Annotated in this window: 177 protein-coding genes, 1 tRNA gene and 2 riboswitches (1 of these 180 cut by a window edge); of the genes, 68 read left to right on the top strand and 110 right to left on the bottom strand. The window is 72.9% G+C overall.

Annotated elements, in window-relative coordinates:
* From ACF08B_RS11565 to ACF08B_RS11580, 4 genes are all read left to right on the top strand, one after another.
* On the top strand, positions 1-899 hold the 3' portion of the coding sequence (locus ACF08B_RS11565) for an ATP-binding protein (RefSeq protein ID WP_392317134.1). It extends 715 nt beyond the left edge of the window; the window shows 899 of its 1,614 coding nt (coding positions 716-1,614); its start codon lies beyond the left edge, outside the window; the stop codon is at positions 897-899.
* The gene (locus tag ACF08B_RS11570) at positions 896-1,498 is read left to right on the top strand and encodes a hypothetical protein (RefSeq protein ID WP_093475227.1); all 603 of its coding nucleotides are present in this window, start codon (positions 896-898) and stop codon (positions 1,496-1,498) included. Before ACF08B_RS11565 ends, ACF08B_RS11570 begins: the two co-directional genes overlap by 4 nt.
* 55 nt (positions 1,499-1,553) lie before the next feature.
* A complete protein-coding gene (locus tag ACF08B_RS11575; protein ID WP_392317135.1) occupies positions 1,554-2,114 on the top strand; it encodes a VanZ family protein in 561 nt (186 codons plus the stop codon).
* A 110-nt stretch (positions 2,115-2,224) separates the two neighbouring features.
* Positions 2,225-2,425, top strand: a complete 201-nt coding sequence (locus tag ACF08B_RS11580; RefSeq protein ID WP_392317136.1) for a PspC domain-containing protein — start codon at positions 2,225-2,227, stop codon at positions 2,423-2,425.
* A 72-nt stretch (positions 2,426-2,497) separates the two neighbouring features.
* Here ACF08B_RS11580 and ACF08B_RS11585 read toward each other — a convergent pair whose 3' ends face one another.
* A complete protein-coding gene (locus ACF08B_RS11585) occupies positions 2,498-2,881 on the bottom strand; it encodes an ATP-binding protein (RefSeq protein WP_392317137.1) in 384 nt (127 codons plus the stop codon).
* Positions 2,882-3,032: 151 nt separating this feature from the next.
* Entirely contained in the window at positions 3,033-4,220 is a 1,188-nt protein-coding gene (locus ACF08B_RS11590) for an adenosine deaminase (protein ID WP_392317138.1), read from the bottom strand.
* Between the two features lie 146 nt (positions 4,221-4,366).
* Between ACF08B_RS11590 and ACF08B_RS11595 the strand changes: the two genes are divergently transcribed.
* On the top strand, positions 4,367-5,137 hold the full coding sequence (locus ACF08B_RS11595; protein WP_392317139.1) for an alpha/beta hydrolase: 771 nt from the start codon (positions 4,367-4,369) through the stop codon (positions 5,135-5,137).
* 3 nt (positions 5,138-5,140) lie between these two features.
* On the opposite strand, the gene ACF08B_RS11600 is transcribed toward ACF08B_RS11595, so the two are convergent.
* Positions 5,141-6,100, bottom strand: a complete 960-nt coding sequence (locus ACF08B_RS11600) for a LysR family transcriptional regulator (protein WP_392317140.1) — start codon at positions 6,098-6,100, stop codon at positions 5,141-5,143.
* Positions 6,101-6,163: 63 nt separating this feature from the next.
* Here ACF08B_RS11600 and ACF08B_RS11605 point away from each other — a divergent pair, with 63 nt between their 5' ends.
* A complete protein-coding gene (locus ACF08B_RS11605; RefSeq protein ID WP_392317141.1) occupies positions 6,164-7,453 on the top strand; it encodes an MFS transporter in 1,290 nt (429 codons plus the stop codon).
* A 171-nt stretch (positions 7,454-7,624) separates the two neighbouring features.
* Entirely contained in the window at positions 7,625-8,638 is a 1,014-nt protein-coding gene (locus ACF08B_RS11610) for a sigma-70 family RNA polymerase sigma factor (protein ID WP_392317142.1), read from the top strand.
* On the opposite strand, the gene ACF08B_RS11615 is transcribed toward ACF08B_RS11610, so the two are convergent.
* Entirely contained in the window at positions 8,522-8,908 is a 387-nt protein-coding gene (locus ACF08B_RS11615; protein WP_392317143.1) for an STAS domain-containing protein, read from the bottom strand. The genes ACF08B_RS11610 and ACF08B_RS11615 overlap by 117 nt on opposite strands.
* A gap of 73 nt (positions 8,909-8,981) precedes the next feature.
* Between ACF08B_RS11615 and ACF08B_RS11620 the strand changes: the two genes are divergently transcribed.
* A complete protein-coding gene (locus ACF08B_RS11620; protein WP_392317144.1) occupies positions 8,982-9,902 on the top strand; it encodes an AEC family transporter in 921 nt (306 codons plus the stop codon).
* Positions 9,903-10,021: 119 nt separating this feature from the next.
* Here ACF08B_RS11620 and ACF08B_RS11625 read toward each other — a convergent pair whose 3' ends face one another.
* The 7 genes from ACF08B_RS11625 to ACF08B_RS11655 form a co-directional block, all read right to left on the bottom strand.
* Positions 10,022-11,305 carry a thymidine phosphorylase gene (locus tag ACF08B_RS11625; RefSeq protein WP_392317145.1) on the bottom strand — a complete coding sequence of 428 codons (1,284 nt, stop codon included), beginning with the start codon at positions 11,303-11,305 and terminating at the stop codon, positions 10,022-10,024.
* Between the two features lie 72 nt (positions 11,306-11,377).
* Entirely contained in the window at positions 11,378-11,785 is a 408-nt protein-coding gene (locus tag ACF08B_RS11630; protein ID WP_392317146.1) for a cytidine deaminase, read from the bottom strand.
* Positions 11,782-13,068 carry an ABC transporter permease gene (locus ACF08B_RS11635; protein WP_392317147.1) on the bottom strand — a complete coding sequence of 429 codons (1,287 nt, stop codon included), beginning with the start codon at positions 13,066-13,068 and terminating at the stop codon, positions 11,782-11,784. Before ACF08B_RS11635 ends, ACF08B_RS11630 begins: the two co-directional genes overlap by 4 nt.
* Entirely contained in the window at positions 13,068-14,195 is a 1,128-nt protein-coding gene (locus tag ACF08B_RS11640; RefSeq protein ID WP_123436885.1) for an ABC transporter permease, read from the bottom strand. The genes ACF08B_RS11635 and ACF08B_RS11640 overlap by 1 nt, the downstream gene beginning before the upstream one ends.
* Positions 14,192-15,718: an ABC transporter ATP-binding protein gene (locus ACF08B_RS11645; RefSeq protein ID WP_392317295.1), complete on the bottom strand. Its 1,527-nt coding sequence runs from the start codon at positions 15,716-15,718 to the stop codon at positions 14,192-14,194. Before ACF08B_RS11645 ends, ACF08B_RS11640 begins: the two co-directional genes overlap by 4 nt.
* A gap of 202 nt (positions 15,719-15,920) precedes the next feature.
* Positions 15,921-16,976, bottom strand: coding sequence for a BMP family protein (locus ACF08B_RS11650; protein WP_392317148.1), 1,056 nt, complete (start codon positions 16,974-16,976; stop codon positions 15,921-15,923).
* A gap of 1,230 nt (positions 16,977-18,206) precedes the next feature.
* The gene (locus tag ACF08B_RS11655) at positions 18,207-19,442 is read right to left on the bottom strand and encodes an amidohydrolase (RefSeq protein ID WP_392317149.1); all 1,236 of its coding nucleotides are present in this window, start codon (positions 19,440-19,442) and stop codon (positions 18,207-18,209) included.
* Positions 19,443-19,676: 234 nt separating this feature from the next.
* Here ACF08B_RS11655 and ACF08B_RS11660 point away from each other — a divergent pair, with 234 nt between their 5' ends.
* Positions 19,677-20,330: a class I SAM-dependent DNA methyltransferase gene (locus ACF08B_RS11660; protein WP_392317150.1), complete on the top strand. Its 654-nt coding sequence runs from the start codon at positions 19,677-19,679 to the stop codon at positions 20,328-20,330.
* Positions 20,331-20,481: 151 nt separating this feature from the next.
* Here the strand turns inward: ACF08B_RS11660 and ACF08B_RS11665 are convergent, their stop codons facing one another.
* Genes ACF08B_RS11665 through ACF08B_RS11680 form a run of 4 tightly spaced genes read right to left on the bottom strand, consistent with a single transcriptional unit; the run spans position 20,482 to position 25,303 of the window.
* Positions 20,482-21,633, bottom strand: coding sequence for a hypothetical protein (locus tag ACF08B_RS11665; RefSeq protein ID WP_392317151.1), 1,152 nt, complete (start codon positions 21,631-21,633; stop codon positions 20,482-20,484).
* Positions 21,634-21,683: 50 nt separating this feature from the next.
* A complete protein-coding gene (locus tag ACF08B_RS11670) occupies positions 21,684-22,622 on the bottom strand; it encodes an N-acetylneuraminate synthase family protein (RefSeq protein WP_392317152.1) in 939 nt (312 codons plus the stop codon).
* Between the two features lie 12 nt (positions 22,623-22,634).
* Positions 22,635-23,933: a cytidylyltransferase domain-containing protein gene (locus ACF08B_RS11675; RefSeq protein WP_392317153.1), complete on the bottom strand. Its 1,299-nt coding sequence runs from the start codon at positions 23,931-23,933 to the stop codon at positions 22,635-22,637.
* A 59-nt stretch (positions 23,934-23,992) separates the two neighbouring features.
* Positions 23,993-25,303: a DUF6716 putative glycosyltransferase gene (locus tag ACF08B_RS11680; RefSeq protein WP_392317154.1), complete on the bottom strand. Its 1,311-nt coding sequence runs from the start codon at positions 25,301-25,303 to the stop codon at positions 23,993-23,995.
* A gap of 198 nt (positions 25,304-25,501) precedes the next feature.
* Here ACF08B_RS11680 and ACF08B_RS11685 point away from each other — a divergent pair, with 198 nt between their 5' ends.
* Positions 25,502-26,479 carry a glycosyltransferase family 2 protein gene (locus ACF08B_RS11685; protein ID WP_392317155.1) on the top strand — a complete coding sequence of 326 codons (978 nt, stop codon included), beginning with the start codon at positions 25,502-25,504 and terminating at the stop codon, positions 26,477-26,479.
* On the top strand, positions 26,476-27,810 hold the full coding sequence (locus tag ACF08B_RS11690) for an alpha-2,8-polysialyltransferase family protein (protein ID WP_392317156.1): 1,335 nt from the start codon (positions 26,476-26,478) through the stop codon (positions 27,808-27,810). Before ACF08B_RS11685 ends, ACF08B_RS11690 begins: the two co-directional genes overlap by 4 nt.
* A 64-nt stretch (positions 27,811-27,874) precedes the next feature.
* Here the strand turns inward: ACF08B_RS11690 and ACF08B_RS11695 are convergent, their stop codons facing one another.
* Positions 27,875-30,190: a glycosyltransferase gene (locus tag ACF08B_RS11695; RefSeq protein WP_392317157.1), complete on the bottom strand. Its 2,316-nt coding sequence runs from the start codon at positions 30,188-30,190 to the stop codon at positions 27,875-27,877.
* Positions 30,187-31,653, bottom strand: a complete 1,467-nt coding sequence (locus tag ACF08B_RS11700; protein WP_392317158.1) for a hypothetical protein — start codon at positions 31,651-31,653, stop codon at positions 30,187-30,189. Before ACF08B_RS11700 ends, ACF08B_RS11695 begins: the two co-directional genes overlap by 4 nt.
* 263 nt (positions 31,654-31,916) lie before the next feature.
* On the opposite strand from ACF08B_RS11700, the gene ACF08B_RS11705 reads away from it, so the two are divergent.
* Positions 31,917-33,125 (top strand): acyltransferase family protein, encoded by a 1,209-nt coding sequence (locus tag ACF08B_RS11705; RefSeq protein WP_392317159.1) that lies wholly within the window; start codon positions 31,917-31,919, stop codon positions 33,123-33,125.
* Positions 33,126-33,271: 146 nt separating this feature from the next.
* A complete protein-coding gene (locus tag ACF08B_RS11710) occupies positions 33,272-34,204 on the top strand; it encodes a class I SAM-dependent methyltransferase (protein ID WP_392317160.1) in 933 nt (310 codons plus the stop codon).
* An 8-nt stretch (positions 34,205-34,212) separates the two neighbouring features.
* On the opposite strand, the gene ACF08B_RS11715 is transcribed toward ACF08B_RS11710, so the two are convergent.
* Positions 34,213-34,863, bottom strand: coding sequence for a TetR/AcrR family transcriptional regulator C-terminal domain-containing protein (locus ACF08B_RS11715; RefSeq protein ID WP_392317161.1), 651 nt, complete (start codon positions 34,861-34,863; stop codon positions 34,213-34,215).
* 71 nt (positions 34,864-34,934) lie between these two features.
* On the opposite strand from ACF08B_RS11715, the gene ACF08B_RS11720 reads away from it, so the two are divergent.
* Positions 34,935-36,326 carry an FAD-dependent monooxygenase gene (locus ACF08B_RS11720; RefSeq protein WP_392317162.1) on the top strand — a complete coding sequence of 464 codons (1,392 nt, stop codon included), beginning with the start codon at positions 34,935-34,937 and terminating at the stop codon, positions 36,324-36,326.
* A gap of 4 nt (positions 36,327-36,330) precedes the next feature.
* Here ACF08B_RS11720 and leuE read toward each other — a convergent pair whose 3' ends face one another.
* Positions 36,331-36,981 (bottom strand): leucine efflux protein LeuE, encoded by a 651-nt coding sequence (gene leuE / locus ACF08B_RS11725; protein WP_392317163.1) that lies wholly within the window; start codon positions 36,979-36,981, stop codon positions 36,331-36,333.
* A gap of 47 nt (positions 36,982-37,028) precedes the next feature.
* The gene (locus tag ACF08B_RS11730) at positions 37,029-38,609 is read right to left on the bottom strand and encodes a methylmalonyl-CoA mutase (RefSeq protein WP_093697316.1); all 1,581 of its coding nucleotides are present in this window, start codon (positions 38,607-38,609) and stop codon (positions 37,029-37,031) included.
* Between the two features lie 81 nt (positions 38,610-38,690).
* Between ACF08B_RS11730 and ACF08B_RS11735 the strand changes: the two genes are divergently transcribed.
* Positions 38,691-39,509: a L,D-transpeptidase family protein gene (locus ACF08B_RS11735; RefSeq protein WP_392317164.1), complete on the top strand. Its 819-nt coding sequence runs from the start codon at positions 38,691-38,693 to the stop codon at positions 39,507-39,509.
* A gap of 213 nt (positions 39,510-39,722) precedes the next feature.
* On the opposite strand, the gene ACF08B_RS11740 is transcribed toward ACF08B_RS11735, so the two are convergent.
* The 4 genes from ACF08B_RS11740 to ACF08B_RS11755 all read right to left on the bottom strand — a co-directional run bounded on the left by ACF08B_RS11740 (position 39,723) and on the right by ACF08B_RS11755 (position 43,519).
* Positions 39,723-40,850, bottom strand: coding sequence for a hypothetical protein (locus ACF08B_RS11740; RefSeq protein ID WP_392317165.1), 1,128 nt, complete (start codon positions 40,848-40,850; stop codon positions 39,723-39,725).
* Positions 40,850-41,512, bottom strand: coding sequence for an RNA polymerase sigma factor (locus tag ACF08B_RS11745; RefSeq protein WP_093697313.1), 663 nt, complete (start codon positions 41,510-41,512; stop codon positions 40,850-40,852). The genes ACF08B_RS11740 and ACF08B_RS11745 overlap by 1 nt, the downstream gene beginning before the upstream one ends.
* A gap of 279 nt (positions 41,513-41,791) precedes the next feature.
* Positions 41,792-42,745: a hypothetical protein gene (locus ACF08B_RS11750; RefSeq protein WP_392317166.1), complete on the bottom strand. Its 954-nt coding sequence runs from the start codon at positions 42,743-42,745 to the stop codon at positions 41,792-41,794.
* A 141-nt stretch (positions 42,746-42,886) separates the two neighbouring features.
* Positions 42,887-43,519 carry an RNA polymerase sigma factor gene (locus ACF08B_RS11755; RefSeq protein WP_392317167.1) on the bottom strand — a complete coding sequence of 211 codons (633 nt, stop codon included), beginning with the start codon at positions 43,517-43,519 and terminating at the stop codon, positions 42,887-42,889.
* Between the two features lie 215 nt (positions 43,520-43,734).
* On the opposite strand from ACF08B_RS11755, the gene ACF08B_RS11760 reads away from it, so the two are divergent.
* Positions 43,735-44,160 carry a hypothetical protein gene (locus ACF08B_RS11760; protein WP_392317168.1) on the top strand — a complete coding sequence of 142 codons (426 nt, stop codon included), beginning with the start codon at positions 43,735-43,737 and terminating at the stop codon, positions 44,158-44,160.
* Positions 44,161-44,245: 85 nt separating this feature from the next.
* On the opposite strand, the gene ACF08B_RS11765 is transcribed toward ACF08B_RS11760, so the two are convergent.
* Positions 44,246-45,382, bottom strand: a complete 1,137-nt coding sequence (locus tag ACF08B_RS11765) for a hypothetical protein (protein WP_392317169.1) — start codon at positions 45,380-45,382, stop codon at positions 44,246-44,248.
* A gap of 290 nt (positions 45,383-45,672) precedes the next feature.
* Here ACF08B_RS11765 and ACF08B_RS11770 point away from each other — a divergent pair, with 290 nt between their 5' ends.
* The gene (locus ACF08B_RS11770) at positions 45,673-48,387 is read left to right on the top strand and encodes an FG-GAP-like repeat-containing protein (RefSeq protein WP_392317170.1); all 2,715 of its coding nucleotides are present in this window, start codon (positions 45,673-45,675) and stop codon (positions 48,385-48,387) included.
* Positions 48,388-48,443: 56 nt separating this feature from the next.
* Here ACF08B_RS11770 and ACF08B_RS11775 read toward each other — a convergent pair whose 3' ends face one another.
* From ACF08B_RS11775 to ACF08B_RS11785, 3 genes are all read right to left on the bottom strand, one after another.
* Positions 48,444-48,830: a hypothetical protein gene (locus tag ACF08B_RS11775; RefSeq protein WP_392317171.1), complete on the bottom strand. Its 387-nt coding sequence runs from the start codon at positions 48,828-48,830 to the stop codon at positions 48,444-48,446.
* A gap of 192 nt (positions 48,831-49,022) precedes the next feature.
* The gene (locus ACF08B_RS11780; RefSeq protein WP_392317172.1) at positions 49,023-49,604 is read right to left on the bottom strand and encodes a hypothetical protein; all 582 of its coding nucleotides are present in this window, start codon (positions 49,602-49,604) and stop codon (positions 49,023-49,025) included.
* Positions 49,605-49,720: 116 nt separating this feature from the next.
* Positions 49,721-51,343 (bottom strand): glycoside hydrolase family 20 protein, encoded by a 1,623-nt coding sequence (locus ACF08B_RS11785; protein WP_392317173.1) that lies wholly within the window; start codon positions 51,341-51,343, stop codon positions 49,721-49,723.
* Positions 51,344-51,498: 155 nt separating this feature from the next.
* On the opposite strand from ACF08B_RS11785, the gene ACF08B_RS11790 reads away from it, so the two are divergent.
* The 10 genes from ACF08B_RS11790 (at position 51,499) to ACF08B_RS11835 (ending at position 58,762) form a co-directional block, all read left to right on the top strand.
* Positions 51,499-52,047: a 2-oxo-4-hydroxy-4-carboxy-5-ureidoimidazoline decarboxylase gene (locus ACF08B_RS11790; protein WP_093475285.1), complete on the top strand. Its 549-nt coding sequence runs from the start codon at positions 51,499-51,501 to the stop codon at positions 52,045-52,047.
* A gap of 191 nt (positions 52,048-52,238) precedes the next feature.
* On the top strand, positions 52,239-52,619 hold the full coding sequence (gene sdhC / locus ACF08B_RS11795; RefSeq protein WP_037856824.1) for a succinate dehydrogenase, cytochrome b556 subunit: 381 nt from the start codon (positions 52,239-52,241) through the stop codon (positions 52,617-52,619).
* 5 nt (positions 52,620-52,624) lie between these two features.
* Entirely contained in the window at positions 52,625-53,107 is a 483-nt protein-coding gene (locus ACF08B_RS11800; RefSeq protein ID WP_073888838.1) for a succinate dehydrogenase hydrophobic membrane anchor subunit, read from the top strand.
* Positions 53,108-53,126: 19 nt separating this feature from the next.
* Complete coding sequence (gene sdhA, locus ACF08B_RS11805) at positions 53,127-54,881, top strand: succinate dehydrogenase flavoprotein subunit (RefSeq protein WP_392317174.1); 1,755 nt, start codon at positions 53,127-53,129, stop codon at positions 54,879-54,881.
* Complete coding sequence (locus tag ACF08B_RS11810; protein WP_073888834.1) at positions 54,881-55,660, top strand: succinate dehydrogenase iron-sulfur subunit; 780 nt, start codon at positions 54,881-54,883, stop codon at positions 55,658-55,660. Before sdhA ends, ACF08B_RS11810 begins: the two co-directional genes overlap by 1 nt.
* Positions 55,661-55,816: 156 nt before the next feature.
* Positions 55,817-56,455: a Uma2 family endonuclease gene (locus tag ACF08B_RS11815; RefSeq protein WP_392317175.1), complete on the top strand. Its 639-nt coding sequence runs from the start codon at positions 55,817-55,819 to the stop codon at positions 56,453-56,455.
* Positions 56,456-56,552: 97 nt separating this feature from the next.
* Complete coding sequence (locus tag ACF08B_RS11820) at positions 56,553-56,963, top strand: VOC family protein (protein WP_392317176.1); 411 nt, start codon at positions 56,553-56,555, stop codon at positions 56,961-56,963.
* Between the two features lie 118 nt (positions 56,964-57,081).
* On the top strand, positions 57,082-57,489 hold the full coding sequence (locus ACF08B_RS11825; RefSeq protein WP_392317177.1) for a hypothetical protein: 408 nt from the start codon (positions 57,082-57,084) through the stop codon (positions 57,487-57,489).
* A gap of 5 nt (positions 57,490-57,494) precedes the next feature.
* Positions 57,495-58,016: a thiol-disulfide oxidoreductase DCC family protein gene (locus ACF08B_RS11830; RefSeq protein WP_392317178.1), complete on the top strand. Its 522-nt coding sequence runs from the start codon at positions 57,495-57,497 to the stop codon at positions 58,014-58,016.
* Between the two features lie 11 nt (positions 58,017-58,027).
* Positions 58,028-58,762 carry a TetR/AcrR family transcriptional regulator gene (locus tag ACF08B_RS11835; protein ID WP_392317179.1) on the top strand — a complete coding sequence of 245 codons (735 nt, stop codon included), beginning with the start codon at positions 58,028-58,030 and terminating at the stop codon, positions 58,760-58,762.
* 24 nt (positions 58,763-58,786) lie between these two features.
* On the opposite strand, the gene ACF08B_RS11840 is transcribed toward ACF08B_RS11835, so the two are convergent.
* The 3 genes from ACF08B_RS11840 to ACF08B_RS11850 form a co-directional block, all read right to left on the bottom strand.
* Complete coding sequence (locus ACF08B_RS11840; RefSeq protein WP_392317180.1) at positions 58,787-60,331, bottom strand: ABC transporter substrate-binding protein; 1,545 nt, start codon at positions 60,329-60,331, stop codon at positions 58,787-58,789.
* 215 nt (positions 60,332-60,546) lie between these two features.
* A complete protein-coding gene (locus ACF08B_RS11845; protein ID WP_392317181.1) occupies positions 60,547-61,827 on the bottom strand; it encodes a metallophosphoesterase in 1,281 nt (426 codons plus the stop codon).
* 16 nt (positions 61,828-61,843) lie between these two features.
* Positions 61,844-62,083: an SCO4848 family membrane protein gene (locus tag ACF08B_RS11850; RefSeq protein WP_073888820.1), complete on the bottom strand. Its 240-nt coding sequence runs from the start codon at positions 62,081-62,083 to the stop codon at positions 61,844-61,846.
* Between the two features lie 91 nt (positions 62,084-62,174).
* Between ACF08B_RS11850 and ACF08B_RS11855 the strand changes: the two genes are divergently transcribed.
* Positions 62,175-63,410, top strand: a complete 1,236-nt coding sequence (locus tag ACF08B_RS11855) for a D-alanyl-D-alanine carboxypeptidase family protein (RefSeq protein ID WP_392317182.1) — start codon at positions 62,175-62,177, stop codon at positions 63,408-63,410.
* Here the strand turns inward: ACF08B_RS11855 and ACF08B_RS11860 are convergent.
* Positions 63,358-64,266 carry a YihY/virulence factor BrkB family protein gene (locus ACF08B_RS11860; protein ID WP_392317183.1) on the bottom strand — a complete coding sequence of 303 codons (909 nt, stop codon included), beginning with the start codon at positions 64,264-64,266 and terminating at the stop codon, positions 63,358-63,360. The two genes, ACF08B_RS11855 and ACF08B_RS11860, sit on opposite strands and share 53 nt — an antisense overlap.
* A gap of 142 nt (positions 64,267-64,408) precedes the next feature.
* Between ACF08B_RS11860 and ACF08B_RS11865 the strand changes: the two genes are divergently transcribed.
* Positions 64,409-65,779, top strand: a complete 1,371-nt coding sequence (locus ACF08B_RS11865) for an FAD-binding protein (protein WP_392317184.1) — start codon at positions 64,409-64,411, stop codon at positions 65,777-65,779.
* Position 65,780: 1 nt separating this feature from the next.
* Positions 65,781-66,536 carry a decaprenylphospho-beta-D-erythro-pentofuranosid-2-ulose 2-reductase gene (locus ACF08B_RS11870; protein WP_392317185.1) on the top strand — a complete coding sequence of 252 codons (756 nt, stop codon included), beginning with the start codon at positions 65,781-65,783 and terminating at the stop codon, positions 66,534-66,536.
* 47 nt (positions 66,537-66,583) lie between these two features.
* Here ACF08B_RS11870 and ACF08B_RS11875 read toward each other — a convergent pair whose 3' ends face one another.
* From ACF08B_RS11875 to ACF08B_RS11890, 4 genes are all read right to left on the bottom strand, one after another.
* Positions 66,584-67,168 (bottom strand): 2'-5' RNA ligase family protein, encoded by a 585-nt coding sequence (locus tag ACF08B_RS11875; RefSeq protein ID WP_392170209.1) that lies wholly within the window; start codon positions 67,166-67,168, stop codon positions 66,584-66,586.
* Between the two features lie 148 nt (positions 67,169-67,316).
* A complete protein-coding gene (gene trpS, locus ACF08B_RS11880; protein ID WP_392317186.1) occupies positions 67,317-68,330 on the bottom strand; it encodes a tryptophan--tRNA ligase in 1,014 nt (337 codons plus the stop codon).
* A 167-nt stretch (positions 68,331-68,497) separates the two neighbouring features.
* Complete coding sequence (locus tag ACF08B_RS11885) at positions 68,498-69,946, bottom strand: glycine hydroxymethyltransferase (RefSeq protein ID WP_392317187.1); 1,449 nt, start codon at positions 69,944-69,946, stop codon at positions 68,498-68,500.
* A gap of 31 nt (positions 69,947-69,977) precedes the next feature.
* Positions 69,978-70,067: riboswitch (ZMP/ZTP riboswitch) on the bottom strand.
* A gap of 98 nt (positions 70,068-70,165) precedes the next feature.
* Positions 70,166-70,627, bottom strand: coding sequence for a nuclear transport factor 2 family protein (locus ACF08B_RS11890; protein WP_392317188.1), 462 nt, complete (start codon positions 70,625-70,627; stop codon positions 70,166-70,168).
* A gap of 87 nt (positions 70,628-70,714) precedes the next feature.
* On the opposite strand from ACF08B_RS11890, the gene ACF08B_RS11895 reads away from it, so the two are divergent.
* Entirely contained in the window at positions 70,715-71,290 is a 576-nt protein-coding gene (locus tag ACF08B_RS11895) for a TetR/AcrR family transcriptional regulator (RefSeq protein ID WP_093475306.1), read from the top strand.
* Between the two features lie 43 nt (positions 71,291-71,333).
* Here the strand turns inward: ACF08B_RS11895 and ACF08B_RS11900 are convergent, their stop codons facing one another.
* Positions 71,334-72,518, bottom strand: a complete 1,185-nt coding sequence (locus ACF08B_RS11900; RefSeq protein WP_392317189.1) for a glutathionylspermidine synthase family protein — start codon at positions 72,516-72,518, stop codon at positions 71,334-71,336.
* Between the two features lie 14 nt (positions 72,519-72,532).
* Entirely contained in the window at positions 72,533-72,886 is a 354-nt protein-coding gene (locus tag ACF08B_RS11905; RefSeq protein ID WP_392317190.1) for a hypothetical protein, read from the bottom strand.
* 132 nt (positions 72,887-73,018) lie between these two features.
* Here ACF08B_RS11905 and ACF08B_RS11910 point away from each other — a divergent pair, with 132 nt between their 5' ends.
* Entirely contained in the window at positions 73,019-73,867 is an 849-nt protein-coding gene (locus ACF08B_RS11910; protein ID WP_392317296.1) for a DMT family transporter, read from the top strand.
* A 17-nt stretch (positions 73,868-73,884) separates the two neighbouring features.
* On the opposite strand, the gene ACF08B_RS11915 is transcribed toward ACF08B_RS11910, so the two are convergent.
* Complete coding sequence (locus ACF08B_RS11915; RefSeq protein ID WP_392317191.1) at positions 73,885-75,303, bottom strand: PLP-dependent aminotransferase family protein; 1,419 nt, start codon at positions 75,301-75,303, stop codon at positions 73,885-73,887.
* A 47-nt stretch (positions 75,304-75,350) separates the two neighbouring features.
* Here ACF08B_RS11915 and ACF08B_RS11920 point away from each other — a divergent pair, with 47 nt between their 5' ends.
* Positions 75,351-75,851: a carboxymuconolactone decarboxylase family protein gene (locus ACF08B_RS11920; protein WP_392317192.1), complete on the top strand. Its 501-nt coding sequence runs from the start codon at positions 75,351-75,353 to the stop codon at positions 75,849-75,851.
* Complete coding sequence (locus ACF08B_RS11925) at positions 75,848-76,609, top strand: isocitrate lyase/phosphoenolpyruvate mutase family protein (RefSeq protein WP_392317193.1); 762 nt, start codon at positions 75,848-75,850, stop codon at positions 76,607-76,609. Before ACF08B_RS11920 ends, ACF08B_RS11925 begins: the two co-directional genes overlap by 4 nt.
* A 6-nt stretch (positions 76,610-76,615) precedes the next feature.
* On the opposite strand, the gene ACF08B_RS11930 is transcribed toward ACF08B_RS11925, so the two are convergent.
* The 5 genes from ACF08B_RS11930 to ACF08B_RS11950 are packed head-to-tail and all read right to left on the bottom strand — an operon-like array spanning position 76,616 to position 83,879.
* Positions 76,616-77,575: an ABC transporter substrate-binding protein gene (locus ACF08B_RS11930; protein ID WP_392317194.1), complete on the bottom strand. Its 960-nt coding sequence runs from the start codon at positions 77,573-77,575 to the stop codon at positions 76,616-76,618.
* 1 nt (position 77,576) lies between these two features.
* On the bottom strand, positions 77,577-79,514 hold the full coding sequence (locus ACF08B_RS11935) for an ABC transporter permease (RefSeq protein WP_392317195.1): 1,938 nt from the start codon (positions 79,512-79,514) through the stop codon (positions 77,577-77,579).
* Positions 79,514-80,782, bottom strand: coding sequence for a glycine betaine/L-proline ABC transporter ATP-binding protein (locus ACF08B_RS11940; RefSeq protein ID WP_392317196.1), 1,269 nt, complete (start codon positions 80,780-80,782; stop codon positions 79,514-79,516). Before ACF08B_RS11940 ends, ACF08B_RS11935 begins: the two co-directional genes overlap by 1 nt.
* Positions 80,779-82,311 (bottom strand): GMC family oxidoreductase, encoded by a 1,533-nt coding sequence (locus ACF08B_RS11945; protein WP_392317197.1) that lies wholly within the window; start codon positions 82,309-82,311, stop codon positions 80,779-80,781. The genes ACF08B_RS11940 and ACF08B_RS11945 overlap by 4 nt, the downstream gene beginning before the upstream one ends.
* A gap of 47 nt (positions 82,312-82,358) precedes the next feature.
* The gene (locus tag ACF08B_RS11950) at positions 82,359-83,879 is read right to left on the bottom strand and encodes an aldehyde dehydrogenase family protein (protein ID WP_392317198.1); all 1,521 of its coding nucleotides are present in this window, start codon (positions 83,877-83,879) and stop codon (positions 82,359-82,361) included.
* Positions 83,880-84,259: 380 nt separating this feature from the next.
* On the opposite strand from ACF08B_RS11950, the gene ACF08B_RS11955 reads away from it, so the two are divergent.
* Positions 84,260-85,123, top strand: a complete 864-nt coding sequence (locus ACF08B_RS11955; protein WP_392317297.1) for a GNAT family N-acetyltransferase — start codon at positions 84,260-84,262, stop codon at positions 85,121-85,123.
* Here the strand turns inward: ACF08B_RS11955 and ACF08B_RS11960 are convergent.
* Positions 85,112-86,026 (bottom strand): LysR family transcriptional regulator, encoded by a 915-nt coding sequence (locus tag ACF08B_RS11960; RefSeq protein WP_392317199.1) that lies wholly within the window; start codon positions 86,024-86,026, stop codon positions 85,112-85,114. The genes ACF08B_RS11955 and ACF08B_RS11960 overlap by 12 nt on opposite strands.
* A gap of 100 nt (positions 86,027-86,126) precedes the next feature.
* Between ACF08B_RS11960 and ACF08B_RS11965 the strand changes: the two genes are divergently transcribed.
* Entirely contained in the window at positions 86,127-87,515 is a 1,389-nt protein-coding gene (locus tag ACF08B_RS11965) for an MFS transporter (protein WP_392317200.1), read from the top strand.
* A gap of 119 nt (positions 87,516-87,634) precedes the next feature.
* Here the strand turns inward: ACF08B_RS11965 and ACF08B_RS11970 are convergent, their stop codons facing one another.
* From ACF08B_RS11970 to ACF08B_RS11995, 6 genes are all read right to left on the bottom strand, one after another.
* Positions 87,635-88,624, bottom strand: coding sequence for a malate dehydrogenase (locus tag ACF08B_RS11970; protein WP_093697296.1), 990 nt, complete (start codon positions 88,622-88,624; stop codon positions 87,635-87,637).
* Positions 88,625-89,015: 391 nt separating this feature from the next.
* Entirely contained in the window at positions 89,016-90,266 is a 1,251-nt protein-coding gene (locus ACF08B_RS11975; RefSeq protein WP_392317201.1) for a DUF2690 domain-containing protein, read from the bottom strand.
* 394 nt (positions 90,267-90,660) lie between these two features.
* Positions 90,661-91,329, bottom strand: a complete 669-nt coding sequence (locus ACF08B_RS11980) for a response regulator (protein ID WP_392317202.1) — start codon at positions 91,327-91,329, stop codon at positions 90,661-90,663.
* A 34-nt stretch (positions 91,330-91,363) separates the two neighbouring features.
* Positions 91,364-92,533: a sensor histidine kinase gene (locus tag ACF08B_RS11985; RefSeq protein WP_392317203.1), complete on the bottom strand. Its 1,170-nt coding sequence runs from the start codon at positions 92,531-92,533 to the stop codon at positions 91,364-91,366.
* Between the two features lie 216 nt (positions 92,534-92,749).
* Positions 92,750-93,220, bottom strand: a complete 471-nt coding sequence (locus ACF08B_RS11990; RefSeq protein ID WP_392317204.1) for a DUF3017 domain-containing protein — start codon at positions 93,218-93,220, stop codon at positions 92,750-92,752.
* Positions 93,207-94,064: a bifunctional methylenetetrahydrofolate dehydrogenase/methenyltetrahydrofolate cyclohydrolase gene (locus tag ACF08B_RS11995; protein WP_392317205.1), complete on the bottom strand. Its 858-nt coding sequence runs from the start codon at positions 94,062-94,064 to the stop codon at positions 93,207-93,209. Before ACF08B_RS11995 ends, ACF08B_RS11990 begins: the two co-directional genes overlap by 14 nt.
* A 284-nt stretch (positions 94,065-94,348) precedes the next feature.
* On the opposite strand from ACF08B_RS11995, the gene ACF08B_RS12000 reads away from it, so the two are divergent.
* A complete protein-coding gene (locus tag ACF08B_RS12000; RefSeq protein WP_392317206.1) occupies positions 94,349-94,990 on the top strand; it encodes a hypothetical protein in 642 nt (213 codons plus the stop codon).
* A 129-nt stretch (positions 94,991-95,119) separates the two neighbouring features.
* Here ACF08B_RS12000 and ACF08B_RS12005 read toward each other — a convergent pair whose 3' ends face one another.
* The 3 genes from ACF08B_RS12005 to purN all read right to left on the bottom strand — a co-directional run bounded on the left by ACF08B_RS12005 (position 95,120) and on the right by purN (position 97,673).
* Positions 95,120-95,368 (bottom strand): hypothetical protein, encoded by a 249-nt coding sequence (locus ACF08B_RS12005; protein ID WP_392317207.1) that lies wholly within the window; start codon positions 95,366-95,368, stop codon positions 95,120-95,122.
* Positions 95,369-95,475: 107 nt separating this feature from the next.
* Entirely contained in the window at positions 95,476-97,038 is a 1,563-nt protein-coding gene (gene purH, locus ACF08B_RS12010) for a bifunctional phosphoribosylaminoimidazolecarboxamide formyltransferase/IMP cyclohydrolase (RefSeq protein WP_093475336.1), read from the bottom strand.
* Complete coding sequence (purN, locus tag ACF08B_RS12015; RefSeq protein ID WP_392317298.1) at positions 97,035-97,673, bottom strand: phosphoribosylglycinamide formyltransferase; 639 nt, start codon at positions 97,671-97,673, stop codon at positions 97,035-97,037. The genes purH and purN overlap by 4 nt, the downstream gene beginning before the upstream one ends.
* Positions 97,674-97,957: 284 nt before the next feature.
* On the opposite strand from purN, the gene ACF08B_RS12020 reads away from it, so the two are divergent.
* Entirely contained in the window at positions 97,958-98,734 is a 777-nt protein-coding gene (locus tag ACF08B_RS12020; RefSeq protein ID WP_392317208.1) for a hypothetical protein, read from the top strand.
* Between the two features lie 25 nt (positions 98,735-98,759).
* Here ACF08B_RS12020 and ACF08B_RS12025 read toward each other — a convergent pair whose 3' ends face one another.
* On the bottom strand, positions 98,760-100,895 hold the full coding sequence (locus ACF08B_RS12025; protein WP_392317209.1) for a DUF6350 family protein: 2,136 nt from the start codon (positions 100,893-100,895) through the stop codon (positions 98,760-98,762).
* 93 nt (positions 100,896-100,988) lie between these two features.
* On the opposite strand from ACF08B_RS12025, the gene ACF08B_RS12030 reads away from it, so the two are divergent.
* Positions 100,989-102,065 carry a helix-turn-helix domain-containing protein gene (locus ACF08B_RS12030; protein WP_392317210.1) on the top strand — a complete coding sequence of 359 codons (1,077 nt, stop codon included), beginning with the start codon at positions 100,989-100,991 and terminating at the stop codon, positions 102,063-102,065.
* Positions 102,066-102,163: 98 nt separating this feature from the next.
* Here ACF08B_RS12030 and sucD read toward each other — a convergent pair whose 3' ends face one another.
* From sucD to ACF08B_RS12065, 7 genes are all read right to left on the bottom strand, one after another.
* Complete coding sequence (gene sucD, locus ACF08B_RS12035) at positions 102,164-103,048, bottom strand: succinate--CoA ligase subunit alpha (protein WP_073888757.1); 885 nt, start codon at positions 103,046-103,048, stop codon at positions 102,164-102,166.
* 27 nt (positions 103,049-103,075) lie between these two features.
* The gene (gene sucC, locus ACF08B_RS12040) at positions 103,076-104,257 is read right to left on the bottom strand and encodes an ADP-forming succinate--CoA ligase subunit beta (RefSeq protein ID WP_093475342.1); all 1,182 of its coding nucleotides are present in this window, start codon (positions 104,255-104,257) and stop codon (positions 103,076-103,078) included.
* 440 nt (positions 104,258-104,697) lie between these two features.
* Positions 104,698-107,259 carry a hypothetical protein gene (locus ACF08B_RS12045; RefSeq protein WP_392317211.1) on the bottom strand — a complete coding sequence of 854 codons (2,562 nt, stop codon included), beginning with the start codon at positions 107,257-107,259 and terminating at the stop codon, positions 104,698-104,700.
* A gap of 132 nt (positions 107,260-107,391) precedes the next feature.
* Positions 107,392-108,099: a hypothetical protein gene (locus tag ACF08B_RS12050; RefSeq protein WP_392317212.1), complete on the bottom strand. Its 708-nt coding sequence runs from the start codon at positions 108,097-108,099 to the stop codon at positions 107,392-107,394.
* Positions 108,100-108,601: 502 nt separating this feature from the next.
* Positions 108,602-109,804, bottom strand: a complete 1,203-nt coding sequence (locus ACF08B_RS12055; RefSeq protein WP_392317213.1) for a VWA domain-containing protein — start codon at positions 109,802-109,804, stop codon at positions 108,602-108,604.
* Complete coding sequence (locus ACF08B_RS12060; protein ID WP_392317214.1) at positions 109,801-112,272, bottom strand: DUF5682 family protein; 2,472 nt, start codon at positions 112,270-112,272, stop codon at positions 109,801-109,803. Before ACF08B_RS12060 ends, ACF08B_RS12055 begins: the two co-directional genes overlap by 4 nt.
* Positions 112,269-113,399 (bottom strand): AAA family ATPase, encoded by a 1,131-nt coding sequence (locus ACF08B_RS12065; protein ID WP_392317215.1) that lies wholly within the window; start codon positions 113,397-113,399, stop codon positions 112,269-112,271. The genes ACF08B_RS12060 and ACF08B_RS12065 overlap by 4 nt, the downstream gene beginning before the upstream one ends.
* A gap of 132 nt (positions 113,400-113,531) precedes the next feature.
* On the opposite strand from ACF08B_RS12065, the gene ACF08B_RS12070 reads away from it, so the two are divergent.
* Both ACF08B_RS12070 and ACF08B_RS12075 read left to right on the top strand, forming a co-directional pair.
* Positions 113,532-114,881, top strand: a complete 1,350-nt coding sequence (locus ACF08B_RS12070; protein WP_392317216.1) for an SWIM zinc finger family protein — start codon at positions 113,532-113,534, stop codon at positions 114,879-114,881.
* A gap of 172 nt (positions 114,882-115,053) precedes the next feature.
* Positions 115,054-116,754, top strand: a complete 1,701-nt coding sequence (locus ACF08B_RS12075) for a DUF5691 domain-containing protein (protein ID WP_392317217.1) — start codon at positions 115,054-115,056, stop codon at positions 116,752-116,754.
* Positions 116,755-116,759: 5 nt separating this feature from the next.
* Here ACF08B_RS12075 and ACF08B_RS12080 read toward each other — a convergent pair whose 3' ends face one another.
* Positions 116,760-117,182, bottom strand: coding sequence for a cobalamin B12-binding domain-containing protein (locus ACF08B_RS12080; RefSeq protein ID WP_392317218.1), 423 nt, complete (start codon positions 117,180-117,182; stop codon positions 116,760-116,762).
* Positions 117,183-117,406: 224 nt separating this feature from the next.
* Here ACF08B_RS12080 and ACF08B_RS12085 point away from each other — a divergent pair, with 224 nt between their 5' ends.
* Together ACF08B_RS12085 and ACF08B_RS12090 are read left to right on the top strand one after the other, a co-directional pair.
* A complete protein-coding gene (locus ACF08B_RS12085) occupies positions 117,407-118,276 on the top strand; it encodes an esterase/lipase family protein (RefSeq protein ID WP_392317219.1) in 870 nt (289 codons plus the stop codon).
* 253 nt (positions 118,277-118,529) lie between these two features.
* Positions 118,530-120,110, top strand: a complete 1,581-nt coding sequence (locus ACF08B_RS12090) for a M23 family metallopeptidase (protein ID WP_392317220.1) — start codon at positions 118,530-118,532, stop codon at positions 120,108-120,110.
* A gap of 58 nt (positions 120,111-120,168) precedes the next feature.
* Here the strand turns inward: ACF08B_RS12090 and pcrA are convergent, their stop codons facing one another.
* Positions 120,169-122,649: a DNA helicase PcrA gene (gene pcrA / locus ACF08B_RS12095; RefSeq protein ID WP_392317221.1), complete on the bottom strand. Its 2,481-nt coding sequence runs from the start codon at positions 122,647-122,649 to the stop codon at positions 120,169-120,171.
* Between the two features lie 309 nt (positions 122,650-122,958).
* A riboswitch (cyclic di-AMP (ydaO/yuaA leader) is annotated at positions 122,959-123,103 on the top strand.
* Positions 123,104-123,111: 8 nt separating this feature from the next.
* On the opposite strand from pcrA, the gene ACF08B_RS12100 reads away from it, so the two are divergent.
* Together ACF08B_RS12100 and ACF08B_RS12105 are read left to right on the top strand one after the other, a co-directional pair.
* Complete coding sequence (locus ACF08B_RS12100) at positions 123,112-124,374, top strand: NlpC/P60 family protein (RefSeq protein ID WP_392317222.1); 1,263 nt, start codon at positions 123,112-123,114, stop codon at positions 124,372-124,374.
* Between the two features lie 101 nt (positions 124,375-124,475).
* Positions 124,476-125,441: a tellurite resistance/C4-dicarboxylate transporter family protein gene (locus ACF08B_RS12105; RefSeq protein WP_392317223.1), complete on the top strand. Its 966-nt coding sequence runs from the start codon at positions 124,476-124,478 to the stop codon at positions 125,439-125,441.
* A gap of 35 nt (positions 125,442-125,476) precedes the next feature.
* Here the strand turns inward: ACF08B_RS12105 and ACF08B_RS12110 are convergent, their stop codons facing one another.
* The gene (locus ACF08B_RS12110) at positions 125,477-125,830 is read right to left on the bottom strand and encodes a hypothetical protein (RefSeq protein ID WP_392317224.1); all 354 of its coding nucleotides are present in this window, start codon (positions 125,828-125,830) and stop codon (positions 125,477-125,479) included.
* A 477-nt stretch (positions 125,831-126,307) separates the two neighbouring features.
* Here ACF08B_RS12110 and ACF08B_RS12115 point away from each other — a divergent pair, with 477 nt between their 5' ends.
* Positions 126,308-127,372: an NlpC/P60 family protein gene (locus ACF08B_RS12115; protein WP_392317299.1), complete on the top strand. Its 1,065-nt coding sequence runs from the start codon at positions 126,308-126,310 to the stop codon at positions 127,370-127,372.
* 22 nt (positions 127,373-127,394) lie between these two features.
* Here ACF08B_RS12115 and ACF08B_RS12120 read toward each other — a convergent pair whose 3' ends face one another.
* Entirely contained in the window at positions 127,395-128,138 is a 744-nt protein-coding gene (locus tag ACF08B_RS12120; protein WP_392317225.1) for a LuxR C-terminal-related transcriptional regulator, read from the bottom strand.
* Entirely contained in the window at positions 128,135-129,427 is a 1,293-nt protein-coding gene (locus ACF08B_RS12125; protein WP_392317226.1) for a PspC domain-containing protein, read from the bottom strand. Before ACF08B_RS12125 ends, ACF08B_RS12120 begins: the two co-directional genes overlap by 4 nt.
* 211 nt (positions 129,428-129,638) lie before the next feature.
* Between ACF08B_RS12125 and ACF08B_RS12130 the strand changes: the two genes are divergently transcribed.
* A complete protein-coding gene (locus ACF08B_RS12130) occupies positions 129,639-131,153 on the top strand; it encodes a PspC domain-containing protein (protein ID WP_392317227.1) in 1,515 nt (504 codons plus the stop codon).
* The gene (locus ACF08B_RS12135) at positions 131,140-131,349 is read left to right on the top strand and encodes a hypothetical protein (RefSeq protein WP_392317228.1); all 210 of its coding nucleotides are present in this window, start codon (positions 131,140-131,142) and stop codon (positions 131,347-131,349) included. Before ACF08B_RS12130 ends, ACF08B_RS12135 begins: the two co-directional genes overlap by 14 nt.
* On the opposite strand, the gene ACF08B_RS12140 is transcribed toward ACF08B_RS12135, so the two are convergent.
* The 3 genes from ACF08B_RS12140 to ACF08B_RS12150 form a co-directional block, all read right to left on the bottom strand.
* Entirely contained in the window at positions 131,346-131,873 is a 528-nt protein-coding gene (locus tag ACF08B_RS12140) for a DoxX family membrane protein (protein WP_392317229.1), read from the bottom strand. The genes ACF08B_RS12135 and ACF08B_RS12140 overlap by 4 nt on opposite strands.
* A 216-nt stretch (positions 131,874-132,089) precedes the next feature.
* Positions 132,090-133,370 carry a hypothetical protein gene (locus tag ACF08B_RS12145; RefSeq protein ID WP_392317230.1) on the bottom strand — a complete coding sequence of 427 codons (1,281 nt, stop codon included), beginning with the start codon at positions 133,368-133,370 and terminating at the stop codon, positions 132,090-132,092.
* A 230-nt stretch (positions 133,371-133,600) separates the two neighbouring features.
* The gene (locus ACF08B_RS12150) at positions 133,601-134,395 is read right to left on the bottom strand and encodes a class II aldolase/adducin family protein (protein ID WP_392317231.1); all 795 of its coding nucleotides are present in this window, start codon (positions 134,393-134,395) and stop codon (positions 133,601-133,603) included.
* Positions 134,396-134,566: 171 nt separating this feature from the next.
* Between ACF08B_RS12150 and ACF08B_RS12155 the strand changes: the two genes are divergently transcribed.
* On the top strand, positions 134,567-135,031 hold the full coding sequence (locus ACF08B_RS12155) for a pyridoxamine 5'-phosphate oxidase family protein (RefSeq protein WP_392317300.1): 465 nt from the start codon (positions 134,567-134,569) through the stop codon (positions 135,029-135,031).
* A gap of 9 nt (positions 135,032-135,040) precedes the next feature.
* Here ACF08B_RS12155 and guaA read toward each other — a convergent pair whose 3' ends face one another.
* Positions 135,041-136,621, bottom strand: coding sequence for a glutamine-hydrolyzing GMP synthase (gene guaA, locus ACF08B_RS12160; protein ID WP_392317232.1), 1,581 nt, complete (start codon positions 136,619-136,621; stop codon positions 135,041-135,043).
* Between the two features lie 284 nt (positions 136,622-136,905).
* Here guaA and ACF08B_RS12165 point away from each other — a divergent pair, with 284 nt between their 5' ends.
* Complete coding sequence (locus tag ACF08B_RS12165; RefSeq protein ID WP_392317233.1) at positions 136,906-137,247, top strand: chorismate mutase; 342 nt, start codon at positions 136,906-136,908, stop codon at positions 137,245-137,247.
* A gap of 739 nt (positions 137,248-137,986) precedes the next feature.
* Here the strand turns inward: ACF08B_RS12165 and ACF08B_RS12170 are convergent.
* The 4 genes from ACF08B_RS12170 to ACF08B_RS12185 all read right to left on the bottom strand — a co-directional run bounded on the left by ACF08B_RS12170 (position 137,987) and on the right by ACF08B_RS12185 (position 143,530).
* Complete coding sequence (locus tag ACF08B_RS12170) at positions 137,987-139,792, bottom strand: GMC family oxidoreductase N-terminal domain-containing protein (RefSeq protein ID WP_392317234.1); 1,806 nt, start codon at positions 139,790-139,792, stop codon at positions 137,987-137,989.
* A gap of 74 nt (positions 139,793-139,866) precedes the next feature.
* The gene (locus ACF08B_RS12175) at positions 139,867-141,480 is read right to left on the bottom strand and encodes a succinic semialdehyde dehydrogenase (protein ID WP_392317235.1); all 1,614 of its coding nucleotides are present in this window, start codon (positions 141,478-141,480) and stop codon (positions 139,867-139,869) included.
* A gap of 136 nt (positions 141,481-141,616) precedes the next feature.
* The gene (locus tag ACF08B_RS12180) at positions 141,617-142,582 is read right to left on the bottom strand and encodes a serine/threonine-protein kinase (RefSeq protein WP_392317236.1); all 966 of its coding nucleotides are present in this window, start codon (positions 142,580-142,582) and stop codon (positions 141,617-141,619) included.
* A gap of 45 nt (positions 142,583-142,627) precedes the next feature.
* Positions 142,628-143,530 carry an MBL fold metallo-hydrolase gene (locus ACF08B_RS12185; RefSeq protein ID WP_392317237.1) on the bottom strand — a complete coding sequence of 301 codons (903 nt, stop codon included), beginning with the start codon at positions 143,528-143,530 and terminating at the stop codon, positions 142,628-142,630.
* 71 nt (positions 143,531-143,601) lie between these two features.
* Here ACF08B_RS12185 and ACF08B_RS12190 point away from each other — a divergent pair, with 71 nt between their 5' ends.
* Positions 143,602-144,513, top strand: a complete 912-nt coding sequence (locus ACF08B_RS12190) for an AraC family transcriptional regulator (RefSeq protein ID WP_392317238.1) — start codon at positions 143,602-143,604, stop codon at positions 144,511-144,513.
* 42 nt (positions 144,514-144,555) lie between these two features.
* Here ACF08B_RS12190 and ACF08B_RS12195 read toward each other — a convergent pair whose 3' ends face one another.
* The 5 genes from ACF08B_RS12195 to ACF08B_RS12215 form a co-directional block, all read right to left on the bottom strand.
* On the bottom strand, positions 144,556-146,277 hold the full coding sequence (locus ACF08B_RS12195; protein WP_392317239.1) for a serine/threonine-protein kinase: 1,722 nt from the start codon (positions 146,275-146,277) through the stop codon (positions 144,556-144,558).
* A 120-nt stretch (positions 146,278-146,397) separates the two neighbouring features.
* A complete protein-coding gene (locus ACF08B_RS12200) occupies positions 146,398-148,071 on the bottom strand; it encodes a protein kinase (protein WP_392317240.1) in 1,674 nt (557 codons plus the stop codon).
* 120 nt (positions 148,072-148,191) lie between these two features.
* Positions 148,192-149,922 carry a serine/threonine-protein kinase gene (locus tag ACF08B_RS12205; protein ID WP_392317241.1) on the bottom strand — a complete coding sequence of 577 codons (1,731 nt, stop codon included), beginning with the start codon at positions 149,920-149,922 and terminating at the stop codon, positions 148,192-148,194.
* A gap of 139 nt (positions 149,923-150,061) precedes the next feature.
* A complete protein-coding gene (locus ACF08B_RS12210; RefSeq protein ID WP_392317242.1) occupies positions 150,062-152,707 on the bottom strand; it encodes a protein kinase in 2,646 nt (881 codons plus the stop codon).
* Between the two features lie 162 nt (positions 152,708-152,869).
* Positions 152,870-154,972: a serine/threonine-protein kinase gene (locus tag ACF08B_RS12215; RefSeq protein ID WP_392317243.1), complete on the bottom strand. Its 2,103-nt coding sequence runs from the start codon at positions 154,970-154,972 to the stop codon at positions 152,870-152,872.
* Between the two features lie 170 nt (positions 154,973-155,142).
* On the opposite strand from ACF08B_RS12215, the gene ACF08B_RS12220 reads away from it, so the two are divergent.
* Positions 155,143-156,186 (top strand): serine hydrolase domain-containing protein, encoded by a 1,044-nt coding sequence (locus ACF08B_RS12220; RefSeq protein WP_392317244.1) that lies wholly within the window; start codon positions 155,143-155,145, stop codon positions 156,184-156,186.
* 62 nt (positions 156,187-156,248) lie between these two features.
* On the opposite strand, the gene ACF08B_RS12225 is transcribed toward ACF08B_RS12220, so the two are convergent.
* A complete protein-coding gene (locus ACF08B_RS12225; RefSeq protein ID WP_392317245.1) occupies positions 156,249-157,958 on the bottom strand; it encodes a glycerol-3-phosphate dehydrogenase/oxidase in 1,710 nt (569 codons plus the stop codon).
* Positions 157,959-158,237: 279 nt separating this feature from the next.
* On the opposite strand from ACF08B_RS12225, the gene ACF08B_RS12230 reads away from it, so the two are divergent.
* Both ACF08B_RS12230 and ACF08B_RS12235 read left to right on the top strand, forming a co-directional pair.
* Positions 158,238-159,446: a nucleotide sugar dehydrogenase gene (locus ACF08B_RS12230; RefSeq protein ID WP_392317246.1), complete on the top strand. Its 1,209-nt coding sequence runs from the start codon at positions 158,238-158,240 to the stop codon at positions 159,444-159,446.
* Positions 159,447-159,613: 167 nt separating this feature from the next.
* Positions 159,614-160,159 carry a hypothetical protein gene (locus ACF08B_RS12235; RefSeq protein ID WP_093697268.1) on the top strand — a complete coding sequence of 182 codons (546 nt, stop codon included), beginning with the start codon at positions 159,614-159,616 and terminating at the stop codon, positions 160,157-160,159.
* A 67-nt stretch (positions 160,160-160,226) separates the two neighbouring features.
* Here ACF08B_RS12235 and ACF08B_RS12240 read toward each other — a convergent pair whose 3' ends face one another.
* The 4 genes from ACF08B_RS12240 to ACF08B_RS12255 form a co-directional block, all read right to left on the bottom strand.
* Positions 160,227-161,351: a GuaB3 family IMP dehydrogenase-related protein gene (locus ACF08B_RS12240; RefSeq protein WP_392170153.1), complete on the bottom strand. Its 1,125-nt coding sequence runs from the start codon at positions 161,349-161,351 to the stop codon at positions 160,227-160,229.
* 115 nt (positions 161,352-161,466) lie between these two features.
* Positions 161,467-162,975 (bottom strand): IMP dehydrogenase, encoded by a 1,509-nt coding sequence (gene guaB, locus ACF08B_RS12245; RefSeq protein ID WP_392317247.1) that lies wholly within the window; start codon positions 162,973-162,975, stop codon positions 161,467-161,469.
* 162 nt (positions 162,976-163,137) lie between these two features.
* A complete protein-coding gene (locus ACF08B_RS12250; RefSeq protein WP_392317248.1) occupies positions 163,138-163,725 on the bottom strand; it encodes a sigma-70 family RNA polymerase sigma factor in 588 nt (195 codons plus the stop codon).
* A 704-nt stretch (positions 163,726-164,429) separates the two neighbouring features.
* The gene (locus tag ACF08B_RS12255; RefSeq protein WP_003948568.1) at positions 164,430-165,041 is read right to left on the bottom strand and encodes a response regulator transcription factor; all 612 of its coding nucleotides are present in this window, start codon (positions 165,039-165,041) and stop codon (positions 164,430-164,432) included.
* A gap of 381 nt (positions 165,042-165,422) precedes the next feature.
* On the opposite strand from ACF08B_RS12255, the gene ACF08B_RS12260 reads away from it, so the two are divergent.
* On the top strand, positions 165,423-165,752 hold the full coding sequence (locus tag ACF08B_RS12260; RefSeq protein ID WP_392317249.1) for a WhiB family transcriptional regulator: 330 nt from the start codon (positions 165,423-165,425) through the stop codon (positions 165,750-165,752).
* Positions 165,753-165,844: 92 nt separating this feature from the next.
* Here the strand turns inward: ACF08B_RS12260 and ACF08B_RS12265 are convergent, their stop codons facing one another.
* The gene (locus ACF08B_RS12265) at positions 165,845-166,753 is read right to left on the bottom strand and encodes a LysR family transcriptional regulator (protein ID WP_093475401.1); all 909 of its coding nucleotides are present in this window, start codon (positions 166,751-166,753) and stop codon (positions 165,845-165,847) included.
* 80 nt (positions 166,754-166,833) lie between these two features.
* Between ACF08B_RS12265 and ACF08B_RS12270 the strand changes: the two genes are divergently transcribed.
* The 3 genes from ACF08B_RS12270 (at position 166,834) to ACF08B_RS12280 (ending at position 169,109) form a co-directional block, all read left to right on the top strand.
* A complete protein-coding gene (locus ACF08B_RS12270) occupies positions 166,834-167,502 on the top strand; it encodes an MOSC domain-containing protein (RefSeq protein WP_392317250.1) in 669 nt (222 codons plus the stop codon).
* Positions 167,503-167,553: 51 nt separating this feature from the next.
* Positions 167,554-168,327 (top strand): SDR family oxidoreductase, encoded by a 774-nt coding sequence (locus ACF08B_RS12275; RefSeq protein WP_093475404.1) that lies wholly within the window; start codon positions 167,554-167,556, stop codon positions 168,325-168,327.
* 74 nt (positions 168,328-168,401) lie between these two features.
* On the top strand, positions 168,402-169,109 hold the full coding sequence (locus ACF08B_RS12280; RefSeq protein ID WP_392317251.1) for an ester cyclase: 708 nt from the start codon (positions 168,402-168,404) through the stop codon (positions 169,107-169,109).
* A gap of 66 nt (positions 169,110-169,175) precedes the next feature.
* On the opposite strand, the gene groL is transcribed toward ACF08B_RS12280, so the two are convergent.
* From groL to ACF08B_RS12300, 4 genes are all read right to left on the bottom strand, one after another.
* Complete coding sequence (gene groL / locus ACF08B_RS12285) at positions 169,176-170,804, bottom strand: chaperonin GroEL (RefSeq protein ID WP_073888669.1); 1,629 nt, start codon at positions 170,802-170,804, stop codon at positions 169,176-169,178.
* A 123-nt stretch (positions 170,805-170,927) separates the two neighbouring features.
* Positions 170,928-171,236 (bottom strand): co-chaperone GroES, encoded by a 309-nt coding sequence (gene groES / locus ACF08B_RS12290; RefSeq protein ID WP_057584642.1) that lies wholly within the window; start codon positions 171,234-171,236, stop codon positions 170,928-170,930.
* Positions 171,237-171,491: 255 nt separating this feature from the next.
* Positions 171,492-172,310, bottom strand: coding sequence for a polysaccharide deacetylase family protein (locus tag ACF08B_RS12295; RefSeq protein ID WP_392317252.1), 819 nt, complete (start codon positions 172,308-172,310; stop codon positions 171,492-171,494).
* The gene (locus tag ACF08B_RS12300; RefSeq protein WP_392317253.1) at positions 172,307-173,218 is read right to left on the bottom strand and encodes a polysaccharide deacetylase family protein; all 912 of its coding nucleotides are present in this window, start codon (positions 173,216-173,218) and stop codon (positions 172,307-172,309) included. The genes ACF08B_RS12295 and ACF08B_RS12300 overlap by 4 nt, the downstream gene beginning before the upstream one ends.
* A gap of 90 nt (positions 173,219-173,308) precedes the next feature.
* Here ACF08B_RS12300 and ACF08B_RS12305 point away from each other — a divergent pair, with 90 nt between their 5' ends.
* A complete protein-coding gene (locus tag ACF08B_RS12305) occupies positions 173,309-174,496 on the top strand; it encodes a methyltransferase domain-containing protein (RefSeq protein ID WP_392317254.1) in 1,188 nt (395 codons plus the stop codon).
* 28 nt (positions 174,497-174,524) lie between these two features.
* Here ACF08B_RS12305 and ACF08B_RS12310 read toward each other — a convergent pair whose 3' ends face one another.
* The 4 genes from ACF08B_RS12310 to ACF08B_RS12325 all read right to left on the bottom strand — a co-directional run bounded on the left by ACF08B_RS12310 (position 174,525) and on the right by ACF08B_RS12325 (position 178,618).
* Positions 174,525-175,775 carry an RNA polymerase sigma factor gene (locus ACF08B_RS12310; RefSeq protein WP_392317301.1) on the bottom strand — a complete coding sequence of 417 codons (1,251 nt, stop codon included), beginning with the start codon at positions 175,773-175,775 and terminating at the stop codon, positions 174,525-174,527.
* A 110-nt stretch (positions 175,776-175,885) separates the two neighbouring features.
* On the bottom strand, positions 175,886-176,242 hold the full coding sequence (locus ACF08B_RS12315) for a YciI family protein (protein ID WP_392317255.1): 357 nt from the start codon (positions 176,240-176,242) through the stop codon (positions 175,886-175,888).
* 140 nt (positions 176,243-176,382) lie between these two features.
* The gene (locus ACF08B_RS12320) at positions 176,383-177,390 is read right to left on the bottom strand and encodes an LCP family protein (RefSeq protein WP_392317302.1); all 1,008 of its coding nucleotides are present in this window, start codon (positions 177,388-177,390) and stop codon (positions 176,383-176,385) included.
* Positions 177,391-177,586: 196 nt separating this feature from the next.
* A complete protein-coding gene (locus tag ACF08B_RS12325; protein ID WP_392317256.1) occupies positions 177,587-178,618 on the bottom strand; it encodes a LacI family DNA-binding transcriptional regulator in 1,032 nt (343 codons plus the stop codon).
* A 149-nt stretch (positions 178,619-178,767) separates the two neighbouring features.
* Here ACF08B_RS12325 and ACF08B_RS12330 point away from each other — a divergent pair, with 149 nt between their 5' ends.
* Positions 178,768-181,074, top strand: coding sequence for a glycoside hydrolase family 3 N-terminal domain-containing protein (locus tag ACF08B_RS12330; protein WP_392317257.1), 2,307 nt, complete (start codon positions 178,768-178,770; stop codon positions 181,072-181,074).
* 174 nt (positions 181,075-181,248) lie between these two features.
* Here ACF08B_RS12330 and ACF08B_RS12335 read toward each other — a convergent pair whose 3' ends face one another.
* Genes ACF08B_RS12335 through tsaB form a run of 4 tightly spaced genes read right to left on the bottom strand, consistent with a single transcriptional unit; the run spans position 181,249 to position 183,800 of the window.
* Positions 181,249-181,536, bottom strand: a complete 288-nt coding sequence (locus ACF08B_RS12335; protein WP_392317258.1) for a hypothetical protein — start codon at positions 181,534-181,536, stop codon at positions 181,249-181,251.
* Entirely contained in the window at positions 181,533-182,624 is a 1,092-nt protein-coding gene (gene tsaD / locus ACF08B_RS12340; protein ID WP_392317259.1) for a tRNA (adenosine(37)-N6)-threonylcarbamoyltransferase complex transferase subunit TsaD, read from the bottom strand. Before tsaD ends, ACF08B_RS12335 begins: the two co-directional genes overlap by 4 nt.
* Positions 182,617-183,114, bottom strand: coding sequence for a ribosomal protein S18-alanine N-acetyltransferase (gene rimI, locus ACF08B_RS12345; RefSeq protein WP_392317303.1), 498 nt, complete (start codon positions 183,112-183,114; stop codon positions 182,617-182,619). Before rimI ends, tsaD begins: the two co-directional genes overlap by 8 nt.
* Positions 183,115-183,143: 29 nt before the next feature.
* Positions 183,144-183,800, bottom strand: a complete 657-nt coding sequence (tsaB, locus tag ACF08B_RS12350; protein ID WP_392317260.1) for a tRNA (adenosine(37)-N6)-threonylcarbamoyltransferase complex dimerization subunit type 1 TsaB — start codon at positions 183,798-183,800, stop codon at positions 183,144-183,146.
* Between the two features lie 113 nt (positions 183,801-183,913).
* Here tsaB and ACF08B_RS12355 point away from each other — a divergent pair, with 113 nt between their 5' ends.
* Positions 183,914-184,474, top strand: a complete 561-nt coding sequence (locus ACF08B_RS12355) for a hypothetical protein (RefSeq protein WP_093475421.1) — start codon at positions 183,914-183,916, stop codon at positions 184,472-184,474.
* A 29-nt stretch (positions 184,475-184,503) separates the two neighbouring features.
* Here the strand turns inward: ACF08B_RS12355 and ACF08B_RS12360 are convergent, their stop codons facing one another.
* The 6 genes from ACF08B_RS12360 to ACF08B_RS12385 all read right to left on the bottom strand — a co-directional run bounded on the left by ACF08B_RS12360 (position 184,504) and on the right by ACF08B_RS12385 (position 190,298).
* Complete coding sequence (locus ACF08B_RS12360; protein WP_392317261.1) at positions 184,504-184,677, bottom strand: hypothetical protein; 174 nt, start codon at positions 184,675-184,677, stop codon at positions 184,504-184,506.
* A 130-nt stretch (positions 184,678-184,807) separates the two neighbouring features.
* Entirely contained in the window at positions 184,808-185,320 is a 513-nt protein-coding gene (gene tsaE, locus ACF08B_RS12365) for a tRNA (adenosine(37)-N6)-threonylcarbamoyltransferase complex ATPase subunit type 1 TsaE (RefSeq protein ID WP_392317262.1), read from the bottom strand.
* 89 nt (positions 185,321-185,409) lie between these two features.
* A complete protein-coding gene (locus tag ACF08B_RS12370; RefSeq protein ID WP_392317263.1) occupies positions 185,410-186,657 on the bottom strand; it encodes an alpha/beta fold hydrolase in 1,248 nt (415 codons plus the stop codon).
* Positions 186,658-186,766: 109 nt separating this feature from the next.
* A complete protein-coding gene (alr, locus tag ACF08B_RS12375) occupies positions 186,767-187,933 on the bottom strand; it encodes an alanine racemase (protein WP_392317264.1) in 1,167 nt (388 codons plus the stop codon).
* A 518-nt stretch (positions 187,934-188,451) separates the two neighbouring features.
* On the bottom strand, positions 188,452-189,882 hold the full coding sequence (locus tag ACF08B_RS12380) for an NAD(P)H-hydrate dehydratase (protein ID WP_392317265.1): 1,431 nt from the start codon (positions 189,880-189,882) through the stop codon (positions 188,452-188,454).
* A gap of 44 nt (positions 189,883-189,926) precedes the next feature.
* A complete protein-coding gene (locus tag ACF08B_RS12385) occupies positions 189,927-190,298 on the bottom strand; it encodes a holo-ACP synthase (protein ID WP_093475428.1) in 372 nt (123 codons plus the stop codon).
* A 68-nt stretch (positions 190,299-190,366) separates the two neighbouring features.
* Here ACF08B_RS12385 and ACF08B_RS12390 point away from each other — a divergent pair, with 68 nt between their 5' ends.
* Positions 190,367-191,146: an SDR family NAD(P)-dependent oxidoreductase gene (locus ACF08B_RS12390; protein WP_392317266.1), complete on the top strand. Its 780-nt coding sequence runs from the start codon at positions 190,367-190,369 to the stop codon at positions 191,144-191,146.
* A gap of 396 nt (positions 191,147-191,542) precedes the next feature.
* Here the strand turns inward: ACF08B_RS12390 and ACF08B_RS12395 are convergent, their stop codons facing one another.
* Entirely contained in the window at positions 191,543-192,934 is a 1,392-nt protein-coding gene (locus tag ACF08B_RS12395; protein ID WP_093475430.1) for a cystathionine beta-synthase, read from the bottom strand.
* A 163-nt stretch (positions 192,935-193,097) separates the two neighbouring features.
* On the opposite strand from ACF08B_RS12395, the gene ACF08B_RS12400 reads away from it, so the two are divergent.
* From ACF08B_RS12400 to ACF08B_RS12410, 3 genes are all read left to right on the top strand, one after another.
* Positions 193,098-194,114 (top strand): SGNH/GDSL hydrolase family protein, encoded by a 1,017-nt coding sequence (locus ACF08B_RS12400; protein ID WP_392317267.1) that lies wholly within the window; start codon positions 193,098-193,100, stop codon positions 194,112-194,114.
* Between the two features lie 305 nt (positions 194,115-194,419).
* Positions 194,420-195,640, top strand: a complete 1,221-nt coding sequence (locus ACF08B_RS12405) for an acetyl-CoA C-acetyltransferase (protein WP_093475433.1) — start codon at positions 194,420-194,422, stop codon at positions 195,638-195,640.
* Between the two features lie 273 nt (positions 195,641-195,913).
* Entirely contained in the window at positions 195,914-196,705 is a 792-nt protein-coding gene (locus ACF08B_RS12410) for a hypothetical protein (protein ID WP_392317268.1), read from the top strand.
* A gap of 28 nt (positions 196,706-196,733) precedes the next feature.
* Here the strand turns inward: ACF08B_RS12410 and ACF08B_RS12415 are convergent, their stop codons facing one another.
* Positions 196,734-197,045 carry a hypothetical protein gene (locus tag ACF08B_RS12415; protein ID WP_093475436.1) on the bottom strand — a complete coding sequence of 104 codons (312 nt, stop codon included), beginning with the start codon at positions 197,043-197,045 and terminating at the stop codon, positions 196,734-196,736.
* A 99-nt stretch (positions 197,046-197,144) separates the two neighbouring features.
* On the opposite strand from ACF08B_RS12415, the gene ACF08B_RS12420 reads away from it, so the two are divergent.
* Positions 197,145-197,375 (top strand): DUF4287 domain-containing protein, encoded by a 231-nt coding sequence (locus ACF08B_RS12420; protein WP_073888630.1) that lies wholly within the window; start codon positions 197,145-197,147, stop codon positions 197,373-197,375.
* A 58-nt stretch (positions 197,376-197,433) separates the two neighbouring features.
* On the opposite strand, the gene ACF08B_RS12425 is transcribed toward ACF08B_RS12420, so the two are convergent.
* The 3 genes from ACF08B_RS12425 to ACF08B_RS12435 form a co-directional block, all read right to left on the bottom strand.
* Positions 197,434-198,294: a Bax inhibitor-1/YccA family protein gene (locus tag ACF08B_RS12425; protein ID WP_093475437.1), complete on the bottom strand. Its 861-nt coding sequence runs from the start codon at positions 198,292-198,294 to the stop codon at positions 197,434-197,436.
* Positions 198,295-198,480: 186 nt separating this feature from the next.
* Positions 198,481-199,656 carry a 4-hydroxybenzoate 3-monooxygenase gene (locus ACF08B_RS12430; protein WP_392317269.1) on the bottom strand — a complete coding sequence of 392 codons (1,176 nt, stop codon included), beginning with the start codon at positions 199,654-199,656 and terminating at the stop codon, positions 198,481-198,483.
* A gap of 157 nt (positions 199,657-199,813) precedes the next feature.
* Positions 199,814-199,897 (bottom strand) — tRNA-Leu (locus ACF08B_RS12435).
* A 413-nt stretch (positions 199,898-200,310) separates the two neighbouring features.
* Here ACF08B_RS12435 and ACF08B_RS12440 point away from each other — a divergent pair.
* Both ACF08B_RS12440 and ACF08B_RS12445 read left to right on the top strand, forming a co-directional pair.
* Entirely contained in the window at positions 200,311-201,081 is a 771-nt protein-coding gene (locus tag ACF08B_RS12440) for an ABC transporter ATP-binding protein (protein WP_392317270.1), read from the top strand.
* Positions 201,081-203,609: an ABC transporter permease gene (locus tag ACF08B_RS12445; RefSeq protein ID WP_392317271.1), complete on the top strand. Its 2,529-nt coding sequence runs from the start codon at positions 201,081-201,083 to the stop codon at positions 203,607-203,609. Before ACF08B_RS12440 ends, ACF08B_RS12445 begins: the two co-directional genes overlap by 1 nt.
* Positions 203,610-203,678: 69 nt before the next feature.
* Here ACF08B_RS12445 and ACF08B_RS12450 read toward each other — a convergent pair whose 3' ends face one another.
* Positions 203,679-204,968, bottom strand: coding sequence for a class I SAM-dependent methyltransferase (locus ACF08B_RS12450; protein WP_392317272.1), 1,290 nt, complete (start codon positions 204,966-204,968; stop codon positions 203,679-203,681).
* Positions 204,969-205,207: the final 239 nt, after the last annotated feature.

Consider the following 205,207-nt stretch of genomic DNA (forward strand, 5'->3'; position numbering starts at 1 on the left):
TGGGCGAGGGCCGGCTGGACACCCGGCTGCGGGTGTCCGGCACGGACGAACTGGCCGATCTGTCGCGGACGTTCAACAACGCGGCCGAGGCGCTGGAGAAACGGGTGGCCGAGATGGCGGCCCGGGACGACGCCTCCCGCCGGTTCGTGGCCGACATGTCGCACGAGCTGCGGACTCCGCTGACCGCCATCACCGCCGTGACGGAGGTGCTGGAGGAGGAGCTGGAGGCCGAGACCGGGAGCATGGATCCGATGATCGAGCCGGCCGTGCGGCTGGTCGTCAGCGAGACCCGGCGGCTGAACGACCTGGTCGAGAACCTGATGGAGGTCACCCGCTTCGACGCGGGCACCGCCCGGCTGGTCCTCGACGACGTGGACGTCGCCGACCAGATCACCGCGTGCATCGACGCCCGGGCCTGGCTGGACGCGGTGGAGCTGGACGCCGAGCGCGGCATCCACGCCCAGCTGGACCCGCGCCGGCTGGACGTCATCCTCGCCAACCTGATCGGCAACGCGCTCAAGCACGGCGGTTCGCCGGTGCGGGTGTCGGTGCGGGAGGCGGAGGACGAGGTGGTGATCCGGGTGCGCGACCACGGCCCCGGCATCCCGGAGGACGTCCTGCCGCACGTCTTCGACCGCTTCTACAAGGCGAGCGCGTCCCGGCCGCGCTCCGAGGGCAGCGGCCTCGGCCTGTCGATCGCCCTGGAGAACGCCCACATCCACGGCGGTGAGATCATCGCCGCCAACTCGCCCGAGGGCGGTGCGGTCTTCACCCTGCGGCTGCCCCGGGACGTCTCGGGGCTGGCCGAGGACGCCAAGGCGGAGCGGCACGACGGGGAGACCGGCCGGGCCGGGAACGGGAACGACGGACACGACGGTGCGGGGAAGGAGGGGTCATGACCGTAAGACGCCTGCTGGCGCTGCCCCTCCTGGGTCTGCTGCTCGCCGGCTGCGGCATCCGGGCCACGGAGGTGCCGACGGACTTCGGGGCCGCGCCCTCCCGGGTGCCGTGCTCGCTGGCCGGGCCCGACGTGTCCGCGCAGTCCGCGCACGGGGTGCCGGTGCAGGTCTTCCTCCTGTGCCGGGCGTCCCTGGCGACCGTCGACCGGACCGTGCGGGTCCCGGACGGCACCCCGGACGTCCGGCGCCGGGTGATCGTGGCGCAGGGCCTGCTGGACCAGCTCGCCGCGTCCCCGTCGGCCGCGGAGCGGGCGGCGGGTTACGCGACGCATGTGCCGGGCGGTCTGCACGTGTCCGGGCCCGGCCCCAAGGACCCCGAGGACACCCTGCGGCTGAGCGCCGTGCCGGGCCGCCTGTCGTCGTACGCGCTCGCGCAGATCGTGTGCACCCTGTCCGACTCGGCGGCCGCCGAGGGCGACGGCGCGGTGGTCCTGGGCGGCCCCGGTGCCGTGTCGCCGCGGCGCTACGAGTGCACCGACGACGTCCGCACCGACCCGGGCTCCACGCCGCCCCCGTCGAGCGACGTCACGGGCGGCTAGCACCGGAAGGTTCCGGTGCGGAACCGATCCTGCCCCGCCCTGCGTCTTGGGGGGCGTGCAGCGTCAAGGCTCCATCGGCGACAGCGCCGAGATCCGCATCCGTGCGACCGGGGGTGTCCTCCTCGTCGCGCATCTCGCTCTCGTCGCCTGGCTGATGCTGCGACCCCTGGACGTGCCCTGGGTGATGCCGCCCAACCTGCGTCCGCTGGCCGGCATCCGGGCCGATCTGGCGCTGGGCTGGCCGGCCGCGGCGAAACCCCTCGGCGAGGGCCTCGCACTGCTCGCCCCGCTGGGCGTGCTGCTGCCGATGGCGCACGGCAGGCTCGCCGTGTCCCCGGTCGCCTCCCTGCTCCGTACGGCGGCGGCGGGCGCCCTGGTCTCCCTCGGCATCGCCCTGTTGCAGACCGGCGTGCCGGGCCGGGTCGTGGACGTCGACTCGCTGCTGCTGAACACCCTCGGGGTGATCATGGCGCACCTCGCCGTGGTGCCCGCGGGCCGTGCCCGGCTGCGGCGGCGGGAGGCGCACGGGCAGGGCGCGGCGGAGCCCGTCACCGTGCAGGAGGAGTTGTCTCAGGGTCGGACCCCGACGATTCCCAGGGTCGGGATCGCCCCGTAGAGCGACGCTTCGTCCGCTTCGTCTCCGTACCGTGGAAGACAGCTGGGGACGCCGTTGGGGCGGCCCCGACCACCGGCCCCGAGCGGGCCGACGACCACGGAGGAGCCGACATGACCGCCCTTGCCCGCCCCACCCACGGCCGCGTGATCGGCGGCGTGTGCGCCGCGCTGGCACGGCGCTTCGGCACCTCGGCGACGACGATGCGGGTGATCTTCCTGCTGTCCTGCCTGCTGCCGGGCCCGCAGTTCCTGCTCTACATGGCCCTGTGGATCCTGTTGCCCTCGGAGGACAAGGCCCGCACCGCCTGGTGAGTGCCCGCACCCTGAAAGCCGTCGGGGCGCCCCGGTTCCGGGGCGCCCCGACGCGTCGTACCGAAGCCGGCGTCAGCCGACCGGGACGCCGTTCACCGGCAGGCCGTGCGTGGGCAGGCCCTTCAGCGGCAGACCGCCCAGCAGGCCCGCGACCGGCTTGGTCGGCCCCTCGGCGATGACGCTCTCGGCAACCGGCTGCGCGGTGCTGAGGCCCTTGCCGACGGCCGGCATCGCGGCGGCGACACCCCGCTCGGCCACCGGCTTGACCTGCTTCAGCGCGCCGCTGTCGGGCAGCGCCTGGACGACCTGCTGGGGAGGCAGGGTCCTGGTGACGGAGTCGAGGGTCTGCGCGGAGTCCGGGACGGCCGGGGCCGCACCGGCCGCGCCCGCACCGGCGGCGGCGAAGGCGGCACCGAGGGCGGCGACACCGAGGGTCTTGGCAGCAGACTGCTTCATGGTGAATGCGTTCCTTGAATGCGGAGGCGGAGATCACGAACGATCCGAGCGGTCCACGACCGTAAACACGCGGTACCGTCCGCCGCAAACACCGAAATGCGGACGGCTTGTGAAAGCGCGTCCGCATTCCCGGCCGGGTTCCGGTCGGCGACTAGCCCTCCGGATGACCGGAACCGCTGGTCGAAGCCGTCTGCTGGAACAGCCATTCGGATTTCAGTTCCGCATATCCGGGCTTGACGACGTCATTGATCATCGCGAGTCGTTCATCGAAAGGAATGAACGCTGATTTCATCGCATTGACGGAGAACCACTGGAGGTCGTCGAGCGTGTAGCCGAACGCCTCGACGAGGTGCTCGAATTCCCGGCTCATGGTGGTGTGCGACATCAGCCGGTTGTCGGTGTTCACGGTCGCGCGGAAGTGCAGCCTGCGCAGCAGCCCGATGGGGTGCTCGGCGTACGAGCGCGCCGCCCCCGTCTGCAGGTTGGAGCTGGGGCACAGCTCCAGCGGGATCCGCTTGTCCCGGACGTAGGACGCCAGCCGGCCGAGGGTCACCGCACCGTCCTCGGCGACCTCGATGTCGTCGATGATCCGCACCCCGTGCCCGAGCCGGTCGGCGCCGCACCACTGCAGGGCCTGCCAGATCGACGGCAGTCCGAAGGCCTCGCCGGCGTGGATGGTGAAGTGGTTGTTCTCCCGCTTCAGGTACTCGAAGGCGTCGAGGTGCCGGGTGGGCGGATGGCCGGCCTCGGCGCCGGCGATGTCGAAGCCGACCACGCCGGAGTCCCGGTGACGGTTGGCCAGTTCGGCGATCTCCAGGGAGCGGGCCGCGTGCCGCATGGCGGTCAGCAGGGCGCCGACCCGGATGCGGTGCCCGTTCTCGCGGGCGATCCGCTCCCCCTGCCGGAACCCCTCGTTGACGGCCTCGACCACCTGCTCCAGGGTCAGACCCTGGTCGAGGTGCTGTTCGGGCGCGTACCGCACCTCGGCGTAGACGACCCCGTCCTCGGCGAGGTCCTCGGCGCACTCCCGGGCGACCCGGACGAGCGCCTCCCGGGTCTGCATCACGCCGACGGTGTGCCGGAAGGTCTCCAGGTACCGTTCCAGCGAGCCGGAGTCGGCGGCCTCGTGGAACCAGATGCCGAGCTTGTCCGGGTCGGTCTCGGGAAGATCCGGGTAGCCCGTCTCCCGGGCGAGGTCGACGACGGTGCCCGGGCGGAGCCCGCCGTCGAGATGATCGTGCAGCAGAACCTTGGGGGCCCGGCGGATCTGGTCCGCCGTCGGTACGTGTGCCGGGATGTTCGCCGGGACGGTCCCAGCCGGTGCAGTCTGGCTCGTCATTTCCGCACTCTAACGCCTACGCGCGTAGAGAGCCCGGTATACGCGTCAGCTCGTCACCGGTTCCTCCGGCGGTGGTTTTCCGTCGATACGCAAAGGTGACCGCGAGTACGGGTTTCGTACACCGCGCCTTCTGACACTGTTCTGTCATGGGACAGCAAGCGACGCCGGTGCGAACGGCCAGGCTGGGAAAGGCAGTCGGCCCGGAGCCGACGGCGGTCAGCGGAGCGGTGCTGCTGCTCCCCGGCGGCGAGGAGGTCTCCGCCCGCAGGCCGTCCCCCGTATGGGCGACGGCCTTCGTCCGCTCCCTGAGCCGCCGCATCGCCCGCGCGGGCCGCGGGGAGGGTCTGGCCGTCCACACCGTCCAGTACCGCTACCGGGGCTGGAACGGCACCGAGGCCCATCTCGCCGCGGACGCCGAGTGGGCCGCCGGCGAGATCGTACGACGGTACGGGGACGTTCCCGTGTGCCTGGTCGGCGTGGACATGGGCGGCCGGGCGGCGCTGCGGGCCGGCGGGCACGAGGCGGTGAACTCGGTCGTCGCCCTCGCCCCCTGGCTGCCGGAGGACGACGTCGCCGCTCCCGCCGAGCCGGTGAAGCAGCTGGTCGGACGCCGGGTGCTGATCGTGCACGGGACGAACGACGAACGGACCGACCCCGAGCTGTCGTTCCGGTTCGCGGCGCGGGCGAAGAAGGTGAACCGGGAGGTGTGCCGGTTCGAAGTGCACTCCGACGGCCACGGGTTGCACGGGCACCGGGACGAAGTCCTCTGGCTGTCGGCCGACTTCACGATGGGGGCGCTGTTCGGCAACCCGCTGTCGCGGCCGGTGGAGGACGCGCTCGCCGCTCCGCCGCCGATCGGTCTGCGGATGCCGCTCGCGGCGGGGTTCGGCAAGTCGCTGCGGCGGCAGAACGCCTAGGCGCTACGGAAGCAGATTGCCCCGGCGCGAGAGCAGGAACCTCTTGAAGGCGGCCACCGGCGGGGTGTCCGGGCGGTCGGCAAGCCAGGCGACGCCGATCTCGCGGGCCGCCCTCGGGGCCGTCACCGTCAGCTCCACGACCCCGGGGCGCGGGACCGTCGGCGGGGGCAGCAGAGCGACCCCGAGCCCGGCGGCGACCAGGCCCCGCAGCGTCTCCGCCTCCTCGCCCTCGAAGGCGATGCGCGGCTTGAAGCCGGCCTCACGGCACAGGTCGTCGGTGATGCGGCGCAGGCCGTAACCCGGTTCGAGGGTGACGAAGGTTTCCTCGGCGGCCTCGGCGAGGCGGATGCGGCGGCGGCCGGCCAGCGCGTGGTCCGCCGGGACCACCAGACGGAGCTTCTGCTCGTCCAGCCGCCGGGCGACCAGGTCGGGCGCGTCCGGGACCGGCGAGGTCAGGCAGAGGTCCAGCTCGCCCGCCCGCAGCCGTTCCAGCATGGCCTCGCCGTAGTTCTGGACCAGGCTGAACCGGATGCGCGGGTGGTCGGCGCGGAAGGCGTGCAGCAGGCCCGGCACGGTCTCCGCCCCCATGGTGTGCAGGAAGCCGAAGGCGACCTTGCCGGTGGCCGGGTCGGCGTCCGCGCGGACCTCCTCCACGGCGCGCTCGATCTCCGCGAGGGCGCGTTCGACGGAGGCGAGGAAGGTGCGGCCGGCGGGCGTCAGGGAGACCGTGCGGCCGTGGCGGGCGAACAGGTCGACACCCAGCTCCTGCTCCAGGCGGGCCATGGCACGGGACAGGGTCGACTGGGGAACGTTCATCTCCTGGGCGGCCCGGGTGACGTGCTCGGTGCGGGCCACGCCGGCGAAGTACGCGAGGCGGGGCGCGAGCAGCCTCGACATCCCGTGAATGTCTTCCGTGTCACCGGACGGTGACAGCCACGCCTGTGACCTCTGCTGATGCACCATGGGAACGATTATGGCGATTCCATGCATTGGACGGATGAGTGGGGCCGTCCCTACGGTCGAGGCATGTCTCCCGCCAGTACCGGGGCGTCCACCGCCGTGGACGCCGTCACGTCCGTCACCTCCGCCGACTCCGCGACCGACACCCGCATGACGCCGGGCGGCCCCGGCTACCGCCGGATGAGTTTCGCCCTCTTCCTCGCCGGAGTCGCGACCTTCGCCCTCCTCTACTCCACCCAGGCCCTGCTGCCGCTGATCTCCGGCGAGTTCGGGGTGGCCGCGAGCGAGGCCAGCTGGACCGTGGCGGCCGCGACCGGCGGACTGGCCCTGTTCGTCCTGCCCATGAGCGCCCTGTCGGAGCGCTTCGGCCGCCGCACCGTGATGACCGCCTCGCTGGCCGTCGCGGTCACGGTCGGGATGCTGGTGCCCTTCGCGCCGTCGATCGGCGTGCTGGTGGTGCTGCGCGCGGTCCAGGGCGCGGCGCTCGCCGGCCTGCCCGCCTCGGCGACGGCCTACCTGGCCGAGGAGGTCCGGCCGAAGGCACTGGTCACGGCGATCGGCCTGTTCGTCGCGGGCAACAGCGTCGGCGGCATGAGCGGCCGGGTGATCACCGGCTGGGTCGCCCAGGAGTGGGGCTGGCGGGTCTCGGTCGGGGTGATCGGGGCGATCGCCGTGGCGTGCGCGATGGCCTTCCGGGCGCTGCTGCCGGCGCCCCGGCACTTCCGGACGGGCTCGCTGCGCCCCCGCGTCCTGCTCGGCACGGTCCGCGACCACCTCTCCGACCCGCTGCTGCGCCGCCTGTACGCGATCGGCGCGCTGTTCATGACGGTCTTCGGCGGCGTGTACACGGTGATCGGCTACCGGCTGACCGAGGCGCCCTTCGGCCTGCCGCAGGGCATCGTGGGCTCGATCTTCCTGGTCTACCTGGTGGGCACGGTGTCGGCGTCGACGGCGGGCCGGCTGGTGGGCCGCCTCGGCCGCCGGGGCGCGCTGTACCTGGCCGGCGGTACGACGGCGGCGGGCCTGCTCCTGTCGGTCGCCGACTCGCTGCCGCTGGTCCTGCTGGGTCTGGTGCTGATCACGGCGGGCTTCTTCGCCGGGCACGCGGTCGCCTCCTCGGCGGTGAGCAAGACGGCCGTGCACGGCCGCGCCCAGGCCTCGGCGCTCTACCAGTCCGCGTACTACATCGGCTCCAGCGCGGGCAGCACGGTCGGCGCCATGGCCTTCCACGCGGACGGCTGGTCCGGCACGGTCGGTGTCGGCCTCCTCGCGGTCCTCGGTGTCGTGACGATCACCGTCCTCGGCTCGCGGGCGGCCCGGGTGGCGGCCCGGCGGGAGCCGGTGGCCGCGCACTGAGCCACGCGGCCGTACGGCCGCGGGCCCCGCGCCGTCCGTTCATGTCCGTACGGCAACCGGTCCGGGCTGGGCTTTTTCGCGCTCCGGGGGCCATTGTCAGTGGGCTGCGGTAGCTTCCCAAGTGCTGGCGCGCAGAGGCGCGAACAGGACGGCCACAGGGGTGGGTGGACGATGGGCGACGGCACGGCGACCGCGGATCTGGACATCGCGCTGGAGAAGCACCGCACCGAGCTGACCGGGTACTGCTACCGGATGCTGGGCTCCTCCTTCGAGGCCGAGGACGCGGTGCAGGACACCCTGGTGCGGGCCTGGCGGAGCTACGACAAGTTCGAGGGCCGGTCCTCGCTGCGCTCGTGGCTGTACCGGATCGCGACGAACGTGTGCCTGGACATGCTGACGGCGGGCAACAAGCGGGCCCGCCCCATGGACCTGACGGAGTCCACGCCGCTCGCCCAGGCGGCGCTCTCCCCCCGCCCCGACAACACGTGGCTGGAGCCGGTGCCGGACGCCCGGGTGCTGCCGGCGGTGGGCGACCCGGCGGAGGCCGCGGTCGCCAAGGAGTCGATCCGGCTGGCCTTCATGGCGGCCCTCCAGCAGCTGCCGCCCAAGCAGCGGGCGGTCCTGATCCTGCGCGAGGTGCTGGCCTGGAAGGCGAGCGAGGTCGCCGAGCTGCTGGACACCACCGTCGCCTCGGTCAACAGCGCCCTGCAGCGGGCGCGGGCCACGCTCGCCGAGCGCGAGGCGGCGGGCGACCGGGGCGCGGTCTCCGATCCGCTGGACGAGGAGCAGCAGAAACTCCTGGAGCGGTACGTCAAGGCCTTCGAGGGCTATGACATGACGGCCCTGACGGCCCTGCTCCACGAGGACGCCGTCATGACGATGCCGCCGTTCGACCTGTGGCTGCGCGGCCCGGCCGACATCACCGGTTTCATGACCACCCTCGGTGCGTCCTGCGCCGGTTCCCGTCTGCTGCCGGTCACGGCCAACGGGCTGCCGGGCTTCGCGCACTACAAGCCCGACCCGGACAACGGCGGGTTCAGCCCGTGGGCGGTGCAGGTGCTGGAGCTGTCAGACGGCCGGATCACCGGTTTCCACTGCTTCCTCGACACCAAGCGCTGGTTCCCCCTCTTCGACCTGCCCCTCCACCTGGAAGCGGAGGCCGACGAGGTCGAGAAGAGCGGGTAGCGCGGGGTCGGGGTCCCGCAGCCGTATCCGCCCGCCGGCCCGGCGGGCGGCCAGCTCCAGCCGGGCCAGCAGGTCCACGATCCCGAGCCCGGGTGGCCCCAGCCCGCCGACGTCACAGACGACGACCCCGGTACCGCCGAGCTCCATCAATGCCCGCACGTCGTCGCACAGCCCCGGCACCGCGTCACGGGTGACGGGGCCCGGCAGCACGAGCACGGCAGGTGTCCTGGCATTCACGTCGGATAGACCGGGCGGACGGGCCGAACTCATCGGAGGGGCGCGCGGGAACGGCCGTCGAAGATCACATTGACCGGGCCGCCCGCTCCCGTCGAGGGTGGGTGCCGTGGCGGGGGTGCTGAGCGGGTTCGCGGTGATCGCGGTCGTCATCGGGGTGGGCTATGTGCTCGGGCGGCGCGGGACGCTCGGTGCCCAGGGCGCCGAGGTGCTGACGCGGCTGGCCTTCACGGTGGCCGGTCCGGCGCTGCTGTTCACGACCCTCGCCGAGGCGGACCTCTCCGTGCTCTTCTCGGGCCGCCTGCTGGTGACGGCGCTGAGCACGGCGGCGGTGTGCGGGGTCTTCGTGGCGGCCGGCACGCTGCGCGGCTGGGGGGTGGGCCGTACGACGATCGGCGCGCTGTGCTCCGGCTACGTCAACTCGGGCAACCTGGGCATCCCGATCGCCGCGTACGTGCTGGGCGACGCGTCACTGGTGGCACCGGTGCTGCTCTTCCAGGTCGTCCTGGTCACGCCGGTCGCGCTGACGATCCTGGACCTGGCCGGCACGGGCGAGCAGGGCACGGTGTGGCGCCGGCTGCTGACGCCGTTGCGGAACCCGATCGCGGTGGGCTCCCTGTCCGGGGTGGCGGTGTCGGCGGCGGGGTGGCACCTGCCCGGGCCGCTCATGAACCCCCTCACCCTGATCGGCAACATGTCCGTGCCCGCCGCCCTGCTGGTGTTCGGCATGTCCCTGCACGGCGGCGCGGCGCCCGGCCGGGGGCGGGACCGCCCGCTGCTCCTGCTGTCGGTCGCGCTGAAGTCACTGGGCCAGCCGCTGGTCGCCTGGGTGCTGGCCACGACCCTCTTCGGTCTGCACGGCGCCCCCCTGCTGGACGTGGTGGTCACCTCGGCCCTCCCGGCCGCGCAGAACCTCTTCACCTACGCGAGCCGCTACCGCGTGGCCGAGTCCCTGGCCCGCGAGTCCGTCCTGCTGTCGACGGTGGTCTCGGTACCGGTGCTGGTGGGGGTCGCCACGGCCCTGGGGTGACGCGGAGTCAGTCGACGGGGAACTCGCCGGTGTCGATCGGTGCGTCACCGATCCCAGCATGACGAACGGGACCGGTGGAGGTCCACCGGTCCCGTTCACCCGAACGGTTAATACGCAGGTCAGGCGATGCGCTCCAGCACCACCGGGTTCGCCTTGAAGTCCGTACCCGCCGCCGCGATGTCGTACGAGCCCGCCACCGACTCCAGCGCGTACGCGAAGCGCTCGGGGGTGTCCGTGTGCAGGGTCAGCAGGGGCTGGCCCTCCGTCACCGTGTCGCCGGGCTTGGCGTGCATCTCCACGCCCGCGCCCGCCTGCACCGGGTCCTCCTTGCGGGCACGGCCCGCGCCGAGGCGCCAGGCGGCCACGCCGATGTCGTAGGCGTCGAGGCGGGTCAGCACACCGGAGGACGGCGCCTTGACGACGTGCTGCTCCTTCGACGTGGGCAGCTCCGCGTCCGGGTCTCCGCCCTGGGCCGCGATCATCCGGCGCCAGACGTCCATCGCCGAGCCGTCGGCCAGCGCCTTCGCCGGGTCGGCGTCCTTGATGCCGGCCGCGTCGAGCATCTCGCGGGCCAGGGCGACCGTCAGCTCGACGACGTCCGCCGGACCGCCGCCCGCCAGGACCTCCACCGACTCGCGGACCTCCAGGGCGTTGCCCGCGGTCAGGCCGAGCGGGGTCGACATGTCCGTCAGGAGCGCGACCGTCTTCACGCCGTGGTCGGTGCCGAGGCCGACCATCGTGGAGGCCAGCTCGCGGGCGTCCTCGATGGTCTTCATGAAGGCGCCCGTGCCGACCTTCACGTCCAGGACCAGCGAGCCGGTGCCCTCGGCGATCTTCTTCGACATGATCGAGGAGGCGATCAGCGGGATCGCCTCGACGGTGCCGGTGACGTCGCGCAGGGCGTACAGCTTCTTGTCGGCCGGGGCCAGACCGTCGCCCGCCGCGCAGATCACCGCGCCGGTGGTGTCGAGGACGTGCAGCATCTCCTCGTTGGAGAGCAGGGCGCGCCAGCCGGGGATCGACTCCAGCTTGTCCAGGGTGCCGCCGGTGTGGCCGAGGCCGCGGCCGGACAGCTGCGGGACGGCCGCGCCGCAGGCCGCCACGAGCGGGGCCAGGGGCAGCGTGATCTTGTCGCCGACGCCGCCGGTGGAGTGCTTGTCGGCCGTCGGGCGGGACAGCGCCGAGAACTCCATGCGCTCGCCGGAGGCGATCATGGCCGCCGTCCAGCGGGCGATCTCGCGGCGGTTCATGCCGTTGAGCAGGATCGCCATGTTGAGCGCGGCCATCTGGTAGTCGGCGACCTCGCCGCGGGTGTACGCGTCGATGACCCAGTCGATCTGCTCGTCGGTCAGCTCCGCGCGGTCCCGCTTGGTGCGGATGACGGAGATGGCGTCCATGGCCATGGCTGCTGGCTTCCTTCCGGGAGGTGCGAAGTGCACGGCCCCCCTGAGCGGGTCAGGGGGGCCGTACGGGAGTTACTTGGTGAGATGGTCCGGGCCGAAGGCCTGGGGCAGCATCTCGGAGAGCGGCAGGACGCCCGCGGGGGTGTCCATGACCAGGTCCGGCCCGCCGAACTCGTACAGCAGCTGGCGGCACCGGCCGCACGGCACGAGCAGGGTGCCCGCGCCGTCGACGCAGGTGAAGTGCGTCAGCCGGCCGCCGCCCGTGCGCTGGAGCTGCGAGACGAGACCGCACTCGGCGCACAGGCCGAGGCCGTAGCTGGCGTTCTCGACGTTGCAGCCGGTGACCGTGCGGCCGTCGTCGACCAGGGCCGCGGCGCCCACCGGGTACCCCGAGTACGGGGCGTAGGCGTGGGTCATGGCCTCCCGCGCCTGGGCGCGCAGCGCCTCCCAGTCGAACCCGGCGTCCGGAGCGGCCGTCACTTGCCCTGGCCCTTCCGGTAGCGCATGCCGTCCGCCTTGGGCATCCGCAGACGCTGCGCGGACAGCGACAGCACGAGCAGCGTGACGACGTACGGGGTGGCGCCCACGAAGTCGCTCGGGACCTCGTCGGTGAGCAGGTACCAGGCCAGCACCAGGCCGCCCACGATGAGGCTGATCGCGCCCTGCCACACCGAGGTGCGGTACAGCTTCCAGCCGGCGAGGACCACGAGCAGGACGACCAGCAGGAGCAGCAGCGCGTGCACGGTCGTACCGCCGTTGCGCAGCTGGAGCGCGTCGGAGTAGCCGAACAGGCCCGCGCCCATGGCGAGACCGCCGGGGCGCCAGTTGCCGAAGATCATGGCGGCGAGACCGATGTAGCCGCGGCCTCCGGTCTGGCCCTCCAGGTAGGTGTGCGAGGTGACCAGCGCGAGGAAGGCGCCACCGAGGCCGGCGAGGCCGCCGGAGACGGCCACGGCCGCGTACTTGTACGTGTAGACGTTGACGCCCAGCGACTCGGCGGCGATCGGGTTCTCACCGCAGGAGCGCAGCCGCAGACCGAACGGGGTGCGCCACAGCAGCCACCAGCTGCCGACGAACAGCACCACGGCCAGGATCGTCACGACGGACAGGTTGGTGACCAGTCCGCCGAGGATGCCGGCGAGGTCGGAGACCAGGAACCAGTGGTGCTTCTCGATCGACGACAGGCCGTCCGAGAGGCCGGGGACCGTGACGTTCGGCAGCGAGTCGGCGGGCGGGGACTGCTTGGGGTTGCCGCCCGCCTCCGAGGCGTTGCCGTCGGCGAAGAACAGCTTGGCCAGGTACTGGGTGGCACCGAGCGCGAGCAGGTTGACGGCGACACCGGAGACGATGTGGTCGACGCCGAAGGTGATGGTGGCGACGGCGTGCACGAGACCGCCGAGGACACCGAAGCCGATGCCGCACAGCAGGCCGAGCCAGGGGCTGGTCTGCCAGCCGATCCAGCCGGCGCCGAAGGTACCGAGGATCATCATGCCTTCGAGGCCGATGTTGACCACACCGGCCCGCTCCGACCACAGGCCGGCGAGACCGGCGAGGCCGATCGGCACGGCGAGGCCGAGCGCGGCGGCGACCTGTCCGGAGGAGTCGAGCGAGTTGGAGCCGGTGATCATGCGGACGGCGGCCACGAGCAGCAGGGCGCCGGCGACGATCACGAGGGTCTGGCCGAAGGAGCGGCCCGGGCGCCGGGGCGCGTTGCCGGCCTTGGGCGCCGCGGGCGGCGGCGCGTCGGTCATCGTGGCAGTCATCACGCCACCTCCTGCTTCTTCGTCGCGGCGGCGGCCTGTGCGGCGAGTTCGGCGCCGACCTTCTGCTGCTGGCGCTTCAGCCCGTAGCGGCCCACGACCTCGTAGGCAATGACGACGCACAGGACGATGACGCCCTGGATGACGCCGAGGATTTCCTTGTCGTAGCCCTGGAATTCCAGGTGGTTGGTGGTGCGCTCCAGGAAGCCCCAGAGCAGGGCGCCGAGCGCGATACCGACCGGGTTGTTGCGGCCGAGCAGCGCGATCGCGATGCCGGTGAAGCCGATCCCGGTGGGGAAGCTGTTGTCGTACTGGTGGCTCTCGTTGAGCAGCGTGGGCATACCGATCAGACCGGCCACGGCACCGGAGATGATCATGCTGGTGGCGATCATCTTCTTCACCGACACACCGCTCGCGGAGGCGGCGCTCTCGGACTGGCCGACCGTGCGCAGGTCGAAGCCGAACCGGGTGCGGCCGAGCACGAACCAGTACGCGAGACCGACGAGGACGGCGACGACGACGAAGCCGTCCAGGACGCCGGCCGGGCCGGTGTCGATGTTGAAGAAGTGCGAGGCCGACGGCAGCGGCTTGGTGGAGACCAGGGTGCCGCCCTGCTGGAGCTCGCCCAGGCGTCCGGGCTGGAGCAGGTAGGCGATGACCGCGGTGGCGATCGAGTTCAGCATGATCGTCGAGATGACCTCGCTGACGCCGCGGGTCACCTTCAGGACACCGGCGATGGCCGCCCACAGGGCACCGGTGGCCATGGCGGAGACGATGATCAGCGGGATGGCGATCCAGCCCGGCACGGTCAGCGCGCCGCCGAGGACGGCGGCGATGAACGCGGCGAGCCGGTACTGGCCGTCGACACCGATGTTGAACAGGTTCATCCGGAAGCCGATGGCCACCGCGATACCCGCGAGGTAGTACGTCGTCGCCTTGTTCAGGACGTAGACCTGGCTGTCGCTGGCGAAGCCGTAGGTCATCATGTCGCTGAAGGCGTCGCCGGGGTTCTTGCCGGTCGCGAGGATCACCAGGGCGGTGACGACGAGCGCGGCGACGACCGCGAGCAGCGGCGCGGCGATGCCGAGGAGCAGCCGCTCCTTGTCGATCCGTGAGGTCAGCTTCTTCATCGCTCGTCGTCCTCTGTGTGCTCCAGGTGGCCGGTGGCCGCACCCGTCATGGCGGAGCCCAGCTCTTCGGGGGTGATGGTGGCGGGGTCGGCGTCGGCGACCAGGCGGCCGCGGTACATCACCCGCAGGGTGTCGGAGAGGCCGATCAGCTCGTCGAGGTCGGCGGAGATCAGCAGCACGGCCAGGCCCTCGCGGCGGGCCTCGCGGATGTAGTCCCAGATGGCCGCCTGGGCGCCGACGTCCACACCGCGGGTGGGGTGGGCGGCGATGAGCAGCTTGGGGTTGTGGCTCATCTCGCGGCCGACGATCAGCTTCTGCTGGTTGCCGCCGGACAGCGAGGCGGCGGTGACGTCGATGCCGGGGGTGCGGACGTCGTAGGCCTGGACGATCCGCTCGGTGTCGGCGCGGGCCGCCTTGATGTCGAGCAGTCCGCCGCGCGAGTTGGGGCGCTCGGTGACATGGCCGAGGATGCGGTTCTCCCACAGCGGTGCTTCCAGGAGCAGGCCGTGGCGGTGGCGGTCCTCGGGGATGTAGCCGATGCCGGCCTGGCGGCGGTCGCGGGTGGCGGCGTGCGAGATGTCGGTGTCGTCGAGCGTGACGACGCCGGCGTCCGGGTGGCGCATGCCCATGATCGCCTCGACCAGCTCGGACTGGCCGTTGCCCTCCACACCGGCGATGCCGAGGACCTCGCCCTTGTGGATGGTGAAGGAGATCTCGTCCAGGATGATCCGCTCGACGCCGTCGAGGTCGGTCTGCGACAGGTGCACACCGTCCAGCTTGAGCATCGGGACGTCCGTGACGGTGGATTCCTCCGTCTCCGGGGTGGGCAGCTCGCTGCCGACCATCAGCTCGGCGAGCTGCTTGGGGGTGGTGCCCCGCGGCTCGACGGTGCCGACGGTGGTGCCGCGCCGGATGACGGTGATCTCGTCGGCGACGGAGAGCACCTCGCCCAGCTTGTGCGAGATGAAGATGACGGTGAGGCCCTCGGCCTTGAGCTCGCGCAGGTTGTCGAAGAGCGCGTCGACCTCCTGCGGTACCAGGACGGCGGTGGGCTCGTCCAGGATGAGGGTCTTGGCGCCCCGGTAGAGGACCTTGAGGATCTCCACGCGCTGGCGGTCGGCGACGCCCAGCTCCTCGACGAGGACGTCGGGGCGGACGTTCAGGTGGTACGCGTCCGAGATCTCCCTGATCCTGGCGCGGGCCTTGCCCCCGATGCCGTGCAGCTTCTCCGCGCCGAGGACGACGTTCTCGAGGACGGTGAGATTGTCGGCGAGCATGAAGTGCTGGTGCACCATGCCGATGCCGCGGGCGATGGCGTCACCCGGGTTGTTGAAGGTGACCTGCTGGCCGCCGACCGTGATGGTGCCCTCGTCCGGCTGCTGCATGCCGTAGAGGATCTTCATCAGGGTGGACTTGCCGGCGCCGTTCTCACCGCACAGGGCGTGGACGGTGCCCGTGCGGACCGTGATGTCGATGTCGCGGTTGGCGACGACGCCGGGGAAACGCTTGGTGATGCCGCGCAGTTCGACGGCAGCGGGAGGGCTGGACGCGTTGATGGCGCACTCTCCTCGGGGAAAAGGGGCTGCGTAGGGGAGGGCAGGCGTCGGCGACGCTAGCGCGGCAACTCCATGCTACACGCGTAGAGTTGACACATTGTTATGGCTCGGCGGGGAGCTCCGGAAGGCGCCCCCGCGCCGAGCCTCAGGTCCGACGGGAACCGTCAGATCACGGGGTGGTCTTGACCTTGACCGAGCCGTCGACGATCTTCTTCTTCGCCGCGTCCAGCTTGGCCTTGATGTCGTCGATGAAGCCGCCGCTGGTGGCCAGCGAGACACCGTTCTTCTCGAGCGAGTAGGTGTTGGTGCCGGTCAGCGGCTTGCCGCCGTGGACGGACTTGACGAAGTCGTAGACACCGACGTCGACGTTCTTGACCATCGAGGTCAGGATGGAGTTCTTGTACTTCGACAGACCCGGGACGTTGTACTGGTCCGAGTCCACGCCGATCGCCCAGGCGCCCTTCTTGCCGGCGACGGCCTCGATCGCGCCGTTGCCGGAGGAGCCGGCCGCCGAGTAGACGACGTCCGCGCCGTTGTCGAGCATGCCCTGCGCGGCCTCCTTGCCCTTGTCGGGGCTGGCGAAGCCGGAGGTGTCCGAACCGTGCGACAGGTACTGGGTGTCGACCTTGATCTTCGGGTTCGTGTCCTTGACGCCCTGGACGTAGCCCGCCTCGAACTTCTTGATCAGCGGGACGTCGACACCGCCGATGAAGCCGACGTGCTTCGACTTGGACTTCAGCGCGGCGGCGACACCGGCCAGGTAGGAGCCCTGCTCCTCGGTGAAGGTGATGCTGTCGACGTTCTTGGCGTCCACGACCGAGTCGACGATGCCGAAGCTGGTCTTCGGGAACTTCGCGGCGACCTTGGTCATGGAGGCGGCGTACGCGTAGCCGACACCGATGACGGGGTTGTAGCCGGCCTGGGCGAGGTCGGACAGACGCTGCTCGCGGTCGGCCTCGGTGTCCGAGGTCTTCGCGGTCAGCTCCTTGATGTCACCGCCGAACTCGGTCTTGGCCTTGTCGGCACCGCGCGCGGCGGAGTCGTTGAAGGAACGGTCACCACGGCCGCCGACGTCGAAGGCGAGACCGATCTTGACGCCCTTGCCGTCGCCCGAGGAGGACGAGTTGGTGTCGTTGTCGGAGGAGGTGCTGCCACAGGCTGTGGCAGTCACGGCGAGAGCTGCGGTGGCGATACACGCAGCAGAAAGCTTGGCTACCCGGCGCACGGGAAGGCTCCTTCACCTGACCTGAGCGCCATGTAGGCGCTTGATGGGAGCACCATGACGATGCCCCGGCCGAGACGCCCCTTCGGCGTCGGCTTCGCGGCATCGTAACGCGCGTAGATGTCGCAAAAAACCCTCTCGCGAAGCCGTTATCGATTCGAGGCAAACAGCATCTGAACTCGGAATCCTGATGCTGTCCGGGCAGCGTTGCGCAGCGTGAACGAATGGCTTGCGAACGTGTTGCGCCACCGGGGAAACCGGGCCACGCCCTGTCGGCGGCACTCCAGCCGGAACCCTACCGATGGCCGAAAACACGGGGCTGGACGGGGGCGGCCACGGGGCGCCGGGGGCAGTGCCCTCGGGGAGGGTCGGCCGGCGGGGCCGCGGGAGGGGGCGGCTGCCGTAGGGGCCCGGAACGCGATGACCGTGGGGGCGGGGCGGAGCGCCTTCGGCGCGGGGCGGCCGTCGGACGGGCGCACGAGAGGCGGCGCCCGGAGGGGGTGGTCACGGGGGGAGGCCGCCGAGGCCGGCGATCACCGCCCGACGGCTGCCGGGGCCGGGGCCGGGGCCGGGGCCGGGAATCACCGCACCAACCGGTCACCGGGACCGTGTGACCGCCGTCGCCCCCGGCATGGAGACGACCGCTCAGGGGGACCGTCGGATCCGCCGCCCCGGCCGGACCGCTCCCGCCGGGGAGGCCCGAGCCGGGTGACTGGACCCCTGACCGTCGCCCGGATGGGCGCTGGACCGGCCAGGCCGCCCCGTGCGGCCTCTCGGGCCGGAGCTCGCCGGGCCGGGGCCGGACCGCGGCCGCGACGGGCCACGGGACCGCGGGACCGCGTGGCCGCCGGGCCGCGTGACCACGGTTCGGGCGGTCCGGGCGCGGGCCGGGCAGTCCCGAGTCGAGCCGGGACTCCCCGGTGGGGTGAGCTCGGGCCGATGCCCCAGCCGTCAGGCCGGGTCGGACGCCACCCCCGCGCGGGCAGATCCGGACGGCACAGCATCCTTCGGGCCGGGACGACACACCACCCGCCGGGCAAGGCCGAACCGCACCCCCGCCCGTCGGGTCGAGCCGGGACGCAGCCAGCACCCCAGCCGTCCGGTCGGACCAGGCCGGCACCCTGCCCGGCGGGCGGCGTCGGCACGGCACCCGCCGCACCCGCACCCGCACCCGCACCCGTCCGACCGGGCCAGGACAGCGCCCCCACCCGGCCCGCCGGGGCCGAGGCATCGTCAGGGGTTCGTCGTGTCCGCTTCCAGGAAGGCCGCCGCCGTGAACATCTCCACTCCGACCGTGATCGCGTGCTCGTCCGCGTCGAAGTCGCCCTGGTGCAGGTCGCGCACCGTGCGCTCGCCCGGGCGGCGCACGCCGAGGCGGGCCATCGCGCCGGGCACCTCCTCCAGGTACCAGGAGAAGTCCTCACCGCCGAGGCTCTGCTCCGTGCTCTCCACGGAGCCCATCCCGCGCCGGGCGACCATGGCCCTGCGCAGCAGGTCGGTGGACTCCCGGTCGTTGACGACGGGCGGCACGCCGCGCATGTAGTTGATCTCCGACTTGGCCCGGTGCAGGGTCGCGACCTCGTCGATCGCCGCGTGCACGATGTCCGGTGCGTCCCGCCAGGCGTTCAGGTCCAGGCAGCGGACGGTGCCGGACAGCTCGGCGTGCTGCGGGACGACGTTCGGGGCGTGGCCGGACTCGATCCGGCCCCATGTCACGGCGAGACCGGCACGGGTGTCGACGCGCCGGGCGACGATCGCGGGCACGTCGATGGCGATACGGGCGGCGGCGGTGACCAGGTCGGTGGTCAGGTGGGGCCGGGCGGTGTGCCCGCCGGGGCCGTCCAGGGCGATCTCCAGCCGGTCGCAGGCGCTGGTGATCGGCCCGTGGCGCAGGCCGACCCGGCCCGCGTCCACCCGGGGGTCGCAGTGCACGGCGAGGATCCGGCCGACGTCGTCGAGCGCCCCGTCCCCGATGGCCCCGAGCGCGCCGCCGGGCAGCACCTCCTCGGCCGGCTGGAAGACCAGCCGCACCGGACGGGACAGCAGCCCCTTGGCGTGCAGATCGGCGAGGACCAGCCCGGCACCGAGCACGACGGTGGTGTGCACGTCGTGGCCGCAGGCGTGGGCGCGGTCCGGGACCGTGGACCGGTACGGGCAGTCCGTCTTGGTGTCCGGGATGGGCAGGGCGTCGATGTCCGCCCGCAGGGCCAGCATCGGTACGACCGGCCGCTCACCCTCCGCGAGCCCGATGTCACAGACGAGTCCGGTTCCGGTGGCGAGGACACGTGGCCGCAGCCCCGCCGACTCGAGCCGCTCCTTGATCGCGGCGGTCGTACGGAACTCCTGATTGCCCAGCTCGGGGTGCATGTGCAAGTCGCGTCGGAAGGCGACGAGTTCGGCGTGCAGGGACTCGCTCAGCACACCGGGGAGCACATCCCCCGCGAGGCCGGCCTCGGACTCTAGGGACATCAATTGCTTCACCCTCTGAAGGGTAGGACGCCCGGATGGTCAACTACCCCTCGATCAACAAAAGTTCAGCCCGTTAGGGGAAGAAAATCTGACCGGCGGACGCATGACGGCGGACTCTGGTGGGTAAAACCTCTGTTTCCTCCTTCCACGGATACCACGCCTCGCGGGGGTCACGCGCGTCATGTCCAAGAACCGGACCCCCTGACGGCCCTCCCCCGGGTAGGGTCCGCGGCCGTGAGCGACTCGACCGCCGATTTCCTGCAGACCACCCGCACGTCCTACGACGCGATCGCGAAGGAGTACGCGAGCCAGTTCCCGCAGGGCCTTCCCCACCCGCTGGACCGCGGTCTGATCACCGTCTTCGCCGAGCTGGTCACGGCGAACGGCACCGCTCCGGTGGCCGACCTCGGCAGCGGCCCCGGCTTCGTCACCGCGCTGCTCCAGGAGAGGGGGGTCCCCGCCTTCGGCGTGGACGTCTCCCCCGCCATGGTGTCACTGGCCCGCGAGGCCCATCCCCAACTGCGCTTCCACGTGGGCTCGATGACCTCGCTGGACCTGCCCGACGCCACGCTCGGGGGCATCCTCGCCCTGTACTCCACGATCCACGTGCCCGACGACCGCCTGCCGACGGCCTTCGCGGAGTTCCACCGCACCCTGGTCCCGGGCGCGCCGGTCCTCCTCGCCTTCCAGAGCGGTACGGAAGCCGGCCGGCTCCGTCTGACGGAACGCTTCGGCCACGAGATCGCCCTCGACTACTACTGGCGTACGCCCGAGCAGGTCACGGCGCTGCTGACGGAGGCGGGCCTGGAGCCGGTGGCGACGGTGCGCCGTGAACCGTCCGACGAGGAGAAGCGTCCACGGGCCTTCCTGCTCGCCCGCAAGCCCTGACGCCGGCCCGCCGGGGGTTCACTCCCCCGGCGCAGCCGCCCGGCTCCGACGGGATTCCCCCGTTGGCGGTACGAGCGGTAGTGCAGGTGGCCGATCCCCCGGCCGGAGCAGACCGGTGCCGATGCCGCCCGCCCTCCGCCGGGGTCGTGCCTCAGGCCAGGGCCGCCACCGCCGTCAGGCGGTGGACGTCCTTGGCGGTGCCCGTGACGCCGGACAGGAAGCCCTGGGCGCGGGGCGAGGCGTTCTCGGTCAGCCAGCTCGGGTCGATGTCGCAGACCGCCACCCGCACGCCCGTGCCCACCAGCGCCAGCGGCAGGGTGTGGACGACCGTCGACGGGAAGCTGAGGATCGTACGGCCGATGGGGCCGCGACGGGCGATCAGCTCCAGGGGCAGGTCCGGGCGGACGATCTCCAGCCCGGTCTCGGCGGCCAGCCGGTGGAGTTTGTCGACGCTCTCGCGCCGGTGGGCGAAGTAGCGGGTCGCGCCGTGCGCCTTGGCCAGGTTGCGGACGGCGACCAGGTAGCGGTCGCCGTCGACCACCCCGGTCTCCACCAGGGAGGTGCCGACCATGTCCGACCCCTTGGTGATCCGCGGCGGCCCGAAGCGGGACCGGGTCCAGGAGAAGTCGTTGGCCGTGACGGTGACGCCCTCCGGGGTCTCCGTCACCGGCATGGAGGAGAAGACCTCGACCCGGCGGCGCGCGCTGGGGGTCAGCCGGCGGCGGGCGGAGGAGGACACCGGCGCGAAGAGCAGGTCGCGGGCGCCGGGCCGGCCGCCCTTGCGGTGCCAGCGGACCAGCCGCTCACCGCGGGCCAGTTGGGCGACGAACTCCATCGTCGCCGTGCCGTCGTCGACCACCACCAGGTCACGGGCGCGGGTGATGGTCAGCAGCAGCTGTACGTAGCGGGAGAACGGGTCCCCCATGACGATCCGGTCGGCCCGCCGCAGCGGGCCGGCCAGACCGCCGATGGTGTGGAAGGGCGCGGTCGTACCGCCCCGCGCCTCCTCCCAGCGCACCCGGTACCCCTCGTCCCGGGCCAGGTCGGCCATGCGGCGCAGCTGGCCCCGGGTCATGGGGTCCGTCGGGGACAGCACGACCACCGTGAGTTCCGGCTCGGTCGGCGGCGGCCCGCCGGCCACCGTCCGCCGTATCTGCGCGGGCAGGGACGGCAGGGCGTCCTGTTCCGCGCCGTGCAGGCCGTGCAGATGCGCCCACTCCAGTACGTTCAGCAGCTGGACCGGGCTCTCCACGAAGGCGAGCGTGCGGGGAGGGTGGCCGGCGTGACCGGCGCGGGGGCTCATCGGCGTACGACCGTCCCGTCGTAGGGCAATCCGTCAGGCGACCGGGGCGCTCAGACCGCGACCGGCTCGCCCGCGGCCGCGGCGATCTCGGCCTCGGCGACGACGCCGGCGACGCGGCGCAGCTTCTTCATGGGGCCCTGCTCGGACTCGTAGACCTTCTTGACGCCGTCACCGAGGGAGGCCTCGATGGTGCGGATGTCGCGGACGAGGCGGACGAGGCCCTGCGGCTCCACGGAGGCGGCCTGGTCGGAGCCCCACATGGCACGGTCGAGGGTGATGTGGCGCTCGACGAAGGTGGCGCCGAGGGCGACCGCGGCGAGGGTGGTCTGCAGACCGGTCTCGTGGCCGGAGTAGCCGATCGGGACGTTCGGGTACTCCTTCTCCAGCGTGTTGATCACGCGGAGGTTCAGCTCCTCGGCCTTGGCCGGGTAGGTGGAGGTGGCGTGGCACATGAGGATGTTGTCGCTGCCCAGGACCTCGACCGCGTGGCGGATCTGCTTCGGGGTGGACATGCCGGTGGAGAGGATGACCGAGCGGCCGGTGGAGCGCAGGGCGCGCAGCAGCTCGTCGTCGGTCAGGGAGGCGGAGGCCACCTTGTGGGCGGGGACGTCGAACTTCTCCAGGAAGGCGACGGCCTCGGTGTCCCACGGGGAGGCGAACCAGGCGATCCCCTTCTCCTTGCAGTACTCGTCGATCTGGCGGTACTCGTCCTCGCCGAACTCCACCCGGTGGCGGTAGTCGATGTAGGTCATCCGGCCCCAGGGGGTGTCGCGCTCGATGTCCCACTGGTCGCGCGGGGTGCAGATCTCCGGGGTGCGCTTCTGGAACTTGACGGCGTCGCAGCCGGCCTCGGCGGCCACGTCGATCAGCTTGAACGCGTTCTCCAGCTCACCGTTGTGGTTGATGCCGATCTCGCCGCAGATGTAGACGGGGCGGCCGGGGCCGACCTCGCGCGAACCGAACGTACGCAGACGGGAGTTGGTGCTCATCAGGGGATGTCCTTACTTGGGGAGGGAATCGAGAGAGGGGCCGAGGATCCAGCTGGCGATCTCTCGGATCGCGCCGTCGCCGCCGGGGACGGTGGTGACCGCGCGTGCGGCGCCGCGTACGACGTCGTGGGCGCTTCCGACCGCCACGGGCCAGCCCACGAGGGCGAAGCACGGCAGGTCGTTGACGTCGTTGCCGACGTAGAGCACGCGCTCCGGCGCGATGCCCTGCTCCTCGCACCACTGCTTGAGGGCGAGGTCCTTGCGGTCGATGCCGTGCAGCACCGGGAGCTTGAGCTTCCGGGCGCGGGCGGCGACCACCGGGTTCTGTTCCGTGGACAGGATCAGCATCTTCAGGCCGCTCCTGCGGAGGGCCGCGATGCCCAGTCCGTCGCCGCGGTGCACGGAGACGAACTCCCGTCCGTCGGAGTCGATCAGCACCCGGTCGTCGGTCTGGGTGCCGTCGAAGTCGAGGACTACGGCGTCGATGTCGTCGTAGGTGGGGAGCGAACCGGGGCGGTCCGCGTCGAAGAGGGGCGCGAGGGCCCGGGCGCGGGCCAGGTCGTGCGGGTCGTCGATCTCCAGCACCCGGGCCGGGTCGGTGCGGACCAGCTCGGTGTGGCCGAAGAAGCGGTGCCGGTGCTCGCGGAAGCCGGCCGCGTCCATCGCGTAGGCGGCGCCGGTCTCCAGCAGGTCCTGCGGGCGGTCCTGGCGGCGCGGGCGGAAGGACTTGTCGTGGTTGACGCCGTAGCCGCCGGCTGTGGCGGTGGCCTCGGCGACGCCGACGCCGCCCGCGGCGCTCCCGGTGCGGGCGGGCTCGACGGCGACGGCCTCGTCGGCCGCGTCGCGCCAGATGAACCCGTGGAAGGGGGCGACGGTCACCGCGGTGTCGGCGCCGTTCTCGACGACGGCCGCCGCGACCCCGTCGACGTCCTCGCGGGCCAGGAAGGGGCTGGTGCACTGCACGAGCAGGACGGCGTCGACGGCCGAGCCGTGCAGGGCCTCGTGGGCGTCCATGGCGTGCAGGACGGCGGCCTCGGAGGTGGCGGTGTCGCCGGCGATGGCGGCGGGCCGCAGCACGACCTCGGCGCCGGCCTGCCGCGCGGCGGCGGCGATGGCCTGGTCGTCGGTGGAGACGACGACGTCGGTCACCAGACGGGCGGCGCGGCACTCGCGCACGGCGCGGGCCACCAGCGGCACGCCGCCGACAGGGGCGAGGTTCTTGGCGGGGACGCCCTTGGAGCCGCCGCGCGCCGGGATCACCGCGAGCACGCGGCACACGGTGGCGGCGGGTCCCGCTTCGGGGTTGGACATGGGCTCTACTCCTTGCGGCGCTTCGGGCTCTTCGCACACCTGGCGCGGGATCGGCTCGCTCACAGCTCCCCCATCCGCCGGATCACGGGGGCCACCCGCTGGACGCCGTGCCGGTAGGCGCCGCGCGCGGCGCGGCGCACGATCTGGCGTACGGGGCCGGGTGCCTTGTCGGCGGCGGGCGCACCGGGCAGCGGGGCGCCGTCGGGGCCGAGGTGGTGGCGGGCGAGGATGCCGGGCAGGTAGCCGGGCGCGGTCTCGGGTGTGTAGTAGGGGGTCAGGGGCGGCAGGCCGCCGGGGCGGTCCAGCAGCCTGGCGATGCGCTCGCGGGCGGTGTCGAACGCGGTGGCGTAGCCGCCGTCGGCGGCGACACCCTGGCGGGCCACCCACTCCTCGTCCGGCACCGGGCGGTGCCCGGCGTCGAGCTGGTCCCAGGAGGCGAGGCACCCGGAGCCGGTGAAGTGGTGGTTGCCGAGCGTCTCGCGCACCCCGAGGTCGGTCAGGACGACCGTCGGGACGCGCCGGTGCAGGGCCTCCAGGGCGGCCGTGGAGCTGACCGTGACCAGCAGGTCGGTGCGGTCGAGCACCTCGCCCATGTGGCCGTACACCAGGCGGAAGTTGGCCGGCAGGTCCTTGCCCTGGACCAGCTTCTGGTACGGCAGTTCCTCGATGTGCGTGGTGTGCTCGCCGGGCTTGGACCGCAGCTTCAGCAGCACCTCGCGCTCGGGGTGCCGGCGGGCGTGCCGGATCAGCCGGTCGAGCAGGTACGTACGGTCCTTGCGGTTGTCCGGGACGGACGGCTGGGCGGCGAACACCACCGTGAAGGGGTCGTGTTCGCCGGTGTACGGCTCCCCGCCGAGGAAGGGCAGCGCGACCTCGGTGACCGAGGAGGCGTCGGCGCCCACCCCCTCGTACACGGCCCGGAACCGGTCCGCGTCGTGGCGGGAGTTGGCGAGGACCAGGTCCGCGCCGTGCCGCAGCAGCAGCCCGTCAGTGAGCTTCTCGTAGACGACACCGACGTAGCCGGTGACGACCGCGGGGCGCCGGCCGGATCCCCAGGCGTTGCGCAGCCCGTGCAGCATGGCCTGCACACCGCCGCCGACCAGGGCGAGGACGAGGACGTCGTAGGGCTCCTCGGTCATCGCACGCAGGAACTCGGCTCCGGTGACCTCGCGGAGCGAGTCCGCCCGGACGCCGACCTCCTCGAGCTGACGGGGCGTCGGAGTGGCGCGGCCCCGCAGGAGGTAGCCGTCGAGCCGGACACCGGCAGCCGAGGGAGTGAGACGCTGCGCGGTGAGCGCGCCCCACTTCCATCGGGTGTCGGAGTCCGCGAGGACGGCGACCCGCAGAGACTTCGTTGCACTTGCTGGCACGTCGAAGACGCTAGGAAGCCATTCCGAGGATCCGCCCAACCCGAATGCAACAAACGGTTAACAGCACATCGCCGAATGGCGAATCGGGCCGCGGTCGGGGCTGGAAAAAGCCTGGTTCACAGCTTCGCCACGTGTCGTTCACCCAGCATCAAGCAAGCCGTCAAGACGAATGACGGCCTTCGCCCTAACGTCCCTGACGTGGTCAAGCTCTCCGTCATCGTGCCGTTCTTCAACGTGCAGCAATACGCGCCCGACACGCTCAGAAGCCTGAAGGCGAACGCGCGTGAGGACTTCGAATTCATTCTCGTCGACGACTGTTCCCGCGACGGGACACCAGACATTCTCGCGCGCGCGGAGCGCGAGCTGCCGGGCGCGGTCCTGGTCCGGCACGAACAGAACGGAGGGCTGGCCACCGCGCGCAACACCGGGATCGACCGGGCGCGCGGCGAGTACGTGACCTTCCTGGACGGCGACGACTGGCTCGCCCCCGGCTACTACCAGCGGCTGGTCGCGGCCATCGAGGGCCTGGGGTGCGACTTCCTGCGCACCGACCACGTGCAGTGCACGGCGCGGGCCCGCAGCGTCCACCGGGTGCCCGTGGGCCGGCGGAACACGGTGCTGGACCCGCGTGCGGCGATCCTGCCCGCCGACCGGTCCACCTCCGTGGACTACGCCTACGCCTGGGCGGGGATCTACCACCGCCGGCTGGTGGACAAGGGGCTGCTGCACTTCACCGACGGGCTGCGCACGGCCGAGGACCGGCCGTGGATCTGGAAGCTGCACCGGGAGGCGGAATCCTTCGCCGCGGTGAGTCTGCTCGGTGTGTTCTACCGGCGCGGGGTCGCTTCGTCACTCACTCAGATCGGTGACGTACGGCAGCTCGATTTCATTCGCGCGTTCGATCAGGTCGTCGCGGAGACCGCCGCGGACCGGGAGGCCGACGCGTTGCTGCCGAAGGCCGTCCGCACGTATTGCGCCATCATTTCCCATCACCTGGGATCCATCGAAAGGTTCGAGCCGGCGGTGGCGAAGAAACTGAAATCCCTGAGCGCCGCGGCTCTGCGGCGCATGCCGCAGGACGTGCTGGACGAGGCGCTGGACTCCATGGACCTCCAGCGCGCGACCAAGCTGCGCCGGCTGCGCCGCCGTCCCGCCGCCACGGGGGTCGCCGCGTGACCACCCAGATCTTCCAGGCGTCGACGCTGTACGGCACGGCCACGCTGGCCGCCGCCCTCGACTCCGGCTGCTTCCGCCCGGCCGACCGGCGGATCCTGCTGGTCTGCAACAACGCGGCCACCCCCGAGACGACGCCCGGGCCGGACGCGATGCCCGGCTTCGAGCGGCTGCGCGACCGGTTCGACGACGTGGTGTCGTACAACGAGGCGATCTTCCCGTTCCACCCGGGCGGCTGGGCGCCGCGCGCCGAGGACCTGCCGCTGTGGGAACGCTATCTGCGCCACGAGTGGCGGCTCGCCGACGACGACGTCGAGCTGGCCGTGGAGTCCATCCAGGTCAACCCGTCGCTGAGCCTCGCGCAGATCTTCACCGGCGCCCCGGTCACCGTCTACGCCGACGGCCTGATGAGCTACGGCCCCACCCGCAACAAGATCGACCCGCTGGTCGGCACCCGCGTGGACCGGGTCCTCCACCTGGACCTCGTGCCGGGCCTGGAGCCGCTGCTGCTCACCGAGTTCGGCGTGCCGGGCGAGGTCGTGCCGACGGCCGCCTTCACCAAGGTGCTCGCCGCGCTCGCCCCGGCCGGCGACGACCTGCCGGCGATCGAGGAACCCGCGCTGCTGCTCGGCCAGTACCTGTCCGCGCTGGACATCCTCTCCGCCGAGCAGGAGGAGGACCTGCATGTGCGGATGCTCAGGGGCGCGGCCGGACTCGGCCACACCAAGGTGGTGTTCAAGCCGCACCCGTCCGCCCCGGCCCGCTGGGCGCGCTCCCTGGAGGAGACGGCGCAGAAGCTCGGTGTGGAGCTGACCGTGCTGGACACGCCGGTGCTCGCCGAGGTGCTGTACCAGCGGATGCGTCCCGCGCTGGTCGTCGGCTGCTTCTCCACGGCCCTGCTCACCGCCTCGGCGCTGTACGGCCTCCCGGTCGCCCGGGTCGGCACCGACCTGCTGCTGGAGCGGCTGACGCCGTTCGAGAACAGCAACCGGGTCCCGGTCACCGTCGTGGACGCCCTGCTGCCCGAACTGGGCGACGGTGCCGCCGTCACCGAGCAGCGCATGGGCATGGACGTGGAGTCGCTGGGCGCGCTGGTGCGCGCGGTGGGCTTCGCGATGCAGCCGAAGATCCTGCCGCGGCTGCGCGCGGAGACCGAGGCCTACCTGACGAAGAACCTGGACGAACGGACCGTCCGCTACTTCAAGCGCAAGCGCCTGACCTCGCTGGCGCTGCCCGGCGGGGTGCCGGCCCAGCTGTCGTTCATCCCGCGCAACGCGACGGTGCGCCGGGTGGCCCGCAAGGCGCGCAGTCTGCGCCGGGTCGTGCGCCGCTGAGTCCGTCCCTTCGCGAGGGCGGGCCCGGGACTCCGGGCCCGCCCTTTCCGTTCGTCCGGCCTGCTCAGCGGCCGAGGATCGTCCGGATCCGGGCCGCGTTGTCCTGCGTGACCTTCCACAGCCGTTCCTGCCGGTCGTGCACGTCGGCGACGGTCCGGTCGTGGTGGTCGAGGATGTCCAGCGCCCGCTCGGTGAGCACGGCGCCGAGGTTCCGCTCGTGGACGGAGACACCCCACTCGGGACGCTCGATGTCACGGAGGAAGTACGCCATCTTCGGGTGCGAGATCAGGCTGATGACGGGCGTGCCGACGCCGAAGGGGATCATTCCGGCGTGCCCGCGCATGCCGATGACCAGACGGGTCCTGGCGTACGTCTCGCGGATCGCGTCGTTGTCGAAGTCGTACATCGGGATCACGGGCAGCGAGATCCCGTGCTCGCGGCGCAGGTCGAACGCGATCCGCTCGTCGTCCAGGGAGTGGGCGACGCAACGGACCTCGGTGTGGGCCCCGATCGCCCGGACCGCCTTGGCGATCTCGCCGAGGAAGTGCGCGTAGTCGTGGCCGAACCGCAGCCCGGCGCGGTCGTAGGCGGCGTTCAGCAGGACGGTGTCCTCGCGGTGCGCCGGGTCGGTCCAGCCGGGCAGCAGCCGGCGCATGACCGTGGTCGGGCAGGGCTGGAAGACGACCTTGTCGTGCAGCTCCGGCGGCAGCAGCGAGCGGACCTTGGCGATGGAGCCGTGGTTGCGCAGCCCGAAGAAGGAGGACTTCTCCACCAGCAGGCGCAGGCTCTCGTTGAACCGCCGGGCCCGGTACGACTGTCCGTCGAAGGCGTTGAAGCCGACCGCGAACACCATGATCGGCACGTCGACGGCGTTCAGGTGCTCGTCCGGGACGTTCCACTGCCAGGCGCTGTTGCCGTTGGGCATGGTGTCCGGGATGAACAGTCCGCCGCCGCCGATCACCAGGCCCCGCCGGGCGTTGACGCGTTCCAGGGCCGCCTTGTCGAAGAGGCGGTGGGCGTGGACGGAGTGCCAGCGCCGGGAGGTGGTGTCGGCGCCGAAGGCCAGCCGGACGGTCTCGGGCAGCAGCTTGTCGCCGGCGTTGCCCTGCCGGTCCATGTAGAAGGCGACGTGCGCGAGCTGGTCCTCGGCGGCGCCCTGCTCCTGGGCGGGCACGGCGGCGGACCGCTGGGCCCACAGGCGGCTGGAGCGGTGGGTGGGGTCGACGGTGAGACCGGCCGTGGCGTACTTCAGGGCCTCGGTGTTGTCGCCGTGCACCCATGCCAGCTGGGCGAGGCGGGAGTAGGCGGTGGCGGCCCGGTTGGGGGCGGCGGTGGCCAGCAGCAGCTGGGTCCTGGCCTCCTCGTAGCGGGAGACGCTCAGCAGGGCGTGGCCGAGGATCTCGTGCGGCCAGGCCTCGTCCAGCGGGATGCGGACACCGCTCAGGATGTCGACGGCGTCCTGGTACTCGCCGGCCGCGATGTGCGCGGCGGCCAGCCTGCGCGCGGCCTCGACGTCTTTGGTGCGTCTGACGTGCGGGGTGCCGAAGTGCACCAGCAGGTCGTGGTGGAGGCCGCCCTTGGCCAGGTAGGCCGCGTGGAACTCGGCGTCGCCCAGGACGAACTCGCGCCAGCGCTCCTCTGCCTGCGCGTACCCGGCCTCGCCGCCCTGCCAGGGCTTGTGCCGGCCGGTGAAGTGCAGGATCGCGGTGTCGTCGGGGACCGGCAGGTCGCCGGAGAGCCGCCGCTTGACGAAGTTGTAGCGGGTGTCGAGGCGGACGAAGTCCCCGTCGAGGACGGCGTTGAGGATGCCCTGGTCGTGCTTGTCCAGCTCGTAGGCGCCGGTGCGCCCGGCCTGGTCGATCTTCGCGCAGAACTCGTCCGACAGGTACTCGCGCTGGATGACCAGCAGCCCGGAGTTCAGCTTGTGCTGGCCGTAGAAGAACTGCGGGACGGCCGCGAGTCCCTCGCGCAGCTCCAGCAGCTCGCTCAGGTCGCCGAGGACGACCATGTCGGTGTCCAGGGTGATGACCGTGTCGTAGTCGCGGGTCCTGAAGACGTCGAGGATGAAGTACGCCTTGCGGACCAGGTAGTTGTCCTGGTCGCCCTTGACGTAGGAGTCGTAGTGGCCGGCGTCGACGCGGCGCAGCACGATCCTCGGGTGCAGGGCGCGGATGCGGGCGATCGAGGAGGGCTTGAGGTCGTCGTGCAGGACGATGAAGTCCTCGCAGACGCCGGGGTTGGACAGGGCGAGGCTGCGCAGCAGGACGAGGAAGCCGGGCAGGTAGTTCTCGTCGACGAAGCTCGCGAAGGCGATGCGCCGCTTGCCGGTCAGGGCCTGCGCCGAGGTGTCCGGGACGGCGGGGCTGAGTGTGGTGGTCATCGCAGGGATATCCTCATGTCGGTCACGCTCTGGGCCCGCTCCATGACCCATGCCTTCTCGCTGGTGTATTCGTGCACGGAGGTGATGGCGAGCTTCATGGCCTCGGGCACGCGGTAGGCGCCGCTCTCGTAGAAGTCGAAGCCGATCAGGTCGAGCTTCGGGCTGACGTCCAGGAAGTCCAGCAGCCAGAGCATGTTGAAGCCGGTGGTCGGGATGCCGGACCAGACGTCGTTGCCGAGCCGGCCGATGTTGCGCACGGGCCAGCGCAGCGACTCGTCGCCGAGGTACTGCTGGGCGCCGGGCACCAGGCGGTTGCGCAGCGAGTGCTTCCAGTCGCCGGTCACGCCGCCGAAGACGAGCCGGGTGGTCACCGGCTTGTCCCAGTTGAAGCCGTGCTTGTGGATGGTGGCGTGGATGTCGGTACGACTGCCGGTGTACCTGGGGTCGATCTTGTACGAGTTGAAGCGCACGACCAGGTCGTAGCCGTCGATCTCGGCACCCATCCCGCTCTCGCCCACGCGCCCGGAGTTGGCGATCAGGCAGATCGACTTGCCGGCGACCAGGTGGCGGAACTCGCCGAGGCCGATCCAGCGCACCCCGCCGACGGTCGGGTCGGCGACCGGGCCGCGCATCCGCAGCCGGCGCTGCTCGGCGTAGAGCGCGACGGCCTCGGTGAGGGCGGCGGGGTCCGGCGCGTGGACGCCGGTGCGCAGGTCCAGGTACTGGCTGAGCAGTTCCTGCCGGTCGGCGACGGGGGCCTCGTCGGCGGCGAGCGCGAGCAGGGCGCCGACCAGCCGGGGCTCGGCCGCCGTCCAGTCGCCGGCGGCGTGCAGGGCGAGGCCGTCGGCCCAGACGTCGGTGGCGGGTCCGGCGGCGAACTCGGCCGCTCCGGGGCACTGCTCGCGCAGCAGGTCCAGCAGTTCGCGCTCGCGTTCGGCGGCCCGGCGCAGTCCGGCGATCCGGGCTGCGACGCCGAACCCGTCCTCCGTGGTCAGCTCCAGGTAGCGCTCGTAGGCCCGGACGGCTTCGAGTTCCTCGCCGACGGCCTCCAGGACGCGGGCGCGCAGCCGCCAGCCGGCGCGGGAGTTCCGGCGCTCGGCGAGGACGGTCTCGCTGATCCGGAGGGCGAGGTCCAGCTCGTCGGAGTAACCGCATTCCAGTGCCTTGTTGGCGACGGCCAGCAGGGCGTCAAGGAGGTCGTTGGTGATGCCGCCGGCGGGCACTGCGGCGCCCTTCACGGCCCGCTTGAGCAGGGCGGTCGCGCCCGAGGCCGGGGCCGGTGCGGCGGCGCCGGCCGCGTCGGTGCTGAAGACCACGAGCAACTTGCGCAGCTGCTCCGCCAGTTCCGTGCGGCGGCGGTCGAGACTGCCGACGACTTTGCCGCTGTGCACGGCGCACGCGCGCAGGCAGTCGTCCAGCTCCCCTGCACGCACAGGCGTCCGCCGGTTCTGGACCCTTGTCATAGCTCTCCTGATTTTTGCCAAGCAAATACAGCCTTTACGGCTGAATGCCATGCGTTTGCCAAAACGTGGGGGTGGATGGAGAAACTAGGAAGCTAAAACGACGTTCAGGTGAACTGACCGGGGCGCCCGGACGAATGGTTGGGCTGTCAACCAAGTCGTTTCTGTGATTCGCCCAGGTGCCGCAGGTACGGCTCCCCCGTGCCGGGGACCTTCACAAAAGAAACCGAGATGATCAATGATTGTCCGGGTAGGCGCCGAGCACCATGCCTGCCTCATCCCCCACCCTCGCCGCCGTTCCCGCATCCCCCGCTCCGGGGACGGCCTCCGCCCCCTTCACCCCCTCCGCCTCCGGCGGCCGCCGCAACCGTCTGCTCGCCCTGGACGGCCTGCGTCTGGTGGCCGCCCTGATGGTCTGCCTCTACCACTACGCCGGACGCGGCGGCACGGTGTCCGAGTCCTGGCACCAGACCCCGGCCCACGTCTTCCCGACCCTGTCCCGGGCGGCCACCTACGGCTGTCTCGGCGTGCAGTTCTTCTTCGTCATCAGCGGTTTCGTCATCTGCATGAGCAGTTGGGGCCGCACCCTCGGCGACTTCTTCCGCTCCCGGGTCGCCCGGCTCTACCCCGCCTACTGGGTCGCCCTGGTGCTGGTCACCGCGGCCGCCGTGGTCCTCCCGGCCGTCGTGCACCCGGTCCGCCCGGACGAGTTCCTGGTCAACCTGACGATGATGCAGCAGCCCATGGGCGCCGACCGGATCCTCGGCGTGTGCTGGACGCTCTGGGTCGAGGTGCGCTTCTACGCGCTGTTCGGCCTGCTCGTGGTGGTGCGCGGCGTCACCTACCGCCGAGTGGTGCTGTTCGCCTGCGGGTGGACCCTGGCCGCGGTGGTGTGCCGCACCTCGGGCAACGCGCTCACGGACCAGATCGTCATGCCCGACTACGCGCCCTTCTTCGTCGGCGGACTCGCCCTCTACCTGATCCACCGGTTCGGCGGCGACCTGCTGCTGTGGGGCATCGTCGCCGTGTCCTGGCTGCTCGGGCAGGCCGACGCCACGCGTGGGCTGTGGCACGCCGGTGCCCAGGGCGACTTCCACCGCGACCCGTGGGTCATCCTGGCGATCGTCACCCTGGCCTTCACCGCGGTCGCCGCGGTGGCCCTGGGCTGGACGCGGTGGGCGGGCTGGTCCTGGCTGGTCACGGCCGGCGCGCTGACCTACCCGTTCTACCTGGTCCACGAGCACCTGGGCTGGTTCGTCATCCGGGTGCTGCACCGGGGTCTGGGCCTGCCGCCGTGGCCGACGCTCCTGCTGACCGTCATGGGCATGCTTTCGCTGGCATGGCTCATCCACCGCTTTGTGGAGAATCCTTTCGGCCCGCGACTGAAAAGGGCGTTGAAGAGGGTCCGTACACCGGAAATCTCCTCGCAGTTCACCTCGGCGAAAGACGGAAAGGAATCGGCCGGTTCCGTGTGAGAGCCGGGAATTGGGCAGTCGTTCACCTCGCCTTGGGTTTCGAACCCGCCTTCGGGGCAGGCACCGTAGTGCCCTTGCCGCCCACCCCCCACAGGCTTTCCGCAGGGAACTCACCAACTGCCGTACCGAGGGAGTGCCTCCGCCGCATGGCCACCATCCAGGAAGCGACCCGACCGCCCCATCGTCTCGACGACGTCCCGGGGTGGTTCCCGGTCCTCGACCAACTGCTCTTCGACTGGCTCCTGAACCGGCAGGAGGCCGCCGGAATCCGCGGCGACCTGCTGGAGATAGGGGTCTACCTGGGCAAGAGCGCGATCTTCACCGGCCGGCACCGCCGGCCGGGCGAGAAGTACACCGTCTGCGACCTCTTCGAGGGCGAGGCCCCGGACGACGCCAACCGGGCGGAGTCCGCCAAGTCCTACAGCGCACTGACCCGCAGGCGCTTCGAGGACAACTACCGGGCCTTCCACGACGAGCTGCCCCGGGTCCTGCAGGGGCCCAGCTCGCTGGTGCCCGCCGAGGTCGAGCCGCGGTCCTGCCGGTTCGTGCACGTCGACGGCTCGCACCTGTACGAGCACGTGCGCGACGACATAGGGGCGGCGCACGATCTGCTGGGGCCCGAGGGCATCGTCGTGCTCGACGACTTCCGCTCCGAGCACACGCCCGGGGTGTCCATGGCCACGTGGGAGGCCGTGCTCAACCGCGGCCTGCGTCCCGTCTGCCTGAGCACGCAGAAGCTCTACGGCACCTGGGGCGATCCGGCGCCGGTCCAGCGGGAGCTGCTGGCCATGGTCGGCGAGCGGTCGGACTGCCGTCTGAGCGTCCAGGAGGCCGCCGGGCACCGGATCGTCCGGCTGAAGTCCAAGGGCATGCCGGCGCCGGCGTTCCCGCTCTCCCGGCACGCGGAGGAAGCCACGGAACCGGCACCCGGGGTGCCCCTGCCGGCGGCGGCGCCCGCACCGGCGCCGGCCGCCCGGCCCGCGCCCCGGTACGGCCGGCGGGTCCGCCGGGTCGCCGTCGACCTGCTGCCGCCGGTCGTCACCCGGGCCATCCGCAACGCCCGCGCGGCCAGGCGCTGACCGCCCCCTCAGCCGATCCCGTACCGCGCCCCGACACCCGCGACCACCAGGGCCAGCCCCTCCTCGAACTGCTCGTCGTAGTCGTCGAAGAGCAGCTGCCCGGCCTCGGCCGCCAGCGGGTGGGCGGCCATGCGCCGGGCCCGCTCCGCCACGTCGTACCCCTCCCGGCGCTCGCCGGGCAGGGGTACGACGCCCTGTTCCTCGGTGACGAAGCCGATGGTGAACATGCTCGCGGTCCGGGCCGCGCTCACCGCCTGCGCGAGGCTGAGCCCGGCGGCGGTCAGCACCCTCAGGTGCTCCTCCATCTCGCGCGCGTGCTCGGTGCCCGTGAAGCGTGAGCCGCTGAAGACCTTGGCGCCGTCCCGGTAGCCGAGCAGCGCGGCCCGCAGTCCGCGGTTGGCCTTGAGCAGCCGGTCCCGCCAGGTGTCGGCCGGGTCGAACACCGTGCCGGCGACCATCCGCCGGTACATCTCCGTCGCCATCTCGTCGAGCAGCGCCTGCTTGTCCTTGAAGTGCCAGTAGAGGGCGGGCGCCTTGACGTCGAGTTCCTTGGCGATGGCGCGCAGCGTCAGCCCGTCCAGGCCGACGTCGTTCAGCAGGCGCAGCGCGGTCCGGGCGACCCGTTCGCGGTCCAGGGGCGTGCGTCGTTCCGTACTCACACTTGACAGCTTAACAGCGTTAAGGGCACGCTCGTCGGCGACGGCACTTAACGTTGTTAAGGAGACAGCTGATGGATGTCCTGATCGTGGGCGCGGGGCCGACGGGTCTCACCCTCGCCATCGACCTCGTCCGGCGCGGGGTGGACGCGCTGGTGGTGGAACGGGCCGAGGGACTGTTCCCGGGCTCGCGCGGCAAGGGGATCCAGCCGCGCACCCAGGAGGTCTTCGACGACCTCGGCGTTCTCGGCGCGATCCGCGCGGCGGGCGGCCCGTACCCGGCGATGATGATCTGGAAGGACGGCGAACGGCAGGGCGAGCAGCGGATGTTCGACGCCGTGCCGGCGGACGGGGAGAACCCGTACACCGAGCCGCTGATGGTCGCGCAGTGGCGGACGCAGGAGGTCCTGTACGCGCGGCTGACGGAACTGGGCGGCCGGGTCGCCTTCGGGCACGAGGTGACCGGCCTGACCCAGGACGCGGAGGGCGTCACCGTGGAGTTCGCCGACGGCACGGCACTCGGCGCGCGGTACGTCGTCGCGGCCGACGGCGGCCGGTCCGCCGTGCGCCGGGCGCTGGGCGTCGGCATGACCGGGGAGACGGTCGACCCGGCGCCGTTCCTGGTGGCGGACGTGACGGTCCGGGGCCTGGACCGGAACCACTGGCACGTGTTCCCGACGGGCGACGGCACCGCCGTCACCCTCTGCCCGCTCGCCGGGACGGACGTCTTCCAGCTGAGCGCGCGCTGCGCGGAGGGCTCCGCGCCCGAACCGGTCCTGGACGGCGTCCGTGAACTGGTCGGCGCGGCCACGCACCTGGCCGCCGAGGACGTGACGGAGCTGCGCTGGGCCTCCGGCTTCCGGCCGCGCGCCGCCCTCGCGGACCGGTTCCGCGTCGGCCGCGTCCTCCTGGCGGGCGACGCGGCCCACGTCCACTCGCCGGCCGGCGGGCAGGGCCTGAACACCAGCGTGCAGGACGCCTACAACCTGGGCTGGAAGCTGGGCGCCGTACTGCGGGGCGTGACGACCGAGGCCCTGCTGGACACCTACGAGGAGGAGCGGCGCGCGAACGCCGCCGCCGTGCTCGACCTGTCGACGGGGGTCCACCGCGGCGAGGTGCGGCGCGGGAGGGCGACGGTCCAGCTCGGGCTCGGGTACCCGGAGTCCTCGCTGAGCGTCGACACCCGGGGCGCCGGCGGGGAGACCACCGACGTGCGCGCGGGCGACCGGGCACCCGACGGCACGGTGGACGGAGTACGGCTCTTCGACGCCTTCCGCGGACCGCACTGGACCCTGCTCGGGGCCGCCGGCGCGCTCCCCGGCGTGCGGACGCTGCCGGCCGCCCCGGACTCCTACGGCCCGGGTGTCTTCCTGGTCCGCCCGGACGGCTACGTCGGCTGGGCGGGCACCGGCACGGAGGGCCTGCGCGCGTACGCGGCGCGCACCGGAGCCCTCGTCGCGCCGTGAGGCGTCACGAACTCGCGAGCGACAGCTTCACCGCGAACCCGAGCAACAGCGCGCCGGCCGCCGAGGTCGCCGTCGCCGACAGCCGCTTGCGGCGGCGGAAGGCGGCGGCCAGGCGCGTGCCGCCGAGGATCAGCGCGCTGAGGTACAGGAAGCTGGCCACCTGGGCGAAGGCGCCGAGCACCACGAAGGACAGCGCCGGATAGGCGTAGCCGGGGTCGACGAACTGCACGAAGAAGGCGACGAAGAACAGGATCGCCTTGGGGTTGAACAGGCTGACGACGAAAGCACGGCGGAAGGGCCGCTCCACGGCGCCGGCGGCGGAGACGGCGTCCTCCACGGTCTTCTCCCGCCGGGTCCGCCACATGCTCCACGCGGTCCGCATCATGCCGATCGCGAGCCAGGTCAAGTAGCCGGCGCCGGCGTACTTCACGATCCCGAACAGCACGGCGTTGGCCTGGAGGAGCGAGGCGACCCCGGCGGCGGACAACGTCATCAGCACGGTGTCACCGCACCACACACCGGCGGCGGCCGTGTAGCCGGCCCGCACACCGCGACGGGCGGCCACGGACAGGACGTAGAGGGAGTTGGGACCGGGCAGCAGGACGATCAGCACGAGACCGGCCAGATAGGTGGGGAGATCGATGACGCCGAACATGAGAAGGAGTGTCGCACGGCGGTACGACGGCGTCTGCGGCGCCGGTCTCAGAACGCGTCGCTCGGCACGTGGCTCCCCCACACCCCGCGCAGCGCCCCGCACACCTCCCCCACGGTCGCCCGGGCCCGCAGGGCCTCCTTCATCGGATACAGCACGTTGTCCTCACCCTCGGCCGCCTTCTTCAGCGCGTCCAGGGCCGAGTCCACCGCCGCCGAGTCCCGGGCGGCCCGCAGCTCGGCAAGCCGTGCCGTCTGCCGGGCCTCGATGGCGGGGTCCACCCGCAGGGGCTCGTACGGCTCCTCCTCGTCGAGCTGGAAGCGGTTGACACCGACCACCACCCGTTCGCCCGCGTCGGTCTCCTGCGCGATGCGGTAGGCGTTGCGCTCGATCTCGCCCTTCTGGAAGCCCTGCTCGATCGCCGCGACGGCGCCGCCCAGGTCCTCGACCCTGCGCATCAGGCCGACGGCGGCCTCCTCCACGTCGTCCGTCATGCGCTCCACCGCGTAGGAGCCCGCGAACGGGTCGACGGTCGCCGGCACGTCCGTCTCGTACGCCAGCACCTGCTGCGTCCGCAGCGCCAGACGGGCGCTCTTGTCGGTCGGCAGCGCGATCGCCTCGTCGAAGGAGTTGGTGTGCAGGGACTGGGTGCCGCCGAGCACCGCGCCCAGGGCCTGCACGGCGACCCGGACCAGGTTCACCTCCGGCTGCTGGGCCGTCAGCTGCACGCCCGCCGTCTGGGTGTGGAAGCGCAGCATCAGCGACTTGGGGTTCTTCGCGCCGAACTCCTCCCGCATCACCCGCGCCCAGATCCTGCGCGCCGCGCGGAACTTCGCGACCTCCTCCAGCAGCGTCGTACGGGCCACGAAGAAGAAGGACAGCCGCGGGGCGAAGTCGTCGACGTCCATGCCCGCCGCCACCGCCGTACGGACGTACTCGATGCCGTCGGCCAGCGTGAACGCGATCTCCTGCACGGGCGAGGCACCCGCCTCGGCCATGTGGTAGCCGGAGATCGAGATCGTGTTCCACTTCGGGATCTCCGCGCTGCAGTACCGGAAGATGTCCGCGGTCAGCCGCAGGGAGGGGCCCGGCGGGAAGATGTACGTGCCCCGCGCGATGTACTCCTTGAGCACGTCGTTCTGGATCGTGCCGGTCAGCCGGGCCGCCGGGACGCCCTGTTCCTCCGCGACCAGCTGGTACAGCAGGAGCAGCAGCGCCGCCGGCGCGTTGATCGTCATCGACGTGGACACCTCGCCCAGCGGGATGCCGTCGAACAGCACCCGCATGTCCTCGATCGAGTCGATCGCCACGCCGACCTTGCCCACCTCGCCGTGGGCGAGGGGCGCGTCCGAGTCGTGGCCCATCTGGGTGGGCAGGTCGAAGGCGACCGAGAGACCGGTGGTGCCGTGGGCGATCAGCTGCCGGTAGCGGGCGTTGGACTCGGCGGCCGTGCCGAAGCCGGCGTACTGCCGCATGGTCCAGGGGCGGCCGGTGTACATGGTCGGGTAGACCCCGCGGGTGAACGGGTACGCGCCCGGCTCGCCCAGCTTCGCGGCCGGGTCCCAGCCGGCCAGACCGGCCGGCCCGTACACCGGCTCGACCGGCAGTCCCGACTCCGACTCGTGCGTCATGGATGCCTCCGCGGTACGTCGTGCTCCCCCCTCACCATGCCCCGTAGTTCGGCGGCGGTCACGCGGGGAAGCATCCCCCGCATGAGGAACACGGTCAGATCCGCCGCCGTACTCGCCTCGGCCGCCGCCCTCGCGGCCCTCTGCGGCTGCACCGTGCAGCCCGTGGGCCCGGACGGCAAACGCTCCTTGCCGGTGCACGTCGAACTGCCGTCGAGCCGGGCTCCCGATCCCACCCGTTCGGCCGCCGGCACGCCCCCCGCGTCGCCGTCGCGGGTGCTGTTCTCGCGCGGCGACAGCGGGCCGGGCGTACGGGAGCTGCAGGCGCGGCTGCGCCAGGTGGACTGGCTGTTCGACGGGCCGACGGGCACGTACGACGACCTGACCGAACGGGCCGTCAGCGGCTTCCAGGGCAAGCGCGGACTGCCCCGGACCGGCGCGGCGGACTCCGTGACCTGGCGGCGGCTGCTGGCGATGACGCGTCCGCCGGGGAAGTGGGAGCTGTACCTGATGGGCGGTCAGCCGGCCGCCGCGCCCGATCCGCGCTGCATGACGGGACGGGTGCTGTGCATCAGCAAGACCAGCCGCACGCTGCGCTGGATGGTGGACGGGCGGACCGTGTCGACGATGTCCGTGCGCTTCGGCTCCCAGTACACCCCGACCCGCGAGGGTGTCTTCCGCGTCTACTGGAAGTCACGGCACCATGTGTCGACCCTCTACCACTCGTCGATGCCCTACGCGATGTTCTTCAGCGGCGGCCAGGCGGTGCACTACTCCTACGACTTCGCGGCGCGCGGGTACGCGGGCGGCTCGCACGGCTGCGTGAACGTCCGGGACGAGACGGCGGTCGCCGCGCTCTTCGCACAGGTGCGGGGCGGCGACAAGGTCGTCGTGTACTGGTGAGGGAGGGATTCGGGGCGCGGGCGGGACCGGGGGAACGTGTCCCGCCCGCGCCAGGTGCACGAGCCGTAGGTACGGGGGGAACCCCGGCTCAGTGCGACGGCCGATGACCAGTCGGCTCACTCATTACTGCGTGGCGAGGTCCAAAAACGTCACACCTCTCGCGGAGAAATTTTCGCGGTGTCTAAAAGCGCAGGTCACAGGGGTGAGCCGAGCTCAGAGAGCGGTGTAGGTCGGGCTCGGTTCCGGGGTCGGCGAGGTCCTGCCCGGGTGGCCGGGGGCCGTCGGGGCGAAGGCGGAGGGAGCGGGTACGGCACCCCGGCGGTGCCCGCCCCTGCCGCCGTCACCGTGCTCGCCGCCGCGCCTGCCGGGGTGGCTGTCGTCGTCCCCGCCCTGGCCGTCCCGGTCCTCGCCGCCCTTGCCCTTGTCGCGGCCCTTGTCGCCGCCCTTGCCCTGGTCGCCCTCGTCCTGGCCGCCGGCGTCCGTGTCGTCCTTGCCGCCGGTCGCGCCGCCGATGTGACCGGCCGCCAGGACGACCTTGCAGTACCGGCTCACCCGCCCGGATCCGCCCGCCAGATGCTCCAGCGCACGCTTGCGGTCGGTGGCCGGTTCCCTGCCGTCCCGGATGTCGCGGCAGGCCGCGGCGACGACGTCCCACCCGGTGCCGGCGCTCGCGGAGGGCGGGACGCCGGGGCCGGGAGCGTCGCTCGCCCCCGGGTGCTCGTCCGGGGCGGCGGCCTCGTCGGAGGCGCTGTCGGGGGTGCCGTCGGCGCTGCCGCCCGGCGTGCCCGGCGCCGTGCCGGACGGGGTGCGCGGGGAGGGCGAGGCGAGCGGTTCCCCGGAGGTCCCGGCGCTGACGGTGACGGCGGGGCCGGGGGGTTCGTCGTCGAACGGCGTGGGCAGCACCCCGCTCCCGGCCGCGACCGCGACCCCGCCGAGCGTGCCGACGGCCAGCGAGGCGGCGAGCGCGAAACGTGCCGGGCGGGCCCAGCGGGGGCGCCGCGCGGTGGTTCCGGTACGGCCCGCGCCGCCGATGCGGATCAGGCCCGCGCCGGCGCCGTCCGCGGGTGTGCCGGAGCGCCGGCCGGGGGCACGGGTGGCGAGATCCGCGGCGGTGCGCTCGGCGTCCGCGGCCTCACGGGCTTTGCGGAACGCGGCCAGGGCGCCCTCTTCACCGGGGAGTTCACCCGCGGCGGGGGCGGCTTCCGCGGCCAGTGCGCCGAGTGCCCGGGAGAGGCGTTCGGCCTGGTCACGCGCGCAGGGGTCGACGGCTTCCAGCGGCTCACCGCGCAGCAGGCGTTCCGCCGTCTCACGGTCCAGCCACGTGTCCTGCTCGTCGGCCATCACATGTCCTTCTGCGTCCGCGCACGCGGATGCGTCACAGTGGCGGACGTCACCGCGCGACCGCGCGGTTCTCGCTGGGGTGGCAGCGCGTCGAGCACGCCCGCCGATTCCGGATCGTCGCCGAGCAGCTCCGCCAGCCGCTTCAGGCCCCGGTGCGCGGCGGTCCGTACGGCGCCCGCGCGTTTGCCGAGCGTCTCGGCAGCGGTCTTGGCGTCCAGGCCGACCACCACCCGCAGGACGACCGCTTCGGCCTGGTCCTGCGGGAGGCGCGCGATGAGGGAGAGGGCGCTGCCGGTCGCCAGGGCCTCGATGGCCTCGCCCGCCGTGTCGGACTCGGCTGCCCGGCCGGTCAGTTCGGTCTCGTCGCCGCCTATGGCGGGGCGGCGGCCGCGCATGCGTATGTGGTCCAGGGCGCGGTTGCGGGCGATGCGGGCGGCCCAGCCGCGGAACCGGTCGGCGTCGCCGCTGAACCGGTCGAGGTCCCGGGCGATCTGCAACCAGGCCTCGGACGCGACGTCCTCGGCATCCGGATCGCCGACCAGCGTGCGCACGTATCCGAGCAGCCGGGGATGCACCGCGCGGTACACCGTACGGAACGCGGTCTCATCACCGTTCTGTGCTGCACGTACTGCGGCGGTCAGCTCCGCGTCGTCCCCCAGCACCGCACTCCCTCTACGCCCGTCTTCGGTCGGCGCGAAAAGGCACGTTACGGCGTGAAACCGCTCCTCGTCCATGTCTGTAGAAGATGCAACTAACTCGTGACCGGGTACGGATGTGCGCAGGGTGAGGACCGGCCGCGGCGGGGTGTGACAGAAAACGCACTCATGGCGCTGTAGGAAGTACGGGCCCGCGCGGCCCGTCCGCGCGACGGCCGGGGCCTCTCCTGTGGGGGGTGGCGGCCCCGGCCGTTGCCTTTGCGGGGCAGGGCCGGGCGGCCGGACTCACTTCTTGGCGTCGGACCTGCTGTTCGCGGTGGGGGAATCGCCGTTCCTGCCGTTGTTCTCACGGTTGTCGGCATTGCCGCTCCGGTCGCTGTTGCCGGAGTTGTTCCCCTTGTTGGCGTTCGCGCCGGGCGAGGCCTCGGCGTTCCGCCCCGGCGAGCCCGACGGCCGGGCTGCCCGCGCGATCTGGTCGGCGCAGTAGGAGGCGACCCGGTCGGGTCCGCCCGCCGCCGCCGCCAGCCGCTGCCAGGCCGTCGACTCCAGGGCGTTGCCCCGGGCGCCGGCCCGCACGTAGGTACGGCAGTGGGCCAGGGTGTCCTTCGCGGTGTCCGGGTGCCCCGGCCGGGCGCCGGGAGCGGACGGGGACGCGCCGGCGGAACCGGGCGCGGCGTCGGGGGCCTGCTGGTTCGCGCGCACCGACGGGTGCGCCGACCGCGAGGTGTCCCGGCCGTCCGCCGTACCGGACCCGGCCGAGCCGATCGCGGCGACGGCGACCCCGCCCAGGGCGAGGCTCGCGAGCGCCACCGAGAGCGTGCCCTTCAGCGAGAACCGGACCCGCCGGGCCGCCTTGGGACGCCAGTCGTCCCGCATCCGCGTCCGTGCGCCGTGCACCCCGGACTCGCGGGCGGCTCGGAAGGCGGCCAGCGCCCGGTGCTCGCCCTCGGGTTCGGCACCGGACACGGCACCGTCCGCACGGAGGGCGGCGCCGAAGCCCGCCTCGAACCGGGCGAACTCGGCGGAGTCCGGAAGTCCGGGGGACCGGGTGAGTCCGGGGAGGCTCCGGTGCGCGCGGTGGCGGCGCTCGGGTGCGTCCTGGCGCCCGGAGGCGCCGTCCGGACGGCCGGCCGGATCGGCGGGTCCGGGGGTCCCGGCGTGGGCCGATGGGGAGACGGTGCCGCCAGGGTGTGCCCGCCGGCGGCCGGGCAGCCCGCCGCCGCTGTGCCGTTCACCCATGTCCGTTCCCGTCCCTCTGCGGTCCGCCCGGTCCACCGGACACGGGCGGCCCTCCGACCCCGTCGCGGGGGCCGGAACCGATGGTTCTCCCGTATCCATACGGCCCGTGGCCGTCGCCGTTCATCTCACGGCCTGCGCCGTTCATGTCGACTCCCCCAGCGTGCGGGGGTTCGCATCCGTCACACCCGCGTCCGCCGCGTCCGGCACGCCCAGGTGCCGGGCGAGCCGTTTCAGCCCGCGGTAGGCGGCCGTGCGGACCGCGCCGGGGCGCTTGCCGAGGACCCTGGCGGCGGCGGGGCCGTCGAGACCCACGACGACGCGCAGCAGCACGGCCTCGGCCTGGTCCCGCGGCAGCGCCCGCACCATCTCCAGCGCCCGCTCGGTGGACAGGGACTCCAGCGCCTGGTCGTGCGTGCTGTGCCCGCCGGGAAGGTCCAGCACGCTCTGGTCGAGCGCGGCCGCCCGGGGCCGTACCCGCTGGCGGCGCAGGTGGTCCAGGGCGCGGTGCCGGGCGATGGTCGCGGTCCAGCCGCGGAATCCGGCGCCGTCGCCCTTGAACCGGCCGAGGTCGCGGGCTATCTCCAGCCAGGCGTCGGAGGCCACGTCCTCCGCGTCGTCGCCGACGATGCCCCGCAGATAGCCCAGCAGGCTCGGCTGCACGATCCGGTAGGCCACGGCGAACGCGGTCTCGTCGCCGTCCTGGGCCCGTGCGACGGCGGCTCCCAGTTCCCCGTCCTGCGGCTGCAGGCGGCGGCGTTCCCCTCCGTGGCCCAAGACCGTCCTCGTTCGTGCCGAGTTCATGGCCACCGCGGGGCGCGTCCCTCACGGTGCGACACGCTCCGGCCGTGTCTCCGCCTTCCAGGATCATCAGCGCCGGGCCTCACAGAAATGTCACAGTCCCCGGCCGGACCGGACGGTATCCGCGGTTGTCAGTGCCCTTCCCTACGCTGCTCGCGCACCGACGAGGAAGCACGAGGGAAGGCATCGGCATGGGCGGCAACTGCTGGACGGACACGGGCCCCTACCAGGAGGACCTGGCGGCGGCCTTCCGCCGGGCACAGGCGGAGGAACTGGCCGCGGACGACCACGGCTTCGGCGCCGGCCGGACGGCGGAGGAGCTGTGGTGCGACCCGGACTGGCAGGAGTACATCCTCACCGGCGGCACCGGCTCGGTCCTGGACTTCCCCCTGATGATCGATGCGACGGACCCGGACGACGGCCCCTTCCTGCGCCCGCTGACGGAGGCCGAGATCCGCGCCTTCGCCCCCGGCGGCCGTCCCACCTTCGCCGAGTGGGACGCGGCTCTGGACGACGAGCGGCTGGACTTCCCCGACCGGGCGCAGGGCAGATGCACGGTGCTCTACACGGACGGTGAGCCGACGGCCATCGGCTACTGGGGGTGCACGGCGGACTAGGGCCCGTCGTTCGGATCAGGCCGGCCTTGGCTGACGGTGTCTAGCCGGCCGCCCCGCGACGCGGGCGTGATCCAAACGACAGGCCCTAGCGGGCCGGCCGCGCGTCGAGGAGCCCGCCGACCACCACACCGGTGACGAGGAAGGCGGCCGTCGCGGACAGCAGACCGACCTCGTAGTACGCCGCCGCCGTCGCCCAGGCGGCGGCGCAGGCGGCACCGGCCGCGTCGAGCGCGGCGAGGCCGAGCCGTCCGGCGCCGACCGCCGTGTCGCGCCGCGCCAGGGCGACGGCGGCCACGGCGAGCACCAGGGCCGCCGCACCCGCCACCGCGGGCGTCCCGAACATCACGCCGTACCGGATGGCGAGGGCGGGCACGAGGAACAGGGCGAACCAGTGCCGCAGCGCCTGGCGCACGAAGGCGAGGACGGGGCCCGGCGCGGCCGGCTCGCGCAGCCGGGAGGCGGCACGGCGCAGGCCGGCGAGCGCGAGCACGGCCACCGCGGCGATCGGCAGCCGCTCGCCGAGCCTGCCCAGGTTGTAGAGCAGGGCGGTGTCGTAGACGACGAGGACCAGGGCGCCCAGGGCGCCGAGCGAGCCGATGAGGACCAGCAGTCCCGGCACCGAGGCGGGAGTGCGGGAGGTCTCGCGGTCCCGGGCCGCGAGCCACCGCAGGAGGCAGGGCGTGAGAACGGCCGAGACGGCCCGCACGGCGATGTCGTCGGCCGTGTACGGGTTGCGCAGGTCCCACTCCACCAGGCAGAACACCACCGTGTACGACACGGAGGCCAGCGGCAGCAGCGCCGACCGGGCGATCGCGCGGTACAGCCCCGCGTCGAGCCACCGCACCACGACCGCGAACGCCAGGAGGACGAAGGGGAGTTCGAGGAAGGCCTGGACGCGCAGGACCGACGGGGCGAGGAGTCCGGGCGCGGGGAAGACGTCGGCGAACCGGTGCAGCACGGGGTTTCCCGAGGCGAGGTCGAACCAGCCCGACGGCAGGTACCGCGCGACGAAGGACGGATCGCCGCCGTGCACGCGCAGCACGTACACGGTGAACAGCACCTGGTTGAGGTAGATCAGCGCGGTCACCACCGTGAGCGCGGCGAGCGGCGGCACGCGACGGCCCGGGTACGGCTCCACCGGAGAACTGGGGGCGGCCGCCAGCCGCCTGGCGCGCAGCAGCGCGAGCACGGCGGACACGGCCACCACGGCGTCCACGAACACGCGCGGCCTCACCGCCGGCGCGCCGTGCGGGAAGCCCCGCGCCGGCCCGCCTCGAAGAGCCCCGTCTCCCGCGCGCACGGCGCCCGTTCACCCGCCTCGGTCACGGTCGGATTCTCCTCCGGTCGCCTCCGGGGGTGAACACGGAACGCCGACCCCCTCGTTGACCAAGCGGATGCCGGGTGCGGGGCGTCACGGGTGTCGGGCAGGTGACGTTCGATCAGGGCCGAGCGCTATGTAGGTGGCACCTGTGACAGGTGGTGCTGTCGTGAACATCGTCTAGGGGTGGGTTAGTGAGTCCTCGCAGGACCCGTGCGTACAAACCGCTCAGTCTGAGAAGACGGGCGTGGCTGACGGCCGGGGCGGTCGTGCTGAGCGGTGCGGGCATCGTCAGCTACGCGATGGCCGACCCGCCGGCGCAGTCCGACGGCAAGGGGCAGAGCCGTCGGCCGTCCGTCCACACGCTGAAGCTGGAGAACCGGGGCGCGGGTCGCATCGGGCTGGGCCGCAAGGGCACCGACCGGTTCAGCGCGCTCCTGCTGACCTGGAACGACGCCGACGCCGACGCCAAGGGCACGCCGGAGGTGCGCACCCGGGACCGGGAGAACGGGACGTGGTCCGGGTGGCGGAAGCTGCCGGACGACCCGTACCAGGCCGACGGTGCGGAGGCCGAACGCGCCGGGGACGCGCGGGGCGGCACGGCCTCGCTGTGGACCGGTGACTCCGACGGCGTCCAGGTGCGCCTGGTGAAGTCCGACGGCACCGAGGCGGCGGGCCAGCCGGCCGGCATGGACGTCAGGCTGCTGGACCCCGGCACCGATCCCGCGGGCGGCCCGGAACCGGCCGCCTACGCCGAGGGGACGACGGCACCGGCCGCGACCGACACCGCGTCACCGTCCGACACCTCGTCACCGTCCGACCCGGCGTCGGCCTCCGAATCGGCATCGGTGCCGGCATCGGAGCCGGCCTCCGCGTCCGAGTCGGCCTCCGCCTCCCCCTCGGTGTCCGACAGCGCCTCCGCGTCCGGCTCGCCGTCGGACACCCCCAGCCCGTCCAGCACGGTCCCGGCGCCGCTGCCCTCCACGGTCGCCAAGCCGCCGATCGTCAGCCAGGCCGAGTGGGGCGCCTCGACGGACTACGACGGCACGCCCGACTACGGCACCGAGATCAAGGCGGCCGTCATCCACCACACCGGCGTGGACGGCGACAACAAGCTGTCGTGCGCCGACTCTCGGGCCCGGATGCGCACCATCCAGCAGGAGCACTTCGCCCGCGGCTACTTCGACATCGGCTACAACTTCGTCGTCGACCGCTGCGGTCAGATCTTCGAGGGCCGCAGCGGCGGCATGGACCTGCCGGTGGTGGGCGCGCACGACATCGGGTTCAACACGAACACGGTCGGCATCTCCTACATCGGCAACTACATGACCGCGCACCCCTCGCGGGCCGCCCTCGACTCGATCGCCCGGATCGTGGCCTGGAAGTTCGGCATGTACGGGATCGACCCGGCCGGCAAGGTCACCCTGACCTCCGGCAGCGCCAAGGGCCAGGACGGCAACCTGGTCGGCAAGGACCAGCAGATCACGCTGCCCCGTGTCTTCGGCCACCGGGACACCAACTCCACCGCGTGCCCCGGCGACAACCTCTACAAAAAGCTGCCCCTCATCGCGACGCTCGCGAGCACGCCGGGCGTCGCGCACGCCCTGCCCACCGCGGACTTCGACCGGGACGGCCTGCCCGACCTGGTCGCGGGCACCCCGAAGGGCAACTCGGTGACCATCCTGCCGGGCGGCGTGGACGGCCCCGTGACCTCCCGGAAGGTGACGCTCACCCAGAGCAGCCCGGGCGTGCCCGGCTCCTCCGAGTCCGGCGACGCCTTCGGCACCGCGACGGCCTGGGGCGACGTCAACGGCGACGGCTACGCCGACGTCACGATCGGCTCCCCCGGCGAGGACGACACCACCGGCCACGCCGACCGGGGCCAGGTCACGGTCATGTACGGCCCGGCGTTCAGCAAGGGGTTCTCGTACACCACCTCGGGCAGCGTCACCGCGGCCGGCGCCAGGCTCGGCTCCACGGTCGCGGTCGGTGACTTCGACGCCGACGGCCACGCCGACGTGTTCTCGGCCGGCACCGGCAAGGGCGGCAACTGGAACGCCCGTTCGGCTGCCGGCGCCACCACCTCCGGCACACTGACCACCGCCACCGGTTCCCTCGCCTACCTGGACGCGGCGACGGGTGACTTCAACCGGGACGGATACGCCGACGTCGTCCTCAACTACCGCGACGGCGGCGGTATCGCGCGCGTGGTCCGGTTCGCCGGCTCGGCGAAGGGGCTGACCAAGGCCGGTGTGCTCAGCGTCAAGGGCGGCCGCTCCGTCACCTCGGCCGACTTCGACGCCGACGGCTACGACGACCTGGTGATCGGCCAGCCGTACACCGCCGAGTCCGGCGCCTACAAGGGCGGGCAGGTGACCATGCTCCGGGGCACCTCCACCGGCTTCACCACCACCGGTGCCAAGACCCTCCACCAGGACAGCGGCGGGGTGCCCGGGGCCGCCGAGTCCGGCGACGCCATGGGCGCCTCGGTCTCCGCCGGCGACTTCGACGGCGACGGCTACCCCGACGTGCTGACCGGTCTGCCCGGCGAGGACATCACGCGCGGCGAGGTGAACCGCTCCGACGCCGGCTCGGTGCTGCTCCTCAAGGGCGGCGCCACCGGACTCACCGGCTCCGGCGCGGTCGCGGTCTCCCAGGACACCGCGGGTGTCCCCGGTTCCACCGAGAGCGGCGACCGTCTCGGCTCCTCGGTGTCGCTGACCGATGTGTCCGGCTACGGACGGGCCGACCTCGCGTTCGGCGCGGCCGGTGAGGACGGCGGCGACGGCCTCCTGATGCACCTGCCGAGCGGCAGCACCGGGCTCGGGTACACGCAGACGACCGTGTTCAGCAGGTCGGCGCTCGGTACCGCGACGGGCGCGGCCCTCGGGGCGAACCTGGCGCCGTAGTCACGGGAACGCCGTCCGGCCGGGGCCCCTCGGGCGAGGGGCCCCGGCCGGACGGCTCAGCCGAGGGCGGTCGCGTCCCGGCACAGCAGGCGCAGCGAGCCGTGCCCGTCGAAGCAGCGCCGGGCCTCGTCCACCGGGTCCCACAGCCGGCCGTCCGGGGTGCGCACCCAGTGCTCGCCACCGGTCGCCCACCACTCGGCACCCGTCTGCCGGACGATCACCTCGCCCGCGTAGGCGCCGAAGCCACGCAGCACGTTCTCCACCGCGGCGTACGGCGGTCCCTCACCGCGTATCTCCTCGATCATCCGGTCCACCCGCCACAGGCTCTGCGCCGAGTAGTCGAGCCGCACCCGCGCACCCTCGCGCATGGTCGCGACCGTGTCCGCCGCCCACCGCACGGGCTTCGCCGCGGCGGGCGGCCTGGTCTCCTGCTGTGCTGTCACGTACTGGGCTGTCACATAGGGAAGAGCGAGCCGGGGGTGGCATCCGTCACCGCGATCGGCGACGCTTCACCGACCGTCGCAGGACCGCCCCACGTCCGCCGCACGGCTGACACAGGATCGGCCGGTCCAGCAGGTCCGGGACGCCGCAGACGCCGACGGCCGGAGTGACGGGATCCGTTTTCGCCGGCGGTCTCACGCGCCCGGCAGGACGGTACCCCTGGCCCGGCGGGAGACCACCGCGCGCAGGACCCGGCGCCCCTCGACCGAGATGTCCAGCGCGCGGCGCAGCCCCTGCGGGCCGTGGCCGGCGAGGAGTTCCAGGACGGTGACCTGGCGGCGCAGCTCGGCGGCGACGAGCGGTGGCAGATCGTCCGTCTCCCCCGCCCGTCCGGCGTCCAGGCCGTCGTCGCCGCAGGCCCCCTCTGCGGCGGGGTCGAGCAGCCGGTGGATGCGCAGGGAGGCGACCGAGCAGGCGTCGGCCCAGACGCGGACCGCGTCGGCGGTGCGTTCGGCGGGGGCCGCGTCCAGCATCCGGCGGGCGAGCCGCCCGGCCTCGCCGGTCTCGCCGTCCCCGTCGGGCCCCGCGGAACCGAGCGCGTCGCGGGCCTTCTCCAGGCCGCTCCCCCAGTCCGACCCGTCGGCGAGGCTCGCCCACAGCGGGCGCAGCAGCTCGTCGTCGCCGCCGAGCAGCGGCAGACACCGATCCAAACTGGCCAGACCGCTGGCCGCCAGGCCACGTTCGTCGGCCTGTGCGATCAGTTCCACCAGGCTCATGAAAGCCTCCCTCGCCAGGGCCCATCCGGTACGGAGCCCGCACTTCCCCTTACTGCGTGCGACGGCACGGGAGTGTCACAGGAGGAGGTTTTCGGCCAAGAACCGGACGAGGCGCCTCAGCCCAGCCCGTCCGCCAGCTTCTTGAACCCGGCCCAGGACAGGGCCGGCCTGCCCGGGTCCCACAGCTTCTGGATCGTGGCCCGCAGGGGCATCCGGATGCCGGCGGCGACCTGTCCCTCGCTCTGCGCACCGGGGAAGTCGCTCCACACCGCGAACGAACCGCCGAGGATCTGGCCGTCGTAGCGCGCCGGCACGGCGGTCGTGCCGCGCAGCACGCGCGGGTTCCACTGCTCGTAGATGCGCTGTCCCGTCGGGTACACGAAGGTCTGCGGCTGCCCGAGCACGTAGTAGAGGTACTCGTCGTTGTAGTTGAGCACCTTGCGTCCCGCGCTCAGGTACTCCACCGGCTGGCGTGCCCCGATCTCCTTGCCGGTCCAGTAGGCGACCTGGAGGTCCTTGGCCGGCTGCACGGAGGTGCCGCGGTAGAAGCCGTCGTTCCACGCCCGCATGGTCCGGTCGTGGGCCCGGACGGTGTCGGCGCGGTCGTTGAGCCAGCCGGTGGCGAGGTCGGCGACGGTGCCGCCGGAGCCGTAGGCCTTCCGGGCGGCGGCGGCCAGCTGCGGATACGAGGCCTGCGGGTCCTTCACGGTCAGCGCCTGGTACTCGTCGCCGCCGAGGTGCCACTGGCTCCCGGGGAAGACCCCCGCGTACTCGTTCAGCAGATCGTCGACGAGTTTCGCGGAGCCCGGCTCGGAGATGTCGATCGCGCCCTTGGTCGGCACCCCGCTCGCGTTGCGCAGCTGGAGTTCCGGGTGGGCCGCGAGGACGGCGCCCAGGTGCCCCGGTGAGTCGATCTCGGGGACGACGGTGATGTGCCGGCTGTTCGCCAGGTCCACGATCTTCTTGACCTGCGCCTTGGTCAGGTGGTCCCGGGAGACGATCTCGGGGTGGCTGCCGGACTCGATCCGGAAGGCCTGGTCGTCGGAGAAGTGCAGCCCCAGCTCGTTGTACTTCAGGTCGCCGAGCTCGCGTATCCGGTCCTCGATCCACGCGGCGCTGTACGGCTTGCGCGCGATGTCCACCATGAACCCGCGCCGCGGCTTGGCGGGCTCGTCGCGGACGACGCCCTCCGGTGCCGTGCCGCCGCCGTGGACCTCCTGCTTCAGGGTGCGGGTGCCGTAGAAGACCCCCGCCTCGCCCGGCCCGCTGATCTCGACCCGCCCGCCGCGGACGGTCATCGCGTACGACTCCTGGTTCCCGCCCCCGCCGCCGAGCGCGAGCCGCACGTCACCGGCCCGTACGTCGTCCTTCTCCCCCGCGTAGGCGAGCCCCAGCTCGCCGGCTATCAGACGCCCCTCGTCGGCCAGCGCGGCGTCGCCGACGACCACCCGTTCGCCGTGCCGGGGTTTCCAGCCCGGGCCCCGTGCCGGCGTGTGGGAGCGCACGGCCGGGATGGTGCGCGGCGCCTCGGACATCGGATAGGAGCGGCTGGGCTTCGGACTCGCCGACGGGGTGGCCGCCGCGCCGGACGCGGCGTCCCGCCCGGCCGGCTCGCCGTCGGTCGCCGCCCACACGCCCACGCCCGTGCCGAGCGCGACCGTACCGACCACCGCGGCGGCGACCACCGCCCGCTTCCGTATCGCTTGCCTCGCCGGTCCCCGGCGCCTGTGCTGGGTCACCCTGCCAACGTACGACCGATCGCCGCCCCGTTCGTCACCCGGGCGCTCCGAAACTCTCCCGTCCGGGTGAAATTCAGGTATCACACGGACACACAGTGACCACTCTCGATAACCTGACGACACACATTTCACAGCATCCCCCTGCCACACCACATGTGACGCGAGGACCTACGCTGCCCGCCCACCACCTGCCGTATCTCCCCAAACCCCTCGACGCCTTCAACACGGCGTCGGGCGCCGAGGCGCGCGCGCTTCTGCTGCACTGCCTGGACAGCCTGCGCTGGTCCCACCGGATCGCGGACCACCGCCCCTATCCCGACGTGGAGGCCCTGCTGGCCGCGGCGGACGAGGCGGCGTACGACCTCTCCCCGGCCGACCTGGCGGAGGCCCTGGCCGGCGAGTCGCTCCCGGAGCTCCCCGAGGACACCTACTCGGCGGCCCACATGGCCCTGAGCGCGGCCCACGCGGCCTACGAGGCCAGATTCGGACACGCGTTCGTCATCTCCCTGGGTGACGTGCCGCCGGAGGAGGCCCTCGACCACATCCTCCAGGGCATCCGGTCACGATTGGCGAACGATCCGGAGGAGGAGCGGGTCATAGCGGCCGAGGAGCTCCGGCGCCTCGCACGGGAACGGCTGCTGCTCCTGCTCAGGGCCGCGCGCAACTGCGCGACCAGCTCAAATGCCCCCTCACCCGGCAAATAGCGCAAGAACCCACCCCGGCGGTGGCCCCCGCTAGCCCAACCGCGTGCCACTTTGATCACACCGGTAGGCCCCCCGTCAGGCACGGCGCGGCGCATCGCTACGATGCTGGGGGCCGGTGGACCGTACCCGGCCGGGCCCGACCGACAGTGAAGCCGGCGCGGCCCTAGTCCCCGCTCCCGGAGGGTTCTTCCGTGCCGGCTGGAACGCTGTACCGCGGCCGGGAAGGAATGTGGTCCTGGGTGGCTCACCGAGTCACCGGCGTCCTCATCTTCTTCTTCCTGTTCGTTCACGTGCTGGACACCGCTCTCGTGCGTGTCTCCCCAGAGGACTACGACAAGGTCGTAGCCACGTACAAGACGCCGATCGTCGCGCTGCTGGAGTACGGCCTCGTCGCCGCAATCCTCTTCCACGCGCTCAACGGCCTGCGCGTCATCGCCGTCGACTTCTGGTCGAAGGGCCCGCGCTACCAGAAGCAGATGTTCTGGACCGTGATGGGTGTCTGGATCGTGCTGATGGCAGGGGCTATCTACCCCGTCCTCGGCCACGCCGCCCGTGTCCTCTTTGGGAGCTGACGCCGATGTCCACGACTGAAACCCCCGCGTCCGGAGTCGGCCCCGTCGAGGGCGCCCCCGTCTACACCGTCGACAACCCGGCCCCGCTGATCGAGGCGCCGCGCAAGCGCACCAAGAAGTCCCCCAAGTCGACCCGGGGCAACTTCGAGCTGGCCGCGTGGCTCTTCATGCGCCTGTCCGGTGTCGTGCTGGTCGTCCTCGTCATCGGCCACCTGCTGATCCAGCTCGTGCTGGACGGCGGCGTCTCCAAGATCGGCTTCGCCTTCGTGGCCGGCCGCTGGGCCTCCCCGTTCTGGCAGGTCTGGGACCTGCTGATGCTGTGGCTGGCCATGCTGCACGGCGCCAACGGCCTGCGGACGGTCATCAACGACTACGCCGAGCGGCCGAACAGCCGGCTGTGGCTCAAGGGCCTGCTCTACACCGCCACGGTGTTCACCATCCTGCTGGGCACGCTGGTGATCTTCACCTTCGACCCGAACATCCGCTAGGCACGGGGCTGCGAGAATCATGAAGATCCACAAGTACGACACCGTCATCGTCGGCGCCGGTGGCGCGGGCATGCGCGCCGCCATCGAGTCGACGAAGCGCAGCCGCACCGCCGTGCTGACCAAGCTCTACCCCACCCGCTCCCACACGGGCGCCGCGCAGGGCGGCATGGCCGCCGCGCTGGCCAACGTGGAGGAGGACAACTGGGAGTGGCACACCTTCGACACGGTCAAGGGCGGTGACTACCTGGTCGACCAGGACGCCGCCGAGATCCTGGCGAAGGAGGCCATCGACGCCGTCCTCGACCTGGAGAAGATGGGCCTGCCGTTCAACCGGACCCCGAACGGCACCATCGACCAGCGCCGCTTCGGCGGTCACTCCCGCAACCACGGCGAGGCCCCGGTCCGCCGGTCCTGCTACGCCGCGGACCGCACCGGACACATGATCCTCCAGACGCTGTACCAGAACTGCGTCAAGGAGGGCGTGGAGTTCTTCAACGAGTTCTACGTCCTCGACCAGCTGATGACCGAGGTCGACGGCGTCAAGAAGTCGGCCGGTGTCGTGGCGTACGAGCTGGCCACCGGTGAGATCCACGTCTTCCAGGCGAAGTCCGTGATCTACGCCTCCGGCGGCACCGGCAAGTTCTTCAAGGTGACCTCCAACGCGCACACCCTCACCGGTGACGGCCAGGCCGCCGTCTACCGCCGGGGCCTGCCGCTGGAGGACATGGAGTTCTTCCAGTTCCACCCGACCGGCATCTGGCGCATGGGCATCCTCCTGACCGAGGGTGCGCGCGGTGAGGGCGGCATCCTCCGCAACAAGGACGGCGAGCGCTTCATGGAGAAGTACGCGCCCGTCATGAAGGACCTCGCCTCCCGTGACGTCGTCTCCCGCTCCATCTACACGGAGATCCGCGAGGGCCGCGGCTGCGGTCCCGAGGGCGACCACGTCTACCTGGACCTGACCCACCTGCCCCCGGAGCAGCTGGACGCCAAGCTCCCGGACATCACCGAGTTCGCGCGTACGTACCTCGGCATCGAGCCCTACACGGACCCGATCCCGATCCAGCCGACCGCGCACTACGCGATGGGCGGCATCCCGACGAACGTCGAGGGTGAGGTCCTGTCGGACAACACCACCGTCGTCCCGGGTCTGTACGCGGCCGGCGAGGTCGCCTGCGTGTCGGTGCACGGCGCCAACCGCCTCGGCACCAACTCGCTGCTGGACATCAACGTCTTCGGCCGCCGCGCCGGCATCGCCGCCGCCGAGTACGCCCACACGGCGGACTTCGTGGAGCTGCCGGAGAACCCGGAGTCCCTGGTCGTCGAGCAGATCGAGCGGCTGCGCACCTCCACCGGCAACGAGCGGGTGGCGACCCTGCGCCGCGAGCTGCAGGAGACCATGGACGCCAACGTCATGGTGTTCCGCACCGAGCAGACGATCAAGACGGCGGTCGAGAAGATCGCCGAGCTGCGTGAGCGCTACAAGAACGTGGCGATCCAGGACAAGGGCAAGCGGTTCAACACGGACCTCCTCGAGGCGATCGAGCTGGGCAACCTGCTCGACCTGGCCGAGGTCATGGCCGTCTCGGCCCTGGCCCGCAAGGAGTCCCGCGGCGGTCACTACCGCGAGGACTACCCGAACCGCGACGACGTCAACTTCATGCGGCACACCATGGCGTACCGCGAGGTCGGCGCCGACGGTTCGGAAACCGTCCGTCTCGACTACAAGCCGGTCGTCCAGACCCGCTACCAGCCGATGGAGCGTAAGTACTGATGGCAACCCCCGTTCTGGACAAGGAAGAGGCGGCCGGCCGCCCCGAGCCCGGATTCGCCGACTCCCCCTACATCACGGTCACCTTCCGGATCCGCCGGTTCAACCCGGAGGTCTCGGCGGAGGCCGTCTGGGAAGACTTCCAGCTGGAGATCGACCCGAAGGAGCGTGTCCTCGACGGCCTCCACAAGATCAAGTGGGACGTCGACGGCACCCTCACCTTCCGCCGCTCGTGCGCGCACGGCATCTGCGGCTCGGACGCGATGCGGATCAACGGCAAGAACCGTCTGGCCTGCAAGACGCTGATCAAGGACATCAACCCCGAGAAGCCGATCACGGTCGAGCCCATCAAGGGCCTCACGGTCCTGAAGGACCTGGTCGTGGACATGGAGCCGTTCTTCCAGGCGTACCGGGACGTCATGCCGTTCCTGATCACCAAGGAGACGAACGAGCCGACGCGTGAGCGCCTGCAGTCCGCCGAGGACCGCGAGCGCTTCGACGACACGACGAAGTGCATCCTCTGCGCGGCCTGCACCTCCTCCTGCCCGGTGTTCTGGAACGACGGCCAGTACTTCGGTCCGGCCGCGATCGTGAACGCCCACCGCTTCATCTTCGACAGCCGTGACGAGGCGGGCGAGCAGCGTCTGGAGATCCTCAACGACCGCGACGGCGTGTGGCGCTGCCGCACGACGTTCAACTGCACGGACGCCTGCCCGCGCGGTATCGAGGTCACGAAGGCGATCCAGGAAGTCAAGCGCGCGCTGATCACGCGCCGCTACTGATCCCCGGGATCGACTCGCTTCGAGGGCCCCGTCTCCTCCCGGAGGCGGGGCCCTCCGGCATATGCCCCACGATCGGGTGAACGTGGCGGCGAAGGACGACTCGTTCTTCTCCTGCTTACGATGATGCTCTCGACACCCGCCCACGGGAGGCACCTGATGTCCGCAGCATCCGTCGAGCAGCCCTTCGAGCACGAAGAGCCGGTCAGCCTCGCGACCATCGCCGACGAGATCATGGAGCGCCATCCGGGCTACCGCGTCGAGATCATCGGAGGATTCCTCCTCGTGACCCCGTCCCCGGACGTGCCCCACGCCCGCGCCCTGACCAAGCTGATGCGCCCCTTCATCGCGGCAGGACTGGACGACGGCGAGACCGAAGTCCTGCAGAACGTGGGGCTCTGGCTCCCCACCGGGGACGAGGACTACGCCATCCCCGACCTCGTCGTGGTGGACGCCGACATCGACGACCACCTCGTCGAGAACAACGCGTACGACCCGGCGTGCTTCCGCCTCGTCCTGGAGGTCACCTCCAGGAACTGGAAGAACGACATGAAGACCAAGGTCGCCGCCTACGCCGAGGCCAAGGTCCCGGTGTACGTGATCGTCGACCGCAAGCACCAGCGCGTCCACGTCCTCACCGACCCGGCGGGAGACACCTACGAGCACCACCGCCCCTACGCCCCGGGGGAAACCGTGTCGCTCCCCGACTCCATCGGCGCCAAGGTCACCCTCGACGTGACCGAGATCCTCGCGGCGGGCCGTCCCCGGCCGGCGCAGGACGCGCAAGGCCGCGGCTGACGCGACACGGCCGCCCGGGCCCCCTGCCGAGCCCCACCGGACATCCGCTCCGGTGGGGCTCCTCGCATCCGTGCGGCACGCCTTCTAATCTGACGACATGTCAGACGAAGAGTCGTACGAACTGCTCGGTTTCGACAACGTCCTGCTTCCCGTCGGCGACCTCGCCGAGGCCGTCGGGTTCTACGAGCGGGCCGGGTTCACCGTGGCGTTCCGGTTCGACGAGGCCGGGATCGCCCTGCTGCGGGTCGGCGGGGAGACGCCCGGCATCCTGCTGCGCGCCGAGGAGGCGCTGAGCCGTCGCACGCCGCCCTGGGCCTCCCCGCGCCTGTGGCTGGAGGTGCCGGACGCCCGCGCGGCGGCACGGCACCTGGCCGCCGCGGGCATCGAACCCCTGGACCAGGCGTTCCAGGAAGCCACCGGCTGGACCGTGGAGATCGCCGATCCCTGGGGCAACATCCTCGGCCTCACGGACTACACCAAGCGCCCGGAGCTGGGCCGCAGGGCCTGAGCCCACACCCCCGCCGAGCCCGCCCCGGCCGGCCCGTCCGGTTGAGTTGAACATGTTCAAAAGCAGGGCTAGAGTCATCCCTGTCAGCGTTTTGAACGCGTTCAAGAAGGGGTGGGGCATGGACCGCACCGTCATCGCCTACGTCATCTACCTGGTCGTCAGCGTCGCGCTGACCGTCTGGGTGGCCCGCACGCTCAGCCGCAACGGCCGGGTCTTCCTCGCCGACGTCCTGCGCGGCAACGAGAAGCTCGCGGACGCCGTCAACCACCTCCTGGTGGTCGGCTTCTACCTGGTCAACCTCGGCTTCGTGGCGCTGTACCTCGGGGACGACGAGACGATCGAGGACACCCGCGGCGTCTTCGAGGCCCTGTCGACCAAGCTGGGCGTGGTCCTGCTGGTGCTCGGCGTGATGCACCTGGGCAACGTGTACGTGCTCAACAGGATCCGCCGGCGGGGGGTGATGGACCGGGAGCAGCTGCCCCCGGTCGCCCCGCAGGAGTGGATCGCCCCGACGGCCGGCGCGTGACCGGCATGACCGCCACGACCGCCGCACCGGGCCGGGGTGCCGCGCGCACCCCGGTCCGCGGGCTCACCGTCCTCTACGACGCGGAGTGCGCACTCTGCACCCATCTGCGCGGCTGGCTGGAGCGTCAGCCGCAGCTGGTCCCGCTGGAGTTGCTGCCGGCGGGCTCGGCCGGGGCCCGTGCCCGCTTCCCCGGACTCGACCACGCCGCCACCCTCGACGAGGTCACCGTCGTCGGCGACTCCGGGCAGGTCTACCGGGGCTCCCGCGCCTGGATCGTCGTCCTGTGGGCCCTGCGCGAACACCGGCCGCTCGCCCACCGGCTGTCCACCCCGGCAGGCGCCGTACTGGCCCGCGGGGCGGTGCTGGCGGCGGCGAAATGGCGCGGCGCCCAGTGGCAGGGACAGGCGCGCGGCGGACAGTGGGGAGGCCAGGTGTACCGGCGCGGCGACGGATGGGTCTACCGCCCGGACAGCGGCTGGACCTACGAGCCGCCGTCCTGCGCCGACGGCGGCTGCCCGACTCGTTAGGCTCTTCTCTCGTGCCCGCGAAGAACGACGGCCCCGAGGCCGGCCCCCAGAGCAAGTCCGAGCAGACCCGTGCGCTGATCCTGGAGACCGCGATGCGGTTGTTCCAGGAACGCGGGTACGACAAGACGACCATGCGGGCCATCGCCACGGAGGCCGGGGTCTCCGTGGGCAACGCCTACTACTACTTCGAGGGCAAGGAACACCTGATCCAGGGGTTCTACGACCGGATCGCCGCCGAGCACCGGGAGGCGGTACGCGAGGTCCTCGCCCGCGAGACCGACCTGGAGGCACGGCTCGCCGGCGTGCTGACCGCGTGGCTGGACATCGCCAAGCCGTACCACGAGTTCGCCGTGCAGTTCTTCAAGAACGCCGCCGACCCCGACAGCCCGCTCAGCCCCTTCTCCCCGGAGAGCGAGCACGCCCGGGAGCAGGCCATCAGCGTGCACCGGGAGGTGCTCGCCGGCTCCAAGTCCAAGGTCGCCCCCGAACTGCGGGACGTCCTGCCCGAGTTGATGTGGCTCTCGCAGATGGGACTGGTCCTGTACTGGGTCTTCGACCGCACGCAGGAGCGGGAGCGCAGCTACCGGCTGGCCCGGCGCGGGGCCCGGCTGACCGCGCGCGGTGTCGCCCTGGCCCGGTTCCGCGTCCTGCGCCCGCTCGTCCTGGAGGTCCACGAGCTGTTCACGGACTTCCTGCCGGGCATGACGAAGGTGCTGCCGGACCCGGGCCGCGACCGGGGCGAGTGACGGCCCCGGCCGGGGACCGGCCGATCAGATCCACGACAGTCGCCACAGCCGGAACACGCCCGTGCCGTCGTCCAGGTACTGCCCACCGCCGACGTCCTCGGTGCTGACCACGTACTCCTTGCGCTGCCAGAGCGGGATCAGCGGCACGTCCTCGGCCACGTCGGCCTGGATGTCACGGAAGTCGTTCGCGGCGCGGCTGCGGTCGGCGAACTGCTGGCTGTCCAGGATGAGATGGTCGACCACCTTGTTGCTGTACCCGGTGGCCATCGTGGAGCCGGTGCCGACGAGCGCGGCGCCGAAGGTGTCCGGGTCGGGATAGTCGGCCACCCAGCCGACCGCCCACGCGTCCATCTTCCCCGCGGCCCAGCTCTTCTGGAAGTCGGTCCACTCGTAACCCTTGACGTCCACCTTGAACAGGCCGCCCGTCTCCAGCTGCTTCTTCAGCGAGGCGGCCTCCTCCTTGCCGGCGCCGCGCCCGATGCCGTAGCCGAAGGTGAACCGCACCGGCAGGGTGACCCCGGCCTGGGTGAGCAGCGCGCGCGCCTTCTTGACGCTCTGCTTCGGGTAGCCGTCGAAGAACGCCGTGGTGTGGCCGGTGATGCCGGTCGGGATCAGCGAGTACAGCGGGTCGACCGTGCCCTCGTAGACCGTCGCCGCCAGTTCCTCGCGGTTGACCAGCCAGGCCATCGCGCGGCGCACCAGCGCGTCGTGCAGCGGGGAGCCCGCGCGGGTGTTGAGGTACAGGTTGCGGGTCTCGGCGCTGTCCGACTCGGTGATCCGCATTTCGGGGTCGCTCGGGTTCAGGTCCGCGAGCAGGTCCGGTGACAGCGTCCGGGTGGCGACGTCGACCTGCCGGGCCTTCCAGGCACCGTCCAGCTTCTTGGAGTCGGCGTAGTAGCGCAGCGCGATCGGGCGGCCGGTGCCGTCGAGGTAGCCCCGGTAGCGCGTGTTCGGCGCGAGGTCGGCCCGCTGGTCCTTGGCGTATCCGGTCAGCGTGTACGGGCCGGTGCCGTCGACCGAGTCGCCGGTGCGCAGGGCGCGCGCCGGGTACTTCTCCTTGTCCACGATCGAGCCGGCGCCGGTGGCGACCTTCAGCGGGAACGTGGCGTCCGGGGACGACAGGTGGAAGGTGACGGTGCGCGCGCCGTCGGCGGTCACCGAACCGAGCGTGGAGAACAGGGACGCCGGTCCGACGTCCGAGTTGATCTTCTTCACCCGGTCGAAGGAGAACTTCACGTCCTCGGCCGTCATCGCGCGCCCGCTCGGGAAGCTGATCCCCTCGCGCAGGGTGCACCGGTACGTCTTCAGCCCGCTGCCCCGGAACGCGCAGCTCTGCGCCGCGTCCGGTACCGGTTCGACCCCGCCGGGCTCGAAGGTCAGCAGCGTCTGGAAGACGTTGCTGAACAACGCCCAGGAACCGGCGTCGTAGGCACCGGCCGGGTCGAGCGCCGTGACGGCGTCCGTCGTCCCGACGGTGATGGTCTTGTTCTTGTTGCCCTGCGACGGCAGCAGTTGCCAGCCGCCCACCCCCACGACCGCGAGCACGAGCAGCGTCATGAGAATGCGCATGCGAACAGATCGCATGGTGGTGCCCTCCCCAGGCCCCATGGGGGCCCTACCCCTGGCCAGCACGAAATCGCGCCACTCCCCTAAGCGGCGCGGCTCACCTAATCACACGTGTTTCGCCCTGGGGAAGGGCTTTCCGACCGGATGGGCAAGAACTTACCGAGGTGTTGTTTGCGCCGGGTTTCACAGCGCCTTCACAGGCTCGGGGGCGCTCCCGGTCAGGCGCGTGCGGCGGCCAGTTCGATCACCGTGACGTCCGACGGCGCCCCCACCCGGGTGGGCGGTCCCCAGGCGCCCGCGCCCCGGCTGACGTACAGCTGGGTGTCGCCGTAGCGGTCGAGTCCGGCGACGGTCGGGTTGGCGGCGGCCGCGATCAGGCTGCCGGGCCAGAGCTGGCCGCCGTGGGTGTGGCCGGAGAGCTGGAGGTCGACGCCGTGCCGGACCGCCTCGTGGATCTGCACCGGCTGGTGGGCGAGCAGCACGCACGCGCGTGCCGGGTCCCGGCCGTCGAGGGCCTTGTCGAAGTCCGGCCCCTGTCCCTCGCTCTCGCCCTGCACGTCGTTCACGCCGGCCAGGTCGAAGTGGGGCAGCTCGGTGCGGGCGTTCTCCAGCGGGTGCAGGCCGAGGGTGCGGACCTCCTCGACCCACTGCTCCGCACCGGAGAAGTACTCGTGGTTGCCGGTGACGAAGTACGCGCCGTGCCGTGCGGTGAGCCCGGCGAGGGGGGCGGCGGCCGGGCCGAGGTCCTTGACGCTGCCGTCCACCAGGTCGCCGACGACCGCGATCAGGTCCGGCTGGGTCGCGTTCACCGTGTCGACGACCCGCTGCGCGAAGCTCCGGCCCAGGACGGGGCCGAGGTGGATGTCGCTGACGACCGCGATCCGGAAGCCGTGCGCGGCCCGCGGGAGTCTGGCCAGCGGCACGGTGACCCGCTTCACCCGGGGGCCGCGCAGCACCCCGTGGGTGCCGAGGCCGACGGTCGCGACGGCGGTGGTGACGGCGGCGCCGGCGACGACCCGGGAGACGAAGAGGCGGCGGGTGGGACCGGGCGCCCCGGCCTGCTCCGGCGCGTCGGGCCCGGGTCCGTTCGCAGGGGCCGGCGCGTCGGGTCCCGGACCGTCCGCCGGCTCCGCCGCGGGTACGGTCTCGGGTTCCGGTACGGGGGCGACGGCGCGGGCCCGCCGGGCCGGGAACCGGCGCAGCAGGGGTCGTACGGCCTCGCCCGCCACCACCGCCAGCAGCAGGTACAGGGCGAGGGCCATCCACAGGAATCCGGGCCAGGCCAGGGCGCGTTGGAGCGCGAACGGCGCGCCGGAGCGCTCCGCGACCAGGGCGGCGACCATCAGGACCGGGCCGGCGACGAACACCGCCGTGCCGGCGCGGCGGGCCGGGCCCGGGCCCCGCGTGGTGTCGCGGACCAGACGCCGCCACACGTACCAGTGCAGGACCGCCACGACGGCCAGGACGGCCAGGGCGACGAGCGCGAAGACGACGACCATCCCGACCGGTCCCCCGCTATGACGTCCGGCGCAGTGCGCGCAGTCCGCGCAACCCGATGACCCCGACGACCGTCCCCAATACGAAGGAGACGACCGCCAGCAGCAGATGCACCCAGAAGTACGCGGTCGGGTGACCGTCGTCGAAGGCGAGTCCGCTGCCGTCCTTGACCAGGTTCTTGACGAAAGTGACCCAGATGACCCAGCTCCACACCCCGAAGGCGAGCAGGAACCAGGAGACCGGGCGGCTGAGCTTCATGTCTCCAGTATCGCGGTCGCGATTCCGGTTCCGTGTCGGGGGTGGGGCGGGGCGCGGGACTTCACGGAGTGCTCCAGGTACGTTCTCGACCGTGTTCGCTCCCCAGAAGACCGGCCGGCGATCGCTGCTGGTCACCTCCGCCACCGTGCTGACCCTGTCCGTCACCGCACCCGCGGCGCTCGCGGCCCCGACCCCGTCGTCGAGTCCGTCGGCCAAGCCCCCGGCCGGGATGTCCACCGTCGGCGGTGCCCGGCTCGGCATGGCCGGCACCCAGGCCGACCTCGCGCCGGGCGTGCCCGTGCTGCCCAAGGACCTGACCGCCCGTTCGTGGATCGTCTCCGACGCGGAGTCGGGCGAGGTGCTCGCCGCGCACAACGCGCACTGGCGGCTGCCTCCGGCGAGCACGCTGAAGATGCTGTTCGCGGACACCGTGCTGCCCCGGTTCCCCAGGGGCACCCGGCACAAGGTGGTGCCGTCGGACCTCGCGGGCATGGGCATCGGCTCCAGCGTGGTCGGGATAAAGGAGGGCAGGAGCTACACCGTCCACGATCTGTGGCTCGGGGTCTTCCTGCGCTCGGGCAACGACGCCGTGCACGTGCTGTCGGCGATGAACGGCGGGGTCCGGCAGACCGTCGAGGACATGCAGGACCACGCCGAGCAGCTGCAGGCCCTGGACACGCACGTGGTCTCCCCCGACGGCTACGACGCGCCGGAGCAGGTGTCGTCGGCGTACGACCTGACGCTGTTCGCCCGTTCCGGGCTGCAGAAGAAGGACTTCCGCGACTACTGCTCGACGGTGCGGGCGCCGTTCGGGTCGTCCGAGATCCAGAACACCAACCGGCTGCTGAGCGGCGACACCGACGTGCCCGTCTACCAGGGCATCGCGGGCGTGAAGAACGGCAACACCACCCACGCGGGCGCCACCTTCACCGGCGTCGCCGAACGGGGCGGCAAGGTGCTGCTCGTCACGGTGATGAACCCGGAGAAGCACGAGCACAACGAGGTCTACAAGGAGACCGCGAAGCTGTTCGACTGGGGCTTCCAGGCGGCCGGCAAGGTCACTCCGGTGGGCGTGCTGGTGCCGCCGAAGAGCGCCGCGCGGTCCACCGCGCCGCCGAGCGGGGGGCCCTCCACCGGGGAGGCTGCCGCGGGGACCGGCGGGTCGGGCTCGAAGCCGGTGGCGAGCGCCACCGCCGGGACCGGTTCGGGGGTCGGCACGGCGCTGGCCGTCGCGGGCGGGCTGCTGGTACTCCTCGGGGGCGGGGCGTTCCTGGTCAACCGCCGGTGGCCGCTGCCGGACCTGATGCGCCGTCGGACCCGTCCCTGAGACCGGTCTCCTTGCTCGGCGTCGCCGTCCAGGAGGCGCAGAACAGGACGAGTTTCGCGGTGAAGTTGATCCACAGCAGCAGCGCCACCGGGACGCCGAACGCGCCGTACATGCTCTTCGCGGCGACCCCCTGGATGTACCCGCTGATCAGCAGCTTCAGCAGTTCGAAGCCGATCGCGCCGAGCATCGCGGCCACCAGCAGGCGGCGGCGCGTCGGCTCGGCCCCGGGCAGCAGGGTGAGGACGTAGAGCAGGACGAGGAAGTCCGCGAGCGCGGCGACGGCGAACGCGGTGACCTGGAGCAGCAGGCTGCCCCAGCCGTGCTCCTGGAGGCCGAGCTGCCGGGACACGAGGCCGACCGCCGCCGAGGCGAGGGCGGACGTGGCGAGTGTGACCAGCAGGGCGCCGCCGAGGCCGAGGAGGATGCCGGCGTCCTTGGCCTTGGTGACGAGCGGGTTCTCCTCGCGGTCGGGCAGCTCCCACACCGCGCGCAGGCAGTCCCGCGTCTGCCCGACCCAGCCGATGCCGGTGAACAGCAGCACGGCGCCCGCGATGACGCCGACCGTGCCGGCGTTGTCCACCAGCGCGCCGATGTCCAGCTGCTGGGAGAGGCCGGGGAACTGGTCGGCGATCCGGTTCTCGACGGTCTTCTGACCGGACGGGCTGAGCGTGGCGGCGGTGATCGCGGCGGCCACGGTCAGCAACGGGAACAGGGCGACGAAGCTGACGAACGTCATGGCGGCGGCCAGCCGGGTCCATTTCACCCGGTCGAGCCGCTCGTAGCTCCGCCACGCGTGCGTCGTCATCAGCCGTGTGACGAGCGGCCCGATGCCGGGCAGTCTCTTCAGCCAGTCCATGATCCGTCCCTGCCCTCGCCGCGCTCCTCCACACCGCTCAAATGACGTCAATATCAGGGGACATCCCACTAATCACCCGTTTCCAGGAGGAAGGAGATGTTTTTTAACTAACCGCCCGTACAGGGGCGATACGGTCGCCAGCATGTCTGGAGACACCGTTCCCGTCACCGGCTGGGGCCGCACCGCCCCCACCGTCGCCCGTGTGATCCGCCCGCGCACCTACGAGGAGGCCGCGGCGGCCGTCCGGGACTGCGGGACGCGGGGCGCCGTCGCACGGGGTCTCGGACGGGCCCACGGGGACGCGGCGCAGAACGCAGGCGGCGCCGTCCTCGACATGACCGGCCTGGACCGCATCCACGTGGTCGACGCCGCCGAGGGCATCGTGCTGTGCGACGCCGGGGTCTCCCTGCGGCGGCTGACCGAGGTGCTGCTCCCGCTCGGCTGGCTCCCGCCGGTCGCCCCGGGCACCCGGCACGTGACCGTGGGCGGTGCGATCGGCGCCGACATCCACGGCCGCAACCAGCACGTCTCCGGCTCCTTCTGCCGCCATGTGCTGTCCCTGGAGCTGCTGACCGCCGACGGCGAGGTCCGCACGGTACGCCCCGGCACCCCGCTGTTCGAGGCGACCACCGGCGGCCTCGGCCTGACCGGAGTCGTCCTGACGGCCACCTTCCGGCTGCTCCCGGTCGAGACGGCGTACCTGACGGTCCGCACCGAACGCGCCGCCGGCCTCGACGACCTGCTGGCCCGGATGACCACCGGCGACCACCGCCACCGCTACTCGGCCGCCTGGATCGACCTGCTGGCCCGGGGCACGGCGACCGGACGCGCGGTCCTCGGCCGCGCCGACCACACCCCGCTCGACGCCCTCGGCAGGCACACGCGCGCGTGGCGGCAGCCGCTGTCCTCCCGCCCGCACCGTCTCCCGGCCCCCTCCGCCCTCGTCCCGGACGGCCTGCTCGGCCGCACCACCGCGGGGCTCCTCAACGAGCTCCGCTACCGCGCGGCGCCCCGCGCACGCACCGGCCGGATCCAGCACATGTCCGCGTTCTTCCACCCCCTGGACGGTGTGCCCCACCGCAACCGCCTCTACGGCCGCGGGGGGTTCGTGCAGTACCAGTTCGTCGTCGGTCACGGCCGGGAGGAGGTGCTGCACCGCGTCGTGCGGCGCATCGCCGCCCACCGCTGCCCGTCCCTCCTCGCCGTCCTCCAGCGCTTCGGGGACGGCGACCCCGGCTGGCTCTCCTTCCCGGTGCCCGGCTGGAGCCTCGCCCTGGACGTGCCGGCCGCGCTGCCCGGACTCGCCCCGCTGCTCGACGGCCTCGACGAGGAGATCGCCGCGGCGGGCGGGCGGGTCTGCCTCGCCAAGGACTCCCGGCTGCGCCCCGAGCTGCTGGCCGCCATGTACCCGCGCGTGGGCGACTTCCGGGCCCTGCGCGCGGAGCTCGACCCCCGCGGGGTCTTCGTCTCGGACCTCGCCCGCCGACTCGACCTCCAGACCCCTAGGAGCTGACGTGAAGGACGCCTTCGGTCTTCCCCAGTCCCTGCTCGTCCTCGGCGGCACGTCCGAGATCGGGCTGGCCACGGCACGCCGGCTGATCGCCCGGCGCACCCGCACGGTGTGGCTGGCCGGCCGTCCCTCGCCCGCCCTGGAGCAGGCCGCCGGGAGTCTGCGCGCGCTCGGCGCGGACGCCCGCACGGTCGCCTTCGACGCCCTCGATCCCGGGTCCCACGAGACCGCCCTCGGCAAGGTCTTCGCCGAGGGCGACGTCGACCTGGTGCTGTTCGCCTTCGGCGTCTGCGGCGACCAGGCCGAGGACGAGCGCGATCCGCTGCGCGCGGTCCGGGTCGCCCAGACCAACTACACCGGGGCGGTGTCGGCGGGCCTGGTCGCCGCCCGCGCCCTCCAGGCGCAGGGGCACGGCTCCCTGGTGGTCCTGTCCTCCGTCGCCGGCGAGCGGGCCCGCCGCGCCGACTTCATCTACGGCTCCAGCAAGGCCGGCCTCGACGCCTTCGCCCAGGGCCTCGGCGACGCCCTGCACGGCACCGGCGCGCACGTCATGGTCGTACGCCCCGGAGAGGTCCGGACGGGGACGGTGGCCGGGTGGTCCGGGAGCCCGCTGTCGACCACGCCGGAGGCGGTCGCCGCCGCGATCGAGCTGGGGCTGCGCCGCCGCTCGGAGACGGTGTGGGTGCCGGGGGTCCTGCGCCCGGTGATGTCGGCCCTGCGGCACGCCCCGCGTTCGCTGTTCCGCCGGCTGCCGCTGTAGTCACCCGAGAGGGGGACGGGCCGACGGCGGCCCGTCCCGCGGGCGGCCTAGCGGCTGGCGATCGTCCCGCGTCCGACGTCCGCGTGGCCCGCCTGCGGGGGCACCACGGAACTGCCGAAGGCGTACTCCCGCAGCTTGCGCCACACCCCGTCGGCGCCCTGCTCGTAGAGCGCGAACCCGGTGCAGGGCCACTCGGCCTCGAAGCCCGCCAGTTCCTCGAAGGCGCGGTCCATCGCCGCGTCGTCGATGCCGTGCGCGACCGTGACGTGCGGGTGGTACGGGAACTGCAGCTCGCGCGCGACGGGCCCGGAGGCGTCGCGCACCCGCTGCTGAAGCCAGGTGCAGTCCTCGGCGCCCTGGACGATCCGGACGTAGACGACCGGGGAGAGGGGCCGGAACGTGCCCGTGCCGGACAGCCGCATCGGGAACGGCCGGCCGGCCGCGGCGACCGCCGTGAGGTGGGCGTCGACGGCAGGCAGACCGGTCGCGTCGACCTCGGTCGGCGGCAGCAGCGTGACGTGCGTGGGGATGCCGTGAGCAGCGGCGTCGCCGAAGCCCGCGCGCCGCTCCTGGAGCAGGCTGCCGTGAGGCTCCGGGACCGCGATCGACACGCCGATCGTTACGGTCCCCACGTCGTCTCCTGTCGTCGCGTCTGTTGTGTTCTCAGTCGTCCGGCTATCGACTGTACGGCCATGACCGTCCTGTGGGCAGGCGCAGCGGAAGTGATGTGCAGCGCTCCGCCCGTGGGGACGTGTGTGCGGTCGTACGCCTCGGTGGCGTTCAGTGCTTCGCCGGCAGGAAGCCCACCCGCTCGTACGCCTGCGCCAGGGTCTCCGCGGCGACCGCGCGGGCCTTCTCCGCGCCCTTGGCGAGGATCGAGTCGAGGGTCTCGGCGTCGTCCAGGTACTGCTGGGTGCGCTCGCGGAACGGCGTCACGAACTCGACCATGACCTCGGCGAGGTCCGTCTTGAGCGCGCCGTACATCTTGCCCTCGTAGTCCTGCTCCAGCTCGGCGATCGTCCGGCCGGTGAGCGTGGAGTAGATGGTGAGCAGGTTCGACACGCCCGGCTTGTGCTCGGCGTCGTAGCGGATCACGGTGTCCGTGTCCGTGACCGCGCTCTTGACCTTCTTCGCCGTCGCCTTCGGCTCGTCGAGGAGGTTGATGAGGCCCTTCGGCGTGGACGCCGACTTGCTCATCTTGATCGTCGGGTCCTGCAGGTCGTAGATCTTCGCCGTCTCCTTGAGGATGTACGGCTTCGGGACGGTGAAGCTCTGGCCGAAGCGGCCGTTGAACCGCTCGGCGAGGTCGCGGGTCAGCTCGATGTGCTGGCGCTGGTCCTCGCCGACCGGCACCTCGTTGGCCTGGTACAGCAGGATGTCCGCGACCTGGAGGATCGGGTACGTGAACAGGCCGACGGAGGCCCGGTCGGCGCCCTGCTTGGCGGACTTGTCCTTGAACTGGGTCATGCGGGAGGCCTCGCCGAAGCCGGTGAGGCAGTTCATGACCCAGGCGAGCTGGGCGTGCTCGGGGACATGGCTCTGCACGAAGAGCGTGCAGCGGTCCGGGTCGAGGCCGGCGGCCAGCAGCTGGGCGGCGGCGAGCCGGGTGTTGGCGCGCAGCTGGGCCGGGTCCTGGGGAACCGTGATCGCGTGCAGGTCTACGACCATGTAGAACGCGTCGTGGGTCTCCTGCAGGGCCACCCACTGGCGGACGGCGCCGAGGTAGTTGCCGAGGTGGAACGAGCCTGCGGTGGGCTGGATTCCGGAGAGCACGCGGGGTCGGTCAGTGGCCATGTCCACCATTCTCTCAGGTATCGGGGCCCGGTTCGGAACTGGTCGGGAACAGCGGGCCTGCGTCAGGGCGACCCGCGCCGGTGCCCGCCCTCGGTCCCGGTGCCGACGCGCCGCGCGGCGGCCCGGCGCGGTGCCGGGCCGCCGCGGGAGGAGCGGGAGGAGCCTCGTCAGGCGAGGTCGATCTCCGGGTAGAGCGGGAAGCCGGCCACGAGGTCGGTCGCCCGGCGGGCGATCTCGTCCGAGACCTTGGGGTCGAGGACGTGCTGGGCCTTGGAGGGGGCGCCCTTGCTGGTGGTGCCCGGCTCGGTGGTGGTGAGGACGCGGTCGATGAGACCGGCGACCTCGTCCATCTCCGCGGTGCCGAGACCACGGGTGGTCAGGGCGGGGGTGCCGATGCGGATGCCGGAGGTGTACCAGGCGCCGTTGGGGTCGGCGGGGATGGCGTTGCGGTTGGTGACGATGCCCGAGTCCAGGAGGGCGGCCTCGGCCTGACGGCCGGTGAGGCCGTAGGAGGTGGCGACGTCGATGAGGTTGAGGTGGTTGTCCGTGCCGCCGGTCACCAGGGTGGCGCCGCGCCGCATGAGGCCCTGGGCCAGGGCGCGGGAGTTGTCGACGATGCGCTGGGCGTAGTCCTGGAAGGCGGGCTGCCGGGCCTCGGCGAGCGCGACCGCCTTGGCGGCCATGACGTGCGGGAGCGGACCGCCGAGCACCATCGGGCAGCCGCGGTCGACCTGGTCCTTGAGGGAGTCGTCGCACAGGACCATGCCGCCGCGCGGGCCGCGCAGCGACTTGTGGGTGGTGGTGGTGACGATCTGGGCGTGCGGGACCGGGTCGAAGTCGCCGATGAGGACCTTGCCGGCGACGAGACCCGCGAAGTGGGCCATGTCGACCATCAGGGTCGCCCCGACCTCGTCGGCGATCTCGCGCATGATCCGGAAGTTCACGAGCCGCGGGTAGGCGGAGTAGCCGGCGACGATGATCAGCGGCTTGAACTCGCGGGCCTGGGCGCGCAGGGCCTCGTAGTCGATGAGGCCGGTGGCCGGGTCCGTGCCGTAGGAGCGCTGGTCGAACATCTTGCCGGAGATGTTCGGGCGGAAGCCGTGGGTGAGGTGGCCGCCGGCGTCCAGGGACATGCCGAGCATGCGCTGGTTGCCGAAGGCCTGGCGCAGTTCGGCCCAGTCGGCCTCGCTCAGGTCGTTGACCTGGCGGACGCCGGTCTTCGCCAGGAAGGGCACCTCGACCCGGTCGGCGAGGACGGCCCAGAAGGCGACGAGGTTGGCGTCGATGCCGGAGTGCGGCTGGACGTAGGCGTGCCGGGCGCCGAAGAGCTCGCGGGCGTGCTCGGCGGCCAGGGCCTCCACAGTGTCGACGTTGCGGCAGCCGGCGTAGAAGCGGCGGCCGACGGTGCCCTCGGCGTACTTGTCGCTGAACCAGTTGCCCATCGCGAGGAGGGTCGCCGGGGAGGCGTAGTTCTCGGAGGCGATGAGCTTGAGCATCGCGCGCTGGTCGGCGACCTCCTGGCCGATGGCGTCGGCGACCCGCGGCTCGACGGCGCGGACGACGTCGAGAGCGGCGCGGAAGGCGGTGGACTCGGTGGAGAGATGCTGCTCTGGCATGGGGACCTCCGGACGTGGCGTTCGGCGTGTTCGGTTCGGCCCAGGCGCACGGCACTCATTCGTGCTCGGGCCGCTCCCCGATGGTCGGTCCCATCCCAGCGCGCCAGTCACGGCCCGCTGATCAGCCTACCCGGCGGGCCGGAGCCGTGAGATCCCACGTCCACCATGCGAGCGAGCGCGGGAAGCGGGCGACCGACGCGTCCGGGCGAGGCCGTGAGGTCAGTGCAGCGGGATGTCGGTGCCGTGCTCGGCGGCGGGGCGGGGGCCGAGGATGCGCCGGTCGGACTCGCGGATCGCGACGTCGTCGATGCTGGCCTCGCGGCGGCGCATCAGCCCGTGCTCGTCGAACTCCCACAGTTCGTTGCCGTAGGAGCGCCACCACTGCCCGTCGGCGTCGTGGCACTCGTACTGGAAGCGGACGGCGATCCGGTCCTCGTGGAAGCTCCACAGGCTCTTGCGCAGCGCGTAGTCGAGTTCGCGCTCCCACTTCTCGGTCAGGAAGGCGACGATCTCCTCCCGGCCGGTGAGGAACCGGTCCCGGTTCCGCCAGACCGAGTCCGGTGTGTACGCCAGGGCCACCCGGTGGGGGTCGCGGGTGTTCCAGGCGTCCTCGGCCGCCTGCACCTTCTGGCGGGCGGTCTCCAGGGTGAACGGAGGGAAGGGCGGACGGTCTTCGGGCACGGTGGCCTCCTCAAGTCGAGAACGATCGTTCTCCATCACTGCGGCTAACATAGAGAACGATCGTTCTCAGAGTCAAGGAGCACGCCGATGCCCGCCCCGATCACCGAGGAACAGACCCGCCTGGACCGGGCGGCGCTCCTGGACACGGCGGAGGCGCTGTTCTACGCGCACGGCATCCAGGCCGTCGGGATGGACCGGGTCCGCGAGGCGTCCGGACTGCCTCTGAAGCGGATCTACCGGCTGTTCGCGACCAAGGAGGACCTGGTGGTCGCCGTGCTCCGGCGGCGCGACCGGCGCTGGCGCGAGAGCCTGACCGCCCATGTGGAGGGCGTCCGGGACCCGCGGGAGCGGGTGCTCGCGGTCTTCGACTGGCTCGCCGGATGGTTCGCCGAACCCGGCTTCCGCGGCTGCGCCTGGATCAACGCCTTCGGTGAGCTCGGCTCGTCGTCCGAGCCGGTGCTGGCCGAGGTGCGCTCCCACAAGCAGGCCTTCCACGACCAGCTCGCGGCCTGGGTGCGGGCCACCGGGGTGCCGGTGGCCGAGCCGGTGTTCCTGCTCGCCGAGGGTGCCGTCGTCACGGCCGGGCTCAGCGGCGATCCGGCGCCCGCGGCGCACGCCCGCACGGCCGTCGAGACGCTGCTCGGGAGCGGCGGAAACCGCTGAGAGACCCCGCCGGGGGCCGTCGCCCGGCGTCGGTCCCCGTCCGCTAGAGGATCACGTGGGGCAGGAAGCGGGCGTACTCGTCGGTGATCAGGCCCGAGGACTCGCGGATGCCGAGGCCGGCCGACTCCTCGCGGACGACCCAGGCGCCGAGGACCACGTGGTTGCCGTCGAAGGCGGGCAGCGGGGCCAACTGCTGGTAGCAGCAGGGTTCGTCGCGGAGCACCGCGGGCCCGCCGGGCGGGTGCACGGTGACGCCCTCGCCCTCGCGGCCGAGGAGGGGCTTGGAGACGTAGCCGGCCGGGCCGGCCAGCTCGCGCGGGCCGTCGAGGTAGGCGGGCAGGAGGTTGGGGTGGCCGGGGTACAGCTCCCAGAGGACCGCCAGGAGGGCCTTGTTGCTCAGGAGCATCTTCCAGGCCGGTTCGATCCACAGGGTGCTGCCGGTGCCGCCGCCGTTGTCGAGGGTGTCCAGGACGTGCCCGCCGAAGGAGTCCGTGGTGAGCCACTCCCAGGGGTAGAGCTTGAAGATGCCCCGGATGAAGCGGAGCCGGTTGTCGACGAAGCGGCCGGAGAGGGTGTCCCAGCCGATCTCCTCCATGGAGATCCAGTCGGTGTCGAGGCCGGCCTGCTCGGCGGTCTCCTTCAGGTAGGCGACCGTCATCAGGTCCTCGCCGAGTTCGTCGGCGGAGGAGTGCGCGAAGTGCAGGGGGCTGCCGGGCGGCAGCAGCGCGGCCTGCGCGCGCCAGGCGTCGACGAGGCGTTCGTGCAGGGAGTTCCACTGGTCGGCGCCGGGGAACCGGTCCTCCATCCAGAACCACTGGGGCGAGGCGGCCTCCACCAGGGAGGTCGGGGTGTCGGCGTTGTACTCCAGCAGCTTCGCCGGTCCCGTGCCGTCGTAGCGGAGGTCGAACCTGCCGTACAGGGAGGGGAGTTCGGCGCGGCGGTGCCAGGCCTCGGTGACCGCGGCGGCCACGCGCGGGTCGGTGATGCCGAGGTCGGCGAGGCGGTCCTTCGCCACGATGTGCCCGGCGGCCGCCAGGCACATGCCGTGCAGTTCCTCGACGGTCTCCTCCAGCGCCTCGACCTCGTCGAGGGTGAAGACGTAGTAGGCGCTCTCGTCCCAGTAGGGGCGCAGCGAGCCGTCGGGGTGACGGGTGAGCGGATAGACGAGTCCCTGCTCCTCGACGGTCCGCTGCCAGCCGGGGCGGGGTTCGATCGTGCGGCGTTCCATCGCGTGTGCCCGGCTCAGCCGCCGGAGCCGCCCTTGCCACCGCCGAAGCCCCCCCGGTGGACACCGCCGCCCGAGCCGCCGCCCGAGCCCTTGCCGGGCTTGGTGAAGGAGCCGTCGCCCACGAACGAGCCCTTCTTCGTGCCGCCGTAGTACCAGGTGCCGTGCGAAGAGGACTTGGTGGACTTGCAGTTCTTGTCGGAGACGACCTTGTAGCCCTTGCCGTAGGTGTAACTGTCGCGGTCCACACAGCGCTTGTCCGGGTCGGACGACGAGCAGGCGGTCAGGGCGGTCGCCAGCAGGCCCACGCCGCCGAGGACGACCGTGCCGGACCGGAGCCGCCGGCGCGTGCGTGGCTGTGCTGTGCTCATGTCTGCGTCTCCCCCGTGTGTCGGCCGGCCGGTGCCGGTTCGCTGCGGGCCAGCCTAGGCACCGGTGGCACCGGCCGGGCAGGGGGGGCCGGGGAATTCCCGCTCCCCTAGAGTCGCTTCGTGCTGTTTGGAATGGTGTGCGCCCTCGGCGCGGCGGTCTGCTTCGGAACCGCGACGGTGTTGCAGGCGGTGGCCGCGCGGGACGCGGCCGCCGAGGGGGACGGCGGCGGTGACGCGGCGCTGCTGCTGCGGGCGCTGCGGCAGTGGCGGTACATCGCCGGGCTGGCGCTGGACGGTCTGGGCTTCCTGCTCCAGATCGCGGCGCTGCGGTCCGTGCCGATCTACGCGGTGGGCGCGGCGCTGGCGGCGAGCCTCGCGGTGACGGCCGTGGTGGCGGCGCGACTGCTGCGGGTGCGGCTGAGCGGGCTGGAGTGGGCCGCCGTGGGAGTGGTGTGCGCGGGTCTGGCGATGCTCGGGCTGGCCTCAGGCACCGAGGGCGACGAGCAGGGCCCGCCCTGGCTGCCGTACGCGATGGTGGCGGTCGCGGTCGGCGTGCTGCTGCTCGGCGCCATCGGCGGCCGGCTGACCGGCCGGACCCGGTCGCTGCTCCTCGGCCTTGGCGCCGGGTTCGGGTTCGGGGTGGTGGAGGTGTCGGTACGGCTGATCGACTCACTGCGTCCGGCGGACCTGTTCACCGACCCGGCGGCGTACGCCCTGCTCATCGGCGGCGGTGCCGCGTTCCTGCTGCTCACCTCCGCCCTGCAACGGGGCTCGGTGACGACGGCCACGGCCGGCATGGTGATCGGCGAGACGGTCGGCCCGGCGGCGGTCGGCGTGGTGTGGCTCGGCGACCGCACCCGGGAGGGTCTGGCCTGGCTGGCGGTCCTGGGCTTCACGGTGGCGGTGGCGGGCGCCCTGCTGCTGGCGCGGTTCGGCGAGGCACCGTCGGCGGAGGGCGCCCCGCGGCCGGACGAGGCCTGAGCGGGGCCCGGCGACGACTACGGCAGCACCCGGCACAGGGCCTCCAGGGCGGCCCCCCACGCGCTGTCCGGCGGGGTGCCGTAGCCCACGACCAGCGCGTCCAGGTGCTCGGTGACGGCCTGCGGATGGCGGTGGTGGGCCAGGCCGTGCAGTGCCAGTCCCTGCCAGAGGGCGGCCTGGACCACCGACTGTTCCGTGCCCGGGGGCAACCGCAGCACGGCGTGCAGCCCGGCCGCGATCCCGGTCACCCGCACGTCGGGCGCGTGCTCGGCCACCGCCGCGGCGAGGGCGTCGCGGCGGCGCCGGTAGCGCAGCCGCGAGGAGCGGACGTGGCGGTCGTACGCGCCGGAGGTGAGGAACTCGGCGAGCGTGAGCTGTTCCAGCACGCCCACCGTGTCGGTGCCGCCCTTCGCCGCGGCCGCCTCCTCGGCCAGGGACGGCGGCAGCACCATCCAGCCCAGCCGCAGTCCGGGCGCGAGGGACTTGCTGGCGGTGCCGAGGTAGACGACCCGCTCGGGATCGAGTCCCTGGAGCGCGCCGACCGGCTGGCGGTCGTAGCGGAACTCGCCGTCGTAGTCGTCCTCCAGGACCAGTCCGCCGGTGCGCCGTGCCCGGTCGACGACGGCGGCCCGCCGGTCGGGGTGCAGGGCGGTGCCCATCGGGAACTGGTGGGCGGGCGTCAGCAGCACCGCCCCGGCGTCGCCCGACGGCTCCGGGTCCGTGCCGAGTGCGTCGTACGGCAGCGCGGGGGTCGCGAGCCCGGCGTCCCGCAGCAGCCGCCGGTGCGGGGCGAGGCCGTACGACTCGACCGCCACCGCCCGCACGCCGCGGGCCCGCAGCACCCGGCCGAGGACGGTCAGGGCGTGCGAGAAGCCCGCGGTGATCAGCACGGTCTCCGGGTCGGCGCGGACACCGCGGGCGCGGGCGAGGTAACCGGCGAGGGCGGTGCGCAGTTCGGGCCGGCCGCGCGGGTCGCCGTAGCCGAGCGCGTGGTAGGGGGCGGTGTTCAGGGCGCGGCGGGCGGCCTTGAGCCACTCGGCGCGTGGGAAGGCGGCGAGGTCGGGGGTGCCGGGGACGAGGTCGTGGGTGGGGCGGCCGGGGTCCCGGCGCCGGGATGCCGTGGGTCCGGCGGCGGGCGGAGGCGGGGTCGTCCGGCGCGGTCCGGCGGACGACCCCGCGGCCACCCGGGTGCCGGAGCCCTGCCGGGCGGTGAGCCAGCCCTCCGCGACCAGGTCGGCGTAGGCCTCGGCGACGGTGTTGCGGGCGATGCCGAGGTCGGCGGCGAGGGACCGGGAGGAGGGCAGCCGGGTGCCGGGGGCCAGGCGACCGGTGCGGACGGCGTCCCGCAGCGCGTCGGTCAGGCGCCGGCGCAGGCCGCCCGGACCGGCCGGTTCGAGGTGCAGGTCGACGCCCGAAGTGGCCCACGTTCTCGCCATGGAAATGGACCATACTCCTGGGCTGCCCGGCTCCTAGGGTCGAGGGCATGAGCACTGCACAGGAAACCGTCGAGTACGCCACCGAGCACACCCCGCGCCTGAGCTGGGCCGAGCACGCACCCGAGGTCTACAAGGCGATGGTCCGCCTGGACACCGCCGCCAAGAAGGGGCTGGACCCGAAGCTGTACGAGCTGGTGAAGATCCGCGCCTCGCAGATCAACCACTGCGCGTTCTGCCTCGACATGCACACCAAGGACGCGCTCGCGGCCGGCGAGAGCGTCGAGCGGGTCGTGCAGCTCGGTGCGTGGGAGGAGTCGCGGCACTTCTACACGGAGAAGGAGCTGGCGGCGATCGAGCTGACCGAGGCGGTCACCGTCCTGACCGAGGGCTTCGTACCGGACGAGGTGTACGAGAAGGCCGCCAAGCACTTCGAGGAGGCCGAGCTGGCGCAGCTGATCGCCGCGATCACGGTGATCAACGCCTGGAACCGGTTCGGCGTGACCACCCGGATGGTGCCGGGCCACTACCGGCCGGGGCAGTACGCGTGACGGCCGCCCCCGCCGCGGGACCCGGGAGGCCGGCCGCGCAGGGCGGGGCGGAGGCGTTCCGCGCGCTGCACCGGGGGCGGGTACCGGGCGACCCGCTGGTCCTGCCCGGGCCGTGGGACGCGGCCAGCGCCCGGGTGTTCGCGGAGGCGGGGTTCCCCGCGCTGGCCACGCCCAGTGCCGGGGTGGCCGCCTCGCTGGGGTACGCCGACGGGGCCACCCCCGCCGACGAGATGTTCGCGGCGGTCGCGCGGATCACCCGGGCCGTGGACGTGCCGGTGTCGGCGGACGTCGAGGGCGGCTACGGGCTCCGTCCGAAGGAGCTGGTGGAGCGGCTGCTGGAGGCGGGGGCCGTCGGCTGCAACCTGGAGGACTCCGAGGGGGGCGTCCTGAAGGACCCGCACGAGCACGCCGACTATCTGGCCGAGGTCCGCTCGGCCGCCGCCGGCCTGCTCTTCGTCAACGCCCGCGTGGACACCTTCGTGCACGGCGACGGCGATCCCGGGCGTGCCCTCGCGCGGGCGGCGGCGTACGTGGCGGCGGGCGCGGACTGCGTGTATCCGATCCTCGCCCCGCAGGCCGTGCTGCCGCTGCTGCGGGCCGGGATCCGGGGCCCGCTGAACGCGCTGGCCCGGCTGGACGGGAGCGGCCCCTCGCCCGCCGCGCTCGGCGAACTCGGGGCCACCCGGATCACGTTCGGGCCGGGGCTCCAGCTGCGGGCCGCGGCCGCCCTGCGGGAGATCGCCGCGGGGCTGGGCTGAACCGGCTCAGGACAGCCACTTCTTCCACACGTCGGGGTGGCTGTCCACCCACTTCTTCGCCGCGTCCTGCGGGCTGAGCTTCTCCTGGGCGATCATCAGCGCGACCTCGTCCTGGTCCTGGGTGGTCCACCGGAACTTCTTCAGGAAGGCCGCCGCCTTGCCGCCGGACTTCGCGAAGTCCGCGTTGAGGTACTTCTGGAGCGGGGTGTGCGGGTAGGCGCAGGTGATCCTGGCCGTGTCCGCGTCGCAGCCCTCCTTGTACGGCGGCAGCTTCACCTCCGTCATGGGGACCTTCTTGAACAGCCACTGGGGCGAGTACCAGTACGTCAGGAAGGGCTTCTTGTCCTTGGCGAACTGCTTGATCTGGGTGATCTGCGCCGCCTCGGAACCGGCGAAGACGACCTGGTAGTTCAGCTTCAGGTTCTTCACCAGCGCCTTGTCGTTGGTGACGTAGGACGGGGAGCCGTCCATCAGCTGGCCCTTGCCGCCGCTCTCCGCGGTGCGGAACAGCGAGGCGTACTTGTTCAGGTTCCGCCAGTCGGTGATGTCGGGGTGCTGCTTGACCAGGTAGGTCGGGACGTACCAGCCGATGTGGCCGGTGACGCCGAGGTCGCCGGCGTGCCGGATCGTCTTCTTGTCCTCGACGTACCGCTTCTCCTGGTCCGGGTGGCCCCAGTCCTCCAGGAGGGCGTCGACCCGGCCCTGGCTGAGGGCGTCCCAGGCGGGCACCTCGTCGACCTGGACGGTGTCGACGCGGTAGCCCAGCTTGTGTTCGAGGATGTACTGGGCGACGGCCACGTTGGCCTGCGCGCCCACCCAGGACTGCACGGACAGCGTGACGCTCTTCGCGCCCTGGGCGTTGGCGAACGGGCTGGCCTGCTTGGTCATGTCGGCGGCGCCGCAGCCGGTGGTCAGACCCAGGACCGCGACGGCGACGGCGACCGGGCCGGTCGTACGGAATCGCATGTCAGGCTCCCTTCTTCGTGCGGCGCTCGGTCGGCTGGGTCACCCGGTCGAGCATCAGGCCCAGGCAGACGATGGCGGCGCCGGCCACCAGGCCGGTCGCCAGGTCGCCCTGGGCGAGACCGAAGGCGACGTCGTAGCCGAGGGCGCCACCGCCGACCAGACCGCCGATGATGACGACGGCGAGGACCAGGACCACGCCCTGGTTGACGGCGAGCAGCAGCGAACGCCGGGCGAGCGGGAGCTGGACCTGCCAGAGCTGCTGGCGACTGGTCGCGCCGAGCGAGCGCGCGGACTCCAGGGCGGCCTGGTCGACCTGGCGCAGGCCCTGCGCGGTGATCCGGACGACGGCCGGCAGGGCGTAGACGACGGCCGCGGCGACCGCGGGGGCGCGGCCGACGCCGAACAGGGCGACGACCGGGATCAGGTACACGAACTGCGGCATGGTCTGGAAGACGTCCAGGACGGGGCGCAGCGCGCGCTCGACGCGGTCGCTGCGGGCCGCGGCGATGCCGGTCGCGAAGCCCAGCACGAGGGTGACGGCCACGGCGGCCAGCACCTGGGAGAGGGTGTCCAGGGACGGCTCCCACACACCGAGCACACCGATCGCGGCCATGGCGAGGACGGCGGTCAGCGCGGTGCGCCAGGTGCCGATCAGCCAGGCCAGGGCGGCCACGATCAGCAGGACCGACCACCAGGGCAGCCACTGCAGACCGGAGCGGACCGGGTCGAGGACCCAGGTGGTGAAGTGGGCGGCCCACTCGGCGGTGCCGCCGACGACGGGGACACCGGAGTACAGGTGGTCGACCATCCACTCCTTGGCGGTGTTCACCGGGCCGGCGATGTCCAGGGTGGCGCCGGAGGGCCAGTCGAGGACGCCGAGCAGCCGGGTGGCCAGCGCGACGGCCACGGTGACGGCGAGGGCGTAGGGCCAGCCGATCGTGCGGGCGCGGGTGTGCCCGTCCCCGGCGGCCGCGGTGACGCGGTCCAGGACGACGGCGAGCAGCACGATCGGGATGCCGGCCGCGAGGGCCGCGCCGACGTCGACCGAGGCGAGGGCCTGGTAGACGCGGTCACCGAGGCCGCCGGCGCCGATCACCGAGGCGATGACGGCCATGCCCAGCGCCATCATGATCGTCTGGTTGAGGCCGAGGAGGAGTTCCTTGCGGGCCAGCGGGATCCGGGCGGTCAGCAGCCGCTGGCGACGGGTGGCTCCGAGCGACTCCACGGCCTCCAGGACTTCGGGGTCGGCTCCGCGCAGGCCGAGCGCGGTCAGGCGGGCCATCGGCGGGGCGGCGTAGACCACGGTGGCGAGGACGGCCGCGGGGACGCCGATGCCGAAGACCAGGACGACGGGGAGGAGGTAGGCGAACGCCGGGAGCACCTGCATGGTGTCCAGCACCGGGCGCAGGGCGCGGTCCAGGCGGTCGGAGAGGCCGGCGGCGAGGCCCAGGAGCACGCCCACGGCGACGGAGACGAGGACCGCCACGACCATGAGCGCGAGGGTCTGCATGGTGGGGATCCACATGCCGAGGGCGCCGCAGGCGAGGATCGCCGCGGCGGTGCCGGCGGCCAGCCGGACACCGGCCACGCGCCAGGCGACGAGGGCGCCGAGCACCGTCACGCCGGCCCAGCCCGCGGCGAGCAGGGTGAGGTAGACGGCGCGGACGGAGAGGACGACCGCGTTGCTGACGTACCCGAAGAAGTACAGGAACAGCGGGTGGCTGTCCCGGTTGTCGATGACCCAGTCGCTGGCGCCGGCCAGCGGCTTGGAGAGGTCGACGGTGAGGGCGTGGGGCCAGGTGGCGCCGGGCCAGTGGGTGGCCGCCCAGGGGGCGAGGACCGCGGCGACGAGGGCGAGCAGAAGGAGTTTGCCCGCGGCCCGGCTCCTGAGGATGCGGGGTTTGTCCGTGCGGGAGGTGGGGACGGTGAGCGTTGCCATCAGACGGCCTCCGGACTGGTCCGGGGGTGCGGCGGTGCCGCCTGTCCGCGCTTGCCGGGCGCGTCGTCGACGGCGGGTGCCGTCTTGGCGGCGGCGTCGGCCGGGGCCGGGACGGGCTCCGCGGCGGCGTCGGCCGGGGCGGGACCGGGCTCCGCGGCGGCGTCGGCCGGGGCGGGACCGGCGTCCGGTGCCGGCGTGGGGGCTTTTGGTGCCGGCGTTCCCGCGATCACTCCGAGGAGGGCGTCGGAGTCCACGACGCCCAGGCAGCGGCCGTCGTCCATGACGCGGGCCGGGGCTCCGGCGCGGGCCACCGCCTCGACGGCCTCGGAGACCGTGGCCTCCGGGCGGATCGCCGGGCCGGTCCCGGGGTCGGCGGAGGACACGGGGCGCATGGCCGTACGGACCGTCAGCACCTGTTCGCGCGGGACGTCGCGGACGAACTCGCGGACGTAGTCGTCGGCGGGGGAGCCGACGATCTCCTCGGGGGTGCCGAGCTGGACCACCTGGCCGTCACGCATGAGGGCGATGCGGTCGCCGAGCTTCAACGCCTCGCTCAGGTCGTGGGTGATGAAGACCATCGTGCGGCCCTCCTCGCGGTGCAGGCGGACCACCTCTTCCTGCATGTCGCGCCGGATGAGCGGGTCGAGCGCGCTGAACGGCTCGTCGAAGAGCAGCACTTCGGGGTCGACCGCCAGGGCGCGGGCGAGACCGACGCGCTGGCGCTGGCCGCCGGAGAGCTGGCCGGGGCGGCGCTTCTCCATGCCGGCGAGGCCGACCTTCGCGACGACCTCGGCCGCCCGTTCGCGCCGCTCGGCACGGCCGACGCCCTGGATCTCCAGGCCGTAGGCGACGTTGTCGAGGACGGTGCGGTGCGGGAGCAGACCGAAGTGCTGGAAGACCATGGCGGCGCGGTGGCGGCGCAGCTCGCGCAGGCGGGACTTGTCCATCGCGCGGACGTCCTCGCCGTCGATGGCGATCGTGCCGGCCGTCGGCTCGATCAGCCGGGTCAGACAGCGGACGAGGGTGGACTTGCCGGAGCCGGACAGGCCCATGACGACGAACACCTCGCCCTTGCGCACGTCGAAGGAGACGTCGCGCACGGCGGCGGTGCAGCCGGTGCGGGAGCGGAGCTCGGCGGGGCTCAGCCCGGTCAGTTCCGGGTCGGCGGGGACGCGGTCGGCCTTCGGGCCGAACACCTTCCACAGGCCGTCCACGGAGAAGACAGGGGCGTCGGTGGGGGGCTTGCGCGTGGGAACCGTGAGAGTCATCGGGACTCACCTCCGATCAGGTCGACGGCCTTCTCCCCGACCATGAGCACCCCGATCATCGGGTTCACGGCGGTCATCGTCGGGAAGACGGACGCGTCGGCGATGCGAATGCCGTCGAGGCCGCGGATGCGCAGCTCCGGGTCCACGACGGCGAGTTCGTCGTCGGCGGCGCCCATCCTGCAGGTGCCGGCCGGGTGGTAGACGGTGTGCGCGACCTTGCGGGCGTACTCGCTCAGTTCGGCGTCGCCCTGGACCTCCGGTCCGGGGCACACCTCGCGCTTGAGCCAGCCGGCCAGCGGCTCGCTCCGGGCGATCTCACGAGCGATGCGGATGCCGTCGACCAGGGTCCGGGCGTCGTAGTCGTCCTCGTCGGTGAAGTAGCGGAAGTCCAGGGCGGGCTTCACGGCCGGGTCGGCGCTGGTGAGGTGGAGCCGGCCGCGGCTCTTCGGCTTGGGGATGTTGGGGGTCATCGAGACGCCGTACTGCGGGCGTTCGTAGCCGAGGCGCTCGGGGTTGTCCGTGAACGGGATCTGGTAGAAGTGGAACATCAGGTCCGGGCCCGCGTGTTCGGGGTCACGGCGCACGAACAGACCGGCGTCGGAGTCCATCGCGGAGTTCTCCGGAATGGGGCCGTTCGTCTCCCAGACGATGACGGACTCGGGGTGGTCGAGCAGGTTCTCGCCGACGCCCGGCAGGTCGGCGACGACCGGGATGCCGAGCGCTTCGAGGTCCTCGCGGGGGCCGATGCCCGAGTGCAGCAGCAGGCGCGGGGAGTCGACGGCGCCGGCGCACAGCACGACCTCGTTGCGGGCCCGTATCAGCAGTTCCTCGCCGTCCTTGGTGCGCACGTGGACGCCCTCGGCGCGGGTGCCGTCCAGCTCCAGCCGGTACGCCCAGGTCTCCAGCAGGAGGTGGAGGTTGGGGCGCTCGTCCATGACCGGGTGCAGGTAGGCCACGGAGGCGGAGGAGCGCTTGTTGTCCTCCGGGTGGTAGGCGAGGTCGAAGAATCCGACGCCCTCGGTGAACGGCTTGCGGTTGAAGCCCTCGACCCGGGGTACCCCGAGTGCCGACTGGGCGGCGTCGACGAAGTCGCGGGCGATGGCGTTCCGGTCCTTCTCGTCGACGGAGACGATGTTGTTCTTCAGGCGGGCGAAGTAGGCCTCCATGGGGACGGCGCCCCAGCCCTTGGCGCCGGCGGCCTCCCACTCGTCCCAGTCGGAGGGCAGGGGCTTGAAGGAGATGAGGGTGTTGTGGGAGGAGCAGCCGCCGAGGACGCGGGCCCGGCTGTGCCGGATGTGGGAGTTGCCGCGGGGCTGTTCGGTGGTGGGGTAGTCGTAGTCGAGGTCGCCGCCGAGCAGGCCCATCCAGCGGCGCAGCGTGAGGACGTCGTCGCGGCCGACGTCGCTCGGGCCGCCCTCGATGACGGCGACGGTGACGTCGGGGTCCTCGGTGAGGCGGGAGGCGATGACGGAGCCCGCGGTTCCGCCGCCGATGACGACGTAGTCGTAGACATGGGGGGTGTGGGACATGGTGGTACTTACTCCAGGTGGGACGTGCCGCTTACGGGGTCGGGAGTTCAGCCGGCGAACCACCGCACGGGCTTGGGCGCGAGGTTCTGGTAGATGTGCTTGGTCTCGCGGTACTCGGCGAGTCCGGCGGGCCCCAGTTCGCGGCCGGTGCCGCTCTTGCCGAAGCCGCCCCATTCCGCCTGCGGCAGGTAGGGGTGGAAGTCGTTGATCCAGACGGTGCCGTGGCGCAGCCGCCCGGCGACCCGGCGGGCCTTGCCGGGGTCGGTGGTCCACACGGCGCCGGCGAGGCCGTACTCGGTGTCGTTGGCGAGGAACACCGCCTCGTCCTCCGTGCGGAAGGTCTCCACGGTGAGGACGGGGCCGAAGACCTCCTCGCGCACGACCGTCATGTCGCGGTGGCAGGCGTCGAGGATCGTCGGCTCGTAGAACCAGCCGGTGCCGGGCCGCTGCGGTGCCGGCTGCGGGCGCTTGCCGCCGCAGCGCAGGACCGCGCCCTCGGCGAGGGCGGCCTCCACGTACTTCTCGACCTTGGCGCGCTGCTGCTCGGAGACGAGCGGGCCGCACTCGACGCCGTCCTCGGTGCCGCGGCCGAGCCTGATCCGCTGGGCCCGGCGGGCCAGTTCGGCGACGAAACGCTCGCGGACGGACTCCTCGACGATGAGGCGGGCGCCGGCGGAGCAGACCTGGCCACTGTGGATGAAGGCCGCGTTGAGGGCCTGGTCCACGGCGGTGTCGAAGTCCTCCTCGGTGGCGCAGGCGTCGGCGAAGACCACGTTCGGGTTCTTGCCGCCGAGTTCGAGGGCGACCTTCTTCACGGTCGGCGCGGCGGCCTGGGCGACCTTGGTGCCGCTGATCAGGCCGCCGGTGAAGGAGACCAGGTCGACGTCGGGGTGCTCGGCGAGCCGGGCGCCGACGGTGTGGCCGGGGCCGGTGACGATGTTGGCCACTCCGGCGGGCAGTCCGGCCTCGGTCAGCAGGTCGATCAGCGCGATGGTGGTCATCGGGGTGATCTCGCTGGGCTTGACGACGAAGGTGTTGCCCGCCGCGAGGGCCGGGGCGATCTTCCAACTGGCCTGGAGCAGCGGGTAGTTCCAGGGAGTGATCAGCGCGCAGACGCCGACCGGTTCGTGCACCACGACGCTGTGGACGTCGGGCGTGCCCGCGTCGACCACACGGCCCGGGGACTCGGCGGCCACCTGGTCGGCGAAGTACCGGAAGGCGTCGGCGACGCAGTCGATGTCGACGCGGCCCTCCTCGACGGTCTTGCCCGCGTCCCGGCTCTCCAGCAGGCCGAGTTCCTCGCGGTCGCGCACGAGGAGGTCGGCCACGCGGCGCAGCAGCGCGGCGCGCTCGGCGACCGGGGTGCCGGGCCAGGATCCCTGGTCGAAGGCCCGGCGGGCGGCGGCCACCGCCCGCTCGGTGTCCTTCTCGTCACCCTCCGCGACCACGGCGAACGGCCGGGCGTCCGCGGGGTCGAGGATCTCGCGCGTGGCGCCGGAGACCGATTCCAGCCACTCGCCCCCCGCATGAATGGTCGCCTCGGCCTGTCGTATCGTTCTGTCCGCCATGATCGGTATTGCCTTCCGTTCCTGATCCGTGCCCCTGTGTCACACGCATGTCACGCTCGGGGACCGCGAACGCATGCCCATGGCCCACGCATTGCATGCGCAATCAGTGGCCGAAAGTGCGCCGCGTCACTGAAAATGCGGTCGAAAACGAACAAAACCGGGCACTGAGCGGGCGCTTGGATGGTCATGGCAGCCAAATATCGGTGCACCGTACAGCTTTAGCGTCACCGCGACCGGCCCGAACCGGCCGGCCGACCTCTCCCGTGGACGGCCCGAAAGCCCCTGGCTACAGTCGGGGAATGGAGACCTTTGACCGCGGTCAAAGAGCAGCGTCCCCGGCGCCCACGGCATCCCCGGAGTCCGCTGTCCCGGCGGACGACGTGGCCGCCCTCCGCCGCTTCAACCGCTACTTCACGCGCCGTATCGGCGCCCTGGACGACCACTACCTGGGTCAGGGCCGGCCGCTCGGCGAGGCCCGGCTGCTCTTCGAGATCGGCGAGGGAGTCTCCCTGCGGGAGCTGCGCGGCCGGCTCGGGCTGGACCCCGGTTACCTCAGCCGGATGGCGAAGGCCCTGGAGGCACAGGGGCTGGTCCGCGTCGGCGTGCCCCCGCACGACAACCGGCTGCGCGTGATCGAGCCGACCCCGGCCGGCCGCGCCGAGGTCGCCGAGCAGCACCGGCGCGCCGACGCCCTCGCCGCCGGCCTGCTCGAAGGGCTCGACCCCGCCCGGCGGGCCGAACTGACCGCGGCCCTGACCACCGCGGAGCGGCTGCTGCGGCTGGCGGCGATCACCGTCGAGGTGGTCGACGGGGCCTCGCCCGACGCGCTGGCCTGCCTGGACGCCTACGCCGCGGACATCGACGCGCGCTTCCCCGAGGGCTTCGACAAGGCCGCCCTCGTGCGTCCCGAGGAGGTGACCGGGGACGCCGGCGCCTTCCTGGTGGCGTACGAGGAGAAACGCGCCGTCGGCTGCGGGGCGCTGCGCCGGCTGGAGCCGGGGGTCGGCGAGATCCGGCACGTGTGGGTGCACCCGCGGGCCCGTCGGCTGGGGCTCGCGCGACGGCTGCTGTGCGGGCTGGAACGGGAGGCGCGGGCACGCGGCCTGGCCGCCGTGCGCCTGGACACGCACGCCGAGCTCACCGAGGCACAGGCGATGTACCGGGCGTGCGGGTACACCGAGATCCCGGCCTACGACGACAACGTCTACGCCTCGCACTGGTTCGAGAAGCGGCTAGCCGGCTGACTCCCGGAGCATCAGCTCGCGCACGCAGCCGCGCAGCCAGGCGTGCGCGGGGTCGGCGTCGTGCCGGGGGTGCCAGGCGAACCCCAGCTTCACCGCGGGCAGTCGCAGCGGGATCTCGAAGGTGACCAGGCCGAGGGTGTCGGCCAGGGGGCGGCCCCAGTGGCTGACGAGGCCGATCAGGTCGGTCTCGTGCACGACGAAGAGGGAGGCCGGGTAGGAGCCGACGCTGCCCACCACCCGTCGCTGGAGGCCGAGTTCGGCGAGGGCGTCGTCGATCGGGCCCTGCAGCCTGCCGCGCCGGGAGACGATGAGGTGACCCGCCGCCCCGGCGAACCGCTCGGGCGTCAACTCGCCGGTCAGCAGCGGGTGTCCGGCGCGTACGACACCCAGCATGCGGTCCTCGTACACCGGTTCCACGTGCACCTCGGGCGCGGCCGAGTCGATCACCCCGACCTCCAGGTCGGCGGTGCCCTGGCGCAGGAACGGGGCGTCCAGGTGGCTCTCGGACAGGAAACGCAGCCGGATGCCGGGGGCCTCGCGCGCGGCACGGGCGAAGAGGGCCGCGCCGTGGGTCGCGGCGATCGCGTCGTGCCCGAGGATCGTGAAGGTGCGGGTGACCGTGCGCAGGTCGGCGTCCCGGTCCGGCGCGAACAGGGCCCGGGCCCGCTCCACCACCGCGCTCACCTCGGCCCGCACGGCCAGCGCGTGCGGGGTGGGCACCATCCGGCGTCCGGCGCGCACGAGGACCGGGTCGCCGAGCGCCTTGCGGATCCGGCCGAGGGTGCGGCTCATGGCCGGCTCGGACAGGTGCAGCCGGGCGGCGGCGCCCTGCACGCTCTGCTCCTCCAGCAGCACGTCCAGCGCGACCAGCAGATTCAGGTCCAGCCCGGCGGATTGCGTCATGTGCAGGAATCCCTTGCGAAGGTTGCACTGGAAAGCAGGTCAGGAGCGAGCCTACGGTGAGAGCGCATCCCACACCACCATCCAGCTCCCGGGAGGAGCCGTGCCCTCGCACGCCCTGAAACGCCCCACCCTGCTGGCGCTGTGCGCCTGCGTCCTGGTCGCCCAGAGCATGGTCGCCGCCATCAACCTGCTGATACCGCAGCTGAGTTCGTCGTCCCTGCACCCGTCGCACACCCAGGTCCTGTGGACGGTCGACGCCTACGTCATCGTCTTCGCGGGGCTGCTCGTCCCGGCCGGCGCGCTCGGCGACCGGTACGGCCGCAAGGGCGCCCTGCTCGCCGGGCTCGGCCTGTTCGCGGCGGGCGCCGCCACCAGCGCGCTCGCCACCGGCCCGGCCGTGCTGATCGCGGGCCGGGGACTGTCCGGCGCCGGGGCGGCCCTCATCACCCCGGCCACCCTGTCCATCCTCATGCGTCTGTCCGCACCCGAGCACCGGGCCCGTTCGATGGGCGCCTGGACGCTGTCGATCGGCCTCGGCGGCGCGCTGGGCAACCTGGGCGGCGGCCTCGCCGGTCAGTTCCTCACCTGGCGCGCCCTCTTCGCGGCGATGGTGCCGCTGGCCGTCCTGCTGGCAGTCGCCGTCGTGGTCACGACCCCGCGGACCGAGCGCTCCCCCGCCGGCAACCCCGACCCGCTCGGCACCCTGCTGCTCACGACGGGTCTGGTCGCGGTCCTGTTCGGCATCATCGAGGGCCCGGTGCACGGCTGGACCTCCGCACGCATCCTCGGCGCCTTCACGGCGGGCGCGCTGCTGATCGCGGGCTTCACCGGACACGCCCTGCGCTCCCCCGCCCCGCTGTTCGACCCGCGGGTCTTCGCCTCGGCCCGGCTGCGGGCGGCCTCCCTCGGCACGGCCACCGGCTTCTTCGGGCTGTTCTCCCTCTTCTACGTCAACTCGCAGTACCTGCAGGGCGTGAAGGGGTTCGGCGCCGCCGTCACCGGGCTGGCGATCATGCCGCTGGTGTTCGGGATGGCGGCCACCCAGAAGGTGGCCACCCGCTGGGCCGGCCACCCCCGGGCGGTCGTCGGCACCGGTCTCGCCCTGATCGGCCTCGGCCTGCTCGGCGCGTCCACGGCGGACGCGGGCACGCCCTACGCGGTGTTCGTCTGCTGGCTGCTGGTCATCTCGGCCGGCGCCGGACTGTCCATGCCGGCCCTCACCCTGGGCGTGGTCACCTCGCTCCCGCCCCACCAGGCGGGCCTCGGCTCGGGTCTCGGCACGACGGCCCGGGAGACCGGTGCCGCCCTGGGCGTCGCCGTCACCGGCACCGTCCTGTCCGCCCACACCGACCTGCCGCACGGCATGGGGCCGGCGCTGCGGACGGTGGGCGTGGTGGTGCTGGCCGCCACGGCACTCGTGGTGGCCGGGTACGGCTCGCTCGCCCGGAGGGTGCCGCACTACGCGGCCGACGGCACCGCGACCCCCTGAGGTGCGGGGCCGCCCCGGTACGCGGCGCGGGCGCGACCGGCCGCGACGGACCCGCACACGGCGAACGCTCGGCACCCCTGCGAGGGGGTGCCGAGCGTCGGCTGCGTGGTGCGGGAGTCCTAGAGCAGGCCGAGGGAACGAACCGCCTCGCGCTCCTCCGCCAGCTCCTGCACGGACGCGTCGATGCGGGTGCGGGAGAACTCGTTGATGTCCAGGCCCTGGACGATCTCGTACTTGCCGTCCTTGGTGGTGACCGGGAAGGAGGAGATCAGGCCCTCCGGGACGCCGTAGGAGCCGTCCGACGGGATGCCCATGGAGGTCCAGTCGCCGTCGGCGGTGCCGTTGACCCAGGTGTACACGTGGTCGATGGCCGCGTTGGCGGCGGAGGCGGCCGACGAGGCTCCGCGGGCCTCGATGATCGCGGCACCGCGCTTGGCGACGGTCGGGATGAAGTCCTCGGCCAGCCACTTCTCGTCGTTGACGACCTCGGCGGCGTTCTTGCCGGCCACGGTGGCGTGGAAGATGTCCGGGTACTGCGTGGCGGAGTGGTTGCCCCAGATGGTCAGGCGCTTGATGTCGGCGACCGTGGAGCCCGTCTTCTTCGCGAGCTGGGTCAGCGCGCGGTTGTGGTCCAGGCGGGTCATCGCGGTGAAGCGCTCGGCCGGCACGTCCGGGGCGGCGGCCTGCGCGATCAGCGCGTTGGTGTTGGCCGGGTTGCCGACGACGAGGACCTTGATGTCGTCCGCGGCGTGGTCGTTGATGGCCTTGCCCTGCGGCTTGAAGATGCCGCCGTTGGCCTCCAGCAGGTCACCGCGCTCCATGCCCTTGGTACGCGGACGGGCGCCCACCAGCAGGGCCACGTTCGCGCCGTCGAAGGCCACGTTCGGGTCGTCGGTGATCTCGATGCCCTGAAGGAGCGGGAAGGCGCAGTCGTCCAGCTCCATGGCCGTGCCCTCGGCGGCCTTCAGCGCGGGGGTGATCTCCAGGAGGCGCAGCTTGACCGGTACGTCCGCGCCGAGCAGCTGGCCGGAGGCGATGCGGAAGAGCAGGGCGTAACCGATCTGGCCGGCCGCGCCGGTGACGGTGACGTTCACGGGAGTGCGGGTCATGGCGTTCTCCGTATGACAGCTGGCGGTGGGGCGTCACTGCCCCGGGCGAATGATCGATCTCTTGGTATCAAGAGATCGATCCAGCGGTCAGGCTATCGCGCATCCGGCATGCGAGACGTCCCGGGCCGTGTGGCTCACCCCACAAGAGGATCACCGCGGCGGGACGCCGGGGTCGGCAGGGTCGCGGGGGACGAAAAGGCGGCCGCCCGTCCGGGAGAGGAGGGACGGAGGCGGCCGCCGGTGGGGGTACCGAAACACCGGACTCCCGTGGGGGTACTGCTCGCCTGCCCGGGATCCGGACCGCCATGCGCGCCGGAAGGGAATTTCCCCCTTCCGGCTCCCCGGGGCGGTGCCTACCGCGTGCGGGGAGCCGTACGGAGACGGACGGCCGTCACGGCGTGCAGCCGGTCCGCCCGGACGCCAGGATCGCGCAGGCCTTGGCCGCCGCCGGGTTCTTCACGGCGACCATCGGGGTGTACGCGATGGCGTCCCCGACGGCGGTGATCTCCCCCGTCTGCTTCACCTTGCCCGAGGACACCTGCACCTTGTCGCCCTGCGTGGCACCGGTGATGCGGCCCCACACGGTGCCGCACGACTTGCTGTAGCGGACCTCCAGGGTGGTGGTGCCGACGGTGGCGGTCTTGGCGGTGGTGACCAGGTCGCCACTGCACCCCATGGCCTCGGCGTCCTTGCCGTCGCACGCGGAGCCGGCGCACTTCACACCGGGCGGCAGCTTGACGTGGGCGCTGGCGGAGGGGGCGGGGGACTTCGCGGCGCGGCCCTTCCCGTCGTCGCCGCCCTGGTTCATGAACCAGAAGACGCCGGCGATGACGACGAGCACGCCGACGAGCCCCGCCAGGGACATCGTCAGCCGCTGCCGGCGGCCCGGCCCCCCGGCGGAGACGCGGTCCGCGGGCCGGGGCGCCCCCGGCTGCCCCTGCTGGGGAGCCGGGCCCGCAACCGGGGTGCCCGGAACCGGAGTACCCGGAGCCGGGCCGGGACCTTCGGCCGGGGCGGGGGGCCGTACCCCCGTGCCGGGGCGGCCGCTCGTCGGCGAGGGGCCCCGGTACCCGGCCAGTTTCCAGGAGTTGACGCCCGAGTCCGCGCCGTCCTCGCCGTCCGCGCCGTCGGCCGGTTCGCCGCCCGCGTCCTCGCGGGCGCCGGTGTCGGCGTCGGCGTCGGGACCCGCCGGCCGGCCGGGGACCGACGGGCGGACACCCGCGGGGCCGGCGACGCCCGGGGCCACGGTGGTGCTGCCGCCGCCCTGGCGTGCGGACGGACCGCCGGTCGCCTCGGCCGCCCCGAAGTCGCCCAGCGCGGCACGCGCCTGGGAGATCCTGATCGCCTCCATGGTGCGGTCGTGCCGCATCTCCGCCCGGCTCCAGGCCCGTTCGGCCAGCTCCCACATGGTGGTGAGATGGACCGGGCTGGAGCCGGTGACCTCGGAGAGCGCGACGATCGCGCCCTTGGGCGCGAGGAGCCGGCCGCTCAGGTAACGCTCCCAGGACGTCTTGCTGTAACCCGTGCGGTCGGCCAGTGCCGCGATGCTCAGGCCGCTGCGGTCCACGAGCCGGCGCAGCTGACTCGTGAACTCCTTGATCTGCGGGTCCAGATCCTCGGGCAGATCCTTCCAGCGAGGCATCGTTTCCCCCTCTTCCCCCCGGTCGGTGCATGTCGTCTCGCGCGCGGCCCCCCGGCTCGCCCCCGCGTGCCGGTACCCGTGCCGGCTACCCACAGGGATGCGCTGACCAAGGATCCCAGTTCCCGATGTGGGGGCGCACGGGGGCATGGGCCGCCGCGGCGGTGCACCTGGTGCCACGAGGTCTTCGTAACGTATCCCGAACTGTCAATACGTCGACACCTGAACGACACACGCGGGGGTGCGCGCGGACACCGTAGCGGAACGGTCACTTCCGTGCCACAGCGCGGGGACAGGCGTTGAACAGGGAGTTCCCGAAGCGGAAGGCTGTTTCCCGGCGGCGGTTCGTCCTTGCTCGGGGGAGGGGACGGGCCGCCGCTCCCGCGTCCGGCGGGGCTCAGCCGCCCGGGGTCACCAGTCCCGACTCGTAGGCCAGCACCACCGCCTGGGCCCGGCTGCCCAGGTCGAGTTTGGACATCGTGCGGTTGAGGTGGGTCTTGACGGTGGCCTCGCTGATGTAGAGGCGGTCGGCGATCTCCCCGTTGGACAGACCGTGGGCGGTGAGCGTGAGGACCTCCCTCTCGCGGGAGGTGAGCACCTCGAGGTCGGGTGCGGACGCGGAGCGGGGTGCGGGCGCCTGGTTCCGGGCGAACGCCTCCACCAGGCGCCGGGTGACGCTGGGCGCGAACAGCGCGTCGCCGCCCTCGACGGCGGTGACCGCGGCGAGCAGCCGCTCGGGCCCGGAGTCCTTGAGCAGGAACCCGGAGGCACCGGCGCGCAGTGCCCCGTACACGTACTCGTCCAGGTCGAAGGTGGTCAGCACCAGGACCCGCGGCGGGCGGTCGTCGGCCTCGGCGAGGATGCGCCCGGTGGCCTCGATACCGTTGACGCCGGGCATCCGGATGTCCATGAGGATCACGTCCGGCCGGGTCTCGGCGGCGAGCCGTACGGCCTCCTCGCCGTCCCCCGCCTCGCCCACGACCTCGAAGCCGGGCGCGGCGTCCAGCAGACCGACGAGTCCGGCGCGGATGAGGAACTGGTCGTCGACGACGAGCACTCTGGTCATCCCGTACGGCCGTCCCCCCGCTGTGCGCCGTCCTCTAGCGCTCCGCCTCCGGCGCGCCCCTGCGGCCGCGTTCGGCGGCCGAGGTCGGCAGGGTCAGCCGCACCTCGTAGCCGCCCTCCGGGCGGGGGCCGACGCTGATCGTCCCGCCGTAGAGCTTGGCCCGCTCGCGCATGCCGATCAAGCCGTGTCCGCCGGCCGTGGGCACTCTGGCCGGAATCATCCCCTCCCCGTCGTCGGTGACGCGGACGGTCAGTTCGTGGGCACCGTACCGGAGTCGCACGCGGGCGCGGGCCGGGCCCGCGTGCTTGAGGGCGTTGGTGAGGGCCTCCTGGACGACGCGGTAGGCGCACAGCTCGACGCCGGGCGGCAGCGGGCGCTCCGTGCCCTCGACGTCGAGGTCCACGGGCAGGCCCCCGGACCGGACCCGCTCCAGGAGTTCGCCGAGCCGGGCCAGGGTCGGCATGGGGGCCCGCTGCGGCGCCTCCGGGTCCTCCTCGCGCAGCACCTGCAGCATGCGCCGCAGCTCCTCCAGGGCCTCGCCGCTGGTGTCCGCGATGGTGCCGAGCGCGCCGCGCGCCGTGCCGGGGTCGGAGTCGAAGACGAACCGGGCGAGCCCCGCCTGCACGGAGATCACCGACATGTGGTGGGCGACGACGTCGTGCAGTTCGCGGGCGATCCGGCCGCGTTCCTCGGCGACCGCGCGCCGGGCCCGCTCGGCCTGCTCGGCGCGCAGCCGCCGGGTGAGTTCGGCGGAGCGGCGGGCCAGGTGCCCGAACCACACCAGCACCGAGCAGTACAGCAGCGCCTGCCCCACCACGGACGGCATGGACGGGGTGCGGCTGACCACACCGGCGTAGACCCAGACCGCGGTCAGGCAGGCCGCGCAGGCCAGCGCGGTGCGCACCGGGCGGGCCGAGGCCACCGTGTACAGCGCGAGCATGGACCCGAAGGTGGACACCACCGGCCAGTAGCCGAGGCCGATGTAGACGACGGCCGCCGCCTCGACGACGGCGAAGACGGCGAGGGGCCGGCGTCCGCGCAGGGCGACCGGGAGGTGGGCGAGGGCGACGAGGACGTAGGCGCGGGCGTCGAGTCCGGGCCAGCCCTGGGACCGTGACTCCTGCCCGAGCAGGACGGCGACCACGGCCATGGCGACCGCGATCAACGTGTCCACGACGAGCGGGCGGGGGGTCCTCGGTCGCATCGCCGCAGGGTAACGCCCGGTGACGGGACACGGAGTCAACCGGTCGCGGTACCGCGGAAGTTGCAGGCGCCGGTCGCCTACCGCCGGGGTTGGCCGGGGAGTTCGCCCGCAGGGCCGACGCGGCGCGCGGGCGGTTCGCCGTAGCGTCGGCGACGGGGAGGCACCGGTGGCCCGCGCCCCCGGGGGAGGTGCGGGCCACCGGTACTGCGGACGTCGCTATCTGCTGATCGTGAAGTGCAGGACGCCCTTCACGAACGGGATCCGCAGCCACGGGTTGGGCTGCGCCATCAGCGCCAGCAGGACGATCGCCACGCCGAGGATGCCGTAGGTGACGATGTCCGTGAAGCGGGACCGGACGGCGAGCATGCCGACGCTGGGCAGGACCCAGCGCAGGACCGCGCCCGCCAGCAGGGCGGCGCCGACCAGCAGCATGCCGATGCGGAACACGTCGAGCGCGGTCAGCAGCAGGCCGAGCGCGACCGTCGACAGCACGACGAGCATGGGCCACTGCCGGGCGGGCGCCGGGGCGTCGCCGGGGGCCGCCCGGCCGCCGCCCTCGGGGCGCGCGGTGTCCTTGGTGAACAGCGGGAAGCGGCGCGTGGTCCGCCGCGGGCGCCCCTCGGCATCGGGGGCGCTGATCGCGTCGCGGACGGTCGGCTCACCGCCGCGCGTCTCATCGGCCGGCACTGCGCTCCGCCGCCTCGACCACGTTGACCAGCAGCTGGGCCCGGGTCATCGGGCCGACCCCGCCGGGGTTCGGGGAGATCCAGCCGGCCACCTCCAGCACGTCCGGGTGGACGTCGCCGACGATCTTCCCCTCGGCGTTGCGGGAGACGCCGACGTCCAGGACGGCCGCGCCCTGCTTGACGTCCTCGGCGCGGACCAGGTGCGGGAAGCCGGCGGCCGCGACGATGATGTCGGCCCGCTTCAGGTGCGCGGACAGGTCCCGGGTGCCGGTGTGGCACTGGGTCACGGTGGCGTTCTCGCTGCGCCGCGTCAGCAGCAGCGGCATCGGGCGGCCGATGGTCACACCGCGGCCGACGACCACGACCTCGGCACCCTTGATCTCCACGCCGTGGGCGCGCAGCAGGCTGATGATGCCGTTGGGGGTGCAGGGCAGCGGGGCCGGCTCGTTGAGGACCAGCCGCCCGAGGTTCATCGGGTGCAGGCCGTCGGCGTCCTTGGCCGGGTCCATCAGCTCCAGGATGCGGTTCTCGTCGATGCCCTTGGGCAGCGGCAGCTGGACGATGTAGCCGGTGCAGGCCGGGTCCTCGTTCAGCTCGCGGACGACCGCCTCGATCTCCTCCTGGGTGGCCGTGGCCGGCAACTCCCGCTGGATGGAGGCGATACCGACCTGCGCGCAGTCGCGGTGCTTGCCCGCGACGTACTTCTGGCTGCCGGGGTCGTCCCCGACCAGGATCGTGCCGAGGCCGGGCGTGACGCCCTTCTCCTTCAGCGCCGCCACGCGGGCGGTCAGATCGGACTTGATCGCGGCTGCGGTGGCCTTGCCATCGAGAATCTGGGCGGTCATGGGTCCATCCTCGCGGATGACCCGGCCCGGGTTCCAATCCGGGTCGCCGGACAGCTCTCCCCGTCTTTTGTCACCGCATGATCCGGGATGTGTCACCTCATGATCAGTGATGTTGCACTTGCACAACACATGCCGATTCCGGCTGGACAAGTAAGAGCCTGCTAAAGAACGATGAGCACACAGTGCCGCGGGCAGTGCCGGGGGGACGGACCGCATCTGTAGAACTCTCCTCCGAACCGTGCCGCGCGTTCGTCCCCGCACTTGAGCAACGGAGGAACCCCGCCATGAGCTTCGGCGACCCGAACAACCCCTACGGCCCGCCCCCGTCCCAGCCCCCGTCGGCCGCTCCCGGCTACGGCTACCCGCAGGCGCCGGCCGGCCCGCCGCAGGGCTACGGCTACCCGCAGCAGCCCGCGTACCCCGGCTACCCGGGCGGCAACGCGATGCCCCAGTCGATGCCGGGGCTGCTCGTGACGGCCCGGGCGTTCCTGTACCTGATCTCCGCGGTGCAGATCATCGGCGGCCTGATCTGGCTGTACGTGGCGGCGTTCGTCAACGACGTCTCGAACAAGGCCGACGACCTGGGCAGCTCCTCCGAGGACAACCCGTTCACCTCGATCGGCGAGGGCGGTCACACGGCCGCGGGCCTGATCGTGTTCTTCGCGCTGATCGCGCTGGGCCTCGCGGCGCTGTCCATCACGCTGGGCGTGAAGTTCGGCCGGGGCGGCCAGGGCGTGCGCATCACGACGGTGGTCTACGGCGCGCTCGGCGGCGTCCTCGGTCTGATCATGCTGTTCGCGGGCATGGACTCCGGTCTCGCCTCGGCCGTCATCTTCCCGCTGATCTGGGTGGTGTTCGCGGCCGTCATCACCGCGGCGCCGGTCGTTCCGAGCGGTACCGCCTGGTTCAACCGCCCGCGCTACTGAGCCGCGCCTGCGACAGGCATCGACTGGGCTGCTCCTCCCGCTGCGGGAGGACAGCCCAGTCGCCTTTTCCGGGCCGTCTACGGCCGTTTCGGCAGCACCGGGCGGTTACGGCGGCCGGGTGGGCGTACGTCAGCGGTCAGGTCCGGAATGCCACCGGAAGGACGCGAGACCGGCCGGCTCCTCGTCGGCGGCGCCGTCCACGGAGGTGTGGACGGCCCCGGGACGCCGGCGGACGAGGCCGCCGAGGCCGACGATCGCGGCGAGCAGCACGGCGATCAGGCAGCCGAAACCGAGCGCGAGGGCGGCCAGGCCCGCCAGCCCGTAGCCCGCCAGTCGCGCCACCATCTCGATCGGGTTCACGCATCCGCACGCCGGCATGGGGCGATCCTGCCCGCCGGGGCGGCGAGGGGCACGGCCCGTGTCCGTACGGTGCTCAGGTGGTGCCCGTTCCGGTACCGGAGCGGGCACCACCTGAGCGGTGCAACTCAGTGGAAGAAGTGGCGCGTGCCCGTGAAGTACATGGTCACGCCCGCCTCCTTGGCGGCCTCGACGACCTGCTCGTCACGGATCGAGCCGCCCGGCTGGACGATCGCCCGGACACCGGCCTCGATGAGGATCGCGGGGCCGTCGGGGAACGGGAAGAACGCGTCGGAGGCCGCGTAGGCGCCGCGGGCCCGCTCCTCGCCGGCCCGCTCGACGGCCAGCTTGCAGGAGTCGACGCGGTTGACCTGGCCCATGCCGACGCCGACCGAGGCGCCGTCCTTGGCGAGCAGGATCGCGTTGGACTTCACCGCACGGCACGCCTTCCAGGCGAAGGCCAGCTGCGCCAGCTCCTCGGCGGAGAGCGCCTCACCGCTGGCCAGCGTCCAGTTGGCCGGGTCGTCGCCCTCGGCCTGGAGCCGGTCGGCGACCTGGAGCAGCGCGCCGCCGTCGACCGGCTTGACGTCGACCGGGTGGGCCGGGGCGCCGGGGCAGCGCAGCACGCGGATGTTCTTCTTCTTGGTGAGGGCCTCCAGCGCGCCCTCCTCGTAGTCCGGCGCCACGATGACCTCGGTGAAGATCTCCGCGACCTGCTCGGCCATCTCCTTGCTGACCGGCCGGTTCACCGCGATCACGCCGCCGAACGCGGACAGCGGGTCGCAGGCGTGCGCCTTGCGGTGCGCCTCGGCGACGTCCGCGCCGATCGCGATGCCGCAGGGGTTGGCGTGCTTGATGATCGCGACGCAGGGCTCGTCGTGGTCGTACGCGGCACGGCGCGCGGCGTCCGTGTCCGTGTAGTTGTTGTACGACATCTCCTTGCCGTGCAGCTGCTCGGCCGCCGCGAGGCCGCCCTCGCCGGAGGTGTACAGGGCGGCGGGCTGGTGCGGGTTCTCGCCGTAGCGCAGGGTGTGCGCGCGCTCCAGGGTGGTGCCGATGAACTCGGGGAACGCGGAGTCGTCGGCCGGGGCGTAGGCGGAGGCGAACCACGACGCGACGGCGATGTCGTACTCCGCGGTGTGCCGGAAGGCCTCGGCGGCCAGGCGCTTGCGGGCGGCGAGGTCGAAGCCGCCGTCCTGCACCGCGGCGAGGACGTCGGCGTACCGCTCGGGGCTGGTCACCACGGCCACCGACGGGTGGTTCTTGGCGGCGGCGCGGACCATCGACGGGCCGCCGATGTCGATCTGCTCCACGCACTCGTCGGGCGAGGCGCCGGAGGCGACGGTCTCCCGGAACGGGTAGAGGTTCACGACGACCAGGTCGAACGGTTCGACGCCCAGCTCGGCGAGCTGCTCGCGGTGGCTGTCCAGACGCAGGTCGGCGAGGATGCCCGCGTGCACCCGCGGGTGCAGGGTCTTCACCCGGCCGTCGAGGCACTCGGGGAAGCCGGTGAGCTCCTCGACCTTGGTGACGGGGACACCGGCGGCGGCGATCCGGCCGGCCGTGGAGCCGGTGGAGACGAGCTCGACGCCCGCCTCGTGCAGCCCGCGCGCCAGGTCCTCGAGACCGGCCTTGTCGTAGACGCTGACGAGCGCGCGACGGATGGCCCGCTTGTTGCTCTCCGCGGTCACTGGATAACTACCTTTCGTCCCTCAATGCGATAGCCGTTGCGGGCGAGCCGCCCCACGACCTCGACGAGCAGCCTTCGCTCGACTTCCTTGATGCGCTCGTGCAGCGCGCTCTCGTCGTCCTCGTCCCTGACCTCGACCACGCCCTGGGCGATGATCGGTCCGGTGTCGACGCCGTCGTCGACGAAGTGGACGGTGCAGCCGGTGACCCTGGCGCCGTACGCGAGCGCGTCACGGACGCCGTGGGCCCCGGGAAAACTGGGCAGCAGCGCCGGGTGGGTGTTCACGAACCGCCCGCCGTAGCGGGCGAGGAACTCCTTGCCGACGATCTTCATGAACCCGGCGGAGATCACGAGGTCGGGCTCGTGGGCGGCCACGGCCTCGGTGAGGGCGGTGTCCCACTCCTCCCGGCCGGCGTGGTCCTTGACCTTCCGCACGAAGGTCGGCAGCCCGGCGCGCTCGGCGCGGGCCAGCCCCTCGATACCGTCGCGGTCGGCCCCGACGGCGACGATCCGGGCGCCGTACGCCTCGGCTCCGACGCGCTCGATCTCGTCCAGGAGCGCCTGGAGGTTCGTGCCGGATCCGGAGACCAGCACGACGAGGCGCTTGACCGCTGGGCCAGCGGGGGTGGCGGCCACGGTGGGGCCCTTTCTCGGGGTGGCGATCTGTCCGGCCGGCGGCTTGTGCGTTCGCACGAATGCTTCACGCTTCCCGATACGGGGAAGTCTACGAAGCGGCCGGCCGTCAGCAACGATACCGGCACTGCGGACGGCCCCCACGGGACGGGGGCCTGGCCGGAAGGTAGCGTTCGCAGGGGTTCGGGATGGGGCAGCCTCGGGAACGCGGTCGGCGTGCGGTGCGTTCAACGGGGTGGAAGCTCTCGCCGGACAGCCGTAGCCACCTAGGGGAAGACGCTCTCTTGATGCCCGATCGCAGCCTGCGACTCCTCACGTTCCCGCCGCGCCCGGCCCAGGGAGGCGAGCGTGGCGCCGTCCTGCTGCGGGAGCGGCCGACCTCGCCGCCCCAGGCGCCCGAGGGTGGCCGGGACGGCGGCGGGCGCGGCGGTGAGCAGCAGGACGACAACCCGTTCGCGCCGCCCCCGGAGGGCACCCCGGACCGTCCGTGGCAGTCCCGCCGGCCCGAGGGATCCTCCGGTTCCGGTGACGGCCAGGACGGCCACTCCCCCTGGGGCAGCCAGTGGAGCGACCGCCAGCCCGGCCGCTCCCCCGGCGGTTTCGGCGAGCGTCCCGGTGGCGGGCCGCAGGGTCCCGGCGGACCGGCCGGCGGCTCCGGCATGCGCTGGGACCCCACCGACCCCGCCCAGCGCCGCGCGCGGTACGCGCTGCTGTCGGGCATATGGGCGGTCTTCTTCGCCCTGTTCAGCTGGCCGTACGTGGCGCTGCTGCTGGGTGCGCTGGCCCTGTACTGGGGCATCAGCGCACTGCGCGCCAAGCCGCGCACCCCGGACCCGGACACCCCCGCCGCCCCGAGCGGCCGGCCCCAGACGACGGCGGCGATCAGCGGTCTGGTCACGGCGTCCCTGGCCCTGGTCCTGGTGGCTTCGACCTTCACCGTGCAGCTGGTCTACCGCGACTACTACACCTGCGTCGGCGACGCCCTCACCCACGAGGCGAAGGTGTCCTGCGAGAAGCTCCTCCCGGAGCAGCTGCGCGGAGTGCTGGGCGTGGGGAACGACTGACGCGTGACGCCTTGAGGCGCCTGCCTCAGCGGGTGTCGTCGGCTCGCTCGGGTCCGTCCGTGACGGCCGGGTCCTGCTGGGGCGAGCGGGGCGCGGCGGGGGAGGACGGCGCGGTGCCGGGTGCCTTGGCCTGCTCGTCCGGCTCCGGTCGCGACCACTCGGGACCGTTGGCCGGATCGCCGGCGGCGGCCTCCCTCAGGGCCGCCCAGCGGGAGGCGCGCGCCAGCTCGTCGTGCCAGTCCGGGGCGAAGGGGTCCTCGGCCGGCGGGAAGTCGTACGCCTCGTCGTCGGAGACGCCGGTCGCGACCGGCACGGCGTCCCGCTGAGCGGCCGGCCCGGAGCCGGCCGCCCCCGACGCGGAGTGGACCCCGGACCGGGAGACGTCCTCGGCACCGGCGGCCCGTACCGCCGTGGTGGATCCGGTCCCGGTGGTGTCCTCCCCGGGCACCGGCTTCTCGCCCCCGTCCGTTCCCGTGCCCTTCCCGGAGCCGGTTTTGGAGCCGGTTCCGGAGCCGTTTTTGGAGCCGGTTTTGGAGCCGGTTCTGGAGGGTGACCCGGCTTCGTCGGGTGTCTCGTCCGCCGCGCGGTGCCCCGCCCACCCCCCGGAACTCTCCCCGGAGCTCTCCCCGGGGGTCGCACCGCTCCCGCCGTCCGGCGCCGCGCCCGTACCGGCCGCGTGTCCCTGCCCGGCACCCTCCGGCGCGGGCTCGGCCGGCTCCGCGGGGGTCACCGTCGCCGACGCACCGGCCGCCGAACCCGCGGAGGCCGCCGTCGCCGCGCTCACCGTGACCCTCTTCCGGCCCGGCTCCGTGCCCTGCGCCGGGACGACGTCGGACCGCGTCCGGCGGCCGCGGAGCCGCCAGGCCCGCACGGTCAGCGCCACCGGCATCGCGAACACCGCCGTGCAGACGCCGGCCGCTCCCCCGGTCTGCCACCACACCGGACCGAACCGGGCCAGCGCGGCCACCCCCAGCGGTCCGCCCGACAGCTCGGCGAGCAGAGCGAGGAATCCGGCGCAGACCGCCGCCGTCAGCAGCACCAGCCCCGCCGTCCGGGCGGCCGACCAGCGGGCCCGTGCGGGCGCCCCGGACGCCGGCCGGCGCACCGCCGCCCGCGCCACGAACCACCCGGCCGTCATCCCGGCCGCCACCGGCAGCAGCCCGGCTGCCCAGTTGAGCGGTGTCCCGGCCCCGGGGTCCGGCACCGCCGCCAGCAGCGGGAACGGCGGCAGCAGCGGGGCCGGGTCGGAGGCGAGCGGGTGCACCAGGTGCCCGGCACCGAGGACGAACCCGGGGCCGAGGGCGTAGGAGGCGGCCCACAGCGCCGCGTTGGGGATCAGCGCGACGCCGAGCAGCAGCACGGCGAACCGGCCCGTCCAGCCCTCCGTCAACTGCAGGAACGACGCCCGTGCCGCGTCTCCGTGCCACACCAGCGACACCCCGGTCAGCAGCGCCCCGCCGCCGAAGAACACCGCCGTGGCGGCACCCGCGGCCCGTACGGCGGCTCCCAGCCTGGCCCCCGCGTCCGCGCCGAACACCAGCCGCCTCGCCGGCCCCGGGAGCACCACCAGCAGGCTCAGCACCGGACCGGGCGGGCGGCCGTGCGCGGTCCACACCCCGGCCGCGGCCGAGCCCGCCGCGACGATCGGCAGACAGCACGTCACCCAGGCCCATCCGGGCCGCAGTTCCCCACTGCCGCAGTACAGCGCCGCCGCGCCGCCGACGGCGAGATAGCCGAGGACCACCCCCGTCCACGCGGTACGCGGCGGGACCGGCGGCGGGCCGTCGGGGTCGGCGGAGACGTCGGAGGCGTCCCGGGCCGCCCGGTACAGCAGCCACACCGGCAGCGCGAGCAGCAGCAGCGGGGTCACGCCGACCGGCAGGGGCGCCCCGGACAGCGTGTCGGTGCGGGCCAGTTCCACCCCGTGGCCCAGCAGCCACAGCGCGGCGGCCACGTGCAGCGCGGCGCCCGGCCCGCTGTCGGGGTACGGCGAGCTGACCCACATCGCGAGGACCAGCACGGCGAGCGAACCGAGCCCGAGCCCGGCCGCGACCGCGCCGGCCAGGAGGCTTGCGGCCAGCCCGGGCGAGCGGTCGCGCACGCGCGCGATCAGGGGCGACAACGACGGGCGGCGAGCGGTCATCTGGGGCACGCCCGCCATCGTCCCAACGACACGCGCTTTCCGGGCGTAACAGGCGAACCCCCGAAGTGTCGCTCAATATATGTTTATGTTCTTTTTCGTACGAAAGGGTGCATGGTGACGACGCACATCACTGCCGGCCCACTGCCCTCACCGAAGGAACGCCGATACCTGCGCCAGTCCGCCTCGCTGACGCAGGCTCAGCTGTCCGCACGGCTCGGCGTCAGCCGCGCCACGCTGCGCGCGTGGGAGTCCGGCCGCCGCATCCCCGGCGGGAGCGAAGGCGAGGCGTACGCCAGATTCCTGACCACGGCCGTCGAATCGACGGCCCGTCAGGAGCGGGCGGCACAAGCGGGGGACGCGGGCGCCGATCCCACGGCGGGCCCGCCACCGCCCCTGACGCCCGCTCAGGCGTTCGACGCGCTGTACGCGTTCTGCGCCCCCGCCCTCGTACGGCAGACCTATCTGCTCACCGGCCGGCGGGAACTGGCCCGCGAGGCCGTGGAGCAGGCCTTCCAGACCGCGTGGCAGCGCTGGCCCGAGGTGGCCCGCGACCGGGACCCGGGCGGCTGGGTGCGGGCGGTGGCGTACGACTGCGCCCTCTCCCCCTGGCACCGCTTCCGCCCCCGCTACCGGCACGAGGAGCCCCCGCCGGCCGACCCGGCCGACCGCGCCCTGCTGCACGCGCTGCTCGGACTCCCGCCCTCGTACCGGCGCACGCTCGTCCTCTACGACGGGGTCGGCCTCGACCTGCCGGAGACGGCGGCGGAGACGGAGGCCAGCACCCCGGCGGCGGCCGGCCGGCTGCTCCGCGCCCGTGAGGCCGTGGCCGCGCACGTCCCGGCGCTGGCCGACCCCGCCGTACTGCACCGGCGGCTGACCGAACTCGCCTCCTCGGAGCGCCTCCTCGCGGCCAGGCCGACGACGGTACGGACGTACGGCGAGCGCCGGAACGTGTTCTGGACCCGGGCGGCCATCGCCTTCACCGTCGCCATCATCGGCTCGACGGCCCTGACGCTGCGGACGGCGCCGACGCACTACGAGCCGCCGATCGCCCCGGCCCAGGCGGTGCACGGCGTCCCGCCCCCGGCCGCCATGGGCCCCCTCTCCCAGGAGGAACAGGCCCTGCGGACCAAGCTGCACCGCTCGGACTCCGGCGGCCCGGAAAGACTGCTGCCCGAATTCCGGTGACGGCGGGAGGCGCCGGGGACTGCCGGTGAACGGGAGGGGAAACGGCGGTAGGCCCGCCCCGGTGAGGGGACGGGCCTACCGACAGCCTGCGGAGGGACTCAGGCGCTGAGGACCTCGCGGGCCAGCTTCGCCGTCTCGGTCGGCGTCTTGCCGACCTTGACGCCGGCGGCCTCGAGGGCCTCCTTCTTCGCCTGGGCGGTGCCGGACGAACCGGAGACGATGGCGCCGGCGTGGCCCATGGTCTTGCCCTCGGGGGCGGTGAAGCCCGCGACGTAGCCGACGACCGGCTTGGTCACGTTCTCCTTGATGAACGCGGCCGCGCGCTCCTCGGCGTCGCCACCGATCTCACCGATCATCACGATCAGGTCGGTGTCGGGGTCGGCCTGGAACGCGGCGAGGGCGTCGATGTGCGTGGTGCCGATGATCGGGTCGCCACCGATGCCGACGGCGGTCGAGAAGCCGATGTCACGCAGCTCGTACATCATCTGGTACGTCAGCGTGCCGGACTTCGACACCAGGCCGATGCGGCCCGGCTTGGTGATGTCGCCCGGGATGATGCCGACGTTCGACTGACCCGGGGTGATGATGCCGGGGCAGTTCGGGCCGATGATGCGGGTCTTGTTGCCCTTCTTGCCGGCGTACGCCCAGAAGGACGCCGTGTCGTGCACGGCGATGCCCTCGGTGATCACGACGGCCAGCGGGATCTCGGCGTCGATGGCCTCGACGACCGCGTCCTTGGTGAACTTCTCCGGCACGAAGATGACGGAGACGTTGGCGCCGGTCTTCTCGATGGCCTCCTTGACGGTGCCGAAGACCGGTACCTCGGTGCCGTCGAAGTCCACGGTCTGACCCGCCTTGCGCGGGTTCACGCCGCCCACGACCTGGGTGCCGTCACCGAGCATGAGCTTGGTGTGCTTCATGCCGGTGGCGCCGGTCATGCCCTGGACGATGACCTTGCTGTCCTTGTTGAGCCAGATAGCCATGGTGTGTTGTGTCCTCGTCCTGAGTGCTTACTTGGCGGCGTGGGCCAGTTCGGCGGCCTTGTCGGCCGCGCCGTCCATGGTGTCGACGCGCTGAACCAGCGGGTGGTTCGCGTCGGTGAGGATCTGCCGGCCCAGCTCGGCGTTGTTGCCGTCGAGGCGGACGACGAGCGGCTTGGAGACGTTCTCGCCGCGGTCCTCCAGGAGCTTCAGCGCCTGGACGATGCCGTTCGCGACCTCGTCACAGGCGGTGATGCCGCCGAAGACGTTCACGAAGACGGACTTGACGTCCGGGTCGCCCAGGATGATCTCCAGGCCGTTCGCCATGACCTGGGCGGAGGCGCCACCGCCGATGTCCAGGAAGTTGGCGGGCTTGACGTTGCCGTGCTGCTCACCGGCGTACGCGACGACGTCCAGGGTGCTCATGACGAGACCCGCGCCGTTGCCGATGATGCCGACCTCGCCGTCGAGCTTGACGTAGTTGAGGTTCTTCTCCTTGGCGGCGGCCTCGAGCGGGTTGGCCGCGGCCTTGTCGTGGAGCTCCTCGTACTCGGGGTGACGGAACTCGGCGTTCTCGTCGAGCGACACCTTGCCGTCGAGGGCGAGGACGTCCCCGGAGGCGACCTTCGCGAGCGGGTTGACCTCGACGAGGAGGGCGTCCGACTTGATGAAGGTGTCCCACAGCTTGATCAGGACGTTGACGACCTTGTCCGCGACCTCGGCCGGGAACTTGGCGGCCTCGACGATCTCGCGGGCCTTGGCCTCGTCCACGCCGTCGATGGCGTCGATCGCGATCTTGGCGACGGCCTCCGGACGGGTGGCCGCCACCTCCTCGATCTCCATGCCGCCCTCGACGGACGCGATGGAGAGGAAGGTGCGGTTGGCACGGTCGAGGAGGAAGGAGACGTAGTACTCCTCGATGATCTCCGGAGCCGTCTCGGCGATCATGACCTTGTGGACCGTGTGGCCCTTGATGTCCATGCCGAGAATGTCCGTCGCACGGGCGACGGCCTCGTCCGCGGAGGCGGCCAGCTTGACGCCACCGGCCTTGCCACGACCACCGACCTTCACCTGCGCCTTGACGACGGACTTGCCGCCCAGCCGCTCGGTGATCTCGCGCGCCGCCTCAGGCGTGTCGATGACTTCACCGGCCAGCACCGGTACATCGTGCTTGGCGAAGAGGTCCCTCGCCTGGTACTCGAACAGGTCCACGCGCTTCCGTCCCTATCAGTGATCTCGCGGTTCGTTGGATGCGTGGGCGTGCCGCGAAGGGCAACGTGACGTCCGCTTGTCACTAGGGGGGCGCACACGGTGTCCGAGCGCGCGGCATGTCCGTCTCGCAGGTTATCGCCGCTTGCGGGGGCTCCCTAAATCGAGGGTCACACCTGAGCGGTGATACCTGTCACATGATGCCGGAATTCCTGGCACGGCGTGCCGACATATGTGCTGTACAGGGGCGGTCTGCGAGGCCTCACCGGGCTGGGGTTGACCCGGTGAGGCCCCTCGATCGGCCCCGGCGGGAACCGGGACCGGGGCGGTTGATCCCCACCCCAATGGGGACCACCCGCCCCTTCCCGCGGAGCACCGGCCGGACGGGCAGATGGCCTTCGGCCCGTCCGGACCCGGTCGCCCCGCGGAGCTTGTGAGGGCGCTCAGCCCTGCTGTCGCATGCCCTCCGACGCGTCGCGCACGCCGTAGGGGTCCAGCCATCCGTGCGCGGCCTGCGGGCCCTGGGGGCTCGGGAGGTGGCCGGGTACGGCCGAACGGGTGACGGCCTCCGCCCCGCTCACGGCATGCCCGGCCTCCCCGAGACGCGCGGCCCGGCCGGTGGCTCCGTGCGCGAGGCCGGTCGCCCGGCCGACGGCTCCGTGTGCGAGGCCGGTCGCCCGGCCGACGGCTCCGTGTGCGAGGCCGGTGGCGTGACCGGTGGTTCCGTGTGCGAGGCCGGTGGCGTGGCCGACGGCACCGTGCGCGAGGTACTCGCCCTGGCCTGCGACTCCGCCTGCGTAGCCCGCGGCCTGGCCCGCGGCACCGTCGGCGAGGCCGGTGGCGTGACCGGCGGCTCCGTGCGCGAAGGTCGACGCCTGACCGATGGCACCGCCTGCGAGGCCGGTCGCCTGGCCGGCGGCTCCGTGTGGGACGTACTCGCCCTGGCCTGCGACTCCGCCCGCGAAGCCCGCGGCCTGCCCGGCGGCACTGTGGGCGACCACAGTGGCGTGACCGGCGGCTCCGTGCGCGAAGGCCGACGCCTGGCCGGCGACCTCGCCTGCGAGGTACTCGCCCTGGCCGGTGACCCCGCCCGCGAAGCCCGACGCCTGGCCGACGGCACCACGGGCGAAGCCGGCGGCCTGCCCGGTGGCACCGTCCGCGAAGCCCGTGGCCTGCCCGGTGGCCCCGTGGGCGAAGCCGGCGGCCTGCCCGGCGACCCCGGCCGCGAGGTGCACGCCCTCACCGGCGGCCCCGTGTGCGAGGTACTCGCCCTGACCGGCGACCGCGCCCGCGAAGCCCGCGGCGTGGCCGGTGGCGCCGCCCGTGAAGGAGCGGGCGTCAGCCGTGACGCCGTGGGCGAGGGTGCCCGCGTCGGTGGCGGTCCTGGCGGCGACCGGCACGACCCCGTGGACCGCCCCGGAGGCCACCGGAGGCAGGACCGCGTCCGTGGTGCCCTGGCCCGCCTGCTCGGCGAGACCGGTGGCGTACGCCGACCCGTCCGCGACGACACCGTCGGCGACCGGCCGTACGGCGCCCGCCGCGCCGTGCGCCCCGGAGAAGGCCCGCGCCGCGGTCCCGTACGCATCGGCGCGCACGCCCGCGCTCACCCCGTCCACGCGCGCCTCGGCCTCCCGGCCGACGCCGTACGCACCGGTCCGCGCCTGGTCGGCGACCCCCTGCGCCCCGGCGGCCGCATCCCCGGCGACGCCGTACACACCGGCCACGGCGCCCGCGCCGGTGTCGTGCACCCCGGAGACGGCGCCCGTGGCGGTGCCGCCCAGGCCGTACGCGGTGCTCTCGGCTGTCCCGTACGCCCCCGGAACGGCGTCTCCGGCCGTCCCCCGCACCCCGCCGACGGCGCCCACGGCCGTGCCGTGGGCGCCCTCCACCGCGTGGTGCGCCGCGGCCGGAACCCCGTCCACCGCCCGCTCGGCGACCGGCACGGCCCCGTGCACGGCGGCGGAGACCACCGGCGGAACCACGGCCGACACCGCACCGTCGACGACCGGCGTGACCGCACCCGGTACGGACCTCACCGTGCCGACGACCCGTTCCCTGGCCCCGCCGACCGTACCGGTGACATGCCCCGGCACCCCGGACACCGCGGCCCGGCCCGCATCGGCCGCCTGCGCACCCTCGCCCCGCACGATCCCGGCGCCCCGCTCACCGACACCGCCCGCCGCACCCGCGACATGCCCGGGCACCCCGGACACCGCCGCCCGGCCCGCACCGGCCGCCTGGACGGCCTCGCCCCGGACGGGGCCGGTCGTCGCGGTCGCCGTGTGCCGGGCCTCGGCCGCCGCTCCCGCGGTCCGGCCCTGCGCGGTCGCGACGGTCCGCTGCACGGCCGTGCGAACGGCGCCTTCGACGCCCTCAGCGCGCATGCGCGCGGCCGCCTGCACGGCCCCGAGCCTGGTCTGGGCCGCGGCCAGGGCCTCCTCCACCTCGGGGGCGAAGGTCGCCAGCGGGCCGAAGAGGTAGTCGATCTCGTCCCGAGCGGAATCGTGGGCTGCGTGGACGGTACCGGCGGCCCCGACGGTGGCGTGCGCCGTCAGCCGCGCGCCGTCCGTCCGGGCGTGCACCTGTGCCTGCGCCGTACGGTTCGGCGCCTGCCCCGCCCGCGCGGCCCGGGCACCCTCGACGGCCCGGGTGGCCCCCTCCGCCTTCCCGGTGGCCGGAACCCCGGCGCCCACCTGCCGGCGGACCTGGTCGGCGGACGTCGGCACGGTGTCGCCGACGGCGTCCCGTACCGGTCGCTCGGCGCGGTCCGCGGTGTCCGAGACGGTCGAGGCCGCCGTACCGGTCAGGCCGGAGACCGTGTCGTGCAGGTCGGCGGCCACGCCGTCGACCGTATCGGTGAGCGCGCCGGTGACACCGCTGCCGGCGTCCGGCGTGGACAGGGACGTGGCCGGCAGCTCGTCCGCGTCGGCGGCGGCCGAACCGAGCGCCCATGCGCTGGTGACACCGGCGGCTATCACTATGGAACGACGAATGTTCTTGTTCATCTCTGTGTCAAATCCTCGGAAGAACGGCTGGGGAGTTCCGTCCGGGGCGCCGGAGAGCCGACGGGCCGGACGGCGGTGGACCTGTTCCGTCCCCGCTCGGCTGGGCCGTGACGGGGAGGTCGGCCGTGCCGCCTAGCCGGGGAAGACGGGGATGTCGCGGTGCCGTTCGAGGATTCCGGGCGCGTCGACGTGCGCGAGGGTGCCGGGCGCGAGCCGCAGGGGCGCCCGGTCGGCGAGGGTGACGGCCTGCGCGTCACCGTGGCGGGACGTGGTGCCGTCGACCGCCGCCTGCTTGCCGAGCGCGCCGTCCGGGTCACCGGCCGGCGCTGGCAGACCGGGTGCCTCGGCGGGCGCGACGGCGTGGCGCACGGTCGCGGGCGCCGAAGGGCGGATCGCGGACGGTGCCTCGGGGCCGTACGGACTGACCGGTGCCGACGCGGCGAAGGCGTTACGAGCCCCGGTCCGGGCCTGCCGCTCCCCGGCCGGTACCGGCACCGACGTGCCGCTGTCCTCCTGCGAAGCAGCTGTCGGGGGCTGTTGGCGGGGCGTCAGGCGGTCGGTCAGGTCGGGAAGGCCCGGCAGCCCGTCGAGGTCCGGCACGGGCACGGTGGGAGCCGCCGTCCGCGTCCTGCCCACGGTCCCGGAGGCGTCGTCCGTCAACGTCCGTACGGGCTCGGCGGCCCGCTCGGTGACACCGCGCACCGCCTCGACGGACCCGGCGACGCGTCCGGCTCCGGCAGTCCCGACCGCCTCGGCCGTCCGGACCACTTGGGTCACCCGGCCCACCGCGGTCTCCCGCAGCCGTCGAACGGAGACGGCGGACCGGCCGTCGCCGGCCACCCGGCCCCCTCCGGCCACACGGCCGACATCGACCGCCCGACCGGAGTCGACTGCTCCGCCCGAATGAGCCGCACGACCGGAGGTAACCGCTCCGCCCGCATCCGCCGCTCGGCCGGAGTCGGCGCCTCGGACCGCTTTCGCGGCAAGGTCGGCTCCGGCGGCCGGGACGCGATCCGTGGTCGCGACGACCGGAGCGGCCTGGGCCGCCCCCACCGTCGTCGCTGTCCCGTCGGCCGCGTGCGCCTGCTCCCCGCAGAGGAACCCGAGCGCGAACAAGCCACTGACCAGCAGCAACAGTTGGAGCGCACGCCGCCCGGCCGCCGTACGCAGCACACGCACGGAGGCACCGACAAGGGCGGCTGGGAAGGTCAAGGAGGGGAACATCCTCGGGTCGGTACGACACGGGCGCCGCCGATCCTCGCACGGCACGCCCGAGGCTGCGCAAGCCCCCTGTTACCGATGGGTAGTCATGTCCGCTTTCCCGCCCCTTTCCTGCCCGGCGTCACACGGTGTCCGGTATCGGCAGCGGCCGTTTCTCGAGGGCCGCCGCCATCACCTCGGGGAAGAGATCGGGCGTGCAGGCGAAGGCGGGCGCGCCGAGCGCGGCCAGCGCCGCCGCGTGCTCCCGGTCGTAGGCGGGCGCCCCTTCGTCCGACAGGGCGAGCAGCGTCACGAACTGCACCCCCGACGCCTTCATCGCCGCGACCCGTTTGAGCATCTCGTCGCGTATACCGCCCTCGTAGAGGTCGCTGATCAGTACCACCACGGTCTCGGCGGGCCGGGTGATCTGCGACAGGCAGTAGGCGAGCGCGCGGTTGATGTCCGTGCCTCCGCCGAGCTGGGTACCGAAGAGCACGTCGACCGGATCGTCCAGCTGGTCGGTGAGGTCGACCACCGCGGTGTCGAACACGACCAGCCGGGTGCTGATCGACCGCATGGAGGCGAGGACCGCGCCGAACACCGAGGCGTAGACCACCGACGCGGCCATCGACCCGGACTGGTCGATGCAGAGGACGACTTCCTTCTTCACCGACTGCGCGGCCCGCCCGTACCCGACGAGCCGTTCCGGTACGACCGTGCGGTACTCGGGCAGGTAGTGCTTGAGGTTGGCCGCGACGGTGCGGTTCCAGTCGATGTCCCGGTGGCGGGGACGGCTGACCCGCGCGCTGCGGTCCAGGGCGCCGGTGAGGGTGGCCCGGGTGCGGGTCGCGAGCCGCTTCTCCAGGTCGTCGACCACCTTGCGCACGACCGCGCGCGCCGTCTCCCTGGTGGTCTCCGGCATCGCCTTGTTGAGCGAGAGCAGCGTGCCCACGAGGTGCACGTCGGCTTCGACCGCCGCCAGCATCTCCGGTTCCAGCAGCAGAGAGGCGAGCCCGAGCCGGTCGATGGCGTCGCGCTGCATGACCTGGACGACGGAGGACGGGAAGTACGTGCGGATGTCTCCGAGCCAGCGCGCCACGGAGGGCGCCGAGGCACCGAGTCCCGCCGAACGGTCGCGCCCCGTCGGCGGCTTGTCGCCCTTTCCGTAGAGCGCGGCCAGGGTGGCGTCCATCGCCGCGTCCCGGCCGGAGAGCGCGCACCCGGTCCCGTCCGCCTGGTCGCCGCCGAGCACCAGCCGCCAGCGCCGCAGCCGCTCCCCGTCCGGATGGGGCGCCTGGGACGGCGCCGGCACGGGTGTCGTCGTCGGTGTCGGTCCGGTCGTCATGTGCCCACCCCCGCGAGTCGGTTGTCGTCGGTCGTGTCGGGCTCGGCCTCCAGGCCGAGCAGCAGGCGCAGCACCGGCAGCACCGCGTCGGCGCGCTCGATGTCCGGTTCGGCGGCGAAGCCGGGGGTGACGGTGTTCCCGCCCGGCCGGTCCGCCCGTTCGCCCGGTCCGCGCCGGACCAGTTCACCGAGGGTTCTGCGCACGCCCGGCTCGTACGCCGCGAACGTGCGTCGCAGCAGCGGCAGCACGTCCGTGAACGCCTCCGCCGGCACTCCGGTCAGCCAGGCGTCGACCAGTCCGAGCAACCGGTCGTCGTGCACCAGCAGCAGCCCGCCCCCGCCACCGACGAAGCCCTCGATCCAGGCGGCGGCGTCGGGAGGCGGTGTCCCCGGTGACAGCGCCAGCCCCATCAGGCGTGCCGCCTCACCGGCGTCGAGTGCGCCGTCGTCCAGCAGCAGCCGCACGGTCCGGCCCCGGATGACACCGGGCGCGGTGTCCCGCAGGGACAGTGCCCGCAGCACCGTCCGCCAGCGCTCGCGCAGGTCGCCGCGGCCCGTGTCCGAGGTGCCGGCGAGGCTCTCCGCCAGCAGTCCGACCGCCGTGTGCACGGCGTCGACATGGCCGCGCATCTCGTCCGCGGCGTCCGCGTCGAGGGAGGTGCAGGCCGGGGGGAGGCCGACGAAGATCCGCTCGGCGAGCCCGGCCGCGACCCCGGTCAGCGCGCCGGTGTCGGTGCCGCGCACATCGCCGTAGCGCAGCGAGCGGACCAGGGCGGGCAGGGCCTGCGCCAGGTGGCCGACGTCCGTGTCCAGGGCCGCCCGGTCCACCAGCACCCGCATGACCACGGGCAGCGCGTCCGGCAGGCCGGCCAGCAGGCACTGCTCGGCGAGCGCGGTGACGTCGGCGAGGGCCGTCGCGGCGGTCGCGTCGGCCTCGGCCTTGGCCTGCGCGGCCCCGAGCACGGTGGTCCCCCACACGCCCGCCTCGGCGACCCTTACCGCCAACTCCGGTTCCCAGCGCAGCCGCCACGTCTCCCGGAAGGTGCCCGTGCTGCCCCGCGACCGGGCCGGCTCGCCCCAGCCGACGCCGAGCAGCCGCAGCCGGTGCAGGAGCCTGCTGCGGCCCGCGTCGGTGTCCCCGCGCAGGTCCAGCTCCAGCTCGCGCTCCAGGGCCTCCGGTTTGATCCGCAGCGACCGCTGCTGCCGGGCCAGATCGCGCTGCAACGGCACGGCGGGGGCCGACTCGGGAACCTCACCGAGGACGTCCCCCACCACCAGCCGGTCGTGCACCAGGGAGAGCGGCACGTCCGAGCCGTCGCACATCACCGCACGCACCGCGTCCATGGTCTCGCCCAGCCCGGGCAGCGGACGGCCGCGCATCGCCGCCAGCGTCTCCGCCAGCCGTACGGCCTCGATGACGTGGGCGGAGGAGACGATCATGTCCTCCTCGCGCAGCAGCCCGGCCACCCTGGTCAGCCAGCGCTCGACCGGCCGGTCGGGGGCCTGGAAGAGATGCCCGTACCAGCCGGGCGAGTCGATGCCCGCGCCGTACCCGCTGGAGCGGGCCAGCCGGCGGTGCGTCCACGGCACCCAGGTCAGATCCGCCTTGACCTTGGGGAGCCCCTTCAGCAGCGCCCGGTCGCCGGTGACGGTGGTCCGCTCGCGCAGCGCGGGCACGTGCCAGGCCCCGCAGACCACGGCCACCGCGTCGCCGAACTCCTTGCGCGCGTCACGCAGTCGGAGCCGCATGTGGGCCTCGCGGACGGCGTCGCGCGGGTGGCCGCCGGTGCCGAACCGCTCGCGCAGCGCTCCCATCGCCTCGGCCAGCGCGTCGAACGGCGCGAACGGGTCCCGCTCCCCCGGCCCCCGGTGCTCGACGACGTCCTCCCACCACCGCTCGGGATCGTCGTAACCGGCGGCCTCGGCCAGCACGGCGAGGGGATCGACGCGCGCCTGGTCTTTGGCGGCGAGCGCGGCGGCGGGACCGTCGGGCGCCTGTTCCCCGGCAGCGGGGCCCGGCTCGCCGGGGGCCCTGCTCCCGCCGTCCGGGGCGGGCTCCTCGGGCCCGGAGACGCCCCGGGCCTCCTCCTCCTGCTCCTGCTCCTGCTCCTGCTCCTGCCACGCGAGCGTGTGCGTGGCAGGCAGGTCGATGAAGCGGGCCGGGACGCGGTGCCGCAGGGCCCAGCGGAGGGCCACCCACTCGGGGCTGAACTCGGCGAGCGGCCAGAAGGCCGAGCGGCCGGGCTCGTCCACCGCGTGGGCGAGCAGGGCGACCGGGGGCCGCAGGTCGGGGTCGGCGGCCAGCGGGATCAGCGCGTCGGCCTCCGGCGGGCCCTCGATGAGGACCACGGCGGGGCACGCGGCGTCCAGCGCGGCCCGCACCGCCCGCGCCGAACCGGGCCCGTGGTGCCGCACGCCGAGCAGCAGCGGCCCGGAACGGCCGGCCGGGCCCGGGCCGGAGTCGGTCATGCGCTCACCTCCCGGCAGGCGCGGTAGAAGTCCGTCCAGCCCTGACGCTCGCGGACGACGGTCTCCAGGTACTCCTGCCAGACGACCCGGTCCGCCGCCGGGTCGCGCACGACGGCGCCGAGGATCCCGGCCGCGACGTCCCCGGACCGCAGCACCCCGTCGCCGAAGTGCGCGGCGAGCGCCAGGCCGTTGGTCACGACGGAGATCGCCTCCGCCGTGGACAGCGTGCCGCTGGGCGACTTCAGCTTCGTGCGCCCGTCGGCGGTGATGCCGTCGCGCAGCTCGCGGAAGACGGTCACGACCCTCCGGATCTCCTCGATGCCGTCGGGCGCGGCCGGCAGGTCGAGGGAGCGGCCGATCTGCTCGACCCGGCGCGTGACGATGTCGACCTCGGCCTCGGGGTTCTCCGGCAGCGGCAGCACCACGGTGTTGAAGCGCCGGCGCAGCGCGCTGGAGAGGTCGTTGACGCCCCGGTCGCGGTCGTTGGCGGTGGCGATGAGGTTGAAGCCGCGTACCGCCTGGACCTCCTCGCCCAGCTCCGGGACGGGCAGGGTCTTCTCCGACAGGATCGTGATCAGCGAGTCCTGCACGTCCGCCGGGATGCGGGTCAGCTCCTCCACACGGGCCGTCATGCCGTCGGCCATGGCGCGCATGACGGGGCTGGGCACCAGGGCGTCGCGGCTCGGGCCGTGCGCGAGCAGCCGCGCGTAGTTCCAGCCGTACCGGATCGCTTCTTCCGGGGTGCCGGCGGTGCCCTGCACCAGCAGGGTGGAGTCGCCGCTGACGGCTGCCGCGAGATGCTCCGAGACCCAGGTCTTGGCGGTGCCGGGCACGCCGAGCAGGAGCAGCGCCCGGTCGGTGGCGAGGGTCGTGACGGCGACCTCGACGAGGCGGCGCGGACCCACGTACTTGGGCGTGATCACCGTGCCGTCGGGCAGGGTGCCGCCGAGCAGGTACGTCGCCACCGCCCACGGCGACAGCTTCCAGCGGGCCGGGCGCGGACGGTCGTCCTGCGCGGCGAGCGCGGCGAGTTCGGCGGCGAAGGCCTGCTCGGCGTGCGGACGCAACGCCTGCGCGCTCTCGGCACGGCCCGGTTCGGCGGTCGTCGGTTGCGCGGACACAGTCATGGCTGAGGCCCCCTCCAGCTCGGCCGGTTCGGATCTGGCATCCACCGTGCACCACGGCACTGACAATCGCCCTGACCTGCGCGAACTCCGACGCCCGGCCGATTGTCAGTGCCGGGACCTACCGTCGATGACATGACTGAGCAGGGGGTGCGCTGGACCGCGGACCAGGTGCTGGCACTGGCGCCTGACGCCGCGTCACGCAAAGCGGGAAGCAAACTCGGCGCCGCCGGACCGTGGTCGGAGGCGGGCAGTGGAGAGGGGGCGGTGTGGGGGCTGTGCAAGGGCAGTGGCAGCAAGCCCTACCAGACGGTGGTGGACCTCGCCGGCGCGGCCGGGCCGGCGTACAAGTGCAGCTGTCCGAGCCGTAAGTTCCCGTGCAAGCACGCGCTCGGTCTGCTCCTGCTGTGGGCGGGCGGCGACGGCTGGGTGCCGGCGTCCGCGCAGCCCCCGGACTGGGCGGGGCAGTGGCTCGCGGGCAGGCGGAGCCGCGCGGAGACCAAGCGGGTGCAGCAGGCCGAGGGGGGTGCCGCCGCCGATCCGGAGGCTGCGCGGCGGCGGGCCGAGCGCCGGGCGGAGCGGGTCACGGCGGGCGCGACGGAGCTGGAGCAGCGGCTGACCGACCTGCTGCGCGGCGGGCTGGCCTCGGCCGAGCAGGCGGGATACGCCCTGTGGGACGAGACGGCGGCCCGCATGGTCGACGCGCAGGCTCCCGGACTGGCCGCCCGAGTAAGGGAGTTGGGGGCGATCCCGGCGTCCGGCGACGGCTGGCCGGTGCGGCTGCTGGAGGAGTGCGCGCTGCTGCACCTGCTCGACCAGGGCTGGCTGCACCGTGACCGGCTGCCCGACGCCCTCGCGGCCACGCTCCGCACGAGGCTCGGTCTGCCGGCCGCCGTGGAGGGCCCGCCGCTGCGCGACCGGTGGCTGGTCCTCGCCCAGTACGACACGGCTGACGCGAAACTGACGACGCGCCGGATATGGCTGCACGGCGCCGGATCGGGCCACACCCGGCTGCTCCTCTCCTACGGCGCGGCCGGCCGGGCGCCCGAGCTGGCCCTGCCGGTCGGCCTCGCCCTGGACGCGGAGCTGTCCGTGCACGCGGGCGCCGGGCAGTCACGGGCCACGCTGGGAGAGCGGTTCGCCGCGCCCGCTCCGGCCGTATTCCGCCCGCCGGGCGTGACCACCGGGGAGGCGGCTGCCCGGTACGGCGAGGCCCTGCGCGACGATCCCTGGCTGGAGTCGGTCCCGGTGACCCTGGGCGGGGTGACACCGGTCCCGGACGGCGACCTGTGGCAGCTGGCCGACGCCGACGCGGACTCGGCTCTGCCGCTGTCCCGGACGGCCCGCTCCCGTCCCGGCCTGTGGCGCCTGGTCGCCCTGTCCGGCGGCGCCCCCGTCACGGTGTTCGGCGAGTGCGGGCACCGTGGCTTCACCCCGCTCACGGCCTGGCCGCAGGGCGCGGGCGAGGCGGTGCCGCTGTGCTGACCGGGCCGCTGTCGAAGGACGCCACCGCGGCTCGGCCCCGCCCTGTGGACCGCCCGGCCAGGTGCGCCGGCCCCCTCGCGCGCGACCTCGCCGGGGCCTCCCGGCCCTCCGCGCATCACTCGGACGGCCACGCTCCGAAGCCGCTCGACCACACCCCGCGAAAGGAACGGTCATGAACGCGACCCCACCCGCTCCGCCGCCTGCCGGTCCTTCCGGGACGTCCGCGACGCCTCCCCCGAGCGCCTCGCCTGCACCCGCCGCACCGCCCGCGCCCTCCTGGGAGGACCTGGTCACGACCGCCCTGCTCGGCACCGACCGGCGTCCCCTGGCCCAGGACCCGGGCGGCCGGGCGGCCCCCGTCGCGCTGCTGGACGCGGCCGCCGTGGCGACCGTGCGCCGACGTGCCGGACTGCGGCCCACGCGGGCGGCGCGGCGGCCGGAACGGGCCCCCGAGGACCCCCGCCCGGCACTGCCCCCGGCGGCGGCCCGCAGACTCGCGCTGCTGCTGGCCGACCGTTCCGGCGGACCGTCGGGCGGGCGGCGCGGCAGCTCACCGGATCTCATGGAGCTGCTCCCGCAGTGGCTGGCGGCGGCCAACGCGCACGGTTACGCGGCGCCTCCACAGGCGCTCCCGGCCCTGCTGGACGCGGCCCGGGGCCGTACGGACCTGCGCCCGGCCGCGCTGGCTTTCGCGGGCCCCCGTGCGCTCTGGCTGGCCCGACTGAACGCGGACTGGCGGTTCGCCCTGCGCGCCGCTCCGGGCGGCGGCACCGCGCTGCCCGACGCCGGTGACGCCGGGGCGGTGCGCCGGCTGTGGCAGGAGGGGCTGTTCGCCGAGCGGGTCGCCCTGCTGGGCGTGCTCCGGGCCCGTACGCCCGCCCTCGCGCGTGAGCTGCTGGCCTCGACCTGGCCGACGGAGCGGGCGGAGGACCGGCTGATGTTCCTCGACTCGCTGCGCGCGGGCCTGTGCGGCGAGGACGAGCCGTTCCTGGAGCAGGCGCTGGGCGACCGCAGCCGCAATGTCCGGGCGACGGCGGCTGAGCTGCTGTCGGCGCTGCCGGACTCGGCGCTCGCGGCGCGCATGGCCATACGGGCCGCCGCATGTGTGGCTCTCGACCGCATGGGGAACTCGCCGGTGATCGCGGTCGAGGCACCGCTCGAGTGCGACTCCGGCATGGAGCGGGACGGTGTGGTGGCGAAACCGCCCGCGGGCAGAGGGGAGCGGTCGTGGTGGCTTGGTCAGCTGGTCGAGGCGGCACCGCTCGCGACGTGGACGGAGCGGCTCGGCGGACGGAGCGCGCCGGAGATCGTGGCGCTGCCGGTGGCGGACGGCTGGCAGGGCGAGCTGCACGCGGCGTGGTGCCGCGCGGCCGTACGGCAGGGCGACGCCGCCTGGTCGAGGGCGCTGCTCGGCTCGCCGTCGGCGCCGGAGGCGGGGGGCCCGGGTGCCGTGTCCCTGGCGGAGCGCGCGAAGCTGCTGGCCGCCCTGCGGCCGGGCGAGCGGGCCGAATGGGTGGCCGGATTCATCGCCACCCACGGTCTGTCGGAGGCGTTCCAACTACTCGGCGGGTGTGCGGTGCCGTGGGAGCCGCCGCTGGGCAGGGCGGTCGTGGACGCCCTCAACATCGCCCGGGACGCCGGCAGTTACCCCTGGAGTTTCAGCGGGGTGATGGGGCTCGCGGAGCGTTGCCTGGACCCGGCGGAAGCCCCCCGGCTGGAGGCGCTGCTCGCGGTGCCCGACGAGCGGGAGGACGCGGCGCCGGGAGCCGGTGGCTACTGGGCGGAGGCGTTCCAGCGACTGGTCACCACGCTGCGCCTGCGGGCGGAGATGGCGGGCGAGCTGGGTGCCGCACCGCCCGCGCCGCCGCGATGATCCGCTCAGCCCCCGGACGCGGCCGGCTGGTGGACGTTCTCCCGGACCCACTCCACGATCGACGTGGTCGTCGCGCCCGGCGTGAAGATCTCCGCGACGCCCTTCTGCTTCAGCGGCGCGATGTCCTCTTCCGGGATGATGCCGCCCCCGAAGACGAGGATGTCCGCGGCGTCCCGCTCCTTGAGCAGGTCGATGACCGCGGCGAACAGCGTGTTGTGCGCCCCCGAGAGGATGGACAGGCCGATCGCGTCGGCGTCCTCCTGGATGGCCGTGCCGACGATCTGCTCCGGCGTCTGGTGGAGCCCGGTGTAGATGACCTCCATGCCGGCGTCGCGCAGGGCGCGCGCGATGACCTTGGCCCCGCGATCGTGGCCGTCGAGCCCCGGCTTGGCCACCACCACGCGGATCGGACCGGCTGCCACACCCATCACTGCCTCCATCACACGATCACGGAAGCGATCGCTTCCGTCCGTAACGACAAGTACCGCACTTTTGGCGCGTCCCGCCACCCGCCGCGAAGTGAACGAACGTTATCTCCAGCATCCCGCAACCGGCAGTTTTACGGTGCGCAGGGAGGGGGAAATCACACGGTGGGACATCAGGGCACACGGGGGATCGAGCCGTCCTCCGGTGTGCCGACAGGAGGTCGGCCATGAAGGTCACCGGAGTTCTTCCGCTCTTCCTCCCGCTCTGCCGCCGCCTGTGGCCCGGCAGAATCGCCGGACTTTCCGTGGCGCTGCTCAAGGCGACGGCCCTCGAGGCCGCCATCCTGGCCGGCCACCTCCTGCTCTATCCGACCGGCCTCGTCCAGGAGCGCCGTGCCGCCCTGCCGGCCGGGGACGGCCCCGATCCCGCCGCCGAGGGCACCGCACGGCTGCCCGTCCGCTCCGGTCCGCCCGTGGTGCTGCTGCACGGCTTCATCGACAACCGCTCGGTGTTCGTGCTGCTGCGCCGCAGCCTGGTCCAGCACGGCAGGCAGCGGGTGGAATCCCTCAACTACTCCCCGCTGACCTGCGACATCCGTGCCGCCGCCGAGCTGCTCGGCCGGCACATCGAGGAGATCTGCGAGCGCACCGGCAACACGCGGGTCGACATCGTGGGGCACAGCCTCGGCGGCCTGATAGCCCGCTACTACGTGCAGTGCCTCGGCGGTGACCTGCGGGTACGCATGCTCGTCACGCTCGGCACCCCGCACGCCGGGACCCGGGTGGCGCCGCTCGCCAACGCGCATCCGATCGTGCGCCAGATGCGGCCCGGCTCGGAGGTGATCGAGGAGCTGTCCCGGCCCGCGCCCGGCTGCCGCACGCGGTTCGTCAGCTTCTGGAGCGACCTGGACTCCCTGATGGTCCCGCTGGAGACGGCCTGCCTGGAGCACCCCGACCTCGATGCGCAGAACGTCCGGGTGACCGGCATCGGGCATCTCGCCCTGCCCGTGCACCCGGCGGTCGCGACCGGGATACGCGAGGCACTCGACAGCGCACAGCCCGGGGACCGGCTCGCGGACGGCCTGACGGTGGCCTAGAGCCTGTGTCCGAAGCGGGAGAAAGGACCGCCGACGGCGCGGTACGGCCCGCGCACAGGTGACTCACCGTCACCCGACATCGAACATTCATCGAACACAAGGCCAAAGTCGCGTCCGGGGTCCCCCGAAACACGGCCGAATGCCCGTTTCCGGCCCACGCGAAACAGGCCGAAGATTGTCGCGCCCGCGTACCGCCGGGTACAGTCACCGCACTGCTCTGGCAGCCCCTGTTGTCGAGGCGAAAGAGAAGTTGGTGAACGACCGTCACCCGTCGGGGACCATGACCACCCCGGCCCCGGCTTCCGACGCCTCCGCAGCGCACTACGCACCGTACGGGACACCGGAAGTCGCCTACGACGACGTCACCACGTACGGTCATTACGACGCCACGGGTTTCGCGGCCGGTTCCGCAGGCTTCGACGCCGATCCGCTCTTCGGCAGCCTCCCGGGCGACGGGCACACCACGGGCGCGTACGACACCACGCACTGGCAGACCGGCACCGGTCAGACCCCGCACTACGACCCCTACGCGGCCCAGCACCACTCGCCTTACGACTCGGGTGCGTACGACAGCACCGCCTGGACGGTTCCGGCGCAGGCCACGGGGCACGACGTCAGCGGGCAGTGGGACGCGAGTGCCTGGCTCCAGCCCGGACAGCCGGCCGGCGCCGACACCGCCGCGCAGAGGGAGTGGGGCACCCAGACCTTCGACACCGGCGCCTACGACGCCACGCAGTGGAACGCCGCCGGCCAGGCCGTGACGGCGGAGGCCGAGCAGGCTGCCGAACCGTTCGACCAGCAGGCCACGGCCACGTTCGGCCAGGTCGCGGACGCGCACGTCGGCGCCGGGTTCGACCGGACGGGCGACGCGCACGCGACCGCACCCTTCGAACAGCCGTCGTACGAGGACGGCGGGTACGAGCACACCACGTACGACGACACCGTCTACGGCGACGGCACGTACGAGGAGCGGCCCGCCGGCGAGGGCGATCCGACCGCCACCGGTGAACTGCCCGCCGTGCCCGGCCTGCTGGACGGGCAGGAGGAGATCACCCCGGTTCCGGCGGCCCGTGCGGGCTCGCGCGGCGCGGGCCGGTCCCGGCGCCGTACGCCCGCCAAGCGCTCCGCCCTGCTGACCGTCGCCGTGCCCTCCGCCTGCGTGATGGGGGTCGCCGGGATCGCCGCCGCCTCCGTCGGCACGCTGACCGACGACTCCAAGGACACCTCCGCCTCCGCCTCCGCCTCGGACGCGCACGCGGTGCAGCCGTCGGTCGCCAACAACAAGCTGGACACCCAGCTCAAGACGCTCGCGGCGGGCGCCGACGACTTCGCCGACCGGGCCAGCCGCACCCAGGAGCGGATCGACCTCAAGGCCCAGCAGGAACTGCAGCAGAAGAAGGCCGCGGCGGAGGCCGCGCTCAAGGAACGGCTGCGGCCCAAGTTCGCGCTGCCCGTCATGGACCGCGGACTCAGCGCCTACTTCGGCCAGGCGGGCGTGAACTGGATGTCGGTGCACACCGGTATCGACTTCCCCGTCTCCTACGGCACCACGGTGATGGCCGCCACCGACGGAACCGTCAGCACCAAGTGGAACAGTGCCTACGGCAACATGCTGATCCTCACCGCGAAGGACGGCACGGAGACCTGGTACTGCCACCTCTCCAGCTACCGCGTGGCCTCCGGCACGGTCGTCAAGGCCGGCCAGCCGATCGCCTACTCCGGCAACTCGGGCAACTCCACCGGCCCGCACCTGCACTTCGAGGTACGGCCGGCGGGCGGGGCGGCCATAGACCCGCTGCCGTGGCTGCGCAGCCACGGGCTGGACCCGACCTGAGCCCGCCTGTTCCTCGTGCCGAGTGAGCCCCGCCCGTGCAGGCGGGGCTCATCGCGTTCTAGAGCTTCTCCACCGGCGCGTACCGCAGCAGCAGCCGCTTCGGCTTGGTGTCGCCGAAGTCGATCGTCGCCTCCGCGTTCCCACCCGTGCCCTTGACCGCGACGACCGTGCCGAGACCGAACTGGTCGTGGGTGACACGGTCTCCGACGGCCAGCGCGACCACCGGCTTCTCCGCGGTGCGCCGCGTGGCGAACCCGGACGCACCGGACGCCGAGGAGCGTGAGCGGGACGAGGACAGGGAGGCCGCGATCCCGGAGGCCGGCCCGGAGGACACCGGCGCGGCGGCCCCCGTCCGCTTCCAGTCCACGTGGGTCGGCGGGATCTCCTCCAGGAAGCGGGAGGGCGGGTTGTACGACGGCTGACCCCAGGCGCTGCGCATCGCCGACCGCGTGAGGTACAGCCGCTCCCGCGCGCGGGTGATGCCGACGTACGCCAGGCGCCGCTCCTCCTCCAGCTCCTTGTTCTGGCCGAGGGCGCGCATGTGCGGGAAGACGCCGTCCTCCATGCCGGTCAGGAACACGACCGGGAACTCCAAGCCCTTGGCGGTGTGCAGGGTCATCAGCGTGATGACGCCGTCGCCGTCCTCCTCGTCGGGGATCTGGTCCGAGTCGGCGACCAGGGCGACCTGCTCCAGGAAGTCGGCGAGCGTGCCCGTCTCTCCCTCGGCGCGCTCCTGCTCGAACTCCAGGGCCACGGCGGCGAGTTCCTGGAGGTTCTCGATGCGCGTCTCGTCCTGCGGATCGGTGGAGGCCTGCAACTCGGCCAGATAGCCGGTGCGTTCGAGTATGGCCTCCAGCACCGTCGCCGGTCCCGCCCCGGACTCCACGATCGTCCGCAGGTCCTCCATCAGCGTGTTGAACCGCTTGACCGCGTTGGTGGAGCGCGCGGCCATGCCGTACGCCTCGTCGACGCGCTTGAGCGCCTGGGGGAAGCTGATCTTCTCGCGCTGGGAGAGGGCGTCGATCATCGCCTCGGCGCGGTCGCCGATGCCCCGCTTGGGCACGTTGAGGATGCGGCGCAGCGGCACCGTGTCCTCGGGGTTGGCGAGGACACGCAGGTAGGCGAGGACGTCCCGGACCTCCTTGCGCTCGTAGAAGCGGACACCGCCGACGACCTTGTAGGGCAGGCCGACGCGGATGAAGATCTCTTCGAAGACACGGGACTGGGCGTTGGTGCGGTAGAAGACGGCGACGTCGCCCGCCTTCGCCTCGCCCGCGTCGACCAGGCGGTCTATCTCGTCGGCGACGAACTGGGCCTCGTCGTGCTCGGTGTCGGCGACGTAACCGGTGATCCGCGCGCCCTCGCCGGCGTTGGTCCACAGGTTCTTCGGGCGGCGGGACTCGTTGCGCTCGATGACCGCGTTGGCGGCGGACAGAATGGTCTGCGTGGAGCGGTAGTTCTGCTCCAGCAGGATCGTCGTCGCGTCGGGGTAGTCCTCCTCGAACTGGAGGATGTTGCGGATCGTCGCTCCGCGGAAGGCGTAGATGGACTGGTCCGCGTCACCCACGACGCACAGCTCGGCCGGCGGCAGGTCGGACTCGCTCGGCGGTACGTCCACCGGGTGCGCGGCGGTGCCGACGAGCTCGCGGACCAGGGCGTACTGGGCGTGGTTGGTGTCCTGGTACTCGTCGACCATGACGTGCCGGAAGCGACGGCGGTAGTGCTCGGCGACGTCCGGGAAGGCGCGCAGCAGGTTGACCGTCGTCATGATCAGGTCGTCGAAGTCGAGGGCGTTCGCCTCCCGCAGCCGCGACTGGTACAGGGCGTAGGCCTGGGCGAGGGTCTTCTCGAAGCCGTCGGTGGCCTGGGCGGCGAAGTCCTCCTCGTCGATCAGCTCGTTCTTCAGGTTGCTGATCTTGGCGCTGAAGGACTTGGGCGGGAAGCGCTTGGGGTCGAGGTCCAGGTCACGGCAGACCAGGGCCATCAGGCGCTTGCTGTCGGCGGCGTCGTAGATCGAGAACGACGAGGTGAAGCCGAGCTTCTTGGACTCCCGGCGCAGGATGCGCACGCAGGCGCTGTGGAAGGTCATGACCCACATCGCGTGGGCGCGCGGGCCGACGAGCTGCTCGACGCGCTCCTTCATCTCGCCCGCGGCCTTGTTGGTGAAGGTGATCGCGAGGATCTGGCCGGGGTGCACATGCCGCTCGGCGAGCAGGTGCGCGATGCGGTGGGTGAGCACGCGGGTCTTGCCGGAGCCCGCACCGGCGACGATGAGCAGGGGGGAGCCGGCGTGCGCCACGGCGGCGCGCTGGTTCTCGTTCAGCCCCTCCAGGAGGGCCGCCGGGTCCAGGGCGGGGCGCGGGGCGCCGTCGCGGTAGTGGGCGTCCCGGTCCGGCGGCACGTCGAACTTCCCGCCGAACAGATCGTCCGGAATCGGCTCCGGGGCGTGATCGTGCTCGGGCGGCGGCGGGGGCTCCTCGTCGTGCCCACGAGGGGGCCGGAGGTCCGCCAGGAAGCTGTCGTCAAAGAGGCTGCTCATCGCTCTACGAGTCTAGGGCGCCCCACCGACAACCGGTCCCGGTCCCCGGAACATGGCCCGCGGACGGCCGTTCCCGAGTACTTCCACGACGGCATCGATCTTCCCGGCGAACCCCCTTCATACCCCTCACGCTGCGGAAGCGCCTGGTCACCCCTGTATAAACCTGACCTCAGGTCACAGAAATGTATCGGACAAACCGCTCACCAACCTTCACAGGAGACACACGAGTTGGCTAGGTTGCCGTCAGGCCGCACGACCCCACTCCGGCGAACGTCGCCGGGCCGCGCGGCCTCCGCCGAGTCCGGCGCGCCTCGCACGGCGCCCAGAGCCGGGGACCCACCGATCCCGGGGTGAATCGGCCGACTCCCACCCGGGACGACGCCGTAGGGCAACCCTTCCGAACCACCCGCCCGAACCCGACAGCTAACCCGGTAGGCGGCCGTTTGGAAGGAGTCGCCAGCCTTGGCGTCGCACCGCAAGCCGCGCCCCGGCGGCACCCGTGGACCGGGCCTGCGCGGCCCCGCTCTCGCCACCGCCGCCTTCACCTCCGTGGCCGTCCTGTCGCAGACGGCCGAGGCCGCCGCCGACGACGGCAGGCCGAGCATGGAGGAGATCGAGAAGAAGATCGACGAGCTCTACCGCCGGGCCGACTCGTCTCCGGAGGACGAACCGGCGGCCAGGCAGCGCGCCCGCGAGGAGGAGCCGCGCCAGGAGAGCGCCCGCCGCGGGAACCGGCGCGCCAAGGCGCCGGAGGGGCGAGTGGCGCCCGCCGCCGGCCCGGACACGGCCGCCTTTCTCCTCACGGAGTTCCCGCAGGACCACTTCGCCCAGAACAGGGTGATGAACCGGCTGGCCTCGCGCGTGCGGGACACGGCCGAGCGCGGCAGGACCGGCAGGAGCCCGCGGACGGCGGACACCGACGCCGCGCCCTACGACGTGAAGGCCGCGAAGGCCGCCGTCCAGCGCAAGCTCGCCACCACGCGGGACCTGCTCTCGCGGCTCCCCGCCCAGGGACACGCGCGCCCCGCCGAGTCCGACCCCACACCCTGGGGCGCCGCGCACCCCGCCGAGCCCGACCCGGCGCCCTGGCAGGACGCGCTGCCCGCGGTGCCCGCACAGGCGACGTGGGAGGACGGACCCTCCACGGCATCCACCCCCGCGGCCTGGGAGGACGGACCCTCCACCGGCTCGGCCCAGGCGGCCTGGGAGGACGGACTCCCCGCCGCGTCCGCCCCCGCAGCCTGGGAGGACGGGCTGCCCGCCGTACCCGCCCCGGCCGCCTGGGAGGACACCGGCCCGCAGACGCACGCGGCCGCGACGTCCTCCACCGCACCCGCGCCTTCCGCGTCCACGGTCGCGCAGCAGGCCACCAAGGCCGAGAAGGCGATCGCCTTCGCCCGCGCCCAGCTCGGCAGGCCCTACGTGAGCGGTGCCAGCGGCCCCGGTTCCTACGACTGCTCCGGCCTCACCCAGGCAGCGTGGCGGGCCGCCGGTGTCACCCTTCCGCGCGCCGCCCGCGACCAGGCCGTCGCGGGCACTGCGGTGGCCCTCGCCGACGCTCGCCCCGGTGACCTGGTCTTCTTCCACGAGGACAGCAGCCATGTGGGTCTGTACACGGGTGACGGAACGATGATCCACGCCCCGGAACCGGGCGCCTACATCCGCGAGGAGCCTGTCCACCGAGGCGGCGAGGCGCTCGTCCTGGGCGTGGTCCGGCCGGCCTGACCCCTTCCGCCCGCGCATCCACGCGCGCGTGCCGGTGTTTTTGCCCGCTACGCGCGCGTGGCCTGCCCGGTCGGCCCGTCGCGGCTGCCTAGCATCGGCGCATGCCCGGCATCTCGGAATTGCGTGCGTGGTGGGCGGGGTGGCCTCCCGCCGCCGGCGCCGCGGTCATGGCGACCGGCATCGTGTCGATGGGCCTGCACCTGTCCGGCGACGAGACGCTGTCCCGGGTGGTGCTGCTCCTGGCCGCGATCGCCTGGGTGGCGCTGGCGGCCGACTTCGTCATGCGGCTGGCCACCGACCGGCCGCGGTGGCTGGCCGACGCGGCGACTCCGGGCGCGCTGACCGCGGTCGCCGCGACGACCGTGCTGGGCACCCGGCTCTCGGTGCTGGGCTGGGAGACCCTGGCCGCGGCACTGCTCGCGCTCTCGGCGCTGCTCTGGCCGGGGCTGCTCGTCTTCGTGATGCGGCACTGGGACCGGCGCATGCCGGGTTCGGTCTTCCTGGGCTGTGTGGCCACACAGGGCCTCGCCGTGCTGGGCGCCACGCTGGCCGCGGCCGTCGAGACGGCGTGGCTGGCGCACACGGCGATGGTGCTGTTCTGGCTGGGGCTGGTGCTCTACGGCCTCGCCCTGGTCCGCTTCGACCTGCGGCAGGTGCTGGAGGGCGCCGGGGACCACTGGATCGCGGGCGGGGCGCTCGCGATCTCGGCGCTGGCCGGCGCGAGGCTGATCGCGGCGGGTGACGGGCCCATGTACCTGTGGAACCTGGACGACCGCGGCGTACTGCGCGACGTGACGGCGGCCCTGCTCGTGCTGGATCTCGCCGCGTACGCCGTGCTGCTGGTGGCCGAGGCGGTCCGACCCCGGCTCCGCTACGACCTGCGGCGGTGGGCGACGGTCTTCCCGATGGGGATGACGGCTGCGGCGACGCTGTCCGTCTCCACCGCCATGGACGCCCCGTGGCTCAGGGTGCCGGGGCAGGTGCTGGTGTGGGTCGGGGTGGCGGCGTGGCTGGCCACGGCCATGGGTGCGCTGCGCACGGCCCGCGCCGGCGGCGGGCCCGGCTGACCGTCGGGTCCGGCCGGGCCGTCAGCCGCGGCCGCTCAGGTCCACAGGACGGCGATGAAGACGTTCGCCGTGGTCAGCGCGCCGACCAGGGCGAACAGCCCCTTGTCAACCCGCTCCTCGTCGCGCTTCACGTAGACCAGCCCGAGGATCACGATCAGCAGGGCCAGCTTCACGCCGATCTTGAGGTTGTTGACGTGGTGACCGTCGGCCTGGTTGAGGCCGACCAGGGCCACGCCGGTGACCAGCATGGTCGCGGCACCGTGCAGCATCCCGGGCACGAACCGGGCCGTGCCCCGGCCCATCGCCTTCATCTGGGTGAGGAAACCGCCGAGCAGCGCGGCGATGCCGATGATGTGCAGGCCGACGAAGAGATGGATGAGTACGTCCATGGAGCCGGAGCCTAGCCAGGGACCTGCCTGGCTCTTCGCACCGGGCCCCTCGCACCGCCCTCACCGGCCGGGCCCAGGCGGACGGTCGGAGCGGACGTCCGGGCCTCGTCACCCACCGCCGACGATCTTGCATATATGCGCGCCATAGCACCACACGCATCCCGCCCGTCCCCCTTTCCGCGCTTCGGTCACCACGCTGCGTGAAGGTGTCGACTCCGGAAGGTCAACACGGTCACATACGGTCGTTCCGCGATCCGTCGAAGCCAGTTCCGCACACCGCGTTACCGACTCGTCACCGACCGGTTTAGCGTCCTCCCCCAGGTGACCGGCTCCCCACCGCCGCCCGGGCCAGGGGCGGCAGTCGGCCACCTCCGCCGAGAAAGGCCCGGCGGTGGCGCGCTCCCCCTGTACGGGCCGCCGCCGGGCACGTCGACCGCTCGGTCGCACGAGTCCTACGGAAAGGTCGTGACGGTCCAGGTGGCAGCCCACCGAAAGCCCCGGCAGAGTCCGCTCAGCGGCCATACGGTCCGGACGGCCGCCACCCTCGCCCTCGCGGGCGCTGCCACGGCCACGGCGTTCGACGGGACGGGCCACGCCGAGCCGCAACTGACGCCGACCCAGGTCAAGGCGAAGGTCGCCAGGCTGTACCAGGAGGCGGAGGCCGCCACCGAGAAGTACAACGGGGCCAAGGAGAAGGCCGACACCGCCCAGCACCGGCTCGACGGGCTGCAGGACCAGGCCGCCCGCAAGCAGCAGCGGCTGAACACGGCGCGGGACGCGCTCGGTTCGATCGCGGCGGCCCAGTACCGCGACGGCGGCATCGACCCGGCCTGGCAGCTGGCCCTCTCCAGCGACCCCGACCACTACCTGGAGGGCGCTGCCTTGGCGGAGCGGGCCGGCGACCGGCAGGCCGACGCCGTGTCCCGGGTGCGCGATCAGCTGCGTGAGATCGAGCGGCTGCGCGGCGCCGCGCGGGTCGAGCTGAAGTCGCTGCGCTCACGGCAGACGGAGCTGAAGCGGCAGAAGATGACCATCACCGGCAAGCTCGAGGAGGCCCGGCGGCTGCTGTCGCGGCTGACCCCGCAGCAGCAGGCGGAGGCCACCGGTGACGGGACCGGGACCGGGCGAGCTTCCCGGTCGGCGCCGGAACCCCGGGACGCACCGGAGCCGACCGAGTCCTCCCCGGCTCCCCACTCCCGTGCGGCGGCGGCCGTCTCCTACGCCTACGCCAAGCTCGGCAGCCCCTATGTGTGGGGCGCGACCGGCCCGAACGCCTTCGACTGCTCGGGCCTCGTCCAGGCCGCCTACCGCTCCGCCGGCCTCTCCCTGCCGCGCACCACCTACGCCCAGATCAACGCGGGCCGGCGCGTGTCCCGGTCGGAACTGCAGCCCGGCGACCTCGTGTTCTTCTACTCCGGCATCAGCCACGTCGGGCTCTACGTCGGCAACGGCCAGATGATCCACGCCCCCAACCCGTCGGCACCGGTCCGGCTGGCCCCGATCGACCAGATGCCCTTCGCCGGGGCCACCCGGGTGGCATGAGGGTGTCCCCCCTCCCGGGGGGTCAGACCAGTCGGCGCGCGGTCGCCCAGCGGGTCAGCTCGTGCCGGTTGGACAGCTGGAGCTTCCTCAGCACCGCCGAGACGTGGGACTCGACCGTCTTCACCGAGATGAACAGCTGCTTGGCGATCTCCTTGTAGGCGTAGCCACGGGCGATCAGGCGCAGGACCTCGCGTTCGCGCTGGGTGAGCCGGTCCATGTCCTCGTCCACGGGCGGGGCGTCGGTGGACGCGAAGGCGTCCAGGACGAACCCGGCGAGCCTCGGGGAGAAGACGGCGTCGCCCTCCTGGACCCGGAAGATCGAGTCGACCAGGTCGGTACCGGTGATCGTCTTGGTGACGTAGCCGCGGGCCCCACCGCGGATCACACCGATCACGTCCTCCGCCGCGTCGGAGACGGACAGGGCAAGGAAGCGCACGGGCTGCTCGGCGTCCGCCATCAACGCGGCGCACCGGCGCAGCACTTCGACCCCGCCGCCGCCCGGCAGGTGGACGTCGAGCAGGACGACCTCGGGCCGGGTCGCGGTGATGACGGTGACCGCCTGGTCGACGTCCGCCGCCTCACCGACCACCTCGACACCGGTCTCGGCGGTCTGCCCGATCTCGGCCTGGACACCGGTACGGAACATCCGGTGGTCGTCCACGAGCACCACGCGTACGTGCCGCCCGCCCACGCCGCCGTCGCCCGGGCCGGTCCCCGCCGCATCCCCCGCTCCGCTGGTGCCGTTCGCCTCGGTCGCGTCGCTCATGACGTCTTCTCCGCCCTCTCCATCTCCAGCTCGACCTCCGTGCCGCCGCCCGGCACCGCCCGCAGCCGGGCCGTGCCGCCGTTGCGCTCCATGCGGCCGATGATCGATTCTCTGACGCCCATGCGGTCGGCGGGTATCGAGTCGAGGTCGAAGCCGGGACCGCGGTCTCGCACGGACACGAAGACCGACCTCCCCTCGACTTCGGCATAGACCTGTACGGCGCCGCCCTCGCCACCGTACTTGGCGGCGTTCACCATGGCCTCGCGTGCGGCCTGCATCTGCGCCGCCGTCCTCTCGTCCAGCGGGCAGTCGCCGACGACGACGACCTCTATGGGCACGCCGTGCTTGTCCTCCACCTCGGCCGCGCTGCGCCGCACCGCCTCCGCGACCGTGTCCGGCTCGTCGGCCTCGTCCTTGCCGGTGCCCTCCGGCTTGTACAGCCAGGTGCGCAGGTCGCGCTCCTGGGCGCGGGCGAGGCGGCGCACCTCCCCCGCGTTGTCGGCGTTGCGCTGGATCAGGGTGAGGGTGTGCAGCACGGAGTCGTGGACGTGGGCGGCGACCTCGGCACGCTCCTGGGCACGGATGCGCATCAGGCGCTCCTCGGACAGGTCCTGGGTCATGCGGACCAGGTACGGGCCGGCGAGCAGGGTGATGCCGACCAGGACGGCGAGCGCGGCCTGGAGGACGGCGCCGAGGTGGGCGGCCGAGCCCTGCAGGACGAAGATGGCGGACACGCCGGCCGTGACGAGCAGGACGCCGCCGGCCGCCCGCAGCAGGGTGAGGGTGCGGCGCCGGCGGCCGACCTCGGCCCAGCGGGCCCGGCGGGCGTTGTCCGCCTGCCGCCAGACCAGGGCGACTCCGGCCGCGACGAGCACGGCGGGCACCAGGTACGCCTTCGCCGCGTTGCCCATGTTGACGCTGCCCACGAAGACCACGGAGACCACGACCATGAGGAGCAGCGCGACGATCTGCCCCCGGTCCGGCTTGCGGGCCACGAGTCTGCGGCGGCCGTCCGGCGAGGTCTCCGTGCCGACCAGCGTCGGTGGCCTCTGCTCGCCCACGCCGCCGACGCCGAGCGGGACGAAGAACCAGAACGCCGCGTACAGCAGGGCGCCGAGCCCGTCGGCCATGAACAGCCCGACGAAGACGAGCCGCACCCAGATGACGGGCAGCCCGAGATGCCCGGCGAGGCCCCGCGCCACTCCGCCGAGCCAGCGTCCGTCGCTGCTGCGGTAGAGCTTGCGCGGCGGCCGCGGGTCGTCGAGTGGCAGGCTTGCGGCTTCCGGCATGGCAACGATGGTCACACGGCAGGCGGGGCGGAGCATCAGGGTCGGTCCCCGAGACGCCCCTGATCTTCGCCGGGGTCGGGCCGGGGCGGGACCGGTCGGGGCGGTCCGACGCCGGTCGAACGCTTCCCGGCCTCGTCTCAGGGCCGATTTCAGGGTTCGCCCAGGGTCGTCCCGACTGCCACGGCGGCGGCCGGGCCGTCACCATGGACGCATGACGGATCACGAGCACGCCGCGACGGGTCCGGGACCCGGCACCGGCCCGCGCCCGGCACCGGGTACCGGACCGACGGATGCCGCGCCCGCCGCGACGGGGAGGACGGGAGCGGCCGGCCGGGGCCCCGGCGACGACCGGAGCCACACCCACCCTTCTGCCCACGCCCGCACCGGCCCCCGCGCCGACGCGGGCACGCGGGAACCCGAAGAGGAGCAGGAGCCGGGCCTCGGCGAGGCACCCGCCCGGTTCCGGCGCGACCGTCGGCACAAGATGATCGCGGGCGTGTGCGCGGGCCTCGGGCGCCACACGGAGATGGACCCGGTGATCTTCCGGATCACCCTGGCCGTGCTGTCGGCGACCGGCGGCATCGGACTCATCTTCTACGGCTTCGCCTGGCTCCTCGTGCCCTACGAGGAAGAGGAGGAGAACGAGGTCCGCAAGCTGCTCACCGGCCGGGTCGACGGACAGGCGCTGGCCGCCGTGCTGTTCGCCCTGGTCGGCTGCGGGGTCTTCCTGACCATGCTGCGCAACGGCGGGGTGCTGACCTTCGCCGTGGTGCTCTCGCTGCTGCTCGCGGGGGCCGGGTACTGGTCGCGGCGCCGTGGCGCCGCCGACCCCGACCCGCTCGCCGCGCAGGCCGCCGCCGACGCCCCGCCGGAGGCCCAGGCGCCACCGGTCGTCGCCTCCTACCCGTCCTGGTGGCGGGACCCGATCGTCAAGGACGGCACCCATGTCGGCGGTACCGGTTATCTGTGGGGCCCCGGCGACGCCCAGGAGCGGGACCTCGTCTCGGTGGTCGACGTCGGCGTCGCCACGCCGTGGAGCCATTCCGGTTCCGCACAGCCGGCGGCGGCGCGGCCCGCGCCTCCGAGACCGCGTGGCCCGCGCTGGATCGGCGGTTGGGTGTTCCTGCTCGCCCTGCTGGCGGGCGGTCTGGGCACCGGACTGACCTGGCACACGCACCCGCTGGGCACCAGCCTGCAGACCGGTCTGGCCTGTGCCCTCGCGGTGTTCGGCCTGGGGCTCGTGGTCAGTTCGTTCCTCGGCCGCACGGGCGCCGGCACGGTGTTCCTTGCGATAGTCACGGCCGCGCTGCTCGCCGGGGTGTCGGCCATGCCGAAGGACATCACCACGCACTGGCGGGACACCACGTGGAGACCCGCCGCGGCGGCGCGGGTGAGCTCGGTCTACGAGCTCGGTACCGGGCGGGGCACGCTGGACCTGAGCCGGGTGAGCCCCGCGGAGGGACAGCAGGTCTCCACTAGCGCCCATGTGGGCGCGGGGCGGCTGAAGGTGGTCGTGCCGGCGGACGCGACCGTGCGGATGAGCATCGATGTGGGAGTGGGCGACATCCGGTTGCCCGGGGACGACAGGAAGGACGTGGACGTGCAGCCGGGCAGGCACAAGGACGTGACGCTCGAACCCACCCGGGGCGCCGGGGACGCGGGCACGCTGGACCTCACCCTCGAAGTCGGTGTGGGAGAGGTGGTGGTCAGCCGTGCTGCGTCATGAGTTCCAGCCGGGGAAGCTGGTCGCCGGTCTCTTCCTGATCGCCACCGGTGTCGTGTACGCCGGGGACGCGGGCGGCCTGTGGGAGACGCCGTGGTTCGCGATCGTCCCGCTGGTCGTGGGCGGCCTGTGTCTGGCCGGGGCGATCGCCGTAGTGACCCGGGGGATACGCAGACGGGGCGGCACCGAGGGCGGCTAGAGGTACCCGCCGGACCGTCGGCGCCGGGTCCGCCAGGCCGCGTCCACGGAGAGATAGGGGGCGCCGGCGAGGATCAGGGGCAGCCAGGCCATCAGGTAGGCGAGGTCGTTGCCGTAGTAGTAGGGGCTCGTCGCCCAGCTGACCGTCAGCCACAGGCTGAGCGAGATCAGCGCGCCACCGAGGGCGGCGAGCCGGCCCAGCAAGCCGAGCAGGGTGCCGATACCGACGGCCAGTTCACCGAGGGCGATGCCGTAGCCGAAGCCGACGGGGCTCTTGAGGGCGAGGTCGATGAGGGCCGGGACCGCGGCGGAACCGCGGGCCGCGCGCATGGTCTCGCCGATCGAGCCGGCGCCGCCGGATTTCAGAAAGGTGCCGTCGGTGAGCTTGTTCAGGCCGGCGTAGACGAAGGTGATTCCGAGGAAGACGCGCAGCGGCAGCAGGGCGTAGTGGGCGGCGGTGTCCCGCAGTCCGCGGGGGCCGTCCAACCGGGTCGCATGCGTGTCCGTCCGAATACCGTGAGTCATCACTGCCAGCCACCTCTCGCCCGCGTGCCACCCTCACTTGACGATACGTATGACAAGGGAGGCCCGTTCAATCCTCTACCAGATGATTTTCCGGATCCAGGAGCCCGGCGCGAGCCACTGCGGCGAGTGGGGGTGCGTCAGATACGGACCAAGGGCCACCGAACGAGCAGGGCGGACCTGCTCATCGGTCTGTCGGGCCCCCGGCCGGCCGGTGATTCACTCGGTCACCTGGACGACGCACCGGTTGGTCGCCACCCCGGCCGCGGTCACCACCTGAACCTCCACCGAGCCCGGCTCCACCTCGGCCGGGACGGGCACGGTCAGGACCGTGTCCGTGGGATTGCGGAAGCCGCCCGCGACGGGGACGAGCGGCACTTGGACGTCGACCGCGCCGATGCGGACGACCATGCGCGACAGCCGGTCGGCGCTGTGCGCGCCGGGCGGGACGAAGCCGGTGCCCCGGATCTCGATGTCGTCGCCGGTGCGGATCGGCCCGTCCAGGTCGCCGGGTTCGCGGGCGCGGACCACCGAGAGGACGGCCGGGCGGCCGCCTTCGGCGTACTTGCCGGCCAGATAGGTCGCGGCCGAGATCAGCACGATCACGCCCAGCCCCCACGGCAGGTCGGGCAGCTGGTCGGGGCGGCGGGCGAGCCGCACGGCGGCGAACAGCAGCGCGACGGCGCTGATGGCGACGTACTGGATGTCGGTGAAGGCGCCCCGGCCGGAGTCGTCGGTGAGCAGGTCGGCGGCGCGCGGCCGGTGGGCCGGCACCTTTTGCAGCCGCTGGGCGACGGTGCGCAGGCCCACCACGCGGCGGACCAGGACGGCGATGCCGCACACCACGGCGAGGACGGTCACCGCGCCCGCGCCGCGCGCCAGGCCCAGCCCGGCGATCAGCGCGTCGCGCTCGGCGTGACCGGAGGCGGCGGCCAGCCGGACGGCCAGGAGCAGGACGGCGTAGAGGACGAACAGCACCCAGCAGGCGGCCACCGAACGGGACGTGGACATCCGGTTGTCCTCGCCGATCACCGGGGCCAGCGCCCCGCCCCGTGTCCGGTGGAGCAGACAGGCGGCGGTCAGCGCGCCCGCGACGACCAGCGCGGCGAGCAGGGCCGCGGTGCGGGCACCGGTCCAGCCCGCGCCGATCGCGGTGAGCGCCTCCGCCAGCAACAGGACGGCCACCGCGCCCCACACCACGCACAGGGTCCGCAGCCACAGCCGGGCCAGCCATGCCTCGCCCTCCTCGCGGCCGCGTTCGGCGACGGCCTCGGCCCGCTGGGTCAGCTCCTCGGAGACCCACTGGCGGGACGCCGAGGCCGAGTGCGCCACGGCCGGCGGCAGCCCCTGTCCGGCCGCGAACTCGTCGCGCCGGCGCAGGAACGCGGCGACCGCCCGCCGGTGTCCCTCCCGGGCGCCGTGCGGGCAGCCCCCACAGGTGCAACCGCCCTCGTGGGCCCCGTCGGGGCCCGTGCCCCCTCTCGCTTCCTGCACCGCCACGCCCGACGCCCGCCTTCCCCACGGCCTTCCGACCCGGTCGGCGGCACCCGACGGTGCCCGCGCCACGGCCGATAACTCCCCTGTGTCGAGAGCGAATTGTGCCCTACGCAAGGCCCCGCGGGGTCACGGGACCGCGTCAATGGGGGTGAATTCGGAGGCGTCGGGTTGACCCGGCCGCGAGAATCTCCGTACGGCCGGGATCGTCCGGCGGCACGGGGTGCGCGGGGCCTTCAGCTGAGCAGGTCGGGTTCGCTGCGGCTGATGTCCTGCCACAGCGGCTGGTAGTTGATCCAGGCCACGAGATCGCCGCCGAGCTGTTCGCGGGTGGCGACGGCCTGCCGGTGGTCGATGAGCACCGGGCGCCCGGCCGCGCGGGCCATGAGCTGTACCTGACTGGACCGTTCCAGGGAGAGGAACCACCAGGCGGCCGCGTCGACCGAGTCCCCGACGGTCAGCAGACCGTGGTTGCGCAGGACCAGCGCCTTGCGGGAGCCGAGCGCACCGGCGATGCGGCGGCCCTCCTCGGCGTCGACGGTGACCCCGCTGTAGGCGTCGTAGAGCGCCACGTCCTCGTAGAAGGCGCAGCTCTCCTGGGTGATGGGGTCGACCAGCTCGCCGAGCGCGGCGAGGGCGCGGCCGTGCACGGAGTGGCAGTGGGCGACGGCGACGACGTCCGGGCGGGCGGCGTGCACCTGGGCGTGCACGGTGAACGCGGCCTGGTTGACGTGGTAGCGGCCCTCGACGACCTGGCCGTCCTCGTTGGCGAGGACGAGGTCGCCGACGGTGACGTGCTTGAACGGCATCCCGAACGGGTTGACCCAGAAGCAGTCGGAGAACTCGGGGTCGCGGGCGGTGATGTGCCCGGACACCCCGTCCTCGAAGCCGTGGCGCCCGAAGATCCGCAGGGCGCCCGCGAGGCGCTCCTTGCGGTGCCGGCGTTCGTCCTCGACCGAGTCGTGCATCGGCGGCATGGCGAACTTCAGCTGGTCGGTGGGCAGCGGCGGGGGCGGGGTGGGCCCGTGCATAGGTCCTCCAGCGCTGGGATTGCGGTACGGGCCGGAAATTACCCCCGGTCGGCGCAAAAAGGCAGGGCTGTTCTGTAAAGATGACGCGCAGGCCGGATTCTCCGGGGAATCGGCGGCGAAATCCCGACAGAGGATGTCCGGTATCGGCTTCAGACTGCGGCCATGAGCCCGATGACCTGGGCGGCCTTCGCCGCCGCCGAACCCGATTTCGCCCGGACCGTCGAGCGGCGCTTCGGCGCGTTCCGGCACCACGTCCTCGCCACGCTCCGCAAGGACGGCTCGCCGCGCACCTGCGGCCTGGAGGCCGACTTCCGCGCGGGCGAGCTGTGGCTCGGCATGATGGACGGCTCCCTCAAGGCCCGTGATCTGCGCCGCGACCCGCGCTTCGCCCTCCAGGCGAACCCGGGCGGGGGCAAGGACCTGGGTGGCGGGGACGTACGGATCGCGGGACGGGCGTACGAGGCCGGCGCGGAGACGAAGGCCTGGTACGGGGAAGAGGTGGAACCGCCGCAGCCGTTCCACCTCTTCCGCACCGAGGTGACGGAGTTCGTGCTGACCCGCGTCGAGGACGAGACCTACCTGGTGGTCCAGGTGTGGAAGCCCGGAGAGCCGGTGCGCACTCTCAAGCGGACCTGATCGCCCGGACTACTCCCACTCGATGGTGCCCGGCGGCTTCGAGGTCACGTCGACCACGACCCGGTTGACGTCCCGGACCTCGTTGGTGATCCGGGTCGAGATCTTCGCCAGGACGTCGTAGGGCAGCCGCGACCAGTCGGCGGTCATGGCGTCCTCGGAGGAGACCGGGCGCAGGACGATCGGGTGGCCGTAGGTGCGGCCGTCGCCCTGGACGCCCACGCTGCGGACGTCGGCGAGCAGGACCACCGGGCACTGCCAGATGTCACGGTCGAGGCCGGCCGCGGTCAGCTCCTCGCGGGCGATGGCGTCGGCCTCGCGCAGCAGGTCCAGACGCTCCTTGGTGACCTCGCCGACGATGCGGATGCCGAGACCCGGGCCCGGGAAGGGCTGGCGCTGGACGATCTCCTCGGGCAGGCCCAGCTCGTGGCCGACCATCCGGACCTCGTCCTTGAACAGCTTGCGCAGCGGCTCGATCAGCTGGAACTCGAGGTCCTCGGGCAGGCCGCCGACGTTGTGGTGCGACTTGATGTTGGCGGTGCCGGAGCCGCCGCCGGACTCGACGACGTCCGGGTACAGGGTGCCCTGGACCAGGAACTCCACGGCCGGGCCCGCGTCGGCGATGATCTCGGCCTGCGCCTGCTCGAAGACGCGGATGAACTCGCGGCCGATGATCTTGCGCTTCTCCTCCGGGTCGGAGACGCCCTTGAGGGCGGTGAGGAAGCGCTCCTCGGCGTCGACGACCTTCAGCTGCACGCCGGTGGCCGCGACGAAGTCCTTCTCGACCTGCTCGGTCTCGCCCTTGCGCATCAGACCGTGGTCGACGTAGACGCAGGTGAGCTGGGAGCCGATGGCCTTCTGGACGAGCGCGGCGGCGACGGCGGAGTCCACCCCGCCGGACAGACCGCAGATGGCGCGCTTGTCGCCGACCAGCTCGCGGATCGCGGCGACCTGCTCGTCGATCACGTTGCCGGTCGTCCAGTCGGGCTTGAGGCCGGCGCCGCGGTACAGGAAGTGCTCCAGCACCTGCTGGCCGTGCGTGGAGTGCATGACCTCGGGGTGGTACTGGACGCCGTAGAGCTTCTTCTCGTCGTTCTCGAAGGCGGCGACCGGGACGACCTCGGTGGAGGCGGTGACGGTGAAGCCCTCGGGGGCGGCGGAGCAGGCGTCGCCGTGCGACATCCACACGTGCTGCTCGTCGGGGGTGCCCTCGAAGAGGGTGGAGGAGTTCTTGGAGACGTGCAGATCGGTGCGGCCGTACTCACGGGCGCCGGTGTTGTCGACGGTGCCGCCGAGGACCTGCGCCATGAGCTGGAAGCCGTAGCACATGCCGAAGACGGGGACGCCGGCCTCGAAGAGCTCGCCGTCGAGGCGGGGGGCGCCCTCCTCGTACACGGACGAGGGGCCGCCGGAGAGGATGATCGCCGCGGGGTTCTTGGCGAGCATCTCCTGGACCGGCATGGTGCTCGGCACGATCTCGCTGTAGACCCGCGCCTCGCGGACGCGACGGGCGATGAGCTGGGCGTACTGCGCGCCGAAGTCGACGACCAGGACGGTGTCGGGGTTGGCGGCAGTGGGAGTCGCTGATGACACGGGGTGCCTTCTGGTGGTCGGGCGGGGGTCTGTGCTACCGAGTCTAACGGGGAGGGCGGTGCGGCATCCCCGGTAAGGGGGCCGTGGCATACTGGGCCCCATGTTCACGCAGACGACCTACGTCTTTACCTATGGCACCGGGCCCGCCGGCTGCCATGGTCGTGCTGCTTGAGCGAACGCCAAGCGACTTCCCAGGCGCCCCGGGCCGACAAGGCCCGGGGCGTCTGTCGTTTTCCGGGTTCCGCCGGCCCAGGGCATCCACCATCCCGAACGAGGAGCCCGACGTGACCACCACCAGCCCGGAAGCGATCACCAGCCCCGCAGCGGGCCCCACCCCGGCAGCGGCCTCCGGCCCGGCACCGGCCACCCCACCGGCCACCGCACCGGAGGCGACCATCGCCGACGCCCGTGAGCGCATCGACGTGCTCGACGACCGGATCATCGGTCTCATCCAGGAGCGGATGGCCGTCTCCTCCGTCGTCCAGCGCACCCGCATCGCCTCCGGCGGCCGCCGCGTGCACCTGTCCCGCGAGATGGAGATCCTCGGCCGCTACCGCGACGCCCTCGGCAAGCCCGGCACCCCGCTGGCCATGACGCTGCTGGAGCTGTGCCGGGGTCGCATCTGAGTTCGGACCCGGTCTCACCCGTACGGCGCGTGACCGGCTCGCGCACCGCTTCGTTGAGGGGAGTGTCCGTGCCAGCCAGGGGCGGGCCCGACAGAACCACGCGTGGCTCGCTGGAGTGATGAGGCGTACGGGTCGTGCCGTACGCCGTGGGACCTCGCTCCAGGAAGTGACCGGACGGCAGGGGACAGCAGCCCGGTCACCCAAGAGAAACGGCCGGCTCCGGGGACGCCCGGGGCCGACCGGCGGAAAAACTGCAAATATGCACCAGTGCCGGGTCAAACGGTTGCGGATGCCGCGCTCATCCACCACGATGCGTACAGCCCCAAGTCCCGGCGCAGACAACGGCATTGGGTGCACCGGCCGACCACCACAGGTCGTGCCCATCCGCCATGAAGGCAACACGAACAAGCGGCGCAACCCCCCGGCGCCGCTCCCAGGCACCGGCGCTGCCCTGACGCCGGTGCTGACTGAAAGAAGGGCCCCGCGGCCTCTCCGTCCCGCGGGGCCCTTCGTCATGTCCTCGATCACCCCAGCCCGGACATGTGACCCACCGCACACGAAAAACCCACGTGGGCCGGGCAACCCTTCCGCCTTTTCGCTGATCAAACCTGCCGGATCAAGAAACCGGTGCGCCGGCTCACGAGACGGTGAGAGGGAGCTGCCTTCGGAGGGGGAGGCAGGTCCCTCTTCGCCGTCCCGGGCCATCCGGCTCCCGGTCTCCCGCCTCCCGGCCCACGGCCTACTTCTTCGGCGGTACCGCCGGCATCCCGAGGAACGGCAGCCGCAGCGCGCCGAACGCCTCCGCCGGGACCGCCGGGGTCTGCGGCTCGACCGGCTTCAGCCGCTCGTACGCCGTCCCCGTCGCCGGACGCGGGTCCGCCTCGCCCTTGTTCGGCCAGAAGGACATCGCCCGCTCGGCCTGCGCGGTGATGGTCAGCGACGGATTGACGCCCAGGTTCGCCGAGACCGCTGCGCCGTCCACGACCGAGATGCCGGGGTGGCCGTACAGCCGGTGGTACGGGTCGATCACGCCGGTCTCCGCGGAGTCGCCGATGGGGCAGCCACCGAGGAAGTGCGCGGTGAGCGGGGTGCCCATCAGCTCGCCGACGTTGCTGCCCGCGAAGCCGTTGATCTCGGAGGCGAGCGCGGAGGCGGCCTCCGTGGCGGCCTTGATCTGCTTGGGGTTCGGGGCGCCGTGTCCCTGGCGTGCGGTCAGCAGCCCCTTGCCGGGGCCGCCGGGCTTCAGGTACGTCGTCAGGGAGTTGTCCAGGGACTGCATGACCAGCCCGATGATGGTCCGCTCCGACCAGCGCCGGTTGGACAGGGAGCGGGCGACCAGCACGGGATGCCGGGCGGCGTTCGCCAGCCACGCCAGCACGCGCGAGGAGCCCTCGGCGTACGGCACCTGGAGGATGGAGAGGCCGCCCATCGAGTTGGAGCCCTTGCCGTAGCGGACCGGCTCGATGTGGGTGTTCTCGTCGGGGTGGATCGAGGACGTGATGGCGACTCCGCGCGTGAAGTCGGCCCGCGGTTCGCCGGTCGCCCTGCGGTAGCGGCGGTCGTCGGTCTGAGCACCGACCAGCGCCTCGGAGTTGGTGCGGGTCAGGTCGCCCAGCCGGTTCGACAGGTACGGCAGGTGGCCGGCGGTCTTCATGCGGTGCAGCAGGGTCTGCGTGCCGTAGGTGCCGGCCGCGAGCACCACCCGGCGTGCGGTGAGGATCCGGCCCGCGCCCTTCTTCTTCCGGTCGGTCGGCAGGGTCGCGACGGCGTACCCGCCGCGCGAGTCGTCCGTGACCGACACGACCGTCGTCATGGGGTGGACCACCGCGCCCGCCTTCTCGGCGAGGTGGAGGTAGTTCTCGTTGAGGGTGTTCTTCGCCCCGTGCCGGCAGCCGGTCATGCACTCGCCGCACTCGGTGCACGCCTTGCGGGCCGGGCCGGCCCCGCCGAAGTACGGGTCCGCCACCTCGCCGCCCGGCCGCGCCTTCGCCGTGCCGTCGGCGTCCTCGCCGTCGCCGAAGAAGACGCCGACCGGGGCGAGGTGGAAGGTGTCGCCGACGCCCATCCGCTGCGCCGCCGCCTTCAGGTGCACGTCGGAGGGGGTCATGGTCGGGTTGAGCCGTACGCCGAGCATCCGCCGTGCCTGGTCGTAGTACGGCTTCAGCTCCTCCTCCCAGTCGGTGATGTCCCGCCACTGGGGGTCGTCGAAGAACGGCTTCGGCGGCACGTAGAGGGTGTTGGCGTAGTTGAGGGAGCCGCCGCCGACGCCCGCGCCGGCCAGCACCATCACATTGCCCAGCAGATGGATGCGCTGGATGCCGAACATGCCGAGCCGGGGGGCCCACAGGTAGTTCCGCAGGTCCCACGAGTTCTTCGGGAGGCTGTCCCGGGTGAAGCGGCGGCCCGCCTCCAGGACGCCCACCCGGTACCCCTTCTCGGTGAGGCGGAGTGCGGACACCGAGCCCCCGAACCCCGAACCGACGACGATGACGTCGTAGTCGTACCCGTCCTTGTCCCGGGTCTGGGCGGACTTCTCCTGCGACACGTGCTCTCCTCGTCGAGAACGGGGGTGGGAACGGGGATCGGGGTCAGGGGCTATGGAGTCGGGTGAAGGGCCGGCTAGCGGAAGCGGAAGGCCTTCATCAGGCGCAGACTGCGGCTCATGAAGGCCGCGTACCTCTCGTCGTCCATGCCCAGCGAGGGCGCCATCGGCAGCAGTCGCTGCTGGGCCACCGTCTGGGCCTCGGTGTACTTGAGGATGCCCTCGGAGCCGTGCCGGCGGCCGAGTCCGGAGTCCTTCATGCCGCCCATCGGGGACTGGACGCTGCCGTAGGCGGGCGCGTAGCCCTCGTTGACGTTGACCGTGCCGGTGCGCAGGCGCGAGGCGACGTCGAGGCCCCGGCGGGCGTCCTTCGTCCACACGGACGCGTTCAGGCCGTACGGCGTGGCGTTGGCGCGCTCGACGACCTCCTCGTCGCTCTTGAAACGGTAGACCGAGACCACCGGACCGAACGTCTCCTCCTCGCACACGGCCATGGAGTCCTCGACACCGTCGAGGATGGTCGGCTCGAAGAAGTAGGGGCCGATGTCCGGGCGGGCGACGCCGCCGGCGACCAGCTTCGCGCCCTTGGCCACGGCCTCCTGCACATGGCGTTCCACCGTCTCGAGCTGCCGCTCGCCGACCAGCGAGCCCATGTCCGCGCCGTAGGCGAGGGAGTTGCCGAGCCGCATGGCCCGGGTGCGGGCGGCGAAGCGCTCCAGGAAGGCGTCGGCGACCGACTCGTGGACGTACAGCCGCTCGATGGAGATGCAGAGCTGGCCGGCCGAGGAGAAACAGGCGCGGACGGCGCCGGCGGCGGCCTTCTCGATGTCGGCGTCGTCCAGCACCAGCATGGCGTTCTTGCCGCCGAGTTCGAGGGAGACGCCGACCAGACGGGCTGCGGCGCCCTGGGCGACCTCGCGGCCGGTACGGGTGGAGCCGGTGAAGGAGACGTAGTCGGCGTGCTTGACCAGCTCCGGGCCGACGACCGGGCCCTCGCCGAGGACGATCTGGAAGACGCCCTCGGGCAGACCGGACTCGATGAGCAGGTCGCGGGCCCACAGGGCGGTGAGGCAGGTCTCCGTGTCCGGCTTCATGACCACCGCGTTGCCCGACACGAAGGCGGGCAGGGCGTCGCCGACGGACAGCTCCAGCGGGTAGTTCCAGGGGGCGATCTGGCCCACGACCCCGCGGGGGTGCCGCAGTTCGGAGACCTTCGTCAGGGTGGGCATGGCGCCCGCGTGCCGCTTCGGCCGCAGGTAGGCGGCGGCCCGGCGGCCGTAGTGGCGGGCCGCGACGGCGACGGCCTGCACCTCCTCGTGCGCGTGCAGCCGGGCCTTGCCGGTCTCCAGCTGCACGAGGTCGAGGACCTCGGCCTGCCGCTCCAGCAGCAGGTCGTGGAAGCGGAGCAGGACGGCGGCCCGCTGCCGTACCGGGACCTTCGCCCACACGGCCTGCGCGGCACGGGCCGCCTCGAAGGCCCGGAGCACGTCCTCGGGGGTGGACTCGGGCAGGTCGGCCAGCTTCTCGCCGGTGAAGGGGGTGTGGTTGGCGGTGCGTCCGGAGCCGACGACGCCCTTGGTGAGCTGGGCCACCAGTTCCGGGGTGACCACGTCGGCGGCGGTGCGGGCGCCCGCGGGTGCGGGTGCGAGGGGGTTGGTACCGGCGATGTCCGGGGCCTGCGTGTCCGTCATGAGGCGCAGGGTATGCCGGTGGGGAAGCTTTGTGTACCCGTCGGTAACGGGGATTCACCGACCGCTCACACACTGCCAGTGATCACTGGCAGCAAATGTGCTGATCAGGGCGTTGGGGTACCGAAGGCCACGACGATCATTCGGCTCCGGGTTTTTTCGCGAGGAGCAGGCCGAGGGCGGCGAAGGGGGTGCGGCGGCGCGGGTCGGCGGGCGGGGCGGGAGCGGGCGCCGGGGACCGGGTGGGTGACCCGGGCCCGGGCCCGGCCGACGGCTCCGGTCGCCCCGGCTCCCCGGACTCCGACTCCCCCGGCTCCTCCCGCGGCTCCGTTTCCCCCGGCCGCTCCGCCCGCTCCGGTACGGGTGCCGGCCCCAGGTGCGCGCGCAGTGCCGCCTCCGCCTCGTCCGCGCCGGGCCGCGCCTCGGGCGCGTCGGCCTGGAGCCGGTCCAGCAGCGGGCCGAGCGGGCCGGGGTCGGCGTCCCCGAGGGCACCGCGCAGCAGCGCGCCCAGGGACCACAGGTCGGAGGCCGGACCGGCACCGGGCCCCGCCGCCCGCTCGGGGGCCACGAACCCGGCGGGCGCCTCGTCCGGGTGGCCGTCGCCGATGCCGAAGTCGGTGAGCACCACCCGCCCGGTGCCCTCCTCCAGCAGGACGTTGGCCGGCTTGACGTCCCGGTGGACGATGCCGACGGCGTGGGCGGCACGCAGGGCGCCGAGGACGGCGAGTCCGACCCGGGCGGCCTCGGCCGGCGGCAGCGGACCGCGCCGCAGGGCCGTTTCCAGGGACTCGCCCTCCACCAACTCCATGACGATCCACGGCACTTCGGCCTCGGTGACGACGTCGCGCACCGTGACGGCGGAGGGGTGCCGTACCCGCGTGGCGGTACGGGCCTCGCGGTAGAGGCGGTGCGCGACGCGCCGGCTCTCCTCGTCCTCGGCCGGATCGCCGGGCAGCAGCGGCTCCTTGACGGCGACCAGGACGTCGTCCCGTTCGTCCCGGGCGCGCCAGACGGTCCCGGCCGGACCGGAGCCGAGGCGCCCGGTCAGCCGGTAACGGCCGCCGATCAGACGTCCGTCGGGCGGGTGTTCACCGTCTTCAGTCATGTCCCATGAGTACCGTGCGCACCACGCCGTTGTCGAAGCGGGCGGTCAGGCGGCCCACCGGTGCAGGGTGAAGCCGTCGCGCGCCTTCCGTACCTCCACCGCGCCGGCTCCGGCGAAGTGGGCGGGAATCACCAACGCCCGTTCGTCCGCTGCACGTTCCAGCTCACGGCGCCTGGTCTCGGCCGCCTGCCGCGGGTCGAGGCAGAAGCAGCTGCTGCACTCGGGCCGCAGGATCTGCACCGGGCTGTGCAGCAGGTCGCCGACGAACACGGCGCGTTCACCACGGGAGGCGACGCGCAGGACGGAGGAGCCCGGTGTGTGTCCGGGGGCGGGCGCGAGGACGAGGTGCTCGTCGATCCGGTGCTCCCCCTCCCACACCTGCGCCTGTCCGGCCCGGTGCACGGGCGCGACGCTGTCCTCGTAGAGGAGCCGGTCGTCCACCCGCACTCCGCCCCCGTAGCCGCCCTCGGGGCCGAAGTGGTGGTCGTCGGCGGCCGGGAGCAGGTACCGGGCGTTCGGGAAGGTCGGCACCCACGCGCCGCCGGCGTCCCGGGTGTTCCAGCCGACGTGGTCGGCGTGGATGTGGGTGTTCACCACGAGGTCGACGTCCGCCGGGTCCACGCCGGCCCGCCGGAGCCGCCCGGGCAGGTCGCCGTCGCGCCGGTGGAACTGCGGGTTCGCGGGCCGCTCCCGGTCCCGGCCCACCCCGGTGTCGACGAGCACGGTTCGCCCGCCGCTGCGCACCACCCAGGTCTGCAGCGCGGCCACGGCCAGGTCCTCCGCGGGCTGCCAGTGGCCGGGGGCGAGCTGGTCCTCGTGCTCCCGCCACAGCTCGGGGCGGCTTTCGGGGACGAGCCGGCGGGCCGGTGCGAGCGGGCCCCGCCACTCGACGACCCGCAGGACCTCGACGTCGCCGATCATGAACTTCTGCACGGTGTCTTCAGCCATGTGCAGGACACTAGAAGGGCGACGTGAGCATTTCGATGCTCACCAGGCTCGATCGAATACGCTGGCGTCTCATGGATGTGGTGAGCGACGCGATCTCCGCGGTCCGGGCCGGCCGTCCCTCCTCGAACCGGCTCCGGGTGACCGGCTCGTGGTGCGTGCGGCTGGCGCCGTACGAGGGGGCGGGCTTCCACGTCGTGCTCGGCGGTTCCTGCCGGCTGCTCACCGACGGCGGCGGCGAGCCCGTGGCCCTGGGTCCGGGCGACGTGGTGCTGCTTCCGCACGGGACCGGGCATCTGCTGGCGGACGGCTCGCGGCACCCGGTGGACGTCCACCGGGCGGTGCGGTTCGAGGAGGTGCGGGACACCGGCGCGGTCCTGCCCGGAAGCGGCCCCGAGGTGGAACTGCTGTGCGGCAAGTACCGGCTGGACCGCAGCCGGACGCACCCCCTGCTGGCGGAGCTGCCGGATCTGGTGCTGCTGCCCCACCGGGCCGGGGAGAACCCCGAACTGCGCTGCGCGGTGGACCTGTTGTGCCGGGAGCTGGCCGGTGCGCGGCCCGGCGGCAGTCTGGCCCTGCCCAGTCTGCTGGACCTGCTGCTGGTCTACATGGTCCGCGCCTGGACGGCCGGGGCGCACACCGGCAGCTGGCCGGCCGCGCTGAGCGACCCGGCGACGGCCGCGGCCCTCGCCGCCCTGCACGCCGAACCGGCCGCTCCCTGGACCACCGCCCTGCTGGCCGCGCGGGCCGGTGTCTCCCGCGCCACCCTCGCCCGCCGCTTCACCTCCCTGGTCGGCCGTCCGCCCATGGCGTACCTCACCTGGTGGCGGCTGACGCTGGCCGCGACCCGGCTGCGCGACTCCGACGCACCGCTCGCGACGGTGGCCCGGGAGACGGGGTACGGCAGCCCGTACGCGCTGTCGCACGCGTTCAGCCGGGAGTTCGGGATGACACCGGGCCGGTACCGCGGCCTCAGGGCTTCATGACGTCAGCCCTTCGTGACGTCGGGGCCTGCGCCAGGGCATGCGTCAGGGCTTGGTGACGTCCAGGTTGGCGATCGCCGCCTTCGCCACCTCCCGGCCCCGGGCGGTGAAGTCGCCCGCGCCCGGATAGCCGACGACGAGCGTGTACAGGTCCCCGGCGGTGGTCCGGTAGTAGAAGATCTGGAGTTCACGCGGGCGGGGGTCCTCGCTGTCGTCGGTCTTGTAGCCGACGGTGTTCTGCGCGGCCTGCCTGCCGTGGTACGTGGCCGTGTCGTCCGGGTGCGTCCTGGCGCCCTCGGGCATGTCGAGGCGGTACTCGCCCTCGTTGCGGAACTTCTCGTCGTCGGCGTACATCTGGGACCGCGCGGTGTTCTTGATCTCGTGCAGGGAGTCCTGCGCCTTCCGGGCCAGGTGCAGCTCGACCCGGATGCTTCCGCTCCAGTCCTCGTACGCCACCCAGTTCCTGTCGGAGTCGTCCTTCTCGGGCCGGACGGCCCGGTAGCCGGCGGGGACGGCGAGGGTGGCACCCAGCCGGGCCTCCGGCCGCTTCTTCCAGCCGTCGGGCAGGGGGCCGGCGAACGGGTCGGCGAGAACGAGGTACCCCGCCACGGCGGCGGCCACCACGGCCGCGCCCAGGCCCAGCCACACCCCACGGCCGAGGCGCCGTGACCTGGCGGCGGGCGCCTCCCCCGGGGCGGTCGTCGCCACGGGCCGGGTCGGCGCGGGGGGCGCCGGGGGCTTCGCCGCCTCCTCCAGCAGCGCGCGGACCCGGTCCGCGGCCGGCCGGTGCGCGGGGTCCTTCTGGAGCAGTCCGTTGATGACCTCGGCCAGCGGGCCCGAGGCGGACGCGGGCGCGGCGGGGGTGGCGTTGAGGACGGACTGGAGGGTCGCCGGGGTGTTGCTGCGGCGGAACGGCGAGACGCCCTCGGTGGCCGTGTACAGGACCACGCCGAGGGACCACAGGTCGCTCGCCGGTCCGGGCCGCTGCCCCAGCACCCGTTCCGGCGCGATGTACTCGGGCGAGCCGACGAAGCCGCCGGTGTCCGTGAGCCGTGTGTCGCCCTCGATCTGGGCGATCCCGAAGTCGGTGAGGACCACCCGGTCGTACCGGCCGAGCAGGACGTTGTCGGGCTTGACGTCCCGGTGCAGGACGCCCGCCGCGTGCGCCGCCTCCAGCGCGCCCAGCACCTCCAGGCCGACCCGGGCCGCCTCGCGCGCGTCCAGGGTGCCCTCCTGGAGCGCGCTGCCGAGGGTGCGGCCGCGCACCAGCTCCATCACGATCCACGGGCGGTCGTCGACGACCGCGACGTCGTACACGTTCACCACGGACGGATGGTCGAGGCGGGCCGCGGCGCGGGCCTCACGGCGCATGCGCTCGTAGGCGTTGGCGCGTTCCCGTTCGGGAAGGTGGTCGGGGACGCGGGGCTCCTTGACGGCGACCTCGCGGTCCACCGTCTCGTCCTTGGCCCGCCACACGGTGCCCATGCCCCCGTGGCCCAGCTTGCCCAGCAGCCGGTAGCGGCCCGCGATCAGCCGTCCGCCGCCCGGGACCTGCGCGGGGACGGACGGGGCCGCGGGGGCCCCGGGCACGGCGGCGGCCGGTACGGCGTGCGGATCCGGGTGGGGGGCGGGGTGCGCCTGCGGCTGCGGGTCCGGGTGCGCGTGCCCCTGCGCCTCCGGCCGGTGCTGCCACTGCGGCTGCGGCGGTCGCAGAACGAAGCTCGTCGTGTCGTCGGTCCCGTGACCGGCTCCCCCGTCATTGCTCATGCTTCATCCATATCGCGCCGACGGCGCCCGCATCCACAGGGAACACGAACCGGTCACACACCCGTGACCGTGCCGCCGAGGGCCCGGTACGCGCACGTCCGCCCCGCGGGGACGGGGCGCTCAGCCGCGCGGGGCGCGGAAGGTGTCGACCGCCACGTCGAAGTACTCGCGGGCCTCGCTGACGTCGCCGACCGGCGCCGACACCCACACGTCGTACATCCGCCCGGATTCCTCCCAGCACAGGTCGAAGGTGTGCCGCGGGCCCTCGGTGGCGCTGAAGCCGTCCCAGGTGAACTCCCACAGCGCGGCGGGGTGTCCGTCGTGCTCGGTGCCGGTGACCCGGCCGTCGCGGTAACCGGGGTTGTTGGCCGGTCCCTTGGCCGCGGACCGCTCCATCACGAGCCGCGGACCGCCCGGTTGGACGCCGGTGACCTTGACGCCGAGGCGGAAGGTCCCGCCGGGCGAGAGGAAGAAGACACGCTCGCCCTCGCGGCTGCGGGTGAAGCCCTCCGGTACGGCGAGGGAGTACCCGGCCGGTTCCCGCGCCGTGCGGTAGCCGGAGGGCGCCGGACGCGAGCCGCCGGTGGCGCCGGGCGACGTACCCGGTGCTCCGCTGGCCGGAGGTGCGCTCGTGCCCGTGCCGGTCCGGGTCGCCGGGGACGTCGCCGTACCGCCGGGTCGGCCCCCGCCCCCGTCCCCGCCCCCGTGCAGCAGCAGCGCCGCGGCCGACACACCGGCCCCGGCCAGCGCGGCGACGAGCAGGGCCGCGACCAGCACCGGGCGCCGGGACGGCCGGGGCACGGCGGACGTGGGCGGACCGCTGTGCGGGACGTCCCGCTGCGTCGGTGTGTAGGGCGCGGGCACCTTCCCCGTACGGCCCGTCCGGCTGCCGCCGAACCGGGGGACGCGCCCGTTGCCGTGGCCGCCCGCCGCACCGGGACCGCCCGGCCCGTGGGGGGTCCGTCCCGTCTCCAGGTACGTCCAGAGCATCCGCTCGGCGTCCGCCGTCCCGAGCCGCCGGTCGGGATCGCGGTCCAGCAGGCCCCGTACGACGGGCAGCAGCGGCTCGGCCTGCGCGGGCGGCCGGATGTCGTCGGCGACGACGGCGTGCAGGATCCCGCCGAGCGAGTCGCGCCGGAACGGGGACTCGCCGCTGAGCACCGTGCACAACAGGGCGCCCAGCGACCACAGATCGGACTCGGGCCCGGTGCGCAGCCCCGACATCCGCTCCGGAGCGGTGTATTCGGGCGAGCCGACGAAGGAGCCGGTCTCGGTGAGCGTGGTGGCGCCCGCGACCTGCGCGATGCCGAAGTCGGTGAGCACGACCCGGTCGGTGCCGGACTCGATCAGGACGTTCGCGGGCTTGATGTCCCGGTGCAGCACCCCCGCCTCGTGGGCGGTGCGCAGCGCGCTCAGCAGCGCGATGCCGATGCGCGCGGCCTCGGCGGCGTCGACCGGGCCCTGCCGGGCGATCCGGTCGGCGAGCGAACCGCCGTCCACCAACTCCATGACGAGGTAGGGCCGGTCGTCCTGCTCCAGGACGTCGTGCACGACGATGATGTGCGGATGGCGCAGCTGGGCGACCGCGCGCGCCTCGCGGAAGGTGCGGTCGCGGCGCCGGCGCGCGTCGTCGTCCGCGAACGAGTCGTCCGGGAGGAGTTCCTTGACCGCCACCAGGCGGCCCAGCACCTGATCGCTCGCCCGCCACACGACGCCCATGCCGCCACGCCCGATGCGTTCCTCCAGGCGGTAACGGCCCGCGATCACCCGGAAGTCGGCGCCCTCGGTCCCCATGCGCCCATCATGCCGCACCGGACCCATGCGCTCCGGGGCGCCGATCGGCCAAGCCGGGCCGCCCAACCTGCATTTCCGGCCGTCCTCGGCCGCTTCGGGCGCCTCGGCGCCGCGGCCGGATCAGCCCGCCTCCGGCTGCTGCCAGCCCCGCAGCACCCACGCGAACTGCCGGCTGGTCGTCGGCCAGTCCTGGGCCGGGGCGGACATGTAGATCGCGTACTCGGTGCCCTGACGCGAGAAGTACGTCTCCTCGATGGCGCGCCGGGGGCCGGGGACGAAGGGCGGGTCCTTCTTCAGCGCCGTCCAGGTGTATTCCCACACCGCGCCCTTGCAGTCGCGGTAGGTGTTCTCGGTCATCTGCACGCGCTTGTAGTCGAGCAGCCGCTGGAGCTGCTGCTCCAGGTCCTTCTGGTGGGACAGCGGATCGGCGAAGTCGGATGAGCCGTCGATGGCGATGCGGACGAAGTGCCTGCCCTGGTCCGGCGTGTAGTCGACCTGCTTGAGATCGCCCTGGATGGAGTACACCTTGCGCTTCCAGCCCTTGGGCAGGGAGAGGCTGAAGCCCAGCGGGTCGTGGTAGGTCCGCCAGCCGGCCGGGATCGCACCACCCGGGCCCGGTGACGCGCCGCCGCCCGAGGACGCGGGCGCGGGACTCGTGCCGTCCCCCGTCCCGGTGCCGGTGTCCGATCGCGTTCCGTCCCACTTCTGGTAGGCCACCGCCGCGCCGCCGCCGAGCACGGCCGCGAAGGCGACGACGAGGGCGAGTGTGCGCAGCCGGCGTCGTGGCCGGCCCGCCGTCCGGCCGCCCGCCGCCTGGGACACGGACGCCACGGCCGTGGGGCCGGTCGCCGAACGCCCTGTGCCCGGCACCGTACTCGTGCCGTGCGTGGCAGCCGCCGTACCGGAGCCGTACCCCGAAGTCCCGTGCCCGTGGCCCGCGGTGTCCGGCCCGTGGTCCGCGGGACCCTGCCGGTGGGTCCGGCCCGCGGACAGGCCCGAGCTCTGCGTCGGAACGAACGCCTGTGCCGTGCTCGGCCTGCGGCCCTCCGCCGCCTCGGCGAGCATCTGCTCCGCGTCCTCCGCGCCCGGCCGCTGGCCCGGTTCCTTGCGCAGCATGGCGGCGATGACGGGCCCCAGCGGACCGGCGTGCCGCGGCTCCTCCGCCTCCTCCTCGACGACCGCCTGCATCGTGCCCAGCGGCGAGGTCCGGCGGAACGGCGAGCGGCCCTCGACGGCCGTGTACAGCGTCGCGCCGAGCGCCCACAGGTCCGAGGACGGGCCGGGGTCATGGCCGCGCACCCGTTCCGGCGCGAGGTAGTCGACCGAGCCGACGACCTCTCCGGTGCGGGTGATGGTCGTGTCGCCCTCGATCTGGGCGATGCCGAAGTCGGTGAGCAGGACTCGACCGTCCTGCCCGAGAAGGACGTTGCCGGGCTTGACGTCCCGGTGCAGGACTCCGGCGGAGTGCGCGGCGCGCAGCGCCCGCAGCACCCACAGCCCGATGCGCGCGGCCTCCCGCGGCTCGACGCGTCCTTGTTCCTTGACCGCGTCGGCCAGCGAACGGCCCTCGACCAGCTCCATCACGATCCACGGGCGGCCGTCGTGTTCGAGCACGTCGTGCACGGTGACGACGGCGGAGTGGTTGATGCGCGCGGCGGCACGCGCCTCGGCGCGGGTACGGGCGAGCAGAACGGCCCGGTCGCCGTCGGAGACGTAGAGAGCGGCGGTCAACTCCTTGACGGCGACCGACCGGTGCAGCACCTCGTCGTGGGCGCGCCACACCCGGCCCATGCCGCCGCTGCCGATGGAATCGGCGAGTCGGTAGCGGCCCGCTATGAGCAGGCCCTGCATCTGATTCACGTTGCCCCGCAATGCTCTTGACAGGGTCAGACTAAGGACCGCCCCTCCCTCTGGGAACAAGCGGGGTACCAAGGTGACAGTCCTGTGACGGTTGTCGTGTTCCGGGCCGCCCCACCGGTATACGGGGCGCTCAACCCGTGTAGCGGTACGTCGCCGTGGCCTGGTCGTAGAGCCGCGTGATCTCGTCCCGCTGAGCTTCGGGACCGCGCACCTGGACGAGGTGGTAGCGGCCGTCGATCAGGATCGCCATGTTGCGCACGTACAGGTCGCGTCCCTGGCCGTCGGTCCAGGTGAACTGCCCCTCCGCCATGGTCCGCCCGCCCACCTCGATGGTTCTCAGGCCGGTGGCGGTGGACCAGCTGGAGTCCCGGTACGGCTGGAGTTCCTTCTCCTTGTCCCGCTGGTAGACCATCGGGTCGCTGCCGTAGGACGAGGTGCCGTCCCGGCCGGGCACGACGATCAGCTCGAAGTTCCCGTGCGCGTAGACCACCTGGCCGCTGCCGTTCCTGGGCGTGCGGTCCCAGCCCTTGGCCACGGCGACCCGGAAGCCGTCGGGGTCCTTGCGCAGGGTGAAGCCGTCGGCGACGGCAGGGTCGCCGCCGGTCTGCGTCCCGGTGGCCGGCGCGGAGGCCGAGGGGCTGCCGTCCGGCGTGCTCCGTCCGGACGTCGGTCCGGCCGAGCGGGAGGGCGCCGGACTCGCCTGCCCCGCGCTGCCGGTGCGGTCGTCCCCCGCCGCGCCGTCCTCCTTCTGCTTCGGCATGAACAGCATCGCGTAGGCGACCGCGCCGGCCAGCAGGAGCAGGATCAGCAGGAGCAGGGTCCGGCCGAGGCTGCGCGGCGAACCGCGGCCCTCCCGCGCACGCTTGTGGCGGCCGTGGGGATGGGTGTCGGGCAGGGCTGCGCGGCGCCGCCGGACCAGTTCGCCACGGCGCCGGACGATCGGCAGCCGGCTCGGGTCGGCGGGCGGGACGGGGACGACGTGCGTACCGGCGTCCGGCTCGGGCGCGGACCGCACCAGCGAGCGCAGCCAGCCGCTCAGTTCCTCGAAGTCCAGCCGGTCGGTGGGGTCCTGGCGCAGCAGCGACTCCACCACCGGGCGCAGCGGTCCGCACTCCTCGGCGAACGCGGGCGGCTCGGCGCACACCAGCTGGACCAGTTCGGCGGTGGACTCCTCGGGGTAGGGCGCGTGTCCCTGCACGGCGCGGAAGAGCAGCGCGCCGAGGGCCCACAGGTCGGTCTCGGGGCCGACCGGCGCGGCCAGCTGCCAGTTCTCGTGCACGGGCCCGGCCTGCTCCGGTGCCCACCGCTCGGTCACCGGCCCCACCACGGTCATCCGCACCTGCCGCGCCCGCTCGGCGGCCAGCGCGGTCCCGGGCCCCCGGCGTACGGCACCGCCGGCCCGCTCCTCGCCCCAGCGCGCGGTCGTCTGCGCGGGGAGAGCGGGGGTGGTGCTCCGATGGCCGGGGCCGTCGGGTGCCTGCGGGGCGAGGTCCGCCCGGGGTGCGGTGCCCGGCCGGCCGGTGTGCGGGTCGCCCGGGGGGAGGCCGGCCCGCTGGGGAGCGCCGCCCAGGGCCGGGGGCGTCGCTCCGGTGCCGGTACGCGGCGCGGCGCCGTGCCACGGCGCTCCCTGCACGCCGTAGGGGTCGGCTATCCGGCCGGGCGGCGTCGCACCGCCCGTCCCGGTGGCGTACGGCGACGGCGGCGCGGCGCCGGCCCGGCCGGTGCCGGTGTCGTCCTCGGCGGGCGGCCGGGCGCCGGGCAGCGCGGCGCGCCCGTTCTGCTGGGCCTCCTGCACGCGGGCGGCGGCACGGGCGCCCGCGCGGTAGGCGGCGATGGCACCGGCCCGGGCGGCCCGGATGTCCCCGCCGCTCTCCAGGGCCCGCTGTCCCGCCGGACCGGACGGCGTCCCGGGCGCACCGGGTCCGCCGGAGACGTCGTCGTCCCCCGGCGCGGGCAGCCCGCCCACCGCCCTCGCCCGGATCGCGGCCCGGCGCGCGGCCTCCGGATCGACGTCCGGCGCCGGGACACCGCCGGAGCCGGGGGAGCCCGCGGCCCCACGGTCACCTGCCGGGTGCGTGCCGGGACCTGAGCCCGGGCCCGCCGCGGGTCCCGGCCCGGGCCCCTCCGCCGCCCGCGCGTCCGGCTCGAAGCCTTCCTGGGCCGGCACCGGGTCGTAGCCGCACAGGGCCTCCTCCGCCGCGCCGACCGCGAGACCGGTGAGCATCACGCGGCCGTCGTCGCAGACGAGAACCGTACGGGCGGTGATGTTGCGGTGCACCCAGCCGTGCGCGTGCAGCACCCGGAGCGCCATCAGCACGTCGGCGGCGACCTCGGCCGCCCGGTACGGCGTCAACGGCTTGTCCGCGAGGAGCGCGGACAGCGGGCGTGCTGCCACCAGCTCGCTGACCACCCACAGTGACCCGCCCTCGGCGAACACGTCGAACACCTGGTCCAGCCGGGGATGGTCGGGGATGCGGGCCGCGGCCTGCGCGGCCTCCACGGCGCGCCGCACCGCGGGATCGGCGGGGCGCCGGGTCGCGGTCCGGGTCGCCGGTCCGGGACGGGTGCCGCGCGCCCGTGCGGTGAAGCCCTCGGGCAGCCCCTCCGCGTCGAGCACCTCGGCCTCGACGACCTCGGGCAACGGCACCTGACGGACGAGCACTTCCTGACCGCTGTAGGTGTCGAAGGCCCGGCTCTCGGTCAGCTCGTACTCGTCGGACGGCGGCAACGGCAGGCGGTAGCGGTCGGCGAGCACCCGACCCGCGTAGTCGTCCACTGCGCCTCCCCCGGCCGCCCTTCGGTCACATCCGTTCGCCTCGCGGACCGTTTCGCACACCCGTCCGGCTGCGTACGGTCCGCAACCATTCACGATACGTGCCGGAGGCAACCCGCACGGAGTGGATGACGGATTCTCACGCGGCAAACCGGCCGTGAACGTCTACGACTTGGGCCGGAAGGACTTCGTCAGCGTCTTCCAGGTGTCCTTGCGCAGCTCGCTGCCCCAGTCGGCGGCCTTCGCGCTGTACATCAGCCCGTAACCCTGATGCCCGTTCACCACGAAGCCCCGGTCGATGCTGCGGTACTTGGTGCCGCCCTCGGAGTAGGTGAACTCCCAGTCGGCGGTGTTCCAGTTCCGGTAGTCCACCGCCTCTATGCGGATCCGCCGGTACTGGGCGCGGACCATGCCGCGTTCCTGGTTCTTCCAGTCCGCCACGGGGTCGCTCTTGGGCGTGCTGGTCCATCCGACGAGCAGCCGCTGACCCTGGGGCCCGGTGTAACGGTCGCCGGCGCCGTCGGAGGACTTGAACGACCAGCCCTTGGGCAGCCCGATCGAGTAGCCCTGACCGCTCTTGCGGGTCGTGACCGCCGGCGCCGCGTCGGAGGAGCCCTTGTCGCCGGAGTCGTCCGGGTCGGACTTGTCGTCGGACGCGCTCGCGCTGACGTCGGTGGCCTTGTCCGAGTCCGAACCGGTGCTCGCGGGAGCCGAGTTCGCGCCCCCGGCCCGGGTCCCGCCGTTCTCACCCCGCGTACCGCCCGTGCTCTTGTCCTGCTTGGTGGAGGCGCTGCCGCTGGCCCCGGGCGCGGCTGCGCCGCTCCCGCCGTCCTTGTCGCCGCCGTTCAGGGTCAGGACGAGCACCGTGCCGAGCACCGCGAGGGCGATCAGTACGGCGATGACGATCAGGGTGCGCTTCGGCACCACGTCGGTCAGCGGCGCCCGGGGCACCGGACGCGGCGGCAGGTCGAGGTCCGGCGGCGGTACCACCGGCCAGCCGGAACTCGGCTTCTTCGCACCGGTGTCCGGTGTGGTGGCGGCGTCCGGGGCGGTGGCCGCCGGCCTGCCCGCACTCCCGGTGCCCGCGGATCCGGCGGAGCCGGACTTCGTGCCGGCGGTCGCGCCTCCCGCCCCGGCCGCAGCGCCGGTGCCGGACTTGGCCGGGCCCGGCTCGGCGGTGCCGGGCTCGGCGGTGCCGGGCTTGGCGGTGCCGGGCTTGGCGGTGTCACCGCCGGTCTTCGACCGCGTCGCGGCCGCGGCGGTGGCCGCACCCGCGGCCTTGCGGACCGAACGCAGCGCGCCGCGCAGCTTCTCCCCCGCCTCCTCGCCCCGCTTGCCCTCGCGCGAGTCGGGCTGCCCCGGCAGCGCGACCACCCGCGTGGCGTCCATCGACTCCGGCTCCGGGGCGTGGACGACCACGCTCAGCATGGCCCGGGCCCCGGCGTCGTCGAGCCGCTTGGCCGGGTCCTTGGTGAGCAGGCCGTAGATGACGTCCCTGAGCGGGCCCGCGTTCTTGGGCTCCTCCAGGGGCTCGGTCATCACCGCGGTGAGCGTGGCGATCGCCGAACCCTTGTCGTACGGCGGAATGCCTTCCACCGCCGCGTACAGCAGTCCGCCCAGCGACCACAGGTCGGCCGCCGGTCCGGGCTTGTGGCCGCGGGCGCGCTCGGGGGAGATGTAGGAGGGCGCGCCGACGAGCATGCCGGTGGAGGTGATGGACGGGTCGCCCTCGACCTGCGCGATGCCGAAGTCGGTGAGCACGACCCGGCCGTCCTCGGCGATGAGCACGTTGGACGGCTTCACGTCCCGGTGCAGGATGCCCTCGCGGTGCGCGGAACGCAGCACGTCGAGGATGGCGAGGCCCACCTCGGCGGCCCGCTTGGGCTCCAGCAGGCCGTCCTCGCGGATGACCTCGGCGAGGGACTTGCCCTCCACCAGCTCCATGACGATCCAGGGCCGGTCGTCCTCGTCGACCACGTCGAAGACCGTCACCGCGCTGTTGTTGCGGATCCTCGCGATCGCCTTCGCCTCGCGCAGGGTGCGCGTGATCAGGCGCCGCTTCTCGTCCTCGTCGATGTTCGTCGGGAACCGCAGCTCCTTGACGGCGACCGTCCGGCCCAGGGTCTCGTCCTCGGCGCGCCAGACGGTGCCCATGCCGCCCCGGCCCAGCACGTCTCCCAGCCGGTACCGCCCGGCGAGGAGACGCCGCTCGTTCTTGTCCCGACGAGTCTCCTGACGAGATGTTCCCGCCCGCTCCGCCTCCGACATGCGTCCCCTCATACAACCCGCCCTGACAGAGCCTCCATTGTCTCTCACCCGACAAGTGGCCGACGCCCAGGGTGCCTCTGGCCGCGGCCCGCCCTCCGCGCACCGGGCACCCCCCTGAATCATGCGTTCCGTTTACCGGGATGATGGCCCTCAAGAAGGGAGGAACCGGCATGCCGACACTCAGGTCACTGCTGCCCCTGGCGGTGTCCGCGGCCCTGCTGCTGGCCCCGGCGGCACGTCCGGACGCAGGCCCGACCGCGCCCGTGGACACCGTCCTGCCGCTGCTCGTCGCCGAGGGCGGGGCGCCCGCCGCCGCCCTGCTGACCCGGGACGAGGGCCACGACCACTACACGGCCGCGGGCCGGGGTATCGCCCGCGCCGACCACTTCCGGGCCGGCAGCGTCACCAAGACCTTCATCGCCACGCTCGTGCTCCAACTGGCCGCCGAGCACCGGCTCTCCCTGTCCGACACCGTGGAGCGGCACCTGCCGGGACTGCTCCGCGGGCCCGGCACCGACGGCCGGGACATCACCCTGCGCGCCCTGCTCACCCACACCAGCGGGCTGCCCGACTTCACCGAAGCGACGCACGGCACCGTGCCCCTGACCGCGTCTCAGGCCGTCCGCCTGGCGCTCCTCCTCCCTCCGGCCCACCGGGGCCGCTACTCCTACTCCAGCACCAACTACGTCCTGCTCGGCCTGGTCCTCCGCCAGGTCACCGGTCACTCCTACGCCACCGAGGCCGAGCGGCGCATCATCGCCCCGCTGGGTCTGACCGGCACCTCCTTCCCGGGATCCCGCACCTCTCTGCCCTCGCCGCACGGCCGCGCCTACGCCGCCGACGGCTCCGACGTCACCCGGCTCGACCCGCGCGTGGCCGGCGCGGCGGGTGAGCTGGTGACGACGCTGGCCGACCTCGACCGCTTCTACGCGGCACTGCTCGGCGGCCGGCTGCTGCCCCCGCGCCGGCTGCGCGAGATGCTCGACACCCGTGCCGCACACGGCGCGTACGGCATGGGCCTGTTTCCGGTGAGACTGCCCTGCGGCACCACGGTGTGGGGACACAACGGCCGGATATCCGGCAGCTACGTGCGCAGCGCGGCCACCGCCGACGGCCGGCGTGTCCTCACCTTCCGGGTGAACACGGACGCGATCGCAGATCCCCGCCTCGAACCGGCCCTGCTCGAAGCCGAGTTCTGCCCTCGCACCTGGTAGAACGAGCCGGTTCCGCACAAAGATCCCGGTTCACGACACTCGTTCGAGTGAACCCCGCGCCGTCAGGTGAGCGGCACGATGTCCGGTGCGCCCAGGCGTGCCGCGTCCGCAGTGAGGTCGTCCGGCTGGAGCTGGGACTCCCGCTCCGCCTCCACCCGCTTCTCGTAGTGCTCGACCTCGCGCTCGACCTGGTCCTTGTCCCAGCCGAGGACCGGGGCCATCAGCTCGGCCGCCTCACGGGCGCTGCGGGTGCCCCGGTCGAAGGCCTCGATGGAGATGCGGGTGCGGCGGGTGAGCACGTCGTCCAGGTGCCGGGCGCCCTCGTGCGAGGCGGCGTACACCACCTCGGCGCGCAGGTAGTCGTCGGCCGCGTGCAGCGGCTCGCCGAGGGCGGGGTCGGCGGCGATGAGGTCCAGGATCTCCTCGGCCATCGAGCCGTACCGGTTCAGCAGGTGCTCGACCCGGACCACGTGCAGGCCGGTGCGGGCGGCTATCCGCGCTCGCGCGTTCCACAGCGCCTGGTAGCCCTCCGCGCCCAGCAGCGGGGTCTCCTCCGTGACGCAGTCGGCGACGCGCATGTCGAGGCCGTGCACCGCCTCGTCCACGGCGTCCTTCGCCATCACCCGGTAGGTCGTGTACTTGCCGCCCGCCACGACGACCAGTCCGGGGGCCGGGTGGGCGACCGTGTGTTCCCGGGACAGCTTGCTGGTGGCGTCGGACTCGCCGGCCAGCAGCGGCCGCAGACCGGCGTACACCCCCTGCACGTCGTCGCGGCCGAGCGGCACCGCCAGCACCGAGTTCACGTGCTCCAGCAGGTAGTCGATGTCGGCGCTGGACGCGGCCGGGTGCGCCTTGTCCAGGTCCCAGCCGGTGTCCGTGGTACCGATGATCCAGTGCCGGCCCCAGGGAATGACGAAGAGGACGGACTTCTCCGTGCGCAGGATGAGGCCCGTGGTGGAGTGGATGCGGTCCTTGGGCACCACCAGGTGGATGCCCTTGGAGGCCCGGACGTGGAACTGACCGCGCTCGCCCACCATGGCCTGGGTGTCGTCGGTCCACACACCGGTGGCGTTGACGACCTGCTTGGCGCGGATCTCGTACTCCCCGCCGCCCTCCACGTCCTGCACCCGGGCGCCGACCACCCGCTCGCCCTCGCGCAGGAACCCGGTCACGCGCGCACGGTTGGCCACCTTCGCGCCGTAGGACGCAGCCGTGCGCACCAGGGTGGCGACGAACCGGGCGTCGTCCATCTGGGCGTCGTAGTACTGAAGGGCGCCGACGAGGGCGTCCTTGCGCAGGCAGGGCGCGACGCGCAGGGCGTGACGACGGCTCAGGTGACGGTGCAGCGGCAGGCCCCGGCCGTGCCCGCGGGCCATGGACATCGCGTCGTAGAGCGCGACGCCCGAGCCCGCGTACAGCCGCTCCCAGCCCTTGTGCTGCAACGGGTACAGGAAGGGCACCGGCTTGACCAGGTGCGGGGCGAGCCGCTCCAGGAGCAGACCGCGCTCCTTGAGGGCCTCGCGGACCAGCGCGAAGTCGAGCATCTCCAGATAGCGCAGGCCGCCGTGGACCAGTTTGCTGGACCGGCTGGAGGTGCCGGACGCCCAGTCGCGGGCCTCGACCAGTCCGGTGGACAGGCCGCGGGTGACCGCGTCGAGCGCGGTGCCGGCTCCGACGACTCCACCGCCGACCACCAGTACGTCCAGCTCGCGCTCCGCCATCGCCGCCAGTGCCTCGGCGCGCTGCGCCGGCCCCAGAGTCGCTGTCCTCACCGCTGCCTCCCGCTGTCGCACATCGCTCGCGTCGGCCGCACCCGGTGGGCGAAGCCCGGTTCACCCCCTCCTCATGCCCAAATTCTGACCGGGTTGCCCGACTTCAGCCACCACGGGCTCCCAACCTGTGGACAACTCGCGCACAACCCTCGCAAGACACACGAACACAATCACACATGGTGGTCATATGTGTACCTAGTCTGACATTGCACTCGCTCTGGCTGTCCACAGCGGTTGCGCACCTGTCCCGCTCCGGCTATTGGGAAGGACGGCCCACGCATGCCCGCAGACCTCGCCGTCATCGGACTCGGCCCCTACGGCTTGCCGCTCGCCCAAGCCGCGGTCGCGGCGGGCATCCACACCGTCGGCTACGCCACCGGCCCGGAGGCGGGCTCGCTGAGCCCCGCCGAACTGCGCCGGATGCACTCCGCGGGCTTCCGGCCCGTCACCGACCCGGCCCAGCTCGGCCGGGTGCGCACCGCGGTGATCTGCGCGCCGACCCCGCGCGGCGCCGACGGCGGGGTCGACCTCGGTCAGGTCGAGTCCGCCGCCCGCACCCTGGCCGCGCGGCTCCGCCCGCACACCACGGTCATCCTGGAGTCCCCGGTGCTGCCCGGGACGACGGAGAAGTTCCTGCGCCCCCTGCTGGAGGAGGGCTCGGGCCTGCGGGCCGGACGCGACTTCCACCTCGCCTACTCCCCCAGCCGGGTCGACCCCGGCAACCGCGACCACACCCCCGGCAACACCCCCAAGGTCATCGGCGGGCTCACCCCCGCCTGCACCGAGTCGGCGGCCGCCTTCTACGGCCGGCTCACCGACAAGGTCGTACGCGCGCGCGGGCTGCGCGAGGCGGAGACCGTGCAGCTGCTGGAGACCAACTTCCGGCACGTGAACATCGCCCTCGTCAACGAGATGGCCGTGCTCTGCCACGATCTGGGCGTCGACCTGTGGGACGTCGTCCGCTGCGCGGAGACCAAGCCCTTCGGCTTCCAGGCGTTCCGGCCGGGACCGGGCGTCGGCGGCCACGGCGCCCCGCAGGACCTCACCGGGCACGCCGGCCGCACGCTGCGCATGGTGGAGCTGGCCCAGCAGGTCAACCACCGCATGCCCCGCTACGTCGTCCAGCGCGCCGCCACCCTCCTCAACGAGCACGGCAAGTCCGCCCGCGGTGCCCGCGTCCTGCTGCTCGGCGTCACCTACAAGGCCGACCTCGCCGATCTGCAGGGCACGCCCGCGCGGGAGATCGCGATCCGGCTGATGGAACTGGGCGCCTCCGTCAGCTACCACGACCCCCACGTGCCCGCGTGGAACGTCCTGGACCGCCCGGTCCCGCGCGCGGACTCCCTGTACGAGGCGGCCGCCGACGCCGACCTGACGATCCTGCTCCAGCCGCACCGCACCTACGACCTCCAGGGCCTGTCGGTGAAGGCCCAGCTGCTGCTGGACACGCGGGGGGCCACCCCCACGGGAGCGGCGCACCGGCTCTAGGCGGGCACTGGCCGAAAACGATCGCGCACGGAAAGCGGTCACGAACGGAAAACAGCCGGGGGCGTTGTCGTCCCCGGCTGTTAGTCTCCCTCGGACTCGCCGCATTCGCGTGCGCATGTCATTCTTTTCCGCCATCCAGTTGTGCACAACACGGGGGGATTCCTGTCATGAGCCAGTCAGCTCCGCAGCCGCCGCAGCCGGGGCCGGTCGACGGCAACCCGTTCGCGAAGGAGGCGCCGGCGCCCGCCCCGGGAGCGCCGTACCCGCCGCAGCCGGGCGCCTTCGCGCCGCCGGCGCCGGCCGCGCCCAGCCGCAACAACATCGCCCTCGGCCTGGTCGCGGCCGTCGTCGCCGCCGTGGCCACGGCCGCCCTGTACGGCCTCATCATCGGCGGCACCAAGCACGAGATCGGCTGGGCGGCCGTCGGTGTCGGCTTCGTCATCGGTCTCGCGGCCGGCAAGGCCGGTGGCAACAACCCGGTCCTCCCCGTCGTCAGCGCGATCCTCGCGCTGGGCGCGGTCTACATCGGCCAGCTGGTCGGCGAGGCCATGATCGGCGCGGACCAGCTGCACGTGAGCTTCAGCGAGCTGTTCTTCCAGCACTTCGACGTGGTCCAGAAGGTCTGGAAGGAGGACGCCGATCCGCTCACCTTCGTGTTCTTCGCGATCGCCGCGTTCGCCGCGTTCTCCGGCAGCAAGAAGGCCGCCCAGTAGGCGAGCCGCCCGCACGGGAAAGGGCCCGGCCACCGCATCGGTGGCCGGGCCCTTCGCGTCGTACGGATCAGCGCCGGTGCTGGCTGTCCGCCACCGTCACCTCGACCCGCTGGAACTCCTTCAGCTCGCTGTAGCCGGTCGTGGCCATGGCGCGGCGCAGGGCACCGAAGAAGTTCATGGACCCGTCCGGGGTGTGGGACGGGCCGGTGAGGATCTCCTCCAGGGTGCCGACCGTGCCGAGGTCGACCTTCTGGCCGCGCGGCAGCTCCTCGTTGACCGCCTCCATGCCCCAGTGGTGGCCCTTGCCGGGCACGTCCGTGGCACGGGCCAGCGGGGAGCCCATCATCACCGAGTCGGCACCGCAGGCGATCGCCTTGGGCAGGTCGCCGGACCAGCCGACCCCGCCGTCCGCGATCACGTGCACGTACCGGCCGCCGGACTCGTCCATGTAGTCGCGGCGGGCCGCGGCCACGTCGGCGACGGCGGTGGCCATCGGGACCTGGATGCCGAGGACGTTGCGCGTGGTGTGCGCCGCGCCGCCGCCGAAGCCGACCAGGACGCCGGCCGCGCCGGTGCGCATGAGGTGCAGGGCGGCGGTGTACGTGGCGCAGCCGCCGACGATCACCGGGACGTCCAGCTCGTAGATGAACTGCTTGAGGTTCAGCGGCTCGTGCGAGGACGAGACGTGCTCCGCGGAGACCGTCGTACCGCGGATGACGAAGATGTCCACACCCGCGTCCACGACCGCCTTGGAGAACTGGGCGGTGCGCTGCGGGGAGAGCGCGGCCGCGGTGACCACACCGGAGTCGCGCACCTCCTTGATGCGCGCGCCGATCAGCTCCTCCTTGATGGGAGCCGCGTAGATCTCCTGGAGGCGGCGGGTCGCCTGCTCGGCGGGCAGCCCGGCGATCTCGTCGAGCAGCGGCTGCGGGTCCTCGTACCGCGTCCACAGGCCCTCGAGGTTGAGCACGCCGAGGCCGCCCATCTCGCCGATGCGGATCGCGGTGGCCGGGGAGACCACGGAGTCCATGGGGGCGGCCAGGAACGGCAGCTCGAAGCGGTAGGCGTCGATCTGCCAGGCGATCGAGACCTCCTTCGGGTCCCGCGTACGGCGGCTGGGGACGACGGCGATGTCGTCGAAGGCGTACGCCCGGCGGCCGCGCTTGCCGCGCCCGATCTCGATCTCAGTCACGTTGGTGGCCTTTCCCTATGCGTTGCAGCGCCTTCCAGTATCGCCGACGGGCACGGCAGGGGCGGCCCCGGATGCTCCGGAGCCGCCCCTGCGTGGCCTCATACGCGCGCGTACGTCACTTCTTGCTGCTGTAGTTCGGCGCCTCGACCGTCATCTGGATGTCGTGCGGGTGGCTCTCCTTCAGGCCCGCGGACGTGATCCGCACGAAGCGGCCGTTGGCCTGAAGGTCCGGAACGGTGCGGCCGCCGACGTAGAACATCGACTGGCGCAGACCGCCGACCAGCTGGTGGACGACGGAGGCCAGCGGGCCGCGGTAGGGCACCTGGCCCTCGATGCCCTCGGGGATCAGCTGCTCGTCGGAGGCGACGCCCTCCTGGAAGTAGCGGTCCTTGGAGAACGACCGGCGGTCGCCGCGGGTCTGCATGGCGGCGAGCGAGCCCATGCCGCGGTACGACTTGAACTGCTTGCCGTTGATGAAGAGCAGCTCGCCCGGGGACTCCTCGCAGCCGGCGAGCAGCGAGCCGAGCATGACCGTGTCGGCGCCCGCGACCAGGGCCTTGGCGATGTCTCCGGAGTACTGCAGACCACCGTCGCCGATCACCGGGACACCCGCGTCCTTGGCGGCGAGTGCGGCCTCGTAGATCGCGGTGACCTGCGGGACGCCGACGCCGGCGACCACGCGGGTGGTGCAGATGGAGCCGGGGCCGACACCGACCTTGATACCGTCGGCGCCCGCGTCGACCAGGGACTTGGCGCCGTCGCGGGTGGCGACGTTGCCGCCGATGACGTCGACGCCGGAGGAGTTCGACTTGATCTTGGCGATCATGTCGCCGACCAGGCGGGAGTGGCCGTGGGCGGTGTCCACGACGATGAAGTCGACGCCGTTCTCGATCAGCGCCTGGGCGCGCTCGAAGGCGTCACCGGCCACACCGACGGCGGCACCGACCAGGAGGCGGCCGTCCGCGTCCTTGGCGGCGCTCGGGTACTTCTCCGCCTTGACGAAGTCCTTGACGGTGATCAGGCCCTTGAGGACACCGGCGTCGTCGACCAGCGGCAGCTTCTCGATCTTGTGCTTGCGCAGCAGTTCCATGGCCTCGGGGCCGGAGATGCCGACCTTGCCGGTGACCAGCGGCATCGGGGTCATGACCTCGTGCACCCGGCGGCTGCGGTCGCTCTCGAAGGCCATGTCGCGGTTGGTGACGATGCCGAGGAGCTTCTTGTCGCCGTCGGTCACCGGGACGCCGCTGATGCGGAACTTGGCGCACAGCGCGTCGGCCTCGGCGAGCGTGGCCTCCGGGTGGATGGTGATCGGGTCGGTGACCATGCCGGACTCGGAGCGCTTCACCAGGTCGACCTGGTTGGCCTGGTCCTCGATGGAGAGGTTGCGGTGCAGGACGCCGACACCGCCCTGGCGGGCCATCGCGATCGCCATGCGGGACTCGGTCACCTTGTCCATGGCGGCGGACAGGAGCGGGATGTTGACCCGCACGTTCCGGGAGACGTGCGAGGCGGTGTCGATCTCGTCGGGCGCCATGTCCGACGCGCCCGGCAGCAGCAGCACGTCGTCGTAGGTCAGCCCGAGTGTCGCGAATTTTCCGGGCACTCCGTCGACGTTGGCAGTCATGACACCTTCCCCAAATGGCCTTGATCGGTGCGGATGTCCATGCTAACGGGAAGCATCGACAGCAAATTCCACGGTACGGGGTGACTTCAGGCTTCGTATGTTCGTACGGAAATGACGGCGCGCACGTTCAGCCGCGAGCCGTCGATGCTCCGCCCAGGGGGATTACTGCTCGGCGAGCGCCCTGAGGCGGCTCAGCGCCCGGTGCTGGGCGACCCGGACGGCGCCGGGTGACATTCCCAACATCTGCCCGGTCTCCTCCGCGGTCAAGCCCACCGCGATGCGCAGCAGCAGCAGCTCGCGCTGGTTCTCCGGGAGGTTGGCCAGCAGCTTCTTGGCCCATTCCGCGTCGCTGCTGAGCAGGGCGCGCTCCTCGGGGCCGAGGGAGTCGTCGGGGCGCTCGGGCATCTCGTCGGACGGCACCGCCGTGGAGCCGGGGTGGCGCATGGCGGCCCGCTGCAGGTCGGCGACCTTGTGGGAGGCGATGGCGAAGACGAACGCCTCGAAGGGGCGGCCGGTGTCGCGGTAGCGCGGCAGGGCGAGCAGCACCGCCACGCAGACCTCCTGGGCGAGGTCCTCGACGAAGTGGCGGGCGTCGCCGGGCAGCCGGGACAGCCGGGTGCGGCAGTAGCGCAGCGCCAGCGGGTGCACGTGCGCGAGCAGATCGTGCGTGGCCTGCTCGTCCCCGTCGACGGCGCGGTGCACGAGCGGGCCGATCGCCCCGCGGGCCGTGCCCGCCTCCTCGTCGCGCATCGGTCCATCGTGCCCTGCGGCCGTCCGGTCCGTCGCATTGTGCTCGTGGTTGTGCACCGAAGCGTTATGAGCAGGTGCGCCGGCACTCATCCCCTGCGCCCTCCCCTTCCGCTCGACCGACTCGTCCCCGAGAGACTCCACACCTCAAGGATGCGGCATCCGCGCCGAAACGAGCAGCGCGCGTCCGGCGGGTCGCCTTGCGCACCGCCCGCGGGTGGCTCCGGCGGAGTCCCGCGCGGGGCGCGGCAACGGCCGGCGCGGGCAACGTCCCGCCCTTCGCCGAACGGCCCCGGAACACAGGGTCTTTCCTGGTACGGGGCACGGCGGCGGGCCGCCGCCCGCCCCGGCGTCACGGTGCGGCGGGCGCCGGCGGACGTGGTTCCGGAGCGGCCCTTCGGCACGCTTTGGGGGTGACGCACACCTCGCCGGGAGCCGGGCCCGGCCGGCCCGGTGCGGGCACGGGCGCGTCCCGCGCCTTCCTCTGGAGCGGTGGGTGCTGCGGCCCGTGAACCGCGGCCGGCGACCCGGTCGCCGGGGCACGCCCGAGCTGCCGGGCGGCCGCGCGTCCGCGGGGGACGCGGCGCACACCGCCCGGGTCCCGTCGTGCCGTCCGGCTGCTGCCGAGGGAGGCGGAGCCGTTCCCGGCGTCGGGAACGGTGCCCGGTGCGTTCCGGTCCCGCCTGCCCCGCAGGGCTGCGCATGTCCTACCGGACCAGTCCCCAGCGGAAGCCGAGCGCCACCGCGTGGGCCCGGTCCGAGGCGCCGAGCTTCTTGAACAGGCGCCGGGCGTGGGTCTTGACGGTGTCCTCGGAGAGGAACAGCTCGCGGCCGATCTCCGCGTTGGAGCGGCCGTGGCTCATGCCCTCCAGGACCTGGATCTCCCGCGCGGTCAGCGTCGGCGCGGCACCCATCTCGGCCGAGCGGAGCCGGCGCGGGGCCAGTCGCCAGGTCGGGTCGGCCAGCGCCTGCGTCACCGTCGCGCGCAACTCCGCGCGCGAGGCGTCCTTGTGCAGGTAGCCGCGGGCGCCGGCGGCGACCGCGAGGGCCACACCGTCGAGGTCCTCCGCGACGGTGAGCATGATGATGCGTGCGCCGGGGTCGGCGGAGAGCAGCCGGCGGACGGTCTCCACCCCGCCCAGGCCGGGCATGCGCACGTCCATCAGGATGAGGTCGGAGCGGTCGGCGCCCCAGCGGCGGAGGACTTCCTCGCCGTTGGCCGCCGTCGTCACGCGCTCGACACCGGGCACGGTCGCGACCGCGCGGCGGAGCGCCTCTCGGGCAAGCGGGGAGTCGTCGCAGACGAGGACGGAAGTCATGACCGCCCTCCGCAGCTGATGCGCGTCACCTTGAGCCTCCAGGCTGGTACGGAATCGTCACCTGTGCGGTCGACCGTCTCGGACGCCTGCCCGAGCGCTTGTGTTTTCAACCGCCTCCGCACTCTCAACGACGGTCACTCGAAAGAGTTACGGGGCCGCGTGCCGTCTTCGGCACTCTACGTGAGGGCGTCGACACGGTGCAGACATGCCCGACGGACCCTCAACTTTTCATCACAACCTATGCCCCATTCAGCCCTTTTTCTTCCCGTTTCGCAGTGTCCGGGGCTAGATTCGCAATGAGTCATATTTTCATCTCCTTAGACCGGAGATGTACGGTCGTTGGCACCGTATCCGCCCAGAACGGCTACAAGGGGTCACGTAATGGCAGATTTCTCCCGCCTTCCCGGACCGAACGCGGACCTGTGGGACTGGCAGCTGCTCGCTGCCTGCCGCGGGGTGGACAGCTCGCTCTTTTTTCACCCGGAGGGCGAGCGCGGGGCGGCTCGGAGCGCTCGCGAGAACTCGGCCAAGGAGGTCTGCATGAGGTGCCCCGTCCGTGCGGAGTGCGCGGCGCACGCGTTGGCGGTGCGCGAGCCGTACGGAGTGTGGGGCGGCTTGACCGAGGACGAGCGTGAGGAGTTGATGGGGCGGGCACGCAACCGCCTGGTGACGGCATCGAGCACCAGCGGCGACACCGCCTCGAACCACTGAAGGAACGTTTCAGCACCCACAGACCACCGGGTGCGTCCCATCCCCTCCTGGGCACGCGGGAAGGCGTGCCCTCGACTCTGCCGCGGCCCTTTCTACGGACGCCCGGCCGCCCGGGCCGCCCGGGCCAGCTGTTCCAGCGTCGCCGCCACGGTCGGCACCTGTGCCAGGTCCGGCAGGGTGAGAGCGACGATCTCCCGTCGTACCGCGGGCTCCAGTCGCACCGCCCGCACCCCCCGGGGCCGCACCGACTCCACCGCGAGCTGCGGCAGTACGGCGACCCCCAGCCCGGCGCCGACCAGGCCGACCACCGCCGGATAGTCGTCGGTGGCGAAGTCGATGCGCGGGGTGAAGCCGGCTCCCTCGCACACCTGCACGAGCTGGCCGCGGCAGCGCGGGCAGCCCGCGATCCAGGGCTCCTCGGCCAGTTCACCGATGGCGACGCTCTCCGCGCGCGCGATCCGGTGCCGCTCGGGCACGAGGGCGACCAGGCGGTCCGTCAACAGGGGCCGTACGACGAGGTCGTCCCAGTCCTCGGCGGTGGCGGCGCCCTCGTAGCGGAAGGCGAGGGCGAGGTCGCAGTCCCCCTCCCGCAGAAGGTCCACGGACTTGGGGGGCTCGGCCTCCTCCAGGGAGACACGGGTGCCCGGATGGGCGGCGCGCAGGGCGGCCAGGGCGGTGGGCACCAGGGTGGAGCTGCCGCTGGGGAAGGAGACCAGCCGGACCCGGCCCGCCCTCAGGCCCGCGATCGCGGCGACCTCCTCCTCGGCCGCGGTGAGGCCCGCCAGGATGCCGGAGGCGTGCCGGACCAGGGCCTCGCCGGCCTGGGTGAGCCGCATCTCGCGGCCGGTGCGCACGAGCAGCGGCGTGCCGACCGAGGCTTCCAGGGCCTTCATCTGCTGGCTGACGGCGGGCTGGGTGCAGCCCAGTTCGCGCCCCGCCGCCGAGAAGGAACCGGTGGTGGCGACGGCGCGCAGGACACGGAGATGACGGGCCTCGATCACCCTTCGAGCATAAGGGCTGCTTGGGGAGGGCGTCACAAATCCGCTCGACGCTTTGAGAAGGCTCACGTACCGTTCCCGGCATGCAGCTTCTCTCGGTCAATCTGGGCCGCCCGCAGCCGGTGCCCTACACGGACCAGCCGGAAGGCGTGACGGGCATCGACAAGAAGCCGGCCGAGGGGCCGGTGCGGGTGGCGGCGCCGGGCCCCAAGGGGACCGGGGCGAGCGGGCTCGCCGGGGACGCCGTGTGCGACCTGCGGCACCACGGCGGGGTCGACCAGGCGGTGTACGCGTTCGCCCGCGAGGACCTCGACGACTGGGAGCGCGAACTCGGCCGATCGTTGGCCAACGGTTGCTTCGGAGAGAACCTGACGACGGCCGGCCTGGACGTCTCCGGCGCGCTGATCGGCGAGCGGTGGCGGATCGGTTCCGAGGTGGTGCTGGAGGTGACCTCCGGGCGGATCCCGTGCCGTACGTTCCAGGGCCATCTGGGCGAGCGCGGGTGGGTCAAGAGGTTCACACGGAAGGGCGCAACGGGTGCCTACCTCCGGGTGATCGAGCCGGGCGGGATACAGGCGGGCGATCCGATCGAGATCGTGCACCGGCCCGGGCACGGGGTGACGGCGGCGCTGCAGTTCCGTGCGGTCACCACCGAGCGGGAACTGCTGCCGCGACTGCTCGACGCGGGCGACGCGCTGCACACGGAGTCGCTGGCCGCGGCCCGCAAGTACATCGCCGCACAGGCCCGCTGAGGGCACGTCACCGGCCGCGCCGCCGTCGGTGCGGGTCACTACCCTTGGGCCATGACAACGGCTCTGATTACGGGATCGACCGCGGGGATCGGCGCCGCGTTCGCGCGGCGGCTGGCGGCTGACGGGCACGACCTCGTCCTGGTCGCCCGGGACACCAAGCGGCTGCGCGAGCAGGCGACCGAACTGCACGACCGGCACGGCATCGAGGTGGAGGTGCTGAGCGCCGACCTGTCCGAGGACAAGGGCATCGAGACGGTCGCCGACCGGCTCGGCGACCGGAAGAACCCGGTCGACCTGCTGATCAACAACGCCGGCTTCGGCAACAAGGGCCGCTACCTGGACGTGTCCATGGCGGACGAGCTGAAGATGCTCAAGGTGCACTGCGAGGCGGTGCTCCGGCTGACGTCGGCGGCGGCCGCGGCGATGCGGGAGCGCGGGCGGGGCGGGGTCGTCAACGTCGCCTCGGTGGCCGCCTTCGTGCCGCGCGGCACGTACGGCGCGTCCAAGGCGTGGGTCGTGCAGTTCACGCAGGGCGCGGCGAAGGACCTGGCGGGCAGCGGCGTGCGCCTGATGGCGCTGTGCCCGGGCTTCGTGCGCACCGAGTTCCACCAGCGGGCCGGCATGGGCACGGACAACATCCCCGGCTGGATGTGGCTGGACGCCGACAAGCTGGTCGCGGCGGCGCTCGCGGACCTGGCGCGCGGCAAGTCGCTGTCCGTCCCGGACCCGCGGTACAAGGCGCTGATGGGGCTGGTGAAGGTCACCCCGCGCGGGCTGCTGGGCGGGATCAGCTCCCGGACGGGACGCAAGTACGGGCCCCAGTAGGACGGGTGGCGCCCGCGTTCCGGTGGGAAAATGGGATGGACGGATCCGGACCCAGGGGGCCGGGAGGCGGCGCCATGACGTTCGTACAGCTCATCGACTGCAGGACCAGCCGGCTCGACGAGATGAACCGGTTGATCGACCAGTGGGTCGAACAGACCAGGGGGAAGCGCACCGCGACGCACGCGGTGATCGGCACGGACCGTTCGGACGCCTCGCACGTCGTCGAGATCGTGGAGTTCCCGTCGTACGACGAGGCGATGCGGAACTCGAAGCTGCCGGAGACCGACCGGATCTTCCGGGAGATGGCCGCCCTGTGCGACGGGACGCCGACCTTCACCGACCTGGACGTCGTACGCGACGAGCCGCTGGAGGCGGCCGCCGCGCGCCGCTTCTTCGAGACGATCTCCGTGCGGGGACCGCTGCCCCCGCTGAACGGCCTGCTCGCGGAGAACTACCACCACCACGACCCGGGCAATGAGCAGGACGCGCTCGGGCTGGACAACATGCGGCGCGAGATCGAGATGTGGCGCGGCGGCTTCGACTTCACGTTCACGGTCGAGGACCAGCTCACCCAGGGGGACCGGGTGTGCAGCCGGTGGACGTGGAACGGCATCCAGAAGGGCGAGTTCCTGGGCCTGCCGAACACCGGCCGGGAGGTGTCCATGACGGGGACGACCGTCTTCCGGTTCGACGGCACGGGCAGGATCCGCGAGGGCTGGTGGCAGTACGACCGGCTGGGTCTGATGGAGCAGCTGGGGGCGCTGGACGCGCTGGAGAACTAGCCGCGCACGGCGAGGGCCCGGCACCCCGAGGGGTGCCGGGCCCTGCTGTCCCGTTCCTGACGTGCGTCAGTGGGCGTGGCCGTGCGAGTGGCCGTGGCCGGCGGCCTCCGGCTCCTCTTCCTTCTTCTCGACGACCAGGGTCTCGGTCGTGAGCAGCAGGGAGGCGATGGAGGCGGCGTTCTCCAGGGCGGAGCGGGTGACCTTCACCGGGTCGATGACGCCGGCCTTGATCAGGTCGCCGTACTCGCCGGTGGCGGCGTTGTAGCCCTGTCCCTTGTCCAGGTCCTTGACCTTGGACACGATGACGTAGCCCTCCTGGCCGGCGTTCTCACCGATCCAGCGCAGCGGCTCGACGACGGCGTTGCGGACCACGGAGACACCGGTGGCCTCGTCGCCGGTCTTGTCGAGGTTGCCCTCGAGGACCTTGGAGGCGTGGACCAGGGCGGAGCCACCACCGGAGACGATGCCCTCCTCGACCGCGGCGCGGGTCGCGGAGATGGCGTCCTCCAGACGGTGCTTCTTCTCCTTCAGCTCCACCTCGGTGGCGGCGCCGACCTTGATCACGCACACGCCGCCGGCCAGCTTCGCGAGGCGCTCCTGGAGCTTCTCGCGGTCCCAGTCGGAGTCCGTGGACTCGATCTCGGCCTTGATCTGGGCGACGCGGCCCTCGACGTCCGCCTTGTTGCCGGCGCCGTCGACGATCGTGGTGTCGTCCTTGGTGACGGTGACGCGGCGGGCGGAGCCGAGCACGTCGATGCCGACCTGGTCGAGCTTGAGGCCGACCTCCTCGGAGATGACGGTGGCGCCGGTGAGGGTGGCCATGTCCTGCAGCATCGCCTTGCGGCGGTCGCCGAAGCCGGGGGCCTTCACCGCGACGGCGTTGAAGGTGCCGCGGATCTTGTTGACGACCAGGGTCGACAGGGCCTCGCCCTCGACGTCCTCGGCGATGATCAGCAGCGGGCGCGAGGAGTTGGCCTGGATGACCTTCTCCAGCAGCGGCAGCAGGTCGGCGATCGCGCCGATCTTGCCCTGCGTGATCAGGATGTAGGGCTCGTCGAGGACGGCCTCCATGCGCTCCTGGTCCGTCACGAAGTACGGCGACAGGTAACCCTTGTCGAAGGCCATGCCCTCGGTGAAGTCCAGCTCCAGACCGAAGGTGTTGGACTCCTCGACGGTGATGACACCGTCCTTGCCGACCTTGTCCATCGCCTCGGCGATGAGCTCGCCGACCTGCTGGTCCTGGGCGGACAGCGCGGCGACCGCGGCGATGTCGGACTTCTCGTCGATCGGGCGGGCCGTGGCGAGCAGGTCCTCGGAGACGGCGGCGACGGCGGCGTCGATGCCCTTCTTGAGGGCGGCCGGGGAGGCGCCGGCGGCGACGTTGCGCAGGCCCTCGCGGACCAGGGCCTGGGCCAGCACGGTGGCGGTGGTGGTGCCGTCACCAGCGATGTCGTTGGTCTTGGTCGCCACCTCCTTCACCAGCTGCGCGCCGAGGTTCTCGTACGGGTCCTCGATCTCGACCTCACGGGCGATCGTGACACCGTCGTTGGTGATGGTGGGGGCGCCGAACTTCTTGTCGATGACGACGTTGCGGCCCTTGGGGCCGATCGTCACCTTCACCGTGTCGGCCAGCTTGTTGACGCCGCGCTCCAGGGCGCGACGGGCGTCCTCGTCGAACTTCAGGATCTTCGCCATGACAGCGGCAGCCCTCTCGGAAATCTGTGGGTGTAAAAGGCACTGCGCCCCGGGCGCCCGGCTTCTTATGTGGTCGCGGGGGCCAGGGGCGCAGCATCAAGCATCAAAGGTGCTCGAGGTGTCTTACTTCTCGATGATCGCGAGGACGTCGCGAGCCGAGAGGACGAGGAACTCCTCGCCGTTGTACTTCACCTCGGTGCCGCCGTACTTGCTGTACAGGACGACGTCGCCGACCTTGACGTCGAGCGGAAGGCGCTCGCCGTTCTCGAAACGGCCCGGGCCCACGGCGAGGACGGCGCCCTCCTGGGGCTTCTCCTTCGCGGTGTCCGGGATGACCAGGCCAGAGGCGGTGGTCTGCTCGGCGTCGAGCGGCTGGACCACAATGCGGTCCTCGAGCGGCTTGATGGCAACCTTGGAGCTGGTGGTCGTCACGATCCGACCTCCCCCTTCGGAGATCTCACGGGGTTAACTGTCTGAGGTGGCGACCAGGTGGATCCGTCGTCGCGGGTGCCGGACCTGCCCGTCGCGTGTTGGCACTCTCCAGGGGGGAGTGCCAGAGCCGAGACTATGACCGCGATTAGCACTCGGTCAAGCGGAGTGCCAATGCCGTGCGGCGCGTCGGCGGAATCGGGTGCCCGGAGTCCGTGATGCGACCCGGTCTCCGCCCCGCTGTCGCCGGGGGCCGCCCTACAGGTAGTCCTCCAGCCGTCCCACCGTCAGGCCCCGTTGCTGGACCCGGCGCAGGACACGGGTCGTGCGTTCCCTCAGGGTGGGGCCCGTGGACTCGTCCGGGCCGACCAGGATGATGTCGCCGGGGCGGAGCCGGTGGTCGCCGCTCGTGTAGACGAGGTCGGCCGGGGTGAGGGCGGCGCGCCACAGGACGACCGCCGAGATGCCGCAGTCGGCCGCCGCGCGCAGGGTGGTGCGGTCGTACGTGCCGTAGGGCGGGCGGAAGAGACGGGCCCGGACGCCGAGCCGGGCGCTCAGCCGGTGCTGCTGGCCGCAGATCTCGGCGCGCTGGCCCGCGTACGGCTGACCGGCCAGGGCGCGGTGGTCGAGGGTGTGGTTCTGGATGCCGGCGCCGAGCCGGCGCAGCCGCGCGAAGTGGCCGTAGCCGGGGCCCGCGATGCTGTCGGTGAGGAACATGCTCACGGGGAGCCGGAGTTCGCGGACCATGTCGACGAAGCGGGGGTCCTGCTCGGCGCCGTCGTCGTAGGTGAGGAAGACGACCGGGTCGCCCGTGGGGACGCGGTCCAGGACACGTGGCAGGGTGCCGCGCGCGCCGTCCGGGTCCAGCCCGAGGGGCCGGGCGGCGGGGCGGGGCGGGCGGCGCAGGGGCTCGGTCAGGCCCCAGTGGCGGTAGGAGCGGTCGGGGGCGGGGCCGGACGGGCGTACCCCTTGGGCGGCCTTCTTGCCGAGGCGCTCGATGGGGTCGACTGACTGCGCGCAGCCCGTGAGGAGGAGTGCCGCGGCGAGGACCGCGGCCGGGCCCCGCGCCCGCCTCACAGGTAGTCCTCCAGGCGGGCCACCGCGTAGCCCTCGCGCGTGACCTTGTTCAGGAAGCGGCGCATGTCGTCGACCATCGTGCCGTTCCAGTCGTCCCGGCCGCGGAAGTGGGTGAGGACGATGTCGCCGCGGCGCAGCCGCTGGTCGTCCTCGCGGTACTCCCAGTGGTCGACGAAGACCTCCTCGTTCCAGATCGGCGCGTACTTGATGCCACAGGACTTGGCGGCGACCAGGGTGTCCTGGTTGTAGTTGCCGTACGGCGGGCGGAAGACGGTGGGCGCCTTGCCGAACTGCCTCTTCATGATGTCCTGCATGCCGCAGATCTCGTCCCGCTGCTCCTCGTAGGACAGACCCGGCAGGTAGGGGTGGTGCAGCGTGTGGTTGTTGAGGGTGTTGCCGTAGCCCTTCATCGCCCGGAAGTAGGCGTAGTCGTCCTTCACCAGGTAGTTGCTGAGGAAGGCGGTGTACGGGACGCCCAGCTCCCGCATCATGGCGAGGAATTTCGGGTCCTTCTCGGCGCCGTCGTCGATCGTCAGGAAGACGACCTTCTGCCGGGTGGGGACCGTGGTGAAGACCGGGGGCAGGTTCCAGTCCTCCTGGTGGTCCACCTCGAACCCGGCACGGGCGGTGATCCTCGGCTTCTTCGCGGGGGGCGCCGGTGGCGTCAGCGGGGCCCGGTCCAGTCCCCAGCGCCGGGCGGCGGCGGCCAGCCTGGCGTGTTCGGCGGCCTGGCGGGCCTCGGGGCCGAGGGCCTGCGCGGGGGCGCGTTCGGCGGGCGCGGAGCGCCCGGAGTCCGGGCCGGCGCAGCCGGCGAGGAGGGCCGCGGTGGCCAGCGTGGCGGCTCCGCCGCCGAGGAGCAGCCGCCGGAGACGAGTCCGGCTTTTGTCATTTTGTACTACTTCTCGCATGGTGCCGGATCCTCGCAGGACCCCTCCCCGAACCCGGGCCGACACCTCCGCCGGAGGCACAGCATCCACCGACTGGCCCACAATGACCCGGTGAACGACCTCGCCCTCCTCCTCACCCCCGAAGGCCGCGCCCTCCTCGACGAGGTGCGCGACACCGCGCCCGCACAGGAGCTGGCCGTGGCCACCCGGCTGCGCCGCGACCATCCGGCCGAGCTGGTGTCGGCCGCGCTCGGCCAGGCACGGCTGCGGCAGCGGGCGGCGGCCAAGTTCGGCGCCGAGGACGCCGGGCGGATGTTCTTCACGCCCGACGGCGTCGAGCAGTCGACGCGGGCCCGGGTGGCGGCGTACCGGGCACGCCGGTTCGCGGAGCTGGGCGTGACCTCGGTGGCCGACCTGTGCTGCGGGATCGGCGGGGACGCCATCGCGCTGGCGCGGGCGGGGATCCGGGTGCTGGCCGTCGACCGGGACCCGGTGACGGCGGCGGTGGCCCGGGCGAACGCCGACGCGCTCGGTCTCGCCGGCCTGATCGAGGTGCGCGAGGCCGACGTCACGGAGGTGGACACCGCCGGGTACGACGCGGTGTTCGTGGACCCGGCCCGGCGGGGCGGACGCGGCCGCATCTTCGATCCCGAGGCGTACTCGCCGCCGCTGTCCTGGGCGGTCGGCGCGGCGCTCGCGGCCCCCCGGGCGGCTCTCAAGATCGCCCCGGGCATCCCGCACGAGGCCGTGCCGGCCGAGGCCGGGGCGGAGTGGATCTCCGACGGCGGGGACGTGAAGGAGGCCGTGCTGTGGTTCGGCACCGGGGCCGCCGGAACCGTCCGGGCCACGCTCCTGCCCGGCCCGCGCACCCTGCCCGGCCGCGGCCTGCCCGACCCCCAGGTGCGTGCGGTGGGACGGTATCTGTACGAGCCCGACGGCGCCGTGATCCGTGCGCATCTGGTCGCCGAGGTGGCCGAGGAGGTCGGCGGCGGACTCCTCGACGCGACGATCGCCTACGTCACGGCCGACGAACTGCGACCCACCGCGTTCGCCTCGGCCTACGAGATCACCGACCGGCTTCCGTTCAACGTGAAGAGACTGAAGGCCCTGCTGCGGGAGCGGGAGGTCGGCATCCTGACCGTGAAGAAGCGCGGCTCGGCCGTGGAGCCGGAGGAGCTGCGCCGCAAGGTCAGGCCCCAGGGCCCCCACTCGGCCACCGTGTTCCTCACCCGGGTCGCGGGGGCACCGACCATGCTGATCGGCTCCCCCGCCCGGCCCTCGGGCCCCGGCGCGGCGTAGGGCCTCGCTCCCCGCCCCGGGGCGGGCCTCAACCGGTCGGCAGGGACCGGAGCCTGGACTCCAGCAGGGCGCGTTCGCGTCCGTTGCGGGCCAGTTCCGCCGCCCGCAGGAACTCCTCGCGGGCCTCGGCCGTGCGTCCCAGGCGGGCCAGCAGGTCGCCGCGGACGCTGGGCAGCAGGTGGTACTCGCGCAGGGCCGGCTCCGCGGCCAGGGCGTCGACCAGCTTCAGGCCCTCGGCCGGACCGTCGGCCAGGGAGACGGCGACCGCCCGGTTCAGCTCGACCACGGGAGACGGGGCACGGGCCGCCAGCAGGCCGTAGAGGGTGGCGATGGCGCGCCAGTCGGTCTCCTCGTACGTGTACGCGTGCGCGTGACACGCGGCGATCGCCGCCTGGAGGGCGTGGGGGCCGGGGCCACCGCTCGCGGTGGCCCCGGCGCGGGCGAGGGACCGGACGCCGCGGGCGATCAGCATGCGGTTCCAGCGGCGGCGGTTCTGGTCGCGCAGCAGCACCGGTGCGCCGTCGGGACCGGTGCGGGCGGCGGCCCGGGACGCCTGGAACTCCAGCAGCGAGGTCAGCGCGTGCACCTCGGGTTCCCTGGGCATCAGCGCGGACAGCACGCGGGCCAGGCGCAGGGCGTCCTCGCACAGTCCGGGACGCAGCCAGTCGTCGCCGGCGGTGGCCGCGTACCCCTCGTTGAAGATCAGGTAGATGACGTCCAGGACGGATCCGAGACGGGCTTCGCGATCGGGGCCGTACGGCACCTCGAAGGCGACGTTCTTCGTGGCGAGGGTGCGTTTGGCGCGGACGATGCGCTGGGCGGTCGTCGGTTCCGGGACCAGGAAGGCCCGGGCGATCTCCGCCGTCGTCAGGCCGCCCAGCAGGCGCAGGGTGAGCGCGATGCGGGCCTCGGGGGACAGCACCGGGTGGCAGGTGGTGAACACCAGCCGCAGCAGGTCGTCGTCGATGTCGTCCGGGGCGGAGGGTTCCGCGGGCGGCGCCACGGTCTCGAGGTCGCGGCCGATCTCGGCGAGTTTGCGGGCGTAGGTCTCGCGGCGCCGGATCAGGTCGACGGCCCGGTGCCGGGCGGTGGCCATGAGCCAGGCGCCGGGGTTGTCGGGCACGCCGTCGCGCGGCCACCGCTCCAGGGCGGCGACCAGTGCGTCCTGGGCCAGTTCCTCGGCGATGCCGACGTCCCGGACGATCCGGGCGACACCGGCGATCACCCGGGGCGACTCCAGCCGGAAGACGGTCTCGATCGCGTGCACGGTGTCGGTCACCGCGCCGGGCGCCGGGGCGGGTGGCCGCGCGACGGGCGGCTGCGGTGCGGTGGGCTGCGTTTCCACAGCCCACCATGCAACACCCCTGGACGGCGGAACGCCAGGAACGCCTAGCCCTCGGCGATCTCCCGGACCTCGCAGGTCACGGTCCAGAACTCCTCGTGGACCTGGAGGAACCGCTTGGTCCACTCCAGGGCCTCGGCCTTGTCCTTGCACTGCATGAGGGCGTAGCCGCCGACGACCTCCTTGGTCTCGGTGAAGGGGCCGTCGGTGACGGAGATCTTCCCGCCCTCCCAGGTGACCCGGGTGCCCTGGGCGGAGGGGGTGAGACCCGCGGTGTCGAGCATCACGCCGGCCTTGGTGATCTCCTCGATCAGCGCGCCCATGCGCTGCATCAGCTCCTCGCTGGGGCCCTCCGCCGGTGCGGAGTTCTCGTCGATGCGCACGAGCGACAGGAAGCGGGGCATGGTGACTCCTTCGGTGGGGCGGCGGGACCGTTCCCCGCCGCTCACCCATGCGTCGAACGGGAGACGGCCGGATCGACAGGCTCGGCGGAATTTCCCGAAGATTTTTTCCGGCCGATTTCTGCGCAGGTCAGCGCCGTTGTCTAGCGCAGGGACGCCCACAGTTCACCGGCCGCCGGTTCCTTGGCGACCACCCGGTTGGGGTCGGAGGGCGCGGGGAGGACCGGCATCATCACGGTCCTCGTCCGGTCGGCGGTCAGGCCCCGCAGGCTGCGGCCGAGGCTCATCAGCTCGTTCAGGGAGTCGAGGCCGGTGTCGGTGGTCAGGCTCGCGGTGACGGCGTCGGCGACCTGGTACAGCCCGGCCGGGTCGGTGAGCAGGTTCATGGTGGCGATGCGCTCCAGCAGCGCCTTCACCAGCTTCTGCTGCAGGCCTATGCGGCCGAGGTCGCTGCCGTCGCCTATGCCGTGCCGGGTGCGGGCGAGGGCCAGGGCCTGGGTGCCGTCGAGGTGGTGGTCGCCGGCGTCCAGCCGCAGATGACTCTTGTCGTCGTCGATGTCCTGGTCGGTGGTGACGTCGACCCCGCCGAGCGCGTCCACCAGCTTCGCGAAGCCGGCGAAGTCGATCTCGACGTAGTGGTCCATGCGGACGTGCGTGAGCGACTCGACGGTCTTCACGGCGCACACCGGACCGCCCACCGAGTACGCGCTGTTGAACATGGCGCCGTGGGTCACCGCCGTCGAACCGCCGGACGGGAGCGGGCAGGACGGGCGGGTGACGAGGGTGTCGCGCGGGATGCTGACGACGGTGGCCTCCGTACGGCCCGCGTCGATGTGCACGACCATCGCGGTGTCGGACCGGGCGCCACCGCTGTCGCCGCCGCCGAGTGCCTGGTTGGCCTTGCCGCTGCGCGAGTCCGAGCCGAGGACCAGGATGTTCAGGGAGCCGCTCGGCAGCGGGGAGGCGGCGGCCGCGGACGGGGTGACCACCGCCCGTGCGGGCCGGTCGTCGCCGAGCGCGGTGTTGATGTCGACGCTTTTGATGTTGTCGTCGAGATGCCGGTACGCCCAGGTCGTGGCGGCGGCCGCGAGCACCAGCGCGCCTGCCAGGGCGAAGCCGGTGATGCGCAGCGCTCTCCGCCGCCGGCCCACCGGTCCGCCCGTGTCGCCTTGTTCCTCGTGTCGCGTCACGGGCAGGAACGTAAGTCCGAATTATTAGGGGACTGTTAGCAGAAGCCGCCCGAGTCGGCTTTCTAGGGAAATTCTCATCCCGGGAACACCGAGACCTCGTTCCGGGTCCCAACTCCGGCTCCGGCTCCGGCTCCGAAAGTTTCGGCCCCGACCGGCGTCAGCCCGCGGCCGGCGCCGCCGTGCTCGACCGCACCACCAGACGGGTCGCCAGTTCCACCCGGGTCGCGGACCGTTCCTCCCGCTCCCGGCCGAGCTCCAGCACCAGCCGGGCCGCCGCTTCGGCCATCTCGGTCAGCGGCTGCCGGACGGTCGTCAGCGGCGGGCCGACCCAGCGGGAGACCGGCAGATCGTCGAAGCCGACGACGCTGAGGTCCTCGGGGATGCGCATTCCCAGCTCGCGGGCCGCCTCGTACAGGCCGAGCGCCTGGAGGTCGTTGCCCGCGAAGACGGCGGTCGGCCGGTCGGGGCGGCGCAGCAGCTCCAGGCCCAGCCGGTAACCGGCGTCGTGGTGGAAGTCGCCGGTCAGCACGAGCGAGGGGTCGGCGGGCAGCCCGGCCGTGTCCAGGGCGGCCCGGTAGCCGTCCACGCGGGCCCGGCTGCACATCATCCGGGAGGGGCCGCTGATCGCCCCGATCCGGGTGTGGCCGAGGTCCACCAGATGCCGGGTCGCGGCGAGACCGCCCTGCCAGTTGGTGGCGCCGATCGAGGGCACGTCGGGACCCGGGTCGCCGGCCGGGTCCATCACCACGAACGGGATGGACCGGCTGGTCAGCAGCGCCCGCTGGGACTCGTCGAGCCCGGACAGCACGAGCACCACGCCGTGCGGACGGCGGGCGGCGACCTGGTCGGCCCAGGTCCGGCCGGGGGTGAGCCGTCCCGCGGACTCCGACAGCACCACGCTCAGCCCGGCGTCCCGGGCCACGTTCTCCACGCCCCGGATGACCTCCATCGCCCAGGCGCTCTCCAGTTCGTGGAAGACCAGGTCGATCAGCGGGGAACGGGAGGCCTCGGCGCGGCGGCGCCGGTAGCCGTGGGTGCGCAGCAGTTCCTCGACACGCGTGCGGGTCGCGGCGGCGACGTCCGCACGCCCATTGAGCACCTTCGAAACAGTCGGAGCGGACACCCCGGCCGCGCGAGCGATCTCGGCCAGGGTCGCCGTCTGCGTTTCTGCGGACTTCGCGGGCTTCATGGCCGCGATCGTATCCCCGTTGAGCCTCTTGACGAAGGCGTGTGTGCCCCATAGGTTCCCGGAACATTCGAGGCATGACTCGAAACATTCGACGGCAGGGGGCCCCGACCGGCCGCCGGCACGATCCCGACCGTCCGACGGGAGTTCCCTTGACCACCGCTCCTTGGCGCGACCCCGCGCTGCCCGCCGCCGCCCGCGTCGACGACCTGCTCTCGCGGATGACCCTCCAGGAGAAGACCGCCCAGCTGTACGGCGTGTGGGTGGGGGCCGCCACGGACGGCGACGGAGTCGCCCCGCACCAGCGCGAGATGACGGCCGCGTACGACTGGGACGAGCTGATCGCCTCCGGACTCGGCCAGCTGACCCGCTCGTTCGGCACCGCCCCGGTCGAACCGGCCCTCGCCGCTCGGGCCCTGGCCCGGGCCCAGCGGCGCATCGCCGCCGCGAACCGCTTCGGCATCCCGGCGATCGCCCACGAGGAGTGCCTGGCCGGGTTCACCGCCTGGCGCGCGACGGCCTACCCCGTACCGCTCGCCTGGGGCGCCTCGTTCGACCCGGAGCTGGTGGCGGAGATGGGCCGCCGGATCGGTCACGACCTGCGCTCGGCCGGCGTCCACCAGGGCCTCGCGCCCGTCCTGGACGTGGTCCGCGATCCCCGCTGGGGGCGGGTGGAGGAGACGATCGGCGAGGACCCGTACCTGGTGGGCACCCTCGGCACCGCCTACGTGCGGGGCCTGGAGTCGGCCGGGGTCGTGGCGACCCTCAAGCACTTCGCCGGGTACGCCTCCTCGGCCGGCGCCCGGAACCTCGCTCCGGTCCGGGCGGGCGTACGGGAGTTCGCGGACGTCACGCTGCCGCCGTTCGAGATGGCGCTGCGCGAGGGCGGGGCCCGCTCGGTGATGGCCGCCTACACGGAGACCGACGGGGTGCCCGCCTCCGCCGACCCGTGCCTGCTCACCGGGGTGCTGCGCGAGGAGTGGGGCTTCACCGGCACGGTGGTCTCCGACTACTTCGGCATCGGCTTCCTCCGCACCCTGCACCGGGTCGCGGCCGACGAGGCGGAGGCCGCCCGGCTGGCCCTGGCCGCGGGTGTCGACGTGGAACTGCCCACCCTCGACTGCTTCGGCGACCCGCTCGCCGAGGCCGTGCGGAAGGGCCGCGTCCCCGAGTCCCTGGTGGACCGCGCGGCCCGCCGCGTGCTCCGCCAGAAGTGCGAACTCGGCCTGCTGGACGAGGACTGGAGCCCGGAGCCGGACGGGCCGCCGGAGCTGGACTCCGCCGGGAACAGGGCGGTCGCCCGGCGCCTCGCGGAGGAGTCGGTGGTCCTGCTGGACAATCCCGGCGGTCTGCTGCCGCTCGCCCCCGGCGGCCGGATCGCGGTCGTGGGCCCGCGTGCGGCGGACGCGCTCGCCATGCTCGGCTGCTACTCCTTCCCCTCCCACGTCCTCCCCCACCACCCCGGGGTTCCGCTCGGCATCGAGGTGCCCCCGCTGCTGCACGCGCTGCGCGCCGAACTCCCGGACGCCGAGGTCACGTTCGCCGAGGGGTGCGGCGTCCGCGACCCGGACACGGGCGGCTTCGAGGAGGCCGTGGCCCGGGCGGCCGAGGCGGACGTGTGCGTCGCGGTGCTCGGCGACCGCGCGGGACTGTTCGGCCGGGGCACCTCCGGCGAGGGCTGCGACGTGGCCGACCTGCAACTCCCCGGCGTCCAGGCGGAGCTGCTGGACGCGCTGGCCGCGACGGGCGTCCCGGTCGTCCTCGTGCTGCTCACCGGCCGCCCCTACGCGCTGGGCCGCTGGCACGGCCGGCTCGGCGCGGTCGTGCAGGCCTTCTTCCCCGGCGAGGAGGGCGGCCCGGCGGTGGCGGGGGTGCTGTCCGGCCGGGTGAATCCCTCCGGCCGGCTCCCGGTGAGCGTGCCGCACGGGCCCGGCGGCCAGCCCTGGACCTATCTCCAGCCCCCGCTCGGCCTGGCCGGCGAGGTCAGCAGTCTGGACCCGACCCCGCTGCACCCGTTCGGCCACGGCCTGTCGTACACGACGTTCGCCTGGGAGGGCCACGCGGACGACGAGGTCGCGGAGATCGGCACGGACGGCGGTCACGACCTCTCGCTGACGGTCCGCAACACCGGCGACCGGGCGGGCGCGGAGGTCGTCCAGCTCTATCTGCACGATCCGGTGGCCTCGGTGACCCGCCCGGACGTCCGTCTGATCGGCTACCGCCGGCTGGAGCTGACTCCCGGCGAGGCGCGCCGGCTGACCTTCCGCTTCCACGCGGACCTGTCGTCCTTCACGGACCGTACGGGGGCGCGGGTGGTGGAGCCGGGCGAACTGGAGCTGCGGCTGGGCCCGTCGAGCGCGGAGACCCGGCACACGGCCCGGCTGCGGCTGTCGGGGCCCGTGCGGGTGCTGGGGGCGGACCGGCGGCTGCGGTGCGAGGTCCTGGACACGGCGGACTGAGCCGGGGACCCCCGGAACGCGAACACCCCGCTCCCGGAGACCCGGGAACGGGGTGTGTGTGGAGCGCCGGGCAGGCCTTGCACCTGCATCTCCCCGCAGGAAGCGGGACGTCTTTCCTTGGACCACCAACGCACTGCGTCCGAACCGGTGTTCCGGCCGTTCGCTGTGTGATGATCATAGCGCAGTCGGCGGGGATTGCTCAAGCTCAGCCTCCGCCACCGGTTCGAACCGCCAGCGGTGCACCGCACGGGTCGTCAACCCCGGTTCCGGCTCGGGCAGTTCCGGCAGCGAGGCGTCGTAGGGCGCGTCCCACCACGTGATGACCAGCACCCGGTCCCCCGGCGCCCGGAAGGTCTCCCGGCGCAGCGGGGACCGGGCCAGGCCCTGCCCCCGCACCCAGGCCAGCAGCTCCTCGCCGCGGCCCTCGGCGGCCCGGGCCTCCCACATCAGCGCGACGGTCACGAGTAGAGGTTCTCCTTGCTGACCTCGTGCACGTGGTCGTGGTCGTTTCCCGGCACGTGCGGGTCGGTGACCGGCAGGGAGGAGTCGGCCGACAGGTCCCAGCTGGAGGCGGACCGGTTGCGGGCGACCATCTCGGCGCCGAGCGCGGCCACCATCGCGCCGTTGTCCGTGCACAGCTTGGGGCGCGGGACGCGCAGCCGGATGCCGGCCGCCTCGCAGCGCTCCTGGGCGAGGGCGCGCAGCCGGGAGTTGGCGGCGACACCGCCACCGATCATCAGGTGGTCGACGCCCTCGTCCTTGCAGGCGCGGACGGCCTTGCGGGTCAGGACGTCGACGACGGCCTCCTGGAAGGAGGCGGCCACGTCGCGCACCGGGACCTCCTCGCCGGCCGCGCGCCTCGCCTCGATCCAGCGGGCCACGGCGGTCTTCAGACCGGAGAAGGAGAAGTCGTACGCCGGGTCGCGGGGGCCGGTGAGGCCGCGCGGGAAGGCGATCGCCGCCGGGTCGCCCTCCTTGGCGTACCGGTCGATGACCGGGCCGCCGGGGAAGCCCAGGTTCAGCACGCGGGCGATCTTGTCGAACGCCTCGCCCGCCGCGTCGTCGATGGTCGCGCCCATCGGCCGGACGTCGGAGGTGATGTCCTCGGACAGCAGCAGCGAGGAGTGGCCGCCGGAGACCAGCAGGGCCATCGTCGGCTCGGGCAGCGGGCCGTGCTCCAGCTGGTCGACGCAGATGTGGGAGGCGAGGTGGTTGACGCCGTAGAGGGGCTTGCCCAGGGCGTAGGCGTACGCCTTCGCCGCGGAGACGCCGACCAGCAGGGCGCCCGCGAGGCCGGGGCCCGCGGTCACCGCGATGCCGTCCAGGTCCCTGGCGGCGACCCCGGCCTCCTTCAGGGCGCGGTCGATGGTGGGGACCATCGCCTCCAGGTGCGCGCGGGAGGCCACTTCCGGTACGACACCGCCGAAGCGGGCGTGCTCGTCGACGCTGGAGGCGATGGCGTCCGCCAGCAGGGTGGTGCCGCGGACGATGCCGACGCCGGTCTCGTCGCAGGAGGTCTCGATGCCGAGGACGAGGGGTTCGTCAGTCATTGCTCTCGGTTCCTTGTACGGGGGGAGCATCCGCGGCGGGGCCGCCTGCGGAGGCGGTGGTCAGACGCATGACCAGGGCGTCCACGTTGCCCGGCTGGTAGTAGCCGCGCCGCACGCCGATCGGCTCGAAACCGAAGCGCTCGTACAGCTTCTGGGCGCGGACGTTGTCGACCCGGCATTCGAGCAGCACCTCGTGACACTCGAACGCGGTCGCCGCGCGCAGCAGCTCGTCGAGCAGGCGCCGGCCGAGGCCGGTGCCCTGCTCGTCGCGGGCCACGGCGATGGTCTGGACGTCGGCCTGCTCGCCGGAGGCGACGAGACCCGCGTAGCCGACGATGCGGCCGTCGGTCTCGGCCACGAGATAGCGCCGGGTGGCCTCGGAGCCCCGGGCGTGGGCCAGTTCGGACCAGAACATGCCCCGGGACCAGGCGTCCTCGGGGAACAGGTCCTTCTCCAGCTCCAGGACCGGGTCGATGTCCCACCAGCGCATCTCGCGCAGTACGGGGTTTGCCGGTGCCGTCACTTGGGGGTGACCACCTTGTAGTTCTTGGGGACCTGGGCGTCCGGACGGCGCAGGTACAGCGGCCGGGGCGCCGGGAGTTCCTCGCCCGCGGCCAGCCTCCCGGCGGCGAGCGAGGCGAGGGCCGCGGCGGACACGTGCTCGGGCTCGTGGGCGCTCGGGAACGTGTCCGGGTAGAGCAGCGCGCCCGCACCGACCGCCGGGAGCCCCGCGACCCGCTCGGCGATGTCGGCCGGCCGGTCGACGGCGGGGTCGGTGAGCCGGGTGCGGGAGTCGGCGTACTTCGCCCAGTAGACCTCCTTGCGCCGGGCGTCGGTCGCCACGACGAAGGGGCCCTTCTCGATGTCGGCGGCGTAGGCCAGCGCGTCCAGCGTGCACAGGCCGTGCACCGGGACCCCGAGCGCGAGGCCGAAGGTGTCGGCGGTCATCAGACCGACCCGCAGGCCGGTGTAGGGGCCGGGGCCGGTGCCGACGACGATCGCGGTGACCGCCTCCAGCTTCAGCCCGGCTTCGGCGAGCACACGGTCGACGGCCGGCAGCAGCAGCTCTCCGTGCCGGCGCGCGTCCACCTGGCTCGACGAGGCGATGACGTCCGTGCCGTCGTGCAGCGCGACGGTGACGGCGGGTGTGGCGGTATCCAGAGCGAGCAAGAGCACGCGAACAGCCTACGGCTCCCGCGGCTCGGGCATCGCCGTCCCGGTCGTACGGTCACCGACTGCTACGGTCTGTACGAAGTACGACATATCGCACGAGACGGAGGTGGGCGCACGTGGCCGGGACCAGCTCGGGAATCGTGGCCGGCCTGACCGCGGCGGCGCTCGGAGCGGTCGGTTTCCTCGCCTACCGCGCCCAGGCGACCGTCCCGGCGGGTCTGGCCGGCCGGCCCGGAGCGAGCGCCTCCGCCGCGGCGCCGGCCGCGAAGGCGCCCCGGGACCGCCGTAACCCGACCGCCCTGCCGACGGCGTCCGGCAAGGGTGAACGGGTCGTGTACTCGGTGGACGACGACCGGGTCTGGCTGGTCGAGGAGCACGAGCACGTGGCACGCACCTTCCGGGTGCGGCCCGGCAGCATGGACCCCGCGGTGGGCACGTACTGGGTGTCGTCCCGCTCGAACGCGGCCACCGGCACCGACGGCGCGCCGGTCGAGCACATCGTGCGGTTCTCCAGCGTGGACGGCGTGGCGATCGGGTTCAGCGCGGCCGTCGGCGACGGCGCGCAGACGGCGGTCGACCCGGCCGTGAAGACCGGCGGCATCCGGGAGGACCGGGCCGACGGGACCGCGATGTGGAACTTCGCGACGATCGGCGTGAAGGTGGTCGTGATCCGCTAGGTCCGGCCGCCGGATCCGGTCGGCCGGCCCTAGGCGGCCTCGCGCCGCTCCGGGGCGGCGCCGGGGGCCGTCTGGGCCGTCTCCGGGGCCCGCGGTGGTGTGGAGACCGCGGCCGCGGCCGCGCACGAGGCCAGCAGATCGCGCATGGACATCCCGGCGGGCACGGCCGGGCGGGACTGCTCCGCGGGGCGGTGAGCGGTCATGGACGCCTCCTGAGCTGCGGGGGCGGGCGTAGTTAGGCACACCTAACTACCGGCTGGACACCATGTGACCACGCCCGGGACGTCCTGCGCAATATGTTGCCGACGGCATGTCGGAAAGCCGTCGGACGGTTCAGGCCGCGACGGTCTCCAGGCCACTGTCCGCCCACCGCCGTCCGAGCCCGGTCAGCGTCACGTGCCGCACCTCGTCCGTGGTGTCCCCGACGGCCCGGTGGATGACGACCTGCAGCCGGTCCTCGGTCAGCTCCTCGACCTTGCCCTCGCCCCACTCCACGACGATCACCGAGTCGGTCAGCGAGACGTCGAGGTCCAGGTCCTCCATCTCGTCCAGGCCGCCGCCGAGCCGGTAGGCGTCCACGTGGACCAGGGGCGGGCCGTCACCGAGGGAAGGGTGCACGCGCGCGATGACGAAGGTCGGCGAGGTGACCGCGCCGCGCACGCCGAGCCCCTCGCCGAGGCCCCGGGTCAGCGTGGTCTTGCCCGCGCCGAGCTCCCCGCTGAGCATCACCAGGTCGCCCGCGCGCAGCAGCTTGGCGAGGCGGCGGCCCAGCTCCCGCATCTGCTCGGGAGAGGTGATGGTCAGCCGGGTCTCAGCGGTGTCGTGCGGTGCGGCAGTAGCTTCCATCGTCACTCACTTGCAGTAGTACACGGATGAGGTCCCGCGGGGGACCGGTCCGGGCCGGACCGCGGCCGTAGGGCCGGTGGCCGCTCCCTCTAGGAGGAGGCGGAGTCACAGCCACTTACGGTAGCCGGAAGCGGCACGGCGCCGGCACGGGCGAGCAGATCGGCGAGGCGGTCTATCACCACTTCGGGGTGTTCCAGCATCACCAGGTGCCCGGCGTCCGGCACGAGCACCAGCTCCGCCTCGGGGAGCAGGTCGGCGATGGCCTCGCTGTGCTCGCTCGGCGTGACCAGGTCCTGCACGCCGGCCAGCACGAGCACGGGCATGCTCCGGAAGTGGGCGAGAGCCTCGGTCTTGTCGTGGTCGGTGAAGGCCGGGTAGAACTCGGCGACCACGTCGATCGGCGTGGACTCGATCATCCGTTCGGCGAACCGCTCGACGGCCGGGTCGACGTCCCGCCCCGCGAACGAGTACCGCTTGATGATCCCGGCGAACAGGTCGGCGGTGGCCCGGCGCCCCTTCTCCACCAGTTCCGCCTGCTGCCCGAGCGCCTTCAGCACTCCGGGGAGGATGCGGCGCACCGCGTTGACGCCGGCCAGCGGCAGGCCGAAGTTGACCTCGCCGAGCCGTCCGGACGAGGTGCCCACGAGGGCGGTCGCGACGACCCGGTCCCGGATCAGCTCCGGGTACTGGGCGGCGAGGGCCATCACGGTCATCCCGCCCATCGAGTGACCGACGAGCACGACCGGGCCGTCCGGTACGGCGGCGTCGAGGACGGCCTTCAGATCGCGGCCGAGCTGGTCGATGGTGACCGGCACCCGGTCGCGGGTCTGGGCCGCGCCCCGCCCCGAGCGCCCGTGGCTGCGCTGGTCCCAGTGCACGGTACGGACGACCCCGCGCAGGGCGGCCCGCTGGAAGTGCCAGGAGTCCTGGCTGAGGCAGTAGCCGTGGCAGAAGACGACGGTCACGGGGGCGGGCGCCTTGCGTCCGAAGAGCCGGCGGCGGCGCGGGGAGGGGGTCGGCCCGGGTTCCGGCTCGGTCTCGTCGACCTCGTAGTACAGCTCGGTGCCGTCGTCGGCGTACGCCTTGCCCGGGGTGCCGCGCAGGGTGCCGTAGGGGCCGGCCGAGTCCAGCGCCAGCCGGGCCTTGCGCCGCATCCCGCGGCCGACCGTCATCCGCTCGATGGCGACACCGGCCGCCGCGCCCGCGGCGAGCACGCCTATCGCGGCGCCGGCGATGCCGGTCGCCCTGCGCCAGCTCCCGGACGTCGCCCCCGCGGCGGAGGCGACGGCCGCCGAGGCGAGGACGTCCGCCACTGCCTCCGCGCTGCTCTCGCTCACGTACCGCTCCTCTTCGCCGTACTGCAGTTCGCCTGTGGGTGAAACGGGTGAGGCCCCTGTGGTGCCCGAGTGCCGGGGTCACCCGAGGGACCCGTCGCTCCCGGACGGGTTACCCGAGTTCTTCCCCGTTCACATAGACGCGCGGAACCCGCGTTCCGATGCGTGTGACGATTTCGTACGCGATCGTGCCGCAGGCCTGCGCCCAGTCCTCGGCGGTGGGTTCGCCGCGGTCGCCGGGGCCGAACAGCACGGCCTCGCTGCCCACCGCGGGCTCGTCGCCGCCGAGGTCCACCACGAACTGGTCCATGGCGACCCGCCCGGCGACCGTCCGCCACTTGCCGTCGACCAGCACCGGCCCGGTGCCCGAGGCGTGCCGCGGGATGCCGTCCGCGTAGCCGACCGGCACCAGGCCGAGGGTGGTCGCGCCGGGAGTGACGTAGTGGTGGCCGTAGCTGACGCCGTGTTCGCCCGGGACGTGCTTGACCAGGGCCAGCGAGGCGCTGAGCGTCATCACCGGGCGCAGCCCGAAGTCGGCCGGGGTGCCCAGCTCCGGGCTGGGCGAGATGCCGTACATCGCGATGCCCGTGCGGACGAGGTCGAAGTGGGTCTCGGGCAGGGTGAGCGTGGCGGGCGAGTTGGCGATGTGCCGCACCTCGGGACGCAGGCCCTGCTCCTCGGCGTGGGCGAGCATCTCCCGGAAGCGGTCGAGCTGGTCGGCGACGGAGGGGTGCCCCGGCTCGTCGGCGCAGGCGAAGTGGGACCACAGACCGGTGACGCGCACCAGTCGGTCGTCCTCGGCCCGCCGGGCCTCGGCGACGAGTTCGGGCCAGTCGGCCGGCTGACAGCCGTTGCGTCCGAGTCCGGTGTCCGCCTTGAGCTGCACGCGGGCGGTCCGGCCGGCCTGCCGGGCCGCCTCGACGGCCTCCCGCAGGGCCCACAGCCCGCTCACGGAGACGTCGATGTCGGCCTCGATCGCCTGCCGCCAGGGGCCGCCCGGCACCCACAGCCAGCACAGCATCCGGCCCGGCAGGCCGGCCGAGCGCAGCGCGAGCGCCTCCTCGGGCGTGGCGGTGCCGAGCCAGTCCGCCCCCGCGGCGAGGGCCGCGCGGGCGCACGGCACCGCGCCGTGGCCGTATCCGTCGGACTTGACGACGGCCATCAGGGCCGCGCCCCGCGTACGGGCGCGCAGCGCCCGCACGTTGGCGCGCAGGGCGCCCAGGTCGATCTCGGCGCGGGCGCGCAGGGGGGCGGTAGGCACAGCTGCAGTCTCACTCATGGCGCCCCCAGTCTCTCAGAGGGCCGTGCGGGCCCCCGGTGCCGTGTCAGGTACCCGGCCTGCGCCCGCGCACGGAGAGGTGGTCGCCCCTCGTGAGCACGGGTGCTTTCCGGCGGGGTGCGGGGCGGTCCGTGGCGGGACGCGCATTCCGCCGGCCGCACGTCACCCTCGACGGCGGCGCCCGGCCGGGCGTGTCGGTCCGCCGGGGCCGCGCGGGGCCGGGACCGGCACCGGGTACCGCCGCACACCGGGCCGTATGCCGGCGCGGGGCGCGCGGGGCTGCCCGCCGGGGCCGTCGCCGGCGGCCCGGTCACCGCGGCGGCGGGCGGTGCCGCGGCGGCCCGGTGTGCGGTGCGTCCGCCGATCACGCGGTCGGCCGAACGCGCGGCCCCACCCGATCAGCGGTGCCGCGCGGAAGGGGCACCCGCGGGGCCAGGGGCCCCGCCGAGCCGGGCGCGTTCCGCCCGCCCGCGCACGCGGGGCGCCTCCGGAGCGGGGGAAGCACCGGTCCCGCGCGGTCAGTCGTACACGTCCCGCCAGGCCTCCGGGATCCGCGCGGCGACGTCGTGCGCCCCCGCGGGCGCCCCGTCCGCCGCGAACCTCCCGGCGAGTCCGTGCAGATGGGCGGCCGCGCTCCCGGCGTCCCGCGCGGCGAGTCCCGCCGCCAGCAGCGATCCGGCGAGCCCCGACAGCACGTCGCCGCTCCCCGCCGTGGCCAGCCAGGGCGTCCCCGTCGCGTTGACCCGGACGGCACCGCCCCCGTCGTCGGCCACCAGCGTCGTCGAACCCTTGAGCAGCACGGTCGCCCGGTACGCCGCCGCCAACTCCCGCACCGCGGCCAGCCGGGCGCCCTCGACCTCCTCCCGCCGCACCCCCAGCAGCGCGGCGGCCTCCCCCGCGTGCGGCGTCATCAGCGTCGGCGCGGTACGCCCGCGCACCGCGTCCCGCTCGGCCAGCCGCAGCCCGTCGGCGTCGAGCAGGACCGGCACGTCGGCCGCCAGCACCTGCGCCACGGTCGCCGCGTCGTCGCCCGCTCCCGGCCCGACCACCCAGGCCTGCACCCGCCCGGCCCTGGCGGGGCCGGCGTCGGAGACGAGCGTCTCGGGGAAGCGCGCGATGACCGCGTCCCCGGCGGGCCCGACGTACCGAACGGCTCCCGCGCCGCCCCGCAGCGCCCCGGAGACGGCGAGCACCGCGGCCCCCGGGTACCGCGCGGACCCTGCGGCGATGCCCACGACACCCCGCCGGTACTTGTCGCTCTCCGCCGCGGGCGACGGCAGCAGCCGCGCCACGTCGGCGTGCTGCAGGGCTTCCAGTGCGCCCTCGCCGGGCAACTCCAGCCCGATGTCGACGAGTCGCACGATCCCGGCGTACTCGCGCGCCGGGTCGATCAGCAGGCCCGGTTTGTACGTGCCGAACGTGACCGTGAGATCCGCCCGGACCGCGGCCCCCCGGACCTCTCCGGTGTCCGCCTCGACGCCGCTGGGCAGGTCCACCGCCACCACGGCGGCCCGGGACCGGTCCGCCAGGTCCGCGAGCCGTTCGGCGTCGGGGCGCAGCCCGCCCTTGCCGCCGATCCCGACGATCCCGTCCATCACGAGGTCGGCCCGCGCGATCGGCTCCTCGGCGTCGTCGGCCCCGGTGACCCGGCCGCCCGCCCGCCGCAGCGCGCCGAGCCCGCCGGCGTGGGCCCGGCCGGGCGCGAGCAGCACGGCCGTCACGCCGGCTCCGCGCCGGGCCAGCCGTGCCCCGGCGTACAGGGCGTCCCCGCCGTTGTCGCCGCTGCCGACGAGCAGCACCACCCGGCTGCCGTACACCCGGCCGAGCAGATCCGCGCAGGCGGCGGCCAGTCCGGCGGCGGCCCGCTGCATCAGCGCGCCGTCCGGCAGCCGCGCCATCAGGGCCCGTTCGGCCGCCCTCACCGTCTCCACGCTGTACGCAGTACGCATGGCACCGAGTCTGCCCCGCACCCCCCACCCCCCACACCCGGGGCTCACCCCTCGGCGACCACCACGGCCGAGGCCACGCCCGCGTCGTGGCTCAGGGAGACGTGCCAGGCCCGCACGCCCAGCTCCGCGGCCCGCGCGGCGACGGTCCCCTTCACCCGCAGCCGCGGCTGCCCGCTGTCCTCGACGTACACCTCGGCGTCGGTCCAGTGCAGTCCCGCCGGTGCCCCCAGGGCCTTGGCCAGCGCCTCCTTGGCGGCGAACCGGGCCGCGAGCGAGGCGATGCCCCGCCGCTCCCCGCTGGGGAGCAGCAGCTCCCGTTCCACGAACAGCCGGTCGGCCAGGCCGGGCGTGCGCTCCAACGACGCCCGGAACCGGTCGATCTCGGCGACGTCGATCCCGACTCCGATGATGCTCATGCCGCGCAGCCTACGGTCACGGCCGGGTGCCGGACGGCGGGTCGGCCCGTGCCGTCTACGCTCCGGTCATGACATCCAAGGCCTATCTCTCCGACTTGTTCGCGCTGGACGGCCGTGTCGCCGTGGTCACCGGAGGGAGTTCCGGCATCGGCCGGGCCATCGCCGGGGCGCTGGCGCGGGCCGGGGCGAGCGTGGTGGTCGTGGCCCGGACCGAGGCACAGCTCGAGGAGACGGTCGAGGAGTTGACGGCCGACGGGTGCCGGGCCGCCCGGGTCGCCGCGGATCTGTCCGTCCGTGCGGGCGTGCGCGCGGCGGCCGAGGAGGCGGCCGCGGTGTTCGGGGAGCCCGACATCCTCGTCAACTGCGCCGGGGTCAATCTCCGGCCGCCGATGGGCGAACTGGGCGAGGAGGTGTGGGACACCACCATGGCGCTGAACCTCGACGCGCCGTTCCTGCTGGGTCAGCGGTTCGGGCCGGGCATGGCCGAGCGCGGGTTCGGCCGGATCATCCACATCACCTCCCAGCAGGCCCACCGGGCGTTCGTGCAGAGCGGCGCCTACGGCGTCTCGAAGGGGGCGCTGGAGTCGCTGGCCCGCTCGCAGGCCGAGGCGTGGTCGCGGTACGGCGTCACCTGCAACACCCTGGTGCCGGGCTTCGTGATGACGCCTCTGAACACCCGGCTGTCGTCCGATCCCGAGCGGGTGGCGGCGCTGGCCGCGCGGACGATGGTGGGCCGCAACGGGCTCGCGGAGGACTTCGCGGGCGCGGCGGTGTTCCTCGCGAGTGCCGCGTCGGCGTACGTCACCGGCCAGTCGCTCTTCGTCGACGGCGGTTTCTCGGTGCACTGACGGGGGTTCCGCGGTGCTGACGGCGGCTTCCCGGCGCACCGGGGGAAGGACGCGGGGACCGCCGCACCCCCGTTTCCGGGGGGCGGGACGACGGCGGTCCCCGCGAAGGACGCGTGCCGGGTCAGGGCCGGGCTTGCGCGTCCGTGGCGTCCATGGAGGTCCGGGAGCCGCTCCGGAGGTCCTTGGCGCCGTTCGGCGCCGGCCCGGGCGGGGAGCCTCCCCCGTTGCTGAAGCCTGGGAGGTACCCCGTCGCCCTGCCGACACCCACCAATCTGCCGGACCCGTGTTAAGCGGGTGCTGCGCGCACATGACGCCCTCGTACCGTTTCCGATACGGCCCGATCGGCCGAGGTCACCACAAGTTCGCCGTGGTCACGGGCAGTTCACCGCGCGTTCGCTACTTGTTGCCGCCCTTGGCCAGGAAGGCCAGCAGGTCCTGCCGGCTGACCACACCGGTCGGCTTGCCCTCGACCAGGACGATGGCCGCGTCGGCCCCGCCGAGCACCGACATCAGGTCGCCGACCGGCTCGCCGGAGCCGACCTGGGGCAGCGGGGCGGACATGTGCTTCTCCAGCGGGTCCTCCAGGGACGCGCGCTTGCTGAACAGGGCGTCCAGCAGCTCCCGTTCCACGACCGAGCCGACGACCTCGGCGGCCATCACGTCGGGGTGGCCGGCGCCCGGCTTGACGACGGGCATCTGCGAGACGCCGTACTCGCGCAGCACCTCGATGGCCTGGCCGACGGTCTCCTCGGGGTGCATGTGCACCAGGGAGGGGATGGCGCCGGCCACCTTGTCGTTCAGGACGTCGGCGACGCGGGCGCTCGGGCCCTCGTCCTCCAGGAAGCCGTAGTCGGCCATCCACTCGTCGTTGAAGATCTTGCTGAGGTAGCCGCGGCCGCTGTCCGGCAGCAGGACGACCACGACGTCGTCCGGGCCGAGCCGCTCGGCGACCTCCAGCGCGGCCACGACGGCCATGCCGCAGGAGCCGCCCACCAGCAGGCCCTCCTCCTTGGCCAGCCGGCGGGTCATCTGGAAGGAGTCCTTGTCGGAGACGGCGACGATCTCGTCCGCGACGGTGCGGTCGTAGGCGGTCGGCCAGAAGTCCTCACCGACGCCCTCGACCAGGTACGGCCGCCCGGACCCGCCGGAGTACACCGAGCCCTCGGGGTCGGCGCCGATCACCTTGACCTTCCCCTGGCTGGCCTCCTTGAGGTAGTTGCCGGTGCCGGAGATGGTGCCGCCGGTGCCCACGCCCGCGACGAAGTGGGTGATCTTCCCCTCGGTCTGCTCCCACAGCTCGGGGCCGGTCGAGTGATAGTGCGAGAGCGGGTTGTTGGGGTTGGAGTACTGGTCCGGCTTCCAGGCGCCGGGGGTCTCCCGCACGAGCCGGTCGGAGACGTTGTAGTACGAGTCGGGGTGCTCGGGGTCCACGGCGGTCGGGCAGACGACGACCTCGGCGCCGTACGCGCGCAGCACGTTGATCTTGTCGGTGCTCACCTTGTCGGGGCACACGAAGATGCACTTGTAGCCCTTCTGCTGGGCCACGATGGCAAGACCCACACCGGTGTTCCCACTGGTCGGCTCGACGATGGTGCCGCCCGGCTTCAGCTCCCCGCTCTGCTCGGCGGCCTCGATCATGCGCAGGGCGATGCGGTCCTTCACGGAGCCGCCCGGGTTGAAGTACTCGACCTTGGCCAGGACGGTGGCCTGGATGCCCTGGGTCACGTTGTTGAGCCGCACCAGCGGGGTGTTGCCGACGAGGCTGATCATCGAGTCGTGAAAATGCACCGTTGTCTCCGGTTGCTTGCACAAAAACTGTGGTCGTAGTTGGTGTCGCCAGCCTAAGGCCCTCGGGTGACACCCGGCGGGCGTTCACTCCCCGTCGAGATTGGCGCACGGTCTGTACGGGGCAAGGAGTGGATGTACGGCTACGAGGAGGTGGCGGCGACGCATGACGAGCATGTCGAGGGCGAGAGTGGCCCGGCGCATCGCGGCCGGAGCGGCGTACGGCGGTGGCGGGGCGGGGCTGGTCGGCGCGGCCGCCGTCGGTCTGCTGCTGGCCGAGGTGCAGATGGCCCGGCGCCGCGTCGGCAACGGCAGCAGCGGGCGGGTGCCGATGGCCGACGGAGTGTACGGGCACGCGTACGACGTGCCCGGTGAACAGGCGCTCCAACTGACCATTCTCGGCGACTCCACGGCCGCGGGGCAGGGCGTGCACCGGTCGGGCCAGACACCGGGGGCGCTGCTGGCGTCGGGGCTCGCCGCGGTCGCGGAACGGCCGGTCGAGCTGCGCAACGTCGCCCAGCCCGGGGCCCAGTCCGACGACCTGGACCGGCAGGTGGCGCTGGTGCTGTCCTCGCCCGCCCCGGTCCCGGACGTCTGCGTGATCATGATCGGCGCGAACGACGTGACGCACCGGATGCCGCCGACGCGGTCGGTACGGCACCTGTCGGCGGCGGTACGGCGGCTGCGCACGGCCGGCGCGGAGGTGGTGGTCGGCACGTGTCCCGACCTCGGGACCATCGAGCCGGTGCAGCAGCCGCTGCGCTGGCTGGCCCGGCGGGCGTCCCGGCAGCTCGCGGCGGCGCAGACGATCGGCGTGGTCGAGCAGGGCGGGCGCACGGTGTCGCTGGGCGACCTGCTGGGTCCGGAGTTCGAGGCGAATCCGCGGGAGCTGTTCGGGCCGGACAACTACCACCCGTCGGCGGAGGGGTACGCGACGGCCGCGATGGCCGTGCTGCCGACGGTGTGCGCGGCGCTCGGCCTGTGGCCGGAGGAGGAGCGGCCGGACGTGTCCCGCCGCGAGGGCTTCCTCCCGGTGGCCCGCGCGGCCGCGGAGGCCGCGTCCGAGGCCGGCACCGAGGTGACGGCCGCCATGCCGACGGGCCCCCGGGGCCCCTGGGCCCTGCTCAAGCGACGCCGCCGCCGCCGCGTGCACGAGGCCGAACCGGCCCGCCCCACGGCCTGACCGGCGGGCGGGCGGCCGGCCGCCCGGTGACACCGTGATCGGCGGGACCCGCCTGTCCCGGCCGACCGGCCCGCCCCCGGCCGAGTGAGGTGGGGGCGGACATCCAGTGGGCATAGGGAAAGCACGGGGCCTGTTTCGTGCTGGGGCCCGTTCGACCCCGCGCCCGTTCGACCCGGGGCGAGCGGGTGGGCAAGCAAGCGCTTAGTAATGTGAGGTCAGTGTCACACCGCGACACCGATGACCTGTCAGGTACGGCCGGGTAACTTCCCAGACGGCCCTGCCCAATTCCGTCCACTGGAGCCGTGATGCCCGAAGCCGTCATCGTCTCGACCGCCCGCTCCCCCATCGGCCGCGCTTTCAAGGGCTCCCTGAAGGACCTGCGCCCGGACGACCTCACCGCCACGATCATCCAGGCGGCGCTCGCCAAGGTCCCGGAGCTCGACCCGCGGGACATCGACGACCTGATGCTCGGCTGCGGCCTGCCCGGCGGCGAGCAGGGCAACAACCTCGGCCGTATCGTCGCCGTGCAGATGGGGATGGACCACCTCCCGGGCTGCACCGTCACCCGGTACTGCTCCTCGTCCCTGCAGACCAGCCGCATGGCCCTGCACGCCATCAAGGCCGGCGAGGGCGACGTCTTCATCTCGGCCGGTGTCGAGATGGTCTCCCGGTTCGTCAAGGGCAACTCCGACAGCCTGCCCGACACGCACAACCCCTTCTTCGCCGAGGCCGAGGCCCGCACCGCCGCCGTCGCGGAGCAGGAGGGCACCACCTGGCACGACCCGCGCGAGGACGGCCTCGTCCCCGACGCCTACATCGCGATGGGCCAGACCGCCGAGAACCTGGCCCGTTCCAAGGGCGTCACCCGCCAGGACATGGACGAGTTCGGCGTCCGCTCGCAGAACCTCGCCGAGGAAGCCATCAAGAACGGCTTCTGGGAGCGGGAGATCACCCCGGTCACCACCCCCGACGGCACGGTCGTCGCCAAGGACGACGGCCCGCGCGCCGGCGTCAACCTGGAGGGCGTCCAGGGCCTGAAGCCGGTCTTCCGCCCCGACGGCCTGGTCACCGCCGCCAACTGCTGCCCGCTCAACGACGGCGCCGCCGCGCTCGTCATCATGTCCGACACCAAGGCCCGCGAGCTGGGCCTGACCCCGCTCGCCCGCATCGTCTCCACCGGCGTCTCGGGCCTGTCCCCCGAGATCATGGGCCTCGGCCCCGTCGAGGCGTCCCAGCAGGCCCTGCGCCGGGCCGGCCTGACCATCGACGACATCGACCTGGTGGAGATCAACGAGGCGTTCGCCGCCCAGGTGATCCCCTCCTACCGGGACCTCGGCATCGACCTGGACAAGCTGAACGTCAACGGCGGCGCCATCGCCGTCGGCCACCCCTTCGGCATGACGGGCGCGCGGATCACCGGCACGCTCATCAACTCGCTCCAGTGGCACGACAAGCAGTTCGGCCTGGAGACCATGTGCGTCGGCGGCGGCCAGGGCATGGCGATGGTCATCGAGCGCCTGAGCTGACACACCGTCCGTAGCCGGCCGGACACCTTACGTCAGCCGGAGGCCCGGAACCCGTGGGACACCAGGGTTCCGGGCCTTTCCGTGATCCAATCTCCCCCAGGATGTGACCTATCTCCCTCTCCGGAGATATCCGCGCAGGTCAGCGCCGTTCCACCGGAAACGTTACGACCGAAGTCCCGTCCTTTTCGTGACGTTACGCACTGACAGCTGGTTAGTCCGCCCTTCAAGCTGATGTAGGAAGTCGGGGGTCGACTTTGAACCGGGAGTACGTCAGTGAGCGCCATGCCGATCGCCTTGCTGCTCACCACGGCCGCCACGGGCGCCGTGGGCGTCGCCGTCCTGCGCACCGTCCTGAAGCTGCGCCGCCAGATCTCGGAGCTGCACGCAGAGCTCGCGGGGAACGCCGAGAGCAACGCCGCGACCATGCGCGCGCTCCTGCCGAACGCGCGCAGCCACGCCGACGCCGACCGCATACGCGAGGCGGTGGCCGAGGCGCTGGCGGAGGAGCGGGAGCGTGAGCTGGCCGAGGCGCGCGCCTTCTGGGCGGCGCAGGAGGCCCGTGACGCCTCCGACGCGCCCTCCCTGCTCGGGCTGCCGGACACCGACCTGTTCATGCCCCGGCAGACCGACTTCGTGGGCCTGGAGCCGGTGGCCGAGCCCGCCACGGACGCCGACGAGTTCGCCGGGGAGTCCCCCGAGCTGGCCGCCGCCCGCCGCCGCCACCCCTCGCACCCGGACTTCGTGCCGGTGCAGTCCCCCGCCGTGACCGACCACGAGCGCACGGTGACCGCACTGGAGCAGCTGGCCGACGGACGCGTCGAGCTGTCCGACGTCCGTCCGGGCCCGCTCGGCACCCTCGACGTGTACGTGTTCGCCGACGGCACCACCCTGTGCATGACGCCGGGTCACCGGGAGACGGCGGAACGGCTCGCGGCGGCCCTGGACGCGGGCGAGATGCCGTACCTGCTCGGCGGCTCGGGGATCTCCGGCGCCTACACGCTGACCTTCGCCTGCGGCGAGGACACCGTCTACGTGCTGGCCGACCGGGTCATCGCCTCCCTCTGAGCCGGCCGGGGCGGCGCCCCGCCCCGGCTCACACGCCCGCGCGCTGCCGGGCCTCCTCGACACGGCGGACCGCCTCGGCGACCTCGTCGTCGCTCCGCAGCACCAGGGCCAAGTCGTGAGCGGCGACCAGGATTTGGTCGGCCACCGCGAACATCCCCGCGTCCGGCATCTCGCGGGGCTCGGTCCCCGGCTCCTCCACCTGCTGCACCCAGCGGGAGAACTCCCGGGCCAGCGCCAGCGCCTCGGCCGCGGCGCTGCGTTGCAGCCGGCTCTGCGGCGCCGCCCGCAACCGGTCGGCGAAGTGATCCACTGCTTTGGTCAAGGGCGTCGTATCAAGCACGGGCCGAGCGTAACGCGCCGCACTGTTGCCAATACGCGAACGCTCAGGCACGGTGACGTGAAGGACCGGCTTACATCCCCTTTGCGTTCGGAGGCGCCGATGTCCCAAGTCTTCTCCGAGGAGACCCACCGCAATCTGCTCGCCCGCATTCCCCACTGCACCGGTCGTGAGATCTCCGACTGGCTGCGCACCGTCGAAGAAGGCCCGTCTCTGTTCCGCTTCGAGGAGAAGGTCAGCTGGCTCCGGCACGAGTACGACCTGGCGTACGGCCACGCGAAGGCCATCGTGCACGAGTACGACCTGAGGAGGGCAGCGCGCAAGCTGCTCTGACAACGGCGAAGGGCCCCGGGCGTGTTGCCCGGGGCCCTTCGCAGGACCGGCGTGACCGCTAGTCGTTGCTGCTGAAGATCGCGACCAGGCGCAGCATCTCCACGTAGATCCACACCAGGGTGAGGGTGAGGCCGAACGCGGCGAGCCAGGACTCGTTGCGCGGGGCGCCGTAGGCGATGCCGTCCTCGATCTGCTTGAAGTCGAGCGTCAGGAAGAACGCGCCGAGCAGGATCGCGAAGATGCCGACGAGCGCACCGAGCGGGCCGAAGCTGCGCAGTCCGCCGTCCTCGGCGACGCCGAAGGCGACCAGCAGCAGGTTGACCGCCATGACCACCAGGAAGGCCATCGCGATGGCGAGTCCGATACGGGCGTAGCGCGCGGTGACCCGGATCCAGCCGGCCTTGTAGACCAGCAGGGTCGCGCCGGAGACCGCCATGGTGCCGAGCACGGCCTGGAAGGGCGCGCCGCTCCACCGGCTGTTGAACATCTCGCTGATCACGCCGAGGAACACGCCCTCGAAGGCGGCGTAACCGAGGATCAGCGCGGGCGACGGCGTGCGCTTGAAGCTCTGGATCATGGCCAGCACGAAGGCGACGATCGCGGAGCCGACCGCCAGACCGTAGCTGGTCGTGGAGACCGGCAGCAGCGCCCAGGCGAGGACGGCGCCGACGGCGACCGTGCCGAGCGTGATGGCGGAGCGGACGACGACGTCGTCCATGGTCATCCGGTCGGTGGTGACCGGGGCCTGCGGCGGCGCGCCGGCCGGGGCACCCTGCTGGGCGTAGGGGTTCTGCGCGTAGGGATTCTGCGCGTAGGGGTTGCCCTGTGCGTACCCGGCCTGCGGTGCGGTGTTGAAGCCGGCGTAGCCGTTGTCGCGGCTGAACCCCCGTCGCGAGAAGACCGGGTTACTGCTCCTCATTTCACTCCTCCATGGCCACCTTGCGCGGCCTTGGCCTCAAGAGTAATGGATTGGCAAAGGATCGTCCGTAATACCTGGGGAGGATCTTTCCCTCGTCGTGCTCGGCAACACGCTACGCGTACCGGTGATTCCCGGCCACGGACATCCACGGGTCGTGACGAACCCGCAGCACTCCACCGGTGCGGCTCACCGGAGCGGGAAGCCGGTGTACGCCTCGGCCAGATCGGTTCCGGCCGCGCGCGAGGAGGCGATCCGCTCCAGCCGGGCCCGCTGGAGGCGGGCGTCGAAGGCGGTGGCGTCGGGAGCCCGGTGCAGCAGGGTGGTCATGTCGTAGGAGAACCGCTCGGCCTGCCAGACTCGGCGCAGACAGGTGGCGGAGTAGGCGTCGAGGAGTTCCTCGGATCCGGTGTCCCGCCGGTGGACCAGCGCGCGGGCGAGGGTGACGACGTCGCCCACGGCGAGATTCAGCCCCTTGGCCCCCGTGGGCGGCACGATGTGGGCGGCGTCCCCGGCGAGGAACAGCCGGCCGTGGCGCATCGGCTCGTGCACGAAGGAACGCATGGGCGTGACCGACTTCTGGGTGACGGGGCCACGCTCCAGCCGCCAGCCGTCGGCGGTCTCGAGGCGCCGCTCCAGCTCGTCCCAGATCTCCCCGTCCCCCCATTGCGCGGCGTCGGTACCTTCGGGGACCTGGAGGTAGAGCCGGGAGGTGGTGGGGGACCGCATGGAGAGCAGGGCGAAGCCCCGGTCGTGGCGGGCGTAGACGAGTTCGTCGTGGGACGGCGCCACGTCGGCGAGGATGCCCAGCCAGGCATAGGGGTAGGACCGTTCGAACACCCGGGAGACCTCCGCCGGGAAGGCGCCCCGGGCCACGCCCCAGAAGCCGTCGCAGCCGACGACGTAGTCGCAGTCCAGCACCTCCTCGACGCCCCGGTGCCGGAAGGGGACGCGCGGGCGGTCGCCCTCGGCGCCCTCCACCGCCAGCGCCTCCGCCTCGAACAGCAGCGGGCCGCCCTCCTCCGACTGGAGGGCGACGAGGTCCTTGCAGACCTCCGTCTGCGCGTAGACCGTCACGGACCTGCCGCCGGTGAGGCCGGGGAAGTCGACGCGGTGGCGCCGGCCGTCGAAGCGCAGTTCGATGCCGTCGTGCCGCAGCCCCTCCCGGTCCATCCGCTCGCCGGCACCGGCGGCGCGCAGCACGTCGGCCGTGCCCTGCTCGAGGATCCCGGCCCGCTGGCGCTGCTCGACGTAGGCCCGGTCGCGGCTCTCCAGGACGACGGAGTCGATGCCCGCGCGGTGCAGCAGCCGTGCGAGCAGCAGCCCGGCCGGACCCGCTCCGATGATCCCGACGGTGGTGCGCATCGGTCGTCCTTCCCTCGGTCCACTCGGTCCGGCCGCCCGGCGGCCGTTCGCCTGGTGAAATTTTCTTCACTTGATTCCGGGCGTGAGTCTCCGACCGCACGGGTGCCGCTGTCAACGGTCGCGCGGTACGTCGAAGGGGTGATCGAGCGCGGAAAGGTGCCCGGAGCCGGACTTGAACCGGCACGCCCGCGAAGGGGCAGCGAGGTTTAAGCTCGCCGTGTCTGCATTCCACCATCCGGGCAGGCCGTGGGCTCCGCTACGAGGGTCCGAGCCTATCGGGACGCATCCCCCGAACAGCGGAAGGGCGGACCGATGTTGTCTTATTTTATTGACGTCTGAGGGTGCATCAGCCCACGGAACACGCCATCCGCACTTGCCAACAGCCTGGCGTGACGTGGGTGCGGCCGCACGCGAAATGACGGAATTTCACCGTCTGAACGAGGTCGCTCCACCTGTTCTCGACACGTTTCGAAGGCGCGTCCGAGGGCGCGGCCCTCAGGGACGCCCGTCCTCCCCAGGTATGACACCGCGCGCCGCCGTCCGACCCGAGTCGCCCTCCGGAACCGGAACAGCGGCTGACTACACCGCGGTCCGGCGCCGGGACGATGGACGAGTCCCCAGGAACACACGTCGTCCCGACAGGAGCACCGCCCCGTGACCACCACACCCACCGCCGGCCGGACCACGGCCGTGGCCGCACGCGCCACCGAGCTGTCGAAGATCTACGGGCAGGGTGAGACCCGGGTGGTCGCCCTGGACCGGGTCTCCGTCGACTTCCGGCAGGCGGAGTTCACCGCGATCATGGGCCCGTCCGGCTCCGGCAAGTCCACGCTGATGCACTGCGTGGCCGGCCTGGACACCTTCTCCTCCGGCTCGGTGCGCATCGGCGACACCGAGCTGGGCTCCCTGAAGGACAAGCAGCTCACCAAGTTGCGCCGGGACAAGATCGGCTTCATCTTCCAGGCGTTCAACCTGCTGCCGACGCTCACCGCGCTGGAGAACATCACCCTGCCGATGGACATCGCCGGGCGGAAGCCGGACAAGGCGTGGCTGGACCAGGTCATCCAGATGGTCGGGCTCTCCGGGCGGCTGAGCCACCGGCCGGCCCAGCTCTCCGGCGGACAGCAGCAGCGGGTGGCCGTGGCCCGCGCCCTCGCCTCCAAGCCCGAGATCATCTTCGGCGACGAGCCGACCGGCAACCTCGACTCGCGCTCCGGCGCCGAAGTGCTCGGCTTCCTGCGCAACTCCGTGCGCGAGCTGGGCCAGACGGTGGTCATGGTGACCCACGACCCGGTCGCCGCGGCCTACGCGGACCGTGTGGTCTTCCTGGCCGACGGCCGGATCGTCGACGAGATCCACGCCCCCACGGCCGACTCGGTCCTCGACCTCATGAAGCAGTTCGACGCGAAGGGCCGTACCAGCTGATGTTCCGCACCGCCCTGCGCAACGTCTTCGCGCACAAGGCCCGGCTCCTGATGACCGTGCTCGCCGTCATGCTCGGCGTGGCCTTCGTCTCCGGGACGCTCGTCTTCACCAACACCATCTCCGACGCCTACCAGAAGAGCTCCGCCAAGGGCTTCGACCGGGTCGACGTCGCCGTACGGCCCGATTACCAGGACTCCGAGGGCGACAAGGTCGGCCGGACGGCCGAGCTGACCCGGGCCATGCTCGACAAGGCCGCCCACGTCCCCGGGGCCGCGTCCGCCACCGGCGTCGTCAGCGGCTTCACCGCCGTCGCCGACAAGGACGGCAAACTCCTCGGCGGCGACTGGCAGTCCGCGGGCGGCAACTACTGGGGCGCGAAGGACCCCCGGTACCCGCTCGTCGACGGCCACGCCCCGCACGGCCGCGGCGAGGTGCTCCTCGACTCCAGGACCGCCGAGCGCGCCGGCTACCGGGTCGGCGACACCGTCCGCCTGTCGGTCGACGGCCCGGTCCTCACCCCGACCGTCGCCGGCATCTTCACGACCGACGACGGCAACGTGGCCGCGGGCGGCAGCCTCGCCCTCTTCGACACGCCCACCGCGCAGGCGCTGTTCGGCAAGAAAGGGACGTACGACGAGATCGACGTCCGGGCCGCCGCCGGCACCGCCCAGTCCGCGCTCAAGGCCGAGCTGGACAAGGCCCTGCCGTCCCGCCTGGTGGAGACCACCACCGGCCGGCACCTCGCCGACGAGCAGGCGCGGGCCATCTCCGCCTCGATGAGCGGGCTGCGCCAGGGCCTGCTGGTGTTCGCCGGCATCGCCCTGTTCGTCGGTACGTTCATCATCGCCAACACCTTCACCATGCTGGTCGCCCAGCGCACCCGGGAACTGGCCCTGATGCGGGCGGTCGGCGCCTCCCGCCGCCAGGTCACCCGCTCGGTGCTCATCGAGGCGTTCGCGGTCGGCGCGGTCGCCGGCGTGACCGGTCTGGCCGCCGGTGTCGGCATCGGCGCGGGTCTGCGCTCCCTGCTGGGCTCCTTCGGCGCGAGCGTGCCGGACGGGCCGCTGGTCGTCACCCCGGGCACGGTGGCCGCCGCTCTCGCGGTCGGCGTCCTCATCACCATGCTGGCCGCCTGGCTGCCCGGCCGCCGGGCCGCGAAGATCCCGCCGGTGGCGGCGATGAGCAGCGTGCACGCCAAGGCCACCACCAAGTCGCTGGTGCTGCGCAACACACTCGGCGCGCTGTTCTCGGCGGCCGGCGTCGCGGTGGTCCTCGCGGGCACCACGATGAACGCGGACAGCGGCCAGGGCGCCATGGGGCTCGGGGCCGTCCTGCTGATCGTCGGTGTGTTCATCCTGACCCCGCTGCTGTCCCGCCCGCTCATCGCGGCGGCCGCCCCGCTGCTGCGCGTGTTCGGCGTCTCGGGCAAGCTGGCCCGCCAGAACTCGGTGCGCAACCCACGCCGTACGGCGGCCACCGCCTCCGCGCTGATGATCGGCCTCACCCTGATCACCGGTATGACGGTGATGGCGGGCAGCCTGCAGACCTCCATCGACAAGATGGCCTCCGCGGCGATCCGCGCGGACTACGTCGTCTCGATGGCCAACCGCGGGCCGCTCTCCCCCGACGTGGCGGACAAGCTCGCGACCGCGGACGGCGTCACCGCCAGCAGTCCGCTGCGCAACGGCGAGTCCCGCATCGACGGCGGCACGGAGTTCCTGACCGGTGTCGACGGCTCGGCGATCGGGAAACTGACCGACCTGAAGGTGCGGGACGGCTCCTTCACGGTGGGCGGCTCGCGGGTCGTCGTCGACGAGGACCGCGCCAAGGAGTACGGCTGGAAGGCCGGTTCGCGGTTCACCGCGCACTTCGAGGACGGCAAGGCCGCCCGGCTGACGGTCGCCGGGGTCTACGAGGGCAACGAGATGCTCAACGGGATCATCCTCGACAACAAGGTCCTCACCCCGCACCTGACCGACCCGGCCGACATGCAGGTCATGGTCAAGACGGCGGGCGGCGCCTCCGACGCGGCCAAGGACAGGCTGGTGCAGACCCTCGGCATCAACCCGGCGATCAAGATCCAGGACAAGCAGGACATCTCCAACGAGATCGCGAAGATGTTCACGCTGATGCTGAACATGGTCTACGGCCTGCTCGGCATGGCGGTGATCGTCGCGGTGCTCGGTGTCATCAACACCCTCGCGATGTCGGTGTTCGAACGCTCCCAGGAGATCGGCATGCTCCGGGCGATCGGCCTGGACCGCAAGGCGGTCAAGCGGATGGTCCGCCTGGAGTCCCTGGTGATCTCCCTGTTCGGCGGGGTGCTCGGGATCGGCCTGGGCGTGTTCTTCGGCTGGGCGGCCGGTGAGCTGCTCGGCACGAAGATGCCGACGTACGAACTGGTCCTGCCCTGGGGCCGGATGGCGGTCTTCCTGCTGCTGGCGGGCACCGTCGGCGTGCTGGCGGCCCTGTGGCCGGCCCGGCGCGCGGCCCGCCTGAACATGCTGACGGCGATCAAGGCCGAGTAGCACCGGGGGGCGCGCAGGGCGAGGGCCCCGTTTCCGGTCGCGGAACGGGGCCCTCGCCGTGTGCCGGGGTCAGGGGTTCCAGGTGCGGGTCCGCAGCGGGAGCCCGGAGGCGCCGGACTCGGGCGGCCGGACGGCGAGGACCTGGTTGACGCCGATGCGGTTGCGTTCGAAGGCGAGGGCGCAGGCGGCCATGTACAGCCGCCAGACACGGGCGCGGCCCGGGCCGCTGAGCCGGACCGCGCGGCCCCAGTCGGCCTCCAGGCGGGCCACCCAGTGGCGCAGGGTGCGGGCGTAGTGCTCGCGGAGGGACTCGACGTCCCGCACCTCGAAGCCGGCCCGCTCCAGCTGGGTGACGGTGGTGCCGAGCGGGGCGAGCTCGCCGTCGGGGAAGACGTAGGAGTCGATGAACGGGTCGACCCGGTAGGCCGTTTCGTCCCCTTGGGGGCGCCGGGCGATCTGGTGGTTGAGCAGTCTGCCGCCGGGCGCCAGCAGGGTGTACAGCCGGCTCGCGTACTCCAGGTACCGTTCGGCGCCCACGTGCTCGGCCATCCCGATGGAGGAGATCGCCTCGAACGGGCCGTCCTCGACGTCCCGGTAGTCCTGGACCCGGATCTCCACCCGGTCGGTCAGCCCCTCGTCCGCGACGCGCTTGCGGGCGTAGGCGGCCTGCTCCTGGGAGAGGGTGACCCCGACGACCCGCGCGCCGTAGTCGCGGGCCGCGTGGACGGCCATCGAGCCCCACCCGCAGCCGACGTCCAGCAGCCGCATGCCCTCCCTCAGCCCGAGCTTGGCGCAGACGAGTCCGAGCTTGTCGTACTGGGCGGACTCCAGGGTTCCGTCGTCCTCCCAGTAGGCGCAGGAGTACACCATGGACGGGCCGAGGACGATCTCGTAGAAGTCGTTGCCGACGTCGTAGTGGTGGCTGATGGCCCGCTTGTCGCTGCGCCGCGTGTGCAGATGCCGGCGCCTGCGCACCTCCTCGCGCGGCGGCGCGGGCGGGATCGGCGGCCCGACGAGCCGCAGCAGCTCGCGTCCGGCGGCCCGGACGTCGGGATCGCGCAGCGCCTCGATCAGGGTGCGGGCGTCCCCGTCGCGCTCCCAGACGGAGCCGGCCATGGCTTCGAGGGCGGTGTACAGGTCCCCCTCGATGTCCAGGTCCCCGGCGACCCAGGCGCGGGCCAGGCCCAGCTCTCCCGGCTTGAACAGCAGCCGGCGCAGCGCGCGACGGTTGCGGACCACGAGGGTCGGGACACCGGGCGGCCCGGACTGGGAGCCGTCCCAGGCGCGGATCCGCAAGGGGAGCGGTGCTCCCATCATCTGTTCGGCAACACTCGTCAGCCGCGACGCGGCGTCGGCCATGGCGCACCTCCGCTGAAAGGGATAGGCCCGCTGGATCGTCTCCGTCCGATGGAGGGAAACGACCCCGCACGCCGACCTCATTCCCCTCCACGCGCTCATGCCGACACGATGGCCGAACCGTCACACGGTCGCGTTACCCGCACTCCCCGGTCGGTCAAGTCCCGAACTCGCGTGCCACGGACATCAGGGGCATGACCCCTCCCGCGGGACGGGGGTCAATGGAGGCAGAACATTTCGTT

Origin of the sequence: Streptomyces sp. NPDC015139, from assembly GCF_043079785.1 — a bacterium.
Lineage (GTDB): Bacteria > Actinomycetota > Actinomycetes > Streptomycetales > Streptomycetaceae > Streptomyces > Streptomyces albidocamelliae.

Coding starts and splice junctions, on each gene's coding strand:
- ACF08B_RS11910 (WP_392317296.1), top strand. CDS start 73,019: ATGGTGTGCGCCCTCGGCGCGGCGGTCTGCTTCGGAACCGCGACGGTG.
- ACF08B_RS11585 (WP_392317137.1), bottom strand. CDS start 2,881: ATGAAGCAGTCTGCTGCCAAGACCCTCGGTGTCGCCGCCCTCGGTGCC.
- ACF08B_RS11780 (WP_392317172.1), bottom strand. CDS start 49,604: ATGAGCCTGGTGGAACTGATCGCACAGGCCGACGAACGTGGCCTGGCG.
- ACF08B_RS12315 (WP_392317255.1), bottom strand. CDS start 176,242: ATGCCCCGCTTCCTGTCGCTCGTGCGCATCGACGAGAACTCCGCACCG.
- ACF08B_RS12425 (WP_093475437.1), bottom strand. CDS start 198,294: ATGAGGAGCAGTAACCCGGTCTTCTCGCGACGGGGGTTCAGCCGCGAC.
- ACF08B_RS11615 (WP_392317143.1), bottom strand. CDS start 8,908: ATGAGTTCGGCCCGTCCGCCCGGTCTATCCGACGTGAATGCCAGGACA.
- ACF08B_RS12140 (WP_392317229.1), bottom strand. CDS start 131,873: ATGACTCACGGTATTCGGACGGACACGCATGCGACCCGGTTGGACGGC.
- ACF08B_RS12005 (WP_392317207.1), bottom strand. CDS start 95,368: ATGCCGGCGTGCGGATGCGTGAACCCGATCGAGATGGTGGCGCGACTG.
- leuE (WP_392317163.1), bottom strand. CDS start 36,981: ATGTTCGGCGTCATCGATCTCCCCACCTATCTGGCCGGTCTCGTGCTG.
- ACF08B_RS12300 (WP_392317253.1), bottom strand. CDS start 173,218: ATGCGAGAAGTAGTACAAAATGACAAAAGCCGGACTCGTCTCCGGCGG.
- ACF08B_RS12030 (WP_392317210.1), top strand. CDS start 100,989: ATGGTGACGACGCACATCACTGCCGGCCCACTGCCCTCACCGAAGGAA.
- ACF08B_RS12120 (WP_392317225.1), bottom strand. CDS start 128,138: ATGAGCGACGCGACCGAGGCGAACGGCACCAGCGGAGCGGGGGATGCG.
- ACF08B_RS11885 (WP_392317187.1), bottom strand. CDS start 69,946: ATGCCAGAGCAGCATCTCTCCACCGAGTCCACCGCCTTCCGCGCCGCT.
- ACF08B_RS11675 (WP_392317153.1), bottom strand. CDS start 23,933: ATGTCCAACCCCGAAGCGGGACCCGCCGCCACCGTGTGCCGCGTGCTC.
- ACF08B_RS11935 (WP_392317195.1), bottom strand. CDS start 79,514: ATGGCAACGCTCACCGTCCCCACCTCCCGCACGGACAAACCCCGCATC.
- ACF08B_RS11845 (WP_392317181.1), bottom strand. CDS start 61,827: ATGGTCGTCGTCTTCGCGCTCGTCGCCCTGGCCGTCCTGGCCGTCGTG.
- ACF08B_RS11950 (WP_392317198.1), bottom strand. CDS start 83,879: ATGGCGGACAGAACGATACGACAGGCCGAGGCGACCATTCATGCGGGG.
- ACF08B_RS12280 (WP_392317251.1), top strand. CDS start 168,402: ATGACGTTCGTACAGCTCATCGACTGCAGGACCAGCCGGCTCGACGAG.
- ACF08B_RS11865 (WP_392317184.1), top strand. CDS start 64,409: ATGTCTGGAGACACCGTTCCCGTCACCGGCTGGGGCCGCACCGCCCCC.
- sdhA (WP_392317174.1), top strand. CDS start 53,127: ATGAAGATCCACAAGTACGACACCGTCATCGTCGGCGCCGGTGGCGCG.
- ACF08B_RS11940 (WP_392317196.1), bottom strand. CDS start 80,782: ATGACTCTCACGGTTCCCACGCGCAAGCCCCCCACCGACGCCCCTGTC.
- ACF08B_RS12360 (WP_392317261.1), bottom strand. CDS start 184,677: ATGACCGCTCACCGCCCCGCGGAGCAGTCCCGCCCGGCCGTGCCCGCC.
- ACF08B_RS11750 (WP_392317166.1), bottom strand. CDS start 42,745: ATGGGTGAACGGCACAGCGGCGGCGGGCTGCCCGGCCGCCGGCGGGCA.
- ACF08B_RS11600 (WP_392317140.1), bottom strand. CDS start 6,100: ATGGTGCATCAGCAGAGGTCACAGGCGTGGCTGTCACCGTCCGGTGAC.
- ACF08B_RS12125 (WP_392317226.1), bottom strand. CDS start 129,427: ATGCCGGAAGCCGCAAGCCTGCCACTCGACGACCCGCGGCCGCCGCGC.
- ACF08B_RS12085 (WP_392317219.1), top strand. CDS start 117,407: ATGAAGGTCACCGGAGTTCTTCCGCTCTTCCTCCCGCTCTGCCGCCGC.
- ACF08B_RS12380 (WP_392317265.1), bottom strand. CDS start 189,882: ATGCGTACTGCGTACAGCGTGGAGACGGTGAGGGCGGCCGAACGGGCC.
- ACF08B_RS12390 (WP_392317266.1), top strand. CDS start 190,367: ATGACATCCAAGGCCTATCTCTCCGACTTGTTCGCGCTGGACGGCCGT.
- ACF08B_RS12250 (WP_392317248.1), bottom strand. CDS start 163,725: ATGCGCGACGAGGAGGCGGGCACGGCCCGCGGGGCGATCGGCCCGCTC.
- ACF08B_RS12070 (WP_392317216.1), top strand. CDS start 113,532: ATGACTGAGCAGGGGGTGCGCTGGACCGCGGACCAGGTGCTGGCACTG.
- ACF08B_RS12180 (WP_392317236.1), bottom strand. CDS start 142,582: ATGACTGAAGACGGTGAACACCCGCCCGACGGACGTCTGATCGGCGGC.
- ACF08B_RS12190 (WP_392317238.1), top strand. CDS start 143,602: ATGGATGTGGTGAGCGACGCGATCTCCGCGGTCCGGGCCGGCCGTCCC.
- ACF08B_RS12195 (WP_392317239.1), bottom strand. CDS start 146,277: ATGAGCAATGACGGGGGAGCCGGTCACGGGACCGACGACACGACGAGC.
- ACF08B_RS11570 (WP_093475227.1), top strand. CDS start 896: ATGACCGTAAGACGCCTGCTGGCGCTGCCCCTCCTGGGTCTGCTGCTC.
- ACF08B_RS12275 (WP_093475404.1), top strand. CDS start 167,554: ATGACAACGGCTCTGATTACGGGATCGACCGCGGGGATCGGCGCCGCG.
- ACF08B_RS12220 (WP_392317244.1), top strand. CDS start 155,143: ATGCCGACACTCAGGTCACTGCTGCCCCTGGCGGTGTCCGCGGCCCTG.
- ACF08B_RS12065 (WP_392317215.1), bottom strand. CDS start 113,399: ATGACTGTGTCCGCGCAACCGACGACCGCCGAACCGGGCCGTGCCGAG.
- ACF08B_RS11670 (WP_392317152.1), bottom strand. CDS start 22,622: ATGAGCACCAACTCCCGTCTGCGTACGTTCGGTTCGCGCGAGGTCGGC.
- ACF08B_RS11930 (WP_392317194.1), bottom strand. CDS start 77,575: ATGCGATTCCGTACGACCGGCCCGGTCGCCGTCGCCGTCGCGGTCCTG.
- ACF08B_RS11920 (WP_392317192.1), top strand. CDS start 75,351: ATGAGCACTGCACAGGAAACCGTCGAGTACGCCACCGAGCACACCCCG.
- ACF08B_RS11625 (WP_392317145.1), bottom strand. CDS start 11,305: ATGGCCATGGACGCCATCTCCGTCATCCGCACCAAGCGGGACCGCGCG.
- ACF08B_RS11995 (WP_392317205.1), bottom strand. CDS start 94,064: ATGACCGCCCAGATTCTCGATGGCAAGGCCACCGCAGCCGCGATCAAG.
- ACF08B_RS12075 (WP_392317217.1), top strand. CDS start 115,054: ATGAACGCGACCCCACCCGCTCCGCCGCCTGCCGGTCCTTCCGGGACG.
- ACF08B_RS12020 (WP_392317208.1), top strand. CDS start 97,958: ATGCCCGATCGCAGCCTGCGACTCCTCACGTTCCCGCCGCGCCCGGCC.
- sucD (WP_073888757.1), bottom strand. CDS start 103,048: ATGGCTATCTGGCTCAACAAGGACAGCAAGGTCATCGTCCAGGGCATG.
- ACF08B_RS12155 (WP_392317300.1), top strand. CDS start 134,567: ATGACCTGGGCGGCCTTCGCCGCCGCCGAACCCGATTTCGCCCGGACC.
- pcrA (WP_392317221.1), bottom strand. CDS start 122,649: ATGAGCAGCCTCTTTGACGACAGCTTCCTGGCGGACCTCCGGCCCCCT.
- ACF08B_RS11815 (WP_392317175.1), top strand. CDS start 55,817: ATGTCCGCAGCATCCGTCGAGCAGCCCTTCGAGCACGAAGAGCCGGTC.
- ACF08B_RS11800 (WP_073888838.1), top strand. CDS start 52,625: ATGTCCACGACTGAAACCCCCGCGTCCGGAGTCGGCCCCGTCGAGGGC.
- ACF08B_RS11590 (WP_392317138.1), bottom strand. CDS start 4,220: ATGACGAGCCAGACTGCACCGGCTGGGACCGTCCCGGCGAACATCCCG.
- ACF08B_RS11610 (WP_392317142.1), top strand. CDS start 7,625: ATGGGCGACGGCACGGCGACCGCGGATCTGGACATCGCGCTGGAGAAG.
- ACF08B_RS11840 (WP_392317180.1), bottom strand. CDS start 60,331: ATGCGCATTCTCATGACGCTGCTCGTGCTCGCGGTCGTGGGGGTGGGC.
- ACF08B_RS12200 (WP_392317240.1), bottom strand. CDS start 148,071: ATGGGGACCGAGGGCGCCGACTTCCGGGTGATCGCGGGCCGTTACCGC.
- ACF08B_RS11810 (WP_073888834.1), top strand. CDS start 54,881: ATGGCAACCCCCGTTCTGGACAAGGAAGAGGCGGCCGGCCGCCCCGAG.
- ACF08B_RS12230 (WP_392317246.1), top strand. CDS start 158,238: ATGCCCGCAGACCTCGCCGTCATCGGACTCGGCCCCTACGGCTTGCCG.
- ACF08B_RS12025 (WP_392317209.1), bottom strand. CDS start 100,895: ATGGCGGGCGTGCCCCAGATGACCGCTCGCCGCCCGTCGTTGTCGCCC.
- ACF08B_RS12060 (WP_392317214.1), bottom strand. CDS start 112,272: ATGACCGACTCCGGCCCGGGCCCGGCCGGCCGTTCCGGGCCGCTGCTG.
- ACF08B_RS11895 (WP_093475306.1), top strand. CDS start 70,715: ATGCCCGCCCCGATCACCGAGGAACAGACCCGCCTGGACCGGGCGGCG.
- trpS (WP_392317186.1), bottom strand. CDS start 68,330: ATGGCCACTGACCGACCCCGCGTGCTCTCCGGAATCCAGCCCACCGCA.
- ACF08B_RS11900 (WP_392317189.1), bottom strand. CDS start 72,518: ATGGAACGCCGCACGATCGAACCCCGCCCCGGCTGGCAGCGGACCGTC.
- ACF08B_RS12270 (WP_392317250.1), top strand. CDS start 166,834: ATGCAGCTTCTCTCGGTCAATCTGGGCCGCCCGCAGCCGGTGCCCTAC.
- ACF08B_RS11595 (WP_392317139.1), top strand. CDS start 4,367: ATGGGACAGCAAGCGACGCCGGTGCGAACGGCCAGGCTGGGAAAGGCA.
- ACF08B_RS12000 (WP_392317206.1), top strand. CDS start 94,349: ATGAGCTTCGGCGACCCGAACAACCCCTACGGCCCGCCCCCGTCCCAG.
- ACF08B_RS11760 (WP_392317168.1), top strand. CDS start 43,735: ATGGGCGGCAACTGCTGGACGGACACGGGCCCCTACCAGGAGGACCTG.
- ACF08B_RS11905 (WP_392317190.1), bottom strand. CDS start 72,886: ATGAGCACAGCACAGCCACGCACGCGCCGGCGGCTCCGGTCCGGCACG.
- ACF08B_RS11945 (WP_392317197.1), bottom strand. CDS start 82,311: ATGTCCCACACCCCCCATGTCTACGACTACGTCGTCATCGGCGGCGGA.
- ACF08B_RS11695 (WP_392317157.1), bottom strand. CDS start 30,190: ATGACCACCACACTCAGCCCCGCCGTCCCGGACACCTCGGCGCAGGCC.
- alr (WP_392317264.1), bottom strand. CDS start 187,933: ATGAGTGAGACTGCAGCTGTGCCTACCGCCCCCCTGCGCGCCCGCGCC.
- tsaE (WP_392317262.1), bottom strand. CDS start 185,320: ATGGAAGCTACTGCCGCACCGCACGACACCGCTGAGACCCGGCTGACC.
- ACF08B_RS12260 (WP_392317249.1), top strand. CDS start 165,423: ATGGCAGATTTCTCCCGCCTTCCCGGACCGAACGCGGACCTGTGGGAC.
- ACF08B_RS11820 (WP_392317176.1), top strand. CDS start 56,553: ATGTCAGACGAAGAGTCGTACGAACTGCTCGGTTTCGACAACGTCCTG.
- ACF08B_RS11710 (WP_392317160.1), top strand. CDS start 33,272: ATGGCCACCATCCAGGAAGCGACCCGACCGCCCCATCGTCTCGACGAC.
- ACF08B_RS11740 (WP_392317165.1), bottom strand. CDS start 40,850: ATGGCCGACGAGCAGGACACGTGGCTGGACCGTGAGACGGCGGAACGC.
- ACF08B_RS12055 (WP_392317213.1), bottom strand. CDS start 109,804: ATGACGACCGGACCGACACCGACGACGACACCCGTGCCGGCGCCGTCC.
- ACF08B_RS11665 (WP_392317151.1), bottom strand. CDS start 21,633: ATGAGCCCCCGCGCCGGTCACGCCGGCCACCCTCCCCGCACGCTCGCC.
- ACF08B_RS12450 (WP_392317272.1), bottom strand. CDS start 204,968: ATGGCCGACGCCGCGTCGCGGCTGACGAGTGTTGCCGAACAGATGATG.
- ACF08B_RS12080 (WP_392317218.1), bottom strand. CDS start 117,182: ATGGGTGTGGCAGCCGGTCCGATCCGCGTGGTGGTGGCCAAGCCGGGG.
- ACF08B_RS12130 (WP_392317227.1), top strand. CDS start 129,639: ATGACGGATCACGAGCACGCCGCGACGGGTCCGGGACCCGGCACCGGC.
- ACF08B_RS11605 (WP_392317141.1), top strand. CDS start 6,164: ATGTCTCCCGCCAGTACCGGGGCGTCCACCGCCGTGGACGCCGTCACG.
- ACF08B_RS12255 (WP_003948568.1), bottom strand. CDS start 165,041: ATGACTTCCGTCCTCGTCTGCGACGACTCCCCGCTTGCCCGAGAGGCG.
- ACF08B_RS11580 (WP_392317136.1), top strand. CDS start 2,225: ATGACCGCCCTTGCCCGCCCCACCCACGGCCGCGTGATCGGCGGCGTG.
- ACF08B_RS12385 (WP_093475428.1), bottom strand. CDS start 190,298: ATGAGCATCATCGGAGTCGGGATCGACGTCGCCGAGATCGACCGGTTC.
- guaB (WP_392317247.1), bottom strand. CDS start 162,975: ATGACTGCCAACGTCGACGGAGTGCCCGGAAAATTCGCGACACTCGGG.
- ACF08B_RS11705 (WP_392317159.1), top strand. CDS start 31,917: ATGCCTGCCTCATCCCCCACCCTCGCCGCCGTTCCCGCATCCCCCGCT.
- ACF08B_RS11980 (WP_392317202.1), bottom strand. CDS start 91,329: ATGACCAGAGTGCTCGTCGTCGACGACCAGTTCCTCATCCGCGCCGGA.
- ACF08B_RS12405 (WP_093475433.1), top strand. CDS start 194,420: ATGCCCGAAGCCGTCATCGTCTCGACCGCCCGCTCCCCCATCGGCCGC.
- ACF08B_RS12185 (WP_392317237.1), bottom strand. CDS start 143,530: ATGGCTGAAGACACCGTGCAGAAGTTCATGATCGGCGACGTCGAGGTC.
- ACF08B_RS12235 (WP_093697268.1), top strand. CDS start 159,614: ATGAGCCAGTCAGCTCCGCAGCCGCCGCAGCCGGGGCCGGTCGACGGC.
- ACF08B_RS12430 (WP_392317269.1), bottom strand. CDS start 199,656: ATGCGCACCACCGTCGGGATCATCGGAGCGGGTCCGGCCGGGCTGCTG.
- ACF08B_RS12445 (WP_392317271.1), top strand. CDS start 201,081: ATGTTCCGCACCGCCCTGCGCAACGTCTTCGCGCACAAGGCCCGGCTC.
- ACF08B_RS12420 (WP_073888630.1), top strand. CDS start 197,145: ATGTCCCAAGTCTTCTCCGAGGAGACCCACCGCAATCTGCTCGCCCGC.
- ACF08B_RS11830 (WP_392317178.1), top strand. CDS start 57,495: ATGACCGCCACGACCGCCGCACCGGGCCGGGGTGCCGCGCGCACCCCG.
- ACF08B_RS11970 (WP_093697296.1), bottom strand. CDS start 88,624: ATGACCCGCACTCCCGTGAACGTCACCGTCACCGGCGCGGCCGGCCAG.
- ACF08B_RS12205 (WP_392317241.1), bottom strand. CDS start 149,922: ATGCAGGGCCTGCTCATAGCGGGCCGCTACCGACTCGCCGATTCCATC.
- ACF08B_RS12175 (WP_392317235.1), bottom strand. CDS start 141,480: ATGACGGACACGCAGGCCCCGGACATCGCCGGTACCAACCCCCTCGCA.
- ACF08B_RS12150 (WP_392317231.1), bottom strand. CDS start 134,395: ATGCACGGGCCCACCCCGCCCCCGCCGCTGCCCACCGACCAGCTGAAG.
- ACF08B_RS12110 (WP_392317224.1), bottom strand. CDS start 125,830: ATGGACGTACTCATCCATCTCTTCGTCGGCCTGCACATCATCGGCATC.
- ACF08B_RS11975 (WP_392317201.1), bottom strand. CDS start 90,266: ATGCCTCGCTGGAAGGATCTGCCCGAGGATCTGGACCCGCAGATCAAG.
- ACF08B_RS11985 (WP_392317203.1), bottom strand. CDS start 92,533: ATGCGACCGAGGACCCCCCGCCCGCTCGTCGTGGACACGTTGATCGCG.
- ACF08B_RS12400 (WP_392317267.1), top strand. CDS start 193,098: ATGACGAGCATGTCGAGGGCGAGAGTGGCCCGGCGCATCGCGGCCGGA.
- groL (WP_073888669.1), bottom strand. CDS start 170,804: ATGGCGAAGATCCTGAAGTTCGACGAGGACGCCCGTCGCGCCCTGGAG.
- ACF08B_RS12045 (WP_392317211.1), bottom strand. CDS start 107,259: ATGAACAAGAACATTCGTCGTTCCATAGTGATAGCCGCCGGTGTCACC.
- ACF08B_RS11960 (WP_392317199.1), bottom strand. CDS start 86,026: ATGACGCAATCCGCCGGGCTGGACCTGAATCTGCTGGTCGCGCTGGAC.
- ACF08B_RS11730 (WP_093697316.1), bottom strand. CDS start 38,609: ATGACGCACGAGTCGGAGTCGGGACTGCCGGTCGAGCCGGTGTACGGG.
- rimI (WP_392317303.1), bottom strand. CDS start 183,114: ATGCGCTGGTGGGACATCGACCCGGTCCTGGAGCTGGAGAAGGACCTG.
- ACF08B_RS11655 (WP_392317149.1), bottom strand. CDS start 19,442: ATGTCCCTAGAGTCCGAGGCCGGCCTCGCGGGGGATGTGCTCCCCGGT.
- tsaD (WP_392317259.1), bottom strand. CDS start 182,624: ATGACTGACGAACCCCTCGTCCTCGGCATCGAGACCTCCTGCGACGAG.
- ACF08B_RS11700 (WP_392317158.1), bottom strand. CDS start 31,653: ATGACAAGGGTCCAGAACCGGCGGACGCCTGTGCGTGCAGGGGAGCTG.
- ACF08B_RS12215 (WP_392317243.1), bottom strand. CDS start 154,972: ATGTCGGAGGCGGAGCGGGCGGGAACATCTCGTCAGGAGACTCGTCGG.
- ACF08B_RS11825 (WP_392317177.1), top strand. CDS start 57,082: ATGGACCGCACCGTCATCGCCTACGTCATCTACCTGGTCGTCAGCGTC.
- ACF08B_RS12105 (WP_392317223.1), top strand. CDS start 124,476: ATGCCCGGCATCTCGGAATTGCGTGCGTGGTGGGCGGGGTGGCCTCCC.
- ACF08B_RS11850 (WP_073888820.1), bottom strand. CDS start 62,083: ATGAAGCTCAGCCGCCCGGTCTCCTGGTTCCTGCTCGCCTTCGGGGTG.
- ACF08B_RS11635 (WP_392317147.1), bottom strand. CDS start 13,068: ATGACTGCCACGATGACCGACGCGCCGCCGCCCGCGGCGCCCAAGGCC.
- ACF08B_RS11720 (WP_392317162.1), top strand. CDS start 34,935: ATGGATGTCCTGATCGTGGGCGCGGGGCCGACGGGTCTCACCCTCGCC.
- ACF08B_RS12325 (WP_392317256.1), bottom strand. CDS start 178,618: ATGAAGCCCGCGAAGTCCGCAGAAACGCAGACGGCGACCCTGGCCGAG.
- ACF08B_RS11735 (WP_392317164.1), top strand. CDS start 38,691: ATGAGGAACACGGTCAGATCCGCCGCCGTACTCGCCTCGGCCGCCGCC.
- ACF08B_RS11860 (WP_392317183.1), bottom strand. CDS start 64,266: ATGGACTGGCTGAAGAGACTGCCCGGCATCGGGCCGCTCGTCACACGG.
- ACF08B_RS11915 (WP_392317191.1), bottom strand. CDS start 75,303: ATGGCGAGAACGTGGGCCACTTCGGGCGTCGACCTGCACCTCGAACCG.
- ACF08B_RS11640 (WP_123436885.1), bottom strand. CDS start 14,195: ATGAAGAAGCTGACCTCACGGATCGACAAGGAGCGGCTGCTCCTCGGC.